The sequence below is a fragment of the Pantoea sp. CFSAN033090 genome, assembly GCF_001264395.1.
Taxonomy (GTDB): domain Bacteria; phylum Pseudomonadota; class Gammaproteobacteria; order Enterobacterales; family Enterobacteriaceae; genus Pantoea; species Pantoea agglomerans.
The window spans coordinates 230,143-456,442 of record NZ_LGYX01000004.1; the positions used below are offsets into that span (position 1 = coordinate 230,143).

Annotated in this window: 227 protein-coding genes, 6 tRNA genes and 1 pseudogene (2 of these 234 running past the window's edge); 144 read left to right on the plus strand and 90 right to left on the minus strand. The window is 55.7% G+C overall.

Annotated elements, in window-relative coordinates:
• The 5 genes from lpxK to AFL22_RS04495 form a co-directional block, all read left to right on the plus strand.
• Positions 1–690 carry the 3' portion of a tetraacyldisaccharide 4'-kinase gene (lpxK, locus tag AFL22_RS04475; protein WP_010254951.1) on the plus strand. The gene continues 297 nt to the left of window position 1, outside the view, so the window shows 690 of its 987 coding nt (coding positions 298–987); its start codon lies beyond the left edge, outside the window; it ends in the stop codon at positions 688–690.
• Between the two features lie 39 nt (positions 691–729).
• Entirely contained in the window at positions 730–1,944 is a 1,215-nt protein-coding gene (locus AFL22_RS04480; protein WP_052270869.1) for a winged helix-turn-helix domain-containing protein, read from the plus strand.
• A gap of 105 nt (positions 1,945–2,049) precedes the next feature.
• Positions 2,050–2,232, plus strand: a complete 183-nt coding sequence (locus AFL22_RS04485; RefSeq protein WP_003849374.1) for a Trm112 family protein — start codon at positions 2,050–2,052, stop codon at positions 2,230–2,232.
• Positions 2,229–2,978: a 3-deoxy-manno-octulosonate cytidylyltransferase gene (kdsB, locus tag AFL22_RS04490; protein ID WP_010254955.1), complete on the plus strand. Its 750-nt coding sequence runs from the start codon at positions 2,229–2,231 to the stop codon at positions 2,976–2,978. The genes AFL22_RS04485 and kdsB overlap by 4 nt, the downstream gene beginning before the upstream one ends.
• A 111-nt stretch (positions 2,979–3,089) precedes the next feature.
• A complete protein-coding gene (locus AFL22_RS04495; protein WP_033771276.1) occupies positions 3,090–3,983 on the plus strand; it encodes a fructosamine kinase family protein in 894 nt (297 codons plus the stop codon).
• On the opposite strand, the gene elyC is transcribed toward AFL22_RS04495, so the two are convergent.
• A complete protein-coding gene (gene elyC, locus AFL22_RS04500; RefSeq protein ID WP_052270870.1) occupies positions 3,963–4,748 on the minus strand; it encodes an envelope biogenesis factor ElyC in 786 nt (261 codons plus the stop codon). The genes AFL22_RS04495 and elyC overlap by 21 nt on opposite strands.
• 125 nt (positions 4,749–4,873) lie before the next feature.
• Between elyC and cmoM the strand changes: the two genes are divergently transcribed.
• The 7 genes from cmoM (at position 4,874) to AFL22_RS04535 (ending at position 15,530) form a co-directional block, all read left to right on the plus strand.
• On the plus strand, positions 4,874–5,659 hold the full coding sequence (gene cmoM / locus AFL22_RS04505; protein WP_031594104.1) for a tRNA uridine 5-oxyacetic acid(34) methyltransferase CmoM: 786 nt from the start codon (positions 4,874–4,876) through the stop codon (positions 5,657–5,659).
• Positions 5,656–6,978: a chromosome partition protein MukF gene (gene mukF / locus AFL22_RS04510; RefSeq protein ID WP_010254963.1), complete on the plus strand. Its 1,323-nt coding sequence runs from the start codon at positions 5,656–5,658 to the stop codon at positions 6,976–6,978. The genes cmoM and mukF overlap by 4 nt, the downstream gene beginning before the upstream one ends.
• Entirely contained in the window at positions 6,959–7,684 is a 726-nt protein-coding gene (mukE, locus tag AFL22_RS04515; protein ID WP_022625940.1) for a chromosome partition protein MukE, read from the plus strand. The genes mukF and mukE overlap by 20 nt, the downstream gene beginning before the upstream one ends.
• Positions 7,681–12,168, plus strand: coding sequence for a chromosome partition protein MukB (mukB, locus tag AFL22_RS04520; protein ID WP_052270871.1), 4,488 nt, complete (start codon positions 7,681–7,683; stop codon positions 12,166–12,168). Before mukE ends, mukB begins: the two co-directional genes overlap by 4 nt.
• Positions 12,169–12,315: 147 nt before the next feature.
• Positions 12,316–14,127, plus strand: coding sequence for a L,D-transpeptidase (gene ldtD, locus AFL22_RS04525; protein ID WP_033785537.1), 1,812 nt, complete (start codon positions 12,316–12,318; stop codon positions 14,125–14,127).
• A 185-nt stretch (positions 14,128–14,312) separates the two neighbouring features.
• On the plus strand, positions 14,313–14,861 hold the full coding sequence (locus AFL22_RS04530) for a YcbK family protein (protein ID WP_010254972.1): 549 nt from the start codon (positions 14,313–14,315) through the stop codon (positions 14,859–14,861).
• Between the two features lie 39 nt (positions 14,862–14,900).
• Complete coding sequence (locus AFL22_RS04535) at positions 14,901–15,530, plus strand: MBL fold metallo-hydrolase (protein ID WP_010254975.1); 630 nt, start codon at positions 14,901–14,903, stop codon at positions 15,528–15,530.
• A gap of 42 nt (positions 15,531–15,572) precedes the next feature.
• Here the strand turns inward: AFL22_RS04535 and AFL22_RS04540 are convergent, their stop codons facing one another.
• The 4 genes from AFL22_RS04540 to pncB all read right to left on the minus strand — a co-directional run bounded on the left by AFL22_RS04540 (position 15,573) and on the right by pncB (position 21,223).
• Positions 15,573–16,763, minus strand: coding sequence for an amino acid aminotransferase (locus AFL22_RS04540; protein WP_052270872.1), 1,191 nt, complete (start codon positions 16,761–16,763; stop codon positions 15,573–15,575).
• Between the two features lie 234 nt (positions 16,764–16,997).
• The gene (gene ompF, locus AFL22_RS04545) at positions 16,998–18,158 is read right to left on the minus strand and encodes a porin OmpF (protein ID WP_052270873.1); all 1,161 of its coding nucleotides are present in this window, start codon (positions 18,156–18,158) and stop codon (positions 16,998–17,000) included.
• Between the two features lie 301 nt (positions 18,159–18,459).
• A complete protein-coding gene (gene asnS, locus AFL22_RS04550; protein WP_010254981.1) occupies positions 18,460–19,860 on the minus strand; it encodes an asparagine--tRNA ligase in 1,401 nt (466 codons plus the stop codon).
• A 157-nt stretch (positions 19,861–20,017) separates the two neighbouring features.
• Positions 20,018–21,223 (minus strand): nicotinate phosphoribosyltransferase, encoded by a 1,206-nt coding sequence (gene pncB, locus AFL22_RS04555; RefSeq protein WP_010669771.1) that lies wholly within the window; start codon positions 21,221–21,223, stop codon positions 20,018–20,020.
• A gap of 243 nt (positions 21,224–21,466) precedes the next feature.
• Here pncB and pepN point away from each other — a divergent pair, with 243 nt between their 5' ends.
• On the plus strand, positions 21,467–24,082 hold the full coding sequence (gene pepN, locus AFL22_RS04560; protein WP_052270874.1) for an aminopeptidase N: 2,616 nt from the start codon (positions 21,467–21,469) through the stop codon (positions 24,080–24,082).
• Between the two features lie 38 nt (positions 24,083–24,120).
• Here the strand turns inward: pepN and ssuB are convergent, their stop codons facing one another.
• The 5 genes from ssuB to ssuE are packed head-to-tail and all read right to left on the minus strand — an operon-like array spanning position 24,121 to position 28,382.
• Positions 24,121–24,909 (minus strand): aliphatic sulfonates ABC transporter ATP-binding protein, encoded by a 789-nt coding sequence (ssuB, locus tag AFL22_RS04565; RefSeq protein WP_010254985.1) that lies wholly within the window; start codon positions 24,907–24,909, stop codon positions 24,121–24,123.
• The gene (gene ssuC / locus AFL22_RS04570) at positions 24,906–25,697 is read right to left on the minus strand and encodes an aliphatic sulfonate ABC transporter permease SsuC (protein ID WP_010254987.1); all 792 of its coding nucleotides are present in this window, start codon (positions 25,695–25,697) and stop codon (positions 24,906–24,908) included. The genes ssuB and ssuC overlap by 4 nt, the downstream gene beginning before the upstream one ends.
• 10 nt (positions 25,698–25,707) lie before the next feature.
• On the minus strand, positions 25,708–26,856 hold the full coding sequence (ssuD, locus tag AFL22_RS04575; RefSeq protein WP_033757171.1) for an FMNH2-dependent alkanesulfonate monooxygenase: 1,149 nt from the start codon (positions 26,854–26,856) through the stop codon (positions 25,708–25,710).
• A 9-nt stretch (positions 26,857–26,865) separates the two neighbouring features.
• The gene (locus AFL22_RS04580; protein ID WP_010669774.1) at positions 26,866–27,819 is read right to left on the minus strand and encodes a sulfonate ABC transporter substrate-binding protein; all 954 of its coding nucleotides are present in this window, start codon (positions 27,817–27,819) and stop codon (positions 26,866–26,868) included.
• Positions 27,820–27,830: 11 nt separating this feature from the next.
• Complete coding sequence (gene ssuE, locus AFL22_RS04585; protein ID WP_045140577.1) at positions 27,831–28,382, minus strand: NADPH-dependent FMN reductase; 552 nt, start codon at positions 28,380–28,382, stop codon at positions 27,831–27,833.
• Between the two features lie 748 nt (positions 28,383–29,130).
• Between ssuE and AFL22_RS04590 the strand changes: the two genes are divergently transcribed.
• From AFL22_RS04590 to AFL22_RS04605, 4 genes are all read left to right on the plus strand, one after another.
• Positions 29,131–30,111, plus strand: coding sequence for a glycosyltransferase (locus tag AFL22_RS04590; RefSeq protein ID WP_052270875.1), 981 nt, complete (start codon positions 29,131–29,133; stop codon positions 30,109–30,111).
• A gap of 83 nt (positions 30,112–30,194) precedes the next feature.
• Positions 30,195–31,496, plus strand: a complete 1,302-nt coding sequence (locus AFL22_RS04595; protein ID WP_052270876.1) for a flippase — start codon at positions 30,195–30,197, stop codon at positions 31,494–31,496.
• A gap of 134 nt (positions 31,497–31,630) precedes the next feature.
• Positions 31,631–32,641 carry a quinone-dependent dihydroorotate dehydrogenase gene (gene pyrD, locus AFL22_RS04600; protein ID WP_010255000.1) on the plus strand — a complete coding sequence of 337 codons (1,011 nt, stop codon included), beginning with the start codon at positions 31,631–31,633 and terminating at the stop codon, positions 32,639–32,641.
• 153 nt (positions 32,642–32,794) lie between these two features.
• Complete coding sequence (locus tag AFL22_RS04605; RefSeq protein WP_010669778.1) at positions 32,795–33,337, plus strand: cell division protein ZapC; 543 nt, start codon at positions 32,795–32,797, stop codon at positions 33,335–33,337.
• Here the strand turns inward: AFL22_RS04605 and AFL22_RS04610 are convergent, their stop codons facing one another.
• Positions 33,338–34,447, minus strand: coding sequence for a YcbX family protein (locus AFL22_RS04610; protein WP_052270877.1), 1,110 nt, complete (start codon positions 34,445–34,447; stop codon positions 33,338–33,340).
• A gap of 110 nt (positions 34,448–34,557) precedes the next feature.
• Between AFL22_RS04610 and rlmKL the strand changes: the two genes are divergently transcribed.
• The 6 genes from rlmKL to rmf all read left to right on the plus strand — a co-directional run bounded on the left by rlmKL (position 34,558) and on the right by rmf (position 42,521).
• Positions 34,558–36,672 (plus strand): bifunctional 23S rRNA (guanine(2069)-N(7))-methyltransferase RlmK/23S rRNA (guanine(2445)-N(2))-methyltransferase RlmL, encoded by a 2,115-nt coding sequence (gene rlmKL, locus AFL22_RS04615; protein WP_010669780.1) that lies wholly within the window; start codon positions 34,558–34,560, stop codon positions 36,670–36,672.
• A gap of 6 nt (positions 36,673–36,678) precedes the next feature.
• On the plus strand, positions 36,679–38,595 hold the full coding sequence (locus AFL22_RS04620; RefSeq protein WP_033785546.1) for an ABC transporter ATP-binding protein: 1,917 nt from the start codon (positions 36,679–36,681) through the stop codon (positions 38,593–38,595).
• Positions 38,596–38,609: 14 nt separating this feature from the next.
• Positions 38,610–39,878 carry a membrane integrity-associated transporter subunit PqiA gene (gene pqiA, locus AFL22_RS04625; protein WP_010669781.1) on the plus strand — a complete coding sequence of 423 codons (1,269 nt, stop codon included), beginning with the start codon at positions 38,610–38,612 and terminating at the stop codon, positions 39,876–39,878.
• Complete coding sequence (gene pqiB / locus AFL22_RS04630) at positions 39,865–41,508, plus strand: intermembrane transport protein PqiB (RefSeq protein WP_010255015.1); 1,644 nt, start codon at positions 39,865–39,867, stop codon at positions 41,506–41,508. Before pqiA ends, pqiB begins: the two co-directional genes overlap by 14 nt.
• Positions 41,505–42,074: a membrane integrity-associated transporter subunit PqiC gene (gene pqiC, locus AFL22_RS04635; RefSeq protein WP_022625928.1), complete on the plus strand. Its 570-nt coding sequence runs from the start codon at positions 41,505–41,507 to the stop codon at positions 42,072–42,074. Before pqiB ends, pqiC begins: the two co-directional genes overlap by 4 nt.
• Positions 42,075–42,353: 279 nt before the next feature.
• Positions 42,354–42,521, plus strand: coding sequence for a ribosome modulation factor (gene rmf, locus AFL22_RS23120; RefSeq protein ID WP_008925875.1), 168 nt, complete (start codon positions 42,354–42,356; stop codon positions 42,519–42,521).
• A gap of 68 nt (positions 42,522–42,589) precedes the next feature.
• On the opposite strand, the gene fabA is transcribed toward rmf, so the two are convergent.
• The gene (gene fabA / locus AFL22_RS04640) at positions 42,590–43,108 is read right to left on the minus strand and encodes a bifunctional 3-hydroxydecanoyl-ACP dehydratase/trans-2-decenoyl-ACP isomerase (RefSeq protein WP_009091047.1); all 519 of its coding nucleotides are present in this window, start codon (positions 43,106–43,108) and stop codon (positions 42,590–42,592) included.
• A 68-nt stretch (positions 43,109–43,176) separates the two neighbouring features.
• Positions 43,177–45,045, minus strand: a complete 1,869-nt coding sequence (locus AFL22_RS04645; protein WP_052270878.1) for a Lon protease family protein — start codon at positions 45,043–45,045, stop codon at positions 43,177–43,179.
• A gap of 53 nt (positions 45,046–45,098) precedes the next feature.
• Here AFL22_RS04645 and matP point away from each other — a divergent pair, with 53 nt between their 5' ends.
• Complete coding sequence (gene matP, locus AFL22_RS04650) at positions 45,099–45,566, plus strand: macrodomain Ter protein MatP (protein WP_138919647.1); 468 nt, start codon at positions 45,099–45,101, stop codon at positions 45,564–45,566.
• Positions 45,567–45,661: 95 nt separating this feature from the next.
• Here matP and ompA read toward each other — a convergent pair whose 3' ends face one another.
• On the minus strand, positions 45,662–46,732 hold the full coding sequence (gene ompA / locus AFL22_RS04655) for a porin OmpA (RefSeq protein WP_010255028.1): 1,071 nt from the start codon (positions 46,730–46,732) through the stop codon (positions 45,662–45,664).
• Positions 46,733–47,082: 350 nt separating this feature from the next.
• Entirely contained in the window at positions 47,083–47,574 is a 492-nt protein-coding gene (gene sulA, locus AFL22_RS04660; protein WP_010255031.1) for an SOS-induced cell division inhibitor SulA, read from the minus strand.
• Positions 47,575–47,784: 210 nt separating this feature from the next.
• Here sulA and AFL22_RS04665 point away from each other — a divergent pair, with 210 nt between their 5' ends.
• Positions 47,785–48,414, plus strand: a complete 630-nt coding sequence (locus AFL22_RS04665; RefSeq protein WP_052270879.1) for a TfoX/Sxy family DNA transformation protein — start codon at positions 47,785–47,787, stop codon at positions 48,412–48,414.
• Here the strand turns inward: AFL22_RS04665 and yccS are convergent.
• On the minus strand, positions 48,411–50,570 hold the full coding sequence (gene yccS / locus AFL22_RS04670; RefSeq protein WP_052270880.1) for a YccS family putative transporter: 2,160 nt from the start codon (positions 50,568–50,570) through the stop codon (positions 48,411–48,413). The genes AFL22_RS04665 and yccS overlap by 4 nt on opposite strands.
• The gene (locus AFL22_RS04675) at positions 50,554–50,994 is read right to left on the minus strand and encodes a YccF domain-containing protein (RefSeq protein ID WP_052270881.1); all 441 of its coding nucleotides are present in this window, start codon (positions 50,992–50,994) and stop codon (positions 50,554–50,556) included. The genes yccS and AFL22_RS04675 overlap by 17 nt, the downstream gene beginning before the upstream one ends.
• A 123-nt stretch (positions 50,995–51,117) precedes the next feature.
• On the opposite strand from AFL22_RS04675, the gene helD reads away from it, so the two are divergent.
• Positions 51,118–53,172, plus strand: a complete 2,055-nt coding sequence (gene helD / locus AFL22_RS04680) for a DNA helicase IV (RefSeq protein ID WP_052270882.1) — start codon at positions 51,118–51,120, stop codon at positions 53,170–53,172.
• A 1-nt stretch (position 53,173) separates the two neighbouring features.
• On the opposite strand, the gene mgsA is transcribed toward helD, so the two are convergent.
• Positions 53,174–53,632 carry a methylglyoxal synthase gene (mgsA, locus tag AFL22_RS04685; RefSeq protein ID WP_010246657.1) on the minus strand — a complete coding sequence of 153 codons (459 nt, stop codon included), beginning with the start codon at positions 53,630–53,632 and terminating at the stop codon, positions 53,174–53,176.
• A gap of 69 nt (positions 53,633–53,701) precedes the next feature.
• Entirely contained in the window at positions 53,702–54,343 is a 642-nt protein-coding gene (locus AFL22_RS04690; protein WP_010669788.1) for a DUF2057 family protein, read from the minus strand.
• Positions 54,344–54,519: 176 nt separating this feature from the next.
• Between AFL22_RS04690 and AFL22_RS04695 the strand changes: the two genes are divergently transcribed.
• A complete protein-coding gene (locus AFL22_RS04695; protein ID WP_010669789.1) occupies positions 54,520–54,939 on the plus strand; it encodes a CoA-binding protein in 420 nt (139 codons plus the stop codon).
• A gap of 31 nt (positions 54,940–54,970) precedes the next feature.
• Here AFL22_RS04695 and hspQ read toward each other — a convergent pair whose 3' ends face one another.
• Together hspQ and rlmI are read right to left on the minus strand one after the other, a co-directional pair.
• Complete coding sequence (hspQ, locus tag AFL22_RS04700; protein ID WP_010246651.1) at positions 54,971–55,288, minus strand: heat shock protein HspQ; 318 nt, start codon at positions 55,286–55,288, stop codon at positions 54,971–54,973.
• Between the two features lie 59 nt (positions 55,289–55,347).
• On the minus strand, positions 55,348–56,538 hold the full coding sequence (gene rlmI, locus AFL22_RS04705; protein WP_022625919.1) for a 23S rRNA (cytosine(1962)-C(5))-methyltransferase RlmI: 1,191 nt from the start codon (positions 56,536–56,538) through the stop codon (positions 55,348–55,350).
• An 85-nt stretch (positions 56,539–56,623) separates the two neighbouring features.
• Here rlmI and yccX point away from each other — a divergent pair, with 85 nt between their 5' ends.
• Positions 56,624–56,902, plus strand: a complete 279-nt coding sequence (gene yccX / locus AFL22_RS04710; RefSeq protein ID WP_052270883.1) for an acylphosphatase — start codon at positions 56,624–56,626, stop codon at positions 56,900–56,902.
• Here yccX and AFL22_RS04715 read toward each other — a convergent pair whose 3' ends face one another.
• Both AFL22_RS04715 and yccA read right to left on the minus strand, forming a co-directional pair.
• The gene (locus AFL22_RS04715; protein WP_010669791.1) at positions 56,903–57,229 is read right to left on the minus strand and encodes a TusE/DsrC/DsvC family sulfur relay protein; all 327 of its coding nucleotides are present in this window, start codon (positions 57,227–57,229) and stop codon (positions 56,903–56,905) included.
• 104 nt (positions 57,230–57,333) lie between these two features.
• Positions 57,334–57,987: an FtsH protease modulator YccA gene (yccA, locus tag AFL22_RS04720; protein WP_003850014.1), complete on the minus strand. Its 654-nt coding sequence runs from the start codon at positions 57,985–57,987 to the stop codon at positions 57,334–57,336.
• A gap of 220 nt (positions 57,988–58,207) precedes the next feature.
• On the opposite strand from yccA, the gene AFL22_RS04725 reads away from it, so the two are divergent.
• From AFL22_RS04725 to agp, 3 genes are all read left to right on the plus strand, one after another.
• Positions 58,208–58,295: transfer RNA gene (locus tag AFL22_RS04725), tRNA-Ser, on the plus strand.
• Between the two features lie 67 nt (positions 58,296–58,362).
• Positions 58,363–58,450 (plus strand) — tRNA-Ser (locus tag AFL22_RS04730).
• Between the two features lie 271 nt (positions 58,451–58,721).
• Positions 58,722–60,425: a bifunctional glucose-1-phosphatase/inositol phosphatase gene (agp, locus tag AFL22_RS04735; protein WP_197276778.1), complete on the plus strand. Its 1,704-nt coding sequence runs from the start codon at positions 58,722–58,724 to the stop codon at positions 60,423–60,425.
• 65 nt (positions 60,426–60,490) lie between these two features.
• On the opposite strand, the gene AFL22_RS04740 is transcribed toward agp, so the two are convergent.
• From AFL22_RS04740 to wrbA, 3 genes are read right to left on the minus strand one after another with little or no spacing between them, the layout of a single operon-like run.
• Complete coding sequence (locus tag AFL22_RS04740; RefSeq protein WP_052270885.1) at positions 60,491–61,864, minus strand: NAD-dependent succinate-semialdehyde dehydrogenase; 1,374 nt, start codon at positions 61,862–61,864, stop codon at positions 60,491–60,493.
• A 53-nt stretch (positions 61,865–61,917) separates the two neighbouring features.
• On the minus strand, positions 61,918–62,148 hold the full coding sequence (locus tag AFL22_RS04745; RefSeq protein WP_010669794.1) for a YccJ family protein: 231 nt from the start codon (positions 62,146–62,148) through the stop codon (positions 61,918–61,920).
• 20 nt (positions 62,149–62,168) lie between these two features.
• Positions 62,169–62,768: an NAD(P)H:quinone oxidoreductase gene (wrbA, locus tag AFL22_RS04750; RefSeq protein ID WP_022625914.1), complete on the minus strand. Its 600-nt coding sequence runs from the start codon at positions 62,766–62,768 to the stop codon at positions 62,169–62,171.
• 300 nt (positions 62,769–63,068) lie between these two features.
• Here wrbA and AFL22_RS04755 point away from each other — a divergent pair, with 300 nt between their 5' ends.
• A complete protein-coding gene (locus tag AFL22_RS04755) occupies positions 63,069–63,242 on the plus strand; it encodes a general stress protein (protein WP_010246636.1) in 174 nt (57 codons plus the stop codon).
• A 96-nt stretch (positions 63,243–63,338) separates the two neighbouring features.
• A complete protein-coding gene (locus tag AFL22_RS04760; protein ID WP_010669796.1) occupies positions 63,339–64,253 on the plus strand; it encodes a DMT family transporter in 915 nt (304 codons plus the stop codon).
• Between the two features lie 4 nt (positions 64,254–64,257).
• Here the strand turns inward: AFL22_RS04760 and rutG are convergent, their stop codons facing one another.
• The 6 genes from rutG to rutA are packed head-to-tail and all read right to left on the minus strand — an operon-like array spanning position 64,258 to position 69,197.
• Positions 64,258–65,586 carry a pyrimidine utilization transport protein G gene (gene rutG / locus AFL22_RS04765; RefSeq protein ID WP_052270886.1) on the minus strand — a complete coding sequence of 443 codons (1,329 nt, stop codon included), beginning with the start codon at positions 65,584–65,586 and terminating at the stop codon, positions 64,258–64,260.
• 46 nt (positions 65,587–65,632) lie between these two features.
• On the minus strand, positions 65,633–66,148 hold the full coding sequence (gene rutF, locus AFL22_RS04770) for an NADH-dependent FMN reductase RutF (RefSeq protein ID WP_029518970.1): 516 nt from the start codon (positions 66,146–66,148) through the stop codon (positions 65,633–65,635).
• A gap of 19 nt (positions 66,149–66,167) precedes the next feature.
• Positions 66,168–66,977 (minus strand): pyrimidine utilization protein D, encoded by an 810-nt coding sequence (gene rutD, locus AFL22_RS04775; protein WP_033766883.1) that lies wholly within the window; start codon positions 66,975–66,977, stop codon positions 66,168–66,170.
• Positions 66,977–67,372, minus strand: a complete 396-nt coding sequence (rutC, locus tag AFL22_RS04780; RefSeq protein WP_033779453.1) for a pyrimidine utilization protein C — start codon at positions 67,370–67,372, stop codon at positions 66,977–66,979. The genes rutD and rutC overlap by 1 nt, the downstream gene beginning before the upstream one ends.
• Before the next feature lie 20 nt (positions 67,373–67,392).
• Entirely contained in the window at positions 67,393–68,106 is a 714-nt protein-coding gene (gene rutB, locus AFL22_RS04785) for a pyrimidine utilization protein B (RefSeq protein ID WP_033767366.1), read from the minus strand.
• Positions 68,106–69,197, minus strand: a complete 1,092-nt coding sequence (gene rutA, locus AFL22_RS04790; protein WP_045140569.1) for a pyrimidine utilization protein A — start codon at positions 69,195–69,197, stop codon at positions 68,106–68,108. Before rutA ends, rutB begins: the two co-directional genes overlap by 1 nt.
• A gap of 306 nt (positions 69,198–69,503) precedes the next feature.
• Between rutA and rutR the strand changes: the two genes are divergently transcribed.
• Both rutR and AFL22_RS04800 read left to right on the plus strand, forming a co-directional pair.
• Complete coding sequence (gene rutR / locus AFL22_RS04795; RefSeq protein ID WP_003849991.1) at positions 69,504–70,139, plus strand: HTH-type transcriptional regulator RutR; 636 nt, start codon at positions 69,504–69,506, stop codon at positions 70,137–70,139.
• 38 nt (positions 70,140–70,177) lie between these two features.
• Positions 70,178–71,152 (plus strand): metal-dependent hydrolase, encoded by a 975-nt coding sequence (locus AFL22_RS04800; RefSeq protein ID WP_010246619.1) that lies wholly within the window; start codon positions 70,178–70,180, stop codon positions 71,150–71,152.
• Between the two features lie 46 nt (positions 71,153–71,198).
• Here AFL22_RS04800 and cycA read toward each other — a convergent pair whose 3' ends face one another.
• On the minus strand, positions 71,199–72,593 hold the full coding sequence (gene cycA, locus AFL22_RS04805) for a D-serine/D-alanine/glycine transporter (protein ID WP_022625909.1): 1,395 nt from the start codon (positions 72,591–72,593) through the stop codon (positions 71,199–71,201).
• A gap of 286 nt (positions 72,594–72,879) precedes the next feature.
• On the opposite strand from cycA, the gene AFL22_RS04810 reads away from it, so the two are divergent.
• The 3 genes from AFL22_RS04810 (at position 72,880) to AFL22_RS04820 (ending at position 76,201) form a co-directional block, all read left to right on the plus strand.
• Complete coding sequence (locus AFL22_RS04810; protein WP_052270887.1) at positions 72,880–73,575, plus strand: extensin family protein; 696 nt, start codon at positions 72,880–72,882, stop codon at positions 73,573–73,575.
• A 1,169-nt stretch (positions 73,576–74,744) separates the two neighbouring features.
• Complete coding sequence (gene sdiA / locus AFL22_RS04815) at positions 74,745–75,467, plus strand: transcriptional regulator SdiA (protein ID WP_045140567.1); 723 nt, start codon at positions 74,745–74,747, stop codon at positions 75,465–75,467.
• A gap of 122 nt (positions 75,468–75,589) precedes the next feature.
• Entirely contained in the window at positions 75,590–76,201 is a 612-nt protein-coding gene (locus AFL22_RS04820; RefSeq protein ID WP_029518973.1) for an acyl-homoserine-lactone synthase, read from the plus strand.
• A gap of 35 nt (positions 76,202–76,236) precedes the next feature.
• Here AFL22_RS04820 and AFL22_RS04825 read toward each other — a convergent pair whose 3' ends face one another.
• The gene (locus tag AFL22_RS04825; protein WP_003849983.1) at positions 76,237–76,461 is read right to left on the minus strand and encodes a DUF2594 family protein; all 225 of its coding nucleotides are present in this window, start codon (positions 76,459–76,461) and stop codon (positions 76,237–76,239) included.
• Between the two features lie 432 nt (positions 76,462–76,893).
• Between AFL22_RS04825 and uvrY the strand changes: the two genes are divergently transcribed.
• The 6 genes from uvrY (at position 76,894) to AFL22_RS04855 (ending at position 80,433) form a co-directional block, all read left to right on the plus strand.
• On the plus strand, positions 76,894–77,553 hold the full coding sequence (gene uvrY / locus AFL22_RS04830) for a UvrY/SirA/GacA family response regulator transcription factor (protein WP_010246608.1): 660 nt from the start codon (positions 76,894–76,896) through the stop codon (positions 77,551–77,553).
• A complete protein-coding gene (uvrC, locus tag AFL22_RS04835; RefSeq protein ID WP_031593540.1) occupies positions 77,546–79,378 on the plus strand; it encodes an excinuclease ABC subunit UvrC in 1,833 nt (610 codons plus the stop codon). The genes uvrY and uvrC overlap by 8 nt, the downstream gene beginning before the upstream one ends.
• 69 nt (positions 79,379–79,447) lie before the next feature.
• On the plus strand, positions 79,448–79,996 hold the full coding sequence (gene pgsA, locus AFL22_RS04840) for a CDP-diacylglycerol--glycerol-3-phosphate 3-phosphatidyltransferase (RefSeq protein WP_010246604.1): 549 nt from the start codon (positions 79,448–79,450) through the stop codon (positions 79,994–79,996).
• 150 nt (positions 79,997–80,146) lie between these two features.
• A tRNA-Gly gene (locus AFL22_RS04845) sits at positions 80,147–80,222 on the plus strand.
• 40 nt (positions 80,223–80,262) lie between these two features.
• Positions 80,263–80,336: transfer RNA gene (locus tag AFL22_RS04850), tRNA-Cys, on the plus strand.
• 10 nt (positions 80,337–80,346) lie between these two features.
• Positions 80,347–80,433: transfer RNA gene (locus AFL22_RS04855), tRNA-Leu, on the plus strand.
• A 135-nt stretch (positions 80,434–80,568) separates the two neighbouring features.
• On the opposite strand, the gene AFL22_RS04860 is transcribed toward AFL22_RS04855, so the two are convergent.
• A complete protein-coding gene (locus tag AFL22_RS04860) occupies positions 80,569–80,805 on the minus strand; it encodes a hypothetical protein (protein WP_227024292.1) in 237 nt (78 codons plus the stop codon).
• A gap of 234 nt (positions 80,806–81,039) precedes the next feature.
• Between AFL22_RS04860 and AFL22_RS23930 the strand changes: the two genes are divergently transcribed.
• Together AFL22_RS23930 and AFL22_RS04865 are read left to right on the plus strand one after the other, a co-directional pair.
• A tRNA-OTHER gene (locus AFL22_RS23930) sits at positions 81,040–81,115 on the plus strand.
• Between the two features lie 176 nt (positions 81,116–81,291).
• Positions 81,292–82,143, plus strand: a complete 852-nt coding sequence (locus tag AFL22_RS04865) for a substrate-binding domain-containing protein (RefSeq protein WP_052270888.1) — start codon at positions 81,292–81,294, stop codon at positions 82,141–82,143.
• Positions 82,144–82,174: 31 nt separating this feature from the next.
• Here the strand turns inward: AFL22_RS04865 and AFL22_RS24205 are convergent, their stop codons facing one another.
• Entirely contained in the window at positions 82,175–82,342 is a 168-nt protein-coding gene (locus AFL22_RS24205; RefSeq protein ID WP_010246480.1) for a hypothetical protein, read from the minus strand.
• A gap of 193 nt (positions 82,343–82,535) precedes the next feature.
• Between AFL22_RS24205 and AFL22_RS04870 the strand changes: the two genes are divergently transcribed.
• Positions 82,536–82,736, plus strand: a complete 201-nt coding sequence (locus AFL22_RS04870) for a DUF6404 family protein (RefSeq protein ID WP_010246478.1) — start codon at positions 82,536–82,538, stop codon at positions 82,734–82,736.
• Positions 82,737–82,770: 34 nt separating this feature from the next.
• On the opposite strand, the gene AFL22_RS04875 is transcribed toward AFL22_RS04870, so the two are convergent.
• The 4 genes from AFL22_RS04875 to AFL22_RS04890 all read right to left on the minus strand — a co-directional run bounded on the left by AFL22_RS04875 (position 82,771) and on the right by AFL22_RS04890 (position 86,364).
• Positions 82,771–84,276 (minus strand): SulP family inorganic anion transporter, encoded by a 1,506-nt coding sequence (locus tag AFL22_RS04875; RefSeq protein WP_010246475.1) that lies wholly within the window; start codon positions 84,274–84,276, stop codon positions 82,771–82,773.
• Between the two features lie 139 nt (positions 84,277–84,415).
• Positions 84,416–84,676, minus strand: a complete 261-nt coding sequence (locus tag AFL22_RS04880) for a biofilm/acid-resistance regulator YmgB/AriR (RefSeq protein ID WP_010246474.1) — start codon at positions 84,674–84,676, stop codon at positions 84,416–84,418.
• A gap of 390 nt (positions 84,677–85,066) precedes the next feature.
• Complete coding sequence (locus AFL22_RS04885) at positions 85,067–85,474, minus strand: DUF2000 domain-containing protein (RefSeq protein WP_033786587.1); 408 nt, start codon at positions 85,472–85,474, stop codon at positions 85,067–85,069.
• A gap of 41 nt (positions 85,475–85,515) precedes the next feature.
• Entirely contained in the window at positions 85,516–86,364 is an 849-nt protein-coding gene (locus AFL22_RS04890; protein ID WP_052270889.1) for an AraC family transcriptional regulator, read from the minus strand.
• 145 nt (positions 86,365–86,509) lie between these two features.
• Here AFL22_RS04890 and AFL22_RS04895 point away from each other — a divergent pair, with 145 nt between their 5' ends.
• The 23 genes from AFL22_RS04895 (at position 86,510) to AFL22_RS24215 (ending at position 105,917) form a co-directional block, all read left to right on the plus strand.
• On the plus strand, positions 86,510–86,941 hold the full coding sequence (locus AFL22_RS04895; protein ID WP_010669811.1) for a MarR family transcriptional regulator: 432 nt from the start codon (positions 86,510–86,512) through the stop codon (positions 86,939–86,941).
• 2 nt (positions 86,942–86,943) lie between these two features.
• The gene (locus AFL22_RS04900; protein ID WP_029518976.1) at positions 86,944–88,629 is read left to right on the plus strand and encodes an MFS transporter; all 1,686 of its coding nucleotides are present in this window, start codon (positions 86,944–86,946) and stop codon (positions 88,627–88,629) included.
• Positions 88,626–89,720 carry an HlyD family secretion protein gene (locus AFL22_RS04905; RefSeq protein WP_052270890.1) on the plus strand — a complete coding sequence of 365 codons (1,095 nt, stop codon included), beginning with the start codon at positions 88,626–88,628 and terminating at the stop codon, positions 89,718–89,720. Before AFL22_RS04900 ends, AFL22_RS04905 begins: the two co-directional genes overlap by 4 nt.
• Positions 89,720–91,102 carry an efflux transporter outer membrane subunit gene (locus AFL22_RS04910; protein WP_033767368.1) on the plus strand — a complete coding sequence of 461 codons (1,383 nt, stop codon included), beginning with the start codon at positions 89,720–89,722 and terminating at the stop codon, positions 91,100–91,102. The genes AFL22_RS04905 and AFL22_RS04910 overlap by 1 nt, the downstream gene beginning before the upstream one ends.
• 280 nt (positions 91,103–91,382) lie before the next feature.
• Positions 91,383–91,754, plus strand: a complete 372-nt coding sequence (locus AFL22_RS04915; RefSeq protein WP_052270891.1) for a hypothetical protein — start codon at positions 91,383–91,385, stop codon at positions 91,752–91,754.
• 230 nt (positions 91,755–91,984) lie between these two features.
• Positions 91,985–92,716: a beta-ketoacyl synthase chain length factor gene (locus AFL22_RS04920; protein ID WP_045140532.1), complete on the plus strand. Its 732-nt coding sequence runs from the start codon at positions 91,985–91,987 to the stop codon at positions 92,714–92,716.
• Positions 92,709–93,509 carry a lysophospholipid acyltransferase family protein gene (locus AFL22_RS04925; protein WP_022625895.1) on the plus strand — a complete coding sequence of 267 codons (801 nt, stop codon included), beginning with the start codon at positions 92,709–92,711 and terminating at the stop codon, positions 93,507–93,509. The genes AFL22_RS04920 and AFL22_RS04925 overlap by 8 nt, the downstream gene beginning before the upstream one ends.
• A 13-nt stretch (positions 93,510–93,522) precedes the next feature.
• On the plus strand, positions 93,523–93,780 hold the full coding sequence (locus tag AFL22_RS04930; protein WP_010669816.1) for a phosphopantetheine-binding protein: 258 nt from the start codon (positions 93,523–93,525) through the stop codon (positions 93,778–93,780).
• A 16-nt stretch (positions 93,781–93,796) separates the two neighbouring features.
• Entirely contained in the window at positions 93,797–94,051 is a 255-nt protein-coding gene (locus tag AFL22_RS04935) for an acyl carrier protein (RefSeq protein ID WP_010246453.1), read from the plus strand.
• Positions 94,052–94,058: 7 nt separating this feature from the next.
• Complete coding sequence (locus AFL22_RS04940) at positions 94,059–94,622, plus strand: hypothetical protein (protein WP_052270892.1); 564 nt, start codon at positions 94,059–94,061, stop codon at positions 94,620–94,622.
• A complete protein-coding gene (locus AFL22_RS04945) occupies positions 94,619–95,938 on the plus strand; it encodes an AMP-binding protein (RefSeq protein WP_082239113.1) in 1,320 nt (439 codons plus the stop codon). The genes AFL22_RS04940 and AFL22_RS04945 overlap by 4 nt, the downstream gene beginning before the upstream one ends.
• Positions 95,925–96,272 (plus strand): hydroxymyristoyl-ACP dehydratase, encoded by a 348-nt coding sequence (locus tag AFL22_RS04950; RefSeq protein ID WP_033786574.1) that lies wholly within the window; start codon positions 95,925–95,927, stop codon positions 96,270–96,272. The genes AFL22_RS04945 and AFL22_RS04950 overlap by 14 nt, the downstream gene beginning before the upstream one ends.
• Positions 96,266–97,975, plus strand: coding sequence for a glycosyltransferase family 2 protein (locus AFL22_RS04955; protein ID WP_052270894.1), 1,710 nt, complete (start codon positions 96,266–96,268; stop codon positions 97,973–97,975). The genes AFL22_RS04950 and AFL22_RS04955 overlap by 7 nt, the downstream gene beginning before the upstream one ends.
• Positions 97,968–98,381, plus strand: coding sequence for a thioesterase family protein (locus tag AFL22_RS04960; protein WP_010246444.1), 414 nt, complete (start codon positions 97,968–97,970; stop codon positions 98,379–98,381). Before AFL22_RS04955 ends, AFL22_RS04960 begins: the two co-directional genes overlap by 8 nt.
• Positions 98,375–98,983, plus strand: coding sequence for an outer membrane lipoprotein carrier protein LolA (locus AFL22_RS04965; protein ID WP_052270895.1), 609 nt, complete (start codon positions 98,375–98,377; stop codon positions 98,981–98,983). The genes AFL22_RS04960 and AFL22_RS04965 overlap by 7 nt, the downstream gene beginning before the upstream one ends.
• A complete protein-coding gene (locus AFL22_RS04970; RefSeq protein WP_052270896.1) occupies positions 98,970–101,276 on the plus strand; it encodes an MMPL family transporter in 2,307 nt (768 codons plus the stop codon). The genes AFL22_RS04965 and AFL22_RS04970 overlap by 14 nt, the downstream gene beginning before the upstream one ends.
• The gene (locus AFL22_RS04975) at positions 101,273–101,845 is read left to right on the plus strand and encodes a DUF3261 domain-containing protein (RefSeq protein ID WP_033771418.1); all 573 of its coding nucleotides are present in this window, start codon (positions 101,273–101,275) and stop codon (positions 101,843–101,845) included. Before AFL22_RS04970 ends, AFL22_RS04975 begins: the two co-directional genes overlap by 4 nt.
• Complete coding sequence (locus AFL22_RS04980) at positions 101,842–103,002, plus strand: beta-ketoacyl-[acyl-carrier-protein] synthase family protein (protein ID WP_052270897.1); 1,161 nt, start codon at positions 101,842–101,844, stop codon at positions 103,000–103,002. The genes AFL22_RS04975 and AFL22_RS04980 overlap by 4 nt, the downstream gene beginning before the upstream one ends.
• Positions 102,992–103,468, plus strand: coding sequence for a 3-hydroxy-fatty acyl-ACP dehydratase (locus AFL22_RS04985; protein ID WP_052270898.1), 477 nt, complete (start codon positions 102,992–102,994; stop codon positions 103,466–103,468). The genes AFL22_RS04980 and AFL22_RS04985 overlap by 11 nt, the downstream gene beginning before the upstream one ends.
• Positions 103,465–104,196 (plus strand): 3-ketoacyl-ACP reductase FabG2, encoded by a 732-nt coding sequence (locus AFL22_RS04990; RefSeq protein WP_052270899.1) that lies wholly within the window; start codon positions 103,465–103,467, stop codon positions 104,194–104,196. Before AFL22_RS04985 ends, AFL22_RS04990 begins: the two co-directional genes overlap by 4 nt.
• On the plus strand, positions 104,193–105,428 hold the full coding sequence (locus tag AFL22_RS04995; protein ID WP_197276779.1) for a beta-ketoacyl-ACP synthase: 1,236 nt from the start codon (positions 104,193–104,195) through the stop codon (positions 105,426–105,428). Before AFL22_RS04990 ends, AFL22_RS04995 begins: the two co-directional genes overlap by 4 nt.
• Before the next feature lie 132 nt (positions 105,429–105,560).
• The gene (locus AFL22_RS24210; RefSeq protein WP_010246429.1) at positions 105,561–105,704 is read left to right on the plus strand and encodes a hypothetical protein; all 144 of its coding nucleotides are present in this window, start codon (positions 105,561–105,563) and stop codon (positions 105,702–105,704) included.
• Positions 105,705–105,743: 39 nt separating this feature from the next.
• A complete protein-coding gene (locus AFL22_RS24215) occupies positions 105,744–105,917 on the plus strand; it encodes a hypothetical protein (protein ID WP_010246427.1) in 174 nt (57 codons plus the stop codon).
• Here AFL22_RS24215 and AFL22_RS05000 read toward each other — a convergent pair.
• Positions 105,905–107,068, minus strand: coding sequence for a beta-glucosidase (locus AFL22_RS05000; RefSeq protein WP_010669826.1), 1,164 nt, complete (start codon positions 107,066–107,068; stop codon positions 105,905–105,907). The genes AFL22_RS24215 and AFL22_RS05000 overlap by 13 nt on opposite strands.
• A gap of 154 nt (positions 107,069–107,222) precedes the next feature.
• On the opposite strand from AFL22_RS05000, the gene AFL22_RS05005 reads away from it, so the two are divergent.
• Complete coding sequence (locus AFL22_RS05005) at positions 107,223–108,683, plus strand: phospholipase D family protein (protein ID WP_010246423.1); 1,461 nt, start codon at positions 107,223–107,225, stop codon at positions 108,681–108,683.
• 193 nt (positions 108,684–108,876) lie between these two features.
• On the opposite strand, the gene mdoC is transcribed toward AFL22_RS05005, so the two are convergent.
• The gene (gene mdoC / locus AFL22_RS05010) at positions 108,877–110,010 is read right to left on the minus strand and encodes a glucans biosynthesis protein MdoC (RefSeq protein WP_010246421.1); all 1,134 of its coding nucleotides are present in this window, start codon (positions 110,008–110,010) and stop codon (positions 108,877–108,879) included.
• Between the two features lie 268 nt (positions 110,011–110,278).
• On the opposite strand from mdoC, the gene AFL22_RS05015 reads away from it, so the two are divergent.
• The 3 genes from AFL22_RS05015 (at position 110,279) to AFL22_RS05025 (ending at position 114,733) form a co-directional block, all read left to right on the plus strand.
• Positions 110,279–111,814: a glucan biosynthesis protein G gene (locus AFL22_RS05015; RefSeq protein WP_170933489.1), complete on the plus strand. Its 1,536-nt coding sequence runs from the start codon at positions 110,279–110,281 to the stop codon at positions 111,812–111,814.
• Positions 111,807–114,359 carry a glucans biosynthesis glucosyltransferase MdoH gene (gene mdoH / locus AFL22_RS05020; RefSeq protein WP_010669828.1) on the plus strand — a complete coding sequence of 851 codons (2,553 nt, stop codon included), beginning with the start codon at positions 111,807–111,809 and terminating at the stop codon, positions 114,357–114,359. The genes AFL22_RS05015 and mdoH overlap by 8 nt, the downstream gene beginning before the upstream one ends.
• A gap of 134 nt (positions 114,360–114,493) precedes the next feature.
• Complete coding sequence (locus tag AFL22_RS05025; protein WP_010246415.1) at positions 114,494–114,733, plus strand: YceK/YidQ family lipoprotein; 240 nt, start codon at positions 114,494–114,496, stop codon at positions 114,731–114,733.
• Here the strand turns inward: AFL22_RS05025 and AFL22_RS05030 are convergent.
• The 3 genes from AFL22_RS05030 to AFL22_RS05040 all read right to left on the minus strand — a co-directional run bounded on the left by AFL22_RS05030 (position 114,724) and on the right by AFL22_RS05040 (position 116,974).
• A complete protein-coding gene (locus AFL22_RS05030) occupies positions 114,724–115,125 on the minus strand; it encodes a MysB family protein (RefSeq protein ID WP_010246413.1) in 402 nt (133 codons plus the stop codon). The two genes, AFL22_RS05025 and AFL22_RS05030, sit on opposite strands and share 10 nt — an antisense overlap.
• A gap of 130 nt (positions 115,126–115,255) precedes the next feature.
• Positions 115,256–115,522 (minus strand): hypothetical protein, encoded by a 267-nt coding sequence (locus tag AFL22_RS24380; protein WP_052270943.1) that lies wholly within the window; start codon positions 115,520–115,522, stop codon positions 115,256–115,258.
• A 528-nt stretch (positions 115,523–116,050) separates the two neighbouring features.
• On the minus strand, positions 116,051–116,974 hold the full coding sequence (locus tag AFL22_RS05040) for a Kdo(2)-lipid IV(A) acyltransferase (protein ID WP_010246409.1): 924 nt from the start codon (positions 116,972–116,974) through the stop codon (positions 116,051–116,053).
• Positions 116,975–117,226: 252 nt separating this feature from the next.
• Here AFL22_RS05040 and AFL22_RS05045 point away from each other — a divergent pair, with 252 nt between their 5' ends.
• On the plus strand, positions 117,227–118,276 hold the full coding sequence (locus AFL22_RS05045; protein ID WP_010246407.1) for a rhodanese-related sulfurtransferase: 1,050 nt from the start codon (positions 117,227–117,229) through the stop codon (positions 118,274–118,276).
• A 39-nt stretch (positions 118,277–118,315) separates the two neighbouring features.
• On the opposite strand, the gene AFL22_RS05050 is transcribed toward AFL22_RS05045, so the two are convergent.
• From AFL22_RS05050 to grxB, 9 genes are all read right to left on the minus strand, one after another.
• Complete coding sequence (locus AFL22_RS05050; protein WP_022625884.1) at positions 118,316–118,891, minus strand: YceI family protein; 576 nt, start codon at positions 118,889–118,891, stop codon at positions 118,316–118,318.
• A gap of 1 nt (position 118,892) precedes the next feature.
• Complete coding sequence (locus tag AFL22_RS05055; RefSeq protein ID WP_052270900.1) at positions 118,893–119,468, minus strand: cytochrome b; 576 nt, start codon at positions 119,466–119,468, stop codon at positions 118,893–118,895.
• A 295-nt stretch (positions 119,469–119,763) separates the two neighbouring features.
• Entirely contained in the window at positions 119,764–120,876 is a 1,113-nt protein-coding gene (gene solA, locus AFL22_RS05060) for an N-methyl-L-tryptophan oxidase (RefSeq protein WP_052270901.1), read from the minus strand.
• Between the two features lie 94 nt (positions 120,877–120,970).
• Entirely contained in the window at positions 120,971–121,225 is a 255-nt protein-coding gene (bssS, locus tag AFL22_RS05065) for a biofilm formation regulator BssS (RefSeq protein ID WP_010246399.1), read from the minus strand.
• Positions 121,226–121,471: 246 nt separating this feature from the next.
• Positions 121,472–121,744 carry a hypothetical protein gene (locus tag AFL22_RS05070; protein ID WP_010246397.1) on the minus strand — a complete coding sequence of 91 codons (273 nt, stop codon included), beginning with the start codon at positions 121,742–121,744 and terminating at the stop codon, positions 121,472–121,474.
• A gap of 145 nt (positions 121,745–121,889) precedes the next feature.
• Positions 121,890–122,135 (minus strand): DNA damage-inducible protein I, encoded by a 246-nt coding sequence (dinI, locus tag AFL22_RS05075; RefSeq protein WP_010246395.1) that lies wholly within the window; start codon positions 122,133–122,135, stop codon positions 121,890–121,892.
• Positions 122,136–122,197: 62 nt separating this feature from the next.
• Positions 122,198–123,241 (minus strand): dihydroorotase, encoded by a 1,044-nt coding sequence (gene pyrC, locus AFL22_RS05080; protein WP_033766918.1) that lies wholly within the window; start codon positions 123,239–123,241, stop codon positions 122,198–122,200.
• Between the two features lie 685 nt (positions 123,242–123,926).
• A complete protein-coding gene (locus tag AFL22_RS05085; protein ID WP_010246390.1) occupies positions 123,927–124,490 on the minus strand; it encodes a lipoprotein in 564 nt (187 codons plus the stop codon).
• A 114-nt stretch (positions 124,491–124,604) separates the two neighbouring features.
• Complete coding sequence (grxB, locus tag AFL22_RS05090) at positions 124,605–125,252, minus strand: glutaredoxin 2 (protein ID WP_010246388.1); 648 nt, start codon at positions 125,250–125,252, stop codon at positions 124,605–124,607.
• Positions 125,253–125,551: 299 nt separating this feature from the next.
• Between grxB and rimJ the strand changes: the two genes are divergently transcribed.
• The 4 genes from rimJ (at position 125,552) to murJ (ending at position 129,380) form a co-directional block, all read left to right on the plus strand.
• Positions 125,552–126,142, plus strand: coding sequence for a ribosomal protein S5-alanine N-acetyltransferase (rimJ, locus tag AFL22_RS05095; RefSeq protein ID WP_010246386.1), 591 nt, complete (start codon positions 125,552–125,554; stop codon positions 126,140–126,142).
• Positions 126,143–126,158: 16 nt separating this feature from the next.
• On the plus strand, positions 126,159–126,797 hold the full coding sequence (locus AFL22_RS05100; protein ID WP_052270902.1) for a DUF480 domain-containing protein: 639 nt from the start codon (positions 126,159–126,161) through the stop codon (positions 126,795–126,797).
• 1 nt (position 126,798) lies between these two features.
• Entirely contained in the window at positions 126,799–127,719 is a 921-nt protein-coding gene (locus AFL22_RS05105) for a Gfo/Idh/MocA family oxidoreductase (protein WP_052270903.1), read from the plus strand.
• A gap of 122 nt (positions 127,720–127,841) precedes the next feature.
• Positions 127,842–129,380, plus strand: a complete 1,539-nt coding sequence (gene murJ, locus AFL22_RS05110) for a murein biosynthesis integral membrane protein MurJ (RefSeq protein ID WP_010246379.1) — start codon at positions 127,842–127,844, stop codon at positions 129,378–129,380.
• 306 nt (positions 129,381–129,686) lie between these two features.
• On the opposite strand, the gene flgN is transcribed toward murJ, so the two are convergent.
• The 3 genes from flgN to flgA all read right to left on the minus strand — a co-directional run bounded on the left by flgN (position 129,687) and on the right by flgA (position 131,196).
• On the minus strand, positions 129,687–130,118 hold the full coding sequence (gene flgN, locus AFL22_RS05115) for a flagellar export chaperone FlgN (RefSeq protein ID WP_010246377.1): 432 nt from the start codon (positions 130,116–130,118) through the stop codon (positions 129,687–129,689).
• Between the two features lie 5 nt (positions 130,119–130,123).
• A complete protein-coding gene (gene flgM, locus AFL22_RS05120) occupies positions 130,124–130,432 on the minus strand; it encodes a flagellar biosynthesis anti-sigma factor FlgM (protein ID WP_010246375.1) in 309 nt (102 codons plus the stop codon).
• 104 nt (positions 130,433–130,536) lie between these two features.
• Positions 130,537–131,196 carry a flagellar basal body P-ring formation chaperone FlgA gene (gene flgA / locus AFL22_RS05125; RefSeq protein WP_010246373.1) on the minus strand — a complete coding sequence of 220 codons (660 nt, stop codon included), beginning with the start codon at positions 131,194–131,196 and terminating at the stop codon, positions 130,537–130,539.
• Positions 131,197–131,350: 154 nt separating this feature from the next.
• Here flgA and flgB point away from each other — a divergent pair, with 154 nt between their 5' ends.
• The 11 genes from flgB to flgL all read left to right on the plus strand — a co-directional run bounded on the left by flgB (position 131,351) and on the right by flgL (position 141,322).
• On the plus strand, positions 131,351–131,764 hold the full coding sequence (gene flgB, locus AFL22_RS05130; protein ID WP_009090882.1) for a flagellar basal body rod protein FlgB: 414 nt from the start codon (positions 131,351–131,353) through the stop codon (positions 131,762–131,764).
• A 2-nt stretch (positions 131,765–131,766) separates the two neighbouring features.
• Positions 131,767–132,171, plus strand: a complete 405-nt coding sequence (flgC, locus tag AFL22_RS05135; RefSeq protein ID WP_013357440.1) for a flagellar basal body rod protein FlgC — start codon at positions 131,767–131,769, stop codon at positions 132,169–132,171.
• 12 nt (positions 132,172–132,183) lie between these two features.
• On the plus strand, positions 132,184–132,858 hold the full coding sequence (gene flgD / locus AFL22_RS05140; RefSeq protein WP_010669841.1) for a flagellar hook assembly protein FlgD: 675 nt from the start codon (positions 132,184–132,186) through the stop codon (positions 132,856–132,858).
• A gap of 26 nt (positions 132,859–132,884) precedes the next feature.
• The gene (flgE, locus tag AFL22_RS05145; protein ID WP_052270904.1) at positions 132,885–134,141 is read left to right on the plus strand and encodes a flagellar hook protein FlgE; all 1,257 of its coding nucleotides are present in this window, start codon (positions 132,885–132,887) and stop codon (positions 134,139–134,141) included.
• A gap of 20 nt (positions 134,142–134,161) precedes the next feature.
• Positions 134,162–134,917, plus strand: coding sequence for a flagellar basal body rod protein FlgF (locus AFL22_RS05150; RefSeq protein WP_010669843.1), 756 nt, complete (start codon positions 134,162–134,164; stop codon positions 134,915–134,917).
• Positions 134,918–134,934: 17 nt separating this feature from the next.
• Positions 134,935–135,717 (plus strand): flagellar basal-body rod protein FlgG, encoded by a 783-nt coding sequence (gene flgG / locus AFL22_RS05155; RefSeq protein ID WP_003849881.1) that lies wholly within the window; start codon positions 134,935–134,937, stop codon positions 135,715–135,717.
• 60 nt (positions 135,718–135,777) lie between these two features.
• The gene (locus AFL22_RS05160; RefSeq protein ID WP_029518984.1) at positions 135,778–136,488 is read left to right on the plus strand and encodes a flagellar basal body L-ring protein FlgH; all 711 of its coding nucleotides are present in this window, start codon (positions 135,778–135,780) and stop codon (positions 136,486–136,488) included.
• A gap of 9 nt (positions 136,489–136,497) precedes the next feature.
• Positions 136,498–137,607 carry a flagellar basal body P-ring protein FlgI gene (locus tag AFL22_RS05165; protein ID WP_010669845.1) on the plus strand — a complete coding sequence of 370 codons (1,110 nt, stop codon included), beginning with the start codon at positions 136,498–136,500 and terminating at the stop codon, positions 137,605–137,607.
• Complete coding sequence (gene flgJ / locus AFL22_RS05170) at positions 137,607–138,569, plus strand: flagellar assembly peptidoglycan hydrolase FlgJ (protein WP_010246357.1); 963 nt, start codon at positions 137,607–137,609, stop codon at positions 138,567–138,569. The genes AFL22_RS05165 and flgJ overlap by 1 nt, the downstream gene beginning before the upstream one ends.
• A gap of 123 nt (positions 138,570–138,692) precedes the next feature.
• Positions 138,693–140,342, plus strand: a complete 1,650-nt coding sequence (flgK, locus tag AFL22_RS05175) for a flagellar hook-associated protein FlgK (RefSeq protein ID WP_010669846.1) — start codon at positions 138,693–138,695, stop codon at positions 140,340–140,342.
• Between the two features lie 14 nt (positions 140,343–140,356).
• Positions 140,357–141,322 (plus strand): flagellar hook-associated protein FlgL, encoded by a 966-nt coding sequence (gene flgL, locus AFL22_RS05180; RefSeq protein WP_022625873.1) that lies wholly within the window; start codon positions 140,357–140,359, stop codon positions 141,320–141,322.
• A gap of 372 nt (positions 141,323–141,694) precedes the next feature.
• Here the strand turns inward: flgL and rne are convergent, their stop codons facing one another.
• Positions 141,695–145,153 carry a ribonuclease E gene (gene rne, locus AFL22_RS05185; RefSeq protein WP_052270905.1) on the minus strand — a complete coding sequence of 1,153 codons (3,459 nt, stop codon included), beginning with the start codon at positions 145,151–145,153 and terminating at the stop codon, positions 141,695–141,697.
• 573 nt (positions 145,154–145,726) lie between these two features.
• Between rne and rluC the strand changes: the two genes are divergently transcribed.
• Complete coding sequence (gene rluC / locus AFL22_RS05190) at positions 145,727–146,683, plus strand: 23S rRNA pseudouridine(955/2504/2580) synthase RluC (RefSeq protein ID WP_052270906.1); 957 nt, start codon at positions 145,727–145,729, stop codon at positions 146,681–146,683.
• A gap of 11 nt (positions 146,684–146,694) precedes the next feature.
• Here the strand turns inward: rluC and AFL22_RS05195 are convergent, their stop codons facing one another.
• Positions 146,695–147,282 (minus strand): nucleoside triphosphate pyrophosphatase, encoded by a 588-nt coding sequence (locus AFL22_RS05195; protein ID WP_052270907.1) that lies wholly within the window; start codon positions 147,280–147,282, stop codon positions 146,695–146,697.
• Between the two features lie 140 nt (positions 147,283–147,422).
• Between AFL22_RS05195 and yceD the strand changes: the two genes are divergently transcribed.
• From yceD to ptsG, 14 genes are all read left to right on the plus strand, one after another.
• On the plus strand, positions 147,423–147,944 hold the full coding sequence (gene yceD, locus AFL22_RS05200; RefSeq protein ID WP_010246346.1) for a 23S rRNA accumulation protein YceD: 522 nt from the start codon (positions 147,423–147,425) through the stop codon (positions 147,942–147,944).
• Between the two features lie 14 nt (positions 147,945–147,958).
• Complete coding sequence (rpmF, locus tag AFL22_RS05205) at positions 147,959–148,129, plus strand: 50S ribosomal protein L32 (RefSeq protein ID WP_003849870.1); 171 nt, start codon at positions 147,959–147,961, stop codon at positions 148,127–148,129.
• A gap of 25 nt (positions 148,130–148,154) precedes the next feature.
• A complete protein-coding gene (gene plsX, locus AFL22_RS05210; protein ID WP_052270908.1) occupies positions 148,155–149,195 on the plus strand; it encodes a phosphate acyltransferase PlsX in 1,041 nt (346 codons plus the stop codon).
• Complete coding sequence (locus tag AFL22_RS05215) at positions 149,196–150,149, plus strand: beta-ketoacyl-ACP synthase III (protein WP_010246341.1); 954 nt, start codon at positions 149,196–149,198, stop codon at positions 150,147–150,149.
• Positions 150,150–150,165: 16 nt separating this feature from the next.
• Positions 150,166–151,098, plus strand: a complete 933-nt coding sequence (gene fabD / locus AFL22_RS05220; protein ID WP_010669852.1) for an ACP S-malonyltransferase — start codon at positions 150,166–150,168, stop codon at positions 151,096–151,098.
• 10 nt (positions 151,099–151,108) lie between these two features.
• Positions 151,109–151,843, plus strand: a complete 735-nt coding sequence (gene fabG, locus AFL22_RS05225) for a 3-oxoacyl-ACP reductase FabG (RefSeq protein WP_010246337.1) — start codon at positions 151,109–151,111, stop codon at positions 151,841–151,843.
• A 154-nt stretch (positions 151,844–151,997) separates the two neighbouring features.
• Positions 151,998–152,234 carry an acyl carrier protein gene (gene acpP, locus AFL22_RS05230; RefSeq protein ID WP_003849865.1) on the plus strand — a complete coding sequence of 79 codons (237 nt, stop codon included), beginning with the start codon at positions 151,998–152,000 and terminating at the stop codon, positions 152,232–152,234.
• Positions 152,235–152,319: 85 nt separating this feature from the next.
• Positions 152,320–153,561 carry a beta-ketoacyl-ACP synthase II gene (fabF, locus tag AFL22_RS05235; protein WP_022625869.1) on the plus strand — a complete coding sequence of 414 codons (1,242 nt, stop codon included), beginning with the start codon at positions 152,320–152,322 and terminating at the stop codon, positions 153,559–153,561.
• A 91-nt stretch (positions 153,562–153,652) separates the two neighbouring features.
• Entirely contained in the window at positions 153,653–154,468 is an 816-nt protein-coding gene (gene pabC / locus AFL22_RS05240; protein ID WP_050680209.1) for an aminodeoxychorismate lyase, read from the plus strand.
• Complete coding sequence (gene yceG, locus AFL22_RS05245) at positions 154,465–155,484, plus strand: cell division protein YceG (protein WP_010246324.1); 1,020 nt, start codon at positions 154,465–154,467, stop codon at positions 155,482–155,484. Before pabC ends, yceG begins: the two co-directional genes overlap by 4 nt.
• Entirely contained in the window at positions 155,474–156,106 is a 633-nt protein-coding gene (gene tmk, locus AFL22_RS05250) for a dTMP kinase (RefSeq protein ID WP_052270909.1), read from the plus strand. Before yceG ends, tmk begins: the two co-directional genes overlap by 11 nt.
• A complete protein-coding gene (gene holB, locus AFL22_RS05255) occupies positions 156,106–157,095 on the plus strand; it encodes a DNA polymerase III subunit delta' (RefSeq protein WP_052270910.1) in 990 nt (329 codons plus the stop codon). The genes tmk and holB overlap by 1 nt, the downstream gene beginning before the upstream one ends.
• An 18-nt stretch (positions 157,096–157,113) precedes the next feature.
• Positions 157,114–157,905, plus strand: coding sequence for a metal-dependent hydrolase (locus AFL22_RS05260; RefSeq protein WP_033757273.1), 792 nt, complete (start codon positions 157,114–157,116; stop codon positions 157,903–157,905).
• A gap of 289 nt (positions 157,906–158,194) precedes the next feature.
• On the plus strand, positions 158,195–159,631 hold the full coding sequence (gene ptsG / locus AFL22_RS05265) for a PTS glucose transporter subunit IIBC (protein WP_010669858.1): 1,437 nt from the start codon (positions 158,195–158,197) through the stop codon (positions 159,629–159,631).
• Positions 159,632–159,685: 54 nt separating this feature from the next.
• On the opposite strand, the gene AFL22_RS05270 is transcribed toward ptsG, so the two are convergent.
• Together AFL22_RS05270 and AFL22_RS05275 are read right to left on the minus strand one after the other, a co-directional pair.
• Positions 159,686–160,825: a glycoside hydrolase family 88 protein gene (locus AFL22_RS05270; protein WP_010669859.1), complete on the minus strand. Its 1,140-nt coding sequence runs from the start codon at positions 160,823–160,825 to the stop codon at positions 159,686–159,688.
• Positions 160,826–160,828: 3 nt separating this feature from the next.
• Positions 160,829–162,427, minus strand: a complete 1,599-nt coding sequence (locus tag AFL22_RS05275; RefSeq protein ID WP_010669860.1) for an MFS transporter — start codon at positions 162,425–162,427, stop codon at positions 160,829–160,831.
• 358 nt (positions 162,428–162,785) lie between these two features.
• Here AFL22_RS05275 and hinT point away from each other — a divergent pair, with 358 nt between their 5' ends.
• The 7 genes from hinT (at position 162,786) to AFL22_RS05310 (ending at position 168,109) form a co-directional block, all read left to right on the plus strand.
• Positions 162,786–163,136, plus strand: a complete 351-nt coding sequence (gene hinT, locus AFL22_RS05280) for a purine nucleoside phosphoramidase (protein ID WP_009090851.1) — start codon at positions 162,786–162,788, stop codon at positions 163,134–163,136.
• A gap of 20 nt (positions 163,137–163,156) precedes the next feature.
• Positions 163,157–163,525, plus strand: coding sequence for a DUF1425 domain-containing protein (locus tag AFL22_RS05285; protein ID WP_010246307.1), 369 nt, complete (start codon positions 163,157–163,159; stop codon positions 163,523–163,525).
• An 11-nt stretch (positions 163,526–163,536) separates the two neighbouring features.
• Positions 163,537–164,130, plus strand: coding sequence for a penicillin-binding protein activator LpoB (gene lpoB / locus AFL22_RS05290; protein ID WP_022625861.1), 594 nt, complete (start codon positions 163,537–163,539; stop codon positions 164,128–164,130).
• A 16-nt stretch (positions 164,131–164,146) separates the two neighbouring features.
• Entirely contained in the window at positions 164,147–164,929 is a 783-nt protein-coding gene (gene thiK / locus AFL22_RS05295; protein ID WP_052270911.1) for a thiamine kinase, read from the plus strand.
• A 39-nt stretch (positions 164,930–164,968) separates the two neighbouring features.
• Entirely contained in the window at positions 164,969–166,009 is a 1,041-nt protein-coding gene (nagZ, locus tag AFL22_RS05300) for a beta-N-acetylhexosaminidase (protein ID WP_022625859.1), read from the plus strand.
• A 40-nt stretch (positions 166,010–166,049) separates the two neighbouring features.
• Positions 166,050–166,592 (plus strand): alpha/beta hydrolase YcfP, encoded by a 543-nt coding sequence (gene ycfP, locus AFL22_RS05305; RefSeq protein ID WP_033779408.1) that lies wholly within the window; start codon positions 166,050–166,052, stop codon positions 166,590–166,592.
• Positions 166,593–166,804: 212 nt separating this feature from the next.
• Positions 166,805–168,109 carry an NAD(P)/FAD-dependent oxidoreductase gene (locus tag AFL22_RS05310; protein WP_010246297.1) on the plus strand — a complete coding sequence of 435 codons (1,305 nt, stop codon included), beginning with the start codon at positions 166,805–166,807 and terminating at the stop codon, positions 168,107–168,109.
• Positions 168,110–168,279: 170 nt separating this feature from the next.
• Here AFL22_RS05310 and AFL22_RS05315 read toward each other — a convergent pair whose 3' ends face one another.
• Entirely contained in the window at positions 168,280–168,513 is a 234-nt protein-coding gene (locus tag AFL22_RS05315; protein WP_052270912.1) for a SymE family type I addiction module toxin, read from the minus strand.
• A 400-nt stretch (positions 168,514–168,913) separates the two neighbouring features.
• Here AFL22_RS05315 and AFL22_RS05320 point away from each other — a divergent pair, with 400 nt between their 5' ends.
• The 5 genes from AFL22_RS05320 to AFL22_RS05340 all read left to right on the plus strand — a co-directional run bounded on the left by AFL22_RS05320 (position 168,914) and on the right by AFL22_RS05340 (position 172,522).
• Positions 168,914–169,147: a hypothetical protein gene (locus AFL22_RS05320; protein ID WP_052270913.1), complete on the plus strand. Its 234-nt coding sequence runs from the start codon at positions 168,914–168,916 to the stop codon at positions 169,145–169,147.
• Between the two features lie 497 nt (positions 169,148–169,644).
• On the plus strand, positions 169,645–170,208 hold the full coding sequence (locus AFL22_RS05325) for an Ail/Lom family outer membrane beta-barrel protein (RefSeq protein WP_033766946.1): 564 nt from the start codon (positions 169,645–169,647) through the stop codon (positions 170,206–170,208).
• 213 nt (positions 170,209–170,421) lie between these two features.
• Positions 170,422–170,916 carry a DUF2569 domain-containing protein gene (locus AFL22_RS05330; protein WP_052270914.1) on the plus strand — a complete coding sequence of 165 codons (495 nt, stop codon included), beginning with the start codon at positions 170,422–170,424 and terminating at the stop codon, positions 170,914–170,916.
• 118 nt (positions 170,917–171,034) lie between these two features.
• Positions 171,035–171,574 carry a hypothetical protein gene (locus AFL22_RS05335; RefSeq protein ID WP_052270915.1) on the plus strand — a complete coding sequence of 180 codons (540 nt, stop codon included), beginning with the start codon at positions 171,035–171,037 and terminating at the stop codon, positions 171,572–171,574.
• A gap of 405 nt (positions 171,575–171,979) precedes the next feature.
• Positions 171,980–172,522: a glycine zipper 2TM domain-containing protein gene (locus AFL22_RS05340; RefSeq protein WP_003849847.1), complete on the plus strand. Its 543-nt coding sequence runs from the start codon at positions 171,980–171,982 to the stop codon at positions 172,520–172,522.
• Between the two features lie 144 nt (positions 172,523–172,666).
• Here the strand turns inward: AFL22_RS05340 and mfd are convergent, their stop codons facing one another.
• Together mfd and AFL22_RS05350 are read right to left on the minus strand one after the other, a co-directional pair.
• Positions 172,667–176,110, minus strand: a complete 3,444-nt coding sequence (gene mfd, locus AFL22_RS05345) for a transcription-repair coupling factor (RefSeq protein WP_052270916.1) — start codon at positions 176,108–176,110, stop codon at positions 172,667–172,669.
• A gap of 228 nt (positions 176,111–176,338) precedes the next feature.
• Complete coding sequence (locus AFL22_RS05350) at positions 176,339–176,548, minus strand: hypothetical protein (RefSeq protein WP_003849845.1); 210 nt, start codon at positions 176,546–176,548, stop codon at positions 176,339–176,341.
• A 248-nt stretch (positions 176,549–176,796) separates the two neighbouring features.
• On the opposite strand from AFL22_RS05350, the gene lolC reads away from it, so the two are divergent.
• The 5 genes from lolC (at position 176,797) to pepT (ending at position 182,382) form a co-directional block, all read left to right on the plus strand.
• Complete coding sequence (gene lolC / locus AFL22_RS05355; RefSeq protein WP_010246284.1) at positions 176,797–177,996, plus strand: lipoprotein-releasing ABC transporter permease subunit LolC; 1,200 nt, start codon at positions 176,797–176,799, stop codon at positions 177,994–177,996.
• Positions 177,989–178,693, plus strand: coding sequence for a lipoprotein-releasing ABC transporter ATP-binding protein LolD (gene lolD / locus AFL22_RS05360; protein WP_010246282.1), 705 nt, complete (start codon positions 177,989–177,991; stop codon positions 178,691–178,693). Before lolC ends, lolD begins: the two co-directional genes overlap by 8 nt.
• Positions 178,693–179,937, plus strand: a complete 1,245-nt coding sequence (gene lolE / locus AFL22_RS05365) for a lipoprotein-releasing ABC transporter permease subunit LolE (RefSeq protein WP_022625849.1) — start codon at positions 178,693–178,695, stop codon at positions 179,935–179,937. The genes lolD and lolE overlap by 1 nt, the downstream gene beginning before the upstream one ends.
• A gap of 145 nt (positions 179,938–180,082) precedes the next feature.
• Positions 180,083–180,916 (plus strand): Sir2 family NAD+-dependent deacetylase, encoded by an 834-nt coding sequence (cobB, locus tag AFL22_RS05370; RefSeq protein WP_010246278.1) that lies wholly within the window; start codon positions 180,083–180,085, stop codon positions 180,914–180,916.
• 236 nt (positions 180,917–181,152) lie between these two features.
• The gene (gene pepT, locus AFL22_RS05375; RefSeq protein WP_052270917.1) at positions 181,153–182,382 is read left to right on the plus strand and encodes a peptidase T; all 1,230 of its coding nucleotides are present in this window, start codon (positions 181,153–181,155) and stop codon (positions 182,380–182,382) included.
• Positions 182,383–182,448: 66 nt separating this feature from the next.
• Here the strand turns inward: pepT and AFL22_RS05380 are convergent, their stop codons facing one another.
• From AFL22_RS05380 to rluE, 8 genes are all read right to left on the minus strand, one after another.
• Entirely contained in the window at positions 182,449–183,573 is a 1,125-nt protein-coding gene (locus AFL22_RS05380) for a cupin domain-containing protein (protein WP_010246274.1), read from the minus strand.
• A gap of 57 nt (positions 183,574–183,630) precedes the next feature.
• Positions 183,631–185,091, minus strand: a complete 1,461-nt coding sequence (phoQ, locus tag AFL22_RS05385) for a two-component system sensor histidine kinase PhoQ (RefSeq protein ID WP_010246272.1) — start codon at positions 185,089–185,091, stop codon at positions 183,631–183,633.
• A 2-nt stretch (positions 185,092–185,093) separates the two neighbouring features.
• Positions 185,094–185,762, minus strand: coding sequence for a two-component system response regulator PhoP (gene phoP, locus AFL22_RS05390; RefSeq protein WP_010246270.1), 669 nt, complete (start codon positions 185,760–185,762; stop codon positions 185,094–185,096).
• 104 nt (positions 185,763–185,866) lie between these two features.
• A complete protein-coding gene (purB, locus tag AFL22_RS05395) occupies positions 185,867–187,237 on the minus strand; it encodes an adenylosuccinate lyase (protein WP_010246268.1) in 1,371 nt (456 codons plus the stop codon).
• Between the two features lie 44 nt (positions 187,238–187,281).
• Positions 187,282–187,923, minus strand: a complete 642-nt coding sequence (hflD, locus tag AFL22_RS05400; RefSeq protein ID WP_010246266.1) for a high frequency lysogenization protein HflD — start codon at positions 187,921–187,923, stop codon at positions 187,282–187,284.
• 42 nt (positions 187,924–187,965) lie between these two features.
• Positions 187,966–189,078, minus strand: coding sequence for a tRNA 2-thiouridine(34) synthase MnmA (mnmA, locus tag AFL22_RS05405; RefSeq protein ID WP_010669869.1), 1,113 nt, complete (start codon positions 189,076–189,078; stop codon positions 187,966–187,968).
• A gap of 42 nt (positions 189,079–189,120) precedes the next feature.
• Positions 189,121–189,594 (minus strand): NUDIX hydrolase, encoded by a 474-nt coding sequence (locus tag AFL22_RS05410; protein ID WP_010246262.1) that lies wholly within the window; start codon positions 189,592–189,594, stop codon positions 189,121–189,123.
• Positions 189,595–189,638: 44 nt separating this feature from the next.
• The gene (gene rluE, locus AFL22_RS05415) at positions 189,639–190,301 is read right to left on the minus strand and encodes a 23S rRNA pseudouridine(2457) synthase RluE (RefSeq protein WP_031293006.1); all 663 of its coding nucleotides are present in this window, start codon (positions 190,299–190,301) and stop codon (positions 189,639–189,641) included.
• Positions 190,302–190,405: 104 nt separating this feature from the next.
• Here rluE and icd point away from each other — a divergent pair, with 104 nt between their 5' ends.
• From icd to AFL22_RS05430, 3 genes are all read left to right on the plus strand, one after another.
• Positions 190,406–191,656, plus strand: coding sequence for an NADP-dependent isocitrate dehydrogenase (gene icd / locus AFL22_RS05420; RefSeq protein WP_010246256.1), 1,251 nt, complete (start codon positions 190,406–190,408; stop codon positions 191,654–191,656).
• Positions 191,657–192,168: 512 nt separating this feature from the next.
• Positions 192,169–192,366, plus strand: a complete 198-nt coding sequence (locus tag AFL22_RS05425) for a hypothetical protein (protein ID WP_010246253.1) — start codon at positions 192,169–192,171, stop codon at positions 192,364–192,366.
• 300 nt (positions 192,367–192,666) lie between these two features.
• On the plus strand, positions 192,667–193,674 hold the full coding sequence (locus AFL22_RS05430) for a glycosyltransferase family 9 protein (RefSeq protein WP_052270918.1): 1,008 nt from the start codon (positions 192,667–192,669) through the stop codon (positions 193,672–193,674).
• Here the strand turns inward: AFL22_RS05430 and AFL22_RS05435 are convergent.
• The 4 genes from AFL22_RS05435 to AFL22_RS05450 form a co-directional block, all read right to left on the minus strand.
• A complete protein-coding gene (locus AFL22_RS05435) occupies positions 193,668–194,006 on the minus strand; it encodes a DUF1493 family protein (protein ID WP_010669873.1) in 339 nt (112 codons plus the stop codon). The genes AFL22_RS05430 and AFL22_RS05435 overlap by 7 nt on opposite strands.
• A complete protein-coding gene (locus tag AFL22_RS05440; protein WP_052270919.1) occupies positions 194,006–195,067 on the minus strand; it encodes a glycosyltransferase family 9 protein in 1,062 nt (353 codons plus the stop codon). Before AFL22_RS05440 ends, AFL22_RS05435 begins: the two co-directional genes overlap by 1 nt.
• A 363-nt stretch (positions 195,068–195,430) precedes the next feature.
• On the minus strand, positions 195,431–195,601 hold the full coding sequence (locus tag AFL22_RS24220) for a hypothetical protein (protein ID WP_010246238.1): 171 nt from the start codon (positions 195,599–195,601) through the stop codon (positions 195,431–195,433).
• A gap of 169 nt (positions 195,602–195,770) precedes the next feature.
• Complete coding sequence (locus AFL22_RS05450) at positions 195,771–196,019, minus strand: DUF883 family protein (RefSeq protein ID WP_010246235.1); 249 nt, start codon at positions 196,017–196,019, stop codon at positions 195,771–195,773.
• A gap of 212 nt (positions 196,020–196,231) precedes the next feature.
• On the opposite strand from AFL22_RS05450, the gene AFL22_RS05455 reads away from it, so the two are divergent.
• Entirely contained in the window at positions 196,232–196,444 is a 213-nt protein-coding gene (locus tag AFL22_RS05455) for a DUF2767 family protein (RefSeq protein ID WP_010246232.1), read from the plus strand.
• Positions 196,445–196,464: 20 nt separating this feature from the next.
• On the opposite strand, the gene AFL22_RS05460 is transcribed toward AFL22_RS05455, so the two are convergent.
• The 3 genes from AFL22_RS05460 to AFL22_RS05470 all read right to left on the minus strand — a co-directional run bounded on the left by AFL22_RS05460 (position 196,465) and on the right by AFL22_RS05470 (position 198,447).
• Complete coding sequence (locus AFL22_RS05460; protein WP_052270920.1) at positions 196,465–197,475, minus strand: phosphatase; 1,011 nt, start codon at positions 197,473–197,475, stop codon at positions 196,465–196,467.
• Between the two features lie 23 nt (positions 197,476–197,498).
• Positions 197,499–198,056 carry a hypothetical protein gene (locus AFL22_RS05465; RefSeq protein ID WP_052270921.1) on the minus strand — a complete coding sequence of 186 codons (558 nt, stop codon included), beginning with the start codon at positions 198,054–198,056 and terminating at the stop codon, positions 197,499–197,501.
• Positions 198,057–198,117: 61 nt separating this feature from the next.
• Positions 198,118–198,447 carry a hypothetical protein gene (locus AFL22_RS05470; protein WP_010246223.1) on the minus strand — a complete coding sequence of 110 codons (330 nt, stop codon included), beginning with the start codon at positions 198,445–198,447 and terminating at the stop codon, positions 198,118–198,120.
• Between the two features lie 214 nt (positions 198,448–198,661).
• Between AFL22_RS05470 and AFL22_RS05475 the strand changes: the two genes are divergently transcribed.
• The 3 genes from AFL22_RS05475 (at position 198,662) to AFL22_RS05485 (ending at position 199,837) form a co-directional block, all read left to right on the plus strand.
• Entirely contained in the window at positions 198,662–198,841 is a 180-nt protein-coding gene (locus tag AFL22_RS05475; protein WP_010246220.1) for a hypothetical protein, read from the plus strand.
• 184 nt (positions 198,842–199,025) lie between these two features.
• Positions 199,026–199,409, plus strand: coding sequence for a hypothetical protein (locus AFL22_RS05480; protein ID WP_052270922.1), 384 nt, complete (start codon positions 199,026–199,028; stop codon positions 199,407–199,409).
• A 14-nt stretch (positions 199,410–199,423) separates the two neighbouring features.
• On the plus strand, positions 199,424–199,837 hold the full coding sequence (locus tag AFL22_RS05485) for a GNAT family N-acetyltransferase (RefSeq protein ID WP_010669877.1): 414 nt from the start codon (positions 199,424–199,426) through the stop codon (positions 199,835–199,837).
• On the opposite strand, the gene AFL22_RS05490 is transcribed toward AFL22_RS05485, so the two are convergent.
• Positions 199,838–200,500, minus strand: coding sequence for an MBL fold metallo-hydrolase (locus AFL22_RS05490; protein ID WP_010246210.1), 663 nt, complete (start codon positions 200,498–200,500; stop codon positions 199,838–199,840).
• A gap of 22 nt (positions 200,501–200,522) precedes the next feature.
• On the minus strand, positions 200,523–201,446 hold the full coding sequence (gene ldcA / locus AFL22_RS05495) for a muramoyltetrapeptide carboxypeptidase (RefSeq protein ID WP_010669878.1): 924 nt from the start codon (positions 201,444–201,446) through the stop codon (positions 200,523–200,525).
• 164 nt (positions 201,447–201,610) lie between these two features.
• On the opposite strand from ldcA, the gene emtA reads away from it, so the two are divergent.
• A complete protein-coding gene (gene emtA, locus AFL22_RS05500; protein ID WP_010246204.1) occupies positions 201,611–202,240 on the plus strand; it encodes a membrane-bound lytic murein transglycosylase EmtA in 630 nt (209 codons plus the stop codon).
• Here the strand turns inward: emtA and AFL22_RS05505 are convergent.
• Positions 202,233–203,207 (minus strand): sugar-binding transcriptional regulator, encoded by a 975-nt coding sequence (locus tag AFL22_RS05505; protein WP_010246202.1) that lies wholly within the window; start codon positions 203,205–203,207, stop codon positions 202,233–202,235. The two genes, emtA and AFL22_RS05505, sit on opposite strands and share 8 nt — an antisense overlap.
• Before the next feature lie 183 nt (positions 203,208–203,390).
• Here AFL22_RS05505 and AFL22_RS05510 point away from each other — a divergent pair, with 183 nt between their 5' ends.
• The 8 genes from AFL22_RS05510 to AFL22_RS05545 all read left to right on the plus strand — a co-directional run bounded on the left by AFL22_RS05510 (position 203,391) and on the right by AFL22_RS05545 (position 212,444).
• On the plus strand, positions 203,391–204,332 hold the full coding sequence (locus AFL22_RS05510; RefSeq protein WP_010246199.1) for a D-ribose ABC transporter substrate-binding protein: 942 nt from the start codon (positions 203,391–203,393) through the stop codon (positions 204,330–204,332).
• 2 nt (positions 204,333–204,334) lie between these two features.
• Positions 204,335–204,934, plus strand: coding sequence for a DUF2291 family protein (locus AFL22_RS05515; protein WP_052270923.1), 600 nt, complete (start codon positions 204,335–204,337; stop codon positions 204,932–204,934).
• Positions 204,934–206,448, plus strand: coding sequence for a sugar ABC transporter ATP-binding protein (locus tag AFL22_RS05520; RefSeq protein ID WP_050680009.1), 1,515 nt, complete (start codon positions 204,934–204,936; stop codon positions 206,446–206,448). The genes AFL22_RS05515 and AFL22_RS05520 overlap by 1 nt, the downstream gene beginning before the upstream one ends.
• A 2-nt stretch (positions 206,449–206,450) precedes the next feature.
• Complete coding sequence (locus tag AFL22_RS05525; RefSeq protein ID WP_010246189.1) at positions 206,451–207,557, plus strand: ABC transporter permease; 1,107 nt, start codon at positions 206,451–206,453, stop codon at positions 207,555–207,557.
• 190 nt (positions 207,558–207,747) lie between these two features.
• Positions 207,748–208,578: a transketolase gene (locus tag AFL22_RS05530; RefSeq protein WP_052270924.1), complete on the plus strand. Its 831-nt coding sequence runs from the start codon at positions 207,748–207,750 to the stop codon at positions 208,576–208,578.
• Entirely contained in the window at positions 208,571–209,515 is a 945-nt protein-coding gene (locus AFL22_RS05535; RefSeq protein WP_010246183.1) for a transketolase C-terminal domain-containing protein, read from the plus strand. Before AFL22_RS05530 ends, AFL22_RS05535 begins: the two co-directional genes overlap by 8 nt.
• A 2-nt stretch (positions 209,516–209,517) precedes the next feature.
• Positions 209,518–211,005: an FGGY-family carbohydrate kinase gene (locus tag AFL22_RS05540; protein WP_052270925.1), complete on the plus strand. Its 1,488-nt coding sequence runs from the start codon at positions 209,518–209,520 to the stop codon at positions 211,003–211,005.
• A gap of 20 nt (positions 211,006–211,025) precedes the next feature.
• Positions 211,026–212,444 carry an L-fucose/L-arabinose isomerase family protein gene (locus AFL22_RS05545; RefSeq protein WP_010246177.1) on the plus strand — a complete coding sequence of 473 codons (1,419 nt, stop codon included), beginning with the start codon at positions 211,026–211,028 and terminating at the stop codon, positions 212,442–212,444.
• 112 nt (positions 212,445–212,556) lie between these two features.
• On the opposite strand, the gene AFL22_RS05550 is transcribed toward AFL22_RS05545, so the two are convergent.
• Both AFL22_RS05550 and AFL22_RS05555 read right to left on the minus strand, forming a co-directional pair.
• Positions 212,557–213,687, minus strand: a complete 1,131-nt coding sequence (locus AFL22_RS05550) for a mechanosensitive ion channel family protein (RefSeq protein ID WP_033771482.1) — start codon at positions 213,685–213,687, stop codon at positions 212,557–212,559.
• A gap of 96 nt (positions 213,688–213,783) precedes the next feature.
• Positions 213,784–214,518: a flagellar brake protein gene (locus tag AFL22_RS05555; RefSeq protein ID WP_031592913.1), complete on the minus strand. Its 735-nt coding sequence runs from the start codon at positions 214,516–214,518 to the stop codon at positions 213,784–213,786.
• A 210-nt stretch (positions 214,519–214,728) separates the two neighbouring features.
• Here AFL22_RS05555 and AFL22_RS05560 point away from each other — a divergent pair, with 210 nt between their 5' ends.
• Positions 214,729–214,977, plus strand: coding sequence for a GlsB/YeaQ/YmgE family stress response membrane protein (locus AFL22_RS05560; RefSeq protein WP_010246168.1), 249 nt, complete (start codon positions 214,729–214,731; stop codon positions 214,975–214,977).
• Between the two features lie 67 nt (positions 214,978–215,044).
• Here AFL22_RS05560 and AFL22_RS05565 read toward each other — a convergent pair whose 3' ends face one another.
• Positions 215,045–217,144, minus strand: coding sequence for a TonB-dependent siderophore receptor (locus AFL22_RS05565; protein ID WP_052270926.1), 2,100 nt, complete (start codon positions 217,142–217,144; stop codon positions 215,045–215,047).
• A gap of 191 nt (positions 217,145–217,335) precedes the next feature.
• On the minus strand, positions 217,336–219,021 hold the full coding sequence (treA, locus tag AFL22_RS05570) for an alpha,alpha-trehalase TreA (protein WP_010669886.1): 1,686 nt from the start codon (positions 219,019–219,021) through the stop codon (positions 217,336–217,338).
• Between the two features lie 210 nt (positions 219,022–219,231).
• On the opposite strand from treA, the gene ghrA reads away from it, so the two are divergent.
• The 5 genes and pseudogenes from ghrA (at position 219,232) to AFL22_RS05600 (ending at position 223,504) form a co-directional block, all read left to right on the plus strand.
• Positions 219,232–220,173 carry a glyoxylate/hydroxypyruvate reductase GhrA gene (gene ghrA / locus AFL22_RS05575; protein ID WP_052270927.1) on the plus strand — a complete coding sequence of 314 codons (942 nt, stop codon included), beginning with the start codon at positions 219,232–219,234 and terminating at the stop codon, positions 220,171–220,173.
• 39 nt (positions 220,174–220,212) lie between these two features.
• The gene (locus tag AFL22_RS05580) at positions 220,213–220,950 is read left to right on the plus strand and encodes a phosphatase (protein WP_022625827.1); all 738 of its coding nucleotides are present in this window, start codon (positions 220,213–220,215) and stop codon (positions 220,948–220,950) included.
• A 604-nt stretch (positions 220,951–221,554) separates the two neighbouring features.
• Positions 221,555–222,250 carry a hypothetical protein gene (locus AFL22_RS05590; RefSeq protein WP_064691199.1) on the plus strand — a complete coding sequence of 232 codons (696 nt, stop codon included), beginning with the start codon at positions 221,555–221,557 and terminating at the stop codon, positions 222,248–222,250.
• A 465-nt stretch (positions 222,251–222,715) separates the two neighbouring features.
• Positions 222,716–222,910, plus strand: a pseudogene (locus AFL22_RS05595) (phosphatase); the annotation flags it as partial.
• A gap of 27 nt (positions 222,911–222,937) precedes the next feature.
• Entirely contained in the window at positions 222,938–223,504 is a 567-nt protein-coding gene (locus AFL22_RS05600) for a molecular chaperone (protein ID WP_010246159.1), read from the plus strand.
• A gap of 122 nt (positions 223,505–223,626) precedes the next feature.
• Here AFL22_RS05600 and AFL22_RS05605 read toward each other — a convergent pair whose 3' ends face one another.
• The 4 genes from AFL22_RS05605 to AFL22_RS05620 all read right to left on the minus strand — a co-directional run.
• A complete protein-coding gene (locus AFL22_RS05605) occupies positions 223,627–223,992 on the minus strand; it encodes a helix-turn-helix transcriptional regulator (protein WP_010246157.1) in 366 nt (121 codons plus the stop codon).
• A 72-nt stretch (positions 223,993–224,064) separates the two neighbouring features.
• Positions 224,065–224,325 (minus strand): type II toxin-antitoxin system RelE/ParE family toxin, encoded by a 261-nt coding sequence (locus tag AFL22_RS05610; RefSeq protein WP_033757353.1) that lies wholly within the window; start codon positions 224,323–224,325, stop codon positions 224,065–224,067.
• A gap of 104 nt (positions 224,326–224,429) precedes the next feature.
• Positions 224,430–225,806, minus strand: a complete 1,377-nt coding sequence (locus AFL22_RS05615) for a CoA transferase (RefSeq protein ID WP_052270929.1) — start codon at positions 225,804–225,806, stop codon at positions 224,430–224,432.
• A 46-nt stretch (positions 225,807–225,852) separates the two neighbouring features.
• Positions 225,853–226,300, minus strand: partial view of an EamA family transporter gene (locus tag AFL22_RS05620; protein ID WP_010669895.1) — the 3' portion only. The gene runs 437 nt beyond the window's last position; 448 of the gene's 885 nt are visible here — the last part of the coding sequence; its start codon lies beyond the right edge, outside the window; the stop codon is at positions 225,853–225,855.

The window sequence follows — 226,300 nt, forward strand, 5'->3', positions numbered from 1 at the left end:
CAGACCCCCACCGAACAGGCCGGGGATGAGCCGGTATTGATCGCCCAGCGCACCGGGGCGCCGGTCGCGGTCGCCCCTCAACGGCGCCGGGCGATTGAGGCGTTACTGAAACAGGGTTCGCTGGATGTGATCATCACGGATGATGGCCTGCAGCATTACGCCCTGCAGCGCGATCGCGAGATCGTGGTGGTTGATGGGGTCCGTCGTTTTGGTAATGGCTGGTGGTTGCCTGCCGGTCCGATGCGTGAACGTGCCGATCGTCTGCAGCAGGTCGATGCCGTGATCATTAACGGCGGCGAAGCACAGCCCGACGAGATTGCCATGCAACTTCAGCCCGGGCTGGCTACCAATCTGCTGACCGGTGAAACCTGCCCGCCGGAGCAACTGGGTGCGGTAGTCGCCATGGCCGGTATTGGTCATCCCCCGCGTTTTTTCACCACGCTGAAACAGCAGGGTATAACGCCGGTCGCAGAGATCGCCTTTGCCGATCATCATGCCTACAGCAAAGATGAACTGACCCGATTACTCCAGGCGGGTCAGCAACTGCTGATGACCGAAAAAGACGCGGTGAAATGCCGTCACTTTGCCCAGCCTGACTGGTGGTATTTGCCGGTCGATGCCCATTTAACTGGTAATGCCGTGACGCCGTTACTGGATGACATTGAACAACTCTGCCGCCATATTTCCTGATACCCGCCCCCGTTCAGGTGAAGCCTGATAAGGAAGAGGATGAACAGTACGCATTCACTTTCGTTACAGCAAGCACGCCACCTTCATCTCGCCGCGCAGGGCCTGCTGCGAACTCCGGCAAAACGTGCTGTTTATCAGGATCTGATTGACTGCATTTCCCGCATGTCGCTGCTGCAAATCGATACCATTCATGTGGTGGCCCGCAGTCCGTATCTGGTGCTGTTCAGTCGCCTGGGGAACTATCCTCAGGTATGGCTGGAACAGGCTCTGGCACAGGGCGAACTCTTTGAGTACTGGGCGCACGAAGCCTGCTTTATTCCCCGTGCCGATTACAGACTTCTTCGTCATCGCATGCTGTCGCCGGAACGTCTGGGCTGGAAATACAATGCGCAATGGGTCGCTGAGCACCAGCAGGCTATTGCCGAATTACTGCAGCAGATCAGAGACAACGGCCCGGTACGCGCCGCCGATTTTACCCATGCCGATAACCCGAAGTCAGGCTGGTGGGCATGGAAACCGCACAAACGTCATCTGGAGAATCTCTTCAGCGCCGGTGAGCTGATGGTCACCGAACGCCGTAATTTTCAGCGCGTCTACGATCTGCGCAGCCGCGTGATGCCCGACTGGCAGGATGCGATACATGGCATCAGTGAAGCGGAGGCGACCCGTCAGATGCTGATGAATAGCGCCCGCAGCTTAGGGGTTTTCCGCGCGGCCTGGCTGGCGGATTACTATCGCCTGAAGCGGGCACCCGTGAACAACTTTATCGCTGACACCCAGGCTGCGGGCGATCTGGTCGCCGTAAATACAGAGGGACTGGGTGAGATGTGGCTGCATCGTGACTACGTGCCGTTGCTGGAGACACCGCTGCAGGCGACGCACAGCGCGCTGCTGTCGCCGTTTGATCCGGTGGTCTGGGATCGCAAGCGTGCGCGGGAGCTGTTCAATTTTGACTACCGTATTGAGTGCTATACCCCGGAGGAAAAACGTAAATTTGGCTATTTTGTTTTGCCCATTCTCCATCGCGGCCAGATAAAAGGGCGGCTGGATGCCCGCATGCTGCGTCAGGCAAAACAGCTGGAGATTAAAAATATCTGGCTGGAGGAGAAGACCCGCGTTACGGCGCGATTTTTGCTGGATATCCGGCGTGCTATCGAACGCTTTGCGACGTGGCAGGGTGCTGAAAGCGTCGCTATCCTGCAGGCACCCGACGCGCTTAACGATCAGTGGCCAGCCCTGTGGACGCTGGATTAATCAATTTTGCGGCAGCCGCTGCGGGATGGCGTTTTACCCCATCCCGCACGCGCCGCGCTATGGTATGCTTGAATCCTTAAGCATTCGGTCCCTGATGGAGGACATATGGATCATCGTTTACTCGAAATCGTTGCCTGCCCGGTTTGCAATGGCAAACTCTACTTCAACAATGCTCAACAGGAGCTGATCTGCAAACCTGATGGCCTGGCCTTCCCGGTCCGGGACGGCATTCCGGTGCTGCTGGAAACCGAAGCCCGCACGCTGTCAGTTGAAGAGATTCATCCATGAGTTTCACCGCTATCATTCCTGCGCGTTATGCGTCAACCCGCTTACCCGGCAAGCCGCTGCTCGATATCCACGGTAAACCGATGGTCGTGCATGTCATGGAGCGGGCCCGTGAATCGGGTGCCAGCCGGGTCATTGTTGCCACCGATCATCCCGACGTGGCGCAGGCAGTGGAAGCGGCAGGCGGCGAAGTCTGCATGACGCGCGCCGATCACCAGTCTGGCACTGAGCGACTGGCGGAAGTGATCGAAAAATATCAGTTTGCCGATGATGAAATCATCGTAAACGTGCAGGGCGATGAGCCGATGATTCCGGCCGAGATTGTGCGTCAGGTGGCGACCAATCTGGCGGGGTCGGCGGCCGGGATGGCGACGCTGGCGGTGCCGATCACCGATGTGGAAGAAGCTTTTAATCCGAATGCGGTGAAAGTCGTCATGGATGTGAATGGCTACGCGCTCTATTTTTCACGGGCGACCATACCCTGGGATCGTGAACGGTACGCCGCATCGCGCGAGCAGATCGGTGATACGCTGCTGCGCCACATTGGCATCTACGCTTACCGTGCTGGTTTTATACGCCGCTATGTCGCCTGGGCGCCTTGTCCTCTGGAACAGATTGAGCTGCTCGAGCAACTGCGTGTTTTATGGTACGGCGAAAAAATTCATGTCGCCGTCGCGAAAACCATTCCCAGTGTGGGTGTGGATACGCCAGACGATTTGCAACGCGTTCGTGATGCCATGCAGGCCTGACAAGCGGGGAGCCTGTCTCCCCGTTTCAGCGCAACGTTCTTGATCCGCCGCTAAACTTATCTCCAACACTTCCTTCAGGATATTGTGATACTCATCTGAGGAGGATGCCGCATGGAACAGCTTAAATCGGAACTCACGCTGGCGCTGGGTGAAACCATCAGCCGCCTCGAAATGATCAGTGAACATCCACCCACCCGGCTTTATGCGTTATACGATCGGGACGGGCGCCCCATGCCGGTGGTGGCGAAATATTTTCGTCATCAGGGCCGGGCGGCGATGGAAGCCAGAAAGCTGGCGCTGCTGGGCCAGGCCGGACTGATCGCCGTGCCAGCGGTCTATGGTCTGGTGATGAGCCAGCAGCCGCCGGTGCATGAAATGCTCCTGCTGGCGCGACTGAATGGCGTAACGGCGGAAGCGCCTGCGCGGGATGCTCAGCGCTGGCAACAGTTTTGCGAACAGGTGGTCGAGGGAGTGCTGGCCTGGCACCGGCTCGACAGCCATGGCCTGGTCGGTACGGTGGACAGCACGCAGCAGAACAGCTGGCCCGCCTGGTATGCACAACGGGTTGAGGTGCTATGGGCGACCCTGAGCTATCTGCGTCCTCCAGCCTTTACGCTGGAAGATCGTCAGATTCTGTTTCGCTGCCGGGCACGACTGGCGCATCTGTTTCGCGGCTTCGACGATCCCTGCGTGATGGTTCACGGCAACGTTCAGCTGCAGAGCATGCTGAAAGATAGCCGCAGTGACCAGTTAATCGCGATGACACAGCCGGGCACCATCCTCTGGGCACCCCGTGAATACGATCTTATCCATCTGGATACCTCGCCTGCAGAAACGGCGCTGCTGCACAGCTACCTGCAACGGGCGCCGGTTTCAGAGGGTTTTGTCTGGCGTCGGTGGGTTTATCAACTGTGGGACTGCATTGAGCATCTGGTACAGACCGGCACGTTTAATCGTCCGCGTTTTGACCATGCACGCGCGCAATTACTTCCCTGGCTCGGCTGAGTCCGACTCCTCGCCTTTCAGCCGTTGCAATAGTGTGCCAAGCGTTTCGTAGACCGCACGTTCGCTGTGACTCAGCCAGATCGATGAGGGTATCGCCCGCTCCCATCCATTCAGCGGTGACGTAATCGCCAGCTGATTCGCGGGAGCGGCCATTGGCTTCAACCCGATCGCGTGGAAAAAGCGTATTGCGCGCGGCATATGATTCGCGGATGTGACCAGCAGAAACGGGCGATCGCCCACCACGGTTTTGACCGCCTGCGCTTCATCCGCGGTGTCGCGGGGCTGGTCGAGAATCTGAATATGTTCGCGGGGAACGCCCAGACTTTCCGCCACCTGTGCCGCTACCCAGGCGCTACTCTTTGGATTGGTGCCGCCCGCTGCGCCGGTAAAAATCAGCTTCGACTGCGGATTCCGCTGCCACTGACGAACGCCTTCTGCCACGCGCGGCAGACTGTTATTCAGCAGGTTCGAGCTGGGTGCCCACGCCGGGTTAAAGGTGTAGCCTCCACCCAGCACCACAATGAAGTCCACCTTCTCTGATCCGTTCCAGGTCGGATAGCGGCTATCCAGCGGCAAAAGCAGACGATCGGCCAGCGGTTGCAGGCTCAGCAGCAGCAGTAACAGCCAGCTGACGGAGATCACGGTTTTGCCGCTTTTCTGCCAGCCAGTAAACCAAAGCAGTAAAATGCCAAGCGCCATCAGCAAAAGCAGAAACGGCAGGGGTAAAAGCAGCCCGCCGATAACTTTTTTAAGGGTAAATAACATCAAAAAAGAGTCCTGTTGTCCGAAAATAGAGCACCCGGAAGGGAAGATGGGGATGAAAGGTTCATTCTTCTGGTGCCTGTGACAAAATAGCACAAGTCTCACCGCAGCATACCGGAGCGCATGCCATGCAGGATCGTAACTTTGACGATCTCGCGGATAAATTTTCGCAAAATATTTACGGCACCACTAAAGGGAAGATACGCCAGGCCATCCTCTGGGATGAGCTGGAGAAGATAGTGCCCGGTCTGTCACCGCACCCGCTGTCGGTGCTGGATGCTGGCGGCGGTGTCGGCCAGGTCTCCAGCGGGCTTGCTGCGCAGGGCCATCAGGTTCTGCTGTGCGACCTTTCCAGCGAGATGCTGCGCCGGGCCGCGGAAAATGCAGCGGCACAGGGTGTGAGCCACAACATGCAATTCAGACAAATTAGCGCTCAGCAGGTGGGCGAACATTTGGATAAGCCGGTGGATCTGGTATTGTTCCACGCTGTGCTTGAGTGGGTCGCTGAACCGGAGAAGGTGCTGAAAGCGCTGTTCGATCTGCTGCGTCCGGGGGGCGTCATGTCGCTGATGTTTTACAATCTGCACGGCCTGACATTGCGCACCTTAACGCTGGGTAACTTCGGCTATCTGCGCACCAACCTGACCAAACGCAAAAAGCGAACGCTGTCGCCTGACTATCCGCGCGACCCCGAGCAGGTCTATCGCTGGCTGGAGGCGTGTGGCTTTGTGATTGAGCAGCGTGCCGGGATCCGGGTGTTCAGTGACTACATGAAGCCGCCGAAGGGCGAGCCAAAAAGCGACGACGAAATTATTGAGATGGAGCGGCGTTACTGCCGTCAGGAACCCTTTTTGAGCTTAGGGCGCTACATCCACGTGACCGCGCGTAAACCCGGGCAGAAGGACGAATTATGAGTGAATTTTCCCAGACGGTACCTGAACTGGTCTCCTGGGCGCGCAAAAATGACTTTTCCCTTGCGCTGCCAGTGGAACGTCTGGCCTTTTTGCTGGCTATCGCCACCCTCAACGGTGAGCGGATGGATGGCGAAATGAGCGAAGGCGATCTGATTGATGCTTTCCGTCACGTCAGCAAAGCTTTCGAACAAACCCATGAAACCGTGTTGGTTCGTGCCAACAACGCCATCAACGACATGGTGCGACAGCGCCTGCTCAACCGTTTTACCAGCGAAATCACGGAAGGCAATGCCATCTATCGCCTGACGCCGCTGGCGATCGGCATCACCGACTATTACATCCGCCAGCGTGAGTTCTCGACTCTGCGCCTGTCGATGCAGCTGTCGATTGTGGCCAATGAGCTTAAGCGGGCAGCCGATGCCGCGCAGGAAAACGGTGATGAGTTTCACTGGCACCGCAATGTTTTCGCGCCGCTGAAATATTCCGTGGCGGAGATCTTCGACAGCATCGATATGACCCAGCGTCTGATGGATGAACAGCAGCAGGCGGTTAAAAATGATATCGCCGAACTGCTGAACAAAGACTGGCGCGCGGCCATCTCCAGCTGTGAAATGCTGCTTTCTGAAACCTCAGGAACGCTGCGTGAACTGCAGGATACGCTGGAAGCCGCGGGCGACAAACTTCAGGAAAATCTGCTGCGCATTCAGGATGCCACGCTGGACAGTCCCGATCTGGGCTTCGTCGATAAGCTGGTGTTTGATCTGCAAAGCAAACTCGACCGTATTACCAGCTGGGGCCAGCAGGCGATTGACCTCTGGATCGGCTATGACCGGCACGTCCATAAATTTATTCGTACCGCCATCGACATGGATAAAAACCGCGTCTTTGCGCAGCGCCTGCGGGTATCGGTGCAGAATTACTTCGACGCGCCCTGGGCGCTGACCTATGCCAACGCCGACCGCCTGTATGACATGCGTGATGAGGCGCTGACGCTGCGTAACGACGAAGTGATGGGCGAACTGCCGCCGGAGATGGAGTACGAGGAGATTAACGAAATCCGCGAACAGCTGGCAGCGATGATTGAAGAAGCGCTGCAGGTCTACAAATCGCAACAAAAACCGCTCAACCTCGCGTCAGTGATGCGCGACTACCTGGCCCAGTATCCCCGAGCCCGCCATTTCGATCTGGCGCGCATTGTGGTGGATCAGGCGGTGCGCCTTGGCGTAGCGGAAGCTGATTTAGCCGGTTTGCCTGTGGAATGGCAAGCCATCAATGATTACGGAGCCAAGGTGCAGGCACATGTCATCGACAAATATTGAACAAGTGATGCCGGTTAAGCTGGCACAGGCACTGGCCAACCCGATTTTTCCCGCGCTGGACAGCCAGTTACGCGCCGGACGCCATATCGGTATCGAAGAGCTGGATAATCACGCTTTTCTGATGGACTACCAGTCGTTTCTCGAAGAGTTTTACAGCCGCTATAACGTTGAGTTAATCCGTGCGCCGGAAGGCTTTTTCTATCTGCGTCCGCGTTCAACCACGCTGATTCCGCGTTCCGTGCTCTCTGAGCTGGACATGATGGTCGGGAAGATTCTCTGCTATCTCTATCTCAGCCCGGAACGACTGGCCAATGAAGGTATCTTCACCCAGCAGGAGCTGTACGACGAACTGCTCTCTCTGGCCGATGAGAACCGCCTGCTGAAGCTGGTCAACCAGCGTTCAACCGGTTCGGATCTGGATCGCACCAAACTGCAGGAGAAAGTGCGCGCCTCTCTGAGCCGCCTGCGTCGCCTTGGCATGGTGTGGTTTTTCGGCAACGACAGCAGCAAGTTCCGCATCACGGAATCGGTGTTCCGCTTTGGTGCCGACGTGCGCGGCGGTGATGATGCCCGTGAAGCGCAGCTTCGTCTGATTCGTGATGGCGAGGCCATGCTACTGGAAAACGCGACAGCACCGGTCGACACCGATGAAGGTGAAGGGCAGGAAGGTGACGCGAGTGAGAACGCAGAGGAAGAACAGGCATGATTGAGCGCGGAAAGTTTCGTTCGCTTACGCTGATCAACTGGAACGGCTTTTTTGCCCGTACCTTTGATCTCGATGAATTAGTGACCACGCTGTCAGGCGGTAACGGTGCGGGTAAGTCCACCACGATGGCGGCATTTGTCACCGCGCTGATCCCCGATTTAACGCTGCTGCACTTCCGTAACACCACCGAAGCGGGCGCGACATCAGGATCCCGTGACAAGGGTCTGCACGGTAAACTGCGGGCTGGCGTCTGCTACTCCATGCTGGATGTGGTGAACTCACGCCATCAGCGTGTCGTGGTCGGTGTCCGTCTGCAACAGGTCGCCGGACGCGATAAAAAGGTCGATATCAAGCCATTCAGTATTCATGGCCTGCCCACCGACACCAACCCAACCGATATGCTGACGGAAGTGCTTAACAGCCGTCAGGCACGCGTATTACCGCTGAACGAAGTCAAAGAGCGGGTTGAGGCGCAGGAAGGGGTACAGTTCCGCGCCTATAACTCAGTCACCGATTATCACGCCATGCTGTTTGATCTTGGTGTGGTGCCGCGTCGTCTGCGCTCTGCCAGCGATCGCAGCAAGTTTTATCGTCTGATTGAAGCCTCGCTGTATGGCGGTATCTCCAGCGCCATCACCCGATCGCTGCGTGATTACCTGCTGCCTGAAAACAGTGGCGTGCGCAAAGCATTCCAGGATATGGAGGCCGCGCTGCGCGAGAACCGCATGACGCTGGAGGCGATCCGCGTTACCCAGTCTGACCGCGATCTCTTCAAGCATCTGATCTCCGAGGCGACCAGCTACGTTTCGGCTGACTATATGCGCCACGCCAACGAGCGTCGGGGACACCTCGACAGCGCGTTACAGCTGCGCAGCGAACTGTTCAGCAGCCGTAAGCAGCTCGCCACCGAGCAGTATCGTCATGTTGAGATGGCGCGCGAACTGGCCGAGCACAGTGGTGCAGAAAACGATCTAGAAGTCGATTATCAGGCCGCCAGCGATCACCTGAACCTGGTACAGACGGCGATGCGTCAGCAGGAGAAGATTGAGCGCTACGATGCGGATATCGAAGATCTGACGCTGCGGCTGGAAGAGCAGACCGAAGTGGTCGCCGAAGCGCGTGAAATTCAGGAAGAGAATGAAGCGCGGGCCGAAGCGGCTGAGCTGGAAGTGGATGAGCTGAAAAGCCAGCTGGCCGATTTCCAGCAGGCGCTCGACGTGCAGCAAACCCGCGCTATCCAGTATCAGCAGGCATTGCAGGCGCTGGAACGCGCCCGCACGCTCTGCCAGCTGCCCGATCTGAGCATTGACAATGCGGCTGAATGGCAGGAAAGCTTCCAGGCCAAAGAGGAAGAGGCGACAGAACGGTTGCTGCGCCTGGAGCAGAAGCTGAGCGTAGCGGAAGCAGCGCACAGTCAGTTTGAACAGGCGCTGGCGCTGGTGACCAGCATTGCCGGTAACGTGACCCGTCAGGACGCCTGGCAAACCGGCCGCGAACTGCTGCGTGATGCCAGCAACCAACGTCATCACGCCGACCAGCTCTCTTCGCTGCGTCTGCGTCTCAATGAATTGGAGCAGCGTCTGCGCGAGCAGCATGAGGCGGAGCGTCTGCTGGCGGAATTCTGCAAGCGTCAGGGGCAGCATTATGAAGCGGATGCGCTGGCAGGCCTGCAGCAGGAGCTTGAAGCACAGATTGAACAGCTGAACAGCAGCGTCTCCGACGCCGGTGAGCAGCGCATGATGATGCGCCAGGAGCTGGAGCAGCTGCGTGAACGCATCACCAGCCTGACCGCCCGTGCGCCACACTGGCTGGCGGCGCAGGAGATCCTGACCCAGCTTAGCGAGCAGACCGGCCAGGCGCTGAACAGCAGCCAGGACGTGACCGAATATATGCAGCAGCTGCTGGAGCGTGAGCGTGAAACCACCGTCGAGCGCGACGAAGTGGCCGCTCAAAAACGTGATATCGAGCGGCAGATTGAACGTCTTAGCCAGCCAGGCGGTGCGGAAGATGCGCGCCTGACCCAGCTGGCCGAACGTTTTGGCGGCGTATTGCTGTCAGAGATTTACGATGATGTGACGCTGGATGATGCGCCTTACTTCTCGGCGCTCTACGGTCCGTCGCGTCATGCGATTGTGGTGCCGGATCTCTCCCGCGTTCGTGAGTTGCTGGATGGTCTGGAAGAGTGTCCGGAAGATCTCTACCTGATCGAGGGTGATCCGCAGTCGTTCGATGACAGCGTCTTCAGCGTCGATGAACTGCAGAATGCGGTGGTGGTGAAGGTGGCAGAGCGTCAGTGGCGCTACTCCCGCTTCCCGAAAATACCGCTGTTTGGCCGCGCGGCGCGTGAGAATCAGCTGGAGCTGCTGCACCTTGAGCGCGATAAGCTGGCCGAACGCTACGCCATGCTGTCGTTCGACGTGCAGAAAACGCAGCGTCTGCATCAGTCATTCAGCCGCTTTATCGGCAGTCATCTGGCCGTCGCCTTTGACGCCGATCCGGAAGCGCAGATCCGTCAGCTCGGCGCACGCCGGGGTGAGCTGGAGCGCGCTCTGAATCAGCATGAGAGCAACAATCAGCAGCAGCGTCAGCAGTATGAGCTGGCCAAAGAGGGCGTATCACAGTTAAACCGGCTGCTGCCACGCGTCAATCTGCTGCTGGATGAGACGCTGGGCGATCGCTGCGAAGAGATCCGCGAGCAGGTCGATGCCGCACAGGAAGCGGCGCGCTTCCTGCATCAGCATGGCGCTAAGCTGGCGAAACTGGAACCGATCATCGCCGTGCTGCAGAGCGATCCTGAACAGCATGAGCAGTTACAGGCGGATTATCAGCAGGCGCAGCAGCAGCAGCGTAATGCGCGTCAGCAGGCCTTTGCCCTGACAGAAGTGGTGCAGCGTCGCGCCCACTTCAGCTACGACGATTCGGCCAGCATGCTCAATGGCAACAACGACCTCAGCGATAAGCTGCGTCAGCGTCTGGAGCAGGCTGAGGGCGAACGCAGCCGCAGTCGTGATCGCCTGCGTGAACATCAGGCGCAGCTGACGCAATACTCCCAGGTGCTGGCCTCGCTGAAAAGCGCCTATGACGCCAAGCGCGACATGCTCAAAGAGCTGCAGCAGGAGATGCAGGATATTGGCGTCCAGGCTGACAGCAGCGCCGAAGAACGCGCGCGTATTCGCCGTGACGAGCTCTACACGGCGCTGAGTCATAACCGCGCCCGCCGCAATCAGCTGGAGAAACAGCTTACCTTCTGCGAAGCGGAGATGGATAACCTGCAGAAGCGACTGCGTCAGCTGGAGCGTCAGTATCATCAGGTGCGTGAACAGGTGGTCAGCGCCAAAGCGGGTTGGTGTAACGTACTGCGTCTGGTGAAAGAGAATGGCGTTGAGCGTCGTCTGCATCGCCGTGAACTGGCCTACCTGAGCGGCGATGAGCTGCGCTCTATGTCGGATAAAGCGCTGGGTGCGCTGCGTCTGGCGGTGGCGGACAACGAACATCTGCGCGACGTGCTGCGACTGTCGGAAGATCCAAAACGTCCGGAACGTAAAATTCAGTTCTTTATTGCGGTTTATCAGCATCTGCGCGAGCGTATTCGTCAGGATATTATTCGGACTGACGATCCGGTCGAAGCAATTGAGCAGATGGAAATCGAGCTGAACCGTCTGACGGAAGAGCTGACGGCGCGTGAGCAGATGCTGGCAATCAGTTCGCGCAGTGCGGCCAACATCATCCGTAAAACGATCCAGCGTGAACAGAACCGTATCCGCCAGCTCAACCAGGGCCTGCAGACCGTCAGCTTTGGTCAGGTACGCAGCGTGCGGCTCAACGTGAACGTGCGTGAAACCCACGCCATGCTGCTGGATACGCTGTCGGAAGAGCACGAGCAGCATCAGGATCTCTTTAACAGCAATCGCCTGACCTTCTCTGAGGCGCTGGCGAAGCTCTACCAGCGTCTTAATCCGCATATCGACATGGGGCAGCGTACGCCGCAGACCATCGGTGAGGAGCTGCTGGACTACCGCAACTATCTGGAGATGGAAGTGGAAGTCAATCGCGGTTCCGATGGCTGGCTGCGCGCAGAGAGCGGGGCGCTCTCAACCGGTGAAGCGATCGGTACCGGTATGTCCATTCTGGTGATGGTAGTGCAGAGCTGGGAAGAAGAGTCCCGTCGTCTGCGCGGCAAAGATATTTCGCCATGCCGACTGCTGTTTCTTGATGAAGCGGCCCGTCTTGATGCCCGTTCCATCGCCACGCTGTTTGAACTCTGTGAGCGACTGGAGATGCAGCTGGTGATTGCAGCACCGGAGAATATCAGTCCGGAAAAAGGCACGACCTACAAACTGGTGCGTAAGGTGTTTAATAACACCGAGCATGTGCATGTGGTCGGTCTGCGTGGTTTTGCTGCCGATCCTTCGCCGATGCGGGCGGGAAGCGACGCAGATGCGCTGCCCGATTTAACCGCTGAAAATTCGCAGGCGGAAACGTAGTCAAAAACTGAACCATTCGTTAATCTGGTTACGGCATTTGTCGCATGAGGCAAATGCCGTTTTTGTTTGTATACTCACATGATGAGTCACGGCGCGGTCGCAGTGGATACAGGGAACACTGCGAAGTTGAAAAACAAGGGGGCAGGGATGTTGCTGGTAAAAAAATTAAATCATCATCGCGTTCTATCATTGTTAGCGCTGGCGCTAACCGTTGTTCCATTTACGCTACCGCAGGCCGCTGTCATCGCCGCTTTGCCCGGGACAACGCAGGCGGCTATCTCCGTTTCCGAAAGTCAGCAACGCATCCGGCAGGCGTTTTCCAGCGCCGATCAGCCGTTTTATCTGGCACCGCTGGCGACGCTCTATGCATCCCGCCATATGCAACCGCTCTGGCAGGATCCCCAGGCGGTGCAAAAATTTCAGCAGCAGCTGGCTGAAGTGGCGCTTTCCGGCGTTCAGCCACAGTTCACGCGCTGGATTGAGCGTCTGACTAACCCGGCGATCACCGGCTTTGCCCGGGATGTCGCGCTGTCCGATGCGATGCTGGGCTATCTGCAATTTGTTTCTAATGTGCCGACGCAGGGTGAAACCTGGCTTTACAGCAATGTTCCCTACCGGCTGACGCAGCCGTCGGTGGCGGTCGTGAATCAGTGGCAGAACGCGGTCAATGCAGGATCGGGCAACACGTTTATTGCGTCCCTGCAGCCGCAGCACCCGCAGTATCAGCCGATGCACGCCGCGCTGAAAACCCTGCTAGGCGATAAGCAGCCCTGGCCGCAGCTGAAGAGCAGTGAAACGCTGCGTCCGGGACAGGTCAGTGACGATGTGCCGGCGCTGCGTGAAATCCTGCAGCGCAGCGGCATGTTAACGGCGCAGGTTAATGCACCTGCACCAGATGACGATGCGGTGCCGGTGGCCGCCTCACCAGTGACCCACAGCGACCAGCCGGTTGCGGTCAGCCCTTCTGCCGCGCCAGTCACCGATCTGTCCGCGCCTTCACTGCAATCGCCGGGTAACGTTCAGAGTCAGACGCTGGAAGGGAACACCGCCAATGTCTATGACGAGACGCTGGTGGCGGGTGTGAAGCGTTTCCAGCAGTGGCAGGGACTGGATGGCGACGGTGCTATCGGTGCCAGAACGCGGCAGTGGCTTAACGTCTCTCCGCAGATGCGTGCTTCGTTGCTGGCGCTGAACATTCAGCGACTGCGCCTGCTGCCGGACGATATGCACAACGGCATTATGGTGAACATCGCCAACTACTCGCTGATTTATTACAACAACGGTAACAAGATCCTCTCATCACGGGTCATTGTCGGGCGTCCCGATCGCAAAACGCCGTTGATGCGCAGCGCGCTCAATAATGTGGTGCTGAACCCGCCGTGGAATGTACCAACCACGCTGGTGCGTAAAGATATCATTCCTAAAGTGAAGCAGGATCCGACCTATCTCTATAAGCATGGCTATACCCTGCTGTCGGGCTGGAGCGCTGACGCTGAAGTGATCGACCCCAGCATGATCGACTGGCGCATGGTCACCGCTTCATCGTTCCCCTATCGGTTGATTCAGGCACCGGGTGTGGCGAATGCGCTGGGCCGCTATAAATTTAATATGCCCAGCTCAGATGCGATCTATCTGCACGACACGCCGAACCACAACCTGTTCCAGCGCGATATCCGCGCGCTCAGCTCAGGCTGCGTCCGGGTAAATAAAGCGTCGGAACTGGCAGGCTTATTACTGCAGGACGCGGGCTGGAACGATGCCCGCATCTCCAGTACGTTAAAAGAGGGTGACACCCGCTACGTGCCCATTCGGCATCGTATTCCGGTCAATCTCTATTATCTGACGGCGTGGGTCGCTGATGATGGCAAACCACAGTTCCGCACAGATATTTACAATTATGATGACACCGCGCGTTCGGGCAGCCAGGCTTTGAGTCGGGCTGAGCAATTGCTGCTCTAGTGATTGATTTTAAATCGTTAGCGGCGGGCCGGTTATTCAGAAAAATGTTATCAAATGGCGATTCCTGCAGGGATCGCCACGCAAACAGGTTGCAGATGGGTTGACGCTCTACTGAGAGAAAGTTATGGTTCGGGCTGTGCGCTTTTTGCACATTTCTATGGCTTCACTCTCAGGTAAATCGTTACATGTCTACTATTGATTCTTTTCGTCGCAAACTACTGCTGTGCGGTAGCGCCGCCGCCGGTCTGGCATTATTACCCGCTTCTGCAAGGGCCTCGCTTTCTACCTCTCGCCCGCGCGTATTGATGCTTAATAATCTTCATACCGGTGAAACCCTTAAAACTGAGTTTTTTAATGGTAAGAGTTACGACAAGGATGAGTTGTCACGATTAAATCACTTTTTCCGTGACTATCGCGCCAATAAAGTGAAAAGCATCGATCCGCACCTGTTTGATCAAATCTTCCGCCTGCAGGCGCTGCTGGGAATGCGTAAACCGATACAGCTGGTTTCGGGCTACCGTTCACTGGCAACCAACAACATGTTACGTGAGAGCGGTCCTGGGGTGGCAAAGCACAGCTATCACACCAAAGGACAGGCAATGGATTTCCATATCGAAGGGGTTTCTCTGGCCAATGTACGCAAAGCGGCGTTATCTCTGCGTGCGGGTGGTGTAGGATATTATCCCCGCAGTAACTTTGTACATATTGATACCGGGCCGATCAGGCACTGGTAATGACACCGGCAACGCTGCGTGAGCCGGTCATGGAGCGTTATGAATTACCACATTATTCCTGTTACCGCGTTTGCCCAGAATTGTTCAGTTATCTGGTGCGAGTCTACTCGTGAAGCCGCGCTGGTTGATCCAGGCGGCGATGCCGATCTGATCAAAGAGACGCTGGAACAACGCCAACTTAAACCTTCCCGGATTCTGCTGACTCATGGACACCTTGATCACGTCGGGGCCGCCGTCGAGTTGGCTGCCTTCTGGCAGATTCCGATTGTCGGACCACAAAAGCGTGATGCATTCTGGCTGGAGGCGCTGCCTACCCAGAGCCGGATGTTCGGACTTGATGAATGCGCGCCTTTTACCCCCGATCGCTGGCTGGAAGAGGGGGAGAGCGTACAGGTAGGGCTGACCACGCTGGAAGTCCTGCACTGTCCGGGCCATTCGCCTGGCCACGTGGTGTTCTTCGATCGTCCAGGAAGGTTACTGATTTCAGGTGACGTGATTTTTAATGGTGGTGTGGGACGCACAGACTTCCCGCAGGGCGATCATCAGCAGTTAATCGATGCTATCCGCACGAAACTGCTGCCGCTGGGCGATGATGTCACTTTTCTGCCCGGTCACGGCCCGATTTCTACGCTGGGGCATGAACGCATCAGCAATCCTTTCCTGCAATAAAAAATGGGCCAGCAGGCCCATTTTTCAATTCGGTCATCCTGCTTACAGCACGGCGACAATCGCTTCGCACAGCGCCGACATATTGTCTGGCGTCATGCCCGCCACATTCACCCGACCTGAGTTCACCGCGTAAACGCCAAACTCTTCACGCAGGCGAATGACCTGCTCTTTGGTTAAGCCACTGAACGAGAACATGCCGTTCTGCTTAATAATAAAGCTGAAGTCGCGCTGTGCGCCTTTTTCCGCCAGCGTGTTTACGAAGAGCTGGCGCATGCGCTGAATACGCTGGCGCATGTCCGACAGCTCCTGCTCCCAGATGGTACGCAGGGTATCGTTGCCCAGAATGGTGGCGACGATGGCGGCGCCATGTGCCGGCGGATTGGAGTAGTTCGCGCGAATGGTGTACTTCACCTGACTGAACGCGGTATCAGCCACGCTTGCTTCGGCGGCAACCAGCGTGATGGCACCAACACGCTCGTTATACAGGCCGAAATTCTTGGAGTAAGAGCTGGCGACGATCAGTTCCTGATGCGAGGCGGCAAAAATACGCAGGCCTTCTGCATCTTCCTCCAGACCACGGGCAAAACCCTGGTAAGCGAAGTCAAACAACGGCAGCCAGCCGTTGGCCTGTGACAGCTCCGCCAGCTGTTGCCACTGCTCAGCGGTCGGGTCGATACCGGTCGGGTTATGGCAGCAGCCGTGGAACAGCACCACATCGCCTGGCTGAACCTGTTTCAGTGACGCGACCATGCCATCGAAATCCAGCTTATGGTTTGCCGGGTCGTAGTAGTGGTATTCACAGACCTCAAGACCGGCAGCGTTAAACACGTTGTTGTGATTCGGCCAGCTTGGATTGCTGATCCAGACCCGCTTCACCGATGTTTGCGTGGCGAGGAAATCGGCTGCAACGCGTAGCGCGCCTGTACCACCCGGTGTCTGAGCTGTGCGAGCGCGGCCAGTGGTGATTAGCGGGCTCTGGTTGCCAAACAGCAGGGCCTGCGTGCAGCGGGCAAAATCAGCCAGGCCATCAATGCTGAGATAGTTTTTGGTGGTTTCATTTTCCAGCAGATATTGCTCAGCTTTTTTAACACTGGTCAGCACCGGGGTCTTGCCGGTTTCGTCTTTATAGACGCCGATACCCAGATTGATTTTTTCCGGGCGGTCGTCAGCACGAAACAGATCGGCCAGCCCAAGAATAGGATCGGCGGGTGCAGCAGAGATCGATTCAAACATGTGTCAGGTCCATTAGCGTGAACTTTAGCGAAAAGAGCTCTCAGGTTAGCGTCCGGCCAGTCAAATGCCAACCGTTTGCGAGACAAATTCATACATTTTGTAGTGTGGATTGCGTGACGGGGAAAGGTAGTGATTAAAGCGGGGTAACGGCGCGAGGGAAAACGCACCTGTCGGGAATAGCAGCCATAAAAAAACGGGGCCTTAGCCCCGTTTTTCAACATGTTTTAAGCAGTATTAGAACTGGTAAACCAGGCCAACTGCTACAGTGTCATCAGTGTTCAGATTCAGACGGTTATTGTCATCCAGCTGGTTGATCTGATAGTCCACATAGGTAGACATGTTTTTGTTGAAGTAGTAGGTCGCGCCGATATCAATATATTTGATCAGGTCAGCATCGCCCACACCTTCGATATCCTTGCCTTTAGACTGAACATAAGCAATGGATGGGCGCAGGCCGAAGTCGAACTGATACTGTGCTACCAGCTCAATGTTCTGTGCTTTGTTTGCAAAGCCAGTGGTAGAGAACGCGTTACCGTTAGCCAGAGTACCGGTAGCAGTAACTGGTGTTGAGTTGCGAGTTTCACCGTACATTGCAGCCAGGTAAACGTTGTTTGCATCGTACTTGATTGCCGTTGCCCAGTTTTCAGCACGTTTACCAGCACCCTGGCCGGTGACAGTGGTAGTTGCTGGACCGCCGCCATTAGCTTCGCTAGGTGTAACAGTTGTCTGTGCGCCTGCTGCCTGAGCATTAGTACGGTCGCTGCTGCTATAAGCACCTACGATACCCAGACCGATTGGTGAGGTATAAGAGGTTGAAACGCCCCAGCCGTCGCCGTTAGCACGACGGATTTCATCACGGTCGTTTTTGCCCTGATACTGAGCAGCAAAGTCCCAGCCATCAACCAGGCCGAAGAAGTTAGTATTGCGATAAGTCAGCAGGCCGGTGCTACGACCATTCATGAAGTTATCTGAGTATCCTGAGTCGCCACCGAACTCTGGCAGCATATCGGTCCAGCCGATTGCATCATAAACCACACCGTAGTTACGGCCGTAGTCGATTGAGCCAGCATCACCGAATTTCAGACCGGCGAAGCCCAGACGGGTTTTGTTGCCGTCTTGTGCGTCAGAACCTTCAGAGTTGTTCGCCTGAACGTTGTATTCCCACTGGCCGTAACCGGTCAGCTGGTCGTTAATCTGAGTTTCACCCTTGAAGCCGAAGCGAACGTAAGTATTGTCGCCATCGTTGCCGTCGTTATCAGAGAAGTAATGCAGGCCAACAGCTTTACCGTACAGGTCCAGTTTGTTGCCGTCTTTGTTATAGATTTCTGCAGCGTTTGCTGCGCCGGCGGCTAACAGAGCAGGGATAACCACTGCAAGAATATTGCGCTTCATCATTATTCATTACCCTCATTGGAGTTATTTGTACACCTGCCACTGCCGTCAAGAAACCTTTACGGGAACCCTGAACGAAGTTTGGTGTCTTCCTGTGTCTGCACGCATCTTTCCATCCCACCCGCCGTAATTCTAGCGCTTAAATGCTACTAAACTCGTAATCTTGTTTCAGTAAGAAAATATGTATTACAAAATGTAAAAAACACGGAACTTTGTGAGAGAACTCAAAATTTACAAAAATAAAAAAAGGCCGGCAGTGCCGACCTCGTTATATATATGAATTTCTTATATTTAATGCCGAATATCAGAAACTCGCGTTGCGTGGGGTGCGCGGGAAGGGGATTACGTCCCTGACATTTTGTACGCCGGTGACATAGGCGATTAAACGTTCAAAGCCTAATCCAAAGCCAGAATGTGGCACGGTACCGTAGCGACGCAGGTCACGATACCACCAGTAATCTTCTTTATTCAGACCCATCTCTTCCAGACGCGCATCCAGGACATCCAGACGTTCTTCACGCTGTGAACCGCCAATGATCTCACCAATGCCTGGCGCCAGAACATCCATCGCCGCCACGGTTTTGCCATCGTCATTCAGGCGCATATAGAACGCCTTAATGTCTTTCGGATAGTTTTTCACCACCACAGGCGCTTTAAAGTGTTTCTCGGCCAGGTAACGCTCATGCTCAGAGGAGAGGTCAATACCCCAGGAAACCGGGTTTTCGAAGGTCTGACCGCAGTTCATCAGGATCTCAACAGCATCGGTATAATCCACCTGCGCGAAATCGGTGGTGATGAAACGCTGCAGGCGCTCAACCGCCTCTTTATCTACCCGCTCAGCAAAGAAGGCCATGTCATCGGCACGCTCTTCCAGCACCGCGTTGAAGACATACTTCAGCATTGATTCGGCCAGTGCAGCGGCATCATCCAGTGAGGCAAAGGCGATTTCCGGCTCCAGCATCCAGAATTCCGCCAGATGGCGGCTGGTGTTGGAGTTCTCTGCGCGGAACGTCGGACCGAAGGTGTAGATCTTCGACAGGGCGCTGGCATAGGTTTCGCCATTCAGCTGACCTGAAACGGTCAGGAACGCCTCTTTACCAAAGAAATCTTCGCTGAAGTCAACTTTGCCCTGATCGTTACGCGGCAGGTTTTCCATATCCAGCGTAGAGACACGGAACATTTCGCCGGCACCTTCGGTATCGGAGGCGGTAATCAGCGGCGTCGAGACCCAGAAATAGCCATTTTCATGGAAGAAGCGATGCAGCGCCTGCGCCAGGGTGTGGCGAACACGGGCGACCGCGCCAATCAGGTTGGTGCGCGGACGCAGGTGAGCCACTTCGCGCAGATACTCGATACTGTGGCGTTTCGCCGCCATCGGGTAGCTGTCGGGATCTTCCACCCAGCCCACGACTTCCAGGCTGGTCGCCTGAATCTCAAACGCCTGGCCCTGACCCGGCGAGGCCACCACTTTACCGGTGACGATAACGGAACAGCCCGTGGTCAGACGCAGCACTTCATCCTGATAATTATTCAGAGAATTATTGACGACAGCCTGAACGGGATTAAAGCAGGAGCCGTCATAGACAGCGATGAAGGAAAGACCGGCTTTGGAATCTCTTCGGGTACGCACCCAACCACGTACGGTGACTTCACTGTCAACCGCGACGCGACCGTGCAGTACGTCCGCTACAGGCACTACGCTCATAAATATCTCTCTATATAGAAGAAGTGAGTAAAAAAGTTGCCCCATCCGGGGTTTTGCTATGTTACTTGCGAGTCTTCAGGAAACAAGCAAAATTCAGGGGGAAAGCAGATTTATTACAGCAGAGGCGGGGCGTATCAACGCCCCGATAAGAAGAGGATTAACTCGCTTTTTTCACCAGCGGCAGATCAAAAGCTTTACGCAGGGCCCTGACAAAGGCTTTATCCTGGCAGATGGTTTTGCCCGGGCTGTCTGAGAGTTTCGCCACCGGCTTGCCATTGCACTGCACCAGTTTGATAACGATATTCAGTGGCGTCACGCCCGGAATATCGCAGGTGAGGCGGGTTCCGATGCCGAACACCACGTTCGTCCGCTGACCAAAGTGGCGGTAAAGCGCCAGCGCTTTGTCGAGATTTAAGTTGTCAGAAAAGACCAGGTGTTTGCTTTGCGGATCGATACCCAGCTTCTGGTAGTGGGCGAGGGCTTTCTCGCCCCATTCGACCGGATCGCCGGAGTCGTGGCGCAGTCCCTGATAGCGGCGGGCAAACACCGGGCCGAAATCGCGCAGGAATGCGTCCATGGCGATGCAATCGGTCAGGGCGATGCCCAGCTTATCGTCATACTCATCCAGCCACGCCTGTAGCGCAGCGCGCTGGCTGTTGGCCAGTACCGGACTGATCTGCTGGAAGGCCTGGAACCACTCATGCGCCTGTGTTCCCACTGGCGTCAGTGACAGACGGCGCGCCAGATCATAGTTACTGGTGCCAATCAGCCACGGAAATTCCTGTTTCAGCGTTGAGACGATCGACTGCTGCACATCCTGCGAATAGCGACGACGGGTGCCAAAATCCATCAGGCGGAAGCGTGACATATCAAGGTCAGCCACCTGGGCCTTAAAGTCGCCGAGTTTTTGATGTAAGTGGTCAAGTGCCTGCTGAGTAGTGACCTGCGGCGTGCGATGACGATGCACAATCTCACTGATCAGCGCCAGCAGCGGCACCTCCCACATGATCACTTCGCGCCACGGCCCCTGAATACGGAGTTCCAGCTTGCCATGGTGATTGCGCACCTCAACCTGATCCGGGTTATAGCGGAACTGGCGTAACCAGCTGAGGTAATCCTGCCGGAAGAAGGGAAGGTGAGACAACCAGGTCGCTTCATCATCAGTCAGCGCCAGGTGTTGCATTGCGGTTATCGCGTCACGAATTTCGTCAGCGTAGAGACCCAGCAGTTCGTCGCCGCGGCAGCGAAACTCCGCCGCCACCGTTATGTCATGATAGCGGTGGAAAACGGCCTGCTGCATATGGAGCTTATAGGCGTCCGTATCCAGCAGCGAGGTCAGTATCGGGGAAGCATGTCCTGTCATGGCGCGTTTCAGCATCCTGTTCGGTGGCGCAGAGCCCGGTGTTGTACACAGTCATAAAGACGCAAAAGTATAATTCACTATCTGAAGCCGATCACAGCATATTTCAGACGGGCGGGTCGAGGCCAATCTGTGCCATTGTTAACAAAGTGTAGCCATTTCACCCTTTAGGTGCATTGTGCGTGGCAAGCTTGTAGTAACAAGCTTAGACTTTGCCGGTAAACTTATAACAACGCGAGACGCAATATGACGCAACAGCCCCAAATCAAGTATCGCCACGACTATCGTGCGCCTGAGTACACCATCACCGATATCGATTTAACTTTTGAACTGAATGCGTCCACCACCCGCGTAACGGCCATCAGCAAGGTTAAACGACTGGGCGACAGCCAGGCTGAGCTGCGACTGGACGGCGAAGCGTTAACGCTGATAGCGCTAGAGGTCGACGGGCAAGCCTGGACGGCCTTCCGTGAAGAAGAGGGCGCACTGGTCATCAGCCAGCTGCCGGAAAGCTTCACCCTGAAAATTATTAACGATATTCATCCGGACCAGAACACCGCGCTGGAAGGGCTGTACAAATCGGGCGAGGCGCTCTGCACCCAATGTGAGGCTGAAGGCTTCCGTCATATTACCTGGTATCTCGATCGCCCCGATGTGCTGGCGCGCTTTACCACCACCATTTATGCCGACGGTGAGCGCTATCCATTCCTGCTCTCCAACGGTAACCGGATTGACAGCGGCCGGGATGAGCAGGGTCGCAGCTGGGTGAAGTGGCAGGATCCGTTCCCGAAACCCTGCTACCTGTTTGCGCTGGTGGCGGGCGATTTCGACGTGCTGCGCGACAGCTTCACCACCCGTTCAGGACGTGATGTGGCGCTGGAAATCTTCGTCGATCGCGGTAACCTCGACCGTGCCGACTGGGCGATGACCTCGCTGAAAAACAGCATGAAGTGGGATGAAGAGCGTTTCGGTCTGGAGTATGACCTCGACATCTTTATGATCGTGGCGGTGGACTTCTTCAACATGGGCGCCATGGAGAACAAAGGCCTTAACGTCTTCAATGCCAAATATGTGCTGGCTAAAGCGGAAACGGCGACGGACAAAGATTACCTGGGCATTGAAGCGGTTATCGGTCACGAATATTTCCATAACTGGACCGGTAACCGCGTGACCTGCCGCGACTGGTTCCAGCTCAGCCTGAAAGAGGGACTGACAGTGTTCCGCGATCAGGAGTTCAGCTCTGATTTGGGTTCACGCGCGGTGAACCGCATTGATAACGTGCGTATCGTACGCGGTGCGCAGTTCGCCGAAGATGCCAGCCCGATGGCACACCCGATCCGTCCGGATCAGGTCATTGAGATGAACAACTTCTACACTCTGACGGTGTATGAAAAAGGGTCAGAAGTGATCCGTATGATGCACACCCTGCTGGGTGAAGAGAACTTCCAGAAGGGCATGAAGCTCTATTTTGATCGCCACGACGGCAGCGCCGCCACCTGTGATGATTTTGTTCAGGCGATGGAAGATGCCTCGAATGTTGACCTGTCGCAGTTCCGCCGCTGGTACAGCCAGTCCGGTACGCCAGTGCTGACGGTGCGCGACGATTACAACCCGGAGCTGGAGCAGTATACGCTGCACGTCACGCAGCACACGCCTGCGACTGCCGATCAGAAAGAGAAGCTGCCGCTGCATATCCCGCTGGATATTGAACTCTATGATGGCGAAGGCAAGGTGATCCCGCTGCAGAATAATGGTCATCCGGTGCATCATGTGCTGAATGTTACCGAGGAGTTCCAGACCTTTATTTTCGATAATGTCTACTTCCAGCCAGTGCCGTCGCTGCTGCGCGAATTCTCTGCCCCGGTGAAGCTTGATTACAAATGGAGTGATGCTCAGCTCACCTTCCTGATGCGTCATGCACGCAACGACTTCTCCCGCTGGGATGCGGCTCAGAGCCTGCTGGCGACCTATATCCGTCTGAATGTCGCCCGCTATCAGCAGGGCCAGCATCTGTCACTGCCGCTGCATGTCGCCGACGCCTTCCGCGCGGTGCTGCTGGATACCGACTGCGACCCGGCACTGACCGCGCTGATTCTGACGCTGCCGTCGGAAAATGAGATTGCCGAGCTGTTTGATACTATCGATCCGCAGGCGATTGCGCTGGTGCGTGACGCACTGCAACGCACGCTGGCACGCGAACTGGCCGATGAGTTTTTTGCGATCTACAACGCCAATCAGCAGCCTGAATACCGCGTGGAGCATGACGCGATAGGTCAGCGCAGCCTGAAAAATATCTGCCTGACCTATCTCGCCTTCAGCGATGCGCAGCTGGCGGATAAACTGGTGCAGACGCAGTATCATCAGGCGACCAACATGACCGATGCGCTGGCGGCGCTTTCTGCTGCTGTTGCGGCACAGTTACCGTGCCGTGATGCGCTGCTGGCAGCTTACGATGAGCGCTGGCATCAGGATGGTCTGGTGATGGACAAATGGTTTGTGCTGCAGGCGACCAGTCCGGCCGCTAACGTGATGCGCAATGTGCGTCAGCTTCTGAATCATCGCTCCTTCACCATGAGTAATCCGAACCGTGTTCGCTCGCTGGTGGGTGCCTTTGCCTCGGCTAACCCGGCCGCCTTCCATGCTAAAGATGGCAGCGGGTACAAGTTCCTGGTGGAGATGCTTACCGACCTTAACACCCGCAATCCGCAGGTTGCGGCGCGGATGGTGGAGCCGCTGATTCGCCTGAAACGTTATGACGAAGGCCGTCAGGCGATGATGCGCCAGGCGCTGGAGCAGCTGCTGGAGCTGGATAAACTCTCTGGCGACCTCTACGAGAAAATTACCCGGGCACTGAACGCCTGATAATTAAAAAGGGGAGTGTCTGAGACACTCCCCTTTTTTCAGCGCTGCTGCGCGTAACGAACCGGCTGCGGTCGTTCCGTACGCTGCATGACCCGATCCAGTACCTCCGCTTCCAGCTCGGCCAGCCGCGCCGATCCGCGACGGCGGGGACGGGGCAGATCCACCAGCAGATCCAGCCCGATCTGACCCTCTTCGATCAACAGCACGCGATCTGCCATCACCACCGCTTCACTGACATCATGCGTGACCAGCAGCACGGTAAAGTGATGCTGCTGCCACAGTGACTCAATCAATCCCTGCATCTCAATGCGGGTCAGGGCATCCAGCGCCCCCAGCGGTTCATCCAGCAGCAGTAAACCGGGCCGGTGGATCAGCGCTCTGGCCAGTGCGACGCGCTGTTTCTGGCCGCCGGAGAGGGCGGCTGGCCACTCATCAGCCCGATCGGCGAGGCCTACCGCCGCCAGTGCATCCAGCGCCGCGCTGCGCCATTCGCGTCCGCGCAGACCCAGCCCGACGTTATCGATCACTTTTTTCCACGGCAGCAGTCGCGCATCCTGAAACATCAGGCGGGTATCTTCACGAGCCGACTGCAGCGGCGCATTGCCTGCCAGCAGTTCACCGCTGGAGCTCTGTTCGAGACCGGCCAGCAGGCGCAGCAGCGTGCTTTTGCCACAGCCGCTGCGACCCACCACCGCCACAAACTGACCTGAGGGAATATGCAGGTCAATCTTATTCAGAATGGTGCGGCTGCCATACTGTTTACTGACGCCGTTAACGCCAACCGGGGTGCCGGTGTTCAGGCGCGCCGGTGAGAGAGTCTGGCTCATGCGTTCTCCTCCTTCAGTTGATAAGCGGGATGCCAGCGCAGCCAGACACGTTCAAGCAACAACGCGGCGACATCCGCCAGTTTGCCGAGCAGGGCGTAAAGAATAATGGCGACCACCACCACATCGGTCTGCAGGAATTCACGCGCGTTCATGGCCAGATAGCCGATACCCGCGTTGGCAGAGATGGTCTCTGCGACAATCAGCGTCAGCCACATCAGGCCCAGCGCGAAACGCACGCCGACCATAATATTGGGCAGCGCGCCGGGCAGGATCACCTGAATAAACAGGCTCCAGCCGGAAAGGCCATAGCTGCGCGCCATCTCAACGAGCCCGCGATCGATGTTGCGGATGCCGTGATAAGTATTCAGGTAGATCGGGAACAGCGTACCCAGCGCCACCAGAAAGATCTTGGCGGACTCATCAATACCGAACCAGAGGATTACCAGCGGGATCAGCGCCAGATGCGGCACATTGCGCAGCATCTGTACCGAGGTATCCAGCAGTCGTTCACCGGTTCTGGAGGTGCCGGTAATCAGCCCGAGCAGCAGGCCGATAGAACCGCCGATACTGAAGCCGATCAACGCCCGCCAGCTACTGATCGCCAGATGCTGCCAGAGTTCACCACTGGCGGTCAGCTGCCAGAAGGTGGTCACAATTTTCTCCGGTGCGGGCAGAATACGGGTCGACAACCAGCCGGTTTGCGAGGCAATCTGCCACACCACGACCAGCAGCGTCGGCAGCAGCCAGGGCACCAGCGTATCAGCAAGGCGTTTTCGGGTTCTGGTCATCATGCTCTCCTCAGCCCCGGGCGACTTTTTTCTCAGGGGTAAAATCGTTGGCTACCGCTTCACCGTGTGCCTGAACCACGCGCGGCTGGGGCACCAGTGGAATCTGCAGATCAAGATGCGGGAACAGCAGTTCGCCGACGCGATAAGCCTCTTCCAGGTGCGGATAACCCGACAGGATAAAGGTCTCAATGCCCAGCGCTTCATACTCTTTGATGCGAGCGGCCACGGTCGGGCCATCGCCGACCAGCGCGGTCCCGGCTCCGCTGCGCACCAGGCCGACGCCTGCCCACAGGTTAGGGCTGATTTCGAGCTTGTCGCGGCGACCGCCATGCAGTGCGGCCATCCGGCGCTGCCCCACAGAATCTGCCCGCTGGAACGCCGCCTGCGCTTTCGCGATGGTGGCGTCATCCACATTGGCAATCAGTTTGTCTGCGGCCTGCCAGGCCTCTTCATTGGTTTCACGCACGATCACATGCAGACGGATGCCGAACCGGACGGTGCGTCCCTGGGCAGCCGCTTTCGCACGCACCTGATCAATCTTCTCTTTAACCTGCGCAGGGGGTTCGCCCCAGGTGAGGTAGACATCGACCTGTTCGGCCGCCAGTTCCTGGGCGGGTTCAGAAGAGCCACCAAACCACAGCGGGGGACGAGGCTGCTGCACCGGTTTAAACATCAGACGCGCACCGCGTACCTTCACGTGCTTGCCTTCATAATCGACGGTTTCGCCTTCCAGCACCCGACGCCAGACGCGGGTAAACTCGGCGGATTCCGCGTAACGCTCGCGGTGATCCAGGAACACACCGTCGCCCGCCAGCTCTTCCGGATCGCCGCCGGTCACCAGATTAAACAGCGCACGTCCGTTAGAAAGACGGTCCAGCGTAGCGGCCTGACGCGCTGCCTGGGTTGGTGAAATCACCCCAGGACGCAACGCCACCAGGAATCGCAGGCGCTGCGTCACCGGAATCAGCGAGGCGGCAACCAGCCAGGCATCTTCACAGGAGCGGCCGGTCGGGATCAGTACGCCACCAAAACCGAGGCGGTCAGCGGCCTGCGCCACCTGTTGCAGATAGGCGTGATCAACCGGTCGCGCCCCTTCGGCGGTACCAAGATAGTGGCCGTCGCCATGCGTCGGCAGGAACCAGAAAATGGATACGCTCATTGTTGCTCCTTATTGCGTCACGGTATGCGGATGCCAGATGCGATCCTGAATCGTCACTTTTACTGGCAAGAGATGATTGGCATAGAACAGGTCAGCGGTGCGCTGCTGAGCTGCGGCAGTTTCGGCACTGACCGGCGAAATGCGGGTGGGTGGCCGATGGCTGAGGTAGCTGGCGATAACCGGTTCGGGCAAGCCCATCGCCTGCGCCAGTAACGTGGTGCTCTGCTGACGCTGGCTGATTGTCAGCGCGTCAGCAGTGCTGAAGGTGTCGAGCACCTGCTGAATAAACGCGCCATGGGCTTCGGCGTAGCTGCGGGTCGCTAAATAGAAGGAGCCGGTCAGATTAAGGGAGCTGCCATCAATCAGCAGGCGCGAATTTCCCTGCAGCAGCACCGATGAATAGTAGGGGTCCCAGATTGCCCAGGCATCAACGTCACCCTGCTGGAAGGCGGCGCGCGCATCGGCGGGAGTGAGATAAACCGGCGTGATGTCTTTAAAGGTCAGACCCGCCTGCTGTAAGGCGCGCAGCAGTAAGTTGTGAGAGCTGGAGCCTTTCTGGAAAGCCACTTTCTTGCCTTTCAGATCCGCAACCTGTTTCAGCGGGCTGCTTTTTGGCACCAGAATCACTTCCGCTTTGGGTTTTGGCGGCTCCGCGCCAACATAGAGCAGATCCGCGCCCGCGGCCTGGGCAAACAGCGGGGGAAGATCACCGGTACTGCCCAGGTCGATACTGTTGATATTCAGCGCTTCCAGCATTTGCGGACCTGCAGGGAACTCGATCCACTTAATCCGGGTATGGGGAAAACGCTTCTCCAGTAACTGATGTGACTTCGCCAGCACCATGCTGACCGAACCTTTCTGATAGCCGATGCGAATCTCAGACGGATCGGATTCGGCGGCCTGTACCTGGAGGCCGGCCAGCAGAAGTCCGGCCACCAGCCACTTTCCTAATCTCAGCTTCATCGATCGCTTCCTTATACCGCTTGCGCAACGGGGTGGTGGTGACGGGTCAGTGCCAGCCAGAAGGCGGAGACGGCCTCATCCAGGCGCTGTGACAGTGAATCCTGCAGTTCGGGCTGACGGTCGTAATGACTGATCTGATGATCCTCGGCATAAACACCATGCAGGATCTCCTGCGCCTTTAAGGCGCTGAGCACCGGCTTCAGGGCGTAGTCCAGCGCCAGCATATGACCGGCACTGCCGCCGCTGGCCAGCGGTAAAACGACTTTGTGTTCCAGTGCGCGTTCAGGCAGCAGATCGAGCAGCGTCTTCAGCGCACCCGAAAACGACGCTTTATAGATAGGTGTCGCAATAATCAGTCCATCAGCCGAAGCCAGATCGTCACGCAGGGCGAGAAGCGCAGGTGCATCAAAACGCGCATTGATTAAATCGTCAGGCTGAAAGTTGTGAATATTCCACGGAATGACTTCAATACCACGCGCCTCCAGCTTGTGCTGACACAGCGTCAGCAGTGAGGTTGAGCGGGAGGGGAATCGTGGGCTGCCTGCCAGCGTAATAACTCGCATCATCACTCCTTATAACTAAAAGTTATTGATTATCAAATGTTGAGAACTTATGCCTTCATACTGTCAGAGCAGGGGAGTGGGCTTAAATGATTTATCCGGCAAAGTAAGGGTGAAATCTGCAAATAGAAGGCGTTGCGACAGATGTCAGCATCGCCGCTTCCGATAATTCTTAAATTAAGCGCTGGCAGCGGAACAATTCATTAAGGGGCATGATACGAGATCGTCAAAATGTGTCGGTTGAGCAGAAAAAATATCTTTCGTCTGATTGCTTAATCATTTTTTCTGAGAGTGGCGCGGCCATAAAGCGCAACGGCTGACAAAATAGCGCTGCGAAGCAGCACAGAATCAGCTTATCTGCGGCAGCCTCTGCCAAAGATTAAGATTTATTGCAGAAAGCAAACTGTAATAATAATGAAGGAATGCTGAACTTATTCATCGTTTCAGATGTTCGCTTACAGATTTCTGAATCTGGTTACGTCTGCTTTGCAGGGCTAATTTAAATCGATCCTCAACGGTTTTAACATTACTGCGGGCTATAGATGCACTTTCGTTAAGAGTGATGCTCACATGAAACATTAAGATGATTTTTACGGCTGGTCTTTTTTCGCATTACAGGTTTAAGATAATCGGGCTCAATGAAAGCAATCATAATAATCGCGCCTTACTCTTTTCGACGTTTCGCCTCTGGTCAGAACCTGCATCAGGCAGGTGAATCGTATTGTCATTTTCTAACAGCAGAGAATTGCATATGTCTGACATCCTGTTATCCGTTATTATTCCAACCTACAATGTTGAGAAATATATTGTAGAGTGCGTCGATTCGTTATTACGCCAGGTTAAAGCGCCCAATGAAATAATCATTGTGAATGATGGATCTACTGATGGAACATTAGCCTTAATTGAACAGAATTATGCGCACCTTTCTCAGGTGAAAGTGATCACCATTGAAAATGGCGGCCTCGGCAATGCACGGGACACCGGCATTGCACTGGCAAAGGGTCAGTTTCTCTTTTTCTGTGACCCGGATGATGTCGTGGTTGATGGCCTCGTCACTGAGCTGGCAATGGTGGCGGAGAAGCATCCTGAAACGGATCTTTTCTGTTTTAACTCCTGCGTCTATGAAGATGGCCACATTGATATCACCTCGCCAAAAGTGAAGCATGACCAGTTTGGCCAGCAGAAACCACAGGAGGTCTTTCTGCGCCTGCTGCGTAATGGCAGATATACCTCTGCCGTCTGGAATTACGCCTTAAGAAAAAGCGTCATTGAACAGCATAAGTTGCGCTTTGTACGTCGGGTTCATGAAGACCACAACTTTACCCTCTCCGTGTTTATGAAATGCCAGCACGCATGGGTCAGCCGTCAGGTCTATTATAAGCAGCGCATCCGCAGTGGTTCACTGACCAACAGTACCAAAGGCAATGAGTTTTTCTATCAGCGCTATGACGCTTTTATGCATGCTTATAATACGTTAACCAGTTCGCTCCCTAAATCAGCCTGGCGTAGTTCGCTGGAAAAGTCTTATTTACTTCATTCGTTCCGTCTGATGATCTATTTGTCTCTCTATAATAAAACGCCGGTGCCGGAATATGTCTGTAATGCCATTCGCTTTATGGGTCGTAATGTAAAATCAGAAAATCTTAAAGAGTGGTTGTTGTTTAATCGCCCTGAGCTCTTTATTGCGCTGCAGCACTACAAGGTTAAAAAAGAGCTCAAGCGCGCAGCCTGATTCTGAAAAATTTGAAGCGATATTGTTTATGCCTTAGCGAAATGAGAAGGTGAGACATGCAATGTGTATAAGGTTGTTGCGACATGGCAAAAGTACTCGATAAAAGTCTGGTTATTAATATTTTCTCGCTGCTGGCTTACCGTGGCGCGTCGTTTCTGTTTCCGCTGGCCACGCTGCCCTATCTTGCCCGCGTTCTGGGCGTAGAGCAGATGGGTACGCTGGCGCTGGCGATTGCCTGCGTCCTCTATTGCAGCACTATCTCCGACTGGGGATTCAATGTCTTTACAACCAAAGATATTGCTCACCATCGTGATGACAAAGAACGCGTCAGCCAGCTCTTCTGGTCAACATTCAACGCCAAGCTGATGCTGCTGGTGGTCACCAGCGGCACGCTGCTGACTGCGACCTGGTTCAATCCCTCCTGGCACCCTCTGTTCTTCATCATTCTGGCGAACTGCACCACGCTGGTCGGCTCGCTGTTTTCATTCGGCTGGCTGATGCAGGGCTTTGAGAAGCTGGGTAAGACGGCGATGATCGCCACCTTCGGTAACTTCTGTGCGATTCCGCTGACCTTTTTACTGGTGAAATCTCCGCAGGATACCTGGCTGGCTGCCCTGATCCCTGGCGCGGTCTCCATTATCAGCGCGGCGATTACGCTGAAGTTTGTGCTGGAGATGAAAGTCATAGGCCGCTATCGCTTTGAACCGCGCGAAATCAAACAGCGCATCACCGACAGCATGGATGTGTTTATCGCCATCGCCGGTGCTAACCTTTTCAACAGCGTCAACGTGGTGATTCTCGCCACCTTTGCTTCTACTTACATGGTCGGGATCTACAACGGCGCCGATCGCCTGCGTAAAGCGGCCAACTCGGTACCGGAGCAGATCGGCAGCGCCTTCTTCCCGCGCGTCAGCCACCTGTTCGGCCGGGATAAACGGGCCGCGATTGCCGCGACACGCAAAAGCCTGCTGCTGTCGTTTTCCCTGAGTCTGTCGATTGTAATCTTCACCTGGTTCTTTGCTGACCTGGTGGTCTCAATATTGCTGGGTAAAGACTTTATCCAGTCAGCGGATGTGCTGCGCGTCTTTGTGCTCTGCTTCCTGTTTGGCAACATTGCCTACCCGGCTGGATTACAGATTCTGATCCCACATGGTCTGGCCCGCCAGCGTATGTGGGTGATGATGGCCGCTGGTGTGGTTAACGTGCCGCTCTGCTGTTTCCTGGCGTGGAAGTTTGGCGCAATCGGTGCCGCATGGTCGATGGTCGGGGCTGAAGCGTTCGTCTGTCTCGGTATTTTTGGCATCATGCAACGTCACGGCATCCTGCGGGAATATCTGTTTCCCTCTGAGGTGAAAAATCACCCCGTAAACGATTCCGCCGCGTAAGATCAAAGCATTTTCAGATAGTTTTATGCATCCCCGCTGTTCGATTTACTTTTGCGCCAGAGCACTTTACCATTCTGGCGCACAATTTCCCGTGCACCGACTTTCACGATCGCTTCCGTCCTTCAGGAGAGTGCATGTTTTATCCTATCGTCCGACCGGCGCTGTTTAAACTTGATCCCGAACGCGCACACGAACTCACTTTTCAGCAACTGCGTTTTATGAACGGCACCCCACTGGAGATGTTTTATCGCCAGAATCTGCCGTCGCGTCCGGTCACCTGTATGGGACTGACCTTTAAGAATGCCCTGGGCCTGGCGGCGGGTCTGGATAAGAACGCAGAGTGTATTGATGCGTTTGCGGCGATGGGCTTTGGCTTTGTTGAAGTCGGCACCGTCACGCCGCGCGCCCAGGCGGGGAACGATAAGCCACGCATGTTTCGTCTGGTGGAAGCGGGCGGAATTATCAATCGGATGGGGTTTAATAATCTGGGTGTTGATCACCTGGTTGAAAACGTGAAGAAAGCGCGCTTTAACGGCGTGCTGGGGATCAATATCGGTAAAAATAAAGATACGCCGGTCGAGCAGGGAAAAGATGATTATCTCATCTGCATGGAAAAGGTTTATGCCCACGCCGGTTATATCGCCATCAATATTTCCTCACCTAACACCCCAGGTTTACGTTCGCTGCAATATGGCGAGGCGCTGGATGATCTGCTTTCTTCCATCAAACAGAAACAAAAAGAGCTGGAACAGCGTCATCTGAAATATGTTCCGCTGGCCGTAAAAATTGCGCCCGATCTCTCTGAAGAAGAGTTAATTCAGGTCGCGGACAGTTTAATTCGTCATCAGATTGATGGCGTGATTGCCAGCAATACCACGCTCGATCGTTCACTGGTGAGCGGTCTTAAGCATGCTGAGGAAGCGGGTGGGTTAAGTGGACGGCCAGTGCAGTCGCGCAGCACGGCGGTGATACAGCGCCTCTCTCAGGAACTGCAGGGACGGTTGCCGATTATTGGCGTAGGCGGGATCGATTCTCTGACGGCAGCGCGTGAAAAAATCGCCGCCGGGGCAACACTGGTTCAGATTTATTCAGGCTTTATTTATCAGGGGCCAGGCTTAATTAAAGATATCGTCACCCATCTCTAAGACAATTCTCACAATCATTGGCCGGGGGGTTTATTTATCCCCTCGGCTCGTTTATATTTTGTCCTGTTGCACGCTTTTTCAGCTTTTCCTTATGTTTCTTTTTTCGCTGAATTCTGCGTGATTTTTGGCGCAGCGGTAAATACAGGGCACACGATGAAAATTAAACCCGATGATAACTGGCGTTGGTATTTTGACAGCAGCCACGACCGAATGATGCTCGACCTGGCAGACGGTATGCTTTTCCGTTCCCGTTATTCCCGCAAGATGCTCACGCCGGATGCCTTCACTGAATCGGGTTTTTGTGTCGATGACGCCGCCCTTTATTACACCTTTGAAGAGACCTGCCGTCAGTGCAAACTCAGTGGCAGCCATCGCGCCGAACTGGTGTTAAATGCGCTGGTCGCTGCACGCTTCCTCAAGCCACTGATGCCGAAAAGCTGGCATTTCGCCTCTTATGCCCCGGCAATGCAGCCCCGTCCCGGTGAAATGGTACAGGTTACGCTGGCAGACGAGGGAACGCAGGCACGACTGCTGGTGGTTGAGAGTGGCGATAACGCGGCACTCTGCCTGCTGGCGCAGCCGGGATTGACGCTGGCCGGAAAAAACATGGTGCTTGGCGATGCCATCAAGGTGATGAACGATCGCCTGCAGCCCCTGTATCAGGATGTCGCGCCGCGCTACGCCCGCGCAGTCTGACTACCTTAGTTCTACATCGCCAGCCGGAATACAGCTGCAGCTCAACAGCGTGCCGTCCTGACGCAGGGCGCTCTGTTTCAGCGCCTTAACCTCACCCGCGACCAGACTCAGCTTGCAACTGCCGCACAGTCCCGCCCGACAGGAGTAGGGGATCCGGAAGCCCTGCATCTCCAGCTGATCCAGTAATACCTGCTGATTATCCCCGGTGAACGTCTGACCCTGAAACGTGATAGTCACGGCATCTGGCGCCTGCTGCTTTGGTTTCAGTGTTTCGACCACTTCACCGGCACCATAGCTGCGCGGAGCATGACGTTTCAGAACAATCATCTCATCACCAGCGCGCACCACCCCACTGTTGCGCGCCACCAGGTTCAGACCGAAATCGATATCCCCGCTGCCATCCAGGGCGGTGCGGAACGTCTGCAGCGTGGTCAGCGGATGACCGGCAGGATGCTTAACGCCGGTCTCGGTGCTAACAGTGGTGAGCACGCAGCGACTGCATGGCTTAGGCACCTCGAATATCACGTCGCCAATCTGAATCTCCGCCCAGCTGTCTTCATCCCATGCGGCAGCGCCGCTGACGACCAGATTCGGACGAAACTGTTCGGCACGGACGCTGGCCGGGCAGCGCTGTTGCAGATCATGCAGCGACGCGTTGTTGATCAGCAAAAACGGAAAGCCGTCGGCAAAGCTCAGCGGAATATGATTAAACGCTTTAACCCGGCGGCTGGGTTGCGGCCCGACCCAGCGCAACTGAACCTCACGCGGAAAGAACTGGCTCAGCCATTGGTTAATCGCACGCGGCGCTATGCGCGCGGTGAAATGATTTCCCCAGACTTCGGTGGGGTGATCCTGCTCATCGAAATCGCTGAAGCGGATCAGGGAGTGACTGCCATCCGGGGCCGTCAGCAGCAGGCCATCCGGTAAAATCGCGGGCGTGAAGCGCACCATCTCCGGGTGCTGACGCGCGGTAATAAAGGTGCCATCAGGTTCGGTCACCATAAACAGACGATCAAATGCCAGTCCGCTGTCAGTGACCAGCGCGTGTGACAGCGCTAATCCCCGCATCGACTTCACAGGATGAATAAATAAGCGGGAAAGCGTGATCATGGTGTTCTCCTTGAACCCGACGCGCAGCACAAAAGAAGCTAACTTTATGACATAGGTCTCCGATTCGCTATAATGCGCGACAATTTTCTCAAGAGTTAAAAAGTGACGATATGAATTCTCTGTTTGCCAGCACGGCGCGTGGGCTCGAAGAGCTGTTAAAAAGTGAGCTGGACGCGCTGGGCGCGCAGGATTTGCAAGTAGTGCAGGGAGGCGTTCACTACGAAGCCGACGATCGCACCATGTACCAAAGCCTGATGTGGAGTCGTTTAGCATCACGCATCCTGTTGCCGCTGGGAGAGTTTGGCGTCTACAGCGATTTGGATCTCTATCTGGGTGTGCAGAGCGTGGACTGGCCGACGATGTTCGGCAGCGACAAAACCTTTGTTGTGCATTTCAGCGGCACAAACGATTCGATTCGTAACAGCCAGTTTGGTGCGCTGAAAGTTAAAGATGCCATCGTGGACAGCTTTACCCGTCAGAACCTCGAACGACCTAACGTCGATCGTGAGCAGGCAGATATCCGTGTCAACGTCTGGCTGAATGACGATCGCGCCAGCATTGCACTGGATCTTAGCGGCAGCTCGCTGCATCAGCGTGGTTATCGCCAGCAGACCGGTCAGGCGCCGTTAAAAGAGACCCTGGCGGCGGCCATCGTGCTGCGTTCTGGCTGGGAGCCGACGACACCGCTGATCGATCCGATGTGTGGTTCCGGTACGCTGCTGATTGAAGCCGCACTGATTGCCTGCGATCGTGCGCCTGGCCTGCTGCGCAAGCACTGGGGCTTCACCGCCTGGAGCCAGTTTAACGCTGCGTTGTGGCAGGAGGTTAAAACCGAGGCGCAGAACCGTGCCCGCACTGGTACGGCTGCCACTCAGGCGCGCTTCTTTGGCTACGACAATAATGGTCGGGTGCTGGAGTGGGCGCAGGCGAATGCCCGCCGCGCTGGCGTCTTTGAACTTTTCACCTTCGGCCAGCAGGATCTGCTGAAGCTGACTAATCCGGTTGACCCGGCGGTTCACGGTACGGTGCTGAGTAATCCTCCTTACGGTGAACGTCTGGAGAGCGAGCCAGCCCTGATTGCGCTGCACAGCCAGCTCGGACGTCTGATGAAGCAGCATTTTGGCGGCTGGAACCTGTCGCTGTTCAGCGCCTCGCCAGAACTGCTGAGCTGCCTGCAGCTGCGTGCCGATCGCCAGTTTAAAGCGAAGAACGGTCCGCTGGATTGCGTGCAGAAAAACTATAAGCTGGCGGTTAACAGTCATGAAAGCGCCGGACAGATTGCGGAAGATTACGCTAACCGCCTGCGTAAAAACGTGAAGAAACTGGAGAAGTGGGCGCGTCAGGAAGGCATTGAATGCTACCGTATTTATGATGCCGATCTGCCAGACTACAACGTTGCTGTCGATCGCTATGGCGACTGGGTGATTATCCAGGAGTACGCGCCACCGAAAACCATCGATCCTGATAAAGCGCGTCAGCGTCTGTTCGATGTCATCAGCGCAACGCTGAGCGTGCTGCAACTGCCTGCCGACCGTCTGATTATGAAAACGCGTGAACGCCAGAAAGGCAAAGCGCAGTATCAGAAGCTCAGCGAGAAGGGCGACTATTTCGAAGTTAAAGAGTTTAATGCGCGTTTCTGGGTGAATCTGACCGACTATCTCGATACCGGCCTGTTCCTCGATCACCGCATTGCCCGTAAAATGCTGGGCCAGATGAGTCAGGGCAAAGATTTCCTGAACCTGTTTGCCTATACCGGTACCGCCAGTGTGCATGCCGGTCTGGGTGGCGCGCGTTCAACCACTACGGTAGATATGTCGCGTACCTATCTGGAGTGGGCGGAGCGCAACCTGCGTCTTAACGGACTGACCGGGCGTCAGCATCGTCTGATGCAGGCGGACTGCCTGAGCTGGCTGAATGAGAGTGACGAGAACTTTGACCTGATCTTTATCGATCCGCCAACGTTCTCCAACTCAAAACGTATGGAAGAGAGCTTCGACGTTCAGCGCGATCATATGATGCTGATGCGTAACCTGAAGCGCCTGCTGCGTCGCGGCGGCACCATCATGTTCTCCAATAACAAACGCGGTTTCAAAATGGACATGGATGGCCTGAAATCACTGGGCCTGCAGGCGCAGGATATTACCCAGAAAACGCAGTCGCAGGACTTCGCGCGTAACCGTCAAATTCACAACTGCTGGCTGATCACTCACGCCGGTAAGGAATAAGCTTACATGTCATTAATCAGTATCCACGGCGCTTATCTCTCCTTCAGCGATGCGCCGCTGTTAGACAACACCGAACTGCACATCGAAGAGAACGAACGCGTCTGTCTGGTGGGCCGTAACGGTGCGGGTAAATCCACGCTGATGAAAATCATCAATGGCGAACAGCCACTGGATGATGGCCGCATTATTTATGAAACCGATCTGGTCGTGGCGCGTCTGCAACAGGATCCGCCGCGCAATATTACCGGTTCGGTGTATGACTTCGTGGCCGAGGGCGTTGAAGAGCAGGCTGAGCATCTGAAAGCCTATCACGCCATTTCCCATGTGGTGATGGAAGACCCCAGCGATAAAAACCTCAATGAGATGGCGCGTCTGCAGAGCATTCTCGACCACCAGAATCTGTGGCAGCTGGAGAGCCGCATCCATGACGTGCTGGAGCAGATTGGTCTGCAGCCCGATACCGAGCTGTCGTCGCTCTCGGGCGGCTGGCTGCGTAAAGCGGCGCTGGGCCGTGCGCTGGTGAGTAACCCGCGCGTCCTGATGCTGGATGAGCCAACCAACCACCTCGATATCGAAACCATCGACTGGCTGGAAACGTTCCTGAAGAACTTCACCGGCAGCATCATCTTTATTTCCCATGACCGTTCGTTTATCCGCAACATGGCGACGCGCATTGTCGATCTTGACCGTGGCAAGCTGGTCTCCTGGCCAGGCAACTACGATCTCTATCTGGAAGGCAAAGAGGAAGCGTTGCGCGTTGAAGAGATGCAGAACGCCGAATTCGACCGCAAACTGGCGCAGGAAGAGGTGTGGATCCGTCAGGGCATCAAAGCTCGCCGTACCCGCAACGAAGGCCGTGTGCGTGCGCTGAAAGCGCTGCGTCGTGAACATTCAGAACGCCGCGAAGTGATGGGCAAAGCCAACATGCAGGTGGGCGAAGCGTCCCGTTCCGGCAAGATTGTGTTTGAGCTGGAAAATGTCGACTACGCGGTCGATGGCAAAGTGCTGGTGAAGGACTTCTCAACCCAGGTGCAGCGTGGCGACAAAATTGCGCTGATCGGACCAAATGGCTGCGGGAAAACTACCTTACTACGCCTGATGCTGCAGCAGCTGAAAGCTGACCATGGTCGTGTGCATTCCGGCACCAAGCTGGAAGTCGCCTACTTTGACCAGCATCGCGCTGAACTGGATCCGGATCGCACCGTGATGGACAACCTGGCTGAAGGCAAGCAGGAAGTACTGGTCAACGGCAAACCGCGCCACGTGCTGGGCTATCTGCAGGACTTCCTGTTCCATCCAAAACGTGCCATGACGCCGGTGCGCGCCCTTTCGGGCGGTGAACGTAACCGTCTGCTGCTGGCACGCCTGTTCCTGCGTCCCAGCAACCTGATGATTCTGGATGAACCGACTAACGACCTCGACGTCGAAACGCTGGAACTACTGGAAGAGCTGATTGATGGCTATCAGGGCACCGTGTTACTGGTGAGCCACGATCGTCAGTTCGTCGATAATACCGTTACCGAGTGCTGGATTTTTGAAGGCAACGGTGAGATTGGTACCTTTGTTGGCGGTTATCACGATGCTCAGCAACAGCGCGCCGCCTACCGGCAGCACAAGGCGGCAGCACCGGCGAAAGCGACGGGCAACGTCTCTAAGCCTGCAGCCGAGAAGGGTGATGCGAAGCGTAGCGTGAATAAACTCAGCTACAATCTGGCGCGTGAGCTGGAACAGCTGCCGCAAAAACTGGAGCAGCTGGAAGCGCGTATCGGAGAGCTGCAGGCGAAGATGAGTCATCCCGACTTCTTCAGCCAGGCACACGATCAGACGCAACCGGTGCTGGATAATCTGGCTCAGACTGAGCAGGAGCTGGAAACCGCTTTTGCGCGCTGGGAAGAGCTAGAGTCACTGAAAAACGGCGCGTAGGGCAGGGCTAACGGATGTGTTCAGCAGTGAAAAGTAACGCGTGGATGCTCTGTCCACAATGCGATTTAATGATTAAGCTGCCGGACATTCCCGTTGGCAGCCGTGCGTCATGCCCGCGCTGCCACACCTCCCTGACGGCCAACTGGCACGAACCGCGTAAACGGCCAACGGGCTATGCGCTGGCAGCGCTGTTTATGCTGCTGCTGGCGAATCTGTTTCCTTTTGTCTCAATGAAGGTGGCAGGGCTGACCAGCCAGATCACGCTGGCGCAGATACCTCAGGTGATGGTGACGGAAGATTACAGCAGTCTGGCGACGCTGTTCCTTCTCTTTGTGCAGGCGGTTCCGGCCTTCTGCATGATCACCATTATCCTGCTGGTCAATCGGGTCCCGTTGCCGACTGGACTCAAAACTGGTCTGGCACGTATTCTGTTTCAGCTACGTAACTGGGGCATGGCAGAAATCTTTATGGCGGGCGTGCTGGTCAGTTTCGTCAAGCTGATGGCCTATGGCGAGATCGGCCTTGAGACCAGTTTCTGGCCGTGGGTTCTGTTCTGTCTGCTGCAGTTGCGGGCCTTTCAGTGCGTTGATCGACGCGGCTTGTGGGACAGTCTGTCACCCCGACCTGCGCTGCCCCATCCGCCCGAAGTGGGCATCAGTGGTTTAGAGCAGGGTCTGCGCTCCTGTCCCTGCTGTACGGCCATTCTGCCGGAAGCAGAGCATAAGTGTCCCCGCTGCGGCGTCACGGCCGAGGCACGGCGTAAGCACAGCCTGCAGTGGACGCTGGCGCTGTTGTTCACCTCAATACTGCTTTATATCCCGGCCAACCTGTTGCCGATCATGGTGACGGAAACCCTCGGCACTGCCTATCCCTCCAATATCATGGCGGGGGTGATTGTGCTGTGGGGTGATGGCTCCTATCCGGTGGCGTTGGTGATCTTTATCGCCAGTATCATGGTGCCTACGCTGAAAATGCTGGCGATTGGCTGGCTTTGCTGGGATGCCAGCGGACGCGGACAGCGTGACAGCCACAGGATGCACAAAATTTATGAAGTGGTCGAATTTGTAGGCCGCTGGTCAATGATCGACGTGTTTGTTATTGCCGTGCTCTCTGCGCTGGTGCGCATGGGGCAATTAATGAATGTTTATCCCGCGTGGGGGGCAGTATTGTTTGCAATGGTGGTGATTATCACCATGATTGCTGCCATGACCTTTGACCCGCGATTAACCTGGGATCGTGTACGCGAAAACAATATGAAGGAGTCGCGCCTTGACGGAAACTAATCACGGCCATGCAAAGGTGGAACAGATTAAGCGCTGGTCGCCGGTCTGGATTGTCCCCATCGTTACGCTGTTAATCGGCGGATGGATCCTCTTTTATCACTTCAGCCATCAGGGGCCGGAAGTCACCCTCATCACCGAAAACGCCGAAGGCATTGTTGCGGGTAAAACCACGATTAAAAGCCGCAGTGTGGATGTCGGTGTGGTGGAAAGCGCGGTGTTAAGCGACGATCTTCACCATGTGGAAATCAAAGCGCGCCTGAATTCAGGCATGGAAAAACTGCTGCACAGCGACAGCGTTTTCTGGGTGGTGAAACCGCAGGTGGGTCGCGAAGGGATCAGCGGTCTCGGTACTCTGTTATCCGGTGCCTATATCGAATTACAGCCGGGCACTAAAAGCCAGGCACCCGAGCAGTTTAAGCTGCTGGATGCGCCGCCGTTAGCGCCACCGGATGCCAAAGGGATTCGCATCGTGCTGGACAGCAAGAAAGCGGGCCAGCTCAATCCGGGGGATCCGGTGCTGTTCCGTGGCTATCGCGTCGGTACGGTCGAGACCAGTGCTTTTGATACCGAAAAACGCATGATGACCTATCAGCTGTTTGTCGCTGCGCCTTACGATCGCCTGATTACAACCAACGTTCGCTTCTGGAAGGATAGCGGCATCGCCGTGGATATGTCCGCTTCAGGAATGCGGGTGGAAATGGGATCGCTGACCACGCTGTTCAGCGGCGGCGTCAGTTTTGACGTGCCGGATGGCTGGGAGCTGGGTCAGCCTGCGCAGAATAAGTCTGACTATCATCTGTTTGACGATCAGCGCAGCATTCAGGACTCGCTCTACACCAACCATATTGATTACCTGATGTTCTTCACCGACTCCATCCGTGGTCTGCAGGCGGGGGCGCCGGTTGAGTTCCGCGGCATTCGCCTGGGTACCGTCTCAGAAGCGCCATTGATGAAAGCCGGTCTGGACCAGGCGCTGAACAATGATTACCGCGTGCCGGTGCTGATTCGCATTGAGCCGGATCGCTTTATCAGCCGACTGGGTGAGAACTTCGATCTGCAACAGCATCTGCAGGATGGTAAAAAACGTGGCCTGCGTGCGACGCTGAAAACCGGCAGTCTGTTGTCGGGTGCGCTCTATGTCGATCTCGACTTCTATGACAATGCACCGCCTTACAAAGGTCCGCAGAAAGTCTCTGGCTATGAAGTTATCCCAACGGTCAGCGGTGGCCTGAGCCAGATTCAGCAGAAGCTGATGGCGGCGCTGGATAAGATCAACAGTCTGCCACTGAACGGTATGGTCAATGAAGCGACAGGTACGCTGAAAGAGAGCCAGAAAACGATGCGTGATCTGCAACGCACCATCGACAACATCAACAAAGTCACCGCCAGTCCGGCTATGAAAACCCTGCCGGAAGACCTGCAGCAGACATTGCGCGAGCTGAACCGCAGCATGAAAGGCCTGCAGCCAGGTTCACCAGCCTACAGCAAGCTGGTGGGGGATATGCAGCGCCTGGATAAGGTTCTGCGTGAACTCCAGCCGGTGTTAAGAACGCTTAACACCAAGAGCAATGCGCTGGTATTTGAGGCAAAACCGGGACAGGATCCCCAGCCGAAGAGGGCGAAACAGTGAATAAAGGATTGATACTTTGTGCCGCGCTGGTGTTGAGTGCGTGCAGTAGCAGCGTTGACAATACCTGGTATCAGTTGCCCTCCGGGGCGGCTTCCATGCAGGTCAGCAGCAGCCAGCTGAATGAAGCGCAACCGATGTTATGGGTGCAGCAGGTGACGGTGCCGGACTATCTGGCAGGCAACGGACTGGTTTATCAGACCAGCGATGTTAAATACGTTATCGCCGCGAATAATCTCTGGGCCAGCCCGCTCGATCAGCAGTTGCAGCAGACATTGATCACTAACCTGAGCAAGGCGCTGCCAGGCCGGCTGGTAGCCGGTTCACCTTTAGGCGCGCAGCACGATACGCTGAATGTGACCGTAACAGGCTTCCAGGGGCGCTATGATGGCAAAGCAGTCGTCAGTGGCGAATGGACGCTGGAACATCAGGGCCGGCTGACCAAACAGGCGTTTAACCTGGTACTGCCGCAGACCGAAGATGGCTACGATGCGATGGTCAGAACGCTGGCGGCGGGCTGGCAACAGACAGCACAGAAGATTGCCAATAGTGTGGTTGCGTTAAATTAAGATTGATGTGAATAAATAAGCTAAGCCCCTGACCGATTGTCGTGCTTTTTCGACATGGGTCAGGGGCTTTTTTATTAGCTTAATCAGAAAGATAGTGTTGTCGTATGCATCACAGAACGTCATTATTTTTACTGATTAAGGTCACATTTATGACACTGGCATGAAGATTGGGCATTGATCTTTGGGTGCGCAGGAGGTAGAACATAAGGGTGGTTGAACATTAATTCACCACTTTTCTTTCCACCAGATTCCACAGACCTTACATGAGGGACACGGAGTATGAAGAGACAGAAACGAGACCGCCTCGAACGCGCCCATTCACGTGGTTATCAGGCAGGTATTACTGGACGCTCAAAAGAGATGTGTCCGTATCAGTTGATTGACGCTAAGTCTCACTGGTTGGGAGGTTGGCGACAAGCCATGGAGGACAGGTCGGTAGCTGCATAACCGGATGTCACTGAAAAGGGAATATAACCTCCGCCATGCGCGGAGGTTTTTGTTTCGGGGGGAAACGCTTAGAAAGCGGCGGTATCTTTAAACAGGCCGACTTTAAGATCGCTGGCGGTATAGATCAGATTACCGTCAACCAGCACTTCACCATCTGCCACGCCCATAACCAGTTTGCGGTTAATAACGCGTTTGAAGTGAATGCGGTAAGTCACTTTCTTCGCATCTGGCAGGACCTGACCGGTGAATTTCACTTCACCCACGCCCAGCGCACGACCTTTACCTTCGCCGCCCAGCCAGCCCAGATAGAAACCAACCAGCTGCCACATGGCATCAAGGCCCAGACAACCCGGCATCACCGGATCGCCAATAAAGTGACAGCCGAAGAACCAGAGATCAGGATTGATATCCAGCTCCGCTTCAACAAAGCCTTTGTCATATTTGCCGCCGTCTTCGGTCATTTTGACCACGCGGTCCATCATCAGCATGTTGCCGGATGGAAGCGGCGGACCATTTTCGCCAAACAGTTCACCACGACCTGACAGAATCAGATCTTCTTTGGTATAGGATTCGCGTTTATCTACCATGTTTTCAATAAGCCTTGTTTTAGTGAATCACGAATATTAGCGAACAGTTGTACGCTGAGCAAATCGGATTAACGGTGGTTGAACCAGTTAAGCCAGCGCAGCGCCCAGGGACGTTGCGGACCGTCCGGCTGGTTGAACAGGCTAATGCGTTCCTGGATGGTATTCAGCAGGCAATCGCCCAGGCCATCCTCGGTACTCCAGATTTTACCGGTCAGCAGCGGTAGCGCTTCATCGGCACGGTCAATTGCCCAGATATGGAAATGACCCTGTTCAACCGCACTGACAACCGCATGGCTGAGGCTGAGATGACGGACATTGCTGGCGGGAATAATCACACCCTGCTGACCTGTCAGTTCTCGCTGATGGCAGATATCAAAGAAGCCTTCGATTTTCTCGTTCAGTCCGCCCACCGGTTGTACGTTGCCAAACTGATCAACCGAGCCGGTCACCGCAATTTGCTGATTGATGGGCTGATTAGCCAGCGCGCTGATTAAGGCACAGAGTTCAGCCAGTGAAGCACTGTCACCATCCACCTCGGAGTAAGATTGCTCAAAGACCATTGAGGCCGAGAAGGGCAGTTGCTGATCGAGTTCCAGTTCGGCAATCAGGTAAGCCTGCATAATCATCATGCCTTTGGCATGAATATTACCGCCCAGCTCCGCTTTACGCTCGATATCCATGAATTCACCATCGCCGGGATGTACCACGCAGGTAATACGCGAGGGATCGCCCCAGGCACGGGGATGGCCAGGATATTCAACGACCGACAGGCCATTAATCTGACCAACCACTTCGCCTTCGGTTTCAATCAGAATCTGTCGCAGCAGGATCTCGTCACGCATCCGCTCATTGAGATAATTCTCGCGCCACAAACGCGCTTCCAGCGCATCACGCAGCGCTTCAGCGTTCAGTTCATCGCCCATCAGGGCCGATTCGCGCATCTGGCGTTGTAGCCAGCGGGGGCAGAGTGGCAGCGTCTCTTGATCGCCGCTGTAGCGGACGCCTTCTTTAATCAGTTCTGGCCAGAAGTCCGCTTCCGGCTGGGGCAGACCCGCCTGTTGCGCCAGTTCGATGTTCCAGCGACACCAGGCAAGCATGTCATCTTCATCCAGAATCTGAATATTCTCTTCAAATTCAGTATAGATGGCCATTTCGTGAGCTTCGGGATCCAGCTCCTGAAATTCTGCCAGCGCTTCCCGATCGCCACACAGGACCAGTTTCAGATTGAGGGGCAAGGGAGGAATCGAGACTGGCAGCGGCCGGCGTTCATCCTGAGATGTCCACTCAACATAACCCTGCTCAATACACTTTTTCAGGCGTAACCAGAGAATCGGTTGCGTCATCAGGCTACGCAGTGAAAGCAGCAGCGTGCCGCCATTAGCACGATGGATCAGGCCCGGTTCCAGCTGGATGCGATCTTTATACTGGCGCACGCAGCCAAACAACTGCTCCATCTCAGTCCATTCAGCAAAGTGAATACCACCCTGACTGGTGAATGGGCGTTGAGGATCGGAGGGGGGCTGGAGCGTGACGTTGTCGGCCATGATATGGTAATCACCGCCGAATAGAGTGGTACTGTCGGCCATAACCCGCTCTGCGGCCTGGGCAATGAATGTCAGATAATCGCGATTCTCCTGGCTACGAACCAGCAGTAACGGGAAACCCTGCGTCTGATGGTGTAAATGCGCCAGTGCATTCAGCAACCGGGGCTGTACCGTTGCCAGAGCATCAGTTTCTTCATCAGCAATTCGGGAGAAAACGGATTGGTATTGCGCGCTATCTGGCTGTAAGGTCTGCCACGTAAGTTGAGTGCTGGTCAAAATAATCGCATTTGTCTGTTTTAAGAAAAGCGAGATTATACAGGATTCACCCTTGTTAAGCACTGCAGACTTCCTGTTGAAGATGTGATGGTGACAGCATGTTTTTCGTTGCTGCATCCGGGAAAAAAGCTGTTATTCTTAGTTCGTTACGTGATCACGATGAGATTCCGATGAAATACCAGCAACTCGAAAATCTTGAATGTGGATGGAAGTGGAAATACCTGGTGAAAAAACATCGGGAAGGTGAACTGATCACGCGTCACCTTGAGTTAAGCGCGGCGCAGGCAGCAGTGGATAAGCTGCTGGCAATGGAAAATAATCCGGTTACAGTGAATGAATGGATCGCAGAACATATTCACGCTGATCTGGATAACCGACTGAAGCAGACCATCCGTGCCCGACGAAAACGCCATTTCAACGCTGAACATCAGCATACGCGAAAAAAATCGATAGACCTGGAGTATCTGGTCTGGCAGCGACTGGCAGGTCTGGCACAGCGGCGCGGCTGCACGCTCTCTGAAACGATTGTTCAGCTGATAGAAGATGCAGAACGTAAAGAGAAATATGCCACTCAGATGTCGAGCCTGAAGCAGGATTTGCAGGCGATTCTGGGTAACTCCGGTTCAGAGAGCGAATAATCGGGCAGGGCAATCAAACCCTTCATCTCTCAGTCCGGTTTTATTACCGGCATAAAAAAACCCCGCCTTAGCGGGGTTTTTTATTACGTATAAACTTAAGCCTGTGGCTGAGTTACAACGTCTTTGATACCTTTAACGTCGATTTCTACACGACGGTCCGGCGCCAGGCAGTCGATCAGGGCATTACGGCCTTTCACGCTGTCACAGGTGTTGCCGGTAACTGGGTTAGATTCACCCATGCCACGTGCAGAGATCTTGTTAGAAGGAATACCTTTAGATACCAGGTAATCTACGACTGACTGAGCACGTTTCTCAGACAGTTTCTGGTTGTACTGCTCTGAACCGATGCGATCGGTGAAGCCCAGTACGACAACGGAACCATCTTTAGGATCCATTGAGCTCAGCTGGCTGTACAGCTGATCCAGAGCCTGCTGGCCTTCTGGCTTCAGGGTAGATTTGTTGAAGGTGAACAGAACGTCAGACTTCAGAGTGAAACGCTTGGTTTCAACAACTGGAGCTGGTGCTGGAGCCGGAGCTGGCGCCGGAGCAGCGACGTCATCCTGACCGAAGCGGTATGAAACGCCTACGCTCAGCATGCCGTTGTCTGGACGCGTACCAACAGTCTGTGCATCACCGATGTTGTTAACCCACTGGTAATCCAGACGGGTAGCCCAGTTTTTGGTCAGCGCATATTCAACACCAACAGCAGCCAGCGGAGATACGCCGGTGTCGTGGTCGCTGATGCGGCCAGTAGTTGGGTTAGTCTGCGTTGAGTCTGCACGCCATACCATGCCGCCCAGACGAGTATACACGTCCAGATCGTCATAGATTGGGTAGCTCAGTTTAGCAGCCAGCTGAACGCCCTGTGCTTTGAATGCGCCGTTAGTCACGTTGCCTTTGTTAGGCATGCGACCCAGCCAGTCATAGCCCAGCTCGAAGCCCAGGTATGGATTTGCCTGGTAACCAACGAATGCACCTGCACCCAGCTGGCTTTCATGAGTTGGACCGTCATTGTTTTCGTAACCGTTACCGTAGTAACCAGTGTCGTGATACTGAGACCAGCCCAGTTTAGCACCGGTGTACCAGGTGTCATCTTTCGGAGCGGCCTGCGCTACGGTAGCGAAGCCAGCCAGTGCCACTGCAATTGCGATAGCTGTCTTTTTCATTTTGCGCCTCGTTATCATCCAAATAGGCAATGAGCAAAAAGGTTGCTCTTGGTTTAAATCCTTCGCCGGGTCAAAACGCTCGCTTATGACTCTACCGCAAAAAACGGAGGTTATTGAGCACCCTGGCGAGCTAAAGTCTACAACGAGATTGGAAACTTACAAGTATGATGTGAGGCGCTTATGTAAAAAAACAGCGATTTATACACAATTTCTAACAATTAGGCTGGTCTTATTGCCGCGGCAAAAAGCCCTAAAAACTTGCTAAACCATTGTCAACGCTCGAACTAACAGAATCAGTGGTTTAGCTGCGACAGATAAGAAAAATAGCTTGGGAAACTTCTGATTTTTACTTAATGAAACAAATCCGACTGAATTTTTATCGCAGTTTGCGGTCTGAGAGGCGCTTCTGATGTCCCGCTTGCACGCAAAATCAATCCTAACGCTTCACCCTCTGCCGCCGCATTTTCAAGTTGACGTCGTTCATCTTCGTCAAGATCGTAAGGAATCCATGCCAGAACGACACTGTAATTTCCTGTACGCAATGCTTTAACCATCGCTTCAACCGCATTCAGACGTTCAGAATCGGCGATATGCATACTTTTATCCAGTGGTAATCCTGATTCCTGCAGCCAGGTGCGATTCAGTTTATATGCCGGTGTTAACCACAACTGCCAGCGCGATTGCTGACTCAGCTGCTGCAATAAAGGCAACAGCAACATCTGCATCATACCGGGCTGTTCGCTGTAGCGTAACTCAGTAATTCCACCGCCCTGAGAGGCCGGAACGGAAGAGGACGCATAATGATGAGCATAGCGTGAATTATTAGGATGTTGTGTTCGCATAAGTTAATCACCAGCAGTGGACTGTATGAATATACAGTACTGTCATCCTGGATAAAGATCAACCCAAATTTCTGAAAACGCCTCGCAAAATCGCGACAAGATTAGTTGAAACGCTATTTATTCATTGAACCCGTTGACGCTTTTTTTTATCTTCTAATTACCTGATACCCAAGGTAATTTACGATATATTTCTTACATGGAGGTGGTGCAATGAAAAAGGTGAATCCGGTTGTAGAGCGCTCCAGAGCGCGCCTGGCCCCATTAGGAACAATAGAGTCGCGCACCCAGTTCGGAGGCTATGCCCTGGCTGTAAAAAGTGTGGTTTTTGCCTTAATTAATAAAGACGAACTCTATCTGCGTGCCAGTGAACCTCTGCGGGAATACCTTACAGATCGTCCGCTGCAACCCCTGATTTTTCGCAAGCGGGGCAAGCTGGTGAGTCTCAATTACTTTCGGGTCGATGAGGCGTTGTGGCGCGACCCTGACCATCTGCTGGCGCTCTCTGCTGCCTCTTTAGAAACGGCGCAGCTGGAGTTGCAGGACCGACAATCCTCACCGCGGTTAAAAGATCTGCCAAATCTCAGCGTACGTATGGAGATGATGCTGTACGAGGCGGGCGTCATGAGCGTCAATCATCTCTACCAGATGGGGGCTAAACAGTGCTGGCTGAAGCTTAAAGCGATCAACCAGCACGTTGGGTTCCAGACGTTACTTGCGCTGCAGGGGGCCATCACGGGCCACCATGCCGCCGCGCTGCCGCAGGCGACACGGGCGGAGCTGAATGCGTGGTTCCAGCGCACGCTTTTATCAAACCCCAATCTCAGAAGCGGCGAAGGCTAATCAGTGATTAGCGTGCGGCGCAGGCGAGCCACATCGGGCATTAATGCCACCAGCAGACCGAGTTGCTGGAGCACCAGCGGCGCACGCGTATCCGCATCTGCGGCCAGCTGGCTGATTCGCTGAGCCAGTTGATGGCGCATCGTTTCTACGTGCTCATCGCTGACAACTTCCGTCTGCAGCACATCCTCCACATAGCAAACCGTATCATCCAGCAATGTCAGCAGTTCGGGTGCGGTAATTTTATCGCGGTGAGCGCCCAGCGCAGAAATGTAACTCAGAAATGAATGGTTGGAGCAAAGCAGCTGAAAAGCCGAATCGCGCAGCTTCTGGCTGGTGCGACTTTCACTGCTCATGTTTGAGACCACCGACGCCAGTTCAGCATCCGCGTTATGCGCATCACGCCGTGCAATGCGATAGGCGAGACGGTTATCTTTGCCCTGATGATATTGCTCCATGATCGCGTCCAGATAGCGGCAATTCGCTTTCAGCGTTCGTTCTGCCACGGCAGGTAACTGACGAAAGCGCCAGTCTGGCCAGATAAACGCGACAGCCAGCCAGGCCAGCCCACAGCCCAGTAGGGTATCCACTACCCGCGGCAGGGCAACTTCAAACCCTTCACCCAGCAGGTTAAAGCAGAGCAGCACCAGCAGAGTGATAAACAGCGTGGCCTGTGCATACTGCACCTGCCTGAAAGCGAAGAACAGTACGCCCGTGATCACTATCAGGATTAACTGACCTTCAATCGAAGGCACCAGCCATAAAACGGGCAGACCAATCGCAATCCCCGCCAGCGTTCCGCCGATGCGCAAGGCCAGTCGTCGCTGCGTTGCATTGTAGTTGGGCTGGCAGACAAACAGGCTGGTCAGCAAAATCCAGTATCCCCGCTCCAGCCCGGTTACCTGAATAAAACCATATCCAATACAGAGCACCACAGACATGCGAACCGCATGCCGGAACAGCGCCGATGCGGGAGAGAGATGGCGGCTGAAGCGCAGCCGGATATCACTCCAGCCACTCAATCCTTCGCGTGACAGCAGATTGTCACTGTGCTGAGGATCTTCACCGGCCAGCGTCTGTTCTGATTCGATCGAAGCAAGCTGTGCGTCGATGGCGCGCAGGTTGCGCAGCAGCCAGAAAAGAGCACGGGTATGCGTAGCGTCGGGGTCATGCTGCTCCAGACGTTCTATCGCTTTCTGTAATCGTTCAAATGCACGCTCAAAACGGCTGTCATGCACCCACCTTTGACGCATCAGAATGCAATGTGCCAGCTGGCGACAGGCCTGAGCCTGCATATTCAGCAGGCGCTGAAAGCGAAACAGAATTTCGTTGTAGCGCCAGTCGCCGCGCAGCAGATGATATTGCAGATGGGAAGAGCTGGCCCGTTCATGAATATCCTGCGCCACAAAGTAGTAGTGCAGACTACGGCGGGTGCCGCGCGACCCGCGATCGCCGCGCAGACGACTCTGCAGTGTGGTCTTGGTCAGATTAAGTTGCGCCACTAACTGGCTGTTGACCATCGCCGCATCGATAAACGCGGCATCATCCTGATCGCCCGCGTCGGGATCGAAAAGATTCGCTTTGGCATCAAGGTAACGCGCCAGTTGTGAAAAACTCCCGGCCAGCTGTTCCTGCACCGGCCGGACCGGAAACATCAGATGGCCCAGTAATGTCAGCAGGTTGTACCACAGCGCGCCGACCAGCAGCAGCATCGGCTGCATATACCACTGGCTGAACAGTCCAATGCCGAGCATGGTATAGACCGCAATCAGCAGAGCACCAAAGGCGATAGTCGCGTAGCGCTGGCCAAGGGCGCCCAGCAGAATAAAGCCCCAGGTCGAGATTGCCAGCCCGATAATAAAGGCGAACGGATAGGGAAACAGTAACTCGACTGAAACCGAGGCGATGCAGAAGCAGAGCAGGGTAATCAGCAGATTCTTCAGGCGACCGGCCAGGCGATCATCGAGATCGGCCAGCGCAGCAGCGACCACTCCCAGCGTCAGAGGGATCGTCCACTCAATCTGATGCAGCCACCAGGGAATGGCGGCGCAGCCACTCAGTGCAAACAGGATCCGCAGCAGATAGCGCCACGTACTGTTAAACAGATATTTGCGCCAGCCTGGCACGGCATCCGACATCATATTAGTAGCGGCGGGCATTGGCTTCGCGCGCGGCACGCGCCTCTTCCACCGACACCACCCTGCGCCCAACCGGCCAGAGCGCGATAGCGGCGATCTTAAAGTTCGCAATTCCTACCGGAATACCGATGATACTGATGCACTGCACAATCCCTACGGAGATATGCGAAAGGCAGAGCCACCAGCCGAAGAAAATCAGCCAGAAGATATTCAGAAAGGTGCCGCCGGTATTCAGAATATGACTCTTACTTTCCGGACGCAGCACATCAATATGCACCGCCTCGTTGCCAAATGGCAGCAGCGAGAGTTTGGTGATTTCCCAGCAGGAGCGGGTCAGTGGCAGGGTAAAAATCAGCACGATGCTGATTAACGTGGCAAACAGCCAGCTCAGGGTGGTGAAAAAACCGCCCAGAACAAAATTAAGAATATTTAAAACGGTGCGCATGATCTTCTTTTCCTTTTGCATTCCGCAAGATGTGACGCCAAGTTTAGCCTGTTTTAAGGCTGGAGCGCTAAGGGTCTGACAGGTAAACTCCCCCTAATCCTATTCTCTGACGTTGGTGTCGGCGTGGAACTGAAAGCAACCTCGATGGGCAAACGGCTTGCCCAGCATCCTTATAATCGTGTCCGTTTAATGGCGGCAGGCGTCGAAGTCAGCGGCGATAAGCATGAGTATCTGATCCCCTTTAACCAGTTACTGGATATCGCCTGCAAGCGCGGGCTGGTGTGGGGCGAGCTGGAGTTTTTGCTGGCTGATGAAAAAGTGGTCCGCCTGCATGGCACGGAATGGCAGGAAACGCAGCGCTTTCACCACTATCTGCTGCAGGCCTGGCAGAGCTGGAGTCTGGAGATGAGCGCAGTGTGCCGCGAGGTGCTGCAGGCGCTACGCGACGAAATCGAGGCGTTTGGCGCGCAGGATCGCTGGCTGAATCGCCACGAGTTGCAGGCGCTGAAAACCAACATCCTCAAACAGTTCGATGCGTTGCCGATGCCGCTCTCCCGCTTAAAAGATTTTGCTGACTGCCGGGACAACTGGCAATTCTGTCAGCGCTGGCTGGAGCAGGGCGAAACGGCGTTGCGGCAGCGAAACCGTGACTGGACGGCCGCCATGCTCACCCGCTATCAGGATTTCTTTGCCAGCGTCGAGAGCACGCCACTCAATCAGTCGCAATGTGAGGCGGTGGTTAATGGCGAGAATTCTCTGCTGGTGCTGGCAGGCGCGGGCAGCGGTAAAACCTCGGTGCTGGTGGCTCGTGCAGGCTGGTTAATGCAGCGCAAGCTGGCCAGCGCCGATCAAATCCTGTTACTGGCATTTGGCCGCCAGGCGGCTGAAGAGATGAACGCACGTATCCAGTCGCGGCTCTCCGCCGCTGACATCCAGGCGCGGACTTTCCATTCTCTGGCGCTGCATATTATTCGTGAAGGCAGTAATAAGCAGCCGGTTATCAGCAAACTTGAGAGTGATGCCGATGCGCGTCGCACGCTGCTGATCCAGCAGTGGCGGCAGCAGTGTCATGAGAAGAAGGCGCAGGCAAACGGCTGGCGTCAGTGGCTGCGTGATGAACTGGAGTGGGAGTTACCCGAGGGGCCATTCTGGGAGGACGACCGGCTGGCAAACCGGCTGGCGTCACGGCTGGAGCGCTGGCTTGGTCTGATGCGCATGCATGGCGGTGCGCAGGCAGCGATGATCGCCGACGTACCCGAAGAGATCCGCGATCTCTTCAGTAAGCGCATCAAACTGATGGCACCGTTGCTGAAAGCGTGGAAGAGCGCATTAAAAGAGGAGGGCGCGGTCGATTTCTCAGGTCTGATTCACCAGGCGATTGCCATTCTGGAAAAAGGACGGTTTATCAGTCCGTGGAAACACATTCTGGTGGATGAATTCCAGGATATCTCGCCTCAGCGTGCCGCGTTGCTGAGCGCATTACGCCAGCAGAATAAGCGTACTGCACTGTTTGCTGTTGGCGATGACTGGCAGGCTATCTACCGATTTAGTGGGGCGGAGATGACGCTGACGACGGCATTCCATCACTATTTTGGTGAAGGAGACCGCTGCGTACTGGACACAACCTACCGTTTCAACGACCGCATTGGCGACATTGCCAACCGGTTTATACAACAGAACCCGCAGCAGCTGGCAAAACCGCTGAACAGCGTCACCAAAGGCAATAAAAAGTCGATTTCGCTGCTGGCGCAGGATCAGCTGGAAGCCTTGCTGAACAAACTCAGCGGTTACGCGAAGCCTGATGAGCGAATTCTGCTGCTGGCGCGTTATCACTATCTGCGGCCGGATTTACTGGATAAAGCCAGAACCCGCTGGCCGAAGCTTAATCTGGAATTTATGACGATTCATGCCAGCAAAGGTCAGCAGGCAGATTACGTCATTTTGCTGGGATTACAGCAGGGTAAAGAGGGCTTCCCGGCAGAGGCGCGCGAATCGATTATTGAACAGGGCTTATTACCGCAGCCAGAAGCGTTCCCTGATGCAGAAGAGCGCCGTCTGGCCTATGTGGCACTGACGCGCGCGCGTCAGCAGGTTTTTCTGATGTTCGATAAGGCAGCGCCGTCACCGTTTGTCGATCACTTCCGCGAGCTGGGTGTGCCGGTGCTGCGTAAAGCCTGAGTTACTTCAGACGATCGGCCAGATAGCGCTGATAGTCGGGGATCATAATCTCTACACTTTGCGCAAACAGTGGCGACTGAATGATAAAGTCAGCCGTGGACCGGTTAGTGGCTACCGGGATATTCCATACGGTAGCCAGACGCAGCAGCGCTTTGACATCCGGATCGTGCGGCACTGCGTTTAGCGGATCCCAGAAAAAAATCAGTGCATCGATCTTCCCTTCCGAAATCAGCGCACCCACCTGCTGATCGCCGCCCATCGGGCCGCTCAGCATGGCTGTCACATTCAGACCCGTATCGCGATTGATCAGATTCCCGGTAGTGCCGGTAGCATAGAGGATGTGCGATTCCAGCGCGGGCTGGTTTTGTTTCACCCAGTCAAGCAGGGCGGCTTTGCAGTGGTCGTGGGCGACCAGCGCGATATGTTTTGTGGTGCCGAGGGTACGAACAGTCTGTTCCATAAAGGCGTCCTGGTAAGGCTCATGCGCAAGAAGAGAGAGCACGAGTGTACCTCTGGCCTTTCGACTCTATCAACTCGTACGTAGCATTTTGACCAGCGTCAGAAGCTGCTGACGCGTGGCTTCATCGAAGCGGTGAAACCAGCGGTGCAGCGAGGGCAGTTCGGCCTGAGTAGTCCAGTCCAGATCGGCGGTAAGCCGGACGGAAGAGGGCGTAGCAGAAGGGGTATTTGCAAACCGGGGCACAGAGGCAATCTGGCGGGTGCGATTATAATTCAGCATCGCTTTTTCCATATCTGCGGATGTGGTGACCGGCAGGTGGTCGCGCACGCTGGTAATCTCCGTGCCTTTTTCATCCACCAGCTGAAAGTTCAGGCTGCGGTCAAAATGATAACGCTCGCGTTTTGTCTCCAGCGCAGGCAACCGAATGGTAATGGTTTTGGCTACCGCGGTGAACGTGACAATCATCGGTACCGACTGATAAGCGATGACGTTCTCATTCTGACCTTTGCGCTGCTGCTCTACACGAAACAGAAACTGATGCTGACCGCGGTCCAGCTCCAGGCTGTCTGCGCCTTTGAGGAGGGAGCCTGAAATTTTTCGACCATCCAGCACCAGCAAATCGATCTGAGGATCGAGCTTTAATGTGATGGCAGAACAGGACGCCGAAACGAGGAGGGTAATTAACCCCGTTACAGCCAGCGACAGCTTCATTTCAACTCCGGTAACTGAAGACACAAAGGATGGTGTGTAGCAAATTCTTACATTATGGCAGTTAATTTACATTTAAACATATTTATTCGTGCGCGGGTTCAATTAATTTCGCTGAGGACTTACCCGCTAAAGGGCACGCCAATCTACACTCAACACTGGCCTGAAAGGAGATAAACATGAACGATCAGACAATTCGTGAGGTGCTGACGCGCACCCAACGTATCGCCTTAGTCGGAGCAAGCGATCGCCCCGAACGTCCCAGTTACGGTGTGATGAAATATCTGCTCGACCAGGGATATGAGGTGATCCCGGTCAGCCCGAAACTGGCAGGGAAAACGCTGCTGGGGCAGCAGGGGTATGCCAGCCTGGCGGATGTACCGGGCAAGATTGATATGGTGGATGTCTTTCGCAATTCTGAAGCCGCGTGGGGCGTGGCGCAGGAGGCTATCGCCGTGGGGGCAAAAACATTATGGCTGCAGCTGGGTGTGATTAATGAGCAGGCGGCGGTACTGGCACAGGATGCGGGCATGACGGTGATTATGGATCGCTGCCCGAAGATTGAAATTCCGCGTCTGGGAATAACGCGTCAGAAATGATGAGTGTGGCGGCAGAGCGTGCCGCCACAGATTAATGTCGCAGATGAGGTGCCTGTAATTGCTGACGCACCGATGCTGCCAGCTCATCCATCGAAGGCTGCTCAGGGTGTTCAATGCTGGTTTCGCCGGAAAGCTGAATCTCAGCAACATAGGTATGTACCTGATCGCCTTCCTCATCTTCCATCACCACATGATACCAGGGCGCGGTGCGCATTTTCTCTTCCGCGCCAACATCTTCAATTTTAGGCTCATCTAACGAGTATTCAGGATCGACATCGACGATAACGCCCAGTACGCCGGACAAACGATGACGAACCTGCTGACCAATACCAAATTTACTGGCAATCATTGTGACCTCCGAAAAAAAAGCTCTCTTACCAATATGGGGGCAGGAGCCGTTTTTTCAAGTCACATGACGCGGCAGGCGAAACCTTTCAGGTAGAGACCTTCCGGATAGCTGGCGATCACCGGATGATCTGCGGCCTGGCGGAACTGCTCAATAAACTGCACTTCACGGCCCGCATCCAGCGCGGCATCGGCGATGATCTTCTGGAACAGATCGGTGGCCATCAGACCGGAGCAGGAGAAGGTCATTAATACGCCGCCCGGATTCAGTAACTGAATGGCGAGCATATTAATGTCTTTATAGCCGCGACAGGCGCCCATCAACTGGCTTTTGTTTTCGACGAACTTTGGCGGATCCATAATGATCAGATCAAATTTCTCGCCACTGTCACGATAACGGCGCAGCAGTTTGAAAACATCATCACGCTCAAATTGCGCGCGTGAGAGATCCAGCTCATTCAGTTCAACGTTCTGACGGGCAACGTCCAGCGCCTCCTGTGAAGTATCCACGCTGATCACTTCTTTACAGCCACCCATCAGCGCAGAAACCGCGAATCCGCCGGTGTAAGAGAAGCAGTTAAGGACGCGGGCATCCTGTGCGTAACGACGCGTGGCGAGACGGCTGTCACGCTGATCAAGGTAATAGCCGGTTTTGTGACCGCCCTGGATATCCACCAGCAGCTTCATGCCATGTTCAGTAATCGGCAGCAGCGGCGGCGGCAGTTCACCGGTAACGGTGCCCTGCGTCAGCGCCAGACCCTCTTTCTTACGAACGGCGACGTCAGAACGGTCATAGATGGCGCAGCCAGGGAAACAGTGCTGCAGGGCAGTGATGATCGCTGCACGCTGATATTCTGCGCCTGCTGAGAGCAGCTGCATCACTAAAAAGTTGCCAAAGCGGTCAATGGTGACGCCCGGTAAACCATCAGATTCACCGGCGATCAGGCGATAGCTGTCCAGACCATCGCGGGCCGCCAGCCATTCGCGCCACTGCTGCGCCTGTTCAAACCGGCGGACAAAGAAGGCGATATCGATGGATTCATCGGCCTGCCAGCTCCAGACGCGGGCGCGGATCTGCGACTCGGGTGAATAAGCGGCGCGAGCCAGCCATTTACCGTTGCTGTCACAAACGTCAATGGTTTCACCCAGTTGCGCTTTACCTTCCAGACGCGCAACGGCACCTGAAAAGACCCATGGATGGCGACGGAGCAGGGACTTTTCACGTCCCTTTGCGAGAATCAATCTGACTGTCATAGTTTGCTATGCTTACCTGAAAAAATGAGGCGCCATTGTCCGGTGGATAACGGGAAATTGCAACGAACAGCAGCAGGAGAGAATAATGTCAGCAGCCTGTTTTAAAGCATGGGTTCATGGCCGCGTCCAGGGCGTCGGGTTTCGTTACAGTACTCAGGCAGAAGCCAGGACGCTGGGCGTACTGGGCTATGCGCGAAATCTGGATGACGGCAGTGTTGAGGTGCTGGCCTGGGGTGAGGCGGAGCAGGTCGATGCGCTGATCGTCTGGCTTAAAGCGGGCGGGCCACGCAGCGCGCGCGTTGAAAAGGTGCTGGTGGAGCCGCACCAGCCCGCAGAGCCGCCCCGCGATTTTACGACCGGTTAATTACAGACATTTCGCCGGTTTAGGCAGGCCGGCGATTTTCGTCGCCTGTTTAGCCGGCCCTTCAGGGAACAGGCGGAACAGATAGCGGCTATTGCCTTTCTCTTCGCCATATTTCTGCGCCATCGCCTTCACCAGCATTCGCACGGCGGGTGAGGTGTTATATTCCAGATAAAAGGCGCGCACAAAATGGACCACTTCCCAGTGTGCTTCAGTCAGGGTCAGGCCTTCCTGCTCAGCGATGTGGACAGCCAGTGCTTCACTCCAGTCGCCGGGATGCTTCAGATAGCCTTCGGCATCGACGGCGATTTCGTTACCGTTAAAATTCACGTGACATCCTCTTAGTAAATGACGGCGCAGTTTATCAAACCTGGCTGGCAGTAAAAGCAAAAACCCCGCCGAAGCGGGGTTTTACAGGCTACTGTCACTGCGGATTAGTTACTGCGGGCAAACCCCAGCAGGCTCAGCAGGCTGACAAAGATGTTATAGAGCGAAACATAGAGGCTGACCGTCGCCCGGATGTAGTTGGTTTCGCCACCGTGAATGATGTTGCTGGTTTCCCACAAAATCGCACCGGCTGAAAACAGAATGAACAGGGCGCTGATGGCCAGATGCAATGCAGGCAGCTGCAGGAAGATGTTGGCTACCACAGCAACCAGCAACACAACGAAACCTGCCATCATCATGCCGCCGAGGAAGGACATATCACGACGGGTGGTCAGCACGTAGGCCGAACAGCAGAAGAACACCAGCGCCGTGCCGCCCAGCGCCAGCGCTATCACGTCACCCATGCCTGCGGTTAAGAATGAGCTCAGGATAGGCCCCAGGCAATAACCCAGGAAGCCGGTAAAGGCAAAAGCGGCCAGGATGCCCATCGGGCTGTTAGCCAGACGGTAGGTTAAAAACATTAAGCCATAGAAGCCAACCAGCATCAGGATTAAACCCGGCGCAGGCAGGGCTAGCAGGGTGCTGGCGGTAGCCGTAACGGCCGAGAAGGCCAGGGTCAGTCCGAGAAGAAAATAGGTATTGCGCAGAACTCTGTGCGTAGACAGCAGTGAGGACTGCGATGAGGTGACAATTCTTTCCATGTTGCGCTCCTTTAAGCAGAACACCAAATATGTGCCGAGAATACGCAGGCCATTAAAGAGGGAAAAGGCGTTTTACCCTTCTTTACGCGCTAAACTGCTAATTGTTTGAGCAGAGTGGCGATTTTGACACCGAAAAATCACAATCTGGCTGTTTTTCAGGCGAATAGACAGATAGGTGCTTTACATCCCTAAACGGGGTGTTTATAGTGCGCGTCATTGCGGAGGGGTGGCCGAGCGGCTTAAGGCAGCGGTCTTGAAAACCGCCGATGGGAAACCATCCGAGAGTTCGAATCTCTCCTCCTCCGCCACTTTATCTGCCCTGGGCAATAAAGCGGCAAAAATAGATGTTTTGCCAATGCAGTACAGTTTCAAAACGGAGGGGTGGCCGAGCGGCTTAAGGCAGCGGTCTTGAAAACCGCCGATGGGAAACCATCCGAGAGTTCGAATCTCTCCTCCTCCGCCACATTTTACAGGCCAGCACGCAGTGCTGGCCTGTTTTGTTTCTGCTCTCTCTGTAACTTCTTCCTGTCTGAAAAAAGCGTGCCACTCTCTGTGACGCGTGGCTGCGCATTCATCTCTCCGGTGCATCTCTGCTATAGTCCACTCACCGTTTTTGCAAACATCTGGCGCTTTTCTGAGGCGAGCTGAGTTACACTGTTGATTACATCGCTCTGAGGCGAGCTAATGGGTTGATAGCCAGAGTGTTTCTTTACTGAATGAATGGAATAGGCACAATGATCAAGAAACTGAGTCTTTGCGCATTGTCAGTGCTCGCTGCATTGCCGGTCGGAACGGTAGCATTTGCTGCTGAGAGTGATATGCAGCTGCAACAGGTGCTGATGTTAAGTCGTCACAATCTGCGTGCACCGCTGGCTGATAATGGCAGCGTGCTGGCGCAGTCGACCAAAAAGAGCTGGCCGCAGTGGGATGTTCCCGGCGGACAGCTGACCACCAAAGGTGGTGTGCTGGAAGTCTACATGGGTAACTACACCCGTCAGTGGCTGGCACAGCAGGGCCTGGTGAAGAACGGCAGCTGTCCTGACAGCAATAACGTCTTTGTTTACGCCAACAGCCTGCAGCGCACTGTGGCCACCGCCCAGTTCTTTGTTAATGGCGCCTTCCCGGGCTGTGACGTCGCTGTTTCTCATCAGGATGAAATGGGCTCCATGGATCCTATCTTCAATCCGGTTATTACAGATGGCAGTGAAGCATTCAATAAGAAAGCGCTGGCTGAGATGGCCGCTGCGAATGAAAAACTGTCGCTGAAGCCTGCCTTCCAGCGCCTGGAAAAGATTGTCGACTACAAAGCATCGCCTGCCTGCAACAATAAAAAGCAGTGCGACCTCAGCAGTGGTCAGAACACCTTCAGCGCTGAAAATGGTAAAGAACCGAATGTCAGTGGCCCGCTGAAAACGGGGAATTCCCTGATGGATGCGTTCACGCTGCAATATTACGAAGGCTTCCCGCTGGATCAGGTTGCATGGGGTCAGATCAAAACACCTGAGCAGTGGAAAGAGCTGTCAGCGATTAAAAATGGTTACCAGGACGCGCTGTTTACCAGCCCGGACATTTCCCGTGAAGTGGCGGCACCGCTGGTGGACTACATCCGCAGTCAGTTAGTGGATCAGGACAAAGCCAACGCGCCTAAAATTACGCTGATGGTAGGCCATGACTCAAACATCGCCTCGCTGCTGAGCGCGTTGCAGGTCAAGCCTTATGAACTGCCTGATACCTTCGAAAAAACGCCGATTGGCGGTCAGGTTGTTTTCGAACGCTGGCATGATGCCAAAAATGATAAAGACCTGCTCAAAGTTGAGTATGTCTATCAGAGCGCCGATCAGCTGCGCAACGCAGACGTGCTGAGCCTGAAGAACCCACCGAAGCGCGTTACGCTGCAGCTGGCGGGTTGTGAGACCGATGCAAACGGCTATTGCAGCTGGGATCAGTTCTCTCAGGTGCTGAATGCTGCGCTGCAGGGCACGCCAATGCAGCCAGCGGCGGCACCACAACCGGCAGCCCAGTCTGACGACGACAGTGCGAAAGCCGCAGCGACCAATGACGCTGCTGCTGATAAGGCTGAAGCGGATAAAGCGACCGCGGCGAAAGAGAAGGCTGACGCCGATAAAGCTGCCGCTGAGAAGTCTGAAGCCGATAAAGCCGCCGCTGAAAAAGCAAAAGCGGACAAGGCAGCAGCCGATAAAGCTGCAGCCGAGAAGGCAAAAGCGGACAAGGCAGCAGCCGATAAAGACGCCGCTGAGAAGGCAAAAGCGGACAAGGCAGCAGCGGATAAAGCCGCCGCTGAGAAAGCGAAAGCGGACAACGCGGCAGCGAAATCAGCCAGTGCCGATAAAGGTGCGGCTGACCAGGCTAACGCCTCGAACACGCCTGCAACAGCGCACAACGACGAATCAAAGTCAGCGGCTGTGGCAACACAGTAATCGTGCTTTCCGGCTGATAATAAAAAACCCCGTCGAGACGGGGTTTTTTTATGGCTGCAAGGCGATTAACCCGCCACGACCACCAGTTTCTGGTTAGCAAACTCTTTGATGCCCAGATCAGACAGCTCACGGCCATAACCTGAACGTTTCACGCCACCAAAGGGCAGCTCCGCTGAGGTGTCGCTCTGAGAGTTGATAAACACCATGCCGGTTTCAATGGCAGAGGCCAGTTTACGACCGCGTGCAATATCGCGTGTCCAGACCGAGCCGCCCAGACCATAGTGAGAGTCGTTCGCCAGCGCCACAGCCGCCTGATCGTCACCTATGACATAAACCTGCGCGACCGGACCGAAGAACTCCTGATAATAGGCGGGATTATCCGGGGTAATGCCAGTGAGAATGGTTGGCTGATAGTAGCAACCTGCACCGTCAACGGCTTTGCCGCCCGTGACCAGTTTTGCGCCATTGGCGACGGCTTCGTCTACCTGTTTCACCAGGCGGTCACGCGCGTCAGCGGAAGAGAGCGGGCCAAGCGTGGTCTTCTCATCCAGCGGATCGCCCAGCGTAGCGGAACTCAGTGCAGCGCTGAACTGGCTGATAAAGCGATCGGCAATCTTCTCATGCAGAATAAAACGTTTTGCGGCGGTACAGACCTGTCCGCAGTTGCTGAGGCGAGCCTGCACGCCCTGACGTACCGCTTCATCAAGATCGGCATCATCCAGCACCACAAACACGTCATTGCCACCCAGCTCCAGCGTCGATTTCTTAAGATGCTTACCGGCCTGCTCAGCCACGGCGCTGCCCGCGCGCTCGGATCCGGTCAGGGCGACACCCTGTACGCGGTCGTCAGCAATCAGATCGGCGACCTGATCGGTGGAGATGAACAGGTTAGTCCAGGCCCCTTCAGGCGCACCCGCTTCACGAACCAGCTTTTCAAAGATATCGGCACAGTGCGGCACGATATTGGCATGTTTTGCCAGCACCGGGTTACCCAGCGCCAGATTAGGTGCCAGCACGCGCATCAGCTGATAGTAAGGGAAGTTCCACGGCTCGACGGCGACTAAAACGCCAATCGGATGATACTCAACCCAGGCTTCGCCCAGATCGCTGGGATAGGACTGCGGCTGCAGAATACGTTCCGCATTCTCTGCGTAGTAGCGGGCAATCTGCGAGCAGATTTTCACTTCTCCGCGGCTCTGACCAATCAGTTTACCCATCTCTTTACTGGCGATGGTGGCCAGTTCTTCCGCGCGGCTATCAATCAGGTCAGCCAGTTTTTTCAGTACCTGCAGACGCGGCTGAATATCACCTTTGCTCCATGAAGAATGGAAAAGGCGATCGGCCACTTCGAGGGCATGGCTGACGGCGGCTTCATCGTGTGACGGCCAGCTTTTCAGCAACTGGTTGTTTGCGGGATTAATGCTTTGATAGGAAGACATAGCGTACTCCTTGGTGAGCTAAAAATTGAGGGCGGGAAAGTCCCGCCCCTGAATCAGACGTTCTTACGTTCTACGGGCTTGTCATCCCAGGTCAGGAGATCTTTATCGGTTTTTTCAAAGGCGCGAATCAGCACGTCATCACTGCCTTGCTGACGCCAGATCTCTTCTGCCAGTTTTTCATCGTAGTTAGCCACTTCGAAAATGGCCTCGGCAATTTCAGGGGAGGTATGACGCAGACTTGCCCATTCGCCAACGTGATGTGCTTTCGATTGTTCAGTAGACATACTTTTCTCCTTTGATTAAATCAGTCCTGCAGTTTGACGGTCAGTCCGGCAACATGTTCGCCCTGAAAACGGGCGATATTCAGTTCCGCTTCGGTAGGCTGACGCGAACCATCGCCGCCCGCCAGGGTGGTGGCTCCATAAGGCGTTCCACCGCGAACCTGTGAAATATCGAACAACTCTTTGGTTCCGTAGCCGATTGGCACAATCACCATGCCGTGATGCGCCAGGGTGGTCCAGACAGACGTGATGGTCTGTTCCTGTCCGCCGCCGGTGCCGGTTGAAGTAAAGACGCTGGCAACCTTGCCAAACAGCGCGCCTGACGCCCAGAGTCCGCCGGTGCGATCCCAGAATGTCCGCATCTGTCCAGCCATGTTGCCGAAGCGGGTCGGGGTACCGACGATAATCGCGTCATAGTGCGGCAGCACCTCAGGCGTGGCTTCTGCTGCCTGCTGATCGGTTTTGCCACCCACCTGTGCAAAGCGATCGGCCTCCATCGTTTCTGGTACCCGCAGGATATCCACTTCCGCGCCGGGAACCCGACGAGCGCCTTCTGCAACCGCGTTCGCCATTGTTTCGATATGTCCGTACATCGAGTAGTAGAGCACCAGAATCTTAGCCATTGATCTCTCCAGATGGTTTTGACGTCCAGAAAAAGTATAGAAGAGCTTTCGTTTTACGCAGGCGATGCCGAAGCCGGAACGGAGGAGTCGGGCAATAAATCAGCAGCTAATCGGTTGTAAGTCGGCAGAGTGTTCGTTGTTTAGCCAAATTTCTGGTGATTACTCTGTTGCTAAATGTGACTGGCGGACGAGTGAAAGGATAATCTGGCTATTATTTAAACATGGGCTGAGCTCGGGTTTCGGGCCGTCAGCCCTCTGTTTTTAATTCTTAATTATCGCACTACGCGACAGGAGCAAATCATGACAACACATCGTGGGGGTTCTGGAAATTTTGCTGAAAACCGTGAACGTGCCGCAGAAGCGGGACGTAAAGGGGGAAAAAACAGCGGCGGTAATTTTAAAAACGATCCGCAGCGCGCCGCGCGTGCCGGGGAGAAAGGGGGACGCAGCAGTCCTAAAAAACCGGACGCATAACCCCACACTGCCGCCGGTTGAGACCGGCGGTTAACGTCGTTGCTTTTCCCCCTCGCTCTCCCCACAATATTGTCCGGACACATCATCAGGTGAATTATGTCGGACACACTCCGCGGTTTAACCCTGCGCCTGACGCGGCAGGAGCTGGTATTACTTTTCATAACCATGATCTGGGGCGGCACCTTTCTGGTGGTGCATCGTGCGATGCAGCACTCCGGCCCGTTCTTCTTTGTCGGCCTGCGTTTTGCCACCGCCGCGCTGCTGCTGGCGCTCTTTTTCCGCCGCTATCTGGCAGGCATGACCTGGCTGGAGGTGAAAGCGGGTGCGCTGATTGGCCTGTCGATCGCCGGGGGCTATGGTCTTCAGACGTGGGGAATGCAGACCATCTCCAGCAGTCAGTCCGCCTTTCTCACCGCGCTCTATGTCCCTGTCGTGCCGTTGCTGCAATGGCTGTTTCTGCGCCGTCCGCCGGGATTGATGTCGTGGCTGGGGATTGTACTGGCGTTTACCGGCCTGCTGCTGGTGGCCGGGCCGCAGGATGGTCGCATCACTCTGAATGCGGGTGAAATAGCGACGCTGATCAGTACCCTGGCGATCGCTGCCGAAATCATCTTAATCAGCCGCTATGCCGGTAAGGTCGATGTGCGCCGTGTGACCCTGATCCAGCTGGCGGTGGCGTCGCTGTGCGCCTTTGGTCTGATGATCCCCAATGGGGAAACGGTGCCTGCCATCTCAACGCCGCTGCTGCTCAGCGCGCTGGGGCTGGGTGCGGCCAGCGCCCTGATTCAGGTCACCATGAACTGGGCGCAACGCAGCGTTTCGCCGACCCGCGCTACGGTGATTTATGCCGGGGAACCAGTCTGGGCTGGCGTCGTGGGGCGTATTGCGGGTGAGCGCCTGCCTGCGCTGGCGTTGCTGGGCGGCGCGCTGATCGTCTGCGGGGTGATCGTCAGTGAGCTGCGGCTGAAACGAAAAAAAGCGGTGCAGCCTGCTGCCACACCGCTGGAGTAGGTCGTTAACCCTGCTGTCGCGCCAGGGGCTTGTCCTGCTTTGCCGCATTGCGTCGGCGCAGAATCGCATTGAGGATAATCGCGCCAAAGGTGGCGGTACCGATACCCCCCAGCGTGAAAGAACCGATTTTCAGCGCGAAATCACCGGCACCGAGCACCAGTGTGGTCGCCACCATGATCAGGTTACTGTTCTGGCCTAAATCAACATGGTTCTGTACCCAGATGCGGGCACCCGCTACCGCAATCAGCCCGAACACCACAATGGATGCGCCGCCAATCACCGGTGCCGGAATAGTGTGGATCAGCGCACCAAACTTCGGCGAGAAACCGGCGAGGATGGCGATGACCGCCGCGGCGACAAATGCCAGCGTAGAATAGACTTTGGTCACCGCCATCACCCCGATATTTTCGGCATAGGTGGTGACGCCACTGCCGCCGATCGAGCCGGAGAGCATGGTGGCCAGGCCATCGCCAACAAAAGCGCGTCCCATGTAAGGATCGAGATTGCGTCCGGTCATACCCGCCACCGCTTTCAGATGCCCGAGGTTTTCAGCCACCAGAATGATCGCCACCGGGGCGATAAGCACCATCGCCTGCAGATCAAAGGTGGGTGCAGTGGTGTGCGGCAGACCAAACCAGGCAGCCTGTGATAGCAGGGTAAAATCGACCGGCTTACCCAGCCCCAGACCGTTGGTCAGCAGCGCATAGATCGCCCAGGCCAGAATCAGGCCGACCAGAATCAGCAGTCGCTGAATCATCCCGTGGGTAAATACCGCTACCAGACCAATGCAGAGTACGGTCATCACCGCAACCCAGCTGTCGAATGACGAGGCGGAGACGCTGTGAACCGCAATCGGGGCCAGATTCAGCCCGATAGCCATCACCACCGCACCGGTCACGACCGGCGGCATCAGATTTTCAATCCAGCGCGTGCCGGACTTCATCACCACCAGACCAATCAGCGTGTAGAGCAGGCCGCAGGCTATCACGCCGCCCAGCGCCACGCTGAGATTGGGATTCAGCCCCTGACCGCTGAAGCCGGTTACCGCAATGACCACGCCGACAAAGGCAGCGCTCGACCCGAGATAACTGGGCACCCGACCGCCGGTGATAAAGAAGAACAGCAGCGTGCCTATACCCGAGACCAGAATGGCCAGATTGGGATCCAGCCCCATCAGCAGGGGCATCAGCACCGTTGCGCCAAACATCGCTACCGCATGCTGTAAACCCAGCACCAGCGTCTGCCCCAGAGGCAGGGTCTCATCCGGGGCGATAATACCGTTTTCTGTTAATGCCGACTTCTTTTGCCATTGCGGAAACCAGGATCGTGCCATCGTCTACTCCAGAGCGTTATGAATGCCGGTGGGATTCAGGGAAGTGTTAACAGGCATCCTGCCGCAACAGGGGATGGTATCCCCGGTCAAACCACGCCAGACCGTGGGTGTCGTCATTGCGCACTAATCCCACGACTTCGCAGAACAGCGTGTCATGCGTACCGACGCTGACAATCTGAGTGATGCGGCAGTCAAAGGACGCGACGGCGCCGCTCAGCACTGGCGAGCCGGTCACGGCCGTTGACCACTCAGCGGCAATAAAACGATCAGCCATTGGTGTTTTGCCGCCGAACAGATTGGAGAGCGTTTCATGGCCCGCCGCCAGCGTATTGACGCAGAGCTGCATATTTTCGCGGAACACCGGGTAAACCGAGGCAGAGCGGTTAAGGCAGACCAGCAGCGTCGGCGGCGAATCCGTGACGCTGCACACCGCCGAGGCCGTAAAGCCTGCGCGTCCGGCCGGGCCTTCAGTGGTGATGATGTTGACCGCAGCACCGAGCCGCGACATCGCATTACGAAACTCAGTTTTCTCAACGGCAGGGGTAAGGGTATCCAGGCTCATCGTGTTCTCCGCGAAAAGGTTATCCGACGACGCGCTGCAGCGGCTGCACGTCATCAGTCTGATCCAGCCACTGCAGCAGCAGGGCATTAAAGTTTTCGGGGGCGGTGACGCTCATGGCGTGGCCGCCCCAGGCCATCATCTGTTCAGTCGCATTGGGCAGGGCCGCGGCCAGCTCAGTTGAGCAGCTCCATGGCACCAGCAGATCGTCCTGGCTGGCGATCACCAGCACCGGTTGTGGAATGGCAGCAGCCCGCGCGCTGAAGTCGGCGCTCATCAGGGCGTGCAGCCGCCGCATCAGATTTTCCATCCCCTGAAAATGTGCGACGTGATGGCTATCTTCCTGATCCAGCCGTGTCTGATGCTGTGCCATCCACTCCGCAGGATAGAGAAACAGCGGCTGAGCGCGGACAAATGCCTCGACGCCGACGTTGAGCAGCAGGTCCTGACGCACCTGAAAGCAGCGACGGGTATGGGGATGCAGCGTCAGCCAGCCATTGATCACCGCGATCCGTTCGATCCGATCCGGATAATCCAGCGCCAGCTGCATCCCCATCAGACCGCCCAGCGCGTGCCCGATCAGGCTGAAGCGCAGGATGCCGTGCTGCGCCAGCGCGGCGGCCAGTTCTGACGCCATCATCGCCATGCTGTAGCCTTCCGGCAGGCTGTCAGCGCTGCGACCGGTGCCGCGCTGGTCATAGGTCACCACCCGATAGCGTGCCGTTAGCGCGGCCAGCTGCGGCTGCCAGAAACCCGCCACGCCGCCCAGACCGGATGAGAGCACCAGTGTCGGTGCATCGGGATTTTGCAGACCCAGAATATCCAGCTGCATCAGACCTCCGCTTTGCCGATGTGCGCCACGCTGGCGATCTCAATCAGCGCATCAGGCTTGACCAGACCGCACTGAATACAGAAGCGCGCCGGTTTTTCGCCGGGAAAGAACTCGGCATAAACCTGATTCACCGCGGCGTAGTTCGACCAGTCGGTGATAAAAATCGAATTAAACGTCACATCGGTCATGCTGCCACCGGCGGTCTCGATCACCTTTTTAATGGTTTCCAGCACGTGGCGGGTCTGCGCTGCGGCATCACCCACATGCACCACGTTGTTGTCAGCATCAAACGGCAGCGTACCCGAGACATAGACCACGCCATCCGCCAGCGTGCCGGGAACGAACGGGGCAATGGGGGTGGAGGTGCCTGGCGGAACAATAATACTTTTCGGCATAGCGTCGTCCTTATCGTGGATTAGCGGGCATTCAGGCTTTCGCAGAAGGTATCGACATCCGATACCCAGCCAAAAAAGGTTTCGATATTGAACAGGGCAGCCTGCTGAGCAAAGGGCGGGCCGGCCTGATAAGTGGCGTCTTCCAGCACCACGCCGAAGTACTCCAGAAAGAAGCCGTCGCGCAGCGTCGATTCAACGCAGACGTTGGTCGCGATGCCGGTAAACATCAGATGACGGATCCCGCGGCTGCGCAGCATGCTGTCGAGCGGGGTGTTATAGAAGCCGCTGTAACGTGATTTCGGCAGCACGATGTCACCGGGTTGCGGCACCAGTTCATCGACCAGCGCGTAATCCCAGCCGCCTTTTGACAGCAGCGACCCCTGCAGTTCAGGCCGTTTACGCATGGTTTTCAGGGCATTCGATTTGTGGAAATTGGGGGAACCGGCGTCGCCCGCTTCTACATAGTCACTGTCCCAGCCGTTCTGGAACCAGATGATCTGAACGCCTGCCGCACGGGCCGCCGTCACCGCCTGATAGATTTTCGCAATCACCGGCTTGGTGGCGGAAACATCGAAGCCCGCCAGATCGAGATAGCCGCCTTCAGTGGCGTAGGCGTTCTGCATATCCACGACAATCAGCGCGGTCTGGCCAGGCGGAAAGGCGATCGGCTCTGGCCGCGCCGGCAGTTCAACCTGGGGAACATCCGGCGTGTGAGCACAATAAACGGTAGCCATCATGCCACCTCCTGCTGTGCGTCGAGCAGGGCGCTGCGACAGGCCATCAGCGGCTGAATGTGCTGCCCGAAGTTCTCGATACCCTGCAGGAAGTCATCAAACGTCAGCAGCACGCCGTGGGTGCCTTCGACCTGCGCAACCTCATCCAGCATCCGCGCCACGCTGGCATACGACCCCACCAGGGTGCCCATATTGATATTGACTGCCGAGGTCGGATCCGCCATCTGGCGCACATTGGTGTCGCTGCCCGATTTGGTGTCCTGCTGACTCTGAGTGGTGAGCCAGGAGAGCGCCTCTTCATCCGCACCGGCTTTGTAGTGTTCCCACTTCGCCCGCGCTTCTTCGTCCGTTTCAGCAGCGATGATCATAAACAGCACATAGGAGCCGACATCGCGGCCCGCTTTTTCAGCGGCCTGCTTCATGCGAATCGAGGTAGAGCTGAACGCGGCAGGCGTGTTAACACCTTTACCAAAGCAGAAGTTGTAATCGGCGTGCTGAGCAGAGAAGGCCATACCGGCATCGCTCTGTCCGGCGCAGATCACCTTCATCGGGCGCTGCGGCTGCGGACTCACGCGGCAGTCGTTCATGGTGAAGAACTCACCTTTAAAGTCCGATTTTCCAGTGCCCCACAGATCGCGCAGCACGGTAACGTATTCGGTCAGATAAGCGTAGCGGCTGCTGAAGTACTCATCGCCAGGCCACATACCCATCTGTTCATATTCCGGTTTCTGCCAGCCGGTCACCAGGTTGACGCCAAAGCGACCGCCTGAAATGGAATCGATGGTGGACGCCATGCGCGCCACAATCGCCGGAGGCAGCGTCAGGGTGGCGGCGGTGGCGTAGATCTCAATGCGCGATGTCACGGCGGCCAGCCCAGCCATCAGGGTGAACGATTCGAGATTATGATCCCAGAACTCGGTTTTTCCGCCGAAGCCGCGCAGTTTGATCATCGAGAGCGCAAACTCGAAATGGTAATGCTCTGCTTTCAGCACGATCGCTTTGTTCAGTTCAAAGGTCGGCATGTACTGCGGCGCATTGGACGAAATCAGCCAGCCATTGTTACCAATCGGAATAAAGACGCCTATCTTCATGTGAAACCTCGTTGCGATGGGGGAAAGGTGTTTCACGCGCTGCACTGCATCCTGCATCGTCCATGTGGGCCGCGCTCAGTCACAATTCTGCAAACTGTGTGCCACTTTTTTTATTCTTTTAGATAACAATGAGTTAAAATTAACCCGAAAGAGGTAAGTGGAGTAACTGGTCCATTTCAGACCGTCTGGTCAAAATTCGCTGCACGTTTTCCATGCAGGCTGAGCAAAAAAGGTGCAGGGCGCGGATTGGGCAGCGATGAATCCCTTTGCTATGATGCGCTGACACCAGAAGGATGAGGTAAACGTGTGAATACCGATGAAAAAAAGCCAACGCGACGTTCGCGTGCGGTCGCAGCGAAGCGGGCCGCCATACTGGAAGCGGCATTAACCTTCTTCTCACAGTTTGGCATTCACGGCACCAGCCTCGATAAGGTGGCCGAGCTGGCCGATGTCTCTAAAACCAATCTGCTCTACTATTTTCCCTCTAAAGAAGTGCTGTATGTGGCCGTGCTTAAGCAGATTCTGGATGTCTGGCTGGCACCGTTGCGCGCGCTGGCGCACGATCAGGATCCATTGGTCGCGATTCGTCGCTACATCCGGCTGAAGCTGGAAGTGTCGCGCGATCATCCTCAGGCTTCCCGGCTCTTCTGTCTGGAGATGTTGCAGGGTGCTCCGCTTCTGAAAGGGGAGCTGGCAGGCGATCTTAAGCAGCTGGTGGATGACAAAGCGGCAATTATTGAGCGCTGGATTGATGAAGGACGACTGGCGGGCGTACAGCCGCAGCATCTGATCTTTATGCTGTGGGCCACCACGCAGCATTACGCCGATTTTGCCACTCAGGTTGAGGCCGTTACCGGCCAGACGCTCAGCGATCCGGCGTTTTTCGATCAGGCTGTTGATAACGTGCAGCGCATGATCATCGAAGGGATTCGCGTACGCTAATTCAGGATACATCCACGGTTCAGGTACGGAGTTAATCAATGGATTCTGTTTCGCAGCTGGTGCTGGGTGCCTCAGTCAGTGTCGCAGTGATGGGACGTCGGGTGCCGGTCTGGCAGGCCGCGCTGGTGGGCGGCGTCTGCGGCACCTTACCCGATCTCGATGTCTTTCTTGATCATGGCGATGCGATACGCAACATGACCCTGCATCGCACGGAAACGCATGCGCTGCTCTGGCTCACGCTGCTCTCGCCACTGATTGCATGGCTGGTGGCAGGTCTGTTTCGTCAGCGGGTGAAGTGGGCAGCATGGTGGCCTGCCATCTGGCTGGCGCTGATTACCCATCCGCTGCTCGATTTGATGACGGTGTATGGCACCCAGCTTGGCCTGCCGATCACCGATTATCCTTATGCCATCGGCAGTATCTACATCGTCGATCCACTCTATACGCTGCCGCTGCTGGCAGGCCTGGGCGTCGCGCTCTGGCGGCGCAGTGATAAAGGGCTGCGCGGAAACCGGCTCGGGCTGATGCTGAGTACCCTTTATCTGGTCTGGAGCGTGGTGATTCAGGGCGTCGCAGGCTGGCAGATCAGAGCGTCGCTGGCGGAGCAGGGTATTCCGGACAATAAAGTGCTGGTGACGCCCACGGCCTTTAATACGCTGGTATGGCGCAGCGTGATTATGACGCCGGATCGCTATGGCGAAGTTTACTGGTCGCTGTTGTCGCCCTCACGGCCACTGCAGGTGGCGTGGTACCCGCGTCATCCTGAACTGTTCGACGCTTTTCGGGGCAGCTGGTATGCAGAACGTGTCGCCTGGTTCAGCCACGGCTTCTACGCGCTGCGGGAGCAGGACGGGCAGACGACGATTGCCGACCTGCGCATGGGCGAAGGCGATAAGTATACCTTCACCTTTGGTCTGGGCACGCCTCAGCAGCCCGATCCCCGGCCGCAGCGCTTACCTTATGAACGCCCCTCTTTATCCGCCATTTTCTCTGCGCTGGGCGATCGCCTGTAAAAAAAAGCCCGGTCATCTGACCGGGCTTTTTTCATGATATTACCGATTAGCGGCTACGACGATTACGCAGCATCCAGCCGACACCCAGCAGGGCAAACCAGAGTGGCGTAACCATCAGCGCCTGGCGCGTATCTTCCTGCAGCGTCAGCAGCACCAGCACAAATGCGAAGAATGCCATGCAGACCCAGCACATGAATTTGCCCAGCGGCATCTTAAATGCCGACTCCGCATGGCGCTGCGGATGCTTTTTACGGTAGGCCAGATAGCTGCACAGAATGATGGTCCAGACGAACATAAACAGAATGGCCGAGACGGTGGTCACCAGCGTGAAGACCTTCATTACATCCGGGATCAGGTAGATCAACGCCACACCAATCAGCAGGCACAGGCAGGAGAAAAACAGGCCGGTAGTCGGCACCGCACGGGCAGAGAGTCGGCCAAAGGCGCGGCTGGCCACACCCTGCTGCGACAGGCCATAGAGCATACGGCTGGTGGAGAAGATGCCGCTGTTGGCTGAGGAGGCGGCAGAAGTCAGCACCACAAAGTTAACGATACTCGCAGCCGCAGGCAGACCAATCAGAACGAACATCTCAACAAACGGACTGCGATCGGCCATCACCTGGGTCCAGGGCGTTACCGCCATAATCACCATCAGCGCCAGCACGTAAAACATAATGACCCGCAACGGAATCGCATTAATCGCGCGCGGTAACACTTTATGCGGATTGTGGGTTTCAGCCGCTGCCGTGCCCACCAGTTCAATGCCGACAAAGGCAAACACCGCAATCTGGAAGCCGGCAAAGAAGCCGCTGAGGCCTTTCGGGAACATGCCGCCGTGATCCCATATGTTGCTGAGTGACGCTGTGCCGCCGCCCGGTGAGGGGTAGTGAATCGATACCAGCACAATCCCGGTTACGATCAGCGCCACAATGGCGACGATTTTAATGATCGCGAACCAGAACTCCATCTCGCCAAACAGCTTGACGGTGGCAATGTTGAGCGCCAGAAAAACCACCACGCAGAGCAGGGCGCTCATCCAGATCGAGAAGCCCGGAAACCAGAGCTGGAAATAGGCGCTGATTGCCACCACGTCGGCAATGCCGGTTACCACCCAACAGAACCAGTAGGTCCAGCCGGTAAAGTAGCCCGCCCACGGGCCAAGCAGATCCGCGGCAAAATCGCTAAAGGATTTGTACTCAAGGTTGGAGAGCAGCAGCTCCCCCATGGCGCGCATCACAAAGAACAGCATAAAACCGATGATCATATAGACAAAAATGATCGAGGGGCCAGCCAGGCTGATGGTTTTACCTGAGCCCATAAACAGGCCGGTACCGATAGCGCCACCAATGGCGATCAGCTGGATGTGACGATTGTGCAGATTACGCTGGAGTTTATCGGGCGTCTCGTGGGTGCTTGCGGTTTCTTTAGATTGATCAACCATAGAATTGTCTTTCCTGTCGTGATGTTGTGTTCAGCTCTGCTGGCTGTTAGTCAAGGCGTCTGCCTGAGGGCAAGTCGGCATAAGATAGAGGAAGAGAGCCGGAATCGGGTAACGCTTTTTTACCAATTGTGATGCCTGCCGTCCCGGAAGCGGTAATAAAGCGCGATTTTGTTCAAACCTTCGTCAGCCTGGGTAATTATTCATCACGTTATGTCAGTCAGGCGGCGTGAAGGGCGATGGGCTTCTACACTTTTTGTTTGCTAATCATCATGCTGCGAGAGGGACTATGCGCACGCTTATCCTGTTTTTGCTATTGCTTGCGCTGGGATGGGTCAGCTTACCCTGGCTTAAGCAGCATCTGCCGCCGCAGTTTAATCCCTTTACGCCACTCTCTGTTACCGATCCGCCGGGCTGGATGACGCAGATTAAGATGAAAAGGCTGGCCAGCGATCCCGACGCATGTCTGGCGGTGATGCGCCGCGCGCAACAGGCGGGCTGGGTCAGCTTCAGCGAGCGTCCGGACGTCACGGGTCACTGTCCGCTCAGTCATCCGCTGCGGGTTCAGAAATTTGGCCCGGTCAGCCTCAGCAGCAGCTTTCTGGCCAGCTGTCCTATGGCCGTCGCCAGCACCATGTATGCTCTGCGCAGTCGTGAACAGACCGCCAGAGAGATGCACAGTCCACTGGTACGAATTACGCATGTCGGCAGTTACGCCTGCCGTAATATTTATCATCGTGCCCAGGGGCGGCTCAGTGAACATGCCACCGCCGATGCCTGGGATGTGACAGGCTTTCAGCTGGCTGATGGTCAGCGGCTTGAGGTCAATCGTCACTGGCAACAGCCGGAAGAAGAAGCGGCAATGCTTCATACGCTGTGGCGTGGCGGCTGTGAGGTATTCGGCAATGCGCTGGGGCCGGACTATAACGCCGCTCACGCCTCACATTTTCATCTGGGTATGCGTGGTGCAGGCTACTGCCGATAAATCATCAGACAGGATTAATACCGTGTTTGATTAAGAAATGTTCTTATGGTGCCAGTAAAACCCATCCAGTTATCATTGCTGAACCTGATCCCTTACTGAAATAGTCTGACAACAGGTCAGGATGCGCATAAAAAAGCCGATTTCAGGGCCATCTGTAAGAATAAAACGATGCCTGCGGGATATAACCCTTGTGCAGATTCTCAGCCTCATTTGCTCAGCGCCTGCTGGCGGCATGATGAAATTATTTCACGGTTGCGCTGGCAGAAATAAGGGAAAGGTATCGCATAAATAAAGCGTGCGTGATTGAGAAAAGAACGGATTTTTCCTGCAAATTTATTTTCATATGATTTAGTTGCGTGACTATCGGGAAAGTGATTTAACTGATTAAAATAGAGTCAGTGTTGAGCATTACGCCATAAATAGTGATCTCCGCCACGTATTGCGGTCAGTCAGCAGAGTAAGTAAACGAGACTTTTACGGACACGCTGTCCTGGATCAGGTATTTGCAGTCAGATAAGTCGATAAACCACAGCAGCATGTGAATCGACGGGCACAGAGCATGGTCGGGCAGGGGAGACCAGAAAAGGTTTATTAAACAGCACATCGTTACGCTTACAGGGCTGCCACTGAATACCGGGACAGGTCTTTCACCGGCAAGCGCGTGGCGCGGGCAGCATGCCGGTTAGCTGCCTCAACAGACGCCACAGGGGCTGCGGGGTCGTCTGACGAAACCAGTCCTGATGCTGCAAAGAGAGAGCCGGGCTTATTTCCTGATAAAAAATATGTCAGAAATTTGTCACTGCCGCTTCGCTTATAACGGAGTAATTAACGCCTTGTTTACTCGTTATTTACCCAACAATCAGCATCGCGATTCAATATTTTCAGCAGACGTTTCGGGGCTGAGATAAAATTGCACCGGAGGTCAGGGATTGAAATCCTATCAGAAAAATCTTATTCTCCTGGGGTGATTGAAATTGCTGTGATCGGCCTCACCTTGTAAAGGCAGGAACACTTTTTCACTCCGCTCCAACGGTGAAAGGTTAAATGCGCTGTAGATCGCGACAGATTCGTCCTGAACGATAAGTTAATTTTCTTCTGCAAAGTTATTTTATCCGATGAATCCGAATGAATATTACCGGAAGGGCGAGTGAAATTAACGCTGAGGCAATATGAGCACTGAAAATTATTTCGCCTGGCGACATGAAGCGAAAGAACAATTTCAGGCATTAACGGTTTCTTCTGAATTGAAGCCGTTATTGCAACAATTTACTGAATCTTTAGGCTTCGATTATTTTGCCTTTTTGATTCAGCACCCGGTGCCTTTTAACCGACCGCGCATTCATTTACATAGCACCTATCCCAGATTATGGGTTAAACGCTATGAGAAGCAGAATTATTACGCTGTCGATCCGGTGCTCAGGTTGTGTCAACGACCGGGCAAAGGCATGGCGTGGACGGAGGAACTCTTCGCCGACGCCGGCAATTTGTGGCATGAGGCGAGAGAATATGGGCTGCAGAGCGGATTTTCTTGCTCTGCAATGGCACCAAATCGCGTCATTGGTATATTATCTATATCGTCGCAACAGCCCATTTCTGTCCAGCTCTGCCATGCTGAGCTGGAGGTGAAACTACACCTTTTAGCGGAACTAAGTCTGGATACGCTGGAACGCTTTAGCGATGATGCAATGATGGTACTAAAAAAAGAGTTTAGTCAGCGCGAGCTGGAAATTTTGAAATGGACAGCCGAAGGAAAAACGGCGGTCGAAATTTCACTTATTTTATCCATCTCTGAACATACCGTTAACTTTCACCAAAAAAATATGCAAAAGCGTTTCAATGTTTCCAATAAAACGCAGATTGCCTGCTATGCAGCGGCAATCGGACTGATCTGAACATAAAGCAACGGCTACATTTCGCCGTTCCTTTGCACAGGTCTGTTGTCTACCCTGCGCCGGGACTTTGCCAGGCTGGCGCAAAGAAATCATTGCAAACATGGGGATGTCAGAGGCGCATGATGAAAATAGTGCAAACGCAATTAAAGGATATGCCATCCTCTTTGCTTGCCGAACTCGGCAGCTACCGATACAGCGTCTTTGCGCGCGGCGAAGGGTGGTCAATTCCGCCACGCCTGAGCACGCCAGGACAGGAATATGATCGCTACGATCGTTCAGATGTTACCTGGCTGATCGCATGGAATGCGCGGGAGGGCATCAGCGGCTGTGCGCGTCTGATGCCCTGGTTCGAACCTGAACTGAGTGAAGGCATCGTACTGCCTTTCAGCCATGAGAAAGTGTGGGAAATGTCGCGCTTCTCGGCACGGCTGGATGTGGACGCTGAACTGCCACTGAATATTCTCTGGCACGCCGTGCAGCTGGCAGAATTGAACGGTATGGAATACATCATCAGTTCGGCAACGCCGATGCTGGAGAAGATGTTTGAAGAGCATCAGGTGGTGTATGAGCCGCTGACGCCGGGACTTATTCTGTCAGAAGATAATCTGTTTGCGATCCGTATTCCGGTGGTTCAGCCAGCGCTGGCTGAAAAGTATCGGGGAACGCGGCGCTTTAGTCCGGAAGAGGTACTGCCTACGCTGGGCGTTTCGGTTAACTGGCAGGCGCACAGTTAATTAATTTGCCCCCGCGGCTGTGGGGGCAAGCAAGCTTACTGACGGTAGGCTGTTTTGATCTGCTTAATGGTATTGCTGAATACTTCCGCCTGAGGCTTGTCGCCCAGCGTCTGTACATAGCGTTCCATGTTGATAATCACTTTGCCGGCATCAGCCTGGCCCATACCTTTCAGGATCAGGGTGATCATCATCTTCAGACCCGCGATTTCATCCGCTAATTTCCGGGCTTCCTGCGAAGTTGCAAAATCTTCATCGCTCATGCGTTTCTCCTTGGTGAATGACAATGTGTCGGCAATCTGTCCGAACAGCAGTGCGTGAGTATATCACAGGGTCAGTAAGTTGCTGGAGCAGCCGGTTCGCTTCGCTATAAACAGCTGGTTTGTCCAGTACAACTAATCAATCGCTGAAAGTAATTACAGGTGTTGCCGGGCCAGATATCACAAGGGCCTGCAGCGATAAGGCACAGCAAAGTCTGGTGTTAATACCATGAAATAGTAAGAGTTTAAGGATTATTCAGTACGCCTGTCGGTTGTAAGAAATCTCTGTTATTGCTGGCTGCACGGGGCTGGAAATCGTTATGCGAAGCGTCGACTGTTTTGCTTTGTTGATGTGCTTTTGAGGTAAAAGCGGGTATGATTATCGCCTGTATTCGTTAATTGATTCCTCTTTTTTTAGCCTCTGGAGTTTCCCCGTTGATCAGTGTGCTTCTTGTTGATGACCATGAACTTGTCCGTGCCGGAATCCGTCGCATCCTTGAGGATGTCAAAGGTCTGGCCGTGGTCGGAGAGGTCAACTGTGGCGAGGATGCCGCTAAGTGGTGCCGTGCCAATCAGGTTGATGTGATCCTCATGGATATGAACATGCCGGGCATCGGTGGACTGGAGGCGACGCGCAAAATCGTGCGTTACAATCCCGATATCAAAATCATCATGCTGACCATTCACACGGAAAATCCGCTGCCTGCGAAAGTGATGCAGGCGGGGGCTGCAGGCTACCTCAGTAAAGGGGCTGCGCCGCAGGAGGTGATCAATGCGATTCGCTCGGTCAATGCCGGACAGCGCTACATCGCTTCAGATATCGCTCAGCAGATGGCGCTGAGCCAGATTGAGCCACAAAAAGCGGAATCCCCCTTCAGCTGTTTGTCGGAAAGGGAATTGCAGATTATGCTGATGATCACCCGTGGACAAAAGGTGACGGAAATTTCCGAGCAGTTAAATCTCAGTCCTAAAACCGTTAACAGTTACCGCTACCGGATGTTCAGCAAGCTGAATATCAGTGGCGATGTAGAGTTAACGCATCTGGCCATTCGACATGGCCTCTATAATGCGGAGCCGTTAATCAGTAGTGAATGACGTTTTTGATCCCAAAGCCTTTCTGAGTACGGTAACCAGCAAGCCCGGTGTTTACCGCATGTATGACGCCTCAGGCACCGTCATCTATGTAGGCAAAGCCAAAGACCTGAAGAAGCGTCTGACCAGCTACTTCCGCACTCAGGTCGGCAGCCGCAAAACCGAAGCGCTGGTTAGCAATATCCAGCACATCGATGTCACCGTGACCCACACCGAAACCGAAGCGCTGCTGCTTGAGCATAACTACATCAAGCTCTACCAGCCGCGCTACAACGTGCTGCTGCGCGACGATAAATCTTACCCCTACATCTTTCTTAGCAGCGATACCCATCCGCGACTGGCGATGCACCGTGGTGCAAAGCATGCCAAAGGCGAATACTTTGGCCCGTTCCCCAACGGCTATGCGGTGCGTGAAACGCTGGGATTGCTGCAAAAAGTCTTCCCTATCCGCCAGTGCGAAAACAGCGTCTACCGCAATCGCTCCCGGCCCTGTCTGCAATATCAGATTGGCCGCTGTCTGGGTCCCTGTGTCGCGGGGCTGGTCAGTGAGGAGGAGTATGCACAGCAGACCGATTACGTACGTCTGTTCCTGGCGGGAAAAGACGATCAGGTTCTCAACCAGCTGGTCAAACGGATGGAAGAGGCGAGCACGGGCCTGCGCTTTGAAGAGGCGGCACGCCTGCGCGACCAGATTCAGGCTGTGCGACGGATCACCGAAAAGCAGTTTGTCTCGAATCAGGGTGATGACCTTGATGTGATGGGTGTGGCTTATGAAGCGGGCATGGCCTGTCTCCACGTGCTGTTTATCCGTCAGGGCAAAGTGTTGGGCAGCCGCAGCTACTTCCCGAAAGTGCCCGTCGATACCGATCTGGCTGAGGTCGTTCAGACCTTTGTCGGGCAGTTCTACCTGCAGGGCAGTGAGGCACGTACGCTGCCTGGCGATATTCTGCTGGACTTCACCTTGCCAGAACGTGAACTGCTGGCTGAGTCGCTCAGTGAACTGGCCGGACGTCGGGTGAGTATTCAGAGCAAGCCGCGCGGGGATCGCGCCCGTTATCTCAAACTGGCGCGTACCAACGCCGCGACGGCGTTAACCACGCGGCTGTCACAGCACTCCACAATTCATCAGCGGCTGATGGCGCTGGCGGAGTTTCTTGAGCTGGACAAAATTAAACGCATGGAGTGTTTCGATATCAGTCATACCATGGGTGAGCAGACCATCGCCTCCTGCGTAGTGTTCGACCAGAATGGTCCGCTGCGTGCCGATTATCGTCGCTACAACATCAGCGGTATTACGCCGGGGGATGACTACGCCGCCATGAATCAGGTGCTACGTCGCCGCTATGGTAAAGCGATTGAAGAAGATAAGATTCCGGATGTGATTCTGATCGATGGCGGTAAGGGCCAGCTGTCTCAGGCGAAGCAGGTCTTCGCGGAACTGGATGTGCCCTGGGACAAAAGCCGGCCGATTTTACTCGGTGTAGCGAAAGGCAGCGATCGTAAAGCCGGACTGGAGACGCTGTTCTTTGAAGCGGAAGGTGAGGGCGTTTCGCTGCCACCCGATGCGCCAGCGCTGCATGTGATCCAGCATATTCGTGATGACGCTCACAATCATGCCATTTCAGGCCACCGTAAAAAACGGGCCAAAGTAAAGAACACCAGCGCACTGGAAAGCATCGAAGGGGTGGGGCCGAAACGGCGTCAGCAACTGCTTAAGTACATGGGGGGCCTGCAACCGCTGATGAACGCGTCAGTGGAGGAGATCGCCAATGTACCCGGTATCTCACATGCTCTGGCAGAAAAAATATACTACTCGTTGAAACACTAGCATTGAAACGGGGGGGGCAATGTAGGAACATAGGCTAAATTCTACCTATATCCAGACAGTTACCGGCATATGCAATTAAACATCCCGACGTGTCTCACCCTGTTTCGAGTCGTGCTCATCCCGTTCTTTGTGCTGGCTTTCTATCTGCCGTTCACCTGGGCGCCGCTGGCGACTGCACTGATCTTTGTTTTTGCTGCCATCACCGACTGGTTTGATGGCTTTCTGGCGCGCCGCTGGAAGCAGACGACACGCTTTGGTGCGTTTCTCGATCCGGTAGCGGATAAAGTGATGGTGGCCATTGCGCTGGTGCTGGTGGCGGAATATTTCCACGCCTGGTGGATTACGCTGCCCGCCGCCACCATGATTGCACGCGAGATCATTATCTCTGCGCTGCGTGAATGGATGGCGGAGATTGGTAAACGCAGCAGCGTGTCGGTTTCCTGGATTGGTAAAGTGAAAACCACTGCCCAGATGTTCTCACTGTTTGCCTTGCTGTGGCGTCCTGATGCCACCGTCGTGGCGATTGGTGTGGTGGCGTTATACATTGCTGCCGTGCTGACTTTCTGGTCTATGTTCCAGTATTTAAGCGCCGCGCGCGGCGATCTGCTCGAACCGTGATCGATACGATTTAAAAAGCAGCAAACGGACGCGCTGTGAGGATAATTTTATTGACTCATTGCGTCATCTAAGTAGAATGCATCGCATCGAACGGCAGCCAGGCTGCCAGAAGATAAATAAAATCAGCAGGTTCGACGAAATTGCTGAATTGCGGGAATAGCTCAGTTGGTAGAGCACGACCTTGCCAAGGTCGGGGTCGCGAGTTCGAGTCTCGTTTCCCGCTCCAGATTCGCAGGTCAGGTTAACCTGACGGCACATCAGTTTAAGGCGCGTTGGCAGAGTGGCTATGCAGCGGATTGCAAATCCGTGTACCTCGGTTCGACTCCGGGACGCGCCTCCAGTTACACCCTGCCCGGGTGGTGAAATCGGTAGACACAAGGGATTTAAAATCCCTCGGCTGTAAGGCTGTGCGGGTTCAAGTCCCGCCCCGGGCACCATATTTCTGCCGAAGAAAATCTAATAAAATAAAAGCAATATGCAGTAATGTCGTAACCGCCCAAGGGCGGTTTTTTTGTGCCTGCTATCTGGCGGATACGGCGACTGCAACCTCCGTTTAGCGGTATAAGCCGGCATCAGCCCCGGGAGCTGAATACCAGCTCATCATCAGTATCACTCACCAGCACCATCCGTTGCGCCTCGCCGCTGGAAGAGACAAAGGTCACTTCATGTCCGATGCTGATATCATCAAAGGCGTCGGTCGGCTGTGACTGCTTCCGGATCTCCAGAACCATCCGCGAGGGGTAGGGTTTATCATTGACCTTATCAATATGATAATTGGCGGTAAAATTCAGTTCGGGTTGATCAACCACGTAAAATTGTCCTGAAGGCATAGTCTTGACCTCTGCATAATGTTGCCATAAGTCCCGGTCGGAACAGGCTGCCTGAAACTTAAGGTTAGCTGAATAATCAATGCCTACAGGCGGCGGCACCTCTTTTTTGATTTCGTACGACGGTTGCAAAAATACCTGCCGCTTGCGCTTGCCTGGTCAGAGAGACGTACTACGCTTCCTGTTCACACAGCGCGGCTTTTCCAGGCACGCCATTCGGGCATGGTATAAAGGTATTACTGCAACTCTTAACGGGTTGACGATGCGGGTTCAACTCCTGCTGCCCGGTCCATCTTCTGCATCTGCGTAAACGCCAGCCTTATCCCTTTTGGGGTTCTGCCGATCCATCCCAATTACATCCGATTTCACTCATTTTTGCGGCCTGGGTCGAACTCTGTAACCTGTTGAAACGGTATGGTTTACCGTATTGTGGTGACTATTATTTGCCGTCGCAGAGAACTAACGCCAATGATTACACCTTTCACACCTGACTTAACTGAACCGGCGGCCCCCCCGGTTATCGGTGTTGTCGCCAGCCAGTTGCTCAATCCCTATCAACAAAAAATGCTGGACGAAGTGATGCGCCAGCTTAACGCGCGCGGTGTTATCACGGTGCTACTGAGTGCTGAAACCGAAGACACGCTGACCGCACTTATCCGGCAGGCTACACCGCTCGGGCTGCGTGGTTTGCTGTTACTCCCCGGTAACCGCGTTACTGATGCCTGCCATTTGCCGGTGCTTCAGATTGACGCTGAGCCTGAACTGCAGGCGGATGCACTGCGGGCGGGTGAGGTGACAGCGGAATTATTGCTTAAACAGGGGCATCAGCGGTTTGGCTTTATGCAGGCTCAGCCAGGCGAACTGGCGCAAAAACAGGGCTATCGCGCCGCCCTGCTGGCGGCGGGCATGGCGCTGAACGCCGAACTGACTGTGGGGAGTGATGATCGCGACTGCGCTTACCAGGCGATGATGTCTTATCTGAAAAAGACACGTGCTGCTGAGCGTATCCAGGCACTCTTCTGTGAAAGCGATCTGATGGCCTTTGGTGCAATGCAGGCGATTCGGGATTTTGGTCAGGGTATTCATCTGGCAGTGGCAGGTTTTGGCGATAGTGAAGAAGCCCGCAGCTCAACCTGGCATCTTACCAGCTGGTCACCTGACATCCGGCAGATCGCTGGTCGCGCGCTGGATCGCTGGCTGGGACAGCAGGCAGGCAACAGCAGTGCTGAAGAGCAGGGGCAATTACAGCGGCGTCACTCTCACGCAGGCAAAGTGCTGCCGGGTGAGATGTCAGCCTGCGGCTGCGCCTTCCGGCATTAACCAGCCCGCAACGCAGGCTGGCAGAATAATGTCAGGCCTGCGGTTGTCCTGCCGGGCCGCTGCCGCCGGGTGCGCCCACCGGCTGCTGCCCGCCAGGTGGTGGCGGTGGCGGGGCATCTCTGCCCGGTGGCGGCGGTGCACAGGCCGTAAGCGTGGCGAGGATAGCCAGTGTGGATAACAGATAAGCAGTACGTTTCATCGTAATTCCCCGATCAGGTAAGCGGAACGTTGAGTATAGAGAATTGCAACAAAACCGCCCGGACAGGACTAAATCATCAATACGCATGGCAAATTGTCGACGATTATTTGAGACGCCTCGCAACTCGTGCATGCTGGCAATGCGTTTCAGGCCGGAGCGCGCTAAGGTAGCGCTTCATTTAAGAGGAGTCGTTATGAATGGCATGATGAAGTTCGTCCGCGGGTGGCTGGTGTTCTCTGTACTGTGGGGCGTATTCATGTGGTTTATGTCATGGCAGCAGCAGGGCAAAGAGCCTGGTCTGGCGATTCTGACAAGTCTCTACGCCGGTTTAATCTACCAGGCGCTGATTACCATGGTTGGCCGCTACCGCGCGCGGCGGCAACAGGCTGAGTGAGTTCTGCTGCCGGAGAGGCAGCAGAACGGCGTTTTTAGCCGAAATTACCGGTCAGGCGCTGATGGAAGTCCGTGCTGCGTGGGTCCAGCCCCTCAATGGTCACCTCTGCACCATAACGCTGATAGCGATACTCAATGCCATCCAGCGCCGCGACGCTGGACGCATCCCAGATCTGCGCATGCGTTAAATCGATAGTGATCTTTTTAGGGTCGTGGGCATAATCGAAATGCTCGAACAGGTCGTTGCTGCTGGCGAAAAACAGCGGGCCGCGCACCACATAGCGCACCGACTCGCCATCTTCGCTCAGCTGACGCTCCGCATGAATAACGTGCGCAATACGGCGGGCAAAAAGCAGCATAGCCAGGATTACCCCAGCCAGAACGCCCAGTGCCAGATTACCTGTCCAGACAGTCACCGCTACCGTCAGCACCATAATCAGCGTCTCTGACCACGGCATACGTTTCAGGGTAGCGGGTTGCAGGCTATGCCAGTTAACGGTTTTCACGGCCACTACCATCATGATCCCGGCCAGTACCACCATCGGGATTTGCGCCATAATCCGGCTCAGTCCGGTCACCAGTAACAGCAGCACCAGACCGGCGGCCACGGTGGAGACCCGGCTGCGCGCCCGGCCCAGCTCAACATTGACAATGGTCTGACCTATCATCGCGCACCCGGCGATACCGCCATAAAAGCCCGCCAGAATATTCGCCACGCCCAGGCCCCAGGATTCGCGACGCTTACTGGAGGGGGTATCGGTCAGGTCATCGACCAGTTTGGCGGTCAGCAGTGACTCCATCAGCCCGACAAAGGCGATGCTCAGGGCCGTGGGCCAGATAATCTGCAGGGTCTGCAGGTTAAGTGGCACCAGCAGGCTGTTAAAACCGGGCAGACCGGGACTCATCGGCCCTTCATCGCCCACGTTCGGCATGCGATAGCCCATTAACAGCGCGACGGCAGTCACTACCACAATGGCAACCAGCGGTGAAGGAACACTTTTTATCAGACGCGGCAACAACAGCACGATAGCCAGTGTGACGGCAAAGAAGATCCACACCAGTGATGACTGTCCCCAGACGTGCGGCACCTGAGCAAAGAAAATCAGCACCCCGAGCGCATTCACAAATCCCAGCATCACCGAACGGGGAATATAACGCATCATGCGCGCCAGACCGGCCACACCAAACAGAATCTGAATGACGCCGCCCATCACCACCGCAGGCAGAATATATTCAACGCCGTGCAGATGGACCATCGGCCCGATAACCAGCGCCACTGAACCCGCAGCCGCTGTTACCATCGCCGGACGTCCGCCCAGTATCGACAGGGTCAGGCAGAGCACCACGGAGGCGACGAGGCTGACTTTAGGGTCTACACCGGCAATAACGGAAAAGGAGATCACTTCAGGGATCAGCGCCAGCGCGGTAATCACCCCGGCCAGGCATTCGCGGGTCAGCAGCGCAGGCGAACGCAGAACGCGCCCTACGCTGATATCGCCCGCCACAACGTCGGTTGCGGCAATATCATTGGTTTGAGTCATAAAGGATTGCAGGCTCTTTAGTTATTTTGCTCCCGCGCGAGGGGCGGGAAGATCAGGATAAACAGTGAGGGGCAGATAGTACCGGGCGACTGGCGAAGATACCAGAAAAAGGCGGATGACTCCCTCCGTGGAGTCGATGCTACAGTGAAAAATCGTCCGGGGTTTTATGGACCACCAGTTCAAGCAGCTGTCGGTAGATATCCAGCAATTCCCTGTCGCTTTCCAGCTCCAGCCGATGAATAAGCTTTGAGATAATCGCTTTATTGTTCACTGGCATGCCTGACTGCAAAATTTCTGCAACCAGGATACCCAGCATCTCCATCTCGCTGGCGGGTTTATTGGCGGCAGGATTAAAATAATCAGCAATTTCCTGATTGGTCCGGGGAAGAATATATTGCATGTGTAAGCCCTTCAGAACAGCCCGATTCCGGTTCGGATGTCAGGACAAAAGCGATCAAAAAAACCACCGCATGGACAGATGCGATGGTACCAGTGTCACAAATTGAACAGAAAAAATAACCTCTGAAGGTGGAAATCCACTGACACCTTCAGAGGCGACGCAAGTGCATCATTCGTTACAGAGTCGCATGACAACTCGTGGCAGTAAACTTATACAATGAAGCCCAATCTGTACAATCGGATTCTTTAACAAAGTGTGCTATTTGACATTTATCAGCAGCTTATAAGGACTATTCCGAAACGAAAGCTGTACAAGTAACCTGTACAAACGGCGGGGTCGAGGGGCAGGAGGGGAAAAACAGGAAGCCATGACCAGCTTCCCGCAAAAAGATTAGCTGAATAGCGCCAGTTTTGCCGTCAGCTTTCGCAGGGCTTTTTTATCGCCGACGATGGCGACGCCCAGCAGGCGCCACTGCTGACGCAGTTGCTGTCGCAGGACGGCGCTCAGCGCCTGATAATCGGTGGTGGTCTGACCCTCTTCCGGAAACAGCACCAGATCGTATTCAGCCTGTTCGCACTGTTCCCGCAATGCACTGAGCTGCTCGTCAGTCGCGGCCAGCACCGGAATGCCGGTGGTGATCAAACCGGGAGAAGGGCGCCTGTCAGCATCCTCCAGGGCGTCGCCAACCAGCGCCGGATGTCGCTGTCCCAGGGTTAATGCCATCACGGCGGCAGCATTGGTGGCTTTGCCAGGCGGCAGAGCGGCATTGAGTATCATTACACAGCGTGGGTCTTGCATTGCGCTTCTCCTGACTAAAAAAACGCATTGTGGCAAGTGGCTTAACCCAGGTCTGGAAGATTTGTGCAGGCGTGCTGATAACGGGAAGGGGTAAGCTGGCAGGCGCGTTTGAACCAGCGGCCCAGGTGACTCTGATCGGCGAAACCCAGCGCAGCTGCCACATCGGCGACGGGCTGGCCCTGCGCCAGCTGACGACGCGCCTGGCTCAGCCGCCACTGCACCAGCCAGGCGTGGGGCGGTAAACCCCAGTGAGCCTGGAACAGACGCGATAACCGGAAGCGATCTACCTGCAGATGCTGCGCCATCTGCTCCAGACCGGGATTATCCGCATGATGGGCAATCAGCCAGTCACGCGCCTGCAGCGCCAGCCGCGCATCTTTATCCGGGGGCTGAGCGGGCTGTGACCACTGCCGGTGCGGGATGAGCTGACCAAACATCCGGTCCAGCGCCGCCTCTTTGATGATGGCGGGATGGTTGTGCCACAGCGCATCAAACGCATGCCAGACGGCATAAGCCAGTGGACGCTCGTCGCGCAGCGTGGCGGCAAAACGTAGCTCACGCAGTGAGGGTTTATCAGCCAGCATCGGAGCCAGGTGCTGCGCAATCTGCTGCGGTGAAAGATAGAGCATCCGGTAGGTAAAACCGCTTTCGTTGATGGCATCACCATCATGCAGCTCCTCCGGCTCCAGCATAAAGACCGTGCCTGGTCGGCTCTGATGCTGTTTGCGCCGTGAATGAAACTGCTGTACACCTTGCTCGGTCACGCCAATCAGATAACTGTCGTGCCAGTGAGGATCATAGGCGTGTCCGGTAAAATGGGCGCGTAGCGCCTCAATACCGCTGACGGCGTCACGGCGCAGATCGACCCAGTTTGCTGATGCCTGTTTCATGTTATCCGGCTCCCGGTTGCGGCCTCTGGACATTCTGCCGCGATCCACTAATTTTTAACAGACCGGACGCTTTTCATTGGCGTTTCGCTTTGCGTATAATAACGCCATCACTCAATTAGAACTCTTACTATTAGGCTGCTAACATTTGTCTCAGCACACGCGTACCTTTACCCACTTATTGCATCTGACCGCACATGCCTGGCGCCTGGCGGTGGATCGTCACCTTAAAGATAGCGGCTTAAGCATGAGCAGCTGGATGGCCATCGGGCTGATTGCCAGTGAGCCGCAACGCATGACCCAGACCGAGCTGGCACAGCTGCTGGGGCTGGAAGATGCCAGCATGGTACCGCTGGTGGATCGGCTGGTGAAACAGTCACTGCTGATGCGGGTACAGCCGCCAGAAGATCGACGTAAGCGTCACCTGGTGCTGACTGATAAGGGTAACGAAGCGTTCGCCAAAGTGAAAACCGAGGCTGACGCACTCCGTACTGAAATGCTGGCCGATATTGACCCTCAGGATCTGGCCGTGACCGAGCGCGTATTGCAACAACTCCTGAGCCGCATGGGAAGTATGTAGCAGTGGCAAAGCGAAATCCCTACGCTGCACGCGAGTGGTTGCCGCACGAAAAACCGATGCTGCCGGGATCGCCCTCGACGCCGCTGCATCCGATGCCAAAACGCCTGGCGTTTGGCCTGATCGGTTTACTTATTTCGCTGACCGGTGCGCTGAGTAACGCGCTGGTCACGGCGAATCTGGTCAACCTGCAGGGGACTTTTGGTGCCTGGTCGAATGAGATTGCCTGGCTGCCTGCGGTCTATGTGATGGGCAACATCTCTATTAACCTGCTGCTGGTGAAATTCCGCCAGCAGTTTGGCCTGCGTGTCTTTACCGAGGCGTTTCTGGTGCTGTATGTACTGGTGGCGTTTTTCCATCTCTTCGCCAACGATCTCAGTTCGGCAATCATTGTGCGCACCGCTCACGGTATGGTGGCTGCGGCGCTCAGCTCTCTGGGCATCTACTATCAGGTACAGGCCTGGCCTGCGAAACATCGCCTGAAAGCGCTGGTGATTGGCCTGACGGTATCGCAACTGGCTATCCCGCTGGCCCGCTTATTCTCTTCGGAATTGCTGCAGCTCAACGAGTGGCGCGGTCTCTATCTGTTTGAACTCGGTCTGGCGCTGATTGCGCTGGGCGGGGTACTGCTGGTGAAACTGCCACCGGGCGATCGCATCAAAACCTTTGAAAAGATGGATTTCGTCACCTTTATCCTGCTGGCACCCGGTATGGCGCTGCTGTGCGGCGTACTGACGCTGGGCCGTATTGAGTGGTGGTTTACCACGCCGTGGCTCGGTATCTGTACCGCGATCGCCCTGACGCTGATTGTCGCTGCGATCGTCATTGAGCATAACCGGCGCAACCCGCTGATCAATACCCGCTGGCTCAGCAGCGGCATGATGGTGCGGCTTGGCATTGTGATGATCATGATCCGTATCGTACTGGCGGAACAGAACACCGGTGCAATCGGCTTTCTGCAGCAGATTGGCTTGCAGAACGATCAGATGCGCGGTCTGGCGCTGGCGATCATGGCCGGGGTTATTGCGGGCATCGCCGCCAGTGCGCTGACCATCAAGCCCAATCATCTTAACTGGCCGATTGTCACCTCGCTGGTAGTGATGATTATCGCCTCGCTGATGGATGCGCAATCCAGTCCGCTGACCCGCGCCAGCAATATGTATTTCAGTCAGTTTCTGCTGGGCTTCAGCAGCGCCTTTTTCATGGCACCCGCGATGCTGATGGGCATTGGCAGCGTGGTGACTCAGCCGAAAAATCTGGTGAGCTTTGTGGTGCTGTTTGGCATGAGTCAGAACCTCGGCGGGCTGATCGGCTCGGCTATTCTTGGCACGTTTCAGGTCTGGCGGGAAAAATATCACTCCAGCCTGCTGGGCGATCAGCTCTCACTGCTCGATCCCAACGTCACCGAACGGCTCAGTCAGTATAATGCGCTGTTTAATTCGCTGGTGGGTGACGACGTTCTGCGCGGCGCGCAGAGCACCAGCCAGTTACAGGTAATCGCCACGCTGCAGGCCAACGTGCTCGCTTATAACGACACCTACCTGTTAACCGCTGCGCTGGCACTGGTCACCCTGATGTGGGTGATCTGGCGTTTGACCCGTCGTCGTTATCTTGACTGGCGTCAGGCGCAATTTAACCTGCGTGAGCAGCAACAGCTGGCCGCATTACAGGAATCAACGGAGAAACAATGAGTCAGCAGGATGAGCTTCAGGCGGCGGAACGCGAACGCGCGAATCGCCGCCGTATTCTTTCTATCGCCGCAGGCAGCGGCATTGTGGTGATTGGTGTACTGGTTATTCTTTATGCCTGGCAACTCTGGCCCTTCACCAGCGCAATACAAAGCACCGAGAATGCCTATGTGCGCGGTCAGGTGACCTTTATCAGCCCGCAGGTTAATGGCTATCTCACCTCAGTCGAAGTGATCGATCTGCAGCCGGTGAAAAAAGGGCAGTTGCTGATGACGATTGACGACCGTATCTATCGCCAGCGGGTGCATCAGGCGCAGGCGCAGCTGGCGATGAAGCAGGCGGCGCTGAACAATAACCTGCAGCAGCGTCGCAGCGCAGAAGCGACCATCCAGAGCAATAAAGCGGCACTGGAGAATGCCAAAGCACAGGCGCTGAAAAGCGGCTTCGATCTGAAGCGTGTCGAAAATCTCACGGCGGATGGATCCCTGTCGGTGCGCGAGCGCGATGCCGCCCGGGCCGCAGACGCCCAGACGCAGGCGCAGGTACGTCAGGCTGCGGCGCAGATCGCCGTCGCCCAGCAGAATCTGCAAACCGTCATCGTTAACCGTGACGCGCTGAAAGGCGATGTCGACAGCGCCCGCGCCGCGCTGGAGCTGGCGGAAATCGATCTGGCGAATACCCGGATTACCGCGCCCGATGATGGCCAGCTCGGCCAGCTGGCGGTGCGCACCGGCGCCTATGTCACGGCAGGTACGCGCCTGACCTCGGTAGTGCCTAATCACAAATGGATTATCGCGAATCTGAAAGAGACCCAGCTGGCAAATATTCGTCCTGGCCTGCCGGTGACGATTCGGGTCGATGCGCTGGATGGCAAACGCTTTACGGGTCAGGTTGAATTTATCTCTCCGGCCGCAGGCTCAGAGTTCAGCGCGATTTCGCCCGACAACGCCACCGGTAACTTCGTTAAAATTGCGCAGCGCATTCCGGTTCGCATCCGCATCAATGACCAGGATATGCATCAGTTACGCCCGGGTATGTCGGTCGAAGTCAACATCGACACCGCCGCACAACCCGCTGGTGAGGGTGCGCCATGATGCGGCGCAGCTTAATGGTAAGCGCACTGGCACTCCTTCTGACCAGCTGTGCCACGCAGGTTGAAAAGGCACCGGCCTCTCTGCCGATCCCCGACGCCTGGCGCAATAGTGTCGGGCCATCTGCTGCGCCGGAGGCGGAGTGGTGGCGCGCTTTTCATGATGAAAATCTCAACCGGCTGGTGACGCAGGCGCTGCGCAATAACCCCGATATCCTCACGGCGCGATCCCGGGTTGATCAGTATCGCGCCCAGCTACGCGCCACGCAGGGCGATAACTTTCCGACCCTGAGCGCCGGTGTGGCCGCGACCCGTGAGCGTACCCTCTCGTCAGTGACGGGCCAGCCCTATGAAACCGATATTTTTCAGGGCTTATTACAGGCGAACTACGAGGTCGATCTCTGGGGAGCACGCAGCAGCAGCATCACCGCATCGCAGGCGAGTTTAGCGGCGCAGCAGGCCGCTGCGTCTGCCGCCGAGCTGACCATCGCCAGTTCGGTGGCGTCAGGTTATCTCAACCTGTGCGCGCTGGATGAGCAGTTACGGGTCACGGAGGCAACGCTGGCGACCCGCAACAATTCGCTGAAGCTGGCACAGCGTCAGTTTGAAACCGGCTACACCTCCAGGCTGGAGTGGATGCAGGCCGCCTCGGAATATCAGTCGGCCAAAGCGCAGATGCCTCAGTTGCAGCACCAGATCACCCAGCAGGAGAATGCGCTGAGCCTTCTGGTGGGTATGAACCCGCGCAGCATCGCCCGTCGTCAGCAGTTTGACCAGATTTCACCGCAGCGGATGCCGTCACTGCTGCCATCCGAGCTGCTCAATCGCCGTCCGGATATTGTGCAGGCTCAGCGCCAGTTACTGGCCGCAGATGCCAGCCTGGCATCGTCGCGCGCTAAGCTGCTGCCTGGGCTTAACCTCACCGCGACCGGCACTCTGCAGAGTTCGGTTCTGCACCAGCTCGCGGATGATCCGTTCCGGCTGTGGAGCGTGGGCGGCAGCATCCTGGCACCGCTGCTGAACCGTGAAGCGCTGACGGCGCAGGTGGATGTCTCAATGGCGACGCGCAATCAGGCACTTTATGGCTATGAAAAAGTGGTGCGCAACGCCTTCTCGGAAGTTAACGATGCAATAGACGCTATCAGGCAGCGTGAGGCACAACTTCAGGAGCTGCAAAAGCAGGAAGCCTATGTAACGGAGGCGCTGCGCATTGCCCGCAATCGCTATCAGAACGGCTACGCCTCCTATCTGGATGAACTGGATGCGCAGAGAACCCTGTTTTCAACGCAGCTGAATCGGGTGACTGTCAAAAATAACCTGCTGCTGGCGCAGATCGATCTCTACCGCGCGCTGGGCGGTGGCTGGACACCCGCCTCCACACAGTAATCCCCAGACCGATCCAGCCGCAGCCAGAGTTTCTGCGGCAGGGATCGGCCTCTGCGCTGTCGCGGCGACTGCGTATATTCCCCGCTTTAATCCCCCAAATAACCCCCTAAAACCCATGCATACTTCTGCTTACCTGTCTTTACATTCGGTGGTATCATGCGCGGGTTTTAAGCCAGCCAGACGGAAAAGCGCACTGAAAGCTTAGCCTGCGCGAGGCGGATTAACCGTTTAACTTACTGATATAAAAATAAAAGAAGGGATTCATCATGAATAAAAAACTATTTTCGCACTGGCCGTGGTCGCTGCGTTATTAACCGGCTGTGCGCGCACTGCGCCGATTCATAACGTGAATCAAACGCTCACTCAGCGTTACAGCGACAACCAGATGAAACTGGCGATCATCGAAGCGGGTATTGGCCGGAAATGGGTGATGACTCCCGTTTCGCCTGGCGTGATCAATGGTCGTCTGGCCCAGCGTGATTTCGTGGCGACTATTCGCATCACGTATACCAGCCAGAACTACCGCATCGATTATGTCAGCAGTGAGAACCTGAAAGCGGAGCAGGGCGAGATCCACAATAACTACAACCGCTGGATTGCCAATCTCGATCAGGATATTCAGTTACGACTCTCTGCTCTTGCCGCTCAGTAATGCGTGCGCTGTCGCAATGATGTGTCGACAGCCGATCAAAGCATAAAGATCTCCGGCAGCCGGCCGACAAATCAGATGAGCTGCTATTGCTGAACCACTGAGTAACCCTCTACCGTGAAGGCCTGATGCGGAATCGGCAGAGGGTTTCCCGGACGCACTTTTTTTGCAGAGGGCCGGGATGACGCCCCGATAAACGCCGATGCCACACATATGACAAAAAGAGTGTTGAGATGAGACTCGCTTACTCACTGGTCGACTGGCAGGCTCTGGCTCCGGGATTACACGGGGGCGAGGGCTGGCAGCACTGGGCGCAACAGGGCATCGTCATAGACCCTAAAGAGGCGATGGCAAAGCCGCAATTTTTACCGATGATGACTGCACGTCGTCTGAGCGGCGGCAGTCGTGCGGCGGTAGAGTGTGGGCTGGCGCTGCTCGCGCGTCAGCAGGTTGACGCTATCGTGTTCACCAGTCGTCACGGTGAACTGGAACGTAATCTGCGTATCCTCACTACGCTGGCCGATCAGCAGTCAATGTCACCCACGGATTTTGCCATGTCAGTTCACAATTCGGCGGTCGGCAGCCTGACTATTGCAGCCAAAGCACCACTGGTCTCCACCTCAATCGCCGCCGGAGTCGACTCGTTTCAGCAGGGATTGATCGAAGTCAGCGCGCTGCATCAGGCGGGTTATCAGCAGGTACTGCTGGTTGATTTCGACGGCATCGTGCCTGACTACTATCTGCCGTGGCTGCCGGAACAGCGTGTGAACTTTCCCTATGCGGTGGCGCTGCTGCTGCGCCCGGGCGACCAGCTGCACTGCACTGGCCGTGCTGGCAGAGAGGAGAGGGCAGAAACAGGGTTACCGCAAAGCCTGCGCTTTCTGCAGCAGTGGCTGGCGGAATCGCCCACCTTCAGCCTGCCGGGCGAACGCCTGACATGGCACTGGGAGATTCATCATGGCTGATTGTTCACAACCGGCGCACTACACCGGCAGCCGCATGAACTATTGCTGGCGGCTGGTGATGACGGCGGTGAGTTTTACGCTGTTTGGCATAGGCGGACTGCTGCTGTCGCTGATTGGCTTCAACCTGCTGCTGCTGGTACAGCGCGATTCGCTGCGCCGCCGCCTGCTGGCCCGACGCGCTATCGCCTTTAGCTTCCGTTGCTTTCTGCGATTCTGCCGGATGACCGGGGTCTATGACTACCGGATTGAAGGCGCAGAGCTGCTGCAACAGGATCGCGGATGCCTGATTGTCGCTAATCATCCATCACTGATCGACTACGTGATGATCGCTTCGGTACTGCCAGAGATGGATTGTCTGGTTAAAGCCGATCTGCAAAAGAACCCCTTTATGCGTGGGGTGATCCGCGCCGCGGACTATCTGATCAACAGTGAAGCGGAGACGCTGTTGCCGGACAGCCAGCAGCGACTGGCGCGCGGCGACAATATCCTGATCTTTCCGGAAGGCACCCGCACCCGCTACGGTCATCCACTGACTCTGCAGCGCGGGGCAGCCAATATTGCGGTGCGCGCCGGATGCGATCTGCGTGTGGTTCACATCACCTGTAGCCAGCGTATGCTTGATAAACAGAGCCGCTGGTATCAGATTCCGCCGGTTAAACCGCTGTTTACCGTGCGTGTACAAACGCGAATCGACAGTCAGTCGTTTTGTGAAAGCAATCCCGATGCGCAGCCGCTGGCCGCGCGTCGCCTGACCCGCCATTTACAGCAGGCGCTGGTCCCCCAGAACAGGTAAGACGAAAACCGGTATGGATTCATTAATTAACGATATCAAACAGATGATTATCGACACGCTGAACCTTGAAGATCTCAGTCCCGATGATATAGAGACCGACGCTGCACTGTTTGGCGACGGACTGGGGCTGGACTCTATTGATGCACTGGAACTTGGCCTGGCAGTGAAAAATCGCTACGGCGTGGCGCTGTCCGCTGAGAGTGAAACCCTGCGCGCGCACTTTTTCTCTGTTGCGACGCTGGCTGCGTTCGTCAACCAACAGCGCGGCTGAAAGCGGAGACAACCTTATGATGAACAAAGAACAGATCTATCAGGAAGTGGCTTCGCTACTGACCAGCCTGTTTGAAATTGCGCCTGAGGATATCCATCCCGAGGCACGTCTGTATGAAGATCTCGAACTCGACAGCATTGACGCCGTCGATATGGTGGTTCATCTGCAAAAACGTACCGGCCGTAAGATTAAACCGGAAACCTTCCGGGCGGTGCGCACCGTGCAGGATGTGGTGGATGCCGTGGAACAACTGATGCGCGAAGACGCCTGATCCCGCCGTGCCTGCTGCTACGCTTCGCCTGCTGAATCTGCTTACGCTACTGGCCTGGCCACTGCTGGTCTGGCTGGCGCTGACCCAGCCGCGCTGGCAGGGGCTTTTCTGGCTGCTGGCACTGCTGTTTGGCCTGCGCTGGCTGCAGCTGCGTCGTCAGCAAAACGCCATGAGCGCGGTCATGGGCTGGCTGGCGCTGCTCGGTGCACTGCTCTGTGTCAGCAGCCAGCTATTACGCACTCAGCATCTGCTGCTGTGGTATCCGGTGGCGGTCAATCTGGCGATGCTGCTGGTGTTTGGCGCCTCACTCTGGAGTGCGATGCCGCTGGTGGAACGCATCGCCCGGCTGCGTGAGCCCGTGCTTCCCCCTGCGGCAGTGCGCTATACCCGCCGCGTCACCCAAATCTGGTGCCTGTTTTTTATCGGCAACGGCAGCATTGCGCTCTATACCTGTTTGCTGGGCGATCTGCGGCTCTGGACGCTGTGGAATGGCGGCATAAGTTATCTGTTAATCGCAGCGTTGATGAGTGCTGAATGGCTGGTACGTCAGCGCGTGAGGCGAAAAGCATGAGGGTGGCCGACTGGCTGACGGGAGACGATCGCGAGATTGCCTGGCGCGGCGATCAACGTTTGATGCTCAGCGTGATGCATCGTCAGGTCGTGGCGCTCCGCCAGCGCTTGGCAGCACAACCGGGCAGCCACTGGGCGCTCTGTTTTGATGACAGTTACCGTTTTTGTGTGGCGCTGCTGGCATGCTGGTATGCCGGTAAAACGCCGGTGATGCCGGGTCACTGCCGCGCCGCGCTGCTGGATGAGAGGCAGGATCGGCTGGATGGCGTGCTGTGCGACATGCCGCTGGCGGTCAGCCTGCCGCTGCTGGCGTGGGACGACGCAGAAGCGCAGGGGCCGCTGCCGCCGCTGCCGGAGAGTGCAGAACTGGTGCTCTTCACCTCGGGATCCACCGGTGCACCGCGTCAGGTAGTGAAGTCGCTGGCGGTGATGGAGCAGGAGAGTCGCTGGCTCAGCAGCCTGTGGGCCGAACAGTTGCGTGGGTGCCGGGTCATCGCCTCGGTCAGCCATCAGCATCTCTACGGTTTATCGTTTCGACTTTTCCTGCCGATGATGCTCAGGCTGCCGTTTGCCGCCCAGCCGCTGTTTTACGGTGAACAACTGGCCCAGCTTCCGCGCGACGTTCGCTATGCCTTTATCAGCAGCCCGGCCTTTTTATCGCGGCTGGACAGCACGCTGAAAGCGCCCGCCTGTGAACTGATTGTCTCTGCCGGTGGCGCACTGCGCGACTCTGATGCGGAGCAGGTCTGGCAGCGATTTGGCTGTCAGGTCAGTGAAATCTACGGCAGCACCGAAACCGGCATTCTGGCCTGGCGTCAGTGCGATCGGGCGGAGGCGCCGTGGCGCCGCTTCCCGCAGGTCAGGCTGGAGCAGGTGACGCCCGATCGCTGGCAGGTCTGGTCGCCGCTGATTGCCGGTGACAGCGGGCTGCAGCTCGACGATCGACTGACTATGCAGCCGGACGGCGGATTTCAGCTGGCAGGACGCCACGATCGCATCGTAAAAATCGGTGACAAGCGCATCTCATTAAGCGAGATAGAGCGCCGTCTGACCGACCTGCCGGAAATCGAGGATGCCGTAGCGCTGGTGGTCACGCGTCATGAGCGTCAGGCGATTGGCGTCGTGCTGGCGCTGAACAGCGCACTGGATGAGGCGGCTCTGCATCAGCGCAGGCAGCAGTGGAAACGCCAGCTGCAGCGCTGGCTGGAACCGCTGGCGATGCCGCGCTACTGGCGGATTGTGGCCACTATTCCGGTGACCACCCAAAGCAAACGCGCCTGGCCGCAAATAGAGGAACTTTTTCATGTTGCCGATTGAACGCAGCCGGGAGCTGCGGGCTGACAGCGTCACGCTGACCCTGCAGATAGATGCCGGACTCTTCTGGTTTCAGGGCCACTTTCCGCATCTGCCCATTCTGCCGGGTGTGGCTCAGCTGGACTGGGTGATGCACTACGGCGTATCACTGCTTGCGCCCGGTAAACAGTTTGCCGCCGTTGATAACATTAAATTTCAGCAGCCGGTATTACCCGACTCGCTATTGCAACTGCATCTGGACTGGGACGCTGAAAAATCCCGCCTGAGTTTCCGTTACAGCCTGCTGAAGAACGACGGCGAGCAGATCGCCAGCAGCGGGAAGATCGCGCTGTGTTAAGCGCCCCGTTTTCACCCTGCGTGGTGATCCCCTGCTACAACCACGGCGCGATGATGGCGTCAGTGCTGGCACGGCTGGCACCCTTTAATCTGCCGGTAATCGTGGTGGATGATGGCAGCGATGCGGCCACACAGCTTCAGCTGGCGACGCTGCACGCCCCGCAGCTCAGCCTGCTGCGACTCGACAGCAATCAGGGTAAAGGCGCGGCGGTGATCTACGGACTGCGGGCCGCGGCGGCACGCGGCTTCACCCATGCGGTGCAGCTTGACGCGGACGGCCAGCATCAGGCGGAAGATCTGCCGCTGATGCTGGCGGAAGCGGAGCGTTATCCCGACGCGCTGATCTCCGGTCAGCCGCTCTATGACGACTCGATCCCCAAATCACGCCTTTATGGTCGCTACATCACCCACTTCTGGGTCTGGATTGAAACGCTGTCGCTGTCGATCCGCGACAGCATGTGCGGCTTCCGCGTCTATCCCCTGGCCGCGACGCTGGCGCTGTGCGATCGCCGGGCCATCGGTCAGCGCATGGATTTTGATACCGAGATCATGGTGCGGCTCTACTGGCAGGGAACCCGCAGTCGCTTTATCCCGACCCGCGTCACCTATCCGGCCAGCGGGCTGTCACACTTCGATGCGCTCTACGACAACCTGCGCATCTCCTGGATGCATACCCGGCTGTTTTTCGGCATGCTGCCGCGCATTCCTCGTCTGCTGGCGATGCGTAAACCGCCGACGCACTGGTCTGCGGAAACGGAGCGGCGCGGACAGTGGGGATTACGTTTTATGCTGGCGGTCTATCGCTACGGCGGGCGGCTGCCCTTTACGCTGCTACTCTGGCCGGTAGTGGCGGTCTACTGGCTGAGCGGTCAGCGCGCGCGACGCGCTTCCCGGCAGTGGCTGGCGCAGGTCACTACCGCCGCGCAGCAGCAGCAGATTGCGTTACCGCCACGGCTTAACAGCTACCGCCATTTCCTGCGGTTCGCCGGGGCAATGCTGGATAAAGTGGCCAGCTGGCGCGGCGATCTGCGCTGGGGACGTGATATCGATTTTGCGCCAGGCGCAGAAGCGGTGATCCGCACACCCACGCCGCAGGGCAAGCTGATTCTCGCTTCCCATCTTGGTGACATTGAAGCCTGTCGCGCGATGGCGCAGCAGGTCAGCGGGCTGGTGATTAATGCGCTGGTGTTTACCGACAACGCCCGGCGTTTTCGGGCGGTGCTGGAAACCATCGCCCCGCAGGCGGGGGTGAATCTGATGCCGGTGAGCGATATCGGGCCGGAGACCGCTATCCTGCTGCAACAGAAGCTGGATGCGGGCGAATGGGTGGCGATTGTCGGGGATCGCACCGCGGTCAATCCGCAGCGCGGCGGCGAGCGGCGGGTGATCTGGAGCGACTTTCTGGGCCGCGCCGCGCCCTTTCCACAGGGGCCGTTTGTACTGGCGGCCGCGTTGCGCTGTCCGGTGCTGCTGATGTTCGCCCTGCAGCAACAGGGTAAACTGCGTATTCACTGTGAGCCCTTCGCCGATCCGCTGCTGCTGCCGCGTGCGCAACGTCAGCGGGCACTGCAACAGGCGGTCGATCGTTACGCAGCGCGGCTGGCCCATTACGCACTGCTGGCGCCGCTCGACTGGTTTAACTTTTTCGATTTCTGGACGCTGCCTGATCAACAGGCGCACCACAAGGAGTCTGACCATGACTGAACATCATGCTGAAGTCGTGCTGACCGTCTCATTCCACGACTGCGATCCCATGGGCGTGGTCTGGCACGGCAACTATTTCCGCTTTTTCGAAGTGGCGCGTGAAGCCCTGCTGCGCAGCATTAACTACAGCTATGGCGAGATGGCCGCCAGCGGCTACGTCTGGCCGGTGGTCGATACCCGGGTCAAATACCGCCAGCCACTGCGCTGCGAAGAGACGATTCGCGTCAGCGCCCGGATTACGGAATATGAGAACCGTCTGCGCATCGACTATGAAGTGCGAAATGCTGCCGGCCAGATCACCACCAAAGCGCATACTCTGCAGGTGGCGGTGGAGCAGGAGAGTCAGGCGTTGTGCTTTGTTTCACCCGATATTTTACTGGAACGTTTAGGAGTGAAAGGATGCTGAAAATTGTGCTTACCAGCCTGCTGCTGTGGGCCAGTGCCGCCAGCGCGGTCACGCTGGATCAGCTGCAGCAGCGTTTTGCCAGCCAGCCTGTGATTCGGGCAGACTTTATCCAGACGCGCACCATTTCCGGCATGCGTCAGCCGCTGGTCTCGCACGGGCAGATGCTGATCGCTCGCGAGCAGGGCTTATGGTGGCATCAGCAGACACCCTTTGTGATGACGCTGCTGCTGGATGATAAACGCATGGTGCAGAGCCTTAGCGGCCAGAAGCCTCAGGTGATCACCGCCGACAGCAACCCGCAGATGTTTCAGTTCAACCATCTCTTGCGGGCGCTGTTCCAGGCCGACCAGAAAGTGCTGAACGAGAACTTCAGCGTGGCCTTCAGCGATCGCGGCAACGGAGCCTGGACGCTGGAGCTGACGCCCAAAGCAGCGCCGCTCAACAAAATCTTCAACCGTATCTCGCTGGCGGGCAGCGCCTTCCTGGACAGTATCAATCTGGATGATAAGCAGGGCGATAAAACGCAAATAGAGCTCAGCAACACCCGAATTGAACCGCCGCAGTTAAGCGACGAGGAGCAGGCGCGTTTTGCCGGGCCGTAACGATCGGCTGCTGGCCCTCCTGTGGCTGGCCCTCTGTCTGCTGCTGGCGGCTGCGCTCTCTTTTTTGCTGCCGCGCAGTCAGCTCAACAGCAGCGTGCTGGCGCTGCTGCCGCAGCAGAATCTGGGGGCGGCACCGCCTGCGCTGCAGCAGGGCTTTATGCAGCGGCTGGATCGCCAGCTGGTGTGGCTGGTTTCACCCGGTGAGCAGGACGATCCCCAGGTCGCCGCCTGGTGGCTGGCCCAGCTGCGCGCGCTGCCTGACCTGAAACAGGTGCAGGGTGATCTCGACGGGCAACAGCAGCAGCAGTGGGGCCGCTTTGCCTGGCAACACCGTAACGGCCTGATCGATGAGGTGACGCGCGACCGCTTGCAGAACGGCGGCGAGGCGCAGGCTGACTGGCTGCTGGCGCAGCTCTTTTCGGCCTTCTCTGGCGTCAGCAGCAAAGAGTTGCAGGGCGATCCCCTGATGCTGGTGCGGGGTTCGCAGCTGGCGCTGGCACAAAACGCCGGGCGCATGACGCTGCATGATGGCTGGCTGACAGTAAAAGATGCACAGGGTCAGCAGTGGTATTTTCTGCATGGCGAACTGGCGAACAACGCCTTCAGTATGCAGCAAAGTCATGCGCTGGTTACCCGACTCAGCGCGCTGGAGCAACAGCTTAAAAGCCGCTGGCCGCAGGCGAAACTGCTGACGCGTGGCACGGTGCTGTTCAGCGACAACGCCAGCCAGCGTGCGCAGCATGACGTTAAAACGCTGGGCAGTGTGACGCTGGGTGGCGTCGTCCTGCTGGTGCTGCTGGTCTTCCGCTCACTGCGCCCGCTGTTGCTGACGGTCACGTCCGTGGCCATCGGCGCGATGGCGGGCACGGTGATGACGCTGCTTTGCTTCGGTGAACTGCATCTGATGACGCTGGTGATGAGCCTGAGTATTGTCGGCATCTCTGCGGATTACACGCTCTATTACCTCACCGAGCGCATGGTGCACGGCGATCAGCAGACGCCGTGGCAGAGTCTGCGAAAAGTCCGCGGCACGCTGCTGCTGGCGCTCGGGACTACCGCCATCGCCTGGCTGCTGATGCTGCTGGCACCGTTCCCGGGGCTGCGGCAGCTGGCGGTGTTTGCCGCCAGCGGATTAACGGCCTCCTGTCTGACGGTGATTCTGATCTATCCGTGGCTGGTACGCGGATTACCGGTGCGTCCGGTGCCGCTGATGGTGCCTCTGGCGCGCTGGCTTGCCGCCTGGCGTCGCCAGCGCGGGCTGCGCGTCGGATTACCGGTGGCGATGGCGATCTTCGCGCTGGCCGGTATCGCCCAGTTAAAGGTGGATGATGACATCGCCCATCTGCAAAGTGCGCCTGCGCATCTGCTGGAGCAGGATCGCCAGCTGGCAACCCTGACCGGACAGCGCGCCGATCAGACCTGGTTTGTGGTCTGGGGCGATGACGCGCAGCAGACGCTGCAGCGGCTGGAAAAACTGGCACCGGATCTGCACCAGGCGCAGCAGCAGGGCTGGCTGCAGCACTATCGTCTGCTGCCGCTGACGTCGCTGGCGCAGCAACAGCGGGATCTTCAGCTGTTGAAACAGGCAGTACCGGATATTACGGCCCGCCTGCAGCAGGCGGGTATCACGCTGCCGGCACCGGATCTGACCCCGATGCCGGTAACGCCAGAGGCGTGGCTGTCGAGTCCGCTGAGTGAAGGCTGGCGATTGCTGTGGCTGACGCTGCCAGACGGGCGCAGCGGTGTTTTGATCCCCACCAGCGGCGTAAAAAACAGCGCTGCACTCGCGGAGCTGACCAAACAGCATCCGGGCGTCAGCTGGATTGACCGCAAATCAGGTTACGATTCGCTGTTCAGCTTCTGGCGCACCCTGCTGAGCGGGTTACTGGCGCTGGCGCTGCTGCTGATCACCCTGAGTTTTGTCCTGCGACTGGGGTTAAAGGCGGGCTTACGCAGCGCGCTGCCGTCAGTGCTGTCGCTGGCGATGGCGCTGGCAACGCTGGGCTGGATCGGCGCGTCGCTGAATCTGTTTGCCCTGCTGGCACTGATTCTGGTGCTGGGCATCGGCATTAATTACACGCTCTTTTTCAGCAACCCGCAGGGTACGCCGCTGACCTCGTTGCTGGCGGTGTCGCTGGCGATGATTACCACCTTACTGACGCTGGGTATGCTGGTATTCAGCAGCACCAGCGCGATTGCCAGTTTTGGCACAGTGTTATGCAGCGGCATCTTCAGCGCTTTCCTGCTGTCGCCGCTGGCGATGCGACCCACCCGATCAAGGAGTAAACGATGATCCGCGCCGCTCTTATTCTGCTGACGGCTCTGCTGCTCAGCGCCTGTGCCGGACCTGCACCCGACAGCAGCCGTCCCACCGCCTGGCTGAAACCGGGCGTGAAGGTGACGCTGCCACCGCCGGGCATCCGTCCCGCCTTCCAGCAGCAGCAGTTGCTGACCGGACAGGTGAAAGGCCAGAGTCAGTCACTGCTGGTGCTGCTCAGCGCCGATGAACAGCAAATTGATCTGGCCGGACTCTCCTCGGTGGGTATTCGCCTGTTCAGCCTGCGCTACGATGCCAGCGGTATTCACACCCAGCAGCTGATGCCGCTGCCGCAGATGCCGCCTGCCAGTCAGGTGCTGGCGGATATTATGCTCAGCTACTGGCCACGGGATCTGTGGCAAAAACAGCTGCCGCCAGGCTGGACGTTGCAGGATCAGGGGTTAAAGCGACGGCTGATCGATGCCGATAATAAGCTGGTTACCGAAATCGATTATCTGCAACGCGGTAATCAGCGCCAGCCCATCAGCATTCAGCAGCATGCGTTTGGCTATCAGATCCGCATTCAACATCTGGACGGCTCATGATTTACATCTCTGCCATCGGCATGCTGAATGCCCTGGGGAACAACACTCAGCAGATTGCGGCCAGCCTTACCAGGGGTGAGGCACCCGGCATGCAGCTGCGTTATGGCTGGCTGAGCGGCGACCGCGCCTGCTGGCTTGGCAGGGTTGAAGGCGATTTGCCATCGATTCCTGCTGCCCTGAGCGCGCATAACACCCGTAATAACCAGCTGCTGCTGGCCGCGCTGGCGCAAATCCGTCCGGCGCTCGACGCGGCGATTGCGCACTATGGTGCCAGCAGAGTGGCAGTTGTGCTGGGAACCAGCACCTCGGGCGTGGATGAGGGCGATCAGCAGATTGGCGGCAGTCAGTCCGGTTATCACTATCAGATGCAGGAGCTGGGCGATCCCTCCCGTTTCCTGGCTCACTATCTGCGTCTGGATGGCCCGGCCTATACCATTTCAACCGCCTGCTCCTCCAGCGCCCGCGCCATTATCAGTGGTGAGCGGCTGATCGCGGCGGGGCTGGTGGATGTGGCGCTGGTGGGCGGTGCGGACTCGCTGAGCCGGATGCCGATCAACGGATTCGACAGCCTGGAGTCGCTCTCTGAACGTCGCTGCGCCCCTTTCAGCCGCGATCGCGACGGCATCTCGATTGGCGAAGGGGCCGCACTGATGCTGCTGACGCGGGAACCGCAGCCGCTGGCGCTACTGGGAGCTGGCGAATCGTCTGACGCCTGGCACATGTCTGCTCCCCATCCGCAGGGCGAGGGCGCTGAACGGGCGATGCGTATGGCGCTGCAACAGGCGAATTTGTTGCCAGAGCAGGTGGGTTATATCAATCTGCACGGCACCGCGACGCCGCTTAACGACCAGATGGAAGCCGCCGTGATTCAGCGCCTGTTTGGCAATGCGGTGCCGTGCAGCTCGACCAAACATCTGACCGGCCATACGCTCGGCGCGGCGGGAGTGTGTGAAGCCGCCCTCAGTGCGCTGATCCTGCAAAACAATCTGCCGCTGCCCGCGCAGGATTTCAGTGAGATGGCGCCGGATGAGATGCTGCCGGATTGCGGATTGTTATTACAGCCACAGGCGTTGCAACGGCCTGTCATCGCTTCTAACTCCTTCGCCTTTGGCGGCAACAACACCTGTCTGATTCTGGGACGCCAACATGGTTATTAATTCTCCCGCGGCACGCTGGCTGCCGCATGCTGCGCCGATGCTGCTGCTTGATCAGCTGATCGCCGTTGATGATGAGCAGGTCCACTGTCAGGTGTCAACCTGCGCCGGTGGCGTACTGACACCGTTTCTGACGCCTCAGGGTGAACTGCCCGCCTGGTTTGGCGTGGAGATGATGGCGCAAACCGTGGGCGTCTGGTCGGGCTGGCATGCAAAGCAGGGCGGCGCCACCCTTATCCCGCCCGGCATGCTGCTGGGCGGACGCGGCTGGCGGGCAGAGCGATCGCTCTTTCCCGCCAGTATTACGCTGGATATCACAATGACGCTGCTGATGCGCGATGACCGCATGGGCAGCTTTGAGGGCGACATTCATTACGGCACCCAGCGGCTTGCCAGCGGTCGTCTGAATACGTATCAACCCAATGAAGCAGAATTACAGCAATTGATGTCACAAGGAAATCAGCCATGACAGATTCGGTATTAGTGACGGGCGCCAGTAAAGGGATTGGCCGCGCGATTGCGTTGCGTCTCGCCCAGGATGGCTATCAGGTTATCGTCCACTTCAACCGTGACCGCGCAGGCGCTGAGCAGTGCCTGCAGCAGATCGAAACCGCAGGCGGCAGCGGCCGTATGCTGGGATTTGATGTGGCCGATCGGGCGGCAACCCGCGCTGCGCTGGAGGCGGATATTGAGCAATATGGCGCCTATTATGGTGTGGTGAGCAACGCCGGTATCACCCGCGATGCGGCGTTTCCCGCCCTGACGGATCAGGAGTGGGACAGCGTCATCCACACCAATCTCGACAGTTTTTACAATGTGATCCAGCCCTGCGTGATGCCGATGATCGGTCTGCGGCGCGGCGGCCGCATTATCACGCTCTCGTCGGTGTCGGGGATAATGGGTAATCGCGGTCAGGTGAACTACAGCGCGGCGAAAGCGGGCATTATTGGTGCCACTAAGGCGCTGGCGATTGAGCTGGCGAAACGCAAAATCACCGTTAACTGCATTGCGCCAGGCCTGATTGATACCGGTATGGAGGGGCTGGAACCTCAGGTGATTGAGGAAGCGATGAAGATCGTGCCGATGAAGCGCATGGGCGCGGCTGAAGAGGTCGCCGGACTGGCGAGCTATCTGATGTCCGATATCGCAGGCTACGTGACGCGTCAGGTCATTTCTATTAACGGAGGCATGCTGTGATCCAGCGGGTAGTCGTAACCGGCATGGGCGGCGTAACCGCCTTTGGTGAGTCCTGGGCTGAGGTTTCGGCACGGATCCGTGCGGGCCGCAATGCGGTGCGCTTTATGCCGGAGTGGCAGATCTACGACGGGCTGCATACGCTGCTCGGCGCACCGGTGGATGACTTTGTGCTGCCGGCGCACTACACCCGCAAGCGCATCCGCGCCATGGGCCGCGTTTCGCTGCTGGCAACGCGCGCGACCGAGCTGGCGCTGACCCAGGCGGGCCTGGTTGACCATCCGGTGCTGACCAGCGGAGAAACGGGTATCGCCTACGGTTCTTCCACCGGCAGCACCGGGCCGGTCAGCGAGTTCGCCACCATGCTGACCGAAAAGCACACCAACAATATCACCGGCACCACCTATGTGCAGATGATGCCGCATACCACGGCCGTCAATGCCGGACTCTTTTTCGGCCTGCGCGGCCGGGTGATCCCGACCTCCAGCGCCTGTACCTCTGGCAGCCAGGCGATTGGCTATGCCTGGGAAGCGATTCGTCACGGGTATCAGACGGTGATGGTGGCTGGCGGCGCAGAAGAGCTCTGTCCGTCGGAAGCCGCGGTGTTTGACACCCTGTTTGCCACCAGCCAGCGTAATGACGCGCCGCACACCACGCCTGCACCCTTTGATCAGCAGCGCGATGGTCTGGTGATTGGCGAAGGGGCGGGCACGCTGATCCTTGAGTCGCTGGAACATGCCCTGGCACGCGGTGCAACGATCTACGCAGAGCTCACCGGTTTCCATACCAACTGCGATGCCGCCCATATTACTCAGCCGCAGCGGGAAACCATGCAGATCTGCATCGAGCGGGCGTTGCAAAGCGCCGGTATCACGGCCGCAGACGTTGGTTATGTAAATGCGCACGGCACCGCCACTGAACGGGGTGATATGGCCGAAAGTCTGGCGACGGCGGCGGTGTTTGGCGAAACGACGCCGATCTCCTCGCTGAAGTCCTATTTTGGCCATACGCTGGGTGCCTGTGGGGCGCTGGAAGCCTGGATGAGCATTGAGATGATGCGGGAAGGGTGGTTTGCGCCAACCCTGAACCTGACGCAACCGGCAGCGGATGGCGGCCAGCTGGATTACATCATGGGTGAGCCGCGTGAGATTGAAACCGACTATATCCAGAGCAACAACTTTGCCTTTGGTGGCATTAATACTTCACTGATCTTCAAACGCTGGCGCGGCGTCTGATCTCAGGCCCGTGCCGCGCTGGCACGGGCCAGTTTATTTTTCGGACGAAAGAACCGGACGATAATCAGCCTTTCATCTACACTGTCACTCACCGCATCACTCCCGGCGGCCCATGTTTTTCACAGGATAGTTATGTCTTTACCCTTGCCGCCCGACGATCACGATGAGCCAATTCGCCAGTCACTTGACGATGCGCACTTTGCGATAGTGGTGCTTGCGGTGACCTCGGTAACGCTTATAATCTTTGTCCTGATGATTACGCTCTGGATGAGCTGACACGCACAGGGATTCAACGGATTGAATAAGGAGAAGGCGATGGACTCCGGAGATGACAAATTAATCGCAATTATCGGTTTGCTGGCGGCCTGCCTGATCGGGGTGACCTTCCTGTTTACCATGGTCTGGCTGACCGACGTACGTCATCCTGCCGATCCCTCTCTCGACGTTCGCTCCTGTTACCCTAAAAAGCCACCTTCTCAGCACGTCTGATTTCGTGTCGCAAACTTAATCTGCTGACTGCGCAATACCAGCGCCAGCGGCTCATGCAGATTACGGTTGCCATTGGGATCGGCTAATCCCAGCAGCGGGCCAGGGGAACGCCGGTCATCGGCCCAGGCCGGATACTCCACTACCGGATAGAGCGAAATCCCCTCCACCGCAATGCCCTGATCCAGCGCCACCGCCACATTTTCACTGATCTCCTGCAGCCAGGGGGCGCGCGCTTCACCCTCAGCGCCAGTTTCAGCAATCAGCATCGGACGCTGGTAGCGCTGCCAGCACTGCGCCAGCAGAATATGCAGCGGCACACGCTCCGGATCCTCCAGCGACATCGGCTGGTCGGGGAAAAACCAGTGGTTATCGGGATAGTAGTTCAGGCCGAGGATATCCAGGCAATCTTCACTGCCGCCTAGCTCCTTATCGACGCGACCGGCCAGCATGTCCCAGGCTTCGAACTGCGCCTGATGCTGCGCATCGGCATAGGGTTTGCTGTCCGGATTATCGGGATGATGAGCGATCTGCACCAGCGGGTCAGTCAGCACAAAGCGCGCCTCCGGATAGACCTCGCGAATGGCATGTATCGCCGCCAGCGAGGCGCGAACCAGCTGGCGCTTCAGCTCTTTACCACGCTGCGCCGCATGAGGATTAAACCAGGCCACATCCGCCCCGGCCCATGACCAGAATGAGATTTGATTAACCGGTGTAAAGAAGGGGCGTTCGATGCCCTGATCGCGCATCAGTTGTGCCATCGCGCGAGCGAAACGACTAAAATGGTCAACAAATTCGGCTTTCCAGATATTAAGATGATCGGGATAACCGAAATGAGCCAGCTCCCAGATGATCTCCATCTGCTGACGTCGCGCGGCGTCGACCATTGGCAGAAAGCTCTGCCAGTCATACTGGCCAGGGATCTTTTCGATCAGATGCCAGCGCGCACCGTCGCGGGCGGTGAGCAGATGCTGCTCAGCCAGGGCGGCATAATCTTTTTCCAGCAGCATATCGTGTCCGCTGCTGATCACCATATCCAGCCGTTTACCGGGCGTACGGCAGGCAGTGGAACAGGGGAAACTGCCCTGGAAAAAGCTGCGAAACAGGCTGGGATGATAGCGCTGGCGGGCATCTGTAAGGGATTGATGAGACATATTCCTCTCCTGCCGGGATAATGCCGGTCACAGATCGTCCGGTTAAGTCTAGACTAAAAACGCCCGTGACCCCTCACTAACTCAGAACAGAGGAATAGCATCAGAGGTCGGACCGGGGAATAATAAAAATAACTGCATTTTACAGGGAAATGTCATGACCGAAGCGTTTGAGCTCTCCCAGCCATTGGAACGGTCCAGCTGGCTGGAAACACAGCTGGAGCCAGAGTGTCTGCGCCATCCGGGGCTGAGCGGCGTCCATCAGCTGAGCGACGGGCTGGATGCCTTTGCTGCTCGCTATCTGCTGATGCAAAAAGCGGAGCGTTCACTCGATATCCAGTATTACATCTGGCAAAACGATCTCTCTGGCCGGTTGCTGTTCAGCGCCGTGCTGGAAGCTGCCCGACGCGGCGTGAAAGTGCGGCTGCTGCTGGATGACAACAATACGCCGGGCCTGGACGACACGCTGGCCCAGCTCAACCGCCATCCCAACATTGAGGTGCGGCTGTTTAATCCATTCTCGTTTCGCACCCTGCGCGCGCTGGGTTATCTCACCGACTTTGCCCGTCTGAACCGCCGCATGCACAACAAAAGCTTTACGGTGGATGGCGTCACGACCGTGGTCGGTGGGCGCAATATCGGCGACGAATATTTCGGCACTGGCAATGAACCGCTGTTTGCCGATCTCGACGTCATGGCAATAGGCCCGGTGGTTAAAGAAGTCGCAGAGGATTTTGAGCGCTACTGGCGCAGCAAGCCGGTCTCTCCGCTGCAGCAGGTGCTGGATGAAGAGGAGCCGGAAGAGGACAGTGTGAGTCTGCCAGCAGAGTGGCGTCACAGTGAACCGGTGCAGCGCTATCTTCAGCGGCTGGAAAATTCTTCGCTGCTACAGGAGCTGGAAGAGGGCACGCTGGCTCTGACCTGGGCAAAAGCGCGCCTGCTGAGCGATGATCCGCGTAAAGGGCTGGGCAAAGCGCGTGCCAGAAGCCTGCTGCCGCAGCGAATGCTGGAGGTGATAGGCACGCCGCAAAAGCAGTTCGACATCATCTCGGCCTATTTCGTGCCGACCCGCGCAGGGGTCGCTCAGCTACTGTCGCTGAAGCGCAAAGGGGTAAAAATTGCCATTCTGACCAATTCGCTGGCGGCTAACGATGTGTCGATTGTCCATGCCGGCTACGCTAAGTGGCGCAAAAAATTGCTGCGTCATGGTATTGCGCTCTATGAGCTGAAACCGCAGGCGGGCGTGCCTGATGCCCCGCACGACCGGGGATTAACCGGTAACTCCGGCTCCAGCCTGCATGCCAAAACCTTCTCAGTGGATCAACAGACGCTGTTTATCGGCTCGTTTAACTTCGATCCCCGTTCAGCGGTGCTGAATACGGAAATGGGACTGGTGATTGAGAGTGCGGCGCTCGCCGGAGAGACGCATCAGCGTTTCAGCCAGTCAATGCGCGATCGGGCATGGACGCTGCGGCTGGATAAGTGGGGCAGGGTAAACTGGCTGGAGTATCCGGGTGAGCCGGAGCAGATTGTGCATAAACACGAGCCAGGCTGCTCCTGGTGGCAGCGCCTGCAGGTACGCCTGGTGTGGCGACTGCCGATTGAGTGGCTGCTGTAAGCTGGACCTTGCCTGGGTACAGGCGCTGGCTCAGGAAGCATACGCCCTCCGCAAAGACGCAAAACCCGCCATCCCTGGCCCGCTATGCTTTGCTACTGGCGTATGCTCCCATCGCTTTAAACTCTTAAGCTGTCTGTGAGACACATCATTTATAGCCTGACCTCACTTATGGCCCGAGGTCACTGATCGCCTGTCATTGTGCTTGTTTACGCTCAAATTTCCCCGAGAAAAGGAACCGCAGCAGCGGGATACGCAGGTGAATCTCATACAGCAGAAACGCGATGCCAAACACCATCAGCAGGCCAACGAAGAAGCCCAGGGTGTTATTTTCAATCCGTGGCGTCACGTAAATGCCATACAGCAGCGTCAGCGGATGGTGCACCAGATAGATAAACAGTGACGCATTGACCAGATACATAATGCGCGGCGAATGTGAATTCAGCAGCTTATGACCAAAGCAGAAGCAGACGTTCAGCATGCAAATGCCCATCAGCGTCGAGATAATCGCATCCAGCTCATACAACCAGCCCTCACCGCTGCTCAGTCGCTGGTTGGCGCAATAGGCCGCAAACATCAGCAGCGCACCGACCCACATCACCAGATTGAAGCGGACAAACAGCTGCTTCAGCGGGGGATGTTTCCACGCCAGCGCTCCCAGCATAAAGAACGGCAGATAGAAGAGTGTCTGCATCACTATGATGCTAAACAAACCATCCATCAGCCACGCAGGCTGGAAAATAAACACCAGACGCCGGAACACGCACCAGAGCAGTGCCCACGCCAGTACGCCCGCCGTCAGCGATCCCCAGCCAACCCGCGAATAATCAATGGTGCGATGCTGATCGCGCAACCAGCGGAAGGTCACCATCCCCAGCGTGGTCAGCATCACCAGCACCACCAGGAACCACAGGTGTGAAATCAGCTCCCACATCAGGTTATTAAACTTCTGATAGGGCGTGAAGCGGGGCCAGTCAGCCAGCTTATCCGTCCACTCTTTCAGCATAAAAAATTGCGGCAGCGTCAGCAGCGGAATGGCGGTCAGCATTGGGATACCTACCCGTTCCAGACGCACCTTCAGGAAGCGACGTGGCTGATAGCGCAGATACAGCATGTAGGAGAAATAGCCCGAAATGACGAAAAACACCTGCATACGAAACGCATGAATAAAATCATTCAGCAGCGTCAGCCATAACGACGCTTCATGACTATTTACTGCCCATTTCTGCGCGGAGTAGATGAGGGAAACGTGAAACGGCACCCCCAGTAACATCAGATAGGCGCGGATGGAGTCGAGGAAGTATTCACGTTCAGGTTTTACAGTACTCATAAAGTTCCAGTTCGTTAGTACGTTTAACCGGTTTCACCCTGAAACCGGATTATACTCTGTGAAAATTCTACCTGGGATAAACCAGGTATACTATCAGTGGAATCCGTAGTGTCTAATTGTCCTAAAAGCAGGGTTAAGCCTGACGAAATGCGGGAACAATGTTGCGCATAAGCTGTCGGAAAACCGAATAATCCTTTAAGATAAACGGGTTTGATTTAAGCACACGAAAGGGGGGGATGTGCTGACTAAAGAAAAAAATAAAGCCGGACTGATGAAGGTACGCTGGATTGGTACTGCAGTTCTGCTGGCGTTGTACGCCAATAACAGTTGGGCGTTTAACATCGACGATGTTGCCAAACAAGCCAAAGCGTTGGCAGGGAAAAGCTTCGAAGCGCCTAAAAGCAATTTACCCTCTCAATTTCGTGAAATGAAATTTGCTGATTATCAGCAGATCCAGTTTAACCACGATAAAGCGTATTGGGGCAAACTGCGCACGCCGTTCAAGCTGGAGTTTTATCATCAGGGAATGTATTTCGATACCCCGGTGCAGATCAACGAAGTGACCGCCAGCGCGGTGCGCGAGATTAAATACAACCCCGATTATTTTAATTTCGGTAATGTAAAACATGACGCAGATGCGGTAAAAAACCTCGGTTTTGCCGGTTTCAAAGTACTTTACCCACTCAACAACAAGGGTAAAAACGATGAGATCGCCAGCTTCCTGGGCGCGAGCTATTTCCGTGTCATCGGTGCCGGTCAGGTTTATGGCCTGTCGGCGCGTGGACTTGCCATCGATACGGCGCTGCCGTCCGGTGAAGAGTTCCCGCGCTTTAAAGAGTTCTGGATTCAGCGTCCTAAACCACAGGACAAACAGCTGGTGATCTACGCACTGCTCGATTCGCCGCGTGCGGCGGGTGCGTATCGCTTTGTGCTGCATCCGGGTGACGCTTCAACGGTTGATGTGCAGTCAAAAGTTTACCTGCGTGATAACGTCGGCAAACTGGGTGTTGCACCGCTGACCAGTATGTTCCTGTTTGGTCAGAACCAGCCATCGACGGTGAACAACTTCCGTCCGGCACTGCACGACTCTGACGGTCTCTCTATCCACAATGGCAACGGGGAGTGGATTTGGCGTCCGCTGAACAACCCGCGTCATCTGGCAGTGAGCACCTTCACCATCGAGAATCCGAAAGGGTTTGGTCTGCTGCAGCGTGGGCGTGACTTTAACAACTATCAGGATCTTGATGACCGCTATGATCTTCGTCCAAGCGGCTGGGTTGAGCCAATAGGCGACTGGGGTAAAGGCCGGGTTGAACTGGTTGAAATCCCGACGGCAGATGAAACCAACGACAACATCGTTGCGTTCTGGACGCCGGAGACGCTGCCAGAGCCTGGCAAAGAGATGAACTTCAAATATCGTCTGCACTTCTCGCGCGACGAAAACCAGCTGCACTCCGATGATACCGCCTGGGTCAAAAATACCCTGCGTTCAGCGGGTGACGTGAAGCAGTCTAATCTGGTGCGTCAGCCGGATGGCACCGTGGCTTTCACCATCGACTTCGTGGGTAAAGACATGAGCAAGATGGCGGAAAACAGTCAGGTGGCACCGCAGGTCAGCGTGGGTAAAAATGCTGATGTGGTTGAGCAGAGCGTACGTTATAACCCGGTCACCAAAGGCTGGCGTCTGGTGTTGCGTCTGCGTGTGAAAGATGCCAAGCAGTCCACCGAAATGCGTGCGGCCTTGGTTAGCGGCGACAAGACATTGACGGAAACCTGGAGCTATCAGTTACCTGCCAATGAATAAATCGACTTTTACACCTCAACGTTATGTGGAATCTCTGCCGCTGGATGCGGCAGGGAAGGCCCGACTGAGCGTCTCATTGCAGAATGCCAGCGAGTTCCACTTCATCCATGATGTGCTGGGCAGGGATGTCGCAGCCAGTGACCGTCCCGACGATGCGCCGTTAAAATCGGTCTCATCGCGGGTTGAAATGGCCTGGCCCGATTCGCTGGCCGAAGGTCAGCAGTTGGGTAAAGATTACCTCGACCGCACCACGCTGAAGGCGATGCCGAAGGTCAAACGCTCACTGATGTTCCCGGAAGCCTGGCGTACCAACCCGGTCGCCCGTGCCTGGGACTCACTGCGTGGACACAAATCGGTGCCGCGTTATAGCAATGCGGAAGAGCGGCGTGCCGAGGAGAAGTGGCGTCATGTCGGTTCGATTCGCCGCTACATTCTGCTGATCCTGACCATTTTCCAGACCGTGGTCGCCACCTGGTACATGAAGAGTATTCTGCCGTATCAGGGCTGGACGCTTCTGGATCCGATGGAGATGATCAATCAGAACTGGCAGCAGTCAGTGATGCAGATCCTGCCTTATTTGTTGCAGACCGGCATCCTGTTCCTGTTCGCCATACTTTTCTGCTGGGTCTCTGCCGGTTTCTGGACGGCGTTGATGGGCTTCCTGCAGCTGCTGATTGGACGTGATAAATACAGTATCTCTTACTCAACGGTCGGAGATGAACCGCTTAACCCGGAACATCGTACCGCGCTGATTATGCCGATCTGTAATGAAGACGTTGAGCGTGTTTACGCCGGTCTGCGTGCGACCTGGGAGTCGGTGGTTCGTACCGGTAACGCTGAACACTTCGACGTCTACATCCTCAGCGACAGTTACGATGCGGATATCGCGATTGCCGAACAGAAAGCCTGGATGGAACTGGTGCGGGATGTTGGCGGGGCAGGCAAGATTTTCTATCGCCGTCGTCGTCGTCGCGTGAAGCGTAAAAGCGGAAACATCGATGACTTCTGCCGTCGCTGGGGCAGCAACTACAGCTACATGGTGGTGCTGGATGCCGATAGCGTCATGAGCGGAGAGTGTCTCACCGGTCTGGTACGCATGATGGATGCCAACCCGAATGCCGGGATCATCCAGTCGTCGCCGAAAGCATCGGGTATGGATACGCTTTATGCGCGCTGTCAGCAGTTTGCGACCCGCGTCTACGGTCCGTTGTTCACCGCCGGTCTGCACTTCTGGCAGCTGGGTGAGTCTCACTACTGGGGTCACAACGCCATTATCCGCGTTAAACCCTTTATTGAGCACTGTGCCCTGGCACCATTACCGGGAGAGGGCTCCTTTGCGGGTTCAATCATGTCGCATGACTTCGTAGAAGCTGCGCTGATGCGTCGTGCCGGTTGGGGCGTCTGGATTGCCTATGACCTGCCGGGATCCTATGAAGAACTGCCACCGAACCTGCTGGATGAGCTGAAACGTGACCGCCGCTGGTGTCACGGCAACCTGATGAACTTCCGCCTGTTCCTGGTGAAAGGGATGCACCCGGTTCACCGTGCAGTGTTCCTGACGGGTGTGATGTCCTACCTCTCGGCTCCGCTGTGGTTTATGTTCCTGGCGCTCTCCACTGCCCTGCAGGTAGTGCATACGCTGATGGAACCGACCTACTTCCTGCAACCGCGGCAGCTCTTCCCGGTCTGGCCGCAGTGGCGTCCGGAGCTGGCGATAGCGCTGTTCTCGACCACCATGGTGCTGCTGTTCCTGCCGAAAATGCTGAGTGTCGTGTTGATCTGGTTTAAAGGATCGAAGGCCTACGGCGGACCTCTGCGGCTGCTGGCTTCACTGGTGCTGGAAACGCTATTCTCGGTGCTGCTGGCACCAGTGCGTATGCTGTTCCATACGGTGTTTGTGGTCAGCGCCTTCCTCGGCTGGGAAGTGGTGTGGAACTCACCGCAGCGTGATGACGATGCAACACCGTGGAGCGAGGCGTTTAAACGTCACGGTTCGCAGATGGCATTGGGTCTGGTGTGGGCGATTGGTATGGGACTGCTGGATCTTAACTTCCTGTGGTGGCTGGCCCCGATTGTCTTCTCACTGATTCTGTCGCCGTTTGTCTCGGTCATGTCAAGCCGCGCAACGCTGGGCATTAAGAGTAAGAAAGCGAAGCTGTTCCTGATCCCGGAAGAGTACTCGCCGCCGCAGGAGCTGGTGGATACCGATCGCTATGTGGTGCTGAACCGTGAGCGCGCGCTGGAAAATGGCTTTATGCATGCCTTATTCCATCCTGCTTTCAACGCGCTGGCAACGGCACTGGCCACATCGCGCCACAAGCAGAGTCAGTTACTGGACTATGCGCGTGACCGTCGGGTTGATCAGGCGCTGAGCGATGCGCCGGATAAACTGGGCCGCGAACAGCGTCTGCAGTTGATCAGCGATCCGGTGGTGCTGGCCCGTGTTCATACCCGACTGTGGGAAGATGCGGACAAGTATCATCAGTGGGTTGAGAGTTATCAGAAACTCACGCTCAACCCCAACGCGCTGGCAAACAACGCGTAATCTGAAAAAGCGGCAGCGATGCCGCTTTTTTTATCGGATTAAAACAGCGATTCGCTGATAAATTTATTGCTGGCAGTCACCGCGAGCAGCGCGTGACGATCTCAATGGCTGTTTCTTCATGGCGGATATGAGTGGTGAAAGAGTGCTTAAAGGCGGCTGTTATCGTCGCGGCTGTGCTCTGCTTAAGCGGATGCGGCAGCATTATCAGCCGTACCATTCCCGGGCAGGGGCACGGTAATCAGTACTATCCCGGCGTACAGTGGGATGTTCGCGACAGCGGATGGCGGGTCCTGACGATCCTCGACCTGCCGCTGTCGCTGGTGGTTGATACCCTGTTGTTACCGGTGGATGCCAGCCACGGTCCTTACGAGTAACTGCGATCGGAATCGCTGTTATCATCTTCCCACTCTTGCGCGGCGGCTTCACCCTCTTCGGTGTCCAGCGGCGGCTCCAGCTGGAACTCGCCGTCATCCCACTCGTGCAGGGTATTTTCTGCTAACCACTCCTGACGTAGTTCAACTTCGTCAAAATCTGCATCAAAAATGGCCTGTGCCGCTTCACCGCTACGGTAAGGCAGACATTCGCCTGCTTCACCTTCTTCTGCCATGAATTCAGCCTGCCACATGATATCGCCATCCTGCATCACATACTTTTGCAGACCAAACTGGCTGATTGATGCATCCCCCTCCTCAAGCTCTGGGTGGTTAGCGAGGAACTCTTCACGTGCAGCATCGATGGCTTCCTCTAAGGTACTGTACATGCTCATCGCTCTTCTCCTTCACGGGTCTTTGACTATGGATTTATTTGATTTCAGTGAAGGATAGACGAAATCTGAAGGAGGGAAAGGTCAGGCCGGTGCAACTGGCGGGAAATAAGCCATTTCCCGCCAGTCAGGGTCACATCATCTTTTGCGGAAAATGCAAAACCGGTTGAACGGACTCATGAATCACGGGTGCTGAGTAGCGGATACAACATTTTATACATGGCTTAACTTTCTTAAAATTAATTCTGGCGATGGAGAGGGCCTGACTCAAATTATATAACGTGCCGATAAATATGACCTCTTCTTTATCAGGCATACGCTTGCACCCTTTACGATGAAGAAAGTGATAATTTTCCTGATCGGTACCAATTGTAACGTAATAGTAGAGACCTTTGTTCATATTAACTGTCCCATTAGAGGTTTGCTGTGTTGTCTTTTTATAATTCTGGCCAGAGCCGTTAAAGGCCTGACTGTTACAAACGAAACTACCGATAAGCATTAATGAGTTCAAATTCCATAATGGTCTATCGGGGTGTTAAAAAAATGCAAAATGGAATATAAGCTAAATCATCAAGGCAATCGCTTGTAAAATAAGTTAATTTTTATCGATTCATAAGCGGTGAGACACCGTTAAGACCGGCTAAATAGGATTAGGCCTGGCGTGCAGAATAATAAGCGCCATAACAGATTTAATAGCACTCGCTGCAATATTAATTAATAAATAGCGAAACAGGCTGAATGCCGCCTGCCGTCCTGTTAATTGATTAGCTTTTTTAAATTTAAACAGAGACAAATTATATTATGAATATAGGTGTTTATTAATTACTGGACCTGCGGTTTCGCTTACAGGCTGAGTCAGCCATGAGTGATTTATTTAGCAGGGGAGTAAAACGCGCTAAATGCCTGACAGACATTTAGCGCGAACAGATTAATAACGGGAGGGTTCGCCCTCGGGGCGCGTTTTAAAGCGGCGGTGGAGCCACATATACTGTTCAGGTGCCAGCAGCACACCCTCTTCAACAACCTGATTCATTCTGGTTGCGGTTGCGACATCACTTTCCAGCGTAAATTCGCCGCTGATGTCAGGCAGTATCATCAGTTCATAGCCGCGACCTCCAGGCAGACGACGCGGTACGAAAGGGATGACAGCCGGTTTACCGGTGCGGATCAGCAGATGAGTGCCCACCGTTGTGGCTGCTTTTTCCACGCCAAAGAAGGGGACAAAGACGCTGCTGCGCGGGCCATAATCGTGGTCGGGCGCATACCAGATAATGTCACCCTGTTTCAGTGCGCGGATCATTCCTTTGAGATCTTTACGATCGAGCATGCTTTTATTCGACCGCATCCGACCTTTGACCTGAAGCCAGTCGATCAGTTTGTTGTCATTCGGGCGATAGACGCCAATGCCAGGGTTATGGATACCAAACATGCGTGCCCCAATCTCCAGCGTCAGAAAGTGCATGCCGATAAGCAGCACGCCGCGCTGGCTATCGCGCGCCTGCTGAATATGCTCCAGCCCTGAAGGCGTATGCCATTTATTGATGCGCCAGTCAGGCCAGAACCACGCCATACCGGTCTCAATTAATCCCATGCCGACCGATTCGAAATTGTGTTTAACCATCGCTTCGCGTTCATTTACCGGCATATCCGGAAAACTTAATTCCAGATTACGCCGGGAAATACTGACGCGGTGTTTCATAAAACGCATCCCAATGCGGCCAATATTACAGCCGAGAACATAAAGCAGGGGATAAGGAAGTAGCACCAAAAGATAAAGAGAAGCGACACCCAGCCAGGTCAGCCAATAGCGCGGGTGAAGCAGTTCTCGTGAAAACTGAGGCAACTGAGTCATGTGAAGGTTAATTTTCCTGCGTCGCGCACCGTGCGGTGCTGATATCTCGTTGATTTACACCATTGTGCCAGTTTTTGACGTGCGCTTAAATATCACTATCGGAACGTGCCATCAATGAACAAAGGTTAATAGTCCAATGTTGCTGGAAAAAACGGCAACAGGCGATCAATCTGGTCACTGGCCTTTGCATCCCGGTGAAATCAGGTATCATGTGTGCGCTAAATTTCTTCTATTGATAACAGGACGAACACCATGCCAGTGTTACATAACCTCGTTTCCAATAAAGAGCTGAAGGCGCGCATGCTGGCTGAAACCGAGCCGCGCACCACTGTCTCTTTTTATAAATATTTCCAGATTGCCGATCCCAAAGCATTCCGTGACGCGCTCTATCTTGGCCTGACAGCTCTTAAGGTCTTTGGTCGCGTCTACGTGGCCCACGAAGGCATCAATGCGCAGATCAGCGTGCCAGCCAGCCAGTATGAAAAGATGAAAGAATGGCTATATGGCTTTGATCCGGCGCTGAACAACCTGCGGATGAATATTGCGCTGGATGATGATGGTAAATCGTTCTGGGTGCTGCGTCTGAAAGTGCGCGACCGCATTGTAGCGGACGGTATCGAAGACGACAGTTTTGATGCCAGCGATGTGGGTCAGTATCTTAAAGCGGCGGACGTTAACGCCATGCTGGACGATCCTGACGCCCTGTTCGTGGATATGCGTAACCACTACGAATATGAAGTGGGTCGCTTTGATAATGCGCTGGAAGTGCCTGCTGACACCTTCCGCGATCAGCTGCCGATGGCGGTTGAGATGCTGCAGGATCAGAAAGACAAAAAGATCGTGATGTACTGCACCGGCGGGATCCGCTGTGAAAAGGCCAGCGCCTGGATGCGCCACAACGGCTTTGAGGATGTCTATCACATTGAGGGCGGTATCATCGAGTATGCCCGACGCGCCCGTGAGCAGGGATTACCGGTACGTTTCAAAGGCAAAAACTTTGTTTTTGATGAGCGGATGGGTGAGCGGATCTCTGACGATGTGTTGTCGAACTGTCATCAGTGCGGCGAACCCTGTGATACCCACGTTAATTGTGTCAATGACGGTTGTCATCTGCTGTTTATTCAGTGCAAAAGCTGCGCGGAGAAGTTTGAGAACTGCTGTAGCCCGATCTGCCAGGAAGAGGCGAAGCTCTCACCGGAAGAGCAGCGCGCGCGTCGGGCAGGACGTGAAAATGGCAACAAAATCTTTAACAAGTCGCGTGGCCTGTTAAACATGACCATTCCCTCGCCGCTGAAGAAATAAGCGTGGCCGCCTGAAGTCAGCTTCAGGCGGCTTGCTGTTTTACTGGCGTACACCCTCAACCGAAATCATCAGCTGAACCTTCTGCGAAGCTGGCCCCAGATCTTTGGTGATGTTGAAATCTTTCAGTGCAATTTCCCCTTCAGCCTCAAAGCCAGCGCGGTAGCCGCCCCACGGATCTTTACCTTCACCCAGCATTTTCGCCTCGAGCGTTACCGGTTTGGTCACGCCATTCAGCGTAAGATCGCCAGTAATCTTCAGCTCATCACCCTCTTTTTCCACCGCTGTGGATTTGAACGTGGCCTGCGGGTTTTTGCTGGTGTTCAGGAAGTCGGCACTGCGCAGGTGCTTGTCACGTTCAGCATGGTTAGTATCGATGCTGCTGGTGTTAATGGTGACGTCGACTTTATCTGCGGCAGGATTCTTCTCATCAAAGGTAAAGCGGCCATCAAAATCCTTAAAGGTGCCGTAGAGCCAGCTGTAACCCAGATGCTGGATACGGAACTGAATAAAGGCGTGCTGGCCCTCTTTATCGATTTTGTAGTCAGCGGCAGAGGCGGTGAGTGAGCCGAGCAGCAGACTGGCACCGGTCATCGCCAGCAGGGTCTTTTTAAACATATTATTTATCCTTTTCAGAGGGAGAGGTGAAACGCAAACCCGACATCCGTTTTAAGGTGATATCGCGATCGATAAAGTGATGTTTTACCGCAGCCAGCCCATGCAGCAGTGACAGGACCACAACCGTCCAGGCCAGCCAGAGGTGAATGTCGCCCGCAAGATCAGCCTGTTCGCCAGCACCGCTGAACAGCGCGGGCAGGGTGAACCAGCTGAATACTGAGATGGGTTTGCCATCGGCGGTGGAGATCAGATAGCCGCTGATCAGAATCGCCAGCAGCAGGGTATACAGTAACAGGTGGGCCACCACCGAACTGATGCGTACCAGCGGGGAATAACTGCTAAGCGGTTTTGGCGGCGGTGAAATAACGCGCCACAGCAGGCGAATGATCAGCGTCAGCAACAGGATCACGCCGATGCTTTTATGGATCTCAGGCGCGTCGTGATACCAGCTGTCGTAATAGCCGAGGCCGACCATCCATAATCCCAGCGCAAACATGGCGTAAATCGCCAGCGCCATCGACCAGTGCAGCAGCACGGCAACCAGGCCAAACTGATGAGATGAATTACGTAATAACATAATGGGGTTTTCATGAAGTAATAATCTGAAATAAGCATCCACATTATGAAATATAAAAGCAATCATCCTTACGCTTCTATAACTTTAATTTTATATTGTGAAAAGGTTGAATAAACCAGGTGTGAAATGCGCAATATTACTGAATAAGTTATTTGTGAGGCGCTGGTCGTCAACTAAAAAGAGCCGGAATTAACCAAAAGGGCGAAATATATTCTGACTTTATGTCAGTAATAGTCAATTTTCGTCAAAGTCTGTCAGTCGGGCGGCATCAGGCTGATACCACCCTTTATCAGAGTCAGAAACGTGAGAGGCGGAAGGGTGTCAGATCAAAAGAGAACGGTTTTTGCTGGGCAAATTCTGCAGCCAGTTCGCCCAATACGCTGGCGAATTTAAACCCGTGTCCACTGAGCCCGGTAATTAACAAGCGGTCTGGTTCACCCGGCAGGGTATCAATTATAAAGTCCTCATCCGGGCTAAAATCGTAGCTGCAGGCTTCGCCATGCAGACAGACACCGACGCCAGGTAAAAACTGACGGAGGAATCCAAAAGCTTCGCTGCCATCGGCCGCCACCGCGCCAAAAGGCTTACGATCCTCAGGCCGCTGCATCAGCTGACCGCCATCATGACGACCCACTTTCAGGGCGTTGTTATCCGCCGGGAAGCCATAAAACTGGCTGCCATCGCCCATTTCCACCGTAAAACCGGGAAACTTATTGTTCTCACTGTAGCGGCCATCTGCCTGATACCAGGCGAACACCTTACGGGTGGGCGCGACCGGCAGGTCTGGAACTAATTTGCCAACCCATGTGCCCGCACTGATCAACATTTTGCGGCCCCGATAGACGCCATCCAGGGTAGTGACCTGCTGCAGATCGCCATCGCGACCCAGCTCTGAAACCGGGCAGTTAAACAGCTGCGCGCAGCCCGCCTGCTCCGCCAGCTGGATCCAGCTGCGTACCGCCTGTTCACATTTCAGATAGCCAGACTGCGGCTCAAATACGCCCAGATAGCCCTCAGGCACATTGATTTGTGGCCAGCGCTTGCGCACGTCATCAGGCTGCATCACCTCAATATTGAGCTGCCAGCGGGTCGCGCTGTCGATGACGTTCTGAATAAACGGCGACTGATTCGGGGCGAGGTTAAGTACGCCACTGCGATGCATGATGCGCTCACCGGCACGCTGTTCCAGCTCATCCCATAGCGTTTGCGCCCGCAGGACCAGGGGAACATAGCGTTCACCTTCACCATAGGCGTGACGAATCAGCCGGCTCTCGCCATGATGTGTGCCCTGATTATGGGGAGGATGGGCGCTGTCGATCATTAACACCGATAAACCCGCCTGGGTGGCATAGTAGCCTGCCGCCGCGCCCACGGAACCGCTGCCAACGACGATAAGATCATAAATCATGGTAACTACGCTCTAAGAGACAGATAATCAAAAGCATACCAGAAACAGAAACGAAAAAGGCACCCCTGAGGGCGCCTCTTTGATGCGGCAGAAATTAATGCTTTTTGAGGAGTCGTTCTATCTGCTCGGCTGATTCTATCTTGGCGATGCCTGCTTCGAGGATCGAGATAAATTGCCTTGCCACATCCGTTGTCAGCCAGTATGTCGGGCCAACATCCGCTTCTTCTTCTTTTTGATCCTGCGACGACAACGAGTGCAGGCGGATCATCATGGCGTCATAGCTGTCAACGGTACTGATATCCCAGCCCACCAGTGGGTGAGTCTGTATAACATCTTTTCTTCTGTCCATTATAACCTCCTTATTACTCGTTAAACGAAGTGCATGATGAGGTTCAATGCGGCTTTTTTATTCCAATAGCGAAACAATTATAACAGTAAACGAGGGTATCACTGTTTAAAAAATGCCGTGAGTCAGCTTCTCACAGAATATTTGCGTTTGAAAGGCGGGCGTAAAAAAATAAAATGCCTGACGGGCAGGCATTTTTATCAGCAGTCAAAAGACAGGCAAAAAGCGGGCTTAGCCGCGTGAGCGGACTCAGAGAGCCGGCGTTTCTGGCACTACGCCGCCGCCGCGTTTTTGCAGTGTTTCTGCCAGACGGGCAAAGTGCTGCTGAAGCTGCTCATCATGGTTTTGATTTTGGGCTTCCAGCGACAGATTGTGTACCAGTAGCTGACTGGCACGATCGTCAAGACAGAAAATCAGACTGGAAAAGGCATTTTCCAGCACCGTTAAACGACGCTTCTGATCACCAATCAGTGCTAACAACTCACCAAAGGTCATCGCCTCTTCCGGTTTATCAGTAGTCATGGTGTCGCACCTCCTGTTATGCGTGACGAGCGCAAGGATAGGGCATTGATCATTAAGAGTCTAGATGCAGGACGGGGTAAGTGCGAGAGGGGAGAAAAGATAAAAAAACCGGGTGGCGACACCCGGAAAAAAAGCACAGTGGCGGTTAATCAGTATTGAACCAGTCGTCAGCGCTTTCCCACGTCTGCTGCAGGATCTCGCTGATCTGGTCGCGCGTCTCTTTTCCACCGCCCAGCACGCTGAGATTATTGGCACTGGCATAACGTACCTTGACGTGATTGGTCGAGTCAGGGAACTGTTCATCAATGCGGCGCGATAATTCATCGCTCAACGCTTCTATCGCACCAGCAGGAAGAGGTCGGGTATTTGATACGGTAATTTCAACACGCATAACAGCCTCCGTTTAAGATGCTGTATATATTTACAGTATCAGCAGGCCGGAGGCAAGTAAAATTATGCGATGCGCCAGTTCAGTGTTTCACCCGCCAGGAACGGCACCAGTGAATGGCTGCCGAGCGCGATGGACTCTGGCACCTGCCAGGACTCACGCACCAGGGTAATCGTCCCTTCATTCAGCGGCAGGCCGTAAAAACGCGGGCCATTCTCCGAACAGAACGCTTCAAAATGTTCCAGCGCGTTCAGCTCTTCAAAAACGGTGGCGTAAGCGGGTAACGACACTGGCGCATTAAATACCCCCGCGCAGCCGCAACTGGCCTCTTTGAGATGACGCAGATGCGGTGCTGTGTCGGTGCCGAGGAACACGCGCGGATGACCACTCGCCACTAATTTGCGCAATGCTTCCTGATGCACGTTGCGTTTAAGAATCGGCAGGCAATAGAGGTGCGGACGAATACCGCCCACCAGCATGTGATTGCGGTTAAACATCAAATGCTGCGGGGTAATGGTCGCGCCCAGCGTCTCATCGGCGGCGGCAACATATTCTGCGGCGTCCTGAGTGGTAATGTGCTCCATCACCACTTTCAGTGCCGGAAACTGGCTGCGCAGCGGCACCATAACCGTTTCGATAAATCGGGCTTCGCGGTCAAAAATGTCGACATGCGCATCGGTGACTTCGCCGTGGATCAGCAGAGGCATACCGAGCTTCTGCATCCGCTCCAGCACGCGGGCAATGGAGGCGATATCGGTAACGCCATGGCTGGAGTTCGTCGTAGCGTGCGCCGGATAAAGCTTAGCCGCGGTAAACAGACCGGAGGTGAAACCGCGCTCAAGCTCATCAGGATCAAGCGAGTCGGTCAGATAGCAGGTCATCAGCGGCGTAAAGGCGTGATCGGCGGGCAGCGCCGCCAGGATGCGATCGCGGTACGCTTCACCTGCTGCCACGCTGGTCACCGGTGGCACCAGGTTAGGCATCACAATGGCACGACCATTCACCGCGCTGGTATAGGGCAGGACCGTGTTGAGCATCTCATCGTCGCGCAGATGAATATGCCAGTCGTCAGGGCGACGCAGGGTAAGTTGCTGAGGTTGTGCTGTCATCAGTGAAGCTCCGGCAGAAGGGAAACAAAAGGCGTGTTTTGGCCGGGGTCTAAGCATAAGGATTCAGGCAACCGTTTGCACCTGCTTTTTATGCTGTCAAAGAAAATCCGCTGCCCAACAGGGTAATGCTGGTCAGTTATGATTAGATTTGTAAAGGCTGTCACGGTCAGACGTGGCAGCCTTTTTTTCCGGGCGAGCGAGCCGCAGTGCGGGCCAGAGCACCTCTGCTGCTGCCGGGCCGTCCTCGCGCCGCTCACGCGGTACCTTCGGCTTTGACGTCGTGCCGACGAACCGTTCGGGGATCGGCCCTCCCTGGCCGGCCCCGAACTGTCCACGCTTCCCGGCGTGGACTTCTGGCCCACCGTCACGCCTCAGCGCTGCGGATAGCCCTTTCAGCAGCAGAGGCGCTCAGGCCTCCACTTTCGTGCCCTTTCTGACAACATTCACTGAAGTTTCAGAGCAGGCCGGTGCCGCTCAGGAGCAGGCAATCCGCAGCGCTGAACAGAATGAGTCTGCCAGGAGAGCCCGCAGGACGCGGGCGAAAGGCGGGGCGGCACAGGATGTGCCATCCCCGGCGGTCCGTCAGGCAGGCGAATGAAGTGAAGGAACCGCGCAGCGGCGCGAGGACCGCCAGCCCCTGAGCGGCACCAGACTGCGTTGTCACCTGTCGCTTAACTGACTGGCATTACTGCGTAAAGGGAATAACCAGTTCGCCAGGTTTCACTTCCAGTCCTTTGGCAAATTTCTTCGCCAGCGACTCGCCTTTGCTGCGGTCGGCGCTGAGCACGTAAGCCGGCTTTTGATCAAAGTAGTTTTTCAGCGACTGATTCAGATAAGGCGTCAGCGTTTTCATAATGGAGGCCATTTTTTCCGGAGCAACCTGCGCATCAACAATTTCCAGATCGCGCAGATAGATTGCACCCTGCTGCTGGTCATAGACCGGCTGAGCACGCATCTTCAGTTGCATATCGGCCTGCTGCGGACCAAACAGTGACGTCACATTGATTTTAGCATTGCCAGAGAGCGTCACTTTACCTGGCTCTTCACGGCCAATCTGACTGGTCAGGTTGTTCAGGACGATGTGCGCATTAACCAGCCCGGAAACGCCAATATCTTTCTCATAATTGTTGTGTTTCTGCAGCGCCTGGTTTACTTCCTGTTCGCTGATGGTGTATTGCGTCAGTTGATTACAGCCGCTCACCAGCAGCGCGATCAACAGGGCAGTCAGCCCGAAAAAAGCCTTTTTCATCGATCTTTATCCTGAATATCAGAGCCAATAAACAGGCCATAGCCTGCCTGAATGCGTAGCGGGTGTCATCAGGAAAGAGATGAGAAACGCCGCAGCGTCTCTCATCGGGAGGGGTTAGTGAGCTATCGAGGAGAGCAGATTCACCTGGGTCTGTTTAGCCATGTTATCGCGGTAGTCAGCGACCCGGCTCGGCCAGTCAATACCGGCCACCAGCGTCAGAGAGCGCAGCAGCGGGAAGAGATTAAAATCATCTTCGGACAGCTCGCCATTCACCGCATTGGGCTGGACGATTAATTTGTCCAGCTTGCGCAGATCGTCGCTGACGTTTTTGATCAGGCCGGCAGAATGACTTTTCAGCGTGTCGAAATCACCGATGCTCGCCTGCTTTTTGTTGCGGAAATAGTCACGCGCCTCCGGCGTCGCGAATTCGGCAAACGCCGCCTCTGCAATGCGCGGCAGCAGCAGTTTATTAACATAGCTGTTCATGTGACGCAGCCAGTCGCCGATCGCCGGATTCAGCGCGCCGATGATCAGCGGCTCGCCATCCTGCTGATCGACATAGTGTACGATCTCCATGCTCTCAGGCATCGCGCTGCCATCCTGCTTCTGCAGAATGGGCGCCATTTTCTGTCCGATCAGTCGTTTCGGCGTCTCTTCATCGTCGTTGAGCATTACCACCAGCTCAACCGGTTTGTTTTTCAGGCCAAAAATCATTCGCGCTTTAACGCAGAAAGGGCAGTGGTCGTAGATATAGAGCTTCATCCTGATCTCCCGGATTTTACAGGTTTAGTGTTTAACAGAGTGAATCAATTCATCCTGCTTTCGGGCTCGTAAAAAGTATGGAAGAGATTACTCCACAGGGCAAACCTGCCTGTCAGGCGCGCTGCAGGATCCGCTGCTAATGCTGCCTGCAGCAGGGGTTATCCGCGGTGCGACCCGAGCAAAATCAGCCTCTTTATCGCTAAACCGCTGTAACGTTTTACCGCAGCCCAGGCGGCGGTTATAGTGAAAGCCGGGTAATGACGGCTCATCTCTATCAGCCATTGATTTCAGGAGTCAGGATGTTTGGCTATCGTTCTGCCGCGCCCAGGGTGCGATTAACCACCGATCGGCTGGTGGTCCGTCTGGTTCACGAGCGTGATGCCTGGCGAATGGCAGATTACTACGCGGAAAACCGCCTGTTTTTAAAACCGTGGGAGCCGGTGCGTGATGACAGCCACTGCTACCCCTCGGGCTGGCAGGCGCGGCTTGGGCTGATTTCCGACATGCATAAGCAGGGTTCGGCCTTCTATTTCATTTTAATGGACAGCGATGAAACCGAAGTGAGGGGAGTGGCGAACTTCAGCAATGTGTTGCGCGGATCCTTTCATGCCTGTTACCTCGGCTATTCACTGGGTGAAAAGTGGCAGGGGCAGGGGTTCATGTTCGAAGCGTTGCAGGTGGCAATCCGCTATATGCAGCGCCAGCAGCATATTCACCGCATCATGGCTAACTACATGCCGCACAACCAGCGCAGCGGCGATCTGCTGGCGCGACTCGGTTTTGAGAAAGAGGGTTACGCGAAAGATTATCTGCTGATCGACGGACGCTGGCAGGATCACGTACTGACAGCCTTAACCCTGCGGGAATGGACGCCTGACCGGCGTGGATAATAATGAGGATGCGAGCATGAAGATGACTTTATCGGCGCAGGCGATGCGCGTGCTGGGCTGCCTGCTGGAGAAGCAGGTCACCACGCCGGAACAGTATCCGCTGTCGCTGAATGGCGTGGTGGTGGCCTGTAACCAGAAATCGAACCGCGAGCCAGTGATGGAGCTGAGCGAAAGTGAGGTGCAGGATCAGCTCGATCAGCTGGAAAAACGGCATCTGATTACCGCCAGCAGCGCCGCCGGGCAGCGGGTCGTGAAATATGAGCAGCGTTTCTGCAACTCCGCGTTTGGCACGCTAAAGCTTAACAGCGCAGAAGTTGCTCTGCTGACGCTGCTGTTACTGCGCGGGCCCCAGACGCCAGGCGAACTGCGTACCCGCAGCGGTCGTCTGCACGAGTTCAGTGATGTCAGTGAAGTTGAGCAAACGCTGGAAGGATTGATGCAGCGCGACGACAGTGCTCAGGTGATCCGTCTGCCGCGTGAACCTGGCAGGCGCGAAAGTCGCTTTATGCATCTGCTGGGCGATGAGCCTGACCAGCCGCAGGCCGCAGACGCGTCGGAAGAGCAGGGCGATCTGGCAGCGCGGGTCGCAACGCTGGAACAGCAGGTTGCAGCGCTTCAGGCACAACTCACCCAACTGCTGCAACCGGAGAGCTGAGATGACCTTACGTATTGGCGTAGTGGGATTAGGCGGTATCGCGCAGAAAGCCTGGCTGCCGGTGCTGTCGGCGGCGACGGACTGGACTCTGGCTGGAGCGTTTTCCCCGAACCAGGCCAAAGCCCGGCCGCTCTGTGACAGCTATCGCATGCCATGTTTTGGTTCGCTGAATGAATTAGCCGCTGCCTGCGACGCGGTCTTTGTCCACAGCAGCACCGCCACGCACTATGAAGTGGTCAGGGCGCTGCTGCTGGCAGGAAAGGATGTCTGCGTCGATAAGCCGCTGGCTGAAACCCTGGAGCAGGCTGAGGCGCTGGTGGCGCTGGCGGAAAAACGGCAGCGTAAACTGATGGTGGCGTTTAACCGGCGGTTCGCCCCGCGCTATCAGCAGCTGCGGGCGGAGATGGCGGACGCCGCTTCTCTGCGGATTGAAAAGCACCGTAGCGACAGCGTCGGGCCACAGGATCTCCGCTTTACCCTGCTCGATGACTACCTGCATGTGGTGGACACCGCCCTCTGGCTGGGCGGGAAACCCTTTCGTCAGGTTCAGGGACGCATCGACACCAACGAACAGGGGCAGATGCTCTATGCCGAGCATCATTTCGCTGTTGAGGGCTTGTCGATTACCACCAGCATGCACCGGCGCGCAGGCAGTCAGCGCGAGCGGGTCAGCGCAGTGTGTGAAGGTAAATGCATCGACATTAGTGAGATGCGCGACTGGCAGGAAGAACGGCGTGACGGGCTGCTGATTACGCCACCGCCCGCCTGGCAGAGTCATCTGACCCAGCGCGGTTTCAGCGGTGCGGCTCGCCATTTCATCGACTGCGTACAAAATCAGACGAAGCCTGAAACCAGCGGTGAGCAGGCGCTGATGGCGCAGCGTGTGGTGGAAAAATTGTGGCGTGAGGCGACGCAGGAATAACGCCTTGTAACACTCCGTGCTGGTCATTTCCCTCCGTGGCAGTAGACTGTCGCCGGGCATCTTCTGGGTGCCCGCGCTAATTCTCCTTTTTTGCCGATTCTTTTCAGGATGCGCCGTCAATTATGAATTTGTTGAAATCGCTGGCAGCGGTCAGTTCTATGACCCTGTTTTCCCGCGTACTGGGCTTTGCCCGTGATGCCATCGTGGCGCGGGTGTTTGGCGCCGGAATGGCGACCGATGCGTTCTTTGTTGCGTTTAAACTTCCCAATCTGCTGCGGCGTATTTTTGCTGAAGGCGCCTTTTCTCAGGCCTTCGTGCCCATTCTGGCTGAATATAAAAGCAAGCAGGGCGAAGAGGCGACGAAACTGTTCCTGGCTTACGTCTCGGGCCTGCTGACGCTGGCGCTGGCGCTGGTCACGGTGGCGGGCATGATTGCTGCGCCCTGGGTCATCATGGTGACGGCCCCCGGCTTTGCCGACAGTCCCGATAAGTTTGCGCTCACCAGCTCGCTGCTGCGGGTGACCTTTCCCTACATTATGCTGATTTCGCTGGCGTCACTGGCGGGTGCGGTGCTGAACACCTGGAACCGCTTCTCGGTACCGGCCTTTGCACCGACCCTGCTGAACGTCAGCATGATTGGCTTTGCGCTGTTTGCCGCGCCGCACTTCCACCCACCGGTAATGGCGCTGGCCTGGGCAGTGGTAGCAGGTGGCGTGCTGCAGCTCGGCTATCAGCTGCCACACCTGAAGAAGCTCGGGATGCTGGTGCTGCCACGCCTGAATCTGCGTGATGCGGGCGTCTGGCGGGTCATGCGTCAGATGGGACCTGCCATTCTGGGCGTTTCTGTCAGTCAGATCTCGCTGATCATCAACACCATCTTCGCCTCGTTTCTGGTCTCAGGTTCGGTCTCCTGGATGTACTACGCGGACCGCCTGATGGAGTTCCCCTCGGGTGTGCTGGGCGTGGCGCTGGGCACCATTCTGCTGCCGTCGCTGGCCAAAAGTTTTGCCAGCGGCAACCATGATGAATATTCCCGGCTGATGGACTGGGGTCTGCGCCTCTGTTTTCTGCTGGCGCTTCCCAGCGCGGTGGCGCTGGGCATGCTCTCCGGCCCGCTGACCGTGGCGCTGTTCCAGTACGGTAAATTCACTGCCTTTGATGCTCTGATGACGCAGCGCGCCCTGATCGCCTACTCCGTCGGACTGATGGGGCTGATCGTGGTCAAAGTGCTGGCTCCGGGCTTCTATTCCCGTCAGGACATCAAAACGCCGGTTAAAATCGCGATTATCACGCTGATCATGACGCAGGTAATGAACCTGGCGTTTATTGGTCCGCTGAAACACGCCGGTCTGTCACTGTCGATTGGGCTGGCAGCCTGTCTGAATGCGTCTTTGCTCTACTGGCAGCTGCGTAAGAAGAATATCTTTATGCCGCAGCCGGGCTGGAGCAGCTTCCTGATCCGCCTGCTGATAGCCGTAGTGGTGATGGCAGGCGCGCTGTTTGCCATGCTGCAGTGGATGCCAGCCTGGGAGCAGGGATCGATGCTGTGGCGGCTGCTGCGCCTGGCCGCGGTCTGTGGTGTGGGCGGCGGAGCCTACTTCCTGGCGCTGGGGCTGCTGGGCTTCCGGCTGCGCGACTATGCGCGTCGCACCGCTGTGTAAAGCTTGCCGCAATAAATAAATTCAACGCGCAGGGAACAGGGGCAGAGGAGGAAAGCGTCCCGCGCCATGGACAAAAACGCCGGGAGCGTTTTTGAACAACGCAACGCGTTGGCCCGGCAACGGGCGCACCTCAGGGATGAGGTGCGTAATCGCGCGGGCCGAGCGGCCAGGGATTGGCTTTAGCGTCTTTCCGATCTGCCCCTGTTCCCTGTGCAGGCTCAATTTTAAAGCTCATCATGGTGAAGGAAAAAACGCACCAATAAAAAATCCCGCACCAGGCGGGATTTTTTTTCGCTACTTTCCGGTTCAGGCTTTGCGACTTAACGTCGCCTGGCCTTTACCCATCCCATCCGGGCCGTAAAAGGCCTGGGTCTGATGCGGCTTCAGCACGTCAAGCGCATCCTGGGTGTAGCGGATCTGGTGTTGCAGCAGCAGGCCGTTATGAACATTGGCATCCTGCAGACGACGGCTGTGCTGCTGGATAGTGTCCCAGCGGCGCGCCATGTCGTTCTGACCACGATAAGGTGCCGATGTCGCCTGACTCTGTTCAGCGGTGCGGCGCATCTCATCCAGATAGTTCAGCGTACTGAGCAGCGCGCTTTTATCTTCGGTAATACGCTGCAACAGATTACTGTTAATGTTTCCGGCTGCCAGCTGCTGCTGCTCTTCTTCCAGCACGGCTGAGAGCGACGCCAGCACGTCCTGCATCTTATCTAAGGTGGTCTGCAAATTACTCATGGGAACTAATTACCCTCTAAATACGCCTTGGTGTCGGCAATCAGCGCATCGGCGATTTTGCCGGTATCCATCTTCAGTTCGCCATTACGAATGGCGGTTTTCAGTTGTTCAACGCGCTCGACGTTAATATCTTTGCTGCTCGGCTGCATCAGCTGCGACTGCGCGCTGCTCAGGCTGACCTGGGCTGCTGCAGGGGTCGTGGCTGCTGCCACCGGGCTGGCGCTCTGGCGCACTTTGCTGCTGCCGGACTCACTGCTATCGCGGCTCTGTACGGTGCTGGCGGGTTTCAGAGGTTGCGTTCTGTCAATGCTCATGTTCGGGCTCCTGTACGGTCAGGGGAAGTCTGCCACCTGAATCAGAATAGCGTTATCGCTTCGTTGATTCTTCTATCGGCAGCACTACTGGCTTCTTTAACACTTTACAGCGTTATAAGAATATTCCCATCCTCGCGTACCTTACCGCTGACAATCTGGCCATTTCCCATCCTGACCCGGACCGACTGCGATCGGGCGGCGTTATTCAGCGCCTTGCCCTCACCGCTGGCGTCAAAGCCGTCACCGCTGGCAATCACCATCACATTCTGACCCGCCTTGACACGCCACGGCTGACGCAGCGTGGAGGGATTAATCGGCTGTCCTGGCTGGATATCGCGCAGCACCACGGCGTCTGCCACCGAGTCCGCATTCAGCAGGGCGCGGGCGGGCAGAGTATCAAGGCGGCCGGTCTGCAGAGTGAAATCACTCTCGCTCACGCTACTGCCCTGGCTCAGCAGCCGGTTCGCCACCAGATAGGAACCGGTGACCTGCACCTGTACCTGAATATAACGGCGGTTCTCACCACAGTTTGCCGCCACGCTCATATTGCCCCACAACCGGCTGTTGCCGGGCAGGGTGAACTGTGGCGCCTCACAGGCTGGCCACTGTTCCTGCGGCGTGCGTACCACCACGACCATGCCATCAGCATGCTGGGCGTCACGCGCTTTAAAAAATTGATTCAGTTGTGCATTGAGATCCCCGGCGGAAACCGGCAGGGCGATCGCGACCAGCAGGCTGGTCAGCAGGGTCAGATATCGACGCATTGTGCATTTCCTCACTGATGATGGCGACGAGTGTACCCCTTAAGAAAAATCCTTAATTGTCAAAATAGCGGTCATTTGAGGCCTTATTCAGACGATGACCCCTTGCATTTTCAAATTAAGCTGCGAGCTCGAAATTCTCATACGCGGAGGAAACATGCTCGACAAACTGGATGCGGCGCTGAAATTTGGTACGGAGGCCCTCAACCTGCGTGCTCAACGTCAGGAGATCCTGGCGTCAAATATTGCCAACGCCGATACCCCTGGTTATCAGGCCCGGGATATCGACTTTGCCAGCGAGCTGAGTCGGGTGATGTCCAATGGTCGTGCGGAAGGCAGCAGCATGGCGTTAAAAGTCACGTCAGCTCGCCACATTGAAGCACAGACAAACGGCGTGCCATCGATGGATATGCTTTATCGCATTCCTGACCAGCCTTCTGCCGACGGCAACACCGTAGATATGGACCGTGAGCGTACGCAGTTCGCGGATAACAGCCTGAAATATCAAACCGACCTCACCCTCATCAGTAGCCAGATCAAAGGCATGATGAGCGTGTTACAAGGACAATAATTATGGCCTTGCTGAATATTTTTGACATTGCCGGTTCAGCGATGACCGCGCAATCACAGCGATTAAACGTCAGTGCCAGTAACCTGGCGAACGCCGACAGCGTCACCGGCCCCGATGGCAAGCCTTACGTGGCAAAGCAGGTGGTTTTCCAGACCGATGCAGCACCAGGCTCAGCCACCGGCGGCGTGAAAGTGGCAAGAGTCGTGGATGACCCTACACCTGCCAAGCTGGTCTATGACCCGGGCAATCCGATGGCAGATGCCAAAGGCTACGTGAAGATGCCGAACGTGGATGTGGTCTCTGAAAGCGTCAACACCATGTCGGCGTCACGCAGCTACCAGGCCAACGTCGAAGTGCTCAACACCGTGAAGTCGATGATGATGAAAACCCTGACGATCGGGCAATAACGGAGAAAAATTATGGCTATCGCGGTAGGCGTTAACGAAAGACTGGACCCCACGGTCCTTAGCTCCTCTAACACCAGTGGCACCGGCAACAATGCGCAGGATCTGCAGAATCAGTTCCTGACCATGCTGGTGACGCAGTTAAAGAACCAGGATCCCACCAATCCAATGGATAACAGCCAGCTCACCACGCAGCTGGCACAGATCAATACCCTGAGCGGCATTGAAAAACTGAATACCACGCTGGGATCGATCTCCGGCCAGATCAGCACCAGCCAGTCGCTGCAGAGCTCCACGCTGATTGGGCATGGCGTGATGGTCAATGGCGGACAGGTTCTGGTAGGCAACGGCACCACAACGCCATTTGGCGTTGAGCTGGCCTCCGCCTCAACCGGCACATCGGCCACCATTAAAGATGCCAGTGGCACGGTGATCGACACCGTCGATCTGGGCGCGCTGAGCGCTGGCGTGCACACCTTCTCGTGGGACGGCAAGCTGACAGATGGCTCTGTCGCCCCGGATGGTAAATACAGCGTTGCGATTGCCGCAAGCAATGGCAACACACAACTGGTGGCACAACCGCTTAACTACGCCTACGTCAATGGGGTGAGTACTGCGAACAACACCACAAAACTGGATCTCGGCACCATGGGCTCCGCCACCCTTGACGACGTACGTCAGATTCTCTGATTAACCTGTAGACAGGAAACAAACACATGTCATTTTCCCAAGCGGTCAGCGGCCTTGGTGCTGCTTCAAGTAACCTTGATGTCATCGGTAACAACATTGCCAACTCCGCCACTGCGGGCTTTAAATCGAGCACCATCGCGTTTGCCGATATGTTTGCCGGTTCTAACGTCGGCCTCGGTACCAAAGTTGCTGCGGTAATCCAGAACTTTAACGACGGCGCCACCACCACGACCAGCCGTGGCCTGGACGTTGCGCTGAGCGGTAACGGTTTCTTCCGTATGACCGACAGCAGCGGCGGCGTCTTCTATTCACGCAATGGTCAGTTAACACTGGATGCCAACCGTAACCTGGTCAATACCCAGGGTCTGAACGTGACCGGCTATCCGGCCAGCGGTTCACCGGCCACTATCCAGGCAGGTGCTAACCCGGTGGCGCTGCGTATTCCTACCGAGCAGATGTCAGCCCGCGCGACCACTACCGCCGGTCTGGTTGCCAACCTGAACTCAACGGATACAACGCCATCTGTGGCTACCTTCTCGACGGCGAACGCAGACAGCTACAACAAGAAAACCACGGCAACCGTGTTCGACTCGCAGGGTAATGACCACGCGCTCGACATGTATTTCGTGAAAGACACCACCAGCAACAGCTGGACCGTGCGTACCATTGATGGCAACACCGGCAGTTCAGCGGGTGACTTCAGAATGGCGTTTGACACCAGCGGTAAGCTGACCAGCGTCTCTAAGCTGGATGCCACCGGCGCTGTCGTCAGCACGACGACCGATGGCACCGTCGGCCTGACGCTGAACGTGGGCGGAGCGAATGGCGCAGTCGCCAATCAGCCAATCAACCTGAGCATGCTGGGCAGCCTGCAGCAGAACACCGGCAGCACCACTTTTGGCAGCCCGACCCAGGATGGTTATGCACCTGGCGATCTGACCAGCTACGCGATCAATGATGACGGCACCATCACTGGCAGCTACTCAAACCAGAAAACCCAGCTGCTGGGTCAGATTGTCCTGGCGAGCTTCTCTAACCCGGAAGGTCTGCAGTCTCAGGGTGACAACGTCTGGTCTGCCTCAAGTGCATCCGGTCAGGCGGCAGTCGGTCTGGCGAATACCGGCACCTTTGGTTCACTGACAGCTGGCGCACTGGAATCTTCCAACGTCGACATGAGTAAAGAGCTGGTGAACATGATCGTCGCGCAGCGTAACTATCAGGCGAATGCGCAGACCATCAAAACTCAGGACCAGATTCTCAACACGCTGGTTAACTTACGTTAATTCGCTAACAGGATTGCCATATGGATCACGCGATATATACCGCGATGGGCGCGGCCAGCCAGACGCTGGATCAGCAGGCGGTTACCGCCAGCAACCTCGCCAACGCCTCTACACCGGGTTTTCGTGCGCAGCTGAATGCGCTGCGCGCCGTGCCGGTGAGTGGCTGGTCGCTGCCAACCCGTACGCTGGTCGCCGCCTCGACACCGGGCGCCGACATGAGTCAGGGCGCGATGGATTACACCGAGCGTCCGCTCGATGTGGCGGTGCAGCAGGATGGCTGGCTGGCGGTGCGTACCGCTGACGGCAGCGAAGCCTATACCCGCAACGGCAATATGCAAATCAGTCCGACCGGTACGCTGACGGTTCAGGGCAATCCTGTGATGGGCGATGGCGGTCCGATTGTGATCCCGCAGGGCACTGAAATCACCATTGCAGCCGACGGCTCGATCACCGGGCTGAATGCCGGTGATTCACCGAACGCCACGGTTCAGCTGGGCAAGCTGAAGCTGGTCAGGGCAACCGGGCAGGAGCTGCAGCGCAGTGATGACGGCATGTTCCGGCCTACTGCGTCGACGCAGGCGACCCGCGGTGCCGCGCTGCAGGCTGATGCCACCATGCAGGTGATGCCTGGCGTGCTGGAAGGCAGCAACGTCAAACCGGTAGAAACCATGGTCGATATGATCGCCAACGCCCGACGTTTTGAGATGCAGATGAAAGTCATCACCAACGTCGACGAAAATGAACAAAAAGCCAACCAGCTCCTGAGCATGGGCTAAGGCACGAGGATAACAACATGATTCGTTCTTTATGGATCGCTAAGACCGGTCTTGATGCGCAGCAGATGAACATGGACGTCATTGCCAACAACCTGGCAAACGTCAGCACCAACGGCTTTAAGCGTTCACGTGCCGTGTTCGAAGATCTGATGTACCAGACCATGCGCCAGCCGGGCACCCAGTCATCAGAACAGACAACGCTGCCATCGGGTTTGCAGATCGGTACCGGTGTACGTCCGGTGACCACTGAACGTCTGCATACGCAGGGCAACCTGTCGCAGACCAGCAACTCAAAAGATATCGCCATTAACGGCCAGGGTTATTTTCAGATTCAGATGCCGGATGGCACCTCTGCTTATACCCGTGACGGCGCGTTTCAGGTTGATCAGAACGGCCAGCTGGTGACCAACTCCGGTTTCCCGGTACAGCCAGGCATTACCATTCCGGCTAACGCCACCAGCATTACGGTGTCGCGTGACGGTGTGGTCAGCGTAACGCAGCAGGGACAGGCCCAGGCCGCGCAGGTCGGTCAGTTAACCCTGAGCACCTTTATGAATGACGCCGGTCTCGATAGCGTGGGTGAAAACCTCTACAAGGAAACGCAGGCATCGGGCGCTCCGACGGACAGCACGCCAGGCCAGAACGGCGCGGGTCTGCTCTATCAGGGCTATACCGAAACCTCAAACGTTAACGTAGCGGAAGAGCTGGTCACCATGATCCAGACGCAGCGCGCCTACGAAATCAACAGCAAGGCGATCAGTACCTCTGATCAGATGCTGGCGAAATTAACTCAGCTTTAATCCCGAACAGGGCCAGCCCGTGCTGGCCTGAATGACAGACATTAATAAGGTCGTGACGCCGTGGCGAAGCAACAGATTCTCAAGCCTGGACATTGGTTAGTCGCCTCGTTGCTGCTAACTCTCAACGGATGTGCCCTGGTCCCGCGTACCCCGCTGGTCGAAGGTGCAACTACAGCGCAACCAATGCCGTCCGCGCCACCGGTGGTCAACGGCTCTATATTCCAGGGCGTCGCGCCGCTTAACTACGGCTATCAGCCGCTGTTTGAAGATCGCCGTCCACGCAACATTGGCGATACCCTGACCATTACGCTGCAGGAAAACGTCAGCGCCAGCAAGAGCTCCTCAGCCAATGCCAGCCGCGATGGCAGCAACAGCTTTGGTGTGAGCGCGGTGCCGACCGGTCTGGCAGGCCTGGTGGGTGCAGGTGGTGAAAAAGCCAACCTCAGCGCCGAAGGCAAAAATGATTTCGCAGGTAAAGGCGGCGCATCCGCCAATAACACCTTTACCGGCACCATTACCGTCACCGTGGATCAGGTGTTGTCAAACGGCAACCTGCACGTGGTCGGTGAAAAACAGATCGCCATTAATCAGGGCACGGAGTTCATTCGCTTCTCGGGCGTGGTCAACCCACGCACCATCAGCGCCAGTAACGCCGTGTTATCTACCGCTGTCGCCGATGCACGTATTGAGTACGTCGGAAATGGTTACATCAATGAGGCGCAGACCATGGGTTGGTTCCAGCGTTTCTTCCTGAACATCTCGCCGATGTAAGAGGTTTCAATGAAAAAGTTAACGCTGTTACGCGCCGGGCTGGCGCTGCTGCTGGGCGTCAGCCTGCTGGCAAAAGCCGATTTGATTCGTGATTTAACCACGGTACAGGGCGTTCGTGATAACCAGCTGCTGGGCTACGGCCTGGTCGTGGGCCTGGATGGCACCGGTGACCAGACCACCCAGACGCCATTTACTACCCAGACAGTGAGCAACATGCTGTCACAGCTTGGTATTACCGTTCCCACCGGAACCAACATGCAGCTGAAGAACGTGGCGGCCGTCATGGTCACCGCTAAACTGCCCTCGTTTGCCCGTCAGGGACAGAACCTGGATGTGGTGGTCTCGTCGCTGGGTAACGCCAAAAGCCTGCGCGGCGGCACGCTGTTAATGACGCCGATGAAAGGCGTCGATAACCAGGTTTATGCGCTGGCGCAGGGTAATATCCTGGTCGGTGGCGCGGGTGCGTCAGCGGGCGGCAGCAGTGTTCAGGTTAACCAGCTGAACGGTGGCCGTATCACCGGCGGTGCAACCGTTGAGCGTGAACTGCAGAGCAACTTTGGTACGCAGAACACCATTAACCTGCAGCTTAACAGCGAAGATTTCTCGATGGCGCAGCGAATTGCTGATGCCATTAACGCCCGTGGCGGTTACGGCGCAGCGCAGCCGCTGGATGCCCGTACCGTGCAGATCCGCGTATCGCCTAATAATGGTGCGCAGGTACGTCTGCTGGCTGAGATCCAGAACATTAATGTGTCGATCCCGGTTGAAGATGCCAAAGTCATCATCAACTCCCGTACCGGTTCGGTGGTAATGAACCGTGAAGTGACGCTGAATCAGTGTGCGGTGGCGCAGGGCAACCTGTCGGTGACGGTTAACCAGCAGCAGAACGTCAGTCAGCCTGATACCCCACTGGCCGGTGGTCAGACCGTGGCGACGACGCAGACTCAGATCGATCTGCGCCAGACCGGCGGTGCGCTGCAACGCGTCAACGCCAGCGCCAACCTGAACAACGTGGTGCGTGCGCTGAATGCGCTGGGTGCGTCACCTATCGAACTGATGTCAATTCTGCAGTCGATGCAGAGTGCCGGCTGTCTGCGTGCCAAACTGGAAATTATCTGATGGCTGATATGCAATCTCTGACGAGTTCGGCTTTCGACAGCCGTTCCCTGAATGAACTGAAACGCCAGGCCAGCAACGATCCGAAAGGACAAGCGTTGCAGGTGGCGCGTCAGGTCGAAGGGATGTTTGTACAGATGATGCTGAAGAGTATGCGCGAGGCGTTGCCGCAGGACGGCATTATGGGCAACGAGCAGACCAAACTCTTTACCTCTATGTATGATCAGCAGATTGCACAGGAGATGGGGAAGCGCGGCCTGGGCCTGGCGGAAACCATCGTCAAACAGATGCAGCCCGCCACCGCGCCGGATGAAAAAGCCGGTACGGTGCCGATGAAGCTGGATAACAGCTTTATTCTCAGCACCAGCGGGGCAACACCACTGCCGGCGCAGCAGCTGGAGCAGATTGTGCGTAAGGCAATGCCGCGTCTGCCGCCGGTCGCTTCACCGACGGGTCTGCCCAGTGACAGCCGCGAGTTTATCGCCCAGCTGACGCAGCCGGCGCAGGCTGCCAGCCAGCAGAGTGGCATTCCTCATCACCTGATTCTGGCGCAGGCTGCGCTGGAGTCGGGATGGGGCCAGCGTCAGATCCTGACCCGCGACGGCAAACCGAGCTACAACGTGTTCGGAATTAAAGCCAGCGGCGACTGGAAAGGTGACACCACCGATATCATGACCACCGAATATGAGCAGGGCGAAGCGAAGAAAGTGCGTGCCAGCTTCCGCGTCTATAACTCCTATTTCGAGGCGCTGACCGACTACGTCAAACTCCTGACCAAAAACCCACGCTATGCGGCGGTGACGAACGCCTCAAGTGCAGAGCAGGGTGCGCAGGCCTTACAGGCGGCCGGTTATGCCACCGATCCAAAATATGCGCAAAAGCTGGTGGGAATGATTCAGCAATTCAAAAGTATGGGCGACAAAGTCGTCAAAGCTTACAGTCAGGATATGGGCGACCTGTTCTGATCATTGCGCCTCAAGTTTCACTTTAGCAAGCCGATAACATCCCTATAGCCAGAAGCGTTTTCGCCTGCTGGCGCCCACTTTGATGTCTGCCAGCCCGGTTGACGGGGAACGTAAGGAACCGAGATGTCCAGCATAATTAACTCCGCGATGAGCGGATTGAGTGCCGCGCAGGCCGCTCTGAGCACCACGAGTAACAACATTTCCAATTACACCGTGGCGGGCTATTCACGTCAGACCACGGTACTGGCGCAGGCGAACAGTACCCTGCAGGGCAATAGCTATTATGGTAACGGCGTGAATATCACCGGTGTACAACGTGAATATGATGCGTTTATTGCTACGCAGCTGCGCGGTTCCAGCGCGAACTACAGCGCGGTAAGCACCCAGCACAGCCAGATTTCTAACATTGACGATCTGCTGTCGACTTCGACTACCAGCCTGTCGACCTCGCTGCAGGGCTTCTTTACTAACCTGCAGAACGTGGTCAGCAACGCCAACGATCCGTCGGCGCGTCAGTCGATGCTCAGCAATGCGCAGGGGCTGGTCAGTCAGTTCCAGACGTCAGCGCAATACCTGAATAATATGCAGAACAGCGTCAACGCCGATGTCGATTCCAGCATCAAGCAGGTCAATACCATTACCAGCCAGATTGCCGATCTCAATAAACAGATTGGCAAACTGAGCACGGCAAACGGTGCCGCACCTAACGATCTGCTCGATAAGCGCGATCAGCTGGTGAATACCCTGAATAACGTGGTTGGTGTGACGGTATCGCAGCAGGATGGCGGTTACACGGTCGCGATGGCCAATGGCCTGACGCTGGTAAACGGCGACAAATCTCACGATCTGGTGGCGATGCCTTCCAGCAGCGATCCGACACGCACTACCATCGGCTATGTCGATAAGCAGGCGGGCAACGTCGAGATCCCGGAGAAGCTGATCACCACCGGTTCGCTGGGCGGTCTGCTGGCGTTCCGTACTCAGGATCTGGATCTGGCACAGAACCAGCTGGGTCAGTTAGCGGCGGCGTTTACCACCAGTTTCAACGATGTTCACAAGCAGGGCTTCGATAGCAAAGGCAATCAGGGCGTCGATTTCTTTAATATCGGCAGCCCGATCGTGGTGGGCAACAGTAAAAACAGCACCGCCGCGTCCGTCACCGCTGAGTGGACCGATACCAGTGCACTGAAAGCATCCAATTACACCGTGAGTTATGACGGCAATAACTGGACCGCGACCCGCGCCTCAGACAGTACGGCCGTTACCATCACGCCAGGTACCGATGCCAGTGGCAACACCACGCTGAGCTTTGACGGTCTGAAACTGACCGTCGCCGGCACGCCTGCACCTGCTGCCAAAGACAGTTTCCTGGTGAAGCCGGTCCAGAACGCCATCAACGATATGTCAGTCGCGATCACCAGTGAATCGCAGGTGGCCGCCGCGGGTGCTGTCGGCGGTGAGAGTGATAACCGTAATGCGCAAAAACTGCTGAATCTGCAGGATGTGAAACTGGTCGGCGGCAACGCCACGTTGTCTCAGGCCTACGCCACCATCGTCAGTAGTGTGGGTAACAAAACCAGTTCACTGGAAACCACCAGCACCACTCAGAAAAGCGTGGTCAGTCAGCTGACCCAGCGCCAGCAATCGGTCTCTGGGGTAAACCTCGATGAGGAGTACGCCAACCTGACCAAATATCAGCAATATTACATGGCCAATGCGCAGGTGCTGCAGACTGCCAGCACCGTGTTTAATGCATTGATCAATATTCGCTAAGGGCAGGAGATAACATGCGAATCAGTACAAATATGATTTTTGAGCAGCAGGTGCGTGGCATCACTGACTCACAGGCCTCCTGGCTGAAATCAGGCCAGGAGCTCTCCAGCGGCCGCCGTGTGAATAATCCTTCGGACGATCCGATTGCCGCGTCTCGTGCTGTCGTGTTGTCACAAACCCAGCAGCAGGGCAAGCAGTATGCGCTGGCGCGTACCTTTGCCGAGCAGGGTCTCTCACTGGAAGAGAATACGCTGAAAGGCGTTACCGATGGGATCATTGCTGCGCAAGGGCTGATCGTCAACGGTTCAACCGGTACGCTGAGCGACGATGACCGTGGTTCGATTGCTACCCAGCTGGAGGGTATCCGTGCCCAGTTGCTGAACCAGGCAAACAGCCAGGATGCCAATGGCCGCTATATTTTTGCCGGTTATAAAACTGACAGTGCGCCATTTGTGGATGCGGCAGGCACCGGCGTCGGCTACGCAGGCGGCACTGAGGCGATCACTCAGAAGGTCGATACCAGCCGTACCATGACCGTGGGCCATACCGGTGACAATATCTTTATGGCGATCTCTGGCAATGCCACCAAAGAGCCGGATGGCAGTGCCAGCGAAACGAATGTGTTTAAGATGCTGGATAGCGCCATTGCTGCACTGAAAGTGCCGCAGGATGATGCTGACGCCGCAACCAAACAGACCTTCCAGGCGGCGATGGATAAAACCAACCGTGGCCTGGGTAACTCGCTGAATAATGTCTTAACCGTGCGTTCAGAGATTGGTACCCAGCTTGGTGAGATCGATACGCTGAATGCCCAGGGCGATGACCGTAGTGTGATTTACAGCTCGCAGATGAGTGACCTGGTTAACGTGGATTTAACCGAAGCAGCTTCTAACTACACCATGCAGCAGACGGCATTACAGGCGTCCTATAAGACCTTTACCGATATGTCTAAGATGTCGCTGTTCCAGATGAACTCGTAGTCTGACCTGAAATTTTGAGCGTACTTTAACCGGATGCGCTTACTTTTTCCCACCCTCCCGCTTAAGGAGGGTGGGATTTTTTTGCCTGCGATTCAGCCGGTGGCGGGAACCATAGAAATTAAACCGGGTTGATTTACAGCGACAGTCAGCTCGCATGTCAGTCTTGCTTTCACGCTTTCACGCTTTCACGCTTTCACGCTTTCACGCTTTCACGCACACACGCACACACGCACACACGCACACACGCACTTTCCTGATTCCTGATAAGCGAGGAGGGGAGGTTAATTATCCTCTGTCCGCTGGCGGGCAGAATCGCAGGCATAAAAAAACCCCGGCTTGCAGGCCGGGGTTTAGTTCACAACAGCTTATGCGTTACGGCTTGGTCGCCGGGGCAGTGGCATGATGTGTGGCGCTATGACCACCCGCAGAACCGCGACCGTCGAACTCATAAGGTGCACGCACCCAGTCACTGTGCGGTGCCGGTTCTGACTGCCAGACTGGCGCAGGCGCTTTAGTCATCGGCGCAGAGGCAAAATGCTTCCAGCGCGTACCGTCATTCGGCACTGAGGCAGTTGCAGGCTCGGATGCCGTTGCAGGCACTGATGCAACAGGTTCGGCCGCAGTGACCGGTGCTGCAGGGGCGACATCGCGTGCGGCCACCGGAGCATGAGGTTCACGAACTGGCGCTGTTTCAGCTTCAGCAGCGACTGGCGCATTCAGAACTTCTTCAACTTCTGCTGCGATCGCTTCGCTGACGTCGGTAGCCGATTGCTCAGCAACCTCTGAAGGCTGTGCTTCTTCTGCAACCGCTGCAGGCTGTGCAGTCTCAACCGCATGTGTCACAACCGGCGCTTCGGTGACAGGCTCAGCAGGCACGGCTTCGGCTGCTACCGCTTCCGCTTTTGCTTCATCTGCCGCCGGAACAACGGAAGGCTGCTCGTCAACCGGCGCGTCGATAGCACGGGTATCGTCAGTATTCACAACCGGCACTGGCGTTTCTGCCTGCGGCTCGGCCTGTTGCACTGGCGCCTCCTGAGCAACAGATTCAACAGCTGCAGCAATGGGCTGTGCACTGGCGGCGTCTGCTGTCTCTTCGCGGTTGTACGCTGGCGTCTCGTGAGTCACATTCTGAACCTGCTCTTCGCTGGCCTGGCTCACCGGGTAACGGATCCAGACTTTACCGGATGCCATCTCTGGTGATGCAGCTGCAGCGGCAAGCGGCATTGCTGACTGAGTCGGATAACGCTCATCACGGTAACGACGACGACGCTGTCCGCTGACGCGCAGATGACGAGGCGAACGACGTGAACGACGCGGCATATTGGCGTTATCACGGTTGTCGTTGTCATCCTGCTCTTCACCCTGCGGTGCCTGGATCTCAGGCTGCGGCTGAGCCACGTCTGTCTGCTGAGGCTGACGCACTTCAGCCGGCTGGGCAAAGTCGCTGGCTTCGGCTGGCATAGGTGGACGGTTATCATCAACACGCACCTTCTGGTTCAGCTGACGCGGCTTGCGACGCGGCATAACCTGTACGCGCTCATCATCCTGCGGCTCGGTCACGTCCGGAACGTCGGCTACCACTACCGGCTGCTCAGCCACTTTGGCGGCTTCTTCACCGGCGCGTTTCTCTTCCTGACGACGACGCTGACGCTCAGCACGCTGTTCACGGCGCTGTTGCTGCTGCTCATCACGCTGCTGGCGCGCTTCTTCGCTCAGTGCCGGACGCTCTTCACGCACTTCACCAGCCTGGGACTGACGCTTGTTACGGCGATTATCGTTACCCTCGCGCGGCTCGCGATTTTCACGTGGCTCGCGACTTTCGCGCGGTTCACGACTTTCACGAGGTTCGCGGTTTTCACGAGGCTCACGGTTTTCGCGTGGTTCGCGGCCTTCACGCGACTGCGCGTTATCTCCGTTACGCGGCGTACGCTCACGACGATTATTGTTACGACGGTTGTTATTGTTGCTGCGGCGCTCGCCACGGCCGTTGCCGTTTTCCTGCTCGCTTTCAGGCGCTTTCTGCGGTTCTGCAACCTCAGTGGCCACGGGGGCAGCGGCAGGGGCTTCTTCGCCTGCGAACATTTTTTTCAGGCCACCAAGCAGACGGCCAAAGAAGCCGGTGCTGACGGTAGCAGGCGCAGCCACAGCAGGTGCTGATTTTGCGGCTGGCTGGGCTTCAGCGCGTTGCGCTTCTGGCTCAACTTCTACCGGTGCCGGAGGCGCATCAGGCATTACAAACGCGGCCAGAGCAGGCTGCTCAGGACGACGACGTTCAGCATGTTCCTCTTCCGACGGCATCGCCATTTCGGCTTCATGCAGCTTCGGCAGATGATAGCTCAGGGTCTGCGTCTCTTCGCCTTTGCGCACGCGCAGCACGGAGTAGTGTGGGGTCTGCATCTTGTCATCAGGAACGATGATAGCCCGCACGCCACCCTGGCGTGTTTCAATAGCGTTAACCGCTTCACGTTTTTCATTCAGCAGGTAAGAGGCCACCTGAACCGGAACAATGGCGTGAACTTCTTTGGTGTTGTCTTTCAGCGCTTCTTCTTCAATCAGACGCAGGATCGACAGCGCCAGTGACTCGTTATCACGGATGGTGCCGGTGCCGCTACAGCGTGGGCAGACGTGATGACTGGATTCACCTAATGACGGGCTCAGACGCTGACGGGACATCTCCAGCAGGCCGAAACGTGAAATGTGGCTGATCTGAATGCGGGCGCGGTCCTGACGGACAGCTTCACGCAGACGATTCTCAACCGCGCGCTGATGGCGTACTGGCGTCATATCGATGTAATCGATAACGATCAGGCCGCCCAGGTCACGCAGACGCAACTGACGAGCAATCTCATCGGCCGCTTCAAGGTTGGTGTTGAACGCCGTCTCTTCGATATCACCGCCGCGTGTTGCACGTGCTGAGTTGATATCGATAGCGGTCAGCGCTTCGGTACTGTCGATCACAATCGAGCCACCGGAAGGCAGGCGGACTTCACGCTGGAAAGCGGATTCGATTTGCGATTCGATCTGATAGTGGCTGAACAGCGGGATTTCACCGGTGTAGAGCTTAATTTTGCTGCTGAAGTCCGGACGGCCCAGCGCAGCGATATGCTGACGCGCCAGTTCCAGTACTTTCGGGTTATCGATAAGGATTTCACCGATGTCCTGACGCAGATAGTCGCGGAAGGCACGCACAATCACGTTACTTTCCTGATGGATCAGGAACGGAGCAGGGCGGTTTTCAGCGGCTTTCTTGATCGCTTCCCAGTGTTTTAGACGGAAGCTTAAATCCCACTGCAGCGATTCGGCTGATTTACCGACGCCCGCAGTACGGACAATCAGGCCCATGCCTTCCGGCAGTTCCAGCGCCGACAGGGCTTCTTTCAGCTCGGTACGATCGTCACCTTCGATACGGCGAGAGATACCGCCTGCACGTGGGTTGTTCGGCATCAGTACCAGATAGCTGCCCGCCAGAGAGATAAAGGTGGTCAGCGCAGCGCCTTTATTGCCGCGTTCTTCTTTATCGATCTGAACAATGACTTCCTGACCTTCACGCAGCACGTCTTTAATATTCGGACGACCATGCGCGTTATAGCTGGAGGGGAAGTATTCGCGGGAGATTTCTTTTAACGGGAGGAAACCGTGACGCTCTGCGCCGTAATCGACAAACGCAGCTTCAAGGCTGGGTTCAATGCGAGTGATTTTACCTTTGTAAATGTTGGCTTTTTTCTGCTCGTGTCCAGGACTTTCAATATCCAGATCGTACAGACGCTGACCGTCAACCAGGGCAACGCGCAACTCCTCCTGCTGAGTTGCGTTTATTAACATTCTTTTCATCGTGACTTACTCGTTATTCTTTCATGAGTGATTACAGCTGCGGGCATAGTTACCCTGGACGAGTATCAACCGATGGCCCCGTGACTTAGTGCAATGTCGTCAACCTCACGGCTGTCGACCGCGCGAGGGGCGCAAATAACGTCGGTGGCCTGTTTTTCATAAGGGAAAACAGCACCAGATAGTGGAAATGCCTGAGAGAATAAAGAAAACCCGTGCATCCCATACTGTTGTCCAGGCCGCAACCCGCAGCCCGCTAAGTGCCTGATTTCGCATTACGTCTTACGCCATTGCTGCGTGTCTGCTCAATCCGGCAAAATGACAATTTCGCTCTTTTTCTGCCCTGAAATGGTTCAGGTAAGAAACTCAAGCATTATTCCATTGCTAACCTTCATATAGCAAGGCGACTTTAGCCAGCTTGTGAAGTTTCTTTACATTTAAATCGCTAATGTGTCGGACAAAACAGCGCTTTGCTGAAAAAGCCAGCAGAGAGGCGACCTGCCGTCACATCAACTCCAGAGTTAAGCACAGAAAAAGGGGTGGCGCTATCAGGGGACACTATTTAGAATCGCCGCCATGAAAACAGAGAATCCCGGCGTACATTTTGTCGCCATCACGGCTGAAAATGCCGGACAACGCATTGATAACTTTTTGCGCACCCAGCTCAAGGGTGTGCCCAAAAGCATGATTTATCGCATCGTTCGCAAAGGCGAGGTGCGGGTGAATAAAAAGCGCGTCAAGCCAGAATATAAGCTGGAGGAGGGCGATGAGGTGCGCATTCCGCCGGTTCGGGTAGCGGAACGCGATGAAGATGCCGTTTCCCCCAAACTGGCGAAAGTGGCGTCACTGGCCGATGCCATCCTGTTTGAGGATGAGTCGCTGCTGGTGATGAACAAGCCTTCCGGCACAGCCGTGCATGGCGGTAGCGGACTCAGCTTCGGGGTGATTGAAGGGTTACGTGCCCTGCGACCGGAAGCGCGCTTTCTGGAGCTGGTGCATCGCCTGGATCGTGACACCTCCGGCATTCTGCTGGTCGCTAAAAAGCGTTCGGCGCTGCGTTCTCTTCATGAGCAACTGCGTGAAAAGGGGATGCAGAAAGATTATCTGGCCCTGGTGCGCGGCAACTGGCCGTCACACCTGAAGGTGGTTCAGGCGCCGCTGCTGAAAAACATCCTGCAAAGCGGTGAGCGCGTGGTGCGCGTCAGCAGCGAAGGCAAAGCCTCAGAAACCCGCTTTAAAGTAGAAGAGCGGTTTGAGTTTGCCACGCTGGTGAAAGCGAGCCCGGTCACCGGTCGTACCCATCAGATTCGCGTCCATACGCAGCATGCCGGGCATCCCATTGCCTTCGACGATCGCTACGGAGAACGTGAGTTTGACAGTCAGCTGGCGGCAACCGGTTTAAAACGCCTTTTCCTGCATGCTGCGGCGCTGACCTTTACGCATCCCGGCACTGGCGAAGTGATGCGGGTCGAAGCGCCACTGGATGATGGCCTGAAGCAATGCCTGCTTAAGCTGCGTCAGCGGAAAGCGTAATCTCTCCGGCATCAGTTCGTTAAAGGATTGATGCCGGCCTGCTGCAACATCTCATTGAGCGCGATCAACGGCAGCCCGACCAGCGTATTGGGATCGCGTCCCTCCAGCCGATCAAACAGACAAATCCCCAGACCTTCACTTTTAAAACTGCCCGCACACTGAAGCGGCTGCTCCTTTTCCACATAGCCGCTGATTTCAGCGTCAGTTAACGTGCGGAAATGAACCACAAAGGGCTCACAGCAGTGCAGCAGCGTGCCACTGGCCGGATGAAATAGCGCCAGACCGGTATAAAAGGTAATGGCTTTTCCGCTGGCGGCACGCAGTTGCGCCCGCGCATTCTCAGCCGTGTGAGGCTTACCGGCGATTGCGCCATCCAGCACGCAAACCTGGTCGGAGCCGATTATCCAGTGGCTGGGATACGTTTTTGCCAGCGCCTGCGCTTTAGCCACGGCAAGACGGGTCACCAGCACTTCAGCGGTTTCATCGGGCTGAGGTGACTCATCAACCTCAGGCGCGGCGGTAATAAAAGGCAGGCCCAGTTTATGCAGTAATGCCTGCCGAAAGGGCGAGGTTGAAGCTAAAAGAATCGATGGCGTCATTTTTTTTCAATAGTGATAGCGAATTGGTGACAGTCATTTTAAACTGTGCGCCGCACTGGATGCGAATAGTGGTTGAAAGATGCTGTTTAACGGCCTTTTTCTTTGACTCTATGACATTACAAAGTTAATATGCGCGCCCTATGCAAAAGGTAAAATTACCCCTAACGCTGGACCCTGTCCGCACTGCTCAGAAGCGCCTTGATTATCAGGGTGTCTACACATCTGTACAGGTGGAGCGTGTGGCCGAGTCGGTCGTTAGTGTGGACAGTGATGTGGATTGTGCCATGTCGTTTGCGGTTGATAACCAACGTCTGGCAGTACTGACGGGTACTGCTGAAGTACAAGTGACGTTGCGTTGCCAGCGCTGCAACCAGACCTTTCCTCATCACGTAAAAGTGAGTTACTGCTTCAGCCCTGTCTCTTCTGAAGAGCAGGCCGAGGCATTGCCGGAAGCGTACGAGCCGGTCGATGTCAACGAGTTTGGTGAGATCGATCTGCTGGCGGTTGTCGAGGATGAAATTATTCTCGCGCTGCCGGTCGTTCCGGTGCACGATTCTGAACACTGTGAAGTGTCCGAGGCGGACATGGTCTTTGGTAAACTGCCTGCAGAGGTGGAGAAACCAAATCCATTTGCCGTATTAGCCAGTTTAAAGCGTAAGTAATAGGAGTAAGGTCCATGGCCGTACAACAGAATAAACCCACCCGTTCTAAGCGTGGTATGCGTCGTTCGCACGATGCGCTGACCACTGCTGCTCTGTCAGTAGATAAAGTTTCTGGCGAAACTCATCTGCGTCACCACATCACTGCGGACGGTTACTACCGCGGTCGCAAGGTTATCGTTAAGTAAGTTTCTTGCTTAGCAAGGCGATACCTTGACACGTTTGACCCTGGCGATTGATGCCATGGGCGGGGACTTCGGTCCCTGCGTGACAGTGCCTGCAGCATTGCAGGCACTGGCCTCTCATTCGGAACTATTCCTTCTTCTGGTCGGACATCCCGACACTCTCATGCCATTGCTTGCCAAAGCGGATTCCTCCCTGATGGGGCGTTTGCAGGTCATCCCTGCCGAATCGGTTATTGCAAGTGATGCGCGGCCCGCTCAGGCCATCCGCAACAGTCGCGGCAGCTCAATGCGTGTGGCACTGGAGATGGTTAAAGAGGGACGTGCGCAGGCCTGCATCAGCGCCGGGAATACCGGTGCGCTGATGGGGCTGTCGACACTCTTATTAAAACCGCTGGATGGCATTAAACGTCCGGCGCTGATGTCCGTTTTACCGCACCAGCAACAGGGTAAAACCGTGGTGCTGGATCTGGGCGCAAATGTGGGCTCAGACAGTGCCATGCTGGTGCAGTTTGCTGTAATGGGGTCGGTAATGGCTGAGCATGTGCTTGGTATTGCACGGCCCCGTGTCGCGTTGCTCAATATTGGTCATGAAGAGACCAAAGGGCTGGAAACGATCCGCGACGCCGCGGCAGTGCTGCGAGAATCACCGCAAATCAACTATATTGGTTACCTTGAAGGTAACGAACTGCTCACCGGTAAAACGGATGTGATGGTCTGTGACGGTTTTGTCGGAAACGTCACGCTGAAGACTATGGAAGGCGTGGTAAGAATGTTTCTTTCTCTGCTGAAGTCATCAGGGGAAGGTAAAAAACGGTCATGGTGGCTTCAGTTGCTGGGACGCTGGATTCAGAAACGTCTGACGAAGCGCTTCGGGCATCTCCACCCTGACCAGTACAATGGCGCTTGTCTGTTAGGATTGCGCGGAACAGTGATCAAGAGTCACGGTGCGGCAAATCAATACGCCTTCGCTGTGGCGATAGAACAGGCAGAGCAGGCGGTGAGGCAGCAAATTCCCGAGCGAATTGCTGCGCGCCTTGATGCTGTATTAGCCAGGAGTGACAAAGCCTAGATGTATACCAAAATTATCGGTACGGGCAGTTATCTGCCAAGCCAGATCCGCACCAATGCCGATCTGGAAAAAATGGTGGAGACGTCGGACGAGTGGATTGTTACCCGTACCGGCATCCGCGAGCGCCGTATTGCTGCGCCTGACGAAACCGTCGCCACCATGGGATTCAGTGCGGCGCAACGCGCCCTTGAAATGGCAGGCATTGAAGCGAACGATGTTGGGCTGATTATTGTCGCCACAACCTCTTCCAGCCATGCCTTCCCCAGCTCTGCCTGCATGATCCAGCAAATGCTGGAAATCAAAGACTGCGCGGCGTTTGACCTCGCTGCCGCCTGTGCAGGTTTCACCTATGCACTGAGCGTGGCCGATCAATACATTAAAAATGGCGCAGTGAAACATGCTCTGGTGATTGGTGCTGATGTCCTGGCACGCGCACTTGATCCGGAAGATCGCGGCACGATCATCCTGTTTGGCGATGGTGCTGGCGCGGTCGTGCTGGGTCAGAGCGAAGAGCAGGGGATCATCTCTACCCATCTTCATGCTGATGGTCGCTATTCACAGCTGCTGACGCTGCCTTATCAGGATCGTGCGCATCAGGATCAGCCCGCTTATGTCACCATGTCAGGCAACGAAGTCTTCAAGGTTGCCGTCACCGAGCTGGCTCACATCGTTGATGAAACGCTGCAGGCCAATAATCTCGATCGTGAAATGCTGGACTGGCTGGTGCCGCATCAGGCGAACCTGCGCATTATCAGCGCCACCGCGAAAAAACTCGGCATGACCATGGATAAAGTGGTCGTCACACTGGATCGTCATGGCAATACCTCTGCCGCATCGGTGCCAAGCGCACTGGATGAAGCGGTCCGTGATGGCCGCATCAAACCCGGACACCTTATTCTGCTGGAAGCCTTTGGTGGTGGATTCACCTGGGGTTCTGCGCTGGTTCGCTTTTGATTGACAGGAACGAAAAATGACGCAATTTGCATTTGTTTTCCCCGGTCAGGGTTCACAGACCGTGGGCATGCTGACTGAATTAGCGGCAACGTATCCGCTGGTAGAAGAGACCTTCCGTGAAGCCTCTGACGCGCTGGGATATGATCTGTGGCAATTAGTAAGTCAGGGTCCGGCTGAAGAGCTGAACAAAACCTGGCAGACTCAGCCTGCACTGTTAGCCGCCTCCGTGGCAATCTACCGTGTCTGGCAGCAGCAGGGCGGTGAACAGCCAGCCCTGATGGCCGGTCACAGCCTGGGTGAATATTCAGCGCTGGTTTGCGCGGGTGTGCTTAATTTTGCGGATGCAGTGAAGCTGGTTGAACTGCGCGGCAAACTGATGCAGGAAGCGGTGCCTGAAGGCACTGGCGCGATGCAGGCGATTATTGGCCTGGATGACGCGGCTATCCGCAAAGCCTGTGAAGAGAGCGCGCAGGGTCAGGTTGTCTCACCGGTTAACTTTAACTCGCCGGGCCAGGTGGTTATTGCGGGTAACAAAGAAGCCGTTGAACGTGCGGGTGCCGCCTGTAAAGCAGCGGGCGCTAAGCGTGCCTTGCCACTGCCGGTCAGCGTTCCTTCTCACTGCGCACTGATGAAGCCTGCGGCCGATAAACTGGCGGTGGCGCTGGAGAGCATCACCTTTAACGCGCCTGCGGTACCGGTGATCAACAACGTCGATGTGAAAGCTGAAACCGACGCTGCGGCCATCCGCCATGCGCTTGTCCGTCAGCTCTACAGCCCGGTTCGCTGGACCGAGAGCGTGGAAGCGATGGCAGCACAGGGCGTGACGCAGCTCCTGGAGATGGGGCCAGGTAAAGTCCTGACCGGACTGACGAAACGTATTGTCGATAGCCTGACAGCGGCTGCCGTTAACGATACTGCATCCCTGACGGCTGCACTCGGTAAGGAATAAGAGGAAAATCATGAGCTTTGAAGGTAAAGTTGCGCTGGTTACCGGCGCGAGTCGCGGCATTGGTCGTGCGATTGCAGAAACACTGGCGGCACGCGGTGCTAAAGTGGTAGGAACTGCAACCAGCCAGAGTGGCGCCGACGCCATCAGTGCTTACCTTGGCGACAAGGGCAAAGGCCTGTTACTGAATGTGACTGACGCTGACTCAATCAGCACTGTTTTAGAGAATATTCGTGCTGAATTTGGCGAAGTGGATATTTTAGTCAATAATGCAGGCATTACGCGTGATAATCTTCTCATGCGCATGAAGGACGATGAGTGGGAGGATATCCTGGATACCAACCTCACATCGGTATTCCGCCTTTCCAAGGCGGTCCTGCGTGCCATGATGAAAAAGCGCGTGGGCCGTATCATCACCATTGGTTCCGTTGTTGGAACCATGGGTAATGCGGGCCAGGCAAACTATGCGGCAGCAAAAGCGGGTTTGATTGGCTTTAGCAAATCACTGGCGCGCGAAATCGCGTCACGTGGCATTACCGTCAACGTCGTGGCTCCAGGCTTTATTGAGACTGACATGACGCGGGCACTGAACGAAGATCAACGTTCCGGTATTTTGGCGGAAGTTCCTGCGGGTCGCTTAGGCGATGCTCAGGAAATCGCCAATGCTGTGGCATTTTTAGCCTCTGACGAAGCAGCCTACATCACAGGTGAAACGCTGCACGTCAACGGCGGAATGTACATGGTCTGATAAATCACGAAATGATTTGCTTTATTTGCGGTTAGAACCGCAAAATAACGCAAAATCGTGGTTCGACCAGCCGGGATTTTGTTGCATCTTTTTCACCATTTTATACACTACGAAAACCATCGCGAAAGCGAGTTTTGATAGGAAATTAAATAGTATGAGCGATATCGAACAACGCGTTAAGAAAATCATCAGTGAGCAGCTGGGTGTGAAAGAGGAAGAAGTCACCAACTCTGCATCTTTCGTAGAAGACCTGGGTGCCGATTCTCTTGATACCGTTGAGCTGGTGATGGCTCTGGAAGAAGAGTTTGATACTGAGATTCCAGACGAAGAAGCTGAGAAAATCACTACCGTTCAGGCAGCGATCGACTATATCAATAGCCATAAAGGCTAATGAATATCTTCAGGCGGTCGCTCGACCGCCTGATTTTTTTGTTTGTCCCACATAGTTCCCTATTTCCCCTCCCTGGAGGACGAACGTGTCTAAGCGTCGTGTAGTTGTGACTGGTCTTGGCATGTTGTCTCCTGTCGGCAATACCGTAGAGTCTACCTGGAGTGCTCTCCTTGCCGGTCAGAGCGGCATTACCCTGATCGACCATTTTGATACCAGTGCTTATGCAACACGTTTTGCAGGTCTGGTAAGAGATTTTAATTGTGATGACTACATCTCGCGCAAAGATCAGCGCAAGATGGATGCCTTCATCCAGTACGGCATTGTGGCCGGTATGCAGGCCATGCAGGACAGTGGTCTGGTTGTTACCGACGAAAATGCAAGCCGTATGGGCGCAGCAATTGGCTCCGGCATCGGTGGTTTAGGTCTGATTGAAGAGAATCATACTTCACTGGTCAACGGCGGCCCGCGCAAAATCAGCCCATTTTTTGTGCCTTCAACCATCGTTAACATGGTGGCGGGTCATCTCAGCATCATGTATGGCCTGAAAGGTCCAAGCATCTCTATCGCGACAGCCTGTACCTCTGGTGTGCATAACATCGGTCATGCCGCACGCATCATCGCCTATAACGATGCTGATGTGATGCTGGCGGGTGGCACAGAGAAAGCCAGTACGCCATTAGGCGTCGGTGGCTTTGGTGCAGCACGTGCTCTCTCAACCCGTAATGAAAACCCGCAAGCGGCCAGCCGCCCGTGGGATAAAGATCGTGACGGTTTTGTGCTGGGTGACGGCGCTGGCATTGTGGTACTCGAAGAGTATGAACATGCGAAGAAACGTGGTGCGAAAATCTACGCGGAAATCGTAGGTTTTGGTATGAGCAGCGATGCCTACCACATGACTTCACCACCAGAAGATGGATCAGGCGCCGCGGCGGCAATGATCAACGCATTGCGCGATGCTCAGCTTACGCCAGAGCAGATCGGCTATGTCAACGCGCACGGCACCTCCACGCCAGCGGGTGATAAAGCGGAAGCGCGGGCGGTGAAATCGGTCTTTGGGGCAGCAGCCAGCAGCGTGATGGTGAGCTCGACCAAATCAATGACCGGACACTTACTGGGTGCGGCAGGCGCGGTTGAATCGATCTACTCGATTCTGGCGCTGCGCGACCAGGCCGTTCCACCGACCATTAACCTCGACAATCCGGATGAGGGCTGCGATCTCGACTTCGTGCCCCACACCGCGCGTCAGGTTCCCGGTCTGGAGTACACCCTGTGTAACTCCTTCGGTTTCGGCGGAACCAACGGTTCGTTGATCTTCCGTAAAGTGTAATCGTTGTTGATTGCTAAAAAGGCCCGCGATGCGGGCCTTTTTTTATCCTGCAGAATGCGCTGAAATCACGAGTCACGCTCAGGAGAGAACCATGTGGATTAACGGGTTAAAACAATCGATGCTGGCCGCCAGTGACCGCGGCCTGCAGTTTGGGGATGGCTGTTTTACTACCGCCGCGGTGCGTCAGGGTAAAATCGTGCTGCTGGAAAGTCACATTCAGCGCCTCAAAGAGGGCTGTGAGCGGTTATGGATTGATGGCGTCGACTGGCTTCAGCTTGAGACTGAAATGCGACAGGCCGCGCAGCAACAAACCCAGGCGGTGCTGAAAGTGATTATCAGCGCCGGCAGCGGCGGACGGGGCTACAGCCGGCGCGGCTGTGGTGAACCCACGCGAATTGTCTCGCTGGCGCCCTGGCCGCAACACTACTCCGATTTACAGCAGCGTGGCGTGTCACTCCGGCTCAGCCCGGTCCGTCTGGCACGTAATCCACAGTTTGCCGGTATCAAGCACCTTAATCGTCTGGAGCAGGTGATGATCAGAGCTCATCTTGACCAGACAGACGCCGACGAGGCGCTGGTGCTTGACACTGAAGGTTGGGTGGTGGAATGCTGTGCGGCCAATTTATTCTGGCGTCAGGGCTCGCAAATTTTCACGCCTGATCTGTCAGCGTCGGGTGTGGATGGCATTATGCGGCGAAGTCTGATGGCGCAACTTGCTGCCGCAGGCCAGGCTTGCCAGGTAATAAAAAGCGAACCGGCGCAGCTGCTGGCCGCCGATGAAGTGGTGATATGTAACGCGCTGATGCCGGTCCTGCCGGTCCGACAGATAGAAGCGGTAGAGTTTACTGAGCGTTCGCTGTTTAATCAGTTGCGCGCAAGCTGTGAAAAGATAATGGATGCATCATGATTCGAAGCAAAAAAATCGTCGTCAGCCTGCTGGCGATCGTGGGTCTCGCGGCTGTGCTGAGTTACTGGCAGGTTAAGCGGTTTGCGGCCACCCCGTTAACCCTGCAGCAGGAAACGATCTACACGCTGCCTGCCGGCACGGGCCGGGTCGCACTTGAAGCGCAGCTGGAAGAGCAGAAGATTATTCCGCACAGTATCTGGTTTGGCGCGCTGCTGCGTCTGGAACCTGAACTGGCGACCTTCAAGGCGGGTACCTATCGCCTTGAGCCGACCATGACGGTGCGTTCGCTGTTACAGCTGCTGGCCAGCGGTAAAGAGGCGCAGTTCCCGGTGCGGTTCGTGGAAGGCCAGCGGCTGAAAGAGTGGCTGAGTGAGCTGCGCAAAGCGCCTTATATCCGGCATACCCTGAAAGATGATCAGTTCGCCACCCTTGCCAGCGCACTAAAAGTGGAGCCTGAGCAGCTGGAGGGCAACTTCTTCCCGGATACCTGGCTCTACACGGCTAATACCACCGATATGGCGCTGCTGCAGCGCGCTCATGAGCGGATGAAAAAAACCATTGCTGAGGTGTGGCAGGGACGGGCGGATAATCTGCCCTATAAAACCCCACAGGATCTGGTGACCATGGCCTCAATCATTGAGAAAGAGACCGGCGTCAGCGAAGAGCGCGCGCGCGTAGCCTCGGTGTTTATCAATCGCCTGCGCACCGGTATGCGGTTACAGACCGATCCCACCGTCATCTATGGCATGGGCGACAGCTATAACGGGACGCTGACCCGCAAAGATCTTGAGACGGCCAGCGCTTACAATACCTATATCATTAACGGTCTGCCGCCGGGTCCGATCGCCATGCCGGGTAAAGCCTCTCTGCAGGCAGCGGCTCATCCCGAGAAAACCAACTATCTCTACTTTGTTGCGGACGGCAAGGGCGGCCACACCTTTACGACTAATCTTGCCAGCCATAACAAGGCGGTGCAGGTTTACCGGCAGACGCTAAAGGAAAAAAATGAACAGTAAGTTTATCGTCATTGAAGGCCTGGAAGGTGCCGGCAAAACCACCGCGCGTGACGCCATCGTCGCCACGCTGCGCGCCCGTGGCATTCACGATCTGGTCTTTACCCGTGAGCCTGGCGGAACGCCGCTGGCAGAACAGCTGCGGGTGCTGGTTAAGCAGGGTATTGAGGGCGAGCAGGTTACAGATAAAGCGGAACTGCTGATGCTCTATGCGGCGCGGGTTCAGCTGGTGGAAACGGTCATTAAACCGGCGCTGGCGCGCGGTGCCTGGGTGATCGGCGACCGCCATGATCTCTCTTCTCAGGCTTATCAGGGGGGCGGACGTGGACTTGACGCCGGTCTGATGCAGACGCTGCGTGATACCGTGTTAGGCGATTTCCGCCCCGATCTCACGCTCTATCTTGATGTGACACCCGACATCGGTCTGCAGCGCGCCCGTGCGCGCGGTGAGCTGGATCGCATTGAGCAGGAGTCATTGCGTTTCTTTGAACGCACCCGCGCGCGCTATCTGGCGCTGGCAGCGGAGGACCCCACCATCATCACCATCGATGCGACACAATCACTGGCCGATGTGACATCGTCACTTCAGGCGGCGCTGAATGGCTGGCTGGCGGAGCAGGCGTGATGAACTGGTATCCGTGGCTGAATCAGCCTTATCGCCAGGTAATTGGCCAGCATCAGGAGAATCGCGCTCACCATGCGTTGTTGATCCAGGCGATGGCAGGTATGGGCGATGAGGCGCTGGTCTGGGGGATGAGCCGCTGGCTGATGTGCCAGCAGCGGGATGGCCTGAAAAGTTGCGGGCAGTGTCACGGTTGCCAGCTGATGCAGGCCAATACCCATCCTGACTGGTATCGGCTTGAGGCGGAGAAGGGCAAAAGTACCCTGGGCATCGACGCGGTGCGGCAGGTAACGGAAAAAATGTACCACTTTGGTCAGCAGGGCGGCGCGAAAGTGGTCTGGCTGCCGGATGCCGCGCAGCTTTCGGAAGCGGCGGCCAACGCCTTGCTGAAAACGCTGGAAGAGCCGCCAGCCAACAGCTGGTTCTTCCTCAGCAGCCGCGATCCCTCGCGCCTGCTGGCCACGCTGCGCAGCCGCTGCATGGCGCTGCATCTGACGCCGCCGGACGAAGGACAAAGCCTGCTCTGGCTGAAGAAGCACGCTGCGCACGACGAACAGATGCTGCTGGCGGCTCTGCGTCTGAGCGCAGGTGCACCCGGTGCGGCGCTGAGCCTGCTGGAAAACGGACCGTGGCAGGCCCGGCAGAAGCTCTGCGATGCGCTGTCCGCTGCGTTGCAGCAGGACATCCTGCAACTGCTGCCTGCGCTGAACGCCGACGACGCGGCAGCGCGTATCGGCTGGCTGCTCTCTTTGCTGCTGGATGCAATGAAGTGGCAGCAACATGCGGGTCAGTGGCTGAGTAATATCGATCGTCAGGATGTGGTGCAGTTGCTGGCCGGATACTTTTCAGCCAGCGCGCTCAACAGCAGCCTCCAGGAGTGGATGCGCTGTCGCGAGCAGCTACTGCATGTGGCATCGGTAAATCGCGAATTATTGCTGACCGATCAGCTTCTGAGCTGGGCGGACAAACAGAAGCCCGCGCTTGTCGGCTAAACCTATCTGAGAGTAATTATGTTTATTGTGGATTCCCATTGCCATCTTGATGGCCTGGACTATGAAAAGAACCATCGTGACCTGGATGATGTAATCGCCAAAGCGGCGGCGCGTGATGTGAAATTTATGCTGGCAATCGCCACCACGCTGCCGGGTTTTCATACCCTTAAAAGTCTGGTCGGCGAACGGAAAAATATAGCGCTCTCCTGCGGTGTGCATCCGCTGAATCAGGAAGAGGCCTATGATGTTGAGGAGTTTCGTCGGCTCTCTGCCGATCCTCAGGTGGTGGCTCTGGGGGAAACCGGGCTGGATTATCACTATCAGCCAGAAACGAAAGATCAGCAGCAGCGCTCGTTCCGGGAACATATCCGTACCGGTATTGCGCTGAACAAACCGATCATTGTTCACACCCGTGATGCCCGCGAAGATACGCTGGCGATTCTGCGTGAAGAGCAGGTTGAACGTTGCGGCGGCGTGCTGCACTGCTTCACTGAGGATCAGCCCACCGCAGCAAAACTGCTGGATATGGGCTTCTACATCTCTTTTTCCGGCATCGTCACATTCCGCAATGCCGAGCAGTTACGTGAAGCCGCACGCTATGTGCCGCTGGATCGGATGCTGGTGGAAACGGATTCGCCTTATCTGGCCCCGGTGCCTTTCCGTGGTAAAGAGAATCAGCCCGCTTATACGCGCGATGTTGCCGAATATCTGGCTGTACTAAAAGGGGTGGATTTAGAAACGCTGGCAGCCACAACAACCCAAAACTTCTCAACGCTGTTTCATATCCCGATGAGCCAGCTGGGCGCCTGATCAGCTATTATTTCAGCCTCTGTAATTAATCTGTAACCTGCGTATATGACCCTGTTTTTTCAGACAGGGTCAGCTTTTTATCGCCGATTACTGGTGCGGATCAGTAAGAAATTTCGTAAAGTGCGCCCTTGTGATTGTCGAAACGTGATACCCGTCAAAGTAACAAATCGGGAATTATTTTACCCTTCGTAATAAATCAAAAGGCGGTCACCGCCAGCCCGGCAAAGAATCCTCCCTCTTTGCCACGCGCACTGCGCAAATATGCACTCTTACTCAGGAGCTTCACGCTATGTTCAAAAATGCTTTTGCCAACCTTCAAAAGGTCGGTAAATCGCTGATGCTGCCGGTATCGGTTCTGCCGATTGCCGGTATTTTGTTAGGGGTCGGTTCAGCCAATTTCAGCTGGTTACCTGCAGTGGTTTCGCATGTGATGGCAGAAGCGGGTGGATCGGTGTTCGCCAACATGCCGCTGATTTTCGCTATCGGTGTGGCGCTGGGCTTTACCAATAATGACGGCGTTTCGGCGCTGGCAGCGGTTGTTGCCTATGGCATCATGGTGAAAACCATGGCGGTGGTTGCCCCGCTGGTGCTGCATCTGCCTGCGGCGGAGATCGAGGCTAAACACCTCGCCGACACAGGGGTACTGGGCGGTATTATCGCCGGTTCCATCGCCGCTTACATGTTTAATCGCTTCTACCGCATCAAGCTGCCAGAATATCTGGGCTTCTTTGCCGGTAAGCGTTTTGTGCCGATTATTTCCGGTCTGGCAGCTATCATTCTCGGCGTGCTGCTCTCCTTTATCTGGCCACCGATAGGTTCCGCGATTCAGGAGTTCTCACAGTGGGCTGCCTATCAAAACCCGGTTGTCGCCTTTGGTATTTATGGCGTAATTGAACGTGCGTTGGTGCCATTTGGTCTGCATCACATCTGGAACGTTCCTTTCCAGATGCAGATCGGTGAATACACCAATGCGGCAGGTCAGGTGTTCCACGGTGATATCCCGCGCTATATGGCGGGTGACCCGACCGCAGGTAAACTCTCTGGCGGCTTCCTGTTCAAAATGTACGGTCTGCCAGCGGCAGCGATTGCTATCTGGCATTCAGCGAAGCCTGAAAATCGCGCCAAAGTGGGCGGTATCATGATCTCCGCCGCGCTGACCGCATTCCTGACCGGTATCACCGAACCGATTGAATTCTCATTCATGTTCGTGGCACCAATCCTGTATGTGATCCATGCGCTGCTGGCGGGTCTGGCATTCCCAATCTGTATCCTGCTTGGGATGCGTGATGGCACCAGTTTCTCTCACGGTCTGATCGACTTTATCGTCCTGAGCGGCAACAGCAGTAAAATCTGGCTGTTCCCGATTGTTGGTATCATCTATGGTCTGGTTTACTACACCATATTCCGTGTACTGATCGCGAAGCTGGATCTGAAAACACCTGGCCGTGAAGAGAGCAGCAGCAGCGAGCAATCTACCGCGACCGGTACAGAGATGGCGGGCAAACTGGTGGCGGCGTTTGGTGGTAAAGAGAACATCACCAACCTGGATGCCTGTATCACCCGTTTACGTGTCAGCGTCGCCGATGTGGCGAAAGTGGATCAGACTGAACTGAAAAACCTCGGCGCCCGTGGCGTGGTGGTAGCCGGTTCCGGTGTGCAGGCGATTTTCGGGACTAAGTCCGATAACCTGAAAACCGATATGGATGATTACATCCGCAGCATGTAATGATTTACAGCGATGAAAAAGCCCCGCTTAGCGGGGCTTTTTTTTGGCCGGGATTCAGAGGTAAACGCGCAGATACTCTGTCAGGCATAGCAGGGCCATCGCCTGGCCGTAGGGCATAGAGGTCAGAGGAACCGTGCGGTAGTAATCCAGATCCTTGCCCATTGCGGTTCCAAAGGAGACCTGTTTTAACTCGCCATCGTCATCAATATTGGCAATCACGCCGCGCAACGCTTTTTCTGCCACTTCGCGATATTCCGCGGGCAGATAACGCTTGCGAACCCCTTTCAGAATGCCATAAGCAAACCCGGCGGTGGCGGAGGCTTCCGGGTAGCTGTGCGGATCATCAAGCAGGGTGTGCCACAATCCGCTGCTGTGCTGACACTCCCTGAGCGCTTTAACCTGGGTCTCAAGCACCTGCTGCAGAAAACGGCGGGTAGCGTGATGCTCAGGCCAGTTCATCATCTCCAGGAAGTCGGGAATGACAATCGTCACCCAGCTGTTACCGCGCGCCCAGCGTGCATCAGCAAAGTTATGGCGGCCGTCAAAGTTCCAGCCGTGGAACCATAAGCCGGTTTTGCGATCCATCAAATACTGGGTGTGCAGCAGGAACTGATAACTCGCTTCTTCAATCCACTCATCGCGCTTCAGCAACTGGCCAATTTTAGCCAGCGCCATCACGCTCATCATCAGCGTATCGTCCCAGAGCTGCTGCGGGTTTTCGTTGTTATAGACAATGTGCTGCAGGCCGCCCTGTTCGGTACGCGGCATCTCATACATGACCCATTCTGCCCAGCGCTCCAGCACCGGCACCCAGGCCGGGTTCCCGGTCTCTTCGTAACGGTAGGCCAGCGTCAGAAAAGGACAAACGGTATTCACATTTTTGGTCGGCGTGCCTTCCGCCAGACGCTGCGTAAACCACTCATCAATGATCGCCAGCGTCTGCTGGTCACCGGTCTGCTGATAGTAGTGCAGCATGCCATACAGACCGATGCCGTGTGTCCATTCCCAACCCGCCCAGCCTTTGGTATCAATCACCCGGCCATCGTCAAGCCGTAATAAAAATTCGCCTGTCTCATCGGTGATGTTAACCAGATTCTGTGTCAGCTTTTGAATCAGCTGTACCAGTTCGCTGCGTGGCAACAGATGCTCGGGCTGGCACAATAATTTGCTGTGTTTAACGGGAAATACAGTCATGGTTTATTCCTGTCGTTTTAAGGTCGGGTTTAAAGAAGGGTTTAAAGTGGGATGTGCGGACAATTTTTCCGGCGCTGGCTTATTACGATTAAGGAAGCCAATGTTGTTGTTGCCCCAAAGATTTTCGTAAGGCATGCCAGCCAGCGTTTCTACAATTCCGCGTGCTTCCGGCGTGATGCTTTCCGGCACGATGCGGCCCGCGTCGCGCATCTTCAGCGTCTCCTGGCGCAGCACAGTGTGGGTCTGCAGATTAAGCTTAAAGCGCAGTGACACGATAAAGCCGCAGGCCAGTACGGCCACAGTGCCAATGCTGAGGATCGCCAGAATAGTGTGGCTGACGCCGGGTACCTGGGTCGCCTGGCCAGAAACAAAGCCGGAGAGCTGCAGCACGATACCGACCAGCATAACTGCGCCAGCCTGCGACGCTTTACGCGTCAGGGTCATGATGCCGGCAAAAATCCCTTCACGGCGCTGTCCGGTGATCACCTCATCCACATCGGCGATATAGGTATAGGTGTTCCACGGCACATAGTTGATGCCGCCACGTCCCAGGCCTGCCAGGGCAGAGATCACCAACAGCAGCGACATGTTGTCGTTCATTCCGGCATACCACAATCCAGCGTAGGAGAGCGCCGCAAGGCCAAACAGCACAGCCACCAGACGGTAGGCGGGCGCGGGTCCCATGCGGATGCAGAGCGGGATCATCGCCATCACGGCAATAAACTGCAGCACCGCCATGGTGCCCATCAGGCTGGAGGCGACCTGAGCGCTCTGCATCAGCACAAATACCACATACCAGGTAAAGACGGCGTTAAACACATCCTGGGCGATATAGCCGCCGAGGTACATGCCAAGGTGCTGGCGGAAGATGCGGATGCGTAAGGTTGAAGCCAGCTCGACATAGAGCCGCTTGAGATTCTGCATCAGCGTCAGCTGCTGCTTTTCCTGTTCTGCACGGCGTGACTCGGCGGAAAAGTCATCGGGGTGACGCTCCCAGGTAAAACACCACACCAGCGTCAGCACCAGCGCGCAGATTACCGAAAACACCAGGCTGGCGTAGAAGAAGGAGAGAGGATTATCTTTGCCCAGCATACCCAGCAAAATACCGGGTAAAAAGGCAGCCAGAATGGCCGACAGCTGTGCCAGGCCGATGCGGGCACCGGAGAAGCGGGTTTTCTGTTTGAAATCGTCGGTCATTTCCGGCACCAGCGTTTCATACGGCACCAGGATCATGGTGTAGACGATATCAAACAACAGATACGTGCAGAGATACCACCAGAAACTCATGTCGCTGAGCCACATCAGGCTATAACTGAATACAGAGGGTATGCCGAGCAGGATAAAGAATTTGCGGCGGCCAAAGCGTTTGCCCAGCCAGGTCGAACCGAAGTTATCGGTCAGAAAGCCCATCAGCGGACTGACTATCGCATCCAGCACGCGGGCAGCGGCAAAGATCAGCGTGGCCTGAATCGGGGTTAACCCACAAAAGGTGGTGTAAAAATAGAGCAACCAGGCGGCGGTCAGCGCCGTGGTGCCTGCTCCAAGAAAATCTCCGGAACCGTAGGCCAGATAGTGGCCAAGACCAATTTTACGTGAGCGCATGTCTGATGCTCCTTGATGTTTATGGCGGTTTATCCCTGGTGACGCCGGTCATCTCACCCGGACTGGTTAGCAAAGTAGAACTGACGGGTCGGCTAAACCTTCGCAATTTGGCAAGTGCTGGCGCTGAAGTGGCAGTCATACAAAGAAAAGGGTGGCGAAATTCTAATTTATAAAACAGCGTTTCATTTTCTGGTGTGGCAGGGGCGTTGTTAGCATTCTGAACAGCGTGCGGGTCACGGAGAGAGGGTGCTGCTGCAAAGGCAGGCGAACAATGCAAGAAAAGTGGTCCTGAGGTTGAAAGAAAACAAATTTCTCCCGCATACTGATTGATTAAGACTCAGGCTAAAGGAATTGCACCATGGCAGAAGAAACCATTTTTAGTAAAATTATCCGCCGCGAAATCCCCGCTGATGTGGTTTATCAGGATGAGCTGGTCACTGCCTTCCGCGACATTTCGCCCAAAGCGCCGACCCATATTTTAATCGTGCCGAATGTGCTGATCCCAACGGTCAACGAGGCGGAAGCGGCGCATGAGCATGCGCTGGGACGTATGTTTACTACCGCGGCGAAAATCGCCCGTCAGGAAGGTATCGATCAAAATGGTTATCGTCTGATTGTGAACTGCAATCAACATGGTGGTCAGGAGGTTTATCACATTCATATGCATCTGCTGGGCGGTGAACCGCTGGGACCGATGCTCTCTAACTGACCTGATAACGGAAGCGTGCTATGCGATCCTGGCTGACTGGCCTGCCGATCCTGCTCTGCCTGACGGCCTGCAGCAGTGAAAAACCGATGATCAATACGTCACAGTCGCTGGTGATGGAGTCCTCTGTGCTGTCGGCAGGGATCATTACCGATGAACCGACGCTGGATGAGAACGATGGACTGAAGCGTGCCACCAGCGTGCTCTATAATCAGCGCGAAACACCGGTTGTTGTGCACTATCGTTACTACTGGTATGACGACAAAGGGCTGGAAATCACCCCGCAGGAACCGGCGCAGACCGTTACCGTTCCGGCGCAGGGCAGCATTATCGCCACTTCGCAACTGGGTAACCTGACGGCCAGCAAGGTTCGTCTTTATCTCTATCTTTAAGGATTTTCTACGTGATACGCAGTGTTAATCGTACCGGAGCGCTCCTGATGGCGCTCATTCTGACCGGCTGTGTGGTGAAACAGCAGCAGCCTGCACCAGTTGAACCGACTCAGCCTGTGGAGCCGGTGCAGCCCGTTCCACAACCTGAACCGGTGCCGCAACCGCAGCCTGTGCCACAGCCACCGAAACTGGTCACTATCAACTGGGATGCCAGCGTTCAGCCGCTGGTGGCGCAGATGTTACAGGCTGCCAGCGCCGAGCCGGGCAGCGTGTTGCTGGTGGATCGCGTTAAAAACAGCACCAACGGTGCGCTGCAAAGCGAGAAAGCGACGGCAGCTATCCAGAATGCGCTGAATAACAACGGCAAATTCACCCTGGTTTCTGCTGACCAACTGGCGCAGGCCAAGCAGACGCTGGGATTATCGCCGGATGACAGCCTGAACTCGCGCAGTAAAGCGATTGGCCTGGCGCGTAACGTTAACGCTCAGTATGTGCTCTACAGCAACGCGCGTGGCGATGTCAAAGCGCCGACGCTGCAAATGCAACTGATGCTGGTCCAGACAGGCGAGATCATCTGGTCCGGCAACGGCATTGCACAGAATTAATCCCGCTTTCCAGCGGATGATTCAGCAGGTCACCGGCGAACCAGAAAAGACATCCTTTATCCCGCTGGCCGGTCTGACCGGGCACAGCCAGAAGATTGTCAGTCCGCGCGGAACTTTTATCGCGCGGGCGGCACCGCAACCGGCTATTCCGTTTGTGGATCGGCAGCGCGAATTCCGTCTGTTACGCAAACTGCAAGCCAGCGGAGTGGCACCACAGCCCGTGGCGGGCCATCATCAGGGGATTATCCTGACCTGGTGCGCAGGCGAAGCGCTGGATGAACACCGTTTCAGCCAGCAGCGTCCACAGATCGTGGCACTGCTACAGCAGCTGCATCAGCAGCCGCTGACCGGCTATCGTCTGCAGTTGTTGCCGCTGTTATGGCGCTACTGGCAGCTCACTCCCCAGCGGCATCACCGCTGGTTGCGGGCGCTCAGGCGTCTGACGCAGCAGGGTGAACCCCAGCCGCTGAGGCTGGCTCCGCTGCACATGGATCTGCATGCCGGAAATGTCATACAAGGTCCCGAAGGTCTGCGTCTGATCGACTGGGAGTATGCCGCCGATGGCGACGTGGCGCTGGAGCTGGCGGCTGTCTGTGCCAGCGATCCGCAGCACCAGGCCGAGTGGCTGGCTGAGTATGCCGCGGCGATGCAGCTGCCGCTCACCGCGCTGGTGCAGCAGGTCAGACGCTGGCAGCCCTGGCTGCAGTTGCTGATGGCCAGCTGGTATCAGCTCCGTGCCGGTCAGCGTGACGACGACACATTACAACAGCTGGCTCGACAGAGCTGGGAACAGATTTAATCGCGTTACGCAGGTGCGTTTCGCTACAGGATTCATGATATGAGATCAGATTTACCCGGCCCACTGATGCTTGACGTCGAGGGTTATGAACTGGATGGCGAAGAGCGCGACATCCTGCAGCATCCGCTGGTGGGCGGTTTAATTTTATTTGCCCGAAATTATCATGATCCCGCACAGCTGGCTGAGCTGGTGCGGCAGATCCGCGCCGCCTCTCACACCCGGCTGGTAGTGGCGGTGGATCAGGAGGGCGGTCGCGTGCAGCGTTTCCGTGACGGCTTCACCCAACTGCCTGCCATGCAATCTTTTGCTGCGTTGCACGACCTGGATACCGCCGGTGAACTGGCGCAACAGGCGGGATGGCAAATGGCAGCCGAGATGATCGCCATGGATATTGATATCAGCTTTGCGCCGGTACTCGATATTGGTCATATCAGCGCCGCGATTGGCGACCGTTCTTTCCATGCCGATCCGGCCATCGCCCTTGACGTCGCCCGCCGCTTTATTGCGGGGATGCACGAGGCGGGCATGAAGACCACCGGCAAACATTTTCCGGGTCACGGTGCGGTGAGTGCGGATTCGCATAAAGAGACCCCACGCGATCCGCGGGACGAAAAGACGCTGCGTGAGCATGACATGGCAATCTTCAGCAAGCTGATTACCGAACAGGCACTGGACGCCATCATGCCGGCACACGTCATCTACTCCGAAGTTGATCCGCTGCCCGCCAGTGGTTCGCCATACTGGCTTAAAACCGTGCTGCGTGAGCAACTGGGCTTTGACGGTATTATTTTCTCCGACGATCTGTCGATGGAGGGCGCAGCGGTGATGGGCAGCTATCCTGAGCGGGCGCAGCAGTCCCTTTCCGCGGGCTGTGACATGATTCTGGTCTGCAATCAGCGTCAGGGTGCCATCAGTGTACTGGATAACCTGATCCCGGTCGGGTCAGAGCGGGTTACACAGCTGTATCATCAGGGCAGGTTTACCCGTGATGAACTGCGGGGAACGCATCGCTGGAAAAATAATGCTCAGCAACTGAGTGCGCTTCAGGAACGCTGGCTGGCTCATAAGGCGTCGTGGTAAGCAGTGACTGCCCGGCGCTATCACTACCTTGAGGATTATCATGATCATCTATCTGCACGGTTTTGATTCCAACAGTCCGGGCAATCACGAAAAAGTGCTGCAACTGCAATTTATCGATCCTGACGTCAGGTTGATCAGTTACAGCACCCGCCATCCCAAACATGACATGCAGTTTCTGCTAAAAGAGACCGATAAGATGCTGACGCTTTCTGACGACGACCGGCCGCTGATTTGCGGCGTCGGGCTGGGCGGCTTCTGGTCAGAGCGCATTGGATTTCTGTGCGGCATCCGGCAGGTGATTTTTAATCCCAACCTCTCGCCGCAGGCGAACATGGAAGGGAAGATCGACCGGCCGGAGGAGTATCAGGATATCGCAACGAAGTGCGTCAGCGATTTTCGCGAGCATAATCGTGACCGCTGTCTGGCCATTCTCTCCCGTCACGATGAGGCGCTCGACAGCCAGCACATTGCTGACCAGCTGCATCCGTTTTATGAAATTGTCTGGGATGAGACGGAAGGGCACAAATTCAAAAATATATCCCCACATCTTAAGCGGATAAAAGCTTTTAAAACATTAGGTTAAGCAGCAAAGGCACCGCAAGGTGCCTGTTTTTATTACGTAATTATCTGAGTTTTATTTTCCCGCTTTGATGTATATCAATATTCTTATGTTCTCCTCTTCCCGCCATGCTATTCTCCCAGCAGATTGCGATTTTAACTTCGCCAACCCTATGTTTCTTAAGGTTTAATTTAACCTTTGGTTAACTTTTGGTTCACAATTTGAGGGGGTCTTTGTTGACTACGTCTGTTAAGAAAATTGTTATTGTCGGAGGGGGAGCGGGCGGCCTGGAAATGGCCACGCAGCTGGGCCATAAACTGGGTCGTAAAAAGAAGGCCGAGATTATCCTGGTTGATCGTAACCACAGTCACTTGTGGAAGCCGCTGCTGCACGAAGTGGCGACCGGCTCAATGGACGAAGGCATTGATGCATTGAGCTATCTGGCTCATGCCCGCAATCACGGTTTTGAGTTCCAGCTGGGTTCGCTCACCGATATCGATCGCACCCGAAAAGTGATCCGCCTGGCCGAAGTGCTGAATGCGCAGGGCGAAGTGCTGGTGCCACAGCGTGAAGTGGCCTACGACCAGTTGGTAATGGCGCTGGGCAGCACCTCGAATGATTTCGGTACGCCAGGCGTCAAAGATCACTGCATCTTCCTGGATAATCCGCATCAGGCGCGTCGTTTCCATAACGAAATGCTCAACCTGTTCCTGAAATTCTCCGCCAGCGAAGGCCGGGTCGAGAAAGTTAACATCGCCATCGTGGGCGGCGGGGCAACAGGCGTTGAGCTGTCAGCTGAATTGCACAACGCGGTGAAACAGCTGCACAGCTACGGCTTCAAAGGCCTGGGACGCGAAGCGCTGAATGTGACGCTGGTTGAAGCGGGTGAACGTATCCTGCCTGCACTGCCACCACGCATCTCTGCTGCGGCACATCAGGAGCTGACCAAGCTGGGCGTTCGCGTGCTGACGCAGACCATGGTCACCAGCGCCGAGCGTAATGGCCTGAATACCAAAGGCGGTGAGTTTATCGAAGCCGATCTGATGGTCTGGGCGGCTGGGATTAAAGCACCCGACTTCCTGAAAGAGATTGGCGGACTGGAAACCAACCGCATCAATCAGCTGGTGGTCAAAGAGACGCTGCAAACCACGCTGGACGATGACATCTACGCGATTGGTGACTGCGCCTCCTGCGCCTTGCCGGGCGGCGGTTTTGTACCACCGCGCGCCCAGTCAGCGCATCAGATGGCTTCACGCGCCATGGACAACATTCTGGCGCAGCGTGACGGTAAACCGCTGAAAGCCTATGTCTATAAAGATCATGGCTCGCTGGTATCGCTCTCCCGCTTCAGTACGGTCGGCAGCCTGATGGGCAACCTGATGCGCGGCTCAATGATGGTGGAAGGGCGCATCGCGCGCTTTGTCTATATCTCGCTTTACCGTATGCACCAGATTGCGCTGCACGGCTACTTCAAAACCGGTCTGATGATGCTGGTCGGCAGTATTAACCGGGTTATTCGTCCCCGGCTGAAGCTGCACTAAGCAACAGCAATAACGCTGGCTAATTAATGTTAAGCCTCCTCGGTTCTGAGGGGGCTTTTTTATGCCCTTGAGGGGCACACATTAAGACAAATTAAACTTCAGTTTCCTGTATGATGATTAATAAGAAATCCCGGCCTTAATGCCGGGATTTTTCTTTACAGGTCAGTCAATTATCCTTCATTCGCCAGCCGGATGATCAACTGTCCCGGCCCGGTGATCACCTCGATCTTCTGCCCGGTCGTAAATCCCAGTGCTTCCAGCCAGCGGCCTTTGATGGTGAGCTGCGGCAGCGGGTTCGGCTGGCCCTTATTAGGCCGGTATCCAACTTTGTAATAATGTGCCTGCGTTCCGCTGGCGGCGGTTGTGGGCGTGCGGGTTTCTGACTTATGATGCGTGTCAGCCATGATCAACTCCTCGATAGTTGGTTGTGGTCAGCGGGCTGTTGGTGTTCCACCACCTTCAGCCCGCGCTAAAAAATCTCTCGTTACGCTCTTCCTGCTCTGTTTTACCTGTTTAAATATACACCACCTGCCGGGTAAACTCGCTAAAAGCTAAGTAATAAATTGCGAGCTGTCTCTGAAAACCAGATTGTTTTTCTCCGGTCTGGCTTTCATTCATTTCTTCTTCCCGTAGCCTTCTGTATTAACTGTTACGGGTTGGCTTTCATGCTGTGAATCCGCGTTAACCAGCTTTTATTCTGTCTTCCGCGTTACGCCCATATATCCACCAAAAACGGTAATAAGGGTTGCGACATGACACCGTTTTGACGTGACAGCGCGTGAGCACACCTGGCAGAAGGGTGCGGTGATAGACTCCACCGCCACCGCCGATAAAAACCGTTTCGACACCGACACGCTGGGCTTCAGCAAAATTGAGAACCACGCGTACTATAAAACCGAGCACCAGAGCATGGGCATGAGCACCAGCGGCAGTATTGCAAGTCAGCTTGAAAGTAACGCTTTTTGGGAAAATACAGGTGTTATCTTTCCGAATGCTTTCATTGTTTTCAGGGGTGGGGTAAATAGAACTGTAACTTAGTCTTTTAACGGGTTGTGGATATAAAGGTCAGTTAATAATCTGCGTTAATGGATTGTATAAGGCAGGATAATTTTCTGGATGTATGTGCCGTAATGGTTTTCAGGGGTTTTGCTTTTTTATGGCAACTCGGTCTTGATACCTCTAATTCTTTTTGGTCTAATAGTGCCATTAAGAATTGATTGATAACTAATCGCCAGGATGAATCCTGTGGTTAAATTCTTTACTTAACCTAAATTAAATGGCCGAAGTGCCATTTAATAAGGCTGGCGTTTAAGTTTCACATTCACTCAGGCCAGCTTGTTTAAAAAAAACCGGGTATGAATAGATGCTCTCCGACCGATCTGAACATCAGGCGCGGAGCGCTACATGAAATTCCTGCCCGATACAGGCGGATAGATAAAAATTTATCCTGTCCGTCGGGTATTGGTGATTCAGGGAACGAAGTCCTGCGTTAAGCGCAGGAAAATAATGTTAAATTATGAAAAGGAATTAACTACATGACCTCTAAAATGACGATGCTGGCATTACTGTGTGGCGGTCTTCTCGTGGGCAGCAATGCGCTGGCTGATAATCACACCGTCTCGGTTGGATATGCACAAAGCAAGGTTGAAGACTTTAAAAATATCCGTGGCGTCAACGTTCAGTATCGCTATGAATGGGAGTCTCCTCTCAGTGTGATTGGCTCATTCAGCTACATGAAAGGCGATGAAAGTTTTTCTGAGCGAGAAGATTTTTATGGCGATGTCAGCGGATATGATGGAAAAACCAAAGTGAAATATTACTCACTGATGGCAGGTCCTGCATATCGCATCAATGACTACATCAGCTTCTATGGATTAATTGGTGTTGCCCATACAAAAGTGGATGAGAACGTGACTTATATCGGAGTCTACTCCGAAGAATATAGCGAAAATAAAACCTCTTTTGCCTATGGCGCTGGTGTTGTCGTGAATCCTATCAGCAACCTCTCTGTGAGTGTTGGCTATGAAGGTACTCGCGTAAAATATAACGAAGATGTTGCCATCAATGGTTTTAACATCGGCATCGGATACCGTTTCTGATTCAACGCTAAAAACCGCAACCCTGGTCATCTGGTCAGGGTTGTTTTTTTTACTCTGGAAAGGACCGTTTTTTATAAAGGTCGAATCAGGCAGTTCTTCGATACATTTAAAATAGTACCTGATCCTGTCTGACCAAAGACGTCGATCTTCTGAATTAACCGGTTTGAATTTTGTTAAAACAAAGAAAAACAATTACAGCTTCAGGGGGCGAGAATGTTATGCATTAAATGTCAGGAAGCAGAAGAGAATAAAGAATCAGGCTTTTGTGATAATTGTGAAAAAAAAGAAGAGGGCAGGATTAATGGCTTATTATATCTGCCAGCTTTAGGCTTGATTATTGGTTTTTTTACGATGCTGTATAATGATTTTTGTATTGTTTCGTTGATTGCCAACACTTATCAGAAACAAGGTGTGGTTAATAGTTTTAGTGTTTTATTATTAGCGCTGTCCATTATTAATGCTCTCGTAACAGTGCTGGCTTGCTGGTTCTTCTTTAGGAAGAAAGTAAAAACCAGATACGTGATGATAACGTACTATTTATACGGTCTTATCTTTGCGAGTTTTTGCACGCTTTATCCTGCTTTGGTTTTTCACGTAAATCTTACGCAACCTGCTATCAATATGCTGGCTCGGGCCTTAATCAGTTGTCTGATATGGGTACCATATTTTATTTTTTCCAGCAGGATTAATAAAGTCTTTGTGCATTAATACGGTCAATATTTTTATGTCACAAAATAAACGATGGGTAACGCAACACCCGCCTCGTTATAGTACCAATAAAATAACCAGTTCCAGTCTGTGTCAGTTAAATTAAGGATAATAAAGAATGGCTGCAAAAATTTTAATCACCGGATTGATAGCACTATTATTGAGTGGCTGCACGGCAGGCTTCAGACCTTCACTGGATGATTATAAAGGGCAGGATGCGGCCCGAATCCGGGTGGGTTCAGAGGGCAATACGGCACTTCAGTTCTATGAAAAACAGAGTTCAGGTTGCTATAAAAAAATGCTGGAACGCCGTATCACTTCTGGTTTTGCCATTCTGGGCATCCCCGTTACAGGTAATAAACGGATAGGTATGCCAGCGTCGTCTGAAAACAAGGGTGCTTTCATCAATGAATTTACCCTGAAGCCAGGACAAATGATTCGTGTCATTCACTACTGGACACAGGCTGGATACCATCAGAACACTCAAAAATCGGCCACTGTTGAATTTATTCCTCAGGCTAACCATGACTACGATATTGTAGTCAGAGGGTCCGAATATTCAGGCGATAGCGTTTCCATCAAAGACCTTACCCCCAATGGCACCATTGTGGGCTGGGGCGAGATAAAGGTATGCCCATCCGAGAGCATTTTTGATTAGTTTCCTTTTTCTTCATTCCTGAAGCCTGAGTGCTTCAGGAATGAATGTTCCCGATAACGGTACATAAAGACGATACTTTTGGGTGACGATGGAAAGGCCGTTGCCATAACGGGCAGTCAGGCTTTGCTTAAGGCATATAAAATTATATACCTTTGATTTAATTGGTTTAATTTCCTTAGCGAAAAAACATCATTAATAACGTTCCCCACCTCAGAACTCTCCTAAAAACTGGTCCTGATAGCAAAGTGACCAATTTCCTCCATTTATCTGATGTTGCATTTTCGGTCCATCTGTAAAACTTCATCTCAACAAACACGGCGCGTCGCGCACGCCGGTTATACCTCAGTTAACGAGGATGCTTTAGCAGCAGGATTGCGCGGTAACACTTTTCAGGAGGATCTTCCTGTGAATAAATCAATGTTAGCGGGTATCGGTATTGGTGTGGCAGCAGCTCTGGGTGTTGCAGCCGTAGCAGGCATGAACGTGTTTGATCGCGGTCCTCAATATGCTCAGGTACTGTCTGCAACGCCAATCAAAGAGAGCATTAAACAGCCTCGTCAGGAGTGCCGTAATGTCACTCTGACTCACCGTCGGGCCGTGCAGGATGAAAACCGTCTTGCCGGGTCTGTATTAGGTGCAGTGGCAGGTGGAGTGCTGGGTCACCAGTTTGGTGGCGGTCGCGGCAGAGATGTGGCGACAGTAGCAGGTGCGGTAGCGGGGGGTTATGCCGGTAATCAGGTCCAGGGCGGACTGCAGGATCGGGATACCTACACCACAACCGAACAGCGCTGCAAAACCGTTTACGACAAACAAGAGAAAAAACTGGGATATGATGTGACCTATAAAATAGGCGATCAGCAGGGTAAAATCCGTATGGAAAATGACCCCGGCACGCGTATTCCACTGGATCGCAATGGTCAGCTGGTTCTCAACGGCGATCAGGCGTAATTGGGCAAAGCTTTGCCGCTCACGCGGCCACACAGCACAACGTAATACAGCAGTAATGAAAAAGGCGCATCTCAGGATGCGCCTTTTTTTGCGGCAAACTAACCGGCGCTTTACCGGTTAGCTCAGCAACGCACGGGCAGGGTGTTACGCCTGCCGTTGAGCCAGTTGCGAAACAAATCCCTGCACCCACTCAAGCCGCACCTTTCTTTCCGATAGCTCACGGGTAAACCGCAGTCGCGTCGGACCGTCCAGCTTCCACTGCTGAGGCTCTTTCTGCAGCAGGCCTATCAGCCATGCCGGATCCACATTGTTTTTCGGCGCAAAATCGAAATAACCACCTTTGTCGCTGGCTTCGATCTTACGCAGACCGACAGCGCGGGCTTTCAGCCGGATAATCGCCACATCCAGCAGGTTACGCGCCGGATCGGGCAGCAGGCCAAAGCGGTCGATCATCTCAACCTTCAGCTCCTGCAGCTCCTCTTCAGCCTCCGCGCTGGCGATGCGTTTATAGAGTGAAAGACGGGTACTGACATCCGGGATAAAGGTCTCGGGCAGCAGGGCGGGCATCCGCAGCTCCACCTCGGTCTGGTTGCTGGTGAGATCTTCCAGTGACGGCTCGCGACCCGCTTTCAGCGCATCGACCGCATTCTCCAGCAGCTCCATATAAAGCGTGAAGCCCAGCGTCTCCATCTGTCCGCTCTGCTCATCACCCAGCAGTTCGCCAGCACCGCGAATCTCCAGGTCATGCGTTGCCAGGGCAAAACCGGCTCCCAGATCTTCCAGTGAAGCGATCGCCTCCAGCCGCTTATGTGCATCGGCGGTCATTGACTTCGGATGCGGTGTTAACAGCCAGGCATAAGCCTGATGATGCGAGCGCCCGACGCGACCACGCAGCTGATGCAACTGCGCCAGGCCAAAGTGATCGGCCCGCTCGATGATGATGGTATTAGCGGTCGGAATGTCGATCCCGGTTTCGATAATGGTGGTACAGACCAGCACGTTGAAACGCTGATGGTGGAAATCGTTCATCACACGTTCCAGATCACGCTCACGCATCTGACCATGACCAATAGCGACACGCGCTTCCGGCACCAGTTCGCTGAGACGCTGCGCCGCTTTCTCGATATTTTCAACGTCATTGTAGAGATAGTAGACCTGTCCGCCACGCAGAACCTCACGCAGGATTGCTTCGCGGATCACCAGATCGTCAAATTCACGGACAAAGGTTTTCACCGCTAAACGGCGGGCAGGCGGCGTGGCGATGATCGAGAGATCGCGCATGCCGCTCATGGCCATATTCAGGGTGCGAGGGATTGGCGTTGCGGTCAGCGTCAGAATGTCCACATCGGCGCGCATCGCCTTGATGCGCTCTTTGTGACGCACCCCGAAACGGTGCTCTTCATCGACAATCAGCAGACCGAGATCGTGCCATTTAAGATCGCTCATCAGCAGCTTATGGGTGCCGATTAAGATGTCGATCTTGCCATCGCTGGCCTGTTCCAGCACCTGCGCCTGCTCTTTGGCAGTACGGAAACGGGAAAGCATCTCAATGCGAACCGGCCAGTTGGCGAAGCGATCGCGGAAGTTGTCGTAATGCTGCTGTGCCAGCAGGGTGGTCGGCACCAGCACGGCCACCTGTTTATGGTTCTCAATCGCCAGAAACGCCGCGCGCATGGCTACTTCGGTTTTACCGAAACCAACGTCGCCGCACACCAGACGGTCCATCGCCAGCGGCTCGCACATATCACTCAGCACCGCGTTGATCGCCTGCGCCTGGTCCGGGGTGGTTTCAAACGGGAAGCTTTCGCAGAACAGCTGATACTGCTCGCGATTATGCTTAAAGGCAAAGCCGGTTTTGGCGGCGCGCTGAGCATAGATATCCAGCAGTTCAGCTGCCACATCACGCACTTTCTCAGCCGCTTTCTGCCGTGCACGTGACCAGGCATCGCTGCCCAGTTTGTGCAGTGGTGCATTATCGTCGGCACCGCCTGCGTAGCGGCTGATCAGGTGCAGCGATGAAACCGGCACATAAAGTTTGGCGTCGTTGGCGTAAGAGAGCATCAGGTATTCCGCCTCAATGCCGCCGGCTTCCAGCGTGGTGAGGCCAATATAACGACCCACACCGTGTTCCAGATGCACCACCGGCTGGCCGGGATGCAGCTCCGCCAGGTTACGAATCAGAATGTCCGGATTGATAGTGCGACGGGTATCCTGACGGCGACGGCTGACGCGTTCGCCCAGCAAATCGCTTTCGCAAATCAGCGCCCGGTTGCCCTGGGTATCAATAAAACCGCGCTCGCTGGCGCCGATCATCAGTCGGAAACGCTCTTCGCCGGTCTCATCGAAGCGGTGCACCGGCTGAGGACGCAGTTTAATCCGGGCCAGCAGATCCTGCAGGCTCTCACGGCGGCCTTCACTTTCGACCGAGAAGACCACGGTGCCGCTGAAGGTTTCAATAAACTGACGCAGATGATCGAGTGGCGCTTTTGCCTGCGCCTGAACGGTCAGGTCAGGCAGCGGGGTATAACCGAGGTTGGTATTCGCGGCTTTGGCGGGCAGCACCTCATTGGTCATCTGGATGCGCGGCCAGGCTTTCAGCTCTCCCATTAATGCATCCGGACGCAGCCACAGGGTGACCGGCTCCAGCAGTGGACGCATCGGATCAACGCGGCGATTTTCATAACGCGCCTCGGCATCCTGCCAGAAGCGGCTGGCGCTGCCTTCAAGATCGCCGCAGTTCACAATCAGGGTATTATCCGGCAGATAGCTGAACAGACTGGGTAACGGCTGCTCAAAAAACAGCGGCTGCCAGTATTCGATGCCCGCTGGCAGCGTGCCTTTGCTGACCTGCTGATAGACATGCTCCGACTCACGGCGCACATCAAACGTTTCACGCCAGCGGCTGCGGAACAGCTCAATGGCGGCTTTGTCGCTGGGAAACTCATGCGCAGGCAGCAGGTTAATTTCGGGGACCGCTTCCAGCGTGCGCTGACTGTCGACGTCGAACAGGCGCAGGCTGTCGATCTCATCATCGAAAAAGTCGATGCGGTAGGGCTGATCGCTGCCCATCGGGAACAGATCGAGCAGGGCGCCGCGCGTGGCGTATTCACCGTGCTCCATCACCTGATCGACATGGCGATAACCGGCCTGCTCAAGCTGGTCGCGCAGCCGGTCGCGTGACAGTTTTTGTCCCTGCTTCATCACCAGCGCATGGCCGTGCAGGAAACTGTGCGGGCAGACGCGCTGCATCAGGGTGTTGACCGGCATGATCAGCATACCGCGCTGCATCACCGGCAGCTGGTAGAGGGTCGACAGGCGGGCGGAGATAATATCCTGATGCGGCGAAAAGCTGTCGTAGGGCAGCGTTTCCCAGTCGGCAAGGTGCGCCACCGGCAGATCGGTAAACTGGCGGATTTCATCCAGCAGACGCAGAGCGGTTTGGGTATCGGGTGTAATCATTAACACCGGACCAGCATGTCGTTCGGTAATGCTGGCACACTCCACCGCGTGCGCCGCGCCTATGAGCTGGCCGAGCTGACGGTGATCGCCGGATTTAACGGGCAGGGTATAACGAGTCTGTTCGGGCATGGGATCTCGGGGTTGCTCCATTTTTCCAGGACGTAATCATTCCATATTATGTCAGGGGGATCACCTCTGCGGCACAATTTTCCTGCCGCGCCGCGCTGAACCAGGGGATCGGTCAGCCATTACCGGGCGTCAGCGGTAATCGTGCGGATAAAGAGAGGATAGACGGAGTCTGGCAAGGGATCAGAAAAAACCGCCGTCGCCATGCAGCGACGGGGTTAAGCGGGCATTTTATTTTATGGATTGCTGTGTGTAATGCATGCGTGGGCGGTCGATATTCGCCCAGGATAACTCCTGCTCAGGATGATAGCTGAGGTTACCGTCGTCCCACTTTACGTAGTAGCCGGCTGGTGCGTTTCCCTGCTCAAAGACGTTGATGATTTCGCCTCTGATCTCCCCGGATTTATGTTTAACGATGCTGCCTTTGGGAAATTTCAACATGGTCGCTACCTCATACTGCCCGGCAATAAATCACCCGTGATCATGGTACTGATTGTAGTCTACCCCCCTGGGCGCTGAATAATCAGCCAATAAGCGGCGGCTTTATCGGCTATTCCGCTGCTTTGGCGCGCAAAGTGACGCATCCGGATGCAACTTTGCTGCCGACTCAGAGGGTTAGAGGTTTCATAAAGCCAGCCGCTCCTTTATCATCCCACTACCTATTTTCAGGCAACGGCTTACTGGATTCCATGTATCAACCTGTCGCGCTATTTATCGGTCTGCGTTATATGCGCGGACGAGCATCGGATCGCTTCGGTCGCTTTGTCTCCTGGCTCTCAACGATTGGCATTACGCTCGGCGTGCTGGCGATGGTCACCGTGTTATCGGTGATGAACGGTTTTGAGCGTGAACTCGAAGGCAATATTCTTGGCCTGATGCCTCAGGCGCTGATCACCAGCGACAAAGGCAGTCTCAATCCACAACAGCAACCCGCCACTTCGCTGAATCTGCAGGGTGTCAGCCGTATCGCGCCGCTGACCACCGCCAATGTGGTGCTGCAAAGCCCGCACAGCGTCTCCGTTGGCGTGATGCTGGGCATTGAGCCGGCTGAAAAAGATCCGCTTACCCCTTTCCTGGTCAATACCCGGCAGAGCGTGCTGCAGGCCGGGCAGTATAATGTCATCCTCGGCGAACAGCTGGCATCCCAGCTTGGCGTAAAACGTGGCGATCAGCTGCGTCTGATGGTGCCGTCGGTCAGCCAGTTCACCCCGATGGGACGCGTGCCAAGTCAGCGTCTGTTTACCGTAGCGGGCACCTATGCCGCTAACAGCGAAGTCGATGGTTATCAGATTCTGGTCAATCTTCAGGATGCGTCGCGCGTGATGCGCTATCCGGCCGGTAATATTACCGGCTGGCGACTGTGGCTGGATAAACCGCTGTCGGTCGACAGTCTGAGTCAGCAGACACTGCCTGCGGGCCTGGTCTGGAAAGACTGGCGTGAGCGTAAAGGCGATCTCTTCCAGGCGGTGCGTATGGAGAAGAACATGATGGGCCTGCTGCTGAGCCTGATCATCGCCGTGGCTGCCTTTAACATCATCACTTCGTTAGGCCTGCTGATCATGGAGAAGCAGGGCGAAGTGGCGATCCTGCAAACCCAGGGCCTGACGCGCCGGCAAATAGTGGCGGTGTTTATGGTGCAGGGTGCCAGCGCCGGTATTATCGGCACGCTGCTCGGCACGCTGCTCGGTGTCTTGCTGGCCAGCCAGCTCAACAACTTAATGCCGGTGATTGGCCTGTTCCTTGATGGTGCCGCATTGCCGGTTGATATTAATGTGTGGCAGGTGGTCACCATCGCCCTCAGCGCCATGATTGTGGCGCTGTTGTCTACGCTCTATCCTTCGTGGCGCGCTGCCGCCGTTCAACCTGCTGAGGCTTTACGTTATGAGTAACACTCCTTTGTTGCAGTGCCGCGACCTGTGCAAACGCTATCAGGAAGGCAGCGTGCAGACCGATGTGCTGCGCAATGTGGCTTTCAGCCTCCAGCCCGGTGAACTGACTGCGATTGTCGGCAGCTCCGGTTCCGGTAAAAGTACGCTGCTGCATCTGCTCGGCGGCCTGGATGCACCGACATCGGGCGACGTGGTGTTTGATGGCCAGTCACTGAATGCCATGTCCTCGTCGGCCAAAGCGGAGCTGCGTAACCGCGAGCTGGGCTTTATCTATCAGTTCCACCATCTGCTGCCGGACTTCAGCGCGCTGGAGAACGTGGCGATGCCGCTGCTGATTGGCAAAACCGCTAAAACGGAAGCACAGGATCGCGCCCGTGAGATGTTGGCCGCGGTCGGGCTGGACCATCGCGCCGCGCACCGGCCTTCAGAACTGTCAGGCGGCGAACGCCAGCGCGTGGCGATTGCCCGAGCGCTGGTTAACCGCCCACGGCTGGTGATGGCGGATGAGCCAACCGGTAACCTTGATGCACGCAACGCCGACGCCATTTTTGAATTACTGGGCGAACTGAACGTGCGTCAGGGCACCGCGTTTCTGGTGGTGACCCACGATCTGATGCTGGCAAAACGCATGACGCGTCAGATGGAGATGCGTGATGGTCAGTTAAGCGATCAGCTCACCATGGCAGGAGCGGTGTAATGGGTTCGTCGTTATCCCTGTTGCTGGGCCTGCGCTTTAGTCGTGGCCGCCGTCGTGGCGGCATGGTGTCGCTGATTTCAGTGATCTCCACCATCGGTATTGCGCTGGGCGTGGCGGTGCTGATTATCGGTCTGAGCGCCATGAATGGTTTTGAGCGTGAGCTGAACAACCGCATTCTGGCGGTGGTGCCGCATGGCGAGATCGAGGCGGTCAATCAGCCGTTCCAGCACTGGCAGTCGATGATTGCCCCGATTGAAAAGGTGCCCGGCATTGCGGCGGCAGCGCCTTATGTGAACTTCACCGGCCTGATTGAGAGCGGCGCCCGGCTGGAAGCGCTGCAGGTAAAGGGCGTTGATCCGGCACAGGAGCCGCGTCTCAGTGCCCTGCCACAGTTTGTGGCAGATAACGGCTGGTCCTCTTTTGCCGCCGGTAAGCAGCAGATCATTCTGGGCGGCGGCATTGCTAAATCGCTGAACGTGAAGCAGGGCGACTGGATCACCATCATGATCCCCAACAACGATGGTGATAACAAACTGCTTCAGCCTAAACGTATCCGGCTTCAGGTCAGCGGTATTCTGCAACTGAGCGGCATGCTCGATCACAGCCTGGCGCTGGTGCCTCTCGCCGATGCGCAGCACTATCTGGAGATGGGTGACAGCGTGTCCGGCATCGCCCTGAAGATGACCGACCCGTTCCAGGCGGTCAAACTGGTGCGGGATGCCGGTGAAGCGACCCGTTCCTACGTCTACATCAAGAGCTGGATTGGCACCTACGGCTATATGTACCGCGACATTCAGATGATCCGCGCCATCATGTATCTGGCGATGGTGCTGGTGATTGGCGTCGCCTGCTTTAACATTGTCTCAACGCTGGTGATGGCGGTGAAGGATAAGAGCAGTGACATTGCGGTGCTTCGTACCCTCGGTGCCAAAGACCGGCTGATCCGCGCCATCTTCATCTGGTACGGTTTGCTGGCAGGCCTGCTGGGCAGCGTCAGCGGCGTGATCGCGGGCGTGCTGGTGGCGCTGAATCTGACCTCACTGGTGCGCGGGCTGGAGTCGGTTACCGGTCATCATCTGCTGGCGGGTGATATCTACTTCATTGATTTCCTGCCGTCGGAACTGCACTGGATTGATGTGTTCTCAGTATTGATTACCGCGATTCTGCTGAGCCTGCTGGCGAGCTGGTATCCCGCCAGACGCGCCAGCCGCATTGACCCGGCTCGGGTATTAAGCGGTCAGTGAAAAAATGCGGCGCGAATCCTTTCGCGCCGCATCTGTTTAAGACCTTTGCTGTTGGGCGCTGCCCTCAGCAACCGTTACTATCGGGTGATGTTAACCCGGAATCTGTTTAGAGCGGCTCGCCGCAGCTGCTACGCCAGGAGATTTTATGCGTACACCACGTCGCCGCATACGACTTGCCCGCCTGAAGAAAACCCGGAGAAAAGTGCATCAGCGCTTTCGCCAGCGCATATTTGAGCGCGATCGTCAGGCCGAACTGGCCGCCCATCCTCAGCCACATGTTGTCGTGCTGACCGGCGCAGGCATCTCAGCGGAGTCCGGCATCCGGACCTTCCGAGCCGCTGACGGCCTGTGGGAAGAGCACCACGTAGAAGATGTTGCGACGCCCGAAGGATTTCAGCGCGATCCTGCACTGGTGCAGCGCTTCTACAATGCGCGCCGCCAGCAATTGCAGGAGGCAGAGATTCAGCCTAACGCGGCCCATCTGGCGCTGGCGGAGCTGGAACAGGTATTAGGCGATAACTTTTTGCTGGTCACGCAAAACATCGACAATCTGCATGAACGTGCCGGAAACAGCCGGGTGCTGCATATGCACGGTGAACTGCTAAAAGTGCGCTGTGTCACCAGCGGTCAGGTCATTGAGTGGACCGGTGATATTACCCCGGACGATCGCTGCACCTGCTGCCAGTTCCCCTCTGCGCTGCGGCCGCACGTAGTGTGGTTCGGTGAGATGCCGCTGGGCATGGAGCAGATTTATCAGGCGCTTGAACAGGCCGATTACTTTATCGCTATCGGCACCTCAGGCCATGTCTATCCGGCCGCGGGTTTTGTCCATGAAGCCAAACTGCAGGGCGCGCATACTGTTGAGCTGAACCTGGAGCCAAGCCAGGTGGGCAACGAATTTGCCGAGCGGCATTACGGCCTGGCGAGCGAAGTGGTGCCGGAGTTTGTGCATAAGCTGCTGCGCGCGCTTTATAAGTAAGCAGGGGCGGCTATGGCCGCCTCGCCGTTTTTTGCCCGTCATGCTGATTCCAGCCGCCCGGTGTTTATCAACATTGCGAGGTTTGCCGCAACAATCTCGTAATCAGCCGTTTTTTTCGGGCTTATTGCTTTCCCAAAGGTTATCGACAGCGCTAACCTGTCTGCGAATGATTTTACGCAACGTTGTAACCGGCTGGTCTGTTAATAATACCGGATGGCACTTTTAAAGGATGGGATATGGAACAGTTACTTGAGCGCTTTTTAAGTTATGTGGCCGTTGAGACACAGGCTAAGCCGCAGGCGCGCCAGGTGCCCAGCAGTGAAGGGCAGTGGACGCTGGCGCGTCAGTTACAGGAGGAGTTGCTGGCACTGGGTTTTGTCGATGTCTCCTTAAGCGATCACTGTTGCGTCATGGGCACGCTGCCCGCCAATGTTGACTGGCCGACGCCAGTCATCGGTTTCATCTCTCACATGGATACCTCGCCAGACTTTACGGCGAAACATGTGAATCCGCAGATCATTGAAAATTATCGCGGCGGGGACATTGCGCTGGGTAACGGCAACGAAATTCTCTCGCCGGTGATGTTCCCGGTGCTGCACAAGCTGATTGGGCATACGCTGATTACTACCGATGGCAAAACCCTGCTGGGCGCGGATGATAAAGCAGGTATCGCCGAGATTATGACGGCGATGGCGCAACTGGCTGCGAGCGATACGCCGCACGGTGCGATCCGTGTTGCCTTTACGCCCGATGAAGAGATTGGTCGCGGCACTTCTCACTTTGATGTGGAAGGCTTTGCCGCTGACTGGGCCTACACCATTGATGGCAGTGATTTAGGGGAGTTCGAGTATGAGAACTTCAACGCTGCTTCGGCCACCGTCAAAATCGTCGGTAACAACGTGCACCCTGGCTCCGCCAAAGGGGTGATGGTCAATGCGCTGGATCTGGCAAACCAGTTTCATGCCGCGGTCCCGGCCAGCGAAAAACCGCAATATACTGACGGCTATCAGGGCTTCTATCATCTGCATCAGATCAAAGGCAGCGTTGAACACGCCGAGATGCTCTATATCATTCGTGACTTCGACACGGAGAGTTTTGAACAGCGTAAACAGACGCTGCTGCAGATTGCCGCAGAGATCAACAAAACCCTGCACCCGGACTGTTCGGTCACCGTCGAGATCACCAACAGCTATCGCAACATGCGTGAAAAGGTTGAGCCGTTCCCGCACATCATCGAACTGGCTTTACAGGCGATGCGTGACTGCGGCATTGAGCCGGTAGTGAAACCGATTCGCGGCGGTACGGATGGATCGGCGCTGTCGTGGAAAGGGCTGCCTTGCCCGAACATCTTTACCGGTGGCTATAACTATCACGGCAAGCATGAGTTTGCTTCGCTGAATATCATGGCGAAATCGGTGGAAGTGATTGTGCGGCTGTCAGAGCTGGCGGCGCAGAAGAAGAATTAAACCCGCAGACACAAAAAAGGCTCTCTGCCACGGCGGCAAGAGAGCCTGATTCATTATCAGCTCAGATTATTCGTCGCCGAAGTACCAGTAACCAGCATTGACCAGATCAGCGATCTGCGCCAGTACCGACGGGTCATCCAGCGCATCGCCCAGATCGTCCAGTGTGATGCGATAGTGGCGCGCCAGTACCGCCATCACATCGGGATGTGAACACTCAACCCGCTCACCGTTGACATAGACCGCATCGCCAATCGTCAGGACACGCAGGCCACCTAACCGGCTCAGGGTATCGCCCTGTTGCAGCGCATCATAAATTTCATCAGGCTGGTAAGGCGGTTCCGGTGGTGCGACATCGAGTTCGTGACGTGACTGGGAAATAAATTCGCCGAACCATTGAGCGAACTGCTCCGGCTGATTGACCACATCCAGCATCAACTGACGTACGCCTTCAATCTCCTGCGGCAGAATCTGCGACGGGCAATCACGTGCAGGGACATCCGGATCGCTGAAGCGCAGGCTGCCCAGCTCATTAGCCAGCGCGTAATCTGCAAAGCCGCTGATTAACTCGCGTCCGCTGGGGGCACGGAAACCCACGGAGTAGTTCAGGGCGTTTTCCAGCGAGTAGCCTTCATGCGGGAACCCCGGCGGAATATAGAGAATATCACCCGGCTCCATCTCTTCATCGATGATGGCGTCGAATGGCTCAACCTGTAGCAGATCCGGATGCGGACAGTGCTGCTTCAGCGGCACCTTTTCACCGACGCGCCAGCGACGGCGACCGGCACCCTGAATAATAAAGACATCATACTGATCAAAATGGGGACCGACGCCGCCGCCAGGCACGGCAAACGACACCATCAGGTCATCAACACGCCAGTCAGGCAGGAAACGGAAAGGGCGCATCAGTGCGGCAGAGGCTTCATGCCAGTGATTGACCGCCTGTACCAGCAGCGACCAGTTGTTTTCACCCAGATGATCATAGCTCTCGAACGGGCCGTGGCTGACCTGCCATTTGCCATCCTGATGGCTGACCAGGCGGCTATCCACCTCGTTTTCCATCGCCAGACCGGCCAGTTCATCCGGTGAAAGAGGATCGACAAAGTTTTTAAAACCACGCTTCAGCACTACCGGGCGTTTCTGCCAGTAACGCTGAATAAAATCGGGCCAGTTAATATCGAGCTGATAGTCCATAAAAGGGTTCCGCTTAGGGCTGTAAATGCCAGCAAGTATAACAGCCCTGAGGGTTTTCTACTCGCGGCGATGTTCGACTTCCTGGCGCTGAAAGACCACTTCCATGCGTGTTCCGCCGAGTGCGCTACCGGAGGCGATGACGTTGCCCTCATATTGCTCAAGAATATCGCGCACCACCGCCAGACCCAGTCCCTGACCGGGACGCAGAGTATCGGCGCGCTGACCCCGGACAAACACTAAATCGCGCTTACTCTCGGGAATGCCCGGACCATCATCGTCAATATAGAGATGGAGTGCATTTTCGCTCTGAAAAGCACTGATTTCGATAAATTCCAGGCAATACTTGCAGGCGTTATCGAGCACGTTGCCCAGCACTTCCATAAAGTCATTCTGGTCGCCAACAAAGGTCAGCTCCGGTGAGATATCCAGCGAAATCGCCACGCCTTTACGCTGATAGACTTTATTCAGGGCCGAGCAGAGCTTGTCGAGCAGACCGGAAACGGAATGCAGATCGCGCTGCAGCGGATTGTGATCGGCCTGCATACTGGCGCGATGCAGATAATAACCGACCTGCTGCGAGATTCGACTAATCTGCTCCAGCATCACCGGCTCAGCCTGTTCCACCGTCAGTTCCTTGCCGTTGCGCAGCGAGCGCAGGGTGCTCTGCAACACGGCCAGCGGCGTTTTCAGACTGTGGGTCAGGTCTGAAAGCGTGGTGCGATAGCGGGTATAGCGTTGTCGCTCATTGGTCAGCAACAGATTGAGGTTACGCACCAGACTGCGCAGTTCCTGCGGCGGATTATCCGCCAGATTTTCGCGCTGGCTGGTCTCCAGTTCGCGCACCTGCTGCGTCAGCGCGCCAATCGGCCGCAGACTCCAGTGCGCCGCCAGCCACAGCAACGGAATGATCAGTATCAGGTTGGCTGCCAGCACATAGCTGAACCACGACCAGACCACATCAGAATGCTGCAACTCCTGCGGGATAGAGTCGACCACCACAATGGTGAGCGCGGGCAGATTCGTGGTGGCATCGTAACGGTTAACGGCGACCGAGTGGGTAAAGGTATCGTTGCTGTCATTGTCCCAGTCGTTGAGTCGTTGCTGAGCATTCAGGTTATTGCCCATTGCCACCATGCTGGTACGGTTACTGGTATCAATCTCGTAGAAGTCAGGCTTCAGCAGCCATTCACGGCGGATCTTCTTGCGGATCTCTGGCACGTCGCGTTGCTGCCACAACAGTTTGCCGTGCTCATCGTAAATAAATACCAGCGTCGGGAAGTTGAGCGTCATCCGTTCCGGCTGGGCGATGGTGAGTTTGTTGTCATGCCATTGCGCCAGCGTAAAGAACAGGTTGCTCTCGCCGCGCATCACGCGGTAGGTGTTTTTATCGAAACTGACCACATAGCCAATCACCGCCACCATGCCGTAGGAGAGTGAGAGGAAGAGGACTATCGCTGCGGAGGCCAGCAGAAAGCGGGCGCGCAGCGAAATAGGGCGATAACGATTAAACCAGGACATGGTCAGAGATCAAAGCGGTAGCCCTGGCCACGCACGGTGGCGATCACGTCAGTAGGATGCAACGCCAGAATTTTTTTGCGCAGACGTCCCATAAGAACGTCGATGGTGTGGCTTTCACGCAGTTCAGCGTCAGGATAGAGCTGCAGCATCAGCGAGTCTTTGCTTACCACTTTGCCCGCGTTACGGATCAGCGTTTCAACAATGGTGTACTCAAAGGCCGTGAGCTTCACCGGCTGTTCATTGACCGTCAGTTCACGGCGGGAGAGATCAACCTGAAACGGGGCCATATCGATGATTTGCGAGGCATGTCCGCTGTTACGACGCATCAGCGCCTGCAGGCGTGCCGCGACTTCTTCAATGTGAAACGGTTTGGTGACGTAGTCATCCGCACCGGCTTCCAGCGCCTCAACTTTGGCCTGCCAGCCTTCACGGGCGGTCAGCACCAGAATCGGCTGGCGCACGGCATCGCTGCGCCAGCGGCGAATCAGAGACATACCATCTTCATCCGGCAGGCCGAGATCCACCAGCGCGATATCGGGCAGATGTTCCCGAAGAAAATAGTCAGCTTCTTTGGCGTCTTCGGCGGCATCGACCTGATGGCCCATGTCACGTAACTGGACGGCGAGATGATGGCGCAGCAGGGCATTGTCTTCAACAACCAGAACACGCATAGAAATTCCTTACACTCTGTTTGAGTCAACCTGCAGAAAGTATACGCGAAATGTATTAAACAAGATGTTAACGCAGACCGGACTGGGCCGGTCTGCGGCGGGCATTATTTCAGATCGTCAACCATCTGGATAGCGCGACCAATATAGTTTGCAGGCGTCATCTGCTTCAGACGGACTTTTTCCTCTTCCGGCAGCGCCAGGCTGTCGATAAAGGCCTGCATGCCGGCGGCATCGACGCGTTTACCGCGCGTCAGCTCCTTCAGCTTCTCATAAGGCTTCTCAATGCCGTAACGACGCATTACCGTCTGGATCGGTTCTGCCAGCACTTCCCAGTTGTGATCCAGTTCATCCAGCAGACGATCGCGGTTCACTTCCAGTTTCGAGATGCCTTTCAGCGTCGCCTGATAGGCGATCAGCGCATAACCGACGCCCACACCGAGGTTACGCAGCACGGTGGAGTCGGTCAGATCGCGCTGCCAGCGTGAGACCGGCAGTTTGCTGGCCAGATGCTGCATTACCGCGTTCGCCAGGCCCAGATTGCCTTCGGAGTTTTCGAAGTCGATCGGGTTCACTTTGTGCGGCATGGTCGACGAGCCAATCTCGCCCGCAATGGTCTTCTGTTTGAAATGGTTCAGCGCCACATAACCCCAGATATCGCGATCGAAATCGATCAGGATGGTGTTAAAGCGGGCGATGCAGTCAAACATTTCGGCAATATAGTCGTGCGGCTCAATCTGCGTGGTGTATGGGTTCCAGGTGATCCCCAGCGAGGTGACGAAGTTCTCGCTCAGCGCATGCCAGTCCACTTCGGGATAGGCGGCAATGTGGGCGTTGTAATTCCCTACAGCGCCGTTGATTTTGCCCAGCACCTCAATCTGTTTCAGCTGACGTAACTGACGCTCCAGACGGTAAGCGACGTTCGCCATCTCTTTACCCATCGTCGACGGTGTAGCCGGCTGGCCGTGGGTGCGGGAGAGCAGCGGAATGTCACGATATTCGCTGGCAAGATCTTTCACAGCGGTAATCAGCTGCTGCCAGTAAGGCAGGATCACGTCACGACGGGCTGTTTCCAGCATCAGGGCGTGCGACAGGTTGTTGATATCTTCAGAAGTACAGGCGAAGTGGATAAATTCAGAAACAGCATGCAGGGCAGGGACGTCGGCAACTTTCTCTTTCAGGAAATACTCAACCGCTTTGACGTCGTGGTTGGTGGTGCGCTCAATGGTTTTGATGCGCGCGGCATCTTCTTCGGAAAAACCGGCGACAATCGCATCAAGGAAAGCGTTTGCGTCGGCATCAAATGCAGGAACTTCCTTGATCTCTGCGGTCGCGGCCAGTTTTTGTAACCAGCGAACTTCAACCTCAACGCGGAATTTCAGCAAACCGAATTCGCTGAAAATCGCACGCAGCGGGCTGACTTTATCGCCGTAACGACCATCGACAGGTGAGACGGCGGTCAGAGAGGATAATTCCATCAGTGCAACTCCTGAATCATTTAGCAGTGTTTTGCCGCACCGACTTAGTAAGTCAGTGGCAGCCGGGATAAGAGGGTTTTCGCTTCACGCAGCAAACGCTGACGCGAGAACATCAGTTGCAGTCGGCCACCACCGACCTGCTGCCACAATACGGCAGCACGGATACCGGCTAACAGGGTGGCGCGCACTTTACTCTGTACCTGCGTATTCTGCAGTACCGCAGGCGAACCGGTGACCTGAATACGCGGGCCAAGCGGGCTGATCACATCCACATAGATGGCAGCCATCGCGCTGAGAATGGTGTCTGACTCCAGTTCATAATGCGCCAGCTGGCGATCCAGCTGAGTGATGCGCTGGGCCAGCGTCGCCATGGCCGTTTTACTGGCGCTGAGCTTGCGCTCCAGCACCATCATGCTCAGGGTGTAACGCGTCAGCTCTGCACCTGCACCCTGACGACTGCTGCTGTTCAGCACCGCCATCAGCGTTTCAAGTCCGAGGCGCAGGTTGGCTTCATTGTTGCCAAACACCGCCAGCGTTGAGCCAGGATTAAGGTCCAGCACGCTGCGCAGCGATACGGTCAGCGCCTCCGGCTGGCAGTGACCCTGCTGAGCCAGCTGCTGCACCAGATGGGCCGACTGACAGATGCCCGCCAGCGCCAGCGTAATTTCCTGATAATTTTTCGCCACGGTTACTCCTGTTTACGCGTCATCAATGCGGGCTGAGCCCGCTTACTCCGCCACTAACGGCAGACGCTGTTCGATAATACCGCCACCGAGGCAGACCTCACCAAGGTAAAACACCGCAGACTGACCCGGCGTCACCGCTGCAACCGGCTCGTCGAAACGCACCTCAATCCGATCGTCGCCGTGTGGGATAATCTCACAGGGAATATCGGTCTGACGATAGCGGGTTTTCACGGTGCAGCGAAGCGGGGCGGTAATCGGCTGGCGATCAACCCAGTGCAGCTGCTGCGCAATCAGGCCGACGGACATCAGACGCGGATGATCGCCGCCCTGGGCGACAATCAGGCGGTTACGCGCCACATCTTTGTCGACCACATACCAGGGATCATCTTTGCTCTCTTTCAGGCCGCCAATACCCAGGCCTTTACGCTGTCCCAGAGTATGGTACATCAGCCCCTGATGTTCACCGACGATCTGGCCTTCGGTGGTTTCTATTTCGCCAGGCTGAGCCGGGAGATAGCGCGCCAGGAAGTCGCGGAATTTGCGCTCACCGATAAAGCAGATGCCGGTCGAGTCTTTCTTCTTCGCGGTGATAAGGTCGAGCTGTTCGGCAATGCGGCGCACTTCCGGTTTTTCCAGCTCGCCAACCGGGAACAGACTTTGGGCGATCTGCTGGTGGCTCAGGGTATAGAGGAAGTAGCTCTGATCTTTGTTGCCATCCAGACCGCGTAGCAGCTGGCTCTGGCCAGCCACGTCCTGACGACGCACGTAGTGACCGGTGGCGATAAAATCTGCGCCGAGATCCTCAGCCGCGAACTCCAGGAACGCTTTGAATTTGATCTCTTTGTTGCAGAGGATATCGGGGTTGGGCGTGCGGCCCGCTTTGTACTCTTCGAGGAAATGCTCAAAGACGTTATCCCAGTATTCAGCGGCAAAGTTAACTTTGTGCAGCTTCATACCCAGCTTGTCGCACACCGCTTGCGCATCCGCCAGATCGTCCGCGGCGGTACAATACTCCTCGCCATCGTCCTCCTCCCAGTTCTTCATGAACAGGCCTTCAACCTGGTAACCCTGCTGTTGCAGTAACCAGGCGGAAACGGAAGAATCGACGCCGCCGGACATACCGACGATCACTTTTTTCTGGCTGTTGTCAGACATGACACGCTCGCATTACGATAAAAAAACAGGCGGCGCATTCTATCATGCAGAAGGCAGGCGCGCACCCTCGTGAAACGGCCACCGGAATGGGCTGACCAGATGTAGCGGGTAGCGCGTGCCCTGTTGCCACAGGCGTACGCTTTCCGCGACCAGCGGCGAACGCAGGTTAGAGGCAGTGAGAATCTGCGCTGGCGGCAACCACCAGCAGCAATCGATGTCGCTGTCCTGCGGCTGGGTTGGCGCTTTTTCCGCCAGATCCACGCCAAACAGAAAACGCACAAAAGGCGTACTGTCGGGCGCGATCCACTGGTTTATCGCGATGAAATAGTGCATCGGCGTGGCGATGCCGGTCTCTTCATAGAGTTCGCGCTCTGCGGCTTCCAGCAGAGTTTCATCCGCTTCAAGATGCCCGGCGGGCTGGTTCCAGGTGGGGCGACCGTTGATCGTCTCTTCCACCACCAGTAATTCACCTTCTGCCTGAACCAGACAGGCGACAGTAACATGAGGTTTAAACATCACTTCTCCGCAATTGTTAACCTGAGGTTATAAAAAACCGGTTTTCAGAGCGCACTTTCGCTGAGTTCACGCCACGCGCCCGGAGCCAGATCGTCGAGCGAATAACTCCCCATCGCGTACCGGATCAGTCGCAAAGTGGGAAAGCCAATGTGGGCGGTCATCCGGCGAACCTGACGATTACGGCCTTCATACAGCGTGATTTTCAGCCACTGCGTCGGGATGTTTTTACGTTCGCGTATAGGTGGCTGACGTGGCCAGAGCCACTCAGGCTCAGCCACTTTTTCTACCCCAGCGGGCAGCGTCAACCCATCTTTCAGATTAACCCCATCCCGCAAAGGCTGCAGATCCGTCTCCTGTGGCTCGCCTTCCACCTGCACATAATAGATCTTACCTGTGCGTTTGCCGGGCTGAGTCAGCGCAGCCTGCAGCGCGCCGTCGTTGGTCAGCACCATCAATCCTTCGCTGTCGCGATCGAGGCGACCTGCGGCATAAACCTCTGCGACGCTGACAAAATCCTTCAGTGTTCGGCGGCCCGCTTCATCGGTGAACTGCGGTAACACGTCGAACGGTTTGTTAAACAGAATCACGCGGCGCGGAGCCGCAGGGCGGGCAGGGGAACGCCGCGCATCACGCGTCGGGCGGCTGAATCGTTTATCCTGGTGAATTCGTTGAGAAGTTTTTCGCATGGGCTTTGCAGTCAGAAACATTCGGCGCATTATAACGTGAAATTGCGGTGATTGGCGTGGCGGAAATATTCAAGTAGTATTGACGCGCATCTTACAAATCATTAACAAACGCCCAGGAGAGGTTAATGGAAAGCAAAGTAGTTGTTCCGGCGGAAGGTCAGAAAATCACCCTGAATCAGGGCAAGCTCACAGTGCCAAACAATCCGGTCATTCCTTACATTGAGGGTGACGGTATCGGTGTTGATGTTTCCCCGGTAATGCTGAAAGTCGTCGATGCGGCGGTGAAGAAAGCCTACAACGGCGAGCGTAAGATCTCCTGGATGGAGATTTACACCGGTGAGAAGTCAGTTGAACTCTACGGCCAGGATGTCTGGCTGCCACAGGAAACTCTCGACTTAATCAAAGAATATCGCGTGGCCATTAAAGGCCCACTGACCACCCCGGTCGGCGGCGGTATTCGTTCACTGAACGTGGCCCTGCGTCAGGAACTTGACCTCTACGTCTGCCTGCGTCCGGTACGTTACTACAAAGGCACGCCAAGCCCGGTTAAACGTCCTGAAGAGACCGACATGGTGATCTTCCGTGAAAACTCCGAAGATATCTATGCCGGTATCGAGTGGAAAGCGGGCTCTGCCGAAGCGGACAAAGTGATCAAGTTCCTGCGCGAAGAGATGGGCGTGAAGAAAATTCGCTTCCCTGAGCAGTGCGGTATCGGCGTTAAACCGTGTTCAGAAGCGGGCACCAAACGTCTGGTGCGCGCGGCAGTGGAATACACCATCACTAACGATCGTGATTCACTGACCCTGGTTCACAAAGGCAACATCATGAAGTTCACCGAAGGTTCTTTCAAAGACTGGGGATACCAGTTAGTGAAAGAAGAGTTCGGCGGCGAACTGATCGACGGCGGCCCGTGGATGAAGTTCAAAAACCCGAACACCGGCAAAGAGATCATCGTTAAAGATGTGATTGCTGATGCGTTCCTGCAACAGATCCTGCTGCGTCCGGCTGAGTATGACGTTATCGCCTGTATGAACCTGAACGGTGACTACATCTCTGACGCTCTGGCAGCGCAGGTTGGCGGTATTGGTATCGCACCAGGCGCCAACATCGGTGACGAGTGTGCGCTGTTCGAAGCGACCCACGGTACAGCACCTAAGTATGCAGGTCAGGATAAAGTGAACCCAGGTTCAATTATTCTGTCCGCAGAAATGATGCTGCGTCACATGGAGTGGTTCGAAGCGGCTGACCTGATTGTTAAAGGTGTTGAAGGCGCTATCGCTAACAAGACCGTGACTTACGATTTCGAACGCCTGATGGATGGCGCTAAACTGCTGAAATGTTCAGAGTTTGGTGACGCGATCATCGAAAATATGTAATCGGCTTTCCGTAACATATAGCCAACACGGATGTAAAAATCGTGTTGGCTTTTTATTTCACGCTTTCTTTCCCCAAAACTCTTCATAAAATCACCTTCACGCAGCAACCACAATCCAGGCTTTGCCGCGATCATCGTTATAGCGATTACTCATCTAAGCGCTTATTGCTTTCGCATCGTGCTGTTTAAGACATTTACTCCGTGAGAGTGCTGCTAAATCATTTCCCGCTGACTGGCATTTTACTCTCTCTGCAAATTGAATTGTCTGATGCCACGGTAAAAGAGTGAGTGAACGCATATCTGTCATCCACCCTGTCACGCCTGATTTGTTAAACGACCCTCTGTTAATCTCTTTCAGTACCAGTTAAGCGCACGGCATTAAATGTGTCGGGCCACGTTATTTGATCCTTACAGCTGATTCATTTTTGTAACCTGTACCACAAAAAAATAGAGTTACGCATGATCCGGTTGCCCCAGACGTGTACGCTTCTGCCGATACAGAGGGAGAGCATTATGGATGATGAAGCGGTAAGTGATGCTATTGCGGCATGTCGCCTGCTATTTGGACAGGCGGTGATGGAAATCGTGGCTGAAAATAAGCCTGTGACTGGCGAAGCCATTTCTGAAAAAATTCATCAAATGTTTACCGGAATCAACCCGGAACCCGTGATGACGCTGGCTATCAGCCTGCTGACAACCCGCGCCGACTGACCGATCCCGGTCATCAAGCCAAAGACCTCAGGCCGCCATGGGCGGCCTTTTCCTTTCTATACGCTGGCCCGGCAGGGCCGACGCCGTAAAAATAATAATCCGGTTAATAATTCAGGCCTGTCTCTGGCCTGTCGTGCTGGCCTCATATTTTAACAATATCGCAACTATGGAACCAATCTGACACTGCGCTGACTAATTTGCTGACTATACCGTTACGTTACCGTTTTCAGAACGTTAACCGGGCGAGTCTTACTTTTATTCAGCCAGAACGGCGTAGCCTTTGCGCAGAGGATGTCAGACATGCGGTTTTTAATTATTTGTCGGGATAATATTGGCGACACCTTACTGACCACGCCGCTGATCAGTGCGCTGGCGCAGTCGGGGCAGCATCAGGTCGACGTGCTGACTAACAATTACGCTGCGCCAGTGTTGCAGCATAATCCCGATATCCGGCAGCTCTTCTATTACACCAAACTGCATCACCGTGAGGCAGGGCAGGGACGACTGGCCTGTCTCTTACAGCGACTGAAGCTGATGCTGACGCTGAAAAAACAGCGTTACGATGTGGTGATTCTGGCAAAAAGCCGCTGGGATCAGCATGGCCTGAAGTGGGTTAAAACAGTGCGTCCTGCCAGAGTGATCGCCCTGGGTCATCCCCATCCGCTGATTACCGATCTGTTGCCGCCACCCAGCCAGTCGCCGTGTCATATCAGTGAAACCCTGTTTAGCCTGGGGCGGCCTTTCAATCTCAGCGCCACAGCGCCAGGCAAACTGACGCTGCTACCGAATGCGGCAATCGCGGCCAGCCTGCGTGACAGCTGTGCAATTGATCCCGCTGTTCCGGTCTATGCATTGCAAATCAGCGCCCGCAAGCCGAGCCAGCAGTGGGAAGCCGCGCGGTTTGCCGGGCTGGCTGAAAAAATCGCGGCGCGTCATCCCTGCCAGATAATGCTGCTCTGGTCACCCGGCAGCCGTGATAATCCGCGTCATCCGGGAGATGATGAAAAAGCGCGGGAAATTATGGCGCTCTGCCCGCATCTGCCGATCAAGGCGGTGGCAACCACCAGCCTGCCGCAGTTAATTGCAGCAATGTCGTTGTGTCAGGGGCTGGTGAGCAGTGATGGCGGGGCAATGCACATTGGTGCGGCGCTGGGATTGCCGGTCGTCGCGCTGTTTGGCGACAGCGATCCGGCGTGCTGGCATCCGTGGCAGGTTAACTATCAGGTGCTGCAACCGGCGTCACGTGAGGTCAATGCGCTGAGCAGCAGCGAGGTCTATGACGCCTTCGCCCATACCATTACTCAGTAAGCCTCTTCAGGCCAGCGTCCCAGTCTGGCCGCTTCACATAGCATGGCGACCGTCAGTGGACGATAAGGCTGTGCTGTGCCCGCAGTAAACCAGTTTGCCACTGCAAAGCGCCGTCGGCGCGGCTCCGGAAAATAGCGGGCGTCATCATACTGTTCTGAACAGACGCCGAAAGTGATAAAAAAATCACTCATCAGAATGGCAAAATCCACCTCACTCAGCGGTAACTGCTGCAGATGAAATCCCGCCCGATCCACTTTCCGGAACCAGCCCAGTGCGGTTGGCTGATTGTGGTGCTCAATCAGCGCAATGATGGATTGAGAAAGGTCGTTCATTACCCCACCAGTTTCGCCACGGCCTGCCCGACCTCATCGGCCTTGATCGTTGCCATCGGATGCTGTGAGGCGGTTTTATCCGGGCGGTGAATAATGATATGCCGATCGCTGTCCTGGCAGGGACCGGTATAACGCGGATTGGCGGTGGAGAACAGGCTGACCGTCGGCGTTTGCGCGGCCACGGCGATGTGCAGTGGACCGGTGTCCCCGGTAACCAGCACATCCAGCGTGCGAATCAGGCTAATCAGGCCGCTGAGATTCGTTTTACCCGCCATCGGGGTCACACACTTACGGTAGTGCAGGGGCAGGCTTTCAATAAATTCCTGCTCAAGAGGCTGCTCAGCGGCGGTGCCGGTAACGATAATTTCCGTGTCAGGCCAGCGTTCAAGCAAGGCTGTCGCCAGCTGGCTGAAGGAGGCCAGCGGCCAGCGGCGAATATCTTTTGATGCCCCTAACTGAAAACCGATACGGCGATGGTCAGCCTTTGCAGTCGGACTGTTGTTCAGTGCCGGAAGGTGCATCCGGGTCTGCTCTGTCTCTGCGCCAAGGACTTCAATCAGTTTCAGCTTACGCTTGATGGTATGGTCATCAAAATAGCCTGAATAGTGATCGAGATATTTATTTAGCAGAGGCGACTCGCGGCCGTAATGATCGCGCACAATCACCTTACTGCCGGTCAGTACCGAGCTCATAATATCGTAGGGGAAATGGGCGTGTAATATTACTGACAGGTCAGGTTTCTGAAGGCGCAGTTTGAAAAAAAGCGGCAGGAAATTCGCCAGTTTGTTATCCCAGATATAGATCTTATCAAACCAGTTATAACGGCTGACGAGATCCTTATTTTTCTTGCTGGAAACCAGAATAAATTTGCTGGCGGGAAAGCGATTTTTCAGGCTCAAGATAGCCGGCGTATTCATCAGAAAATCGCCCAGTGCCGTGGTGGAGTATATCACCACTGTTTGTGGGGCCAGGTCGTGCAAGGCCTGTGGTTTTGTTCTGCTGGAAAATCGAGAATAGAGCGTTAAAAGTCGGTCTATCAGATAAATCTTTTTTTTCTTCACGTCTGAATTCTCTTAAACGTATCAATAATATTTAACAAAAGGTGTTGTGAGTTATTAGAGAATATTTCTGCGACTAAAGTTCATTATTAAGGTTTATTTTTTCGCTGCCGTAGAAATTTCGTTTAAATTGTTTCCACAATTTTAATGTTGTTTATTCTGGGTATATATACAGAATTGTGTAAAAGAAGTAAGAGATTATTAAAAAGAGATGGGATGATTCTTATAAAAAGGAAAGTATGGAAAATATTCTGATTCCGGCCATAACTAATAGCAGGTTAATTATTAGCGGAATTATTCTATGACTTCTATCTATTAAAAAACATGCGATAAAACAAACCCCGGCACGTGTGCCGGGGCAGGGTATTACGACTGTGGCTGACCCACCGGGCCTGAACCCAGCGTACCGCCCGGTGACGACTGACCGCTTGGTGCATGAGGGCGGCCATCATCTTTAATTGCGTCGCTCTTCTGCGAGCAGCCCGCCAGAGAGGTTAAGGTCGCTGCAACCAGCAGCAGGGCAGGAATTGTTTTCATAAGGTCACCTTGATGTTGTCAGAAAGAGACGAAACCAGACTAAGCATAGATACTTACCGCATTCTGGCCTGAAAAGGCTTATCTTTCAGATGTTTCTCAGCCGGCGGAGAGAGTCCAGGCAAAAAAAAACGGAAGCCAGTGGCTCCCGTTCTGTTGACGTTCAGCGCGATTACTTGCGGCCCAGCAGGAAGCCGATAAATACGCCAACGCCTGCAGCAACGGCCAGACCTGCAACAGGATTGGATTGAACCTGATCCTTGATACAGTCAGCAGCATCGCGGGCAGCATAGCTTGCCTGGTTGGTGTAACGGCGTGCTGCGCCTTTAGCCTGATGCTCAGATGAACCGGTTGCTGCACCCCATTGTTCCTGAACTGCGCCAGCGGCTTCTTTTACTTTATCTTCGATTTTTCCTGACATTTATTGCTCCTTGGTTTTGAGTGAGACCCTCAAAGCGTAGCAAAGATAGTGAATTCTGCTCCTCCAGCGGAGGAAAATGGGCTAAAAAATCATTTCTGGCTGTTAATGGCGCTGCGTTTGCGGGTAAGGGATTTACTGTCTAGCCTTTGGAAAGAGAGGCGCACTCAGGCGCTGCCACAGCCATAGCCAAAGCTACAGCCGGAGGATAAGCAATGAAACGTGATGCACTGAATGATGACGACTATGACGAAGTCTGCCGGGTCATTGGCGATGCGGTCATTGTGCTGTCGGAGCGCGGCCATGACACCCGCCGTGGCGAAATCTACGACCTGCTTAAACGTATACGTCAGCAGCGGGCCCACAGTGAACGGGATGAGCAGCGGATGCTGGATCATGCTATCCGGCTGATTAAGCCTGAGGTTTAGCATAGTGCGGAAACGCTGCGCTACTGCAGCAGCACGCCCTGAATCAGACTGGCCTCAACAATCGTAACCTCATTAATTTTCAACGCCTGCATATAACCTTCAACCAGTAAGAGATTGCTGACATCAGTGGCCCGGTAGTCGCCCGGGAGTTCACTGTCGCCTTTCCAGACCTGCTGCTGCGACAGCTGACTTAATTCCGTCAGGCTGTAACGATGGGGTTTGCCCGGTAACTGATTGCGGATTGAAAAACCATGGACGCCGCCGATGCCAATGACCCGACGGCTCGCCAGATCCTGTTTAATCTGCGGGCTGACCTCATTAGCGGCATAAAATTGCACAAAGCGCAGTACCGACTGCCGCCAGGAGCCAATCGGATTAGGGGAGTTGGCCTCCGGGCTGTTCTTAAGCACCCTCAGAATAAAGTTTTTCAGCGTCACCGAGGCCAGTTTGCCGTGATAGATATCTGCAACCGGCTGACCCGCCTGCTGTCGCCAGGCAGTCATCTGCATCGATCCCCCACCAATATCCCAGACCAGCAGCTGCTCATCACGGATTGCCGGATCGTTAAGCGCGGCTTTAGCGGAGAGGAAACCGAGTTTCGCTTCCTGCTGCTGCGAGATGATGCTGATTTGCGCACCGGTCTGGCGCTGCAACTGATTGATGACCGCCTGTCCGTTGCTGGCGTTACGGAACACCGCGGTGGCAACGCCGCTGATGCGCTGTGGATGAAAGCGCCGTGCCTGCGTTAAAAGCTGCTGCAGGGCAGCGGCACCTTCATGAGTCATCGCCGGGCTGAGCTGATTATCTGTTGAATGCGCTAAGGCCTCGTTCCAGGCCACGGCGCGCTGATCCTGATACAGCATCTTTTCGATGCGCAGCTGGCAGACATTGACACGGGCTACCGCAATTTTGGTGGTGCCGGAACCGATATCCAGACCGGCGCGAATTTGCTGGCAGCGATCGGCCTGGGCAGCAGTGGCAAAAAACAGTGAGCAGAACAGCGTGACAGCAGACAGCGCAGCAGAACGCATAGCGACTCCGGGTGCAATGAGGATCAGAGTGAACGGGCGGCGACGCAGGCCGGATAGACGCTCACCAGGAAGTGACGCAGATGATCAAAACACCATTCGGCGTCATCCGCCTGCGGGCAATAGAACTGAATAGTGATCTTTTCATAATCGCGCTGACGCTGGCGCAGCGGCGACCAGCTCCAGTCGAGTACCGAGCGGGCATAATTGACCAGCGTCTCCGCGGGCATCTGATGTTGCTGCTCCTGCCCGGTCAGGTAGCGATAAAAGTTCGCTTCCAGCTGCAGCGCCTCCTCAAAGCCGTGTTGCGGCAGGTCGGGACGAAAAGCCACATCGATAAAGCCACAGACCGCATCTGCCTGCTGCTGCCAGTCGCAGGCCAGGGTCATAAACAGCCCCTCCTGCAGATTGATCTCCTCGACCAGCCGCCGCAGATTCACTGAATGGTTCAGCACCGCGATCTCCTCAAGGCGACCAGTTTCCAGCGTCAGATCAAAGCCACAGGGATTCACGGAGCCATCCGCATCGCGGGTAGCGGGGAAGGGGAAGTCGATATAACCGTTGTTATCCAGACGCTTTTCCATCGGGGAGACCTGCTGCTTGACGTTTCCTGACAATAAACCATCTGGCAGCAGGATTCATCCCTTATGGACAGGTCCAGGTGATTTGGGTGTCCTGGTAAGGGTTGATCAGGCGGAACTGCTTATCTGACAGGCGCTGCGCGTAATAGCCCTCAGGCGTGACGGCGGAGGGAACATATTTAAAGCGATCCAGCGACTGCAGCGGGCCACTCTTAACGCTGACCTTATCCCGGGTCACGGTGAAGCTATTAACCAGATCAAAAATCACGCCCTGGGTATGCCCCATCGACTGACCATAAATTGTCGAGACCTCACCCGGACATTCCACCCCTTTCGGGCCAGATGAACATCCAGTCACCATCGCGATGAGGATAAAAATGCTGAGACGCATCATGATTTTCTACCTGCTTCAATCCCTGGGAGTTTCGTGGCGCAGAGTCTATCCTGCTGCGTCACTGATTACTTAATCATAGCAGTTTACGCTGCGCTTCCTGTTTGTGATTTGTTTAATCGTTAAGCAACAGGAATGTAAAAGGGTGACTTTGCTTATCAATAAACGTTATTCTTGGCTCCTTTGCGCACCACTTAGGCAAATCCAGGGATAAATGATGAACGAAGAAGAAGCAAGTCTAATGATTATTCGCCATGCGATTGACCAGTTAGAAGCCGATAAGAAGCAACAGGTGATCGCTTGTTCAGCGGATATACGTGCAGCAATGCAGGCTTACGATAGCGAGAATGCCGGGCTGGCACTGATGTTAGTGGCCGCCGAGGTAGCAGCCGAATAATCATATCCGGTCAGTGTTGCAGCCTGTTACGCTGGCCGGATTACTTTATTTTTTCTCAACTTTCAGATTACTTCGCACGCCGATTCTATCTTTCAATGGTCTTGCTGCGGGTTGCCCCGCGTCCCTTCTCCGTCCTGTGATGTGTTAAGCTAAAAAATCTCAATAAAATCAGCGGAGAAACAGCATGAAGGCAGCATTAATTGCCCTGGGCCTGCTCGCCTGTCACATCGCACCCGCCTGGAGCGAGACGGAATTTCAGCTTAACTGTCCCGGCCGGACAACCATGACCGTTTCGCGTGCCGAATATGGTTTAACCACGTTAATGTGGCCGCCGGGGCATTTCCAGATTGCCGCCGGTCAGCAGCGTACCCGTTTAGAGGCGGGTGATAAGGTGGCGATTACCCGCTTTCGCAATGGCGATCAGCTGATTGTGAACCAGCGCAGCCAGGCGACCTTTTTTGTCTACCGCGACAGCGATAAACTGCTGCCCTGCAGCCGCAGTGAAAAACGCGATGCTGATGCGTTGAGCCTGGAGCGCTACGACGATCGTCAGCACTCCGACACTTAACCCACGGAGCCACTATGCAACCCGAGATTACCGATAAGGTCACAACGCAGGATCTGGATGAAGTCAGGCTGGGTCTGACTGCGTTCAACAGCAAATATATTAATATTGATGAGATCAGATCGATCGGCGTGTTTATTCGTGATGACCAGGGCAGAAAGCTGGCCGGACTGACCGGATCAACCGCCGGAAACTGGCTGCGGATTGATATGCTGTGGGTGAGTGAGGCGCTACGCGGGCAGGGGGCGGGCAGCAAGCTGATGCAGGCGGCAGAGCAGGAGGCGCGGGATCGCGGCTGCCGCTTTGCCCAGGTGGATACCGCCAGTTTTCAGGCGCGACCGTTTTATGAAAAGCTTGGCTATACGCTGCGCTTCAGCCTGGATAACTATCCACGGCATCATCAGCGCCACTATCTGACGAAAGCCCTGTAATCAGAACAACGGTTGCTGACGCAAATCCAGCGGATGCTGTTCTGCTTCATCAATCGCGGCCAGCCAGCTCTGCAGCGTAACTTTTTTCCAGGAGAGATGCCCGCGCGTGGTACTCATCAGCACCACGTCGGGACGCAGGGAGCGGTAAAACTCCAGCGTCTGGCTCAGCTCAGCCGGATTACTGTCCGGCACCAGCACCGTGATCCAGCGGTCATGCGAACGTGTCACGGTATCGCCAACAAACAGATAGGTCAGCCCCAGCGGCGAGGTGTAGAGATAGCTGCAACTGCCCGGTGTGTGTCCTGGCGTTGGCAGCAGATGGAAATCCCCGAAGTGCGTCTCCTGCTGCGAAAAGGTGTCATCAGGCTCAGCAAAACGGCTGATGGGGCCCAGCGATCGGCTATGGCAGTAAAGTGCGCTGCTGAAGCGCTGCTGGATCAGTGCCGCACCGGGCGCGGATTCATGCCAGTGGGTGAGGTAGTGGCGGATCACGCCGCCGGTATCGGCCATGACTTCATGATCGAGCGGATTTTCTACGCGGCCAATCAACAGATTGCCACGCGGGTGACGCAGCATAAAGCCATGCATCATCAGGTCATTAACGGCATCTTCCACCGGAAATTCCGGGGTTGAGATCCACAAATCGTCATACAACGGCTTCAATGTCGATCTCCTGAAACAAACGCTATTCCCGCAGGACGGGATGCCCGGTCGCCTGCAAACGGGCGTGGCCCTGGCTGACCGCTAATCGTGCGCTGGCACCCAAAGGCAGTGTTACGGTGTCAGCGGCATGACCAAAATCTAATCCACAAATCAGCGGCAGACCGGTGGTGTCACGCAGTCGCTGCCAGACGGTGCTGAAGTCAAACCCGTTGTCATATTCTGTCAGGGCTGTACTGGTGAAGCTGCCGGTAACGATCGCCCGCTGTCGCGCCAGAATACCGCTCTGCTGCAGCTGAATCAGCATGCGTTCAATGCGGAACGGATGCTCATTCACATCCTCAATCACCAGAATGCCGTTCTCAAACTGCGGCATCCACGGCGTGCCAATTAGTGAGCAGATCATCGCCAGATTCCCGCCCCACAGCGTACCCTGCCACTCGCCCTCATCAGGCGTTTCGCTTTGCCATGTCACCTCTACTGTAGGTGAAGTCAGTGCCTGCCAGAAGTGGTGAAGGGTAAATTCAGATAAGGTCGCGGCGCCGAAGTTACCGGCCAGCATCGGTGCGCTGAAGGTAATCAGGCCGACCTGCGCCAGCAGTGCCAGCTGAATCGCGGTGAAGTCGCTGTGGCCGCACAGCGCGAGCGGCTGATTCAGCAGACGGCGTTGCAGGCCGATGTAGTCGATGGACTCCAGTAACCGGCTGGCACCATAACCGCCACGCACCGCCAGCACCACATCGGGCAGCGTGCTGAGACTGGCAAGCTGGTTGATATCCGCCAGGCGCTCCGCGTCCGTACCGGCGAAGCGCTGAAAACGGCGGGTGATCACCTGCTCGTTCTCTACCTGATGGCCGGCCGCGCGCAGTCGTGCAATGCCCTGCAGCGCCGCAGGCTGATTGTGACAGTAACCGGAGGGGGAGATAAGACGAACTGAACGTGAAATCATCATACTTTCCTGCTGTTAGCGCCTGACTGACGGCGATGATGGCGAAAAGCGCCGCTGAAGTCACGGTACGCGCCGCATTTTCATGCATTTAGGATAAACGGTAATTTTGCTCTCAGGCTGCCTGGGTATGATAGCATTCGCCACAACAGCTACGAGATGAAAAATTGCTGAAAATCCGACACCTTATACTCTCAGCGTTACTCCTGACCGGCTGTGCCAGCGAGCCACCGCACCATGCCGTTAAGCAGCGCAACACGCCATTAACTCAGGCACCGCCGTCCAGCGTCAATGGCACCTGGGCGATGTTTACCGAAGATGCCGCCAGTCATTATGGCGTTGATGAGAAGTTGATCAGCGCCATTATCAGTGTCGAGTCGGGTGGAAATCCGGGCGTGGTAAGCCGTTCAAATGCGGTGGGGCTGATGCAGATTAAAGCTTCGACCGCCGGGCGCGAAGTTTATCGCACGCTGGGCCGTCGTGGTCAGCCGTCGAATGCCGAGTTGCGCGATCCGGCCAAAAATATTGATATCGGCACCGCCTATATCCGCATTCTGCAGAACTCCGCGCTGTCGGGCATCCGCGATCCGCTGACCCTGCGCTATGCCACCATCGTCTCTTATGCCAACGGCGCAGGGGCGTTACTGCGGACTTTTTCCAGCGATCGCGATCGGGCCATTGCGATGATCAATGCGATGTCACCGGATGAGTTCTATCAGCATGTGCAGAACAAGCATCCGGCGGCGCAGGCCCCGCGCTATCTGTGGAAAGTCACCACGGCTTACCGCACTATCTGACCGGTTGTGATGAATCCTGCGGCGTGAGCAGCAGCCGCGCCGTGGGATAGTCGATGATCAGCACCTTAATGTAGCCGCCCAGCAGCGCACCGCGAATCGCCTGCGCTTTCTCTCTTCCGCCTGCCAGCCCGACCACCTGTGGACACTGTTTTACCTGCGCCAGCTCCATACCAATCACCGGATCTTCTTCTGCTTTCAGCACCGGCTGTCCGCAGGCGTCGAAATAGTGCAGACAGATATCGCCTACCGCGCCGCGCGCCGCCAGCGTTTGCAGCATCCTGCCATCGTAGTAGTTGCCCGAATTACGTAACAGCGCCGACGGCTCCAGATCGCCAATGCCGACAATCGCCAGGTCGACCTGCTCAAATTTACTCAGCACCTCGGCGACCTCTGCGTTGGCAGAGAGCCGCTGGCGATCGCTGACCGAATGCTCAATCGACTGGGACGGCAGCAGCCAGGCGGGGCAGTTCAGCAGCGCCGCCAGATTTTGCGTCAGAATCGTGGCCTGCACATTGCCGTTAGCCCCGACGCCACCCAGCAGCTGGATCACCCCTTTGCAGGCGCTGTTGAGCGGATGCAGCGCATCAACCATCGCCCGGATCGTGCCGCTCCATGACGAAATACCAATCAGCTCATCGTTTCGCAGTCGGGTCTCCAGATAGTGAGCGGCCGCCGATCCAATCGCCTGCTTAATCTGCAGCGACGACGCCTGGTCCGGCACATCCACCACAATCGCCTGCGGCAGGTTATAGGTCTGCTCAATGGCCTTTTCCAGCTCAGGGTAGACGTTGGCTGGTGGCACCACGCTGATCTTGACCACACCTTCTTTCACGCTGCGATTAAGAATGCGTGAGACAAACGACTGCGATAAGGTCAGCGACTGCGCAATCTCTGACTGCTTCAACCCTTCGACATAGTAAAGGGTGGCAATTTTCACCATCAATCGCTGTTCATCCTGTTTTGCCATCGGTTTTTCCCTCTCTGATTCTGCCCGGTATTGTTAACCAGGATGATCAAAATCACAACGCAGGCTAATTTGTGATCGTTTTCGCTTTTTGACGATCGCGCATTGGACGGCACGTCAGCGCGGGCGCATAGTCATTATGCATATAAAATCGCGTGTGAATATATATTCAAGCGGAGAAAAATAATGACTCGTCCTCTGATCAAACTGACCCTGCTCGCATCGATGCTCGCCTTTTCAGCGACCGCGCTGGCGGCAGAGCAAGGCCTGCTGGCGATTATCACCCCATCCCATGACAACCCGTTCTTTAAAGCCGAGGCGGAAGGGGCCTTAGCGAAAGCCAAAGAGCTGGGTTACGCCACGCTGGTGGCGTCGCACGATGATGACGTAAACAAGCAAAACCAGCTGATTGAGACCGCGATTGCGCGCAAAGCCAAAGCGATCATTCTTGATAACGCTGGTGCCGACGCCACCGTCGGGCCGGTGCAGAAAGCCAAAGATGCCGGGATCCCGACCTTCCTGATTGACCGGGAGATCAACAAAACCGGCATCGCGGTGGCGCAGATCGTCTCTAACAACTATCAGGGGGCGCAGCTGGGCGCGGAGAAATTTGCGAAATTGCTGGGCGGCAAAGGGGACTATGTTGAACTGCTGGGCAAAGAGTCTGACACTAACGCGGGCGTGCGGTCGCAGGGCTATCACGATGTGCTGGATGACTACAGCGACATGAAAATGGTGGCTCAGCAGAGCGCCAACTGGAGTCAGACCGAAGCCTTCAGCCGCATGGAAACCCTGCTGCAGAAACACCCCAACATCGTTGGCGTCATCTCCGGTAACGACACCATGGCGCTGGGTGCCGAAGCCGCGCTGAAAGCCGCCGGGAAAACATCGGTGATCGTGGTGGGCTTTGATGGCAGCGACTACACCCGGGATTCGATCCTCAACAAAGGCAATATTAAAGCGACGGTGCTGCAGCCGGGCTGGGATCAGGCGCAGATGGCGGTCACGCAGGCGGATTACTACCTGAAGAACGGCAAAGCGCAGAAACAGGAGAAGCAGCTGATGGACTGCGTGCTGATTGACGACAGCAACGCCGCTAAGCTGAAAAACTTCAACCTGGCGAAATAACCATGAAACGGATGCTGGCGGTATTGACCGGTATGGCGCTGCTCAGCGCCTGCACCGTGGTGGATCTGGACGCGGACGGTAAGCCGATTCTGCCGAAGGATCCGCACGCGAAACCCAGCTATACCACCCAGACACCGCAGCAGATTGCGGAAGAGACCTGGCAGCCGCGCGTGATGACCACCGCGAACAGCCATGCGCTGAGCTGGGCCGACATGGAGGCGAAAAGTCAGACGGTCAAACCCGGCGGGCGCGAAAGCGTCTTCGTGCGAGCCGGGGGTAAAGCCAGCGCCTTTGATGAGAGTAACCCGCGTGAACGCACGCTGACGCTGATGATTAACGGCAAGCCGGTGGCGGTCAGTGTCGGGCCGGTGCTGCGCAGTAACGCTATCCGGGATGCCGCCGGTTTCCGTTTCGAAGAGTTTACCAATCAGGTGCAGTACGCCCAGCTGACGCGGGCGCTGAACCGTCACGCGGTGAAGCAACTGCCACCGCTGGATGCCAGCTGGGTCAACCAGCCGGTGCAGGCGCTGCTGGCCGTAACCATCGGGCAGAACAGCGTTGAAGATGTGGTAGCGGTTGAGCTGAAGCGGGGGACGCCCTGATGGACGATGAGATCATTCTGCGGGCCGAACAGATATCGATGCTGTTTCCCGGCACGCTGGCGCTGGAACGCGTCGACTATCGGGTCTGGCGCGGCAAAGTTAACGTCATCATCGGTGAGAATGGGGCGGGAAAATCGACCCTGATGAAAATTCTGGCCGGGGTACAGCAACCCACGGCCGGTTCGCTGTTCCTGAATGGCGAGCCGCTGACGCTGAGCAGCACCCGCGACGCCGCCCGGCACGGCATCGGCATGGTGCACCAGGAGCTGAATCTGTTTGAGAACCTGACGGTGGCTGAAAACCTGTTTCTGGGCCGGGAGATCCAGCGCGGCCTGGCCCCTATCAACGAAGCGGAGCAGGCTCGCCGCACCGCCGCGCTGATGGCGCGCCTGGATCAGCCAATTTCACCCCATGAGCGGGTCGGTAATCTCAAAGTGGGTCAGCAGCAGCTGGTCGAGATTGCCAAAGCGCTGGCGGAAGATGCAGACATCCTGATCCTTGACGAGCCGACCTCGGCGCTGAGCAAAACCGAAGTGGAGATCCTGTTCCGTGTGATCCGCGACCTGACGCAGCAGGGCGTTACCGTGATTTACATCTCCCACCGGCTGGAGGAGCTGATGGCGATTGGCGACGTGATCACCATTCTGCGCGACGGGCGCTTTCAGGCAGAAGCGCCGGTCAGCAGCATCGATGTGCCGTGGATCGTGCGTGAGATGCTGGGCAGTGAACCGGTCACCACCTTCCTGCCGGAAGCGCGTGAGTTTGGCGCGCCGGTGCTGGAGGCGCAGCACATTACCTGCGTCAGCCCCAACGGCAATACCCTGGTGGATGACGTCAGTTTTCAGGTGCGGGCCGGGGAAATTGTCGGGATTTACGGGCTGATGGGCGCAGGCCGCACCGAGCTGTTTGAGTGTCTGCTTGGCAGTCAGCGCCACTATCTGGGCAAGCTGTGGCTCGACAGCAAACCGCTGCCGACCCGTCTGCCCACCGCCGACCGTATCCGCATGGGCATGAGTCTGGTGCCGGAAGATCGCAAACGCGCCGGGATTTTCCCGGTCTCATCGGTCGCCAGTAATCTCACCATCGCCAGCCTGTGGCGGCGTCTGTCACATCGCTTTGCCATTGCCCACCAGGCGGAGCAGCAGGCGGTGAGCCAGACGGTGGGCAACCTGGCGATCAAAATCTCCTCGCCGGACGTGGCCATTAGCGCGCTGAGTGGTGGCAACCAGCAGAAAGTGGTGATTGGCCGCGCGCTGCTGACCAATCCGCGTCTGCTGCTGCTGGATGAGCCGAGTCGCGGCATTGATGTCGGTGCAAAAGCAGAGGTGTTTCGCATGATGGTGGCGCTGTCGCAGCAGGGCATTGCAGTTCTCTTCTCCACCTCGGACCTGAAAGAGATTATGGCGGTAGCCGATCGCATCCTGGTGATGTCGGGCGGCAAACTTACGGCTGATCTTCCCCGCGACCAGGCGGAAGAGGCAGCGCTGGTGAAAGCAAGTGCGCAGGGGTTCTGAGCATGAAAAGCAATGACAGCGTCGCGCTGACCACACTTCCGGCTAAGGCGTTCAGTTCACGTGAAAGCATTCTGCTGCTGCTTCTGAAGCTGCGCACTTTTATTGCGCTGATTCTGATCGTCGGCTTCTTCGCCATCACCGTGCCGGACTTTCTCGCCACCGGCAGCCTGGTGATCATGGTGAAACATATCGCCATCAACGCCTTTCTGGCGCTGGGCATCACCTTTGTCATTATCACCGCGGGAATTGACCTGTCGATTGGGGCGACGCTGGGACTGTGCGGCATGATCGCCGGCTGGCTGATTACCAAAGGCATTGTGCTGCCGATGTTTGGCATCGCTATTTTTCCCAGCGTCTGGGTGATTGTGCCGGTGGTGCTGCTGATCGGCGCGCTGATTGGCGCGGGCAACGGCTGGATCATTACCCGCTACAACGTGGCACCCTTTATCTGCACCCTCGGCACCATGTACATCCTGCGCGGCGCGGCGATGCTTACCTCCGGTGGCGAGACCTTTCCCGGTCTGCAGGGGAATCCGCTGCTGGGCAATACCGGTTTCGATCGGATTGGTGCCGGAACCTTTCTCGGGCTGCCTTACGCCATCTGGATGATGGTGGTGCTGGCGCTGGTGATCGCCTACATCGCCCGTCGCCTGCCGTTTGGCCGTCAGGTCTATGCCATCGGAGACAATGAACGTGCCGCTGAACTGTCGGGTGTGAAAACCCGGCAGGTAAAAATTCTGGTCTACACCCTGTCAGGATTCTGCGCGGCGATTGCTGGCATCGTGGTCTCATCGCAACTGGTCGCCAGCCATCCGGCTAACGGCACCGCGTTTGAGATGAATGCCATTGCCGCCGTGGTGCTGGGTGGCACGTCGCTGGCGGGCGGACGCGGCACCATCCTCGGCACGCTGATTGGTGCGTTCGTCATCGGCTTTCTGGCGGATGGCCTGATCATGATGGGTGTCAGTGAATTCTGGCAGATGGTGATCAAAGGCATTGTGATTATCATCGCGGTGATCATCGACCAGACCCAGAGCCGGATGCAGCAGAAGGCGGCCGTGGTGGCTCAGAAAGCGTTAATCGAGGAGGGGACACCGGCAAAACCCTGACGGGAAAGTGCGTTGAACCGGACAGCGGGTGCCGCTGAGTGATTCCTGGCAGTGGACGGCCTGCCCGGTTTAAAGGGCAGAATAGCGAACAAAGGGCGGTTCAGTTTATTAGCTCCTTTTTTTCAGGCACAAAATTTTTTAACCGACGTGAATATATATTCATAACCGATTTAAAATTCAGAGGTAGTTTATGAATCCTTTCAATCTTCCGGTCGATGACCTTGAGCGCCGGGCGCGGGCAATCCGCCGCCGCATCATCCAGCTTAACGCGGGCAGCCCGGCAGGCGGTCATACCGGCGCTGACCTGTCACAGGTAGAGATCCTCACCGCGCTCTACTTCCGCATTCTGAACTGCGCACCGGATCGTACAGACGACGATCAGCGTGACATCTATATCCAGTCCAAAGGGCATGCGGTGGGGGGCTATTACTGCGTGCTGGCGGAAGCGGGCTACTTCCCGACCGAGTGGCTGGCAACCTATCAGCATGCCGACTCGCATCTGCCCGGCCATCCGGTACGGCAGAAAACGCCGGGCGTTGAGCTGAACACCGGCGCGCTGGGTCACGGCCTGCCGGTGGCGGTGGGCATCGCTATCGCGGCGAAAAAAGATAACAGCCCGCGCCGCATCTTTGTGGTGACCGGCGATGGTGAACTGGCTGAAGGCAGCAACTGGGAGGCGGCGCTGGTGGCGGCGCATTACGGCCTCGACAACCTGATCATCATCAATGACAAAAACAAGCTGCAACTGGCGGGCGCGACCCGCGACATCATGAACACCGATCCGCTGCCGGAAAAATGGCGCGCCTTCGGGCTGGAGGTCACCGAATGCAACGGCAATGATATGGCGGCGGTGGTCGACACCATTGAAAACCTGCCGAAGAACGGCAAACCGCAGGTGATTGTGGCGCATACCGAGAAGGGATTTGGCGTCTCCTTTATCCAGAGCAAGGCGGAATGGCATCACCGGGTGCCGAAAGGCGAAGAGATCGCACTGGCACTGGAGGAACTGAAAGATGAGTAATGCACAACATTTAGCAAGCGTCATGGTCACGGCCTTTATCGACGCGGTGAATCGCGGTGTGGATCTGGTGCCGGTGGTAGCGGACTCCACGTCGACGGCCAAAATCGCCCCCTTTATCAAGGCCTTTCCCGACCGGCTGATTAACGTCGGCATCGCTGAGCAGACGCTGGTGGGCACGGCGGCCGGTCTGGCGCTGGGCGGCAAAGTCGCAGTGACCTGTAACGCCGCGCCATTTCTGGTGTCACGCGCCAATGAGCAGGTAAAAGTCGACGTCTGCTACAACAACACCAACGTCAAACTGTTCGGGCTGAATGCCGGGACCAGCTATGGCCCGTTAGCCAGCACGCATCACAGCATTGATGACATCGCGGTGATGCGCGGTTTCGGCAACATCGAGATCTATGCGCCTTCCTGCCCGCTGGAGTGCCGTCAGATCATCGATTACGCCCTTGAGCATGTCGGGCCGGTCTATATCCGTCTGGATGGCAAAGATCTGCCGCAGCTGCACGCGGAAAGCTATCAGTTCAGGCCGGGCGCGATCGACCTGTTGCGTGAAGGCAGCGACATCGCACTGGTGGCGATGGGCTCAACGGTTCACGAGGTGGTTCACGCTGCTGAGCAACTGGCTGAGCAGGGCATTTCAGCCGGTGTGATCGCGGTTCCATCGATTCGACCTTGTGATACCCAACAGCTGCGCAACCTGTTAAATCACTACCCAGCGGTGATTACCGTAGAGGAGCATAACGTTAATGGCGGTGTCGGCAGCCTGGTGGCCGAAGTGCTGGCGGAAGGCGGCTGCGGCATCCCGCTGTTGCGGCTCGGCATTGCAGATGGGGAATATGCAATTGCCGGCGATCGCGCCTCTACCCGTGCCCATCATGGCATTGATGCCAGTAGCGTGGTGAACAGTGCAGCGCGCATCTGCGCAGGAGCATAAACATGGTGGGACCCCTGATTCTGGCGATCGACGAAGGCACTACCAATGCTAAAGCGATTGCGGTTGATCGCGATGGCCGTGTGGTGGCACGCGGCAGCCAGAGCTTAACCCTGCAACATCCGCTACCGGGACTGGCTGAGCAGGACCCTGTGGCGATCTGGCAGGCGGTAAAAGAGGCCATTACCCATTGCCTGGCAGCCTGTGGTGGCGCGCCTGTCGCGGCTGTGGCGATCAGTAATCAGCGCGAGTCGGTGCTGATCTGGCAGCGGCGTGACGGCAAGCCGCTGACGCCGCTGGTGAGCTGGCAGGATCGACGATCCGAGTCACTCTGTCGCGACCTGCATCAGGCGGGCAAAGCACCTCGCATCACCGGTTTGACCGGCCTGGCCGTTGACCCGATGTTTCCGGCCGCCAAGCTGACCGGGATGCTGGCCGCCATTCCTGACGGCGCGGCGCGGGCGGCGGCGGGTGAACTCTGTATCGGCACGGTCGACAGCTGGCTCAGCTGGCAGCTCAGCGCCGGCGAGGTATTTATTACCGATCATGCTAACGCCTCCCGTACTCAACTCTACAGCCTGCATCTTAATGACTGGGACGACGAGCTGCTGACGCTGTTTCAACTGCCGCGCGCCGCGCTGCCGCGCATCACCGCTTCAGCCAGTGAACAGGGCGTGGTCGCGGTGAATGATATTCCCGGCTTAGCGCCAGGCACGCCGATTCTGGCGCGCATCGGCGACTCTCATGCCGCCTTACAGGCGCAGCGGCGCGGCGAGTCTGAAGTGGTGAAAGCTACCTACGGCACCGGGTCTTCCCTGATGATGTCCATGGCGACGCCGCTGTTGACGGAAAATGGCCTCAGCACCACCGTGGCCTGGCATGACGGCACGTTGCGTTATGCCTTTGAAGGCAACATTACCCACACCGGTTCCGGTGCCGCCTGGCTGGGCAGAGTGCTCGGCGTGCAGGAGCCGCGCGAGCTCACCGCGATGGCGCAGCGCTGCGACGACAATCAGGGCATCTATTTTGTCCCGGCGCTCTCTGGCCTGGGCGCGCCCTGGTGGGATCTGCAGGCGCGCGGCATGGTGTGCGGATTGACGGATGCCGCCACACCCGCCGTGCTGGCGCGGGTGGCGCTGGAGTCGATCGTCTGGCAAATCGCCGACGTCTTTTTTGCCATGGAGCAGGCCAGCGGCCAGCAGCTTCCTGCGCTCTGTGTGGATGGCAGCGCCACCGAAAATAGCTGGCTGATGCAGTTACAGGCGGATGTGTTACAGCGGCCGTTGCAGCGGGTGCCTACCGCCGAGGTCTCCGCGCTGGGCGCGGCACTGCTGGCAGGCAAAGTGCTGGGATGGTGGCAGCAGGGCAGTGATATGCAGGCGCTGCAGGGCGGCAGCGTCATCATGCCGCGTGAAGAGCACGCGCAGCGTATGCAGGAAAACTATAAAGGCTGGATTGACGCCGTTGCACGCTGTCGTTATCAGCCACATTAATCCTTATCCGGAGCAGAGCCATGTCAACACTTCCTCAGCAGTTAACCTTCGGCGTCATTATTGGCAACCGGGGTTTTTTTCCCAGCTATCTGGTGGGCGAGGCGCGCCAGCAGGCGGTCGCGCTGTTTGAAAAGATGAACATTAATACGGTGATGCTGGATGAGACCCAGACCAATCTGGGCGGCGTCGAGACGCGTCAGGAGGCGAAAACCTGTGCCGCGCTGTTTCGTCAGCACCGCGAAGCGATTCACGGCATTGTGGTGCTGCTGCCAAACTTTGGTGATGAAAAAGCCATCGCGGAAGCGCTGCGTCTCGCCGGGCTGAACGTGCCGGTGCTGGTGCAGGCCGAAGAGGACAATCTGGATAAAATGGGGCTGGCGACCCGCCGCGACAGCTTCTGCGGCAAAATTTCACTCTGCAACAACCTGCGGCAATATGGCATCCCGTTTACGCTGACCCGCCAGCACGTCTGCGCACTGAGCGGCGACGTGTTTATGCAGGATCTGCAGCGGTTCAGCCAGCTCTGTCGGGTGGTGAATGCCATGCGCCGGGTACGCGTCGGGGCAATTGGTGCCCGGCCCGCCGGATTCAACACCGTGCGCTACAGCGAAAAGCTGCTGGAGAAGATGGGCATCGCGGTGGAGACCCTGGATTTATCGGAGATCTTTACCCGCACCAACCGGCTGCGCGATGACGATATCCGCGTGGCAGAGAAGCGTGAAATCCTGGAGGCCAACGCCGATGCGCGGGGGATTCCGGGTGACAAACTGGTGACCATGGCCAAACTGTTTGTGGTGATCAGCGAGTGGATCAGCGACAACGATATCGATACCACCGCCATCCAGTGCTGGACGTCGTTGCAGGAGAACCTGGGCATTAACGTCTGCTCAATCATGAGCGTGATGTCGGGCCAGCTGATGCCCAGCGCCTGCGAAGTGGATGTGATGGGGGCGCTGTCGATGTATGCGCTCGCCAGTTGCTCGCTGAACCCCGCCTCGCTGGCAGACTGGAACAACAACTTTGGCGACGAGCGGGACAAATGTGTGCTGTTTCACTGTGGTAATTTCGCCAGCGCCAGCCTGGAGTCAGCGACCATGGGCACGGCGGATATCATCGGCACCACCGTGGGCAAAGAGAACACCTGTGGCGCAGTGCATGGCCGCATGAAGCAGGGCGATCTGACCTATTTCCGCCTCTCTACCGACGACTTCAGCGGCGAAATCAAAGCCTATGTGGGAGAGGGAATGTCGGTCACCGATCCGCTGGACACGGTAGGTTGCCGTGCGGTGATCCAGGTGCCGCAGCTGGAGACACTGCTGGCGTGGATCTGCCGTAACGGCTTTGAGCATCATGTGGCGATGAACCACTCTGCCACGGCTGGTGTGCTGCAGGAAGCGTTCAGTGAGTATCTCGGCGTGAGCTGCTACCGGCATCAGTAAGCGGTAAGGCGGAACGGCTGAATGCAGGGGATGAAGCAGCCGGTGCGGTCACGATTCCGCCCGCACCGGCTTGTATGCCCGCCACTTCTGAAAAAGAAAGGCGGGCACTGATTTAGCGCGCCATTCTGCGCACCTCGTCATCGTCATTCTGCACCGCAACCAGATCCACCGGTGGCAGATTGCCGCCGCTGAACTCCACCTGACGAATCGGGAAGGCGAAGCGGATATTTCGCTCTTCCAGTGCTGCCATCAGCTGCAGGTTAATCTCCTGCTGAATATCCATGTACTTGTTGTAATCCGCATCCAGCACAAAATAGACCACTTCGAAGGTCAGTTTTGAATCCTCAAAGGCCAGGAAGTGGGCACGGTCAAAACGGGTGGTCTCAACGCCCTGGATAATCTCTTTCACCAGCGGGCTGATCTCACGGACCTGCTCTGACGGCGTGGCGTAGCTGATACCAAACTTAAAGACGATGCGGCGCTGCTGCATGCGCTTATAGTTGTGGATCGTCTGCTGCAACAGAATGGTATTTGAGCAGACAATCTGCTCGCCGCTCAGGCTGCGCAGTCGGGTGGTTTTCAGGCCGATGTGCTCAATGGAACCGGCAATGTCACCAAAGACAATAAAATCGCCATGCTCAAACGGCTTATCAAAGCCTATTGCCAGCGAAGCAAACACATCGCTCAGTACGGTCTGAATCGCCAGCGCAATCGCAATACCTCCGACTCCCAGGCTGGCGACCAGTGCGGTAATGTTGATGCCCATGTTCGACAGAATGGCCAGGAACATCATGATCCAGACCACCACCCGCAGCAGAATCCCCAGGATCACCGTAGTGACCGGGTTGCGCACGTGCAGCGGGTCACGCAGCAGACTTTTCAGCCATAGCCGGATGCCACAGTCGAGCCACAGAGCGAGCTGCACAATCAGCGCCAGGAACCAGCCGTGCGCGATGGTTACACTCCACGACGCGGGCAGATCGACAAACTTCAGGGCAATCAGCAGCGAAAAGATCAGCAGCAGGGTCTGGCTGGTACTGCGCAATATCTCCACCAGAATCGCAGTGGCGCGAACATGACGATGTTCGCTGTAAAGGGCAATCCGGTTGGAGATAAAGCGAATCAGGGTACGTAATACCCAGTAAATCACCAGCGTGGACACCACCACGATGGCGCTGTTTAACCAGAGTTCCTGATTAAAAAAGAGGGAGTGAAAACGACGTGAAGAGAGCCAGTTTTCCATTGGGGAGGGTCTCCTTGCTGGGTTCCGGTTTAAAAGAAAACAAGCAAGAAGCATAGCCTGGATGCGGCCCACCTGTGTGGCGCATCCGTAAAGCGGTTACTGGAATCGGGTCGATTTATCGCGAGCCAGGCGCTCAAGGGCAAAAATAATCTGCTGAAGCTGCCGCTCCTGCGCCGGGTTCAGCGTGGCAAAACGAAAGCTCAGTCGCGGTGTGATGCGGGTTTCATTTTTGCCGGTCACCACGCTGCGCTCGCCAATGCTCAGCAGCTTTACCGGCACGTCAAAATGGCCATACTCGCCCAGCTCGACCCGGAACGGGTTGAAACTGTCACCGTCCTGCAACCCGTCCGGCAGCGCTTCATCGACCAGCACGCCGATACCGCCCAGCGACAGATCCTGCAGACGCAGGCGCGTTTTCCTGCCATCGGGCCACACGGTATGACACCAGAACTGCGGCTCCAGCGGAGCGCAGACACGGAAAAACTCACGTCGCTGGATCTGCCACAGCAGGTCTGGCAGCGGCGCGCTGAAAGCGGGTAACCCTTCAAACTCCACGATTTCCAGCGCGGCGAGGCTGAATTCCACTTTAGCGCCGTAGGTTTCCGCGGTGATACTGAGATCGTCGCTGGTCAGGGCATAATCGTTATCCAGATTATTACTGCCGAGGTCAAACAGCAGGCGATCTTCATCGGCAGCCAGCATCCGGCTGATAAACTGCCCACGCGGAAAGCGCACCAGTAATGGCGTCTGCAATCGCAGCAGATCTTTCATAACGCCAAGAACCGCCAGCGTGCCACGTTTTAGATATTGTTCCTGGTCGGCTTCTTTCACGTCCTGCTCCACAAGGGGGGTTACTTTATTGATGCGGTTTTTTTGCCTCGTCTCGGTTATCGGCGCGGCAAAAAAAAGCTTTAGCATGCTATTCATCAATAATAACTGTGAGCAGGCAGGCATTTTTTGAAAAGCTGGTTATACTTATCGCGGTAAATCGCTTGATTAATCAGGCGTTCACGATTTAATCAAAAAAGGAAGGAGCAACAGATGGGTATTATTTCCTGGGTCGTCTTTGGCTTAATCGCAGGTATTCTGGCTAAGTGGATTATGCCGGGTAAAGACGGTGGCGGTTTCATTCTGACTATCGTTCTGGGTATTATCGGTGCAGTAGTGGGTGGCTGGATCAGTACGCTGTTTGGCTTCGGCCGCGTCGATGGGTTTAACTTCGGAAGTTTTGTGGTCGCTGTTATCGGTGCCATCGTGGTGCTGTTTATCTACCGCAAAGTACGCAGTTGACCGTAAAGGTTTAAACGAAAAAGGGGACGAAGCGATTCGTCCCCTTTTTTTATCTCTCACTCTGCTATCAGAAGTCGTAACCGACTGTCGCCATTACACTGCGCTCTGCGCCCCAGTAGCAATAGCCCGTCCCGTAACAGCCCGCTACATAGGTACGATCTGTGAGGTTATTGGCATTGACCTGCACCCAGGCACCTTTCAGGCTGCTGTTCCAGACGCCGAGATCGGCCCGCACTGACGCATCAAACAGCGTCACCGACGGCACGCGCGTGGTGTTTTCATTGTCCGCCCACTGTTTGCCGATGTAACGCACGCCCGCACCCGCACTCAGACCGTAATCAAACTGATAGTGACCCCAGAGTGCAGCCATGCTGTTGGGTGTGACATATGGCGTATGTCCGTCGTTGCCATCTACCGACTCTTTAAAGCGCAGATGATTCAGCGTATAGCTCGCCACGGTGCTCAGACGCGGGGTTAACTGATTATGCGCTTCCAGCTCAATGCCCTGTGAATGCACTTTGCCCGATGGCGTATAAGTCGCCGTCAGCACGTCGCGGTTCGCCACATCTTTCTGCGTCAGGTCATAGACCGCCACGCTATAGAGATCGCGGGTGCCGACCGGCTGATATTTCACCCCAGCTTCATACTGCTCGGCGGTAGTTGGCTTCAGCAGGTTGTTGTTGGGATCGGTGAGCGCGGTCGGGGTAATCGCCTGGCTCCAGCTGACGTAAGGCGAGATACCGTTGTCGAAGGCATAGAGCAGTGCTGCGCGGCCGCTGATGTGATCATCCTGACGGCGATCGCTGCCGCTGTTATTGGCGACAATGCGGTCATAACGACCGGAGAGATCCAGATGCCAGCGATCCAGCTTCATCTCATCCTGCAGATAGAGGCCGGTCTGATAGTAGCGACGGGTTTTATCGGCCCAGGTGTAATCAGGCATGTCGCCAACCTGTTCACCAGTCCGTGCATTAAGCTGGTTGGCAGAGCCGCCAGCGGCAGTGATCTCATTTTTATAACGATGATACTCAGCACCCAGGGTGACGCGGTGCTCCAGCTCGCCGGTGCCGAACTCTGCCTGTAAGCGGTTATCGGTGGACCAGGCCGAGAGCGACGAGCGCTCGCCAGAGTAGTAGCGGTTCAGCAGATCGGGATTCACGCTGTCCCAGCCAATCTGATAGACCTGATCGAGATCGACATTCGAGTGGCTGTAGCTGCCGGTCGAGGAGAATGACCAGACGTCGTTAAAGCGATGGGCGAAATCGAAGCTGTAGATCTGCTCGCGACGCTTGAACTGATCGAGATCGCTGTTGCCCTCATAAAAGCCGTTGCTCAGCTTGTAGCCGTTGTGTTCGGTGAGGCTGCCGTCACCCGGTACCGAACCGTGATAGCCGCCCGACGGATCCTTCTGCAGATAGGCTTTCAGGATCAGATGCGTATCTTCATCCGGCTGCCACATCAGCTGCGGCATCAGCGCATATTTCTCTTCGCGGGTGTGATCGTACTGGGTATCGCTGTTGCGGGTCACGCCGGTCAGGCGAAACGCCCACTGATCGTTGATGGCATTGGTGTAGTCAAACATCGTGCCGGTGGTGGCGTTGCTGCCCGCCTGCAACTGGATGTGACCCTCTTCGCTGAACTGAGGACGCTTGGTGACCATGTTCACCAGTCCGCCCGGCACGGTCTGACCATAGAGCGCAGAAGAGGGGCCTTTGATCACGTCGATGCGCTCAAGGAAGGCGTTATCCACCTGCAGGCCGTTGAAACTGCCGCCGTCGCTCATCAGCCGCATGCCGTCGAGGAAGGTGTTATCGACATCGCCGCCATGGAAGCCACGCAGGGCAATGGTGTCGTAACGGGTCGCGGCACCGCCGAAGTTGGTGAAGACGCCGGAACTATAGCCCAGCGCCTGATTCAGGGTCAGCGCGCCCTGATCCTGCATCTGCTGGCGGGTAACCACGGAAATCGATTGCGGCGTGGTGATGAGCGGACGATCGCTTTTGGTTGCGCCCTGGCTGGTCGTCGCCAGATAGCCCTGGGTCGGCGAGGTCGAATCTTCCTGCGGTTGCGCGGTTACCACCATATCGGCAGCATAACTCAGAGCAGGCGCGGTCAGCGCCAGGGTGCATAGGGGAACATAACCTTTCAGCGACAATGACAGTTTCATCAAAATTCCTTTCTTGGCAAAGGTTCAGGCAGGTGAATAAAAGCTTTGATAGGCAATCTCATTATCATAATGAGAATTATTACCTTTTGTAAATTGGCTGCAATTTTGCCTGTTGATGAAAGAAGGTCAAGTAAAATTCGCGGAAATGAAGTGGGGATACCCCCGGCAAGGCCAGAGGTATCCAGAGTGGATTAAGGTTGTGAGGCAGACGCCTGCGGAATATCGTGGGCGCTGTTACAGGTTTTATCTTTCGGGCAGTACTTATCCAGCAGTTTCAGCGTGACGCCGTTGGTCCAGCCGAAGCCATCCTGCAGCGGATATTCACCGCCACCGCCGCCGCCGAGATTTTTGCCATCAACGACATATTTCTCCACCAGCTTATGCTCACGGTCATAGGTGTTCTGAACGTTTTGCAGGAAGCGTAATCCCACCTCTTTCGCCAGTTTTGGCTGGTTGTAATGCTCCAGACCTTCCACAGCAACCCACTGCAGCGGTGCCCAGCCATTGGGTGCATCCCACTGCTGACCGTTGTTCACGGTGGTGGTCACCAGACCACCAGGTTTCAGCAGCTGTTTTTCCACTGCGCTGGCGGTGCTTTCAGCCTGCTTATCGCTGGCGACCTGCAGATAGAGCGGGAACAGCGCGGCAGCAGTCAGCTGAGGATGGACCTGCTTTTTCTGCCAGTCATAATCGGCGTACCAGTTCTGTTTGCTGTCCCACAGATAGCGGTTGATCGCCGCCTGGCGCTTCTCCGCGCGATCGGCAAACTGCTTCGCCAGATCGCTCTGCTTGTTCATCTGATAGCCTTTCGACAGGGTCTGCTCCAGATGGAACAGCAGGCTGTTGAGGTCAACCGGGGCCAGCTGCGTGGTACGAATTGTCGACAGGTTATGCGCATCGGTAAACCAGCGCGAACTGAAATCCCAGCCCGACGCCGCACCGGAACGCAGCTCACGGTAGAGTTCGGCTTTATTCCTCTGCGGCGCTTTCTGGGCGGTGGCAATGTCATCCATCCAGGATTCTGTACGTGGCACGTCGCGCGCATCCCAGTAGCGGTTGAGCAGGCTGCCGTCCGCCAGCTTAATCACGCGCTTGCTGGCTGCGCCCGCCGCGACTTTATCGCTGTCTGCCATCCAGTAGTCATACTCTTTCTGCAGCTGCGGCAGATAACGGGTATAGGCTTTGCCGTTATCGTGCGTCGCCAGCAGATCGACCATCAGGCTGAAGAACGGCGGCTGTGACCGGCTCAGATAGTAGCTGCGGTTGCCGTTGGGAATGTGGCCATAGCGGTCGAGCAGCGAGGCGAAGTTATCCACCATATCCTGCACTTTATCCCAGTGCCCGCTCTCGGCCAGCCCCAGCATGGTGAAGTAGCTGTCCCAGTAATAGACTTCACGGAAGCGCCCGCCTGGCACCACATAGGGTTTGGGCAACGGCAGCAGCGAGTCATACTGACCGGCGCTGCTGGTGGTGCGCGTCAGCACCGGCCACAGGCCATCAATGTGGTCACGCAGGTTTTGTCCGGCTGGTGGCACATATTTGTCACCAGCCGCGGGCAGGGTAAAGTTGGCATCCACAAAGCGCTTAAGATCGAAATTGCGCTGTTTCTTCTGCATCTGCCAGTCGGCAAGAATTGAGGCGGGATCGAATTTCGGCACCGCATCCGCAAAGGTCTTTTGATCGGGATAGAACTTCGCCTGTTGCACGGCATTAAACAGCGGTCCTAAACGAACGTCAGGCGGCTGCGGCTGATTATTCAGCATGCGACTGTTGTCGTCGGCCTGGGCAGTGAAGGCGGGTACGCTCAGCAGCAACGTGAGCAGAAAGGGCGCATAACGCTGACGCCGTGGAGCGGCGTTTACCTCAATTTTTGTCATCGGTTTTTCTCCTTGTCCGAAACGCGGCCGCGCGTAACGCATTGACCACAGGACCAACTTTAGACCTTATCTGACCACTTCACCCTGAAGCGAGCCGGAAATGTGAAGCCACGGGAATTATTTTTATGGAAAAAACCGCTTTATTACGCTGGTTTTTTCTTGCTCTCACCTCGCTTTTCCCTGACGCTGAAAGAAAAAAAGGAGAGCAGGATGGAGATCATCTGGTATCACCCGTCGCAGTCTGCAGCGGCCTGGATTAACGGTTTACAACAGCGTCTGCCCCAGGCGCGGGTGCGTGCCTGGCAGCCAGGCGATAGTGGTCCGGCTGATTACGCGCTGGTCCGTTCGCCCCCCACAGAAATGCTGCAGGGACGCGCCACTCTGCGCGGCGTCTTTGCGCTGGGGGCAGGCGTGGACGAGATTCTGAAACAACTGCAGCAGAACCCTGAGATGCTGCCCGACAGCGTGCCACTGTACCGGCTGGAAGATACCGGCATGGCGCGGCAGATGCAGGAGTATGCGGTTCATAGCGTACTGAGCTGGTTCCGCCGTTTTGACGACTACCGTCTCCAGCAGCAGCAACAGTGCTGGCAGCCACTGCCCGCTTACACGCGTGAAAACTTTACTATCGGCATCCTGGGGGCGGGCGTGCTGGGGCAGAGTGTGGCGGAAAGCCTTAAACCCTGGGGATTCCCGTTACGCGTCTGGAGCCGCTCGCCCAAAGAAATTGATGGCGTGAACAGCTTTGCCGGTCGCGATGCATTGCCTGCCTTTCTGCAGGAGACGCGGGTGGTGATCAACCTGCTGCCGAGCACGCACGAGACCATTAATCTTATCGACCACCACTTTTTACAGCAGCTGCCGCACGGCGCTTTCTTCCTCAACATCGCGCGTGGCGCGCAGGTGGTGGAAGAAGATCTGCTGGCCGCGCTCAATAGCGGGCAGCTGAAAGCGGCGGCGCTGGATGTCTTTCAGGTTGAACCGCTGCCCGAAGCGCATCCGCTCTGGTCACATCCGCGCGTCACGATCACGCCCCATAATGCGGCGGTAACCTTGATCGACGAAGCTATCGACTACATCGCCCGCGCCATCACCCAGGACCAGGCAGGCGAGCCGCCGCAGGGCAGGGTGGATCGTCAGCGCGGCTATTAATGAACCGGCCCCGTCAGGGGCAATCAGCAGGAGAAGAGGATGTATCCGGTAGATCTGCATATGCACACCATCGCCAGCACGCATGCTTACAGCACGCTGCACGACTACGTGACTCAGGCGAAGCAAACCGGCATGAAACTGTTTGCCATTACCGATCACGGCCCCGACATGGCCGACGCGCCGCACTACTGGCACTTCATTAATATGCGCGTCTGGCCGCGCGTGATCGATGGCGTGGGTATTCTGCGCGGTATCGAAGCCAATATTAAAAATCAGCAGGGCGAAATCGACTGTTCCGGCCCGATGCTCGATGCGCTGGATTTGATCGTCGCCGGTTTTCACGAGCCGGTTTATGCGCCGCGCGACCGGAAACATCACACGGATGCGATGATCGCCGCGATGGCGGGCGGGCTGGTCCATATCATCAGTCATCCAGGCAACCCGAAATTCCCGGTCGATATCACGGCTATCGCCGAGGCAGCCGCGCACTACGATGTGGCGCTGGAGCTGAACAACTCCTCCTTTACCCATTCGCGTCCGGGCAGTGAACCGAACTGTCGGGCTATCGCCGCCGCCGTGCGCGATGCCGGTGGACGTCTGGCATTTGGCTCCGATTCCCACACCGCGTTTACGCTCGGAAATTTTGAACATTGCCTGCGCATCGCCCGCGAGGTGGATTTTCCTGAGGATCGGGTATTAAATGTCACGCCGCGTCGCCTGCTCGACTTTCTGGAGCTGCGCAGCGGCAAACATATTGCTGAACTGGCTGACTTTTAGCGCCATGCCAGGTAAGCAACACGCTCACCATGATGAAAATCCCCGCTTTTATCTGCGGGGATATAATGACTGAGGCGAGTATTTTACCGTAACGTGTTCTCTTATCAGCCCGGAAAGGGCGTGTGGCAAGACCTGAAGCTTAAAGCTGAGAGAGCACTTAATAACTGAAAAATGGTCTCAATCGTTCGGGTTAGCAATGTCAACGGGGCGGTTCGTCCGGGCGGGTAATGGCGTAAACTTTAAGTTCTACTCTGCTCTTTATTGATCGCGTTAGATCAAAGCGTAGAATTACCACGCCTGGTAACGCGCTTTACTAATTTAATAGTTAACCATGCTAATAGCAAAGCTGAAATTATTATTGCTATGAATAATGCATTCGCTGTTGAAGGGAAAATTTGAAATGGATTTACGATTTCACCGAGCTTCATGTAAGCATCTTCCGAAAGGGTTCTGAAGATGATTTCCGGGATCACTATAAGATAAAATAGAGTAAATACGGTGTATAAAGCCAGCCACTTGATCCTTTTCATAAGCCATTCTCTTTGCATACCTTTCACTTCAGTATACAATCGTTGCATAAGGAATTCTACACAAAGGGATGAGTATGAGCATGTCTTATCTTAAGATTAAACTTCAGGCAGAGCGAACCATTGCGCTTAACTTTGAGAAGGCACTTGCTGAGTTACATCAAACAATGCTTGATACAGGAAGGGGGATTGTGTCTGGCGCTCAACGTGCAAGCGGCTATGGTTCATGCTTTTTTGATGACTACAAGGATGTTTGTAATCAACTTAAGCAGGAAGATTTGCGATACCTGAAGCAACTCAGAATGCTGTTTACCCGGCAGGACGTGGTTTTAGAGATGGTAGAAATATACTTCAGAAAAAAACTGAGCCGTATTGGTGATACAGGCATCCAGAACATACAGAGACTGTTAGCTGAAAAAGCGTCTGATTATGCTTCTGGTAAATTCTCTAAACTTGCTATAGCACAGTTAATCGCGCTCGTTATTACACAATCCCGGGATTTCAAACAGTCACATATTAATGTAATTAATGCTACAAGTTCGTATGCCGTAACCGCTTTTAAATTTTATGGTAAGTTTGAGATTGCCACAAAAGCAGCAAGAAAATTACGCTTCGATGATGCGGAGTATTACTTCGACTTATATAATGCTAATTTAGAAATGTTCTATTATTTGATTGAGCCGGAAATGTCTAAAATAATCTATTTGAAAAATTCAGGTTCCACTAGCGAAGAGCAGATTTTAAATCTACTAAACAAGATTTTAATAAAATGAAGGCGATCCTTCGCTGGCTATATGCCTGGGTAAGTCAATCCTTCTTTGGACTTATACCACCAGCGGCCGGTCTGGTCGGGGCCATTTTTTTTGTAAGCGTTTTTCCTACATATGGTCTGCTGTTCGCTTTTCTATGGATCCTTTTAATTATTTATTTTTGTGGAAAATATTTTCGCTATTACTAGTGGAGGTAAGCCCCCGTATGAAAAGTGCTTTTTATTTTATTCTATTTTTTTATGAAAATTTACGAGTTTGATGAGCCTGTTATTGCATATCTTCATTCCGCCTGGCTAATAGTTCATCAGAATCAGAAGTTGCTGGATGATGTATTCTGAAGTTTTCTATGCAAAATTAACCAGTTGCTTTAAGATTTTTTCTGAAGTATGAACTCACTTTCTGGCTGAGATAGCCAGGTGTAAGGGTGGATTACTCAGAGTCCCGGTCATCGCCGTTGTTAAGACCGCCGATGCCGGTGGACGGCTGGCATTTGGCTCCGATTCCCATACGGCGTTTACGCTCGGAAATTTTGAACATTGCCTGCGCATCGCCCGCGAGGTGGATTTTCCTGAGGATCGGGTGTTAAATGTCACGCCGCGTCGCCTGCTCGACTTTCTGGAGCAGCGCAGCGGCAAACATATTGCTGAACTGGCTGACTTTTAATTTACTTGCCTCAAGGAAATCTGACTCATGAATGAGTTTTCCATTCTGTGCCGCGTGATCGGCTCACTGTTTAATCGTCAGCCGCAGGACCCGCTGCTGGTGCCGCTGTTTACGCTGCTGCGTGAAGGCAAACTGCAGTCGCAGTGGCCGCTGGAGCAGGATGAGCTGCTGACCCGTCTGCAACAGAACAGCGATCCCCAGGCGCTGGCCGCCGATTACAACGCGCTGTTTGTTGGCAGCGATTGCAACGTGCCGCCGTACGCCTCACAGTGGCCGGAAGGCAAAACGGAGCCAGAAGTGCGTGCGTTTTTAACGTCACGCGGAATGCCGCTGAGCGATGCGCCTGCTGATCATTTTGGTGTGCTGATGCTGGCTGCGTCATGGCTGGAAGATCAGTCAGCGGAAGATGAGAGCGCGGCGCAGATGGCGCTGTTTGAAGAGTATCTGCTGCCGTGGTGCGGTGCTTTCCTGGGGAAAGTGGAAGCGCACGCGACCACCGCTTTTTATCGTACTCTTGCCATGCTGAGCCGCGAAGCGATCCAGGCGATGTACAACGAACTGCTGGATAGCAGCGAAGAGACGCCTGACGCCTGATTCACCACGTCGCCGGGTGCGTACCCGGCGCACAGTGCTGAATCATCTTTCTCAATGGGTTCTGGGGGGATTCTCTGGATACGGCGTGCTTTTTTTCGGGCACCTGAACCCTCTTAATCGGCTTACAGGATTAACTGCCCGGGTCGGCAGCCATACAGTTTTGCGAGACGTTCACGCGTCTTTTTCTGCGGCTTACTTTCAATACGCTCCAGTTGAGAGATCGCACTTTGCGTGGTTCCCAACTGCTGAGCCACATCATGCTGGCTGAGCCCCCGCCAGATGCGCCAGGCCGCCTGAAGACTCACTTCCTGCTCAATCATGATCCCTGCAACGTCGTGCGGGATCGTCTCATCGTCGTGCTCGTCAGCCTCCACAGGAATAGTCTCCCATTCGCCATCGCTGGCCGAGAGCAGCCTTTCATATTCCGCCACCGGCAAGACCACAAACTGGGGTTTGCCTGCTTCATCATAGATGTACTGTTTTGACATAGTTTATCCGGGTAATTGTGTGTCGCAGCAGAGGTCGTGAGTGCGTAAGGCTATGCCGGTATCCCAAAAACTTTAGTAAGTGACGGATGTTCTTCTTGCTACCTCTGTAATTTCCAGAATCACCGGTTCGCCACCGGTTAACGTAAAAAGGACCCGGTAGTTGCCAACCCGCAGCCGGTAGTGGTTATCGCTGCCCTGCATTTTTTTAATGTCCAGTGTGACGACCGGGAAACTGACTAACTCACCCACCTTCTGGTAAATGATTTTCTGGTAACGTTTGTCGATCTTCATAAGGTGCTTCAATGCCCGCCTGGACCAGTCTACCCTGACCATTCTGCACCCCGTTTCAATGAACTTCGTCCCTGAGTCATGTGTAAATAATAATATGGAAATCTAATGTCATCAACATTATTTTTCTAATTATCTAATGTATTGCTTCACCACGTCGCCGGGTGCGTACCCGGCGCACAGCCAGGCGTCGCACAGAGCTGTGGGGTGCCGGGCAGCCAGGCGGCCGCTCGCAGCCTCACTCCAAACCCCCACGGCGTTAATTCGTAACAGGGCAGGTTATCCTTAACCTGCGGCGCAATGCCGGAGCCTGTGCGCTGATCGGTGGGATGCTGCTGCAACAGCCACGCGGTGCGCGCCAGCGACAGCCGGACCTGGCTGCCGTGGCCCTCAGTAATGCGTCGCCGTAATCCCTCCAGCACCGCCGCCGCCAGCAGATAGCCGCTGGCATGATCCAGCGCCTGCACCGGCAGCGGGACCGGTTTATCGCTCTGCTGCCACTGCATGCCTCTTTCAGCAATGCCGCATCCCATCTGCACCAGACTGTCAAAACCCCGGCGATTGCGCCACGGACCCTGCCAGCCCCAGGCATTCAGGCCGGCATCAACCAGACCGGGTGAGAGTGACTGAAGGGTCTCCGCGTCAAACCCGAGCCGTTCCAGCGCATCTGCCCGATAGCCATGCACCAGCACGTCCGCTTCACGCAGCAGGTGGATAAACTGCTCGCGATCGGCGGTCTGAGTCAGATCCAGCACCGCTCGTCGCTTGCCGCAGCTCATCTCTTCATCCAGCGTCGGCTCCTGCCAGCCGGGCGGATCGATGCGCAGCACGCTGGCTCCCAGGCTGGCAAGAAAACGGGTAGCGACCGGCCCGGCAATAATCCGCGTCAGATCCAGTACTTTGATGCCCAGTAAAGGACGAGCTTCGGCCAGCGGCCACGCCGGCGCCGCTGCCTGTTGTGTGGTCTGCCAGCTAAATAGCGGTTCGCGCTGCACGGCCTGGCCCTGCGGATGCTGCTGCCAGGCGGCGGCACTGCGCATCTCTGCGGCACAGCCACCCGCATCAATAACGGCCTGCTCCAGTTCGCTGGCCTGCCACTGTTGCACCTGCTGCGCCAGTGCTGCGCGATCGGCGTGCGCGCCCAGCACCCGCTCCATCGCCAGCCGGTGATGTGCGGCGTTGGTGTGCAGACGGATCCAGCCATCCTGACTGCGATAGTCACCGGCAAACGCATCCCACATCGCGGGTGCCGCGCGATTCAGCGGATGGAAGCTCTGCTGAAACCAGCGTGACGCCAGCCGGACGTTAACGGTGACGGGCGGAGAGAGTTCAGGGCGGGATGTGGCGATAAGCGCAGCAGCAGCCTGCGTTGCCAGACCGATACTGGTGGCCGCCAGTTCACTGACGGCAAAGGCAGAAGAGAAGGTGGCGCGATCAACGAAGGCGGGGAGAGGCCAGGCGGCATCGCGACCTCGCAATCCCTGCTGCATCTGCTGCCAGAGAGAGGCGGCAAGCGGTGAGTCCATGTTGTGCTTCCTGAGAGAAGTGATTTCTCAAGCATAGCACGCGGGATTAACGCCGCCGCAGGCGCGGGAAGCGGGCATGCATCCGCAGGCTACGCAGGTTGATTACGGCAATAGCGGTACCAAGGATTACCAGCGACGCACCGATAATCTTGAAGCTGTTGAGGCTGTCGCCCAGCACCACAATCCCCATCAGCACGGATAATACCGGCGTCAGCAGTGAGTAGGGCATGATCAGGTTGACGTTATATTTCTTCAGCAGCATATACCACAGCGTATAGGCGACAATCGACGAGGCGATAGCGCTGTAAAGAATGGCAAACCAGCCATGCCAGCCCGCATTTTGCAGGGCGTAGAGCTGATGTGATTCCATCAACAGACTGGATGCGCCGACGACAGGAATGGCCAGAAACGCAATCCAGCCGGTCATGGTCAGCGGTTTAATCGGCGGTGACTTTTTCACAATCAGGTTGCTGACAGCCCAGCCGGTGGCGCTG

Excerpts from the sequence above, each read along its gene's own strand:
- AFL22_RS04480 (WP_052270869.1), top strand. The coding sequence starts at position 730 with ATGAACAGTACGCATTCACTTTCGTTACAGCAAGCACGCCACCTTCAT.
- AFL22_RS04485 (WP_003849374.1), top strand. The coding sequence starts at position 2,050 with ATGGATCATCGTTTACTCGAAATCGTTGCCTGCCCGGTTTGCAATGGC.
- kdsB (WP_010254955.1), top strand. The coding sequence starts at position 2,229 with ATGAGTTTCACCGCTATCATTCCTGCGCGTTATGCGTCAACCCGCTTA.
- AFL22_RS04495 (WP_033771276.1), top strand. The coding sequence starts at position 3,090 with ATGGAACAGCTTAAATCGGAACTCACGCTGGCGCTGGGTGAAACCATC.
- elyC (WP_052270870.1), bottom strand. The coding sequence starts at position 4,748 with ATGTTATTTACCCTTAAAAAAGTTATCGGCGGGCTGCTTTTACCCCTG.
- cmoM (WP_031594104.1), top strand. The coding sequence starts at position 4,874 with ATGCAGGATCGTAACTTTGACGATCTCGCGGATAAATTTTCGCAAAAT.
- mukF (WP_010254963.1), top strand. The coding sequence starts at position 5,656 with ATGAGTGAATTTTCCCAGACGGTACCTGAACTGGTCTCCTGGGCGCGC.
- mukE (WP_022625940.1), top strand. The coding sequence starts at position 6,959 with ATGTCATCGACAAATATTGAACAAGTGATGCCGGTTAAGCTGGCACAG.
- mukB (WP_052270871.1), top strand. The coding sequence starts at position 7,681 with ATGATTGAGCGCGGAAAGTTTCGTTCGCTTACGCTGATCAACTGGAAC.
- ldtD (WP_033785537.1), top strand. The coding sequence starts at position 12,316 with ATGTTGCTGGTAAAAAAATTAAATCATCATCGCGTTCTATCATTGTTA.
- AFL22_RS04530 (WP_010254972.1), top strand. The coding sequence starts at position 14,313 with ATGTCTACTATTGATTCTTTTCGTCGCAAACTACTGCTGTGCGGTAGC.
- AFL22_RS04535 (WP_010254975.1), top strand. The coding sequence starts at position 14,901 with ATGAATTACCACATTATTCCTGTTACCGCGTTTGCCCAGAATTGTTCA.
- AFL22_RS04540 (WP_052270872.1), bottom strand. The coding sequence starts at position 16,763 with ATGTTTGAATCGATCTCTGCTGCACCCGCCGATCCTATTCTTGGGCTG.
- ompF (WP_052270873.1), bottom strand. The coding sequence starts at position 18,158 with ATGATGAAGCGCAATATTCTTGCAGTGGTTATCCCTGCTCTGTTAGCC.
- asnS (WP_010254981.1), bottom strand. The coding sequence starts at position 19,860 with ATGAGCGTAGTGCCTGTAGCGGACGTACTGCACGGTCGCGTCGCGGTT.
- pncB (WP_010669771.1), bottom strand. The coding sequence starts at position 21,223 with ATGACAGGACATGCTTCCCCGATACTGACCTCGCTGCTGGATACGGAC.
- pepN (WP_052270874.1), top strand. The coding sequence starts at position 21,467 with ATGACGCAACAGCCCCAAATCAAGTATCGCCACGACTATCGTGCGCCT.
- ssuB (WP_010254985.1), bottom strand. The coding sequence starts at position 24,909 with ATGAGCCAGACTCTCTCACCGGCGCGCCTGAACACCGGCACCCCGGTT.
- ssuC (WP_010254987.1), bottom strand. The coding sequence starts at position 25,697 with ATGACCAGAACCCGAAAACGCCTTGCTGATACGCTGGTGCCCTGGCTG.
- ssuD (WP_033757171.1), bottom strand. The coding sequence starts at position 26,856 with ATGAGCGTATCCATTTTCTGGTTCCTGCCGACGCATGGCGACGGCCAC.
- AFL22_RS04580 (WP_010669774.1), bottom strand. The coding sequence starts at position 27,819 with ATGAAGCTGAGATTAGGAAAGTGGCTGGTGGCCGGACTTCTGCTGGCC.
- ssuE (WP_045140577.1), bottom strand. The coding sequence starts at position 28,382 with ATGCGAGTTATTACGCTGGCAGGCAGCCCACGATTCCCCTCCCGCTCA.
- AFL22_RS04590 (WP_052270875.1), top strand. The coding sequence starts at position 29,131 with ATGTCTGACATCCTGTTATCCGTTATTATTCCAACCTACAATGTTGAG.
- AFL22_RS04595 (WP_052270876.1), top strand. The coding sequence starts at position 30,195 with ATGGCAAAAGTACTCGATAAAAGTCTGGTTATTAATATTTTCTCGCTG.
- pyrD (WP_010255000.1), top strand. The coding sequence starts at position 31,631 with ATGTTTTATCCTATCGTCCGACCGGCGCTGTTTAAACTTGATCCCGAA.
- AFL22_RS04605 (WP_010669778.1), top strand. The coding sequence starts at position 32,795 with ATGAAAATTAAACCCGATGATAACTGGCGTTGGTATTTTGACAGCAGC.
- AFL22_RS04610 (WP_052270877.1), bottom strand. The coding sequence starts at position 34,447 with ATGATCACGCTTTCCCGCTTATTTATTCATCCTGTGAAGTCGATGCGG.
- rlmKL (WP_010669780.1), top strand. The coding sequence starts at position 34,558 with ATGAATTCTCTGTTTGCCAGCACGGCGCGTGGGCTCGAAGAGCTGTTA.
- AFL22_RS04620 (WP_033785546.1), top strand. The coding sequence starts at position 36,679 with ATGTCATTAATCAGTATCCACGGCGCTTATCTCTCCTTCAGCGATGCG.
- pqiA (WP_010669781.1), top strand. The coding sequence starts at position 38,610 with ATGTGTTCAGCAGTGAAAAGTAACGCGTGGATGCTCTGTCCACAATGC.
- rmf (WP_008925875.1), top strand. The coding sequence starts at position 42,354 with ATGAAGAGACAGAAACGAGACCGCCTCGAACGCGCCCATTCACGTGGT.
- fabA (WP_009091047.1), bottom strand. The coding sequence starts at position 43,108 with ATGGTAGATAAACGCGAATCCTATACCAAAGAAGATCTGATTCTGTCA.
- AFL22_RS04645 (WP_052270878.1), bottom strand. The coding sequence starts at position 45,045 with ATGCAGCAACGAAAAACATGCTGTCACCATCACATCTTCAACAGGAAG.
- matP (WP_138919647.1), top strand. The coding sequence starts at position 45,099 with ATGAAATACCAGCAACTCGAAAATCTTGAATGTGGATGGAAGTGGAAA.
- ompA (WP_010255028.1), bottom strand. The coding sequence starts at position 46,732 with ATGAAAAAGACAGCTATCGCAATTGCAGTGGCACTGGCTGGCTTCGCT.
- sulA (WP_010255031.1), bottom strand. The coding sequence starts at position 47,574 with ATGCGAACACAACATCCTAATAATTCACGCTATGCTCATCATTATGCG.
- AFL22_RS04665 (WP_052270879.1), top strand. The coding sequence starts at position 47,785 with ATGAAAAAGGTGAATCCGGTTGTAGAGCGCTCCAGAGCGCGCCTGGCC.
- yccS (WP_052270880.1), bottom strand. The coding sequence starts at position 50,570 with ATGCCCGCCGCTACTAATATGATGTCGGATGCCGTGCCAGGCTGGCGC.
- AFL22_RS04675 (WP_052270881.1), bottom strand. The coding sequence starts at position 50,994 with ATGCGCACCGTTTTAAATATTCTTAATTTTGTTCTGGGCGGTTTTTTC.
- mgsA (WP_010246657.1), bottom strand. The coding sequence starts at position 53,632 with ATGGAACAGACTGTTCGTACCCTCGGCACCACAAAACATATCGCGCTG.
- AFL22_RS04690 (WP_010669788.1), bottom strand. The coding sequence starts at position 54,343 with ATGAAGCTGTCGCTGGCTGTAACGGGGTTAATTACCCTCCTCGTTTCG.
- AFL22_RS04695 (WP_010669789.1), top strand. The coding sequence starts at position 54,520 with ATGAACGATCAGACAATTCGTGAGGTGCTGACGCGCACCCAACGTATC.
- hspQ (WP_010246651.1), bottom strand. The coding sequence starts at position 55,288 with ATGATTGCCAGTAAATTTGGTATTGGTCAGCAGGTTCGTCATCGTTTG.
- rlmI (WP_022625919.1), bottom strand. The coding sequence starts at position 56,538 with ATGACAGTCAGATTGATTCTCGCAAAGGGACGTGAAAAGTCCCTGCTC.
- yccX (WP_052270883.1), top strand. The coding sequence starts at position 56,624 with ATGTCAGCAGCCTGTTTTAAAGCATGGGTTCATGGCCGCGTCCAGGGC.
- yccA (WP_003850014.1), bottom strand. The coding sequence starts at position 57,987 with ATGGAAAGAATTGTCACCTCATCGCAGTCCTCACTGCTGTCTACGCAC.
- agp (WP_197276778.1), top strand. The coding sequence starts at position 58,722 with ATGATCAAGAAACTGAGTCTTTGCGCATTGTCAGTGCTCGCTGCATTG.
- AFL22_RS04740 (WP_052270885.1), bottom strand. The coding sequence starts at position 61,864 with ATGTCTTCCTATCAAAGCATTAATCCCGCAAACAACCAGTTGCTGAAA.
- AFL22_RS04745 (WP_010669794.1), bottom strand. The coding sequence starts at position 62,148 with ATGTCTACTGAACAATCGAAAGCACATCACGTTGGCGAATGGGCAAGT.
- wrbA (WP_022625914.1), bottom strand. The coding sequence starts at position 62,768 with ATGGCTAAGATTCTGGTGCTCTACTACTCGATGTACGGACATATCGAA.
- AFL22_RS04755 (WP_010246636.1), top strand. The coding sequence starts at position 63,069 with ATGACAACACATCGTGGGGGTTCTGGAAATTTTGCTGAAAACCGTGAA.
- AFL22_RS04760 (WP_010669796.1), top strand. The coding sequence starts at position 63,339 with ATGTCGGACACACTCCGCGGTTTAACCCTGCGCCTGACGCGGCAGGAG.
- rutG (WP_052270886.1), bottom strand. The coding sequence starts at position 65,586 with ATGGCACGATCCTGGTTTCCGCAATGGCAAAAGAAGTCGGCATTAACA.
- rutF (WP_029518970.1), bottom strand. The coding sequence starts at position 66,148 with ATGAGCCTGGATACCCTTACCCCTGCCGTTGAGAAAACTGAGTTTCGT.
- rutD (WP_033766883.1), bottom strand. The coding sequence starts at position 66,977 with ATGCAGCTGGATATTCTGGGTCTGCAAAATCCCGATGCACCGACACTG.
- rutC (WP_033779453.1), bottom strand. The coding sequence starts at position 67,372 with ATGCCGAAAAGTATTATTGTTCCGCCAGGCACCTCCACCCCCATTGCC.
- rutB (WP_033767366.1), bottom strand. The coding sequence starts at position 68,106 with ATGGCTACCGTTTATTGTGCTCACACGCCGGATGTTCCCCAGGTTGAA.
- rutA (WP_045140569.1), bottom strand. The coding sequence starts at position 69,197 with ATGAAGATAGGCGTCTTTATTCCGATTGGTAACAATGGCTGGCTGATT.
- AFL22_RS04800 (WP_010246619.1), top strand. The coding sequence starts at position 70,178 with ATGGATTCTGTTTCGCAGCTGGTGCTGGGTGCCTCAGTCAGTGTCGCA.
- cycA (WP_022625909.1), bottom strand. The coding sequence starts at position 72,593 with ATGGTTGATCAATCTAAAGAAACCGCAAGCACCCACGAGACGCCCGAT.
- AFL22_RS04810 (WP_052270887.1), top strand. The coding sequence starts at position 72,880 with ATGCGCACGCTTATCCTGTTTTTGCTATTGCTTGCGCTGGGATGGGTC.
- sdiA (WP_045140567.1), top strand. The coding sequence starts at position 74,745 with ATGAGCACTGAAAATTATTTCGCCTGGCGACATGAAGCGAAAGAACAA.
- AFL22_RS04820 (WP_029518973.1), top strand. The coding sequence starts at position 75,590 with ATGAAAATAGTGCAAACGCAATTAAAGGATATGCCATCCTCTTTGCTT.
- AFL22_RS04825 (WP_003849983.1), bottom strand. The coding sequence starts at position 76,461 with ATGAGCGATGAAGATTTTGCAACTTCGCAGGAAGCCCGGAAATTAGCG.
- pgsA (WP_010246604.1), top strand. The coding sequence starts at position 79,448 with ATGCAATTAAACATCCCGACGTGTCTCACCCTGTTTCGAGTCGTGCTC.
- AFL22_RS04865 (WP_052270888.1), top strand. The coding sequence starts at position 81,292 with ATGATTACACCTTTCACACCTGACTTAACTGAACCGGCGGCCCCCCCG.
- AFL22_RS24205 (WP_010246480.1), bottom strand. The coding sequence starts at position 82,342 with ATGAAACGTACTGCTTATCTGTTATCCACACTGGCTATCCTCGCCACG.
- AFL22_RS04870 (WP_010246478.1), top strand. The coding sequence starts at position 82,536 with ATGAATGGCATGATGAAGTTCGTCCGCGGGTGGCTGGTGTTCTCTGTA.
- AFL22_RS04875 (WP_010246475.1), bottom strand. The coding sequence starts at position 84,276 with ATGACTCAAACCAATGATATTGCCGCAACCGACGTTGTGGCGGGCGAT.
- AFL22_RS04880 (WP_010246474.1), bottom strand. The coding sequence starts at position 84,676 with ATGCAATATATTCTTCCCCGGACCAATCAGGAAATTGCTGATTATTTT.
- AFL22_RS04885 (WP_033786587.1), bottom strand. The coding sequence starts at position 85,474 with ATGCAAGACCCACGCTGTGTAATGATACTCAATGCCGCTCTGCCGCCT.
- AFL22_RS04890 (WP_052270889.1), bottom strand. The coding sequence starts at position 86,364 with ATGAAACAGGCATCAGCAAACTGGGTCGATCTGCGCCGTGACGCCGTC.
- AFL22_RS04905 (WP_052270890.1), top strand. The coding sequence starts at position 88,626 with ATGAGTCAGCAGGATGAGCTTCAGGCGGCGGAACGCGAACGCGCGAAT.
- AFL22_RS04910 (WP_033767368.1), top strand. The coding sequence starts at position 89,720 with ATGCGGCGCAGCTTAATGGTAAGCGCACTGGCACTCCTTCTGACCAGC.
- AFL22_RS04920 (WP_045140532.1), top strand. The coding sequence starts at position 91,985 with ATGAGACTCGCTTACTCACTGGTCGACTGGCAGGCTCTGGCTCCGGGA.
- AFL22_RS04925 (WP_022625895.1), top strand. The coding sequence starts at position 92,709 with ATGGCTGATTGTTCACAACCGGCGCACTACACCGGCAGCCGCATGAAC.
- AFL22_RS04930 (WP_010669816.1), top strand. The coding sequence starts at position 93,523 with ATGGATTCATTAATTAACGATATCAAACAGATGATTATCGACACGCTG.
- AFL22_RS04935 (WP_010246453.1), top strand. The coding sequence starts at position 93,797 with ATGATGAACAAAGAACAGATCTATCAGGAAGTGGCTTCGCTACTGACC.
- AFL22_RS04945 (WP_082239113.1), top strand. The coding sequence starts at position 94,619 with ATGAGGGTGGCCGACTGGCTGACGGGAGACGATCGCGAGATTGCCTGG.
- AFL22_RS04950 (WP_033786574.1), top strand. The coding sequence starts at position 95,925 with ATGTTGCCGATTGAACGCAGCCGGGAGCTGCGGGCTGACAGCGTCACG.
- AFL22_RS04960 (WP_010246444.1), top strand. The coding sequence starts at position 97,968 with ATGACTGAACATCATGCTGAAGTCGTGCTGACCGTCTCATTCCACGAC.
- AFL22_RS04965 (WP_052270895.1), top strand. The coding sequence starts at position 98,375 with ATGCTGAAAATTGTGCTTACCAGCCTGCTGCTGTGGGCCAGTGCCGCC.
- AFL22_RS04975 (WP_033771418.1), top strand. The coding sequence starts at position 101,273 with ATGATCCGCGCCGCTCTTATTCTGCTGACGGCTCTGCTGCTCAGCGCC.
- AFL22_RS04980 (WP_052270897.1), top strand. The coding sequence starts at position 101,842 with ATGATTTACATCTCTGCCATCGGCATGCTGAATGCCCTGGGGAACAAC.
- AFL22_RS04985 (WP_052270898.1), top strand. The coding sequence starts at position 102,992 with ATGGTTATTAATTCTCCCGCGGCACGCTGGCTGCCGCATGCTGCGCCG.
- AFL22_RS04990 (WP_052270899.1), top strand. The coding sequence starts at position 103,465 with ATGACAGATTCGGTATTAGTGACGGGCGCCAGTAAAGGGATTGGCCGC.
- AFL22_RS24210 (WP_010246429.1), top strand. The coding sequence starts at position 105,561 with ATGTCTTTACCCTTGCCGCCCGACGATCACGATGAGCCAATTCGCCAG.
- AFL22_RS24215 (WP_010246427.1), top strand. The coding sequence starts at position 105,744 with ATGGACTCCGGAGATGACAAATTAATCGCAATTATCGGTTTGCTGGCG.
- AFL22_RS05000 (WP_010669826.1), bottom strand. The coding sequence starts at position 107,068 with ATGTCTCATCAATCCCTTACAGATGCCCGCCAGCGCTATCATCCCAGC.
- AFL22_RS05005 (WP_010246423.1), top strand. The coding sequence starts at position 107,223 with ATGACCGAAGCGTTTGAGCTCTCCCAGCCATTGGAACGGTCCAGCTGG.
- mdoC (WP_010246421.1), bottom strand. The coding sequence starts at position 110,010 with ATGAGTACTGTAAAACCTGAACGTGAATACTTCCTCGACTCCATCCGC.
- mdoH (WP_010669828.1), top strand. The coding sequence starts at position 111,807 with ATGAATAAATCGACTTTTACACCTCAACGTTATGTGGAATCTCTGCCG.
- AFL22_RS05030 (WP_010246413.1), bottom strand. The coding sequence starts at position 115,125 with ATGAGCATGTACAGTACCTTAGAGGAAGCCATCGATGCTGCACGTGAA.
- AFL22_RS24380 (WP_052270943.1), bottom strand. The coding sequence starts at position 115,522 with ATGAACAAAGGTCTCTACTATTACGTTACAATTGGTACCGATCAGGAA.
- AFL22_RS05040 (WP_010246409.1), bottom strand. The coding sequence starts at position 116,974 with ATGACTCAGTTGCCTCAGTTTTCACGAGAACTGCTTCACCCGCGCTAT.
- AFL22_RS05045 (WP_010246407.1), top strand. The coding sequence starts at position 117,227 with ATGCCAGTGTTACATAACCTCGTTTCCAATAAAGAGCTGAAGGCGCGC.
- AFL22_RS05050 (WP_022625884.1), bottom strand. The coding sequence starts at position 118,891 with ATGTTTAAAAAGACCCTGCTGGCGATGACCGGTGCCAGTCTGCTGCTC.
- AFL22_RS05055 (WP_052270900.1), bottom strand. The coding sequence starts at position 119,468 with ATGTTATTACGTAATTCATCTCATCAGTTTGGCCTGGTTGCCGTGCTG.
- solA (WP_052270901.1), bottom strand. The coding sequence starts at position 120,876 with ATGATTTATGATCTTATCGTCGTTGGCAGCGGTTCCGTGGGCGCGGCG.
- bssS (WP_010246399.1), bottom strand. The coding sequence starts at position 121,225 with ATGGACAGAAGAAAAGATGTTATACAGACTCACCCACTGGTGGGCTGG.
- AFL22_RS05070 (WP_010246397.1), bottom strand. The coding sequence starts at position 121,744 with ATGACTACTGATAAACCGGAAGAGGCGATGACCTTTGGTGAGTTGTTA.
- dinI (WP_010246395.1), bottom strand. The coding sequence starts at position 122,135 with ATGCGTGTTGAAATTACCGTATCAAATACCCGACCTCTTCCTGCTGGT.
- pyrC (WP_033766918.1), bottom strand. The coding sequence starts at position 123,241 with ATGACAGCACAACCTCAGCAACTTACCCTGCGTCGCCCTGACGACTGG.
- AFL22_RS05085 (WP_010246390.1), bottom strand. The coding sequence starts at position 124,490 with ATGAAAAAGGCTTTTTTCGGGCTGACTGCCCTGTTGATCGCGCTGCTG.
- grxB (WP_010246388.1), bottom strand. The coding sequence starts at position 125,252 with ATGAAGCTCTATATCTACGACCACTGCCCTTTCTGCGTTAAAGCGCGA.
- rimJ (WP_010246386.1), top strand. The coding sequence starts at position 125,552 with ATGTTTGGCTATCGTTCTGCCGCGCCCAGGGTGCGATTAACCACCGAT.
- AFL22_RS05100 (WP_052270902.1), top strand. The coding sequence starts at position 126,159 with ATGAAGATGACTTTATCGGCGCAGGCGATGCGCGTGCTGGGCTGCCTG.
- AFL22_RS05105 (WP_052270903.1), top strand. The coding sequence starts at position 126,799 with ATGACCTTACGTATTGGCGTAGTGGGATTAGGCGGTATCGCGCAGAAA.
- murJ (WP_010246379.1), top strand. The coding sequence starts at position 127,842 with ATGAATTTGTTGAAATCGCTGGCAGCGGTCAGTTCTATGACCCTGTTT.
- flgN (WP_010246377.1), bottom strand. The coding sequence starts at position 130,118 with ATGAGTAATTTGCAGACCACCTTAGATAAGATGCAGGACGTGCTGGCG.
- flgM (WP_010246375.1), bottom strand. The coding sequence starts at position 130,432 with ATGAGCATTGACAGAACGCAACCTCTGAAACCCGCCAGCACCGTACAG.
- flgA (WP_010246373.1), bottom strand. The coding sequence starts at position 131,196 with ATGCGTCGATATCTGACCCTGCTGACCAGCCTGCTGGTCGCGATCGCC.
- flgB (WP_009090882.1), top strand. The coding sequence starts at position 131,351 with ATGCTCGACAAACTGGATGCGGCGCTGAAATTTGGTACGGAGGCCCTC.
- flgC (WP_013357440.1), top strand. The coding sequence starts at position 131,767 with ATGGCCTTGCTGAATATTTTTGACATTGCCGGTTCAGCGATGACCGCG.
- flgD (WP_010669841.1), top strand. The coding sequence starts at position 132,184 with ATGGCTATCGCGGTAGGCGTTAACGAAAGACTGGACCCCACGGTCCTT.
- flgE (WP_052270904.1), top strand. The coding sequence starts at position 132,885 with ATGTCATTTTCCCAAGCGGTCAGCGGCCTTGGTGCTGCTTCAAGTAAC.
- AFL22_RS05150 (WP_010669843.1), top strand. The coding sequence starts at position 134,162 with ATGGATCACGCGATATATACCGCGATGGGCGCGGCCAGCCAGACGCTG.
- flgG (WP_003849881.1), top strand. The coding sequence starts at position 134,935 with ATGATTCGTTCTTTATGGATCGCTAAGACCGGTCTTGATGCGCAGCAG.
- AFL22_RS05165 (WP_010669845.1), top strand. The coding sequence starts at position 136,498 with ATGAAAAAGTTAACGCTGTTACGCGCCGGGCTGGCGCTGCTGCTGGGC.
- flgJ (WP_010246357.1), top strand. The coding sequence starts at position 137,607 with ATGGCTGATATGCAATCTCTGACGAGTTCGGCTTTCGACAGCCGTTCC.
- flgK (WP_010669846.1), top strand. The coding sequence starts at position 138,693 with ATGTCCAGCATAATTAACTCCGCGATGAGCGGATTGAGTGCCGCGCAG.
- flgL (WP_022625873.1), top strand. The coding sequence starts at position 140,357 with ATGCGAATCAGTACAAATATGATTTTTGAGCAGCAGGTGCGTGGCATC.
- rne (WP_052270905.1), bottom strand. The coding sequence starts at position 145,153 with ATGAAAAGAATGTTAATAAACGCAACTCAGCAGGAGGAGTTGCGCGTT.
- rluC (WP_052270906.1), top strand. The coding sequence starts at position 145,727 with ATGAAAACAGAGAATCCCGGCGTACATTTTGTCGCCATCACGGCTGAA.
- AFL22_RS05195 (WP_052270907.1), bottom strand. The coding sequence starts at position 147,282 with ATGACGCCATCGATTCTTTTAGCTTCAACCTCGCCCTTTCGGCAGGCA.
- yceD (WP_010246346.1), top strand. The coding sequence starts at position 147,423 with ATGCAAAAGGTAAAATTACCCCTAACGCTGGACCCTGTCCGCACTGCT.
- rpmF (WP_003849870.1), top strand. The coding sequence starts at position 147,959 with ATGGCCGTACAACAGAATAAACCCACCCGTTCTAAGCGTGGTATGCGT.
- AFL22_RS05215 (WP_010246341.1), top strand. The coding sequence starts at position 149,196 with ATGTATACCAAAATTATCGGTACGGGCAGTTATCTGCCAAGCCAGATC.
- fabD (WP_010669852.1), top strand. The coding sequence starts at position 150,166 with ATGACGCAATTTGCATTTGTTTTCCCCGGTCAGGGTTCACAGACCGTG.
- fabG (WP_010246337.1), top strand. The coding sequence starts at position 151,109 with ATGAGCTTTGAAGGTAAAGTTGCGCTGGTTACCGGCGCGAGTCGCGGC.
- acpP (WP_003849865.1), top strand. The coding sequence starts at position 151,998 with ATGAGCGATATCGAACAACGCGTTAAGAAAATCATCAGTGAGCAGCTG.
- pabC (WP_050680209.1), top strand. The coding sequence starts at position 153,653 with ATGTGGATTAACGGGTTAAAACAATCGATGCTGGCCGCCAGTGACCGC.
- yceG (WP_010246324.1), top strand. The coding sequence starts at position 154,465 with ATGATTCGAAGCAAAAAAATCGTCGTCAGCCTGCTGGCGATCGTGGGT.
- tmk (WP_052270909.1), top strand. The coding sequence starts at position 155,474 with ATGAACAGTAAGTTTATCGTCATTGAAGGCCTGGAAGGTGCCGGCAAA.
- holB (WP_052270910.1), top strand. The coding sequence starts at position 156,106 with ATGAACTGGTATCCGTGGCTGAATCAGCCTTATCGCCAGGTAATTGGC.
- AFL22_RS05260 (WP_033757273.1), top strand. The coding sequence starts at position 157,114 with ATGTTTATTGTGGATTCCCATTGCCATCTTGATGGCCTGGACTATGAA.
- ptsG (WP_010669858.1), top strand. The coding sequence starts at position 158,195 with ATGTTCAAAAATGCTTTTGCCAACCTTCAAAAGGTCGGTAAATCGCTG.
- AFL22_RS05270 (WP_010669859.1), bottom strand. The coding sequence starts at position 160,825 with ATGACTGTATTTCCCGTTAAACACAGCAAATTATTGTGCCAGCCCGAG.
- AFL22_RS05275 (WP_010669860.1), bottom strand. The coding sequence starts at position 162,427 with ATGCGCTCACGTAAAATTGGTCTTGGCCACTATCTGGCCTACGGTTCC.
- hinT (WP_009090851.1), top strand. The coding sequence starts at position 162,786 with ATGGCAGAAGAAACCATTTTTAGTAAAATTATCCGCCGCGAAATCCCC.
- AFL22_RS05285 (WP_010246307.1), top strand. The coding sequence starts at position 163,157 with ATGCGATCCTGGCTGACTGGCCTGCCGATCCTGCTCTGCCTGACGGCC.
- thiK (WP_052270911.1), top strand. The coding sequence starts at position 164,147 with ATGATTCAGCAGGTCACCGGCGAACCAGAAAAGACATCCTTTATCCCG.
- nagZ (WP_022625859.1), top strand. The coding sequence starts at position 164,969 with ATGAGATCAGATTTACCCGGCCCACTGATGCTTGACGTCGAGGGTTAT.
- ycfP (WP_033779408.1), top strand. The coding sequence starts at position 166,050 with ATGATCATCTATCTGCACGGTTTTGATTCCAACAGTCCGGGCAATCAC.
- AFL22_RS05315 (WP_052270912.1), bottom strand. The coding sequence starts at position 168,513 with ATGGCTGACACGCATCATAAGTCAGAAACCCGCACGCCCACAACCGCC.
- AFL22_RS05325 (WP_033766946.1), top strand. The coding sequence starts at position 169,645 with ATGACCTCTAAAATGACGATGCTGGCATTACTGTGTGGCGGTCTTCTC.
- AFL22_RS05330 (WP_052270914.1), top strand. The coding sequence starts at position 170,422 with ATGTTATGCATTAAATGTCAGGAAGCAGAAGAGAATAAAGAATCAGGC.
- AFL22_RS05335 (WP_052270915.1), top strand. The coding sequence starts at position 171,035 with ATGGCTGCAAAAATTTTAATCACCGGATTGATAGCACTATTATTGAGT.
- mfd (WP_052270916.1), bottom strand. The coding sequence starts at position 176,110 with ATGCCCGAACAGACTCGTTATACCCTGCCCGTTAAATCCGGCGATCAC.
- AFL22_RS05350 (WP_003849845.1), bottom strand. The coding sequence starts at position 176,548 with ATGTTGAAATTTCCCAAAGGCAGCATCGTTAAACATAAATCCGGGGAG.
- lolC (WP_010246284.1), top strand. The coding sequence starts at position 176,797 with ATGTATCAACCTGTCGCGCTATTTATCGGTCTGCGTTATATGCGCGGA.
- lolD (WP_010246282.1), top strand. The coding sequence starts at position 177,989 with ATGAGTAACACTCCTTTGTTGCAGTGCCGCGACCTGTGCAAACGCTAT.
- lolE (WP_022625849.1), top strand. The coding sequence starts at position 178,693 with ATGGGTTCGTCGTTATCCCTGTTGCTGGGCCTGCGCTTTAGTCGTGGC.
- cobB (WP_010246278.1), top strand. The coding sequence starts at position 180,083 with ATGCGTACACCACGTCGCCGCATACGACTTGCCCGCCTGAAGAAAACC.
- pepT (WP_052270917.1), top strand. The coding sequence starts at position 181,153 with ATGGAACAGTTACTTGAGCGCTTTTTAAGTTATGTGGCCGTTGAGACA.
- AFL22_RS05380 (WP_010246274.1), bottom strand. The coding sequence starts at position 183,573 with ATGGACTATCAGCTCGATATTAACTGGCCCGATTTTATTCAGCGTTAC.
- phoQ (WP_010246272.1), bottom strand. The coding sequence starts at position 185,091 with ATGTCCTGGTTTAATCGTTATCGCCCTATTTCGCTGCGCGCCCGCTTT.
- phoP (WP_010246270.1), bottom strand. The coding sequence starts at position 185,762 with ATGCGTGTTCTGGTTGTTGAAGACAATGCCCTGCTGCGCCATCATCTC.
- purB (WP_010246268.1), bottom strand. The coding sequence starts at position 187,237 with ATGGAATTATCCTCTCTGACCGCCGTCTCACCTGTCGATGGTCGTTAC.
- mnmA (WP_010669869.1), bottom strand. The coding sequence starts at position 189,078 with ATGTCTGACAACAGCCAGAAAAAAGTGATCGTCGGTATGTCCGGCGGC.
- AFL22_RS05410 (WP_010246262.1), bottom strand. The coding sequence starts at position 189,594 with ATGTTTAAACCTCATGTTACTGTCGCCTGTCTGGTTCAGGCAGAAGGT.
- rluE (WP_031293006.1), bottom strand. The coding sequence starts at position 190,301 with ATGTTTCTGACTGCAAAGCCCATGCGAAAAACTTCTCAACGAATTCAC.
- icd (WP_010246256.1), top strand. The coding sequence starts at position 190,406 with ATGGAAAGCAAAGTAGTTGTTCCGGCGGAAGGTCAGAAAATCACCCTG.
- AFL22_RS05425 (WP_010246253.1), top strand. The coding sequence starts at position 192,169 with ATGGATGATGAAGCGGTAAGTGATGCTATTGCGGCATGTCGCCTGCTA.
- AFL22_RS05430 (WP_052270918.1), top strand. The coding sequence starts at position 192,667 with ATGCGGTTTTTAATTATTTGTCGGGATAATATTGGCGACACCTTACTG.
- AFL22_RS05435 (WP_010669873.1), bottom strand. The coding sequence starts at position 194,006 with ATGAACGACCTTTCTCAATCCATCATTGCGCTGATTGAGCACCACAAT.
- AFL22_RS24220 (WP_010246238.1), bottom strand. The coding sequence starts at position 195,601 with ATGAAAACAATTCCTGCCCTGCTGCTGGTTGCAGCGACCTTAACCTCT.
- AFL22_RS05450 (WP_010246235.1), bottom strand. The coding sequence starts at position 196,019 with ATGTCAGGAAAAATCGAAGATAAAGTAAAAGAAGCCGCTGGCGCAGTT.
- AFL22_RS05455 (WP_010246232.1), top strand. The coding sequence starts at position 196,232 with ATGAAACGTGATGCACTGAATGATGACGACTATGACGAAGTCTGCCGG.
- AFL22_RS05460 (WP_052270920.1), bottom strand. The coding sequence starts at position 197,475 with ATGCGTTCTGCTGCGCTGTCTGCTGTCACGCTGTTCTGCTCACTGTTT.
- AFL22_RS05465 (WP_052270921.1), bottom strand. The coding sequence starts at position 198,056 with ATGGAAAAGCGTCTGGATAACAACGGTTATATCGACTTCCCCTTCCCC.
- AFL22_RS05470 (WP_010246223.1), bottom strand. The coding sequence starts at position 198,447 with ATGATGCGTCTCAGCATTTTTATCCTCATCGCGATGGTGACTGGATGT.
- AFL22_RS05475 (WP_010246220.1), top strand. The coding sequence starts at position 198,662 with ATGAACGAAGAAGAAGCAAGTCTAATGATTATTCGCCATGCGATTGAC.
- AFL22_RS05480 (WP_052270922.1), top strand. The coding sequence starts at position 199,026 with ATGAAGGCAGCATTAATTGCCCTGGGCCTGCTCGCCTGTCACATCGCA.
- AFL22_RS05485 (WP_010669877.1), top strand. The coding sequence starts at position 199,424 with ATGCAACCCGAGATTACCGATAAGGTCACAACGCAGGATCTGGATGAA.
- ldcA (WP_010669878.1), bottom strand. The coding sequence starts at position 201,446 with ATGATTTCACGTTCAGTTCGTCTTATCTCCCCCTCCGGTTACTGTCAC.
- AFL22_RS05505 (WP_010246202.1), bottom strand. The coding sequence starts at position 203,207 with ATGGCAAAACAGGATGAACAGCGATTGATGGTGAAAATTGCCACCCTT.
- AFL22_RS05510 (WP_010246199.1), top strand. The coding sequence starts at position 203,391 with ATGACTCGTCCTCTGATCAAACTGACCCTGCTCGCATCGATGCTCGCC.
- AFL22_RS05515 (WP_052270923.1), top strand. The coding sequence starts at position 204,335 with ATGAAACGGATGCTGGCGGTATTGACCGGTATGGCGCTGCTCAGCGCC.
- AFL22_RS05520 (WP_050680009.1), top strand. The coding sequence starts at position 204,934 with ATGGACGATGAGATCATTCTGCGGGCCGAACAGATATCGATGCTGTTT.
- AFL22_RS05525 (WP_010246189.1), top strand. The coding sequence starts at position 206,451 with ATGAAAAGCAATGACAGCGTCGCGCTGACCACACTTCCGGCTAAGGCG.
- AFL22_RS05530 (WP_052270924.1), top strand. The coding sequence starts at position 207,748 with ATGAATCCTTTCAATCTTCCGGTCGATGACCTTGAGCGCCGGGCGCGG.
- AFL22_RS05535 (WP_010246183.1), top strand. The coding sequence starts at position 208,571 with ATGAGTAATGCACAACATTTAGCAAGCGTCATGGTCACGGCCTTTATC.
- AFL22_RS05540 (WP_052270925.1), top strand. The coding sequence starts at position 209,518 with ATGGTGGGACCCCTGATTCTGGCGATCGACGAAGGCACTACCAATGCT.
- AFL22_RS05545 (WP_010246177.1), top strand. The coding sequence starts at position 211,026 with ATGTCAACACTTCCTCAGCAGTTAACCTTCGGCGTCATTATTGGCAAC.
- AFL22_RS05550 (WP_033771482.1), bottom strand. The coding sequence starts at position 213,687 with ATGGAAAACTGGCTCTCTTCACGTCGTTTTCACTCCCTCTTTTTTAAT.
- AFL22_RS05560 (WP_010246168.1), top strand. The coding sequence starts at position 214,729 with ATGGGTATTATTTCCTGGGTCGTCTTTGGCTTAATCGCAGGTATTCTG.
- AFL22_RS05565 (WP_052270926.1), bottom strand. The coding sequence starts at position 217,144 with ATGAAACTGTCATTGTCGCTGAAAGGTTATGTTCCCCTATGCACCCTG.
- treA (WP_010669886.1), bottom strand. The coding sequence starts at position 219,021 with ATGACAAAAATTGAGGTAAACGCCGCTCCACGGCGTCAGCGTTATGCG.
- ghrA (WP_052270927.1), top strand. The coding sequence starts at position 219,232 with ATGGAGATCATCTGGTATCACCCGTCGCAGTCTGCAGCGGCCTGGATT.
- AFL22_RS05580 (WP_022625827.1), top strand. The coding sequence starts at position 220,213 with ATGTATCCGGTAGATCTGCATATGCACACCATCGCCAGCACGCATGCT.
- AFL22_RS05590 (WP_064691199.1), top strand. The coding sequence starts at position 221,555 with ATGAGCATGTCTTATCTTAAGATTAAACTTCAGGCAGAGCGAACCATT.
- AFL22_RS05600 (WP_010246159.1), top strand. The coding sequence starts at position 222,938 with ATGAATGAGTTTTCCATTCTGTGCCGCGTGATCGGCTCACTGTTTAAT.
- AFL22_RS05605 (WP_010246157.1), bottom strand. The coding sequence starts at position 223,992 with ATGTCAAAACAGTACATCTATGATGAAGCAGGCAAACCCCAGTTTGTG.
- AFL22_RS05610 (WP_033757353.1), bottom strand. The coding sequence starts at position 224,325 with ATGGTCAGGGTAGACTGGTCCAGGCGGGCATTGAAGCACCTTATGAAG.
- AFL22_RS05615 (WP_052270929.1), bottom strand. The coding sequence starts at position 225,806 with ATGGACTCACCGCTTGCCGCCTCTCTCTGGCAGCAGATGCAGCAGGGA.